This is a genomic window from Sphingomonas sp. S1-29 (assembly GCF_026167545.1).
Taxonomy (GTDB): Bacteria; Pseudomonadota; Alphaproteobacteria; order Sphingomonadales; family Sphingomonadaceae; genus Sphingomonas.
In genome coordinates this window covers 3,112,018-3,338,316 of the sequence record NZ_CP110678.1, presented here as the reverse complement: position 1 = coordinate 3,338,316, position 226,299 = coordinate 3,112,018, and the positions used below count along the sequence as shown (strand labels likewise).

The following is a 226,299-nucleotide window of genomic DNA, read 5'->3' as shown; positions in this document are numbered from 1 at the left end:
ATCCGGTATCCGACAAGCTGCGCTTCATCCTGGGTAATACGCCATACAAAAGTTTCGGGTACGGCGCCGCCTCTCGCAAAGGTTGTGCGTTGGCCGAGGGTAACGAATGTTCCCTTGTTACCCACCTGGATATTCCATCCCGTATTCTGGCTTATGCCCGCAGTGCCGATTTTTCGTGACACGGCGCGCAACACTTGGGGAAACATGGGCTGGCTACGCAGTTCAGGGCCGGCTTCAGCAACGATCGTCGTATAGTCTCCAACGTTCAGCCTCGCATGAAACTTCGGCACCGCCTCTTTGGCGATGTCGACCGTTTTTTGCGACGAGCATGCTGCCAGCATGACAGTTGCCGGCATCAATACCCAACCTAATTTCATAGTGCCTCCCCCAACCAACGCCTATCTTCATGGCGACTCAGCCGGGCGGGCGATAGCCCTTGCGCCATTTGGTCCACAAATGGCGCGCGAGCATTGTGGGGGGCATCCGCAGATAATGGCCGCGCAGGTAGAAGGCGAATTCGCTGAGCTTGCGCCGCTGGACGCCCCAGCCGTCGCGGCCCAGTAGGCGGCGGCGGTAGAGGCGGTCGGCGAAACCCAACCCGCTGGCTCCCAGGGCGGGAGTCGCAGAGTATAGCGCATCGGCTAGCCGCACCGCCCTGGCCATTTCGCGCGCGAGCCCATGGTGCGCGGCGCGCGCGATCAGCGCATCGCGGAACCCGGGCGCGTCGAATTCATCGAGCAGGCAATGGATATCCCACAGGTTGCGCAGGCCGCCCGCCAGATCGCCATCGGCGAACAGATGCGCGGCGGCGTGGACCAGCACATCCTCGCGGCTGAGCATCGACAGCCCGTTGCCGATCTCGATGCTGTCGGCGATCAGCCCCGCGGCATCGGGCCGCACCCGCGCGGTGAGCGGCAGGATCGTGTGGTGGACGTCGATCATCCGGTCGCGCTCGCGGTGGATCAGCGGCGGGAGCTCGTGCATCCATTTGCGGTAATAGGCGTCGTCATAGGGATCGGGCTTCACCCATTCCCAGCCCGCGCGCAGCAGTGCCGCCTCGACCGCGTCGATCGAGTCGCGCGGCACGAGAATGTCGAGATCGCCGATCGAGCGGCCAACGCCTGCCGACAGGCCCGCCGCGACGAAGGCGGTGCCCTTGAGCAACACCACCGGCACCCCGAGGGGCGCCAGCGCGCGGCGGGCCATCTCGGCCTCCCACAACGCGGCAATCCGCCCCTGATCGGCCGACAATCGCGCATCGGCGAGGATCCGCGCCGCCGCATCGGGCATCGGCAGACCGTGCAACCGATAGGCGAGCGTGCCGATCATCTGCTCGGCGCGCGCCGCACCGATCAGCGCGGTCCAGCCGTCGGCGTCGAGCGCGGTGACGCTCGATGGATCGCGCAGCGCCTCGACCAGCAGCAGCGCGCTCATGCCGCCACCGCTTCGACCTGCGCGACCGCGGTCGCAGCATCGGGATAGTCGATCCCGACCGCCGGAACACCGCGCACCAGCGCGGTCAGCGCATCGAATCCGCGCTCGCCCATCGCGACATAGTTGGTCGATGCCTGGGTCAGCCGGACGAAGGTCTCGCTCGGCAGCACCGAACGCTGCGCCGCCTCGAACCCGAAGCGCGGGAACAGGATCGCGGCGGCGCGCGCAGGCTCGGCCATTCGCGCGATCGAATCGGCATCGGGCACCAGGTGGCGGATATCGCCCTTGGGTGTTTCCGATTGCAAAGGGCCGAAGCGCGCGCGCGGCAAGGCTGCCTCGACCACCGCCACGCTTTCGTTCTTCAGGCTGACCAGCCGGGGAAAGCCGTGGACCAGCCCGGTCTCGGGATCGACCAGCGCGAATTCGTCGCCCATCAGCCGCCAGCCGCGCGCCATCAGCAGCGCCGCCAGCGTCGATTTGCCCGCGCCCGAAATCCCCGTCATCAGCACCGCGCGGCCATCGCGCTCGACGCACGAGGCGTGGAGCAGCAGGTAGCGTCGCTGCGCCAGCGCCATCTGCAGGTTCATCCCCATTTCGGCGGCGAGCAACCCCAGCGACAGCGGCAACGGCGCCGCATCGGGGATGGTATAGTCGCCGCCGATCATCACCGCCGGACGCACGAAGCGCCGCCACGGCCGCGCCGCGAACAGCCGGACGCTGAAATCGGGGATGCCGTGATCGGGCTTGGGATAATCGCGATACAATGTTTCGAGCTGCGCGATCGGCTGGCGCCAATCCGATCCGACGCGAAAGCCGACCGGCCCGATCCTGACGTGAAAGACGTGCCTCACCCGCGTTCGACCAGCCCGACCGCCGCGAGTTCGTCGAGCCGCGCCGCAAGCGCCTCGGCGTCGGCATCGCCCAGGTCATAGTCGGCGGTGAGCTTTGACAGCAGCGCGAAGACGTCCATCGCCTCGTTCGCCAGCGTCTCGAGGATTTCGGGCACCGGCGAAGCGACGACATGCGTCTGCCCCGAAGCACGGTGATAGATCAGCGTCAGCAGGTCGAGCGGCACGATCCGCAGCGCTTCGCGCGCGCTTGCCCGATAGCGTGCGGGCACCGCCGGCTCAGCCGCGCGGCATCTGCAACGAGGCGAAGCAGGTGAAGCCGCTGGTACCGGTCTGCAGCCGGCGGATGTAGTTGGTGTAGGCCTTGCTCTGCGAATAATCGGCACCGGGCAGCGACCCGCCGTTGAGCGCGCGCTTCACTTCCTCGCCGGTGAACGGGCGCGATGCCGGCGGGAAGGCACCCGCGGTACCCGCGGGCACGACCTTGCCGTTCTGCGCGATGTAGTTTCCCGCGCGCCCCGGATCGGGCACCGGGATCTCGCAGGTCGACAGCGACGCGGCGGTCTGCGCCAGCGCCGGGCGGATCGAGACGATCGCCGACGCCCCGACCGCGCCCAGCATCAGCGCGCGGCGGCCGGGTTCGGCTGGCTTGGACGGTTCGTCGGTCATGCTGCCACCTTTGTAGGCTTGGATGCCTTACGCAATGGTAAAACAGGGTTAACCCAAGCAGGTGCTACCCCAAAGCGTCCCGGATCGGGTACATGGCGGGAATGTTACAGGGGTCGGGGATTCGGGCGGCGCTTGCGCTGGGCCTGGCAGCGGTGAGCGCGCTCGCTGGTTTTGTCATCGGTGGCAGCATCGAATCGGTCGCGGTCGCGCTGGTCGGCGGGATCGCCGCGGTGCTGGTGGCGATCGGCACCGGCGAGGACGAGGCGCCGCCGCGGGTGCCCGAACCGCTCGCCCCGCCGCCCGCGACGCCCGAGCCAGCGATCGCCGACGTGATCGCGGCGATCGGCGAGCCGATGCTGGTCGTCGCCGAAAAGCGCGTCATCCGCGCCAACGCCGCCGCCAAGACATTGCTCGGCCAGCATATCCTGGGCGAAGACGTGCGGCTGGCGATCCGCCATCCCGCCGCCTCCGAACGGCTGGTCGCCGCCGCCGGATCGCGCGGCGACGAACCAATCCATCTGGTGGGGCTGGGCACGCGCGAGCAGCGCTGGGAAATGCGCGTGCGCGAACTCGGCGACGATGTGCGGATTGTCCATCTGGTCGACCGCACCGGCAGCTACGCCACCGATCGCATCCGCGTCGATTTCGTCGCCAATGCCAGCCACGAGCTGCGCACCCCGCTCGCCTCGATCCTGGGCTTCATCGAGACGTTGCGCGACGAAGCCGGCGACGATGCGGGTATCCGCGACCGCTTCCTGAAGGTGATGTTCGACGAAGCGAACCGGATGCGCCGGCTGATCGACGACCTGATGTCGCTCAGCCGGATCGAGGCCGAGAAATATCGCGAGCCCGATACGCTGGTCGACCTTGCCGACCTGGTCGAGGAGGTCCGCTCGGAGATCGCCGCCGCCAGCAACGGGCGCGGCGGTGACCTGTGCTCGGCGATCGCCGACGTCGCGCCGATCAAGGGCGACCGCGCGCAATTGAGCCAGGTGCTCCACAATATCGTCGGCAACGCGATGAAATATGGCCGGCCGGGCACCCCGGTGACGATCCAGCTGCGCCACGACGGCGGATCGATGGTCCGCCTGTCGGTGACTGACGAGGGCGAAGGCATCGCGCCGCAGCATCTGCCGCGGCTGACCGAGCGATTCTATCGTATCGATTCGGGACGCAGCCGCGCGATGGGGGGCACCGGGCTGGGCCTGTCGATCGTCAAGCACATCGTCGAGCGCCACCGCGGGCGGCTCGACATCGCCAGCACGCCGGGCGCGGGAACGGTGGTCACGGTATTGCTGCCGGCTGGACCCGTGTCATCAAAACGCAACGTCAATGTAACAGAGGCTCCGTGACAGGGTGCTAACCCACTCTCAGCGCAATCCGCGCGACCGCCAGGGGCAAGTCCACATGCTGCGTATCGTCGCCATCGCGAGCCTGAGTGCGCTCGCACTCGCCGCTTGCAGCGACAGCCGGGCCGCGCGCGAGGAAATCCGCGTCGTCGGCTCGTCGACCGTCTATCCCTTCACCACCGCGGTGGCCGAACAGTTCAACAATGCGCGCCCCGACATGAAATCGCCGGTGATCGAATCGACCGGCACCGGGGCGGGCATCAAGCAGTTCTGCGCCGGGATCGGCCCGCAATTCCCCGACATGCTCAACGCCTCGCGTCGGCTGTACCGGTCGGAATATGATGATTGCCAGGCCAATGGCGTGCGCGACATCCTCGAAATCCAGGTCGGGATCGACGGCATCGCGCTCGCCGAGTCGCGCAATGGCCCGGGGCTGTCATTCACCCTGGCCGACATCTATCGCGCGGTCGCCGCCAACCCCGGCGGCAAGCCCAACACCGCGCGGCTGTGGTCCGAAGTCAATCCCGCCTTCCCCGCGATCCCGATCCAGGTGCTCGGGCCGCCATCGACCAGCGGCACGCGCGACGCGTTCGTCGAGCTGATCCTCGAGCCCGGCTGCAAGGCGGCGGTGCCCGAGGCGGCCGCGCTCGAGGAGAGCGACGAAGAAGCCTATGACAAGATGTGCACGCGGATGCGCAACGACGCGGCCTATGTCGACAAGGGCGAGAACGACAATTTGATCGTGCAGAATCTGGTGACCAATCCCAATGCGATCGGGATCTTCGGCTTCAGCTACCTCGAAGAGAATATGGGCCGGTTGAAGGGCAGCGCGTTGAACGGCATCGAACCGACCTATGAAACCATCTCGTCGGGCGCCTATCCGAGCGCGCGGCCGCTCTATCTGTATGTGAAGAAGCAGCATATTCGCCCGATCCCCGGATTGCAGTCGTTCCTCGACGATTATGTCGCCGCCTGGGGACCCGATGGCCCGCTGGTGCGCAAGGGGATGATCGCCGCGCCGCGCGACATCCGCGAACGCTCGGCCGAGATCGTCAAGCGCGGCATTCCGCTCGATCCCGCGGTGCTCAAATGACCGCTACCGCATTACTGTTGCTGATCATCGGGCTGGCGCTGATCGGCTGGCTCACCGCGCGGGCGCGCGCCACCCGGCTACAGGGCGTCGGCGGCAAGCGGCTCCACTCGCTGCCCGGCCAGCATGGCTGGTATGTCGCGATGTGGGTCGCGGTTCCTGCGCTGGTCTTCCTCGCCTTCTGGTCGTGGCTGAGCCCGCAGCTGGTGAACGATGCGGTGCTCGCGACGCCGCAGGCGCAGTCGCTGCCCGCTGCCGGGTTCGAGCGTTCGGCGATCCTCGGCGAGGCGCGCAACCTTGCGGGGACCGAAGGGCTGGGCGCGTTCAATCCCGAGGCCGAGCTGCTCGCCCCGGTCTTCGACAGCTATATGACCAGCTATGCCTGGATCGGTACCGCGATCGCGGTGCTGCTCGCCTTTGCCGGTGGCGCCTTTGCCTATACGCGGATCGCCACCGATTTCCGCGCGCGGACGCGGGTCGAGCGTGCGGTGATGCTCGCGCTGCTGGTGGCGTCGCTGATCGCGATCCTGACGACGCTCGGCATCTTCCTGTCGCTGCTGTTCGAAAGCGCGCGTTTCTTTTCGATCGTGCCGATCACCGATTTCCTGTTCGGCACCAATTGGGCGCCGCAGGTGATCAACCCCGCCGACCCCGGCGCTGACCTTGGCGCAGTGCCGCTGTTCTGGGGCACCTTCTTCATCGGCGCAGTGATCGCGATGCTGGTCGCCATCCCGTTCGGGCTGATGAGCGCGATCTATCTCACCCAATATGCCGCGCCGGCGGTGCGCAAATGGATGAAGCCGATCCTCGAAATCCTCGCGGGCGTTCCCACCGTGGTCTATGGCTATTTCGCCGCGCTCACCGTCGGCCCCGCGATCCGCGATCTTGCGGTGTCGCTGGGCTTCACCTTCGCGAGTTCGGAAAGCGCGCTGTCGGCGGGGCTGGTGATGGGGGTGATGATCATCCCCTTCGTCTCGTCAATGGCCGATGATTCGATCGCCGCGGTGCCAACCTCGATGCGCGACGGCAGCCTGGCGATGGGCGCGACGACGTCGGAGACGATCGGCCGCGTCTTGCTGCCCGCCGCCCTCCCCGGCGTCGTCGCCGGCGTGCTGCTCGCGGTGTCGCGCGCCATCGGCGAGACGATGATTGTCGTGATGGCCGCCAGCGGTGCGGCGACGATCACGCTCAACCCCTTCGACAGCGCGACCACCGTCACCAAGCAGATCGTCGACTTGCTGACCGGCGAGGCCGAATTCGACAGCCCCAAGACGCTCGCCGCCTTCGCGCTGGGGCTCACGCTGTTCGTGATCACGTTCCTCTTGAACATCGTCGCGCTTCGCGTCGTGAAGAGATACCGGGAAGCGTATGAGTAGCACCCTTGTAGCCCAGTCGCTCGCGGGGGGGCACGAGCCCGCCGAGCGCGCGCCGACCGATTGGAAGACCCAATCGATGCAGCGCCGCATCCGCCGCCGCTACGCCGCCGAACGCCGCTTCCGGCTGCTCGGCCTCGCCGCGGTGACGATCTCGGCGGGGTTCCTGGCGTTCCTGCTGTGGACGATGCTGTCGAACGGGCTCGCGGGCTTCAGCCGGACCGAGGTTCGGCTGCCGCTGAACTTCGCGGCAATGAACCTCGACGTCACCCCCGACCAGCTCGGGCGACGCGGGGCCGATCTGGCGCTCGCGGGTGCCGGGCTGCAGAACGCGGTCGGTGTCGCCGCGGTCGAGGCGTTCGGCGAAGAGGGCGAACGCTATATCTCGGACAGCGCGTGGGTGACGGTGCGCGAGGCGGTGAAGGACGATCCGAGCCTGCTGACCAAGCAGGCGACGATCACCGTTCCCGCATCGAGCGACATCCACACCGCCGCGACCGAGGATGCGACCCCCGAGACCGAAGCCGCCGCGGCGATGCTGACGCAGCGCGGCGCGCTGACCAGCGGGTTCAACTGGACCTTCCTCACCGGCGCCGATTCGACCGATCCGACCGCGGTGGGCATCTGGGGCGCGCTCAAGGGATCGTTCCTGACGATGCTGGTGACGCTCGCGCTCGCCTTCCCGATCGGCGTGCTCTCGGCGATCTATCTCGAAGAATATGCCCCGCGCAATCGCTGGACCGACCTGATCGAGGTGTCGATCAACAACCTCGCTGCGGTGCCTTCGATCATCTTCGGCCTGCTCGGCCTCGCGGTGTTTCTTGGCACCTTCAACATGCCGCGATCGGCGCCGATCGTCGGCGGGGTGACGCTGGCGCTGATGATCATGCCCGTCATCGTCATCGCGGGGCGCAACGCGGTGAAGGCGGTTCCGCCCTCGATCCGCGACGCGGCGCTGGGGGTCGGCGCGAGCCGGATCCAGGTGGTGTTCCACCACGTCCTGCCGCTCGCGCTGCCCGGCATCCTGACCGGCACGATCATCGGCATGGCGCGCGCGCTGGGCGAGACCGCCCCGCTGCTGATGATCGGCATGCGCGCCTTCATCTCGACCGCGCCCGACGACCTCACCAGCCCGGCGACGGTGCTGCCGGTGCAGATCTTCCTCTGGTCCGATCAGGTGAGCCGCGGCTTCGTCGAAAAGACCAGCGCGGCGATCATCGTGCTATTGATGTTCCTGCTCGCGATGAACGCGCTCGCCATTTATCTCCGCAACCGATTCGAGACCCGCTGGTAATGACCGACGTCCACGTCAAACCCTCTGCCGAAGCCGCGACCAACGCGCCGGCGCGCCCGATCAAGATGGCGGCGCGCGACGTCAACGTCTATTATGGCAAGACCCACGCGATCAAGGACGTGTCGATCGATGTCGACATGGACAATGTGACCGCATTCATCGGCCCGTCGGGCTGCGGCAAGTCGACCTTCCTGCGCACGCTCAACCGGATGAACGACACGATCCCGATCGCGCGGACCGAAGGCGACATCACGCTCGACGGCGAGGATATCTATGCGCCGTCGATGGACGTGGTCCAGCTGCGCGCGCGCGTCGGCATGGTGTTCCAGAAGCCCAACCCCTTCCCCAAGTCGATCTACGAAAACGTCGCCTATGGCCCGCGAATCCATGGGCTGGCGCCGTCGAAGGCCGATCTCGACCATGTCGTCGAACGCTCGCTGCGCCGCGCCGGGCTGTGGGAAGAAGTGAAGGATCGGCTGGCCGATTCGGGGACGGCGCTGTCGGGCGGCCAGCAGCAGCGGCTCTGCATCGCGCGCGCGATCGCGGTCGACCCCGAAGTGATCTTGATGGACGAGCCGTGCAGCGCGCTCGATCCGATCGCCACCGCCAAGATCGAGGAGCTGATCCACGAACTGCGCGGCCGCTATGCGATCGTGATCGTCACCCACAATATGCAGCAGGCGGCACGCGTGTCGCAGCGCACCGCGTTCTTCCATCTCGGCAATCTGGTCGAATATGGCGTGACGTCGGAAATCTTCACGAACCCGCGCCAGGAGCGGACCAAGGACTATATCACCGGCCGCTACGGCTGACCCCTTCGCCCCGAGGCACAACGACATGAACGAGCATACGGTCAAGGTTTTCGACGACGAACTGGGGCAGCTGCGCGGGCTGATCGCGCAGATGGGCGGACTTGCCGAACAGGCGATCACCGGTGCGATCGAAGCGCTGGTGCGCCATGACCTGGATGCCGCCGCCAAGGTGATCGAGGGCGACAAGAAGATAGACGTGCTCGAGCACGAGGTCGAGCGGCTGGCGGTCCAGTTGATCGCGCTGCGCGCGCCGATGGCCGACGACCTGCGCGAAGTCGTCGCGGCGATGAAGATCTCGAACACGCTCGAGCGCGTCGGGGACCATGCCAAGAACATCGCCAAGCGCGTCGCCGATATCGAGGGGCACCGGCATATCGAACCGCTGTCGGTGCTCCCCGCAATGGCGGGCGTCGCGAGCGAAATGCTCCACGACGTGCTCGACGCCTTTGCCGCGCGCGACATCGAAAAGGCGATGTCGATCGGCGAGCGCGACCGCGCGGTCGACGATTTCTACAATTCGATCTTTCGCGCGCTGGTGACCTTCATGATGGAGAACCCCGCCAGCATCAGCCAGGCGGCGCATCTGCTGTTCGTCGCCAAGAATCTCGAGCGGATCGGCGACCAGGCGACCAACCTGGCCGAGATGGTATATTACGCGGCAACCGGCGAGCAGATGGGCGAACGCGAACGCATTCCCTCAACCGCAGCCAACTGAAAGTGGCGACGATGGCACGAGTGAAGATGCTGCTGGTCGAGGACGATGCCGCCCTCGCCGAACTGCTCACCTGGCATTTCAAGCGCGAGGATTTCGAGGTCAAGCAGACCCCCGATGGTGAGGAAGCCTTGCTGCTAGCCAAGGAAGCGACTCCTGACATCGTGCTGCTCGACTGGATGGTCGAGGGGCTTTCGGGGATCGAGGTGTGCCGCCGGCTCCGCCGGATGCCCGAGACCGCCAATGTGCCGATCATCATGCTCACCGCGCGCGGCGAGGAAGAGGATCGCGTCCGCGGCCTCGAAACCGGTGCCGACGATTATGTGACCAAGCCCTTCTCGCCGCGCGAACTGGTCGCGCGTGTCGGCGCGGTGCTGCGCCGGGTCCGGCCGGCGCTCGCGGGCGAGCAACTGGTCTATTCGGACATCGAGATGGACACCGTCGGCCACAAGGTGCGCCGCGGCGGCGAAGTCGTGCCGCTTGGCCCCACCGAGTTCCGGCTGCTCAAGCATTTCCTCGAACATCCCGGCTGGGTCTTTTCGCGCGAGCGGCTGCTCGACGCGGTGTGGGGGCACGACAGCGACATCGAGAGCCGGACCGTCGACGTGCATATCCGCCGGCTGCGCAAGGCGATCAACGGCACCGACCGGCCCGACATCATCCGCACCGTGCGATCGGCGGGCTACGCACTCGACTCGGGGGCGTAACGGGGCGCCCTGCCGCCGAATCGGACAGGATCGGAAAGATTCGCGAGTCAGCGCGTTCCTTGTGCCAGCGCACCCTTTCGCGCTTCGGTATCGAGCAGGAGAGCACGCATGAAATTCATCGCAATGACCGCCGCGCTGGCGCTGAGCAGCGCCGCATTCGCGCAGACCGCCCCCACCAACTCGGGCAATATGCCGCCATCGGGCGCCGACGCGCCGATGAGCAGCGCCGACGCCCCCGCGAGCCAGGGCTCGACGATGCAGCCGACCGCGCCCGACGCGACGCAGGACGCGCCGCCCATGACGACCCCCGATTCGACGATGCCCCCCGCCAGCCCGGCAGGCCAGCCGATGGAGCAACAGCCGACGCAGCAGCCGATGGCGAGCGGCGGCGGTTCGATGACCGCTGGTGGCTATATGCCCGCGCAGCCGCCGATGTCGGGTCCGGCACAGGCGGGCGCCACGGTCCGCGTCCAGGCGTCGATGTCGCCGACGCAGGCGTTCCCGCCGCCCGCACCCAAAGCCGAATATCCGGTGTGCAAGCGCGGCCAGACCGATGGCTGCCGCAACCGCGGCGAGTAATCGCCGGTCGCGTCGGCACTAGGATGAGGGGCGCAGCAGCAATGCCGCGCCCCTTTTCTTTGCCTACCAAAAACCCTCCCCCTTCAGGGGAGGTGGCAACCCGCAGGGCTGACGGGGGGCTGCGCCACGAACGCACCGCCGGTTGGACCCCTGGCAACGCAGGACGAGTACGCAGGGCATTGGTTCAATCGCGAGCCTGTTTACGGCGCGGAGCCACGGCCTTGGCGCCGCCGCGCCGCTCCCCGCCCTGCCTGTTGCCTATTTGTAACAGCCGCCGACAACAAACACGTCTTGCACGCTATCTCGCCGCACTGCGTCAAAAACCGCCTTGAGACTTTATAACATCGCAGTATGAAAGAGGCGTTCCTCACGACGACGGGTCTTTCCATGCTTTTGCGTACCTTGCTTGCGACCTCGACGATGCTGGTTGCCGTTCCCGCGCTGGCGCAGCCTTCGAACGACACCGACCGCGCCGCGCCGGCATCGGTGCCCGCCCCCGCGGCCGCCGCCGAGCCGCAGCGCGGCGATCACACCGCGCAGCCCAACGACATCATCGTCACCGCCCCCTATCAGCGCAACCGGCTCGACGTGCTGTCGGGTACCTCGGTGCTGTCGGGCGAGGTGCTGACGCGCGAATTGCGCCCCACGATCGGCGACACGCTCGCGCGCCAGCCGGGCGTCTCGGCGACCTCGTTCGGCCCCAACGCCTCGCGCCCGGTGCTCCGCGGCTTCCAGGGCGACCGCATCCGCGTGCTGATCGACGGCATCGGCAGCATCGATGCCTCGACCAACTCGGTCGATCACGCCCCCGTTATCAATCCGCTCACCGCCGAGCGGATCGAGGTGCTTCGCGGCCCCTCGGCATTGCTGTTCGGATCGTCCGCGATCGGCGGCGTGGTCAACGTGATCGACAGCCGGATCCCGCGCGCGCTGCCCGACGAGGCGATCCATGTCGACGTGCTGGCCAGCTATGGCTCGGCCGCCGAGGAACGCTCGATCGCGGGCGAGGTCGAGGCGCGGATCGGCGGCAATCTGGTCGCGCATGTCGACGGGACGTATCTGCGCACCGGCGATTTGCGCACCGGCGGCTATCTGCTCTCGCCGAGCCTGCGCGGCATCGCGCTGACCAGCGACGAAGCCGAGGTTCGCGAGAATGCGAATTTGCGCGGTCGCCTGCCCAACAGCGCCGCCGAAACCTGGGAAGTCGCGGGCGGGCTGTCGGTGGTCACCGATCGCGGCCATCTGGGCTTTTCGGTCACGCGCTACGAGAGCACCTATGGCGTGCCCTCGCGGATCGAATTCCAGCATGAAGACGGCGATGACCATGATCATGGCGACGAAGATCATGACGGGGAGGAAGGCGATGAAGAAGGCCATGGCCACGAGAATGTCCGGCTGAACCTGAAGCAGACCCGGTTCGATATCCGCAGCGAGATCGAGACCGATGGCGGCTTCCTCGATCGCATCCGGCTGCGGTTGGCGGCGGCCGATTATCGCCACGACGAGATCGAGGAATCGGGCGAGATCGGCACCAGCTTCTTCAACCAGGGCTATGAAGGCCGGCTCGAGCTGGTGCAGGCGCAACGCGGCGGGTGGCAGGGCGCGACCGGCGCGCAATTCTTCATCCGCGACTTCAACGTCGTGGGCGAAGAAAAGTTCGTGCCGCGCAACACGACGCAGCAGCTCGGGCTGTTCACGCTGCAATCGTTCGATTTCGGCGCGGTGCGCGCCGAAGTCGGGGGCCGCTTCGAGAATACCCAGCTCAAGGCGCAGCCCGATGCCGATTTGGACACGCCGCTCAACCGCCGCGAGTTCAACGCCTTTTCGGGATCGGTCGGCGCCAGCGTCGGGCTGAGCGACACCGTCCGCGTCGGCCTCAACGCCTCGCACACCGAGCGCGCGCCGTCGGCCGAGGAATTGTTCGCCAACGGCCCGCACGCGGGCACCCAATCTTTCGAGATCGGCAACCCCGACTTCGACAAGGAAACGAGCTGGGGGTTGGAGGGCACGCTGCGCGGCACCGCCGGCCCGCTGACCTTCGGCGCGGCTGCCTATTACAACTGGTTCGACGACTATATCTATCAGTCGCCGACCGGCGAGGAAGCCGACGAGCTGCCGGTGTTCGTGTATGCGCAGTCCGATACCCGCGTCTGGGGCTTCGAGGTCGAGGCGGCGGCGAAGCTCGCCGAGGTTTCGGGGGTGGCGATCAACGTCGATGGCCTGGCGGATTATGTCCGCACGACGATCTCCGGGGTCGGCCCCGCGCCGCGCATCCCGGCGGCCCGCTTGCTGGGCGGGCTCGAAGCGCAGGCCGAGCAGTTCGGCGGCCGCGTCGAGGTCGAGCATGTGTTCGAACAGAACCGCGTGACCGATTTCGAGCTGCCGACGGCTGACTATACGATGGTCAACGCCTCGCTGTCGTTCCGGCCGTTCGGGCGCGGCAATGCGACGACGTTGCTGCTGCAGGCGACCAACTTGTTCGACGTCGAGGCACGCCGCCATGCAAGCTTCCTGAAGGACTTTGCGCCGCTGGCAGGGCGTGACCTGCGCGCGACGGTGCGGTTCCAGCTGTAGCTGGCTGGGCCGGGAAGCGAGCACCCCTCCCCTTCTTGCTCCCCTCCCTGATCAAGGGAGGGGCTGGGGGTGGGTCGGTCTGTTGGCAAGCGCGTCGCCCTACAAGCAGCCAACCCACCCCCAACCCCTCCCTTCCAGGGAGGGGAGAAATAACTACCGCGCCGCCGGCAACCTGAGCCGCACCATCAACCCGCCCAGATCCTCGCTCTCCTCGAGGCTCACCGTGCCGTCGTAAATCTCGGCGACGTCGCGCACGATCGCGAGCCCCAGCCCGGTGCCGGGCTTGCCGCTGTCGAGCCGCACCCCGCGATCGAAGATGCGGATGCGGTCGCTTTCGGCAATCCCCACCCCGTCGTCTTCGACCAGGATTTCGACGAACCCCGCCTCGGCGCGTGCGGTGATGAACACGCTGCCGCCGCCATATTTCGCGGCGTTCTCGACCAAATTGCCAAGCATTTCGTCGAGATCCTGGCGCTCGATATGCGCGACGAGGTCCTTGCGCCCGTCGACGTCGATCCGGACATGCTGGTACAGCCGCGCGACCGCGCGCTCGACCGCCTGGATGCTCGGCCACACCTCGGCGCGGCTATGCGCGCTGCCGCGGCGGCCGACCGCGCGTGCGCGCGCGAGATGGTGATCGACCTGTCGCCGCATCGTCCGCGCTTCGCGTACCACCGTCTCGGGCAAATCGTCGGCGCCAGCGGTCGCGGCGTTCATGATCACCGTCAGCGGGGTCTTGAGCGCGTGCGCGAGGTTGCCGGCGTGGCGCCGCGCCTCCTCGGCCTGGCGCTCGTTGTGCGAGATCAGGTCGTTGAGCTCCTCGATGATCGGCGCGACTTCGGCGGGCATCGGCCCGTCGATCCGCGCCGCCTTGCCGCCGCGCATCTTGGCGAGCTCGCGTTGCAGATGGCGCAGCGGCAACAGCCCGTACCAGGTCTGGAGCGCCGCCATCAGGATCAACCCGACCCCGAGCAGCAGGAAGCTGCGGATCAGCGTTTCGCGCAGCGCCAGGATCTGCGCGTCGAGCAGTTCGCGCTTCTGCGCGATCTGGAAGCGCCACCACACTTTCGATCCGGGCAGCCGCACGTCGCGCTCGGCAACACGGAGCTTCTCGTCGGCAAATTCTTCGGAATCATAATAATGCGCCGACCCCTTGGGCGCGTGATCGGTCACCCGCAGCCGGCGGTCCCAGAGCGAGCGCGAAGGCTTGGGGTCGAACCCCGCGCCGCTGACCTGCCAATACAGCCCCGAATAGGGTTCGAAAAACCCCTGGTCGGCAAGCTCGCGGCTGAACTCGACCTGGCCATCGGGGCCGATCTCGGCCGACACGATCATCGAGGTCAGCAGATAATCGAGCTGTTCGTCGAAACTGCGGGTGATCGCGCTCGACAGCACACGGTCTAGCGCGAAGCCGCCGCCCGTCAGCAGCAGCAGGATCCACGCGCTGGCGATGACGATCATCCGCCGGCTTAGCGACCCGGTCACGCGGACATAGGGTCGCGGCCGGTCGTGTGGCGCGGCGGCGGCCCCGTCTTCGCCAGGGAGCGTCGACGCCATGATCAGGCCGGCGGCGGCGTGCCAGGCTCGTCGAGGCTGTAGCCCATGCCGCGGATCGTGGTGATGACGTCCGAGCCCAGCTTCTTGCGGATTCGCGTCACGAACACCTCGATCGTGTTCGAATCGCGATCGAAATCCTGGTCGTAGATATGCTCGATCAGCTCGGTGCGGCTGACGACCTTGCCCTTGTGGTGGAGCAGATAGCTGAGCAGCTTGTACTCCTGCGCGGTCAGCTTCACCGGCTCGCCCGCGCGCGTGACCTTGCCGCTGCGCGTGTCGAGGCGGATGTCGCCCGCGGTCAGTTCGGCCGAGGCGTTGCCCGACGCGCGGCGGATGAGCGCGCGCAGGCGGGCGATCAGTTCCTCGCTCTGGAAGGGCTTGGCGACATAATCGTCGGCACCGGCGTCGAGCCCGGCGACCTTGTCCGACCAGCTGTCACGCGCGGTGAGCACCAGCACCGGCGTCGTCTTGCCCTCCTTGCGCCAGCGATCGAGCACCGTCAGCCCATCGACCTCGGGCAGCCCCAGATCGAGGATGATCGCGTCATATTGCTCGGTCGAGCCGAGATAATGGCCTTCCTCGCCGTCGCTTGCCTGATCGACGGCATAGCCTGCCCCCACCAGCGTGTTGCTGAGCTGCTGGCGCAGATTGGGTTCATCCTCGACGATCAATACGCGCATCGTTGTTCCTTCCGCGTGGGGGTTGTCAGTTGCCCGAACGCCCGAGGACCTGCCCCGAACGCCCGTCGACCGACACCCAGATCACATTGCCATCGCGCAGGAACTTCAGCGTGTAAACCGAACTTCCCGAATCGAATTCAAAGCCGAGATAGCGCGCACCGCGCAGCTGCGGCACCACGCGCCGCTCGATCTCGCGCAGCGGAAGCAGCCGTCCCTGCATCCGCGCCTCGCGCACCGCGTCATGGTCGCGCTGCCGCTGCGACGGTTCGCCGGCTACCGCGCCGAACGGAACCAGCAGGCACGCTATGCCAAGAAAACCACGCATCGCCGACATTGTCATCGGCTTTGCATAGGGTTCGGGCGTTGAACAGCCTCTGAATGGAAACGTCGCCATTCGGCAACGTGCGCGTGGCGAAATGGCAACGCGGTACGCACCCATTGCCGCTAAACCGTCCGCGCCCTAGAGCGTCCCCATCATGGCAGCACCCCTTCTCGCATTCGAAAATCTCGGCCTCGTCCAGGGCTCGGGTTGGCTCTTTCGCAACCTCGACATCCATATCGGCGCGCGCGACCGCATCGCGCTGATCGGCCGCAACGGCGCGGGCAAGACGACCTTGCTCAAATTACTCGGCGGACAGGTCGAGGCCGACGAGGGCCGCCGGGTGATCGTGCCCGGCACCAACGTCGTCACGCTCGAACAGGAGCCGCGGATGACCGGCTGCCTGACGCTGATGGACTATGTGTTGTCGGGCGACGATGCGCCGGCGCGGCACGAGGCCGAATCGATCGCCGACCAGCTCGGCATCGACCTGAGCCGCGAGGCCGCGACCGCGAGCGGCGGCGAACGGCGGCGTGCTGGCATCGCGCGCGCGCTGGCGCAGGACCCGGATGTGCTGCTGCTCGACGAGCCGACCAACCATCTCGACATCCACGCGATCGAATGGCTCGAGGAATGGCTGAACCGCTATCGCGGTGCCTTCGTGGTCATCAGCCATGACCGTACCTTCCTGACGCGGCTGACCAAGCAGACCTTGTGGCTCGATCGCGGATCGATGCGCCGCGCCGAGATCGGCTTTGGCGGGTTCGATGCCTGGACCGAGCAGGTCTATGCCGACGAACAGCGCAATGCCGAAAAGCTCGACGCGCGGCTGAAGCTAGAGGAGCATTGGCTCCAGCGCGGCGTGACCGGGCGGCGCAAGCGCAATCAGGGGCGGCTGACCAAGCTGTACGAAATGCGCGCCGAACGCGCGGCGATGACCGGGCCGGCGGGCGCGGCGAACCTCACGACCGCCGCCGACAATTCGAAGACCAAGGTGGTGATCGACGCCAAGGGCGTGACCAAGGGGTACGGTGATCGCACGATCATCAACGACCTGACGCTGCGGATCACCCGCGGCGACCGGATCGGCATCGTCGGCAAGAACGGCGCGGGCAAGTCGACCTTGCTCAAGCTGCTGACCGGCGAGATCGAACCCGATAGCGGCCACATCCGCCTCGCCAAGACGCTCGATCCGGTGATCATCGATCAGCAACGCAGCAAGATGGCCCCCGAAAAGACGGTGCGCGAGGTCGTCGCCGATGGCGGCGAATGGATCGACGTGCTGGGGGTTCGCAAGCATATCCACGGCTATCTGAAGGAATTCCTGTTCGAACCAACGATGGTCGAGGCCAAGATCGGCACGCTGTCGGGCGGCGAGCGATCGCGATTGCTGCTGGCGCGCGAATTCGCGCGGCCATCGAACCTGATGGTGCTCGACGAGCCGACCAACGATCTCGACCTCGAAACGCTCGACCTGTTGCAGGAAGTGATCGCCGATTATGACGGCACCGTGCTGATCGTCAGCCATGACCGCGACTTTCTCGATCGCACCGTGACGATGACGATCGGACTCGACGGATCGGGAACGGTCGACATGGTGGTCGGCGGCTATGCCGATTGGGAAGCCAAGCGCAAGGTGCGCCAGGTCGCGGCGAAAAAGGCGGGCAAGGCGAGCCCCGACGCTCCGAAGTCCAAGCCGGTAAAGCTCAGCTACAAGGACCAGCGCGACTATGAGTTGCTGCCCAAGCGGATCGAGGAACTGGAAGTGACGATCGCGCGTGACGAGGAGCGGCTGGCCGATCCCGAGCTATACGCACGCGACCATGACGGTTTCGACCGGCTGATGGCAACGATCGCCCGCGCGCGCGAGGAAAAGGAAGCCGCCGAGGCACGCTGGCTGGCGCTGGCCGAGCAGGTGGAAGCGCTCGCGGCTGGGTGATAGGCTGGCCCGCGATGGAGGCTGATGATGGGTGCGATTCGCAAGATCACGATCGAGCTGGCCAACGAAGTGGCGGTCAATATCGATCGCGCGGTCGCGACCGGGCAGTATGCTGATGTCGATGCGGTAGTGCAGCACGCGCTACGGTTGTTTTTGCAGACCCGCGAAGACGAGAACGCCCGGCTTCGCGCTGCGTGGGAGGAAGGTCTGGCGAGCGGCGAGCCGATCGACATGCCCGATGACTTTTTCGAAGACATCATCCGGCGGGGCAATGAACGGCTGGCCGCGCGCGCCGCTGAATGAAGCTTCGCTTTCAGCGCCGCGCGCGAAGCGATCTCGACGCGATATACGAATATGTCGCCACTTTCGACGCGGTTGCCGCCCAGCGGCTGCTCGACCGGATCGGGGCGTCGATCGCCCGGCTGCGCGACCACCCGCGAAGCGCACCCGCGCGTGACGAGGCCGCTATCGGTATGCGGGTGCTGTCGGTGGCCAAGTACAATATCCTTTACCGGATCGACCCGGATGCGGTCGTCATCGTCCGCATCATCCATTCGGCGCGCGATTTGTCGCGGATCGACCTGGCCTAAACCGCCCGCCCCGCGCGCCCGGCGACCTCGGTGACATATTGCCACGCCACCCGCCCCGACCGGCTGCCGCGCCGCGTCGCCCATTGCACCGCGTCGTGCGCGTCGAAGGGCAGGCCTTCGGCTTCGCAATAGCCGCGCACGATCGCGAGGTAACCGTCCTGGTCGAGCGCGTGGAAGCCGAGGCTCAGCCCAAAGCGATCGGCGAGCGCCAGTTGGTCGTCGATCACGTCGCGCTGGTTGATCGCGTCTTCCTGGTCGGCGAGGTTGCGCGGGATCAAATGGCGGCGGTTCGAGGTCACCACCAGCCGCGCATTGTCGGGCCGCGCTTCGGCCCCGCCTTCGAGCAGCGAACGCAGCGACCGCGCATCGGCGGCGGTGTCGAAGCCCAGGTCATCGACGAAGATCACGAACGCGCGCGGCGTGCCGTCGATCGCGGCGAACAAGGCGGGCAGGCTCGCCACTTCGCCCGCCCCGGCTTCGACGAGCGCCAGCCCGCCGCCTTCGGCCTGCACCGCGCCGACCGCCGCCTTCACCAGCGCCGACTTGCCAGTGCCGCGCGCGCCCCATAGCAAAGCGTCCTGCGCCGCGTGTCCCGCGGCCAATCGGCGAAGATTGGCGAGCAACGTCGCCTTTTGCGCATCGATCCCCACCAACCGGTCGATCAGCAGCGGGGCGAACGACCGCGCCGCTGCGAGCGCCCCACCGCGCCAGACATAGGCGGCGTGCGCGAGCGGATCGGCGGTGGCGGCGCGCGGCGGCGCCAGCCGGTCGAGTGCGTCGGCGATGCGCCCCAGCGTTTCGGCATTTCCCATGCCGGTTCGTTTCGGGGCAAGTCGCGAAGCGGTCAAGCGAGACGCCGGATCACGACGCGCGCAGCTCGGCAATCGCCTGCGCCAGATGCGCGGCAATCCCGCGATGGCCGGGCGCGATCGACGCTGCCTTGCGAAGCAACTGTACCGCCCCCTGGCGGTCGCCGCTGGCGCGCAACGCCTCGCCATAGGCATCGGCGACCATCGGGTTCTGTGGCTGCAACGCATAGGCGTCGCGCGCGAATGCTAGCGCGCGGTCTATCTCGCCGATCGCGAGATGCGCCGTCGCCGACCCCAGCAGCACCGCCGCATCGCGATTTCCTGCCACGGCTCGGATCGCCGCGAACGTGTCGATCGCGGCGCCGGGTTCGCCACCCGCGAGCTGCCACGCCGCGGTCAGGCGAAGCGCCGCCAAATTGCCCGGATGCTGCGACACGAACAGCGCGAGCGTGTTCGCCGCCGGGCCGCGCTGCCCGGCGGCATCCTGCGCCTCTACCAGCCGGAGCATCGCGGGCTCGTCGAACCGCAGCGAGGCGGCGCGGGCAAAGGCCTGCGCGGCAAGCGCCGGCTGGCGCGCCAGCATCGCCACGTCGCCGATCGCGATATGCGCCGCGGGCAACCCCGGATAGCGTCCGGCCAGCGCGCGCGCCTCGGCAAGCGCGCGCGCCAGATCGCCGCTGCGCACCAGTGCGCGAACATAGGCGATCGTCGGCCCCGGCGCCCCCCGCGCCTGCCGAGCGCTCGCCAGCGCAGCGCCGAGATCGGTCCCACCGGCAAACGCCCCCGATCCGCCCCGCGCAGGCACCGCGGCGCGATCGAGCAGCCCGGCGGCGGGGCCGCGCTCGCCGATCCGCTCGAATGCGCGCGCGGCGGTGACCAGCGCATAGCTGTCGGCATCGCTGCGTTCGATGACGGGGCGCAGCACGTCGATCGCGGCGCGCGAAGCGTCGGACCGCGCGAGCGCCGCCGCCAGCAACCGGCGCGCGGTGAAATTGCGTGGCTGGCGGTCGATCAAGCTCCGCAGCGTCGCGATCGCCTGTTCGAGGCGGCCGGTCTGGAGGTCGATCACGCCCTTGAGCAGCAGCACCCCGGGCATCGATTCACCCGCGCCGCCCAGCCGCTGGACGACCGACTCAGCGAGGGCAAAGCGTCCTGCGCGCGCCGCCAGCACCGCCTGCAGGTACAGCGCCTGCGGGTCGCCGGGCCGAACCGCCTCGGCGCGGCGCACCATCGCCAGCATCTCGCGCGTGCGCCCGATATCGCCGAGCGTCGCGGCATAGGCGATCAATGCCCCGAAATGCGCCGGATCGCGCGCTACCGCCTGCGCGAACCAGGGCAAGGCCGCGACCGGTCCGAACTGGCTGCGCACCATCTCGCCGCGCAGCCGCAGCGTGTCGACTTGCCGCCGATCAGCGGCAATCGCGCGTTCGCTCGCGGCGATCGCCCCGCCTTCGTCGCCGATATCCTGCCGGAACCGAGCAAGCGCCACCCACCCTGCCCAGTCGCCGGGCCGGGCAGCCGTCGCCGCCTCGAGCAACGCGCGCGCGCGATCGGTGTCGCCTTGATCGGCGAGCGCCGACGCGCGAATGCGATCGGCATAAACGGCGTAGCGCGGATGGCTGCGACCAAGCTCGGCCAGCGCCGCTTCGGCATCACCCTGGAGATAGCTCGCATGCGCGCGCAATTGCGCGACGCGGCGCATGTCGAACCCTGCCTTCGCCGCGCGATCGAGCGCCGCCGCCGCACCGACCCCGTCGTCGATCGCCAGCAACGTCCGCGCGAGCACCGCGTGCGCCAGTCCGTGCGCGGGATCGGCGAGCACCGCTTCATGCGCCGCCGCTACCCCAGCGCTGGGATTGCCGGTCTTGAGCTCGGCCAGCGCGCGCGCGATCGCCGCATCCGATCCGGCGCGGTCGCTGCGCTCGGGCCACACCACGCGCGCAACGAAGATGGCGGCCAGCAGCGCGGCAACCACCAGCACCCCGATCGCCATCCGCCGTCGCAGCGTCCGGCGGGCGCTACGGCTGGAGGCCATAATTCTTCATCAGGTCGTACAATGTCGGCCGGCTGATCCCTAGCAACCGCGCGGTGCCCGAGATGTTACCCTCGGCGCGCGCCAAGGCCTGCGCGATCGCGCCGCGATCGGCGGCCTCGCGCACCGCGCGCAGGTTGACCGGCAGCGCGGCGTCGCGCTCGCCGAGGTCGAGGTCGGCGGCGGTCACCCGCGTGCCGTCGGCCATGATCACCGCGCGCTTCACGCGGTTCTCGAGCTCGCGGACATTGCCCGGCCAGCCCCAGCCCTCGATCGCGCTCACCGCATCGGGGGCGAAACCCTTGACCCCGCTCTTCATCGCTGCGGCATGGCGGCGCAGGAAATGCCGCGCCAGCAGCACCGCATCGCCCGCACGCTCGGCGAGCGACGGGATCCGCACGACGATCTCGGCCAGCCGGTAATAGAGGTCCTCGCGGAACCGCCCCTCGGCGACCATCACGTCGATATCCTGATGCGTCGCGCAGACGATCCGCGTGTCGACCGCGATCGGCTTGCGCCCGCCGATCCGCTCGACCACGCGCTCCTGCAGGAAGCGCAGCAGCTTCACCTGCAGCGCCAGCGGCACGTCGCCGATCTCGTCGAGGAACAAGGTGCCGCCCGATGCCTGCTCGATCTTGCCCTCGGTGGTCTTGATCGCGCCGGTGAACGCGCCCTTTTCGTGGCCGAACAGCTCGCTTTCGAGCAGCGTTTCGGGGATCGCCGCGCAGTTGATCGCGACGAATGCGCCCTTTCGCCGCGGCGATGCATCGTGCAGCCCGCGCGCGAGCACCTCCTTGCCGGTGCCGCTTGCGCCGAGCAGCATCACCGAGACGTCGGCAACGGCGACGCGCTCGATCGTCCGCGTGACCTTGAGCATCTCGGGCGCCGCGGTCACCAGCCCGCCCAGCGCCGCGCCGCCATCGACGCGCGCCGCGAGCCGCCGGTTCTCGGCCTCGAGCGCATGGACGTGGAACGCGCGCGCGACGATCAGCCCCAGCGCGTCGATGTCGATCGGCTTGGCGTAGAAATCATAGGCCCCCTCGGCGATCGCCCGCAGCGCGCTTTCGTGCGCGCCATGGCCCGATGCGACGATCACCTTCAGATCGGGCTTGAGCGCGAGCATCTCGGCGAGCGCGGCAAAGCCCTCGGTGGTGCCGTCGGGATCGGGGGGCAGCCCCAGGTCGAGCGTGACGACCGCGGGTTCCTCGGCGCGAAGCAACGTCATCGCCGCGGCGCGGTCGCCCGCGACCAACACCTCATAGCCTTCATAGGCCCAACGCAGCTGGCGCTGGAGCCCGGCATCGTCCTCGACAATCAGCAATTTGCGCATCGACTCGCTCACGCCGCGCGCTCCAGCGTGCCGGCGGTCGCGATCGGCAGCGTCAGGCGGAAGCAGCTCCCCTCGCCCTCGCGGCTGGTGACATCGAGCGTGCCGCCCATCGCCACCGCATGCTGGCGTGCCTCGAACGCGCCGATCCCGAAGCCGCTCGCCTTGGTCGACACGAACGGCTTGAACAACCGGTCGCGCACGAACGCCGGTGACATGCCGCAACCGCGGTCGATCACCTCGATCACCACGCGATCGGGGTGATCCGATATGGCGATCCCTACCGGCTCACTTGGTAGGCTTGCCTCGATCGCGTTCTGGACGAGATGATTCAGTATCTGTTCGAGCCGGATCGGATCGGCGAGCGCGAGCACGTCGCGCGGGCCGGTCACCACCACCGGGCGGACCAGCCGCCGCGCGCTGGCGACACGCTGCGCCAGGGCGAGCACCGGCACCGAGCGTGGCGGGTCGGCACGTTGCGGCTGCGATTGCGACAGGCGGGCTAGAAGATCGTTCATCCTAGTCGCCGATTCGTTGAGCGTCGCGACCATGTCGGCGCGGAACGCCGGATTGTCGGCATGCCGCTCGGCATTGCGCGCGACCAGGCTGAGCTGGCTGACGAGGTTCTTAATGTCGTGCAGGATGAAGGCGAAGCGGCGGTTGAATTCCTCGAACCGCTCGGCCTCGGTCAGCCGCGCCTGCGCGCGCGCTTCGGCGAGGTAGCTCGCGACTTGCCGGCCGACCACCTTGAGCAGGTCGAAATCCTCCCAATCGAGCGCACGATCGATCGGCGGGCGCGCGAGCACGATCACTCCGGCCAGCGTCGTCAGATGCGGCAGCGGCACCACCACCCAGGCGTCGGGCTGGTCGATCAGCCATTGCGGCATCGCGTCGCTATCCTCGGCGGGGCTGCGCCCGGCGCGGACCTCGTCGAGTTCGATGATCCGCCCGGTGGCTTCGAGATGGCGGACCAGTTCGGGAGCGGTGGCGGTGGCGGGCAGCGCGCCGACATCCCAGTTCCAAGTGGCCCCGATGCCGAGCCCGCCGGCGTCGGGGACGAGCAACAGCCCCGCGGGCGAATCGGTTAGGTCGGCGATCGCCTTGACCATCCGCTCGTCGAGCGGCGCGATGTCCTCGGGTTTGCCCAGCGTATCGGTGAAGCGCAGCCATTCGGCGCGATAGTCATAACGGTGACGGAACAGATGCTTGGCGAGCTTCACGCGAGTCCAGGCGCGGAGCCATCCGGTCGACAGGACCGCCAGCGCCGCTGCGGTCGATCCGCAGACGAAGGCGGTCTGCCACAGCCGCGCATGCCCGCCGCCGATCATCTGAAGCCCGCCGGTCACCGCGGCGAGCAGCGCGAAATAGCCGAGGATCGCCAGCAGCGAGAGCGATTGCATCGCCGCCGCGCGCGACAATTGCACCGGACGTCCGCCGCCGCGCTGGAGCGCCACCGCGAGCACCGCGGCGAGCCCCACCAGCACGATGCCGCGCGCCGCCACCAACTCGGGCGGCCAGCTATCGGTCGCCCAGGCGAATGTCAGCAGATTCACCTCGACCAACCACATCGCAGCCGCCACCCGCGCCAATGCCCGCGGTGCACCGCTGGCAAACGCGGCATATGCATTGCGCGTCATCACCAGCGCGCCGATCGACCCCAGCAGCCGCAGGATATAGCCGGCTTCGAGCATCGCGGCGGCCAACGCCGCGCTGTCGCCTTGGGCCGCCATCGCGGTCAACAGTCCACCGATCGCCAGCACCGCCGCCACGGTCAGGTGAAACACGGTCGCTGCCGGCGCGGCTGCAGCGTGCCCGCGCCGGTATAGCCAGTGGACGACGACCAACCAGGCGAGGTTGCGAGCAATATTGATCAGCTGGGTAACCGCAGCGTCGCCGCCGATGCCCGCTACCGCCAACGCCCACAAGCCAGTCGCCGCAAAGGCGGCCGCGAGCAAGATGCGCCCCGCCCCCGCCGGCTGCCGGGTGGTGGACAATGCGAGCGCTGCGAACGCCAGCGCTGCCAGCGCGTGGCTCCAAAGAACCAGAAATGCGATCATCGCCGGGTCACCGCGCGCCCTCGGGCCACAGCACCACGCGGATCGTCTGCAGTAGGATCAGGATGTCGAGAAAGGGCGAGTAATTCTTGGCGTAATACAGGTCGTATTCGAGCTTCTGCCGCGAATCCTCGATCGAGGCACCATAGGGATAGTTGATCTGCGCCCAGCCGGTGATGCCGGGCTTCACCATGTGGCGCTCGGCATAATAAGGCAGCTGCTGTTCGAGATCGTCGACGAATTGCGGGCGCTCGGGCCGCGGGCCGACGAAGCTCATCTCGCCCTTTAGCACGCTCCAGCATTGCGGCAGCTCGTCGATCCGCGTCTTGCGGATGAAGCGGCCGACCGCGGTGATCCGCGGATCGTCCTTCTCGGCCCATACCGCCTGCCCCGGCACCTCGGCATCGACTCGCATCGATCGCAGCTTCACGATGTCGAAGCCCTGGCTGTACAGCCCGACGCGGCGCTGGCGGTAGAAGGCCGGCCCCTTGCTGGTGAGCTTCACTACCAGCGCCATGAACAGGATCACCGGCAGCGTCAGCGCGAGCAGGATGAGGCTGGCGGTGAGGTCGAACAGCCGCTTGAACACGCTCGAAAACATCCGCCCCGACGAAAAGCCGTCTGAAAAGATCAGCCACGACGGGTTGAGGCTGTCGAGGTCGACGCGGCCGGTTTCGCGTTCGAGGAAGGTCGAGATTTCGTTGACATGGACGCCGGTGGTCTTGATCCGCACCAGATCCTTGAGCGGCAGCGCGTTGCGGCGCTCCTCGAGCGCGAGCACGACTTCATAGGCGTTGAGCAGCACGACATGATCGGCGAGGTTGAAGATCGCATCGCGCGCGATCGCCTCGGGGATCACGCGGTTGGCTTCGCTCATCGAGACATAGCCGACGACGACGAAGCCCGCGCCGGGCGCGCGCGCCAGCGCCTTCAGCCGCGCCGCGCGCGGCCCCGCCCCGAGCACCACTACACGGCGTTTGAATATTTGCCCGCCAAGCGTCTTGCCGATCAGCAGCCGCAGCACGAACAACAGGCCGATCGCCGCGATCATCGCGTAAAGCAGGTTCGAGCGCCAGAAGGTGAGCGCGGGTACCAGGAAGAACAGCACCGCCAGGAAGATCGTCCCCAGCGACACCGCGACGATCAGCCGCGCGGCCGCCACGCGCATCGATGTCAGCGCCTCGGGGCTGTATGCGCCGACCGCGATCATCGCGGTGCCGAGGCTCGCGGCGAAGCTCAGCAATTGCGGGATGCGTGTCGTGAACGCCTCGGGATCGAGCCCTAGTTCGCGCACCCGATATTGCCAGCCGAACTCGGCGGCGGCGATCAGACACAGGAAATCGAGCAGCGCCAGCAGCAGCACCGCGTTCGGCACATAATGCTTGAACAGGCGGATCATCGCGCTCGCTCCGCAGGCAGATATGTAAGGTTGGCCGACACATGTCGGAGATGCCAACAATTGACGAAGAAAAGCTGAACGCCGCGCGTTTGGTACCAGCCTTGGCCGCTTTCCCTGCGCCTTTGGTCCGCCTATAGCGGCGGCACCCTAAAGAAAGACTGTTGCATGACATCGTCGAACCCGATCATCCCCGTCATCCTTTCCGGCGGATCGGGCACCCGGCTATGGCCGATGTCGCGGCCCGAAATGCCTAAGCAGCTGCTCGCGCTGACCGCCGACCAGACGATGCTCCAGCTCACCGCGCAGCGCGCGGGCATCGCCGAGCGCTTCGCGCCGCCGATCGTCGTCGCCAACGCCTATCATGCCGACCTGATCGACGCGCAGCTCGCCGCGGTCGACGCCGTCGCGGCGTCGCTGATTCTCGAGCCCGCTGGCCGCGACACCGCGCCCGCGATCGCGCTGGCGGCGATCGCCGCGGGCGGCGGCGCGCAGCCGCTGTTGGTGATGCCGTCGGACCATGTCATCGCCGACCTGCCCGCCTTCCACGCCGCGATCCACCGCGCGATTCCGATGGTGGCCGAGGGTTGGCTCGTGACTTTCGGGATCGCCCCCGACGCGCCCGAGACGGGCTATGGCTATATCCAGGTCGGCGAGGCGATCGCCGACGGGGTCCACCGCGTCGAGCGCTTCGTCGAGAAGCCGCCGCGCGAGCAGGCCGAGGCGATGGTCGCGAGCGGCGACCATGCCTGGAACGGCGGCATCTTCCTGTTCCGCGCCGACATGTATCTGGAAGCGCTTGCGGCGCACGCCCCCGAGATGCTCGCCGCAGCCGAGCAATCGATGGAAAAGGCGCGGCGCGAGGGCAACCGGATCTGGCCCGATGCCGAAGCCTTCGCCGCCTCCCCCTCTGATTCGATCGATTATGCGGTGATGGAAAAGGCCGATCGCGTCGCGGTGGTGCCGGTGGCGATGGGCTGGAGCGACGTCGGCAGCTGGGACGCGCTGCACGCGATCAGCGAAGGCGATGCCGGCGGTAACGTCTGCCGCGGCGACGTGGTGGCGATCGACACCGCCAATTGCTTCGTCCGCGCCGACGGCAAGCGAGTCGCGCTGGTAGGCGTGTCCGACCTGATCGTGGTCGCGAGCGGCGACGATGTGCTGATCCTGCCGCGCGGGCGCAGCCAGGAGGTCAAGCGGCTGCTCGAAGCAATGAAGAAATAGCTGGCCGGTCTAGCCCGTCCCGTGAATTTCGAGCGGATACTCCATCCCGTTCGTTTCGAGCGTAGTCGAGAAACCGCCGCGTAACATCCGGGTCGTGGTTTCTCGACTTCGCTCGAAACGAACGGAAGTTAGATCGTTCCCCCTCCCGCTCGCGGGAGGGGAAGAACGTCAGTCGCCGGCGCCGGGTTCGGGCGAGAAATGCTCTTCGAACTTGTTCGCGACGCCCTTGAACGCGTCGGCATCGTCGGGGGTCTGGCCGGCGTTGCGCGTGACGTTGGGCCATTGCGCCGAGAAGGTGTTGTTGAGCTCGAGCCATTGCTCGAGCCCGCTCTCGGTATCGGGCAGGATCGCTTCGGCTGGGCATTCGGGCTCGCAAACGCCGCAATCGATGCATTCGCTGGGGTTGATCACCAGCATATTCTCGCCCTCATAGAAGCAATCGACGGGGCAGACCTCGACGCAATCCATATACTTGCAGCGGATGCAGGCGTCGGTGACGACGTAGGTCATTGGCAGTGTTGCTCCAGAAGGCGGGTCGGGGATGCTGCTATGCCGCACCATGCTGAACGTCAACGCCCTTGGGGCTGGCAAGGTCCAGTGCGGTGTAATGCAGGGCGGCCTCGGCGGGCGGTCCGCGGCGTGCCGGCAGCGCCTCGATCCGGACCACCCGGACGTTGCCGTGCAGCGGAAACGCCAGCACCGACCCGACGCGGACGCAGGCCGAGCTGCGCTCGATCCGCCGGCCGTCGAGCCGCAGGGTACCCGCCTCGGCGATTCGCTGCGCGATCGATCGCGACTTGGCGAAGCGCGCATACCAAAGGAACAGGTCGAGCCGCATCTCGGCCCCCGCCGCCGCGCCAGCCCCCATGCTAGCCATTCCCGGCGACCAGTTCGCGCAGCGCGGCAAAGGCATTGCCCGGGCTCGCCGCCACCGGCGCGGGGCGCGGCGTGCGGCTGCCGCGCCATTTCCAATGCGGCGGCCCCTCGGGCTGCGCCTCGCCGCGGAAGCCCAGCAACACCATCAGCCTGGCGAAGCTTTCGGACGACAGCCCGATCGAGGTAGCAAGCGCGGGATCGGGGATGAACGGCGCCCGACCCGCGCGCGCGTCATGCGCAGCGCGCGCGATCCGTTCGACCAGATCGACTCGCACCGCCTGGCCGCCGATCGGGCGGAAGCCGCTTTGCAGCGACGCATCGCCCGACGGCAGCACCGTCGCGCCGACCGGCACCGCCGCGCCGATCGCCTCGCCGCGCCGCGCAGCGAGCAGCGCCAGCCGCCAGCGCGCGGGCACCGGCTTGAGCAGGCGCGGGTCGAACACATCGAGCGTGCCGATCACCAGCCCCGCCTTGCGCAGCCATTGCCGCGCCTGCCCGTCGAGCGCCGCCACCGCCTCGGCGATATCGGCGCGCGGCGCGATCCCGCCCGCCTCGCCCAGCGCGGTCGCGACCGCACGCAGCGCCGCGGGGGCGGCAGGATCGCGGGTGATCTTGTCGAGCCATACCAGGGCGGGGACGTGGCGGCGCAACTGCTCGGTAACCCAGCGCTCGATCCGCGCCGCCACCGCATCACGCCCCGCGCGTTCGAGGCAATCGAGCGTCCGATCGAGCCGGACCACCGGGCGTGCGGTGGCAGCACCGCCCAAGAGGCGCGCAACGACATGCCCGTCCCAGGCGATCGCGGGTTGCTCGCCCGCATCGCCCACCAGCGCCAGCGCGCGATCGTCGGCGGCGACCAGCGCGTCACCGCGCCGCTTCCATTCGCCCGCGAGCCGTTTCTCCGCCGCCGCCAGCAACATCCGCTTGTCGCCCGCGCGCGCATCAGGGGCGACGGTGAAGCGAAACCCGTCGAGCCGCCCGAGCAATTGTTCGTCGACCAGCACTTCGCCATCGCCGCCGATCGTCACCGGCAAGGCGCTGGCATCGGCGCCGATCTTGCGCAGCAGCACCGTCGTCCGCTTGTCGACGAAACGCTGTTGCAGGCTGGCGTGGAGCGCGTCGGACAGCCGCTCCTCGATCGCGCGGGTGCGCTCGGCCCAATGCGTCGGATCGAGCAGCCAGTCCTTGCGATGCGCGATATAGGCCCAGCTTCGCGCACCCGCGATCCGCCCCGCGAGCGTTTCGACATCGCCCTCGGTCCGGTCGAGCCGCGCAATCTCGTCGGCGAACCATTGGTGCGGCAAATGGCCATTGCCCTCGGACAAATGCCCGAACACGCGACCGACGAAGCGCGAATGCGGGTCGAGCCCCAGCTTGCGGAAATCGGGCAGGCCGCACGCCGCCCATAAACGCTGCACCATCGCGGGCGATCGCGTGCGGGCGCGGACCCAATCTTCGTCGGCCAGCCGCTTGAGCACCGCCAGGTCGATCGCCTGCGGCGCGGCGCGCAGCATCGGGTGCGCCGGGCGCATCTCCAGGCTGGCGATCAGGCCGTCGAGCGAAGCGAAGTCAGGTTCGCCTTCGCGCCAGTAAAGCTGGCGCAGCGGCGGCACCTGATGCTCCTCGATCGCCATCACTTCCTCGGGACCGAAGGCGCTCGGCCCTTCCTCGTGCAGCGCGCCGAAGGTGCCGTCGCGCTGGTGCCGCCCCGCGCGCCCCGCGATCTGCGCCATTTCGGCGACCGTGAGCCGGCGGGTGCGCCGCCCGTCGAACTTGTGGAGCGAGGCGAAGGCGACGTGCGCGACGTCCATGTTGAGCCCCATGCCGATCGCGTCGGTCGCGACCAGATAATCGACCTCGCCCGCCTGGAACATCGCCACCTGCGCGTTGCGGGTGCGGGGGGAAAGCGCGCCCATCACCACCGCGGTGCCGCCGCGCAGCCGCCGGATCGCCTCGGCAACGGCATAGACTTCCTCGACCGAGAAGGCGACGATGGCGCTTCGCTTGGGCAAGCGCGACAATTTGCGCGCGCCGGCATAGCTCAACGTCGAAAAGCGCGGGCGGCCGATGATCTCGGCCTCGGGCACCAGCGCCTTGAGCATCGGCTTGAGCGATGCCGATCCCAGGATCATCGTCTCCTCGCGCCCGCGCGCGCGCAGCAGGCGATCGGTGAAGACATGGCCGCGCTCGGGATCGGCGCTCAACTGCGCTTCGTCGAGCGCGACAAAGGCCACGTCGCGGTCGGTTGGCATCGATTCGGCGGTGCAGAGGAACCAGCGCGCCTTGGGCGGCAGGATCTTTTCCTCGCCGGTCAGCAACGCGACCTCGCTCGGCCCTTTCAGCGCGACGATCCGATCATAAACCTCGCGCGCCAGCAGCCGCAGCGGAAACCCCATGATACCGCTGGAATGCGCGACCATGCGCTCGACCGCGAGATGGGTCTTGCCGGTGTTGGTCGGGCCAAGCACGGCGGTAACGGGGCTACGCTCGGACTGGCTCATCGCCCGAACAACATCGGGGGTGCGAAGGCCATGCGCAAGCGTACATTCGTGCCGACTCCTGCCCGCCCCAAAATCCTCCCCCGCCAGGGGGAGGTGGCGGGCGCTCGCGCCCGGCGGAGGGGGCGGATGGGGGGACCTTGGTGGGGAATACCGACGGGCATCGCTTCCCTCCCCCTCCGTCAGCCGTTGGCTGACACCTCCCCCTGGCGGGGGAGGATCACGTTGGTGCGCGCTTCGCTTCGGCCCGGCGCCAAATGCACGAGCTGCCGCCCACCCCAATCCTCTCCCGCCAGGGGGAGGTGGCGGGCGCTCGCGCCCGGCGGAGGGGGCGGAGGGGGGGCCTTGGTGGGGAATGCCGACGCGTGTCGCTTCCCTCCCCCTCCGTCAGCCTTTGGCTGACACCTCCCCCTGGCGGGGGAGGATCACGTTGGGGCGCGCTTCGCTTCGGCCCGGCGCCAAATGCACGAGCTGCCGCCCACCCCAATCCTCCCCCGCCAGGGGGAGGTGGCGGGCGCTCGCGCCCGGCGGAGGGGGCGGATGGGGGACCTTGGTGGGGAATACCGACGCGTGTCGCTTCCCTCCCCTCCGTCAGCCTTTGGCTGACACCTCCCCCTGGCGGGGGAGGATCACGTTGGGGCGGGATTCGGGGCGCCTGCCGCCCGTGCAAAACGCCTTGTCGCAGTTCGTTCCCCTGCCGCGCCGGGTTAATTTGACTTTAAACCTCTTGTTCCACAGTCGCCTTCTCAGCGGCCGGAGCGGGGCGGTCGCATCTGTCTGGGGCGGCCACACTCTTGTTCTTGCGCAACGACCTTGGATTGACCGGCGGTGGCGGTGCCAGCGCGCTGGCATTCGGCCGCGCACACGCGACGCTCCCGCGCGATCGGGCGACAGGCCTGCGCACGCGGCTCCTTGCACGACTCGACGAAATCAACTTCGTTCCCGATCTCGGATCGCAAATCGGCTCGCGGCAATGGGTTCGCGGTGCCGCCACCTGCGCGGCCCTGTGCAGCTTCGCCATCCTGCTTTCGCCGGGGTTTGAGCGGCGGCTGGTCGCGCAGATCCCCGACGGCATCACCACCACCGATCGCGACGAACTCGCGTCGCAATCGATCGCGCCGCTGGCGTTCGGCGCAACCACCGGCCGCCGGATGGGCGCGACCAACGCGGTCGCGGTCCTCGCCGACACCCCCGAGCGGCCGATCATCGAATTGAGCGCGACGCTGGGCACCGGCGATGCGCTTCGCCGGGCACTCGCGCGCACCGGGGTCGGTGCCGCCGAGGCCGAACGCGCCGCCGATCTGGTCGCCAGCACCGTCGCGCTCGAGGCGATCCGCCCCGGCACCCGGCTCGACGTGACGCTCGGCCGCCGCGCGTCGAAGACGGTGCCGCGCCCGCTCGAAAAGCTGGCGTTTCGCGCGCGGTTCGATCTCGCGCTCGAACTGCTGCGCACCGGCGACGGGCTCGCGCTGCGGCGGATTCCGATCGCGATCGACAACACCCCGCTGCGGATTCGCGGGCGGGTGGGTTCGAGCCTCTATCGCTCGGCGCGCGCCGCGGGGGCGCCGGCACGCGCGGTCGAGGCGTTCATCAAGTCGATCTCGGCCAAGCTGTCGATGACGCGGATCGCCGCCGACGACGAATTCGACCTGATCGTCGAGCGCGCGCGCGCCGCCACCGGCGAAGTGCAATTGGGCAACCTGGTCTATGCCGGGATCGACCAGGGCGCGCGCGACGTGCGGCTGGTGCGCTGGGAGCAGGACGGCAAGACCGTGTGGTACGACCCCAGCGGCACCGGCGAGCGCAAGGGCACGATGCAGATGCCGGTTTCGGCGCGCATCTCGTCGGGCTTTGGCTGGCGCCGCCATCCGGTGCTCGGCTTCCGCCGGCTGCACAAGGGCATGGACTTCGCCGCCCCTTATGGCAGCGCGATCCGCGCGGCGAGCGACGGCGTGGTCAGCTTCGCCGGGCGCAACGGCGGCTATGGCAATTTCGTGAAGCTCAGCCACGGCGCGGGGCTGGCCACCGGCTATGGCCATATGAGCCGGATCGCGGTGCGTTCGGGGACCCGCGTCGCGCGCGGCGAGGTGATCGGCTATGTCGGATCGACGGGCTTGTCGACCGGGCCGCATCTCCATTACGAATTGTGGCGCAGCGGCACCCCGATCAATCCGCAGTCGGTATCCTTCTCGACCGTCCAGCGGCTGACCGGCAGCGACCTGTCGGCGTTCCGATCGAAGGTAGCCAGCCTGATGGCGGTGCCGGTGGGCGCTGCCCGAAAGGCCAGTAGCGAGGAATTGCGGCCCGAGTAGAGTGTGGGCCGGGGCAGCGACGGGCGGCCTGTTGCCGCGCACCGCCGCTGCCTGAAGTGGTGGGGAGAGAGGCGAACTGATTGCTGTCCGTAGGCCCCTCTCCCGCCCGCACCCAGAAAGGGGACGGGATTCGTGAAACTCTTTAGTGCCGTTGGCTGCGCCAGCGGCGGATGGTGCGATCGATCACACCCTCCTCGCCGCCGCTCTCGCGCCACAATAGGGCGAAAGAAGGGTCAGCCGAGGCCGGACGACGATTTTCTTCCAAATCGTCGAACAAAACGCGGATCGGGGTCGAAACGCCTTCGCCGCAGATGATGCTCTCGCGGTTGCGCAGCGCGGGGATCGAATCGAGGAACCCGCGCGCACCCTCGGGCATCGCTGCCCTTACATACGCTTGGTCGCGATCATTGTTCAGCCGCATCGCTATGATGGTGCCGCACTGCGACAGGACGCCTTCGGCGAGGTCCGACGGCCGCTGTGTGATAAGCCCCAACGACACGCCGTATTTACGCCCTTCCTTGGCGATCCGGCTAAGGATCCTGCCGACCGAAGACCCGTCGGCGTTACGCTCGTTGGGCACATAGCGATGCGCTTCCTCGCACACCAGCAATATGGGACGAACCGTTTCGCCGCGTGACCAGATCGCGAAATCGAACACCATCCGGCTCAATACCGACACGACGACCGAGGTGATTTCGGACGGTACGCCCGAGACGTCGATGATCGAGATCGGCTTGCCTTGCGCGGGCAGGCGGAACATCCGCGCGAGGAAGCTCGCCATCGTATCGGCGACCAACATGCCCGAAAACATGAACGAATAGCGCGGATCGGCCTTGATCTCGTCGATCTTGGTCTTGAGCCGCAGATAGGGCGCGCTGTCGCCCGCGCGGTCCATCTTGCCCATTTCGAGCTGCACCAGATTGGTGAGGTCGCTCAGCAGATACGGGATCGGCGAATCGACCGTCAGCTTGACGTCGGCGGCCAGGCGGTTCTTGCCGCGCGCCGCGAGCAGGCATTTGGCGAGGATGTCGGCATCGACCTGCCGGTCGTTGCCATCGCTGGTCAGGAACACCTCGCAATGTTCCTCGAAATTCATCAGCCAATAAGGCATCGCGAGGTTGCCGACGTCAAAGATCGCGCCGTTATGCTTGAACGCCGCGGCATATTCGCCGTGCGGATCGACCATCACGATATGCCCCTGCGGCGAAGCTTCGCAGATGCGGTGAAGGATCAGCGCGGCGGCGGTCGACTTGCCGGTGCCGGTCGACCCGAGCAGCGCGAAATGCTTGCCGAGCATCGCGTCGATATACAGCGCGGCACGGATGTCGCGCGAGGGGTACACGGTGCCGACCTCGACATTGGGGCGGTCGTCGGTCGAATAGATTTGCTTGAGGTCCGAGGTCGAAACCGGAAACACTTCGCAGCCCGGCGTCGGATAGCGGGTGACGCCGCGGCGGAATTTGTAGAGCTTGCCCGTCAGCCGCTCCTCGTCACCCTCGCCCAGGAAGTCGATCTGCGCGGCGATGTCGCCATGGCCGCCGCTCGCCAGCTTGAGCGATCGGATGTTGGCGACCAGCCAGGTCATGCCGACGCGCATCTTCACCTGCGCCCCCACCTGCCCCGCGCCCGCGATCGCCGGATCGGCATCGCCGCGCAGCGCCTCGATCGTCGTGCGGTCCATCACGATCTGGCTGCCCGCGCCGCCGATATCGGTGACCAGGCCGATCGGCGCGGCCAATACGCGCCCCGGCGGGACCGGGGCGGCATCGTCGCTCATCGCCCGCGCCAGATCGCGCCCTGCCGGCATATCCATCGAAACACTCGCCCAACTAACAACGAGCGAGGATCATAGGCGGGCGTTAGTAAAGATTGCGTTCGTACCTCGGGCAAAAGATCGGCGGTGAACGATCAGAATCGCCGCCACAATGCGCCCGCGCCCCAGCCGAACAACACCGACAAAGCGACCGCGATCAGGCCGTACAGCACCGACTGATTCTCGGCGGCGCGCGCGACGAATCGCTCGAACCCCGATTTGCGGATGTCGATCTCGCGCACCGCCGCGGCGAGCACGCGGCCGTCGCGGATCAGGAAGGTTTCGGCGGTGAAGCGCCCCACCGGCACCCGCGCGGGGATCGCGATCCGCGCGCGATAGAGGACGCCGTCGGTGATCTCGACCGCTTCGGGGGCTTCGGCGAACAACCCGGTGCGGCGGCGCAGGTCGATCAGCCCCTGGACGAAACGCGTCTGCAGGTCGGCAGGCGCGCTGGTGATCGGCGACAATTGCAGACTGTCGAGCCCGAGTTCGTAGATCGCGCGGGTGCGCTCGTCGACGATCCGCTCGATCGGCTTCGACGAGGCGATCGCGTAGAAGGACGGCACCGATCGATAGCGCATCGATTCGGCGTTCACCCAGATGCCCGCGATCTTCTCCTTCTGGCGCATCATCACCGATTGCACCGGCCCGCGTACCACCACGACTATCTCGGCGGGGTCGGCATCGGGATCGGGCAGGCTGCGATCGGGATAGAGGATCGCGCCGAACAGCAGCAATTCGGCGCCGGTGAACGAATAGACGATCTCGATATCGCGCTGCGAGACGTCGGGCACCAGCACCGGCTTGGCGCCGCCGAGCAGCAGCGCCGCCAGCACCAGCCCCAGGATCCGCGCGATCATGCCGCCTCGACCGAGTAGAGCTCGCCCGGACGCCAGGCGAGGCCCAGCCCCATCCGGATTGCGACGATCAGCACCAGCAGCGCAAGCGCCAGGCGAAGATATTCGGGCCGCATCTTCTGCGCCAGCCGCGACCCGATCTGCGCGCCCGCGACCGATCCCAACAGCAGCAGCACCGCGAGCACGATATCGACCGCCTTGGTGGTGGTGGCATGCACCATCGTCGCCGCGGCGGTGGTAAACACGATCTGGAACAGCGAGGTGCCGACGACGACCTGGGTCGACATGCCGAGCAGATACAGCATCGCCGGAATGAGGATGAACCCGCCACCGACGCCGAGCAGCATCGTCAGGATGCCCGTCAACACGCCCAGGATCAGCGGCGCGAGCGGCGAAATGTACAGCCCCGATCGATAGAAGCGCCAGCGCATCGGCAGCGCGGCGATGAGCGGATGATGCCGCCGCCGCCGCGCGGGTGCGGGGCGATGCCCCTTGGTCACGCGGATGCTGTCGACCGATTCCTTGAGCATCAGCCCGCCGATCGACCCGAGCATCAGCACGTACAGGATCGCGATCACGGTATCGATCAGCCCAGTCGCGCGCAGCACTTCGAACAGCCAGGCGCCGATCAACGACCCCAGCACCCCGCCCGCGACCATCACCCCGCCGATATGGTAATCGACCCCCTTGCGCCGGCTATGCGCGAGCATCCCCGACACGCTGGCGCCGGTAACCTGCGACGCCGCCGAAGCCGCCGCGACGGTCGGCGGAATGCCGTAGAAGATGAGCAGCGGCGTGGTGAGAAACCCCCCGCCGACGCCGAACATCCCCGACAGCAGCCCGACCCCGAGCCCGAGCGCGATGATGACGAGCGCGTTGACCGACAGGTTGGCGATGGGAAGATACAGATCCATGGCTGGTCAGAGCGTTACACGTGGAAGCCAAGAAGGCGAAGGGCGGATGGCGCAAAAACGCCCATCCCTGAAAGGGAGGGGCTGGGGGTGGGTCGATTGCTCGCGATACGGCAACCCCGGCCGCGCGAGTAGCCGTATCTACGAGGCCCCCACCCACCCCCGACCCCTCCCTTTCAGGGAGGAGGGAAGAAAAAGGCCCTCACCCTTCCGCGGCTACGCCGCTCCCTCCCTCTCCCGCAGGCGGGAGAGGGAAGAGGCGCGAAGCGCCGATAGGGTGAGGGCCTGTGAAGGCGCGACGTACTACCCCTCCAACGCCTTCGCCCGCCGGCGCTGCACTGAACTCCCGATCCCCAGCGCCTCGCGATATTTCGCCACCGTTCGCCGCGCGATGTCGAAGCCGCGCGCGTTGAGCAGCTCGACCAGCGTGTCGTCCGACAGGATCTTTGCCCCCTCGCCCGCGATCAGCGCGCGGATCGCCGCCTTGACCGCCTGCGCCGACACCGCCTCGCCGCCATCGGCCGACTGGATCGCCGAGGTGAAGAAGAATTTGAGCTCGAACAGGCCGCGCGCGCAGCTGAGATATTTGTTGCTCGTCACCCGGCTGACCGTCGATTCGTGCATCTCGATCGCCTCGGCGACGCGCGCTAGCGTCAGCGGGCGCAAATGCGCCACGCCATGGAGGAAGAACGCCTCCTGCTGCTTCACGATCTCGCTCGCCACCTTGATGATCGTGCGCTGGCGCTGGTCGAGCGCCTTGACCAGCCAATTGGCGCTGGTGAGGCAATCGGCGAGCCAGGTCTTCGACGCCTTGTCGTGGCTGCCCCCCGACAGTTCGACATAATAAGCGCGGTTGACCAGCACGCGCGGCAGCGTCGCAGCGTTGATCTCGACCGCCCAGCCGGTGCCGCGCCGCGCGACGAACAGGTCGGGCACCACCGCCTGCGACGGTTCGCCGCCATAGCGACAGCCGGGCTTGGGGTCGTAGCTGCGCAATTCGCGGATCATGTCGGCCATGTCCTCGTCGTCGACGCCGCACATCCGCTTGAGCTGCGCCAACTGCCCGCGCGCGACCAGGTCGAGATTGTCGATCAGCCGCGCCATGCACGGATCGTAGCGATCGGCCTCCTTGGCCTGCAGCGCGAGGCATTCGGACAGGTTGCGCGCGCCCACCCCGGTGGGATCGAAGGTCTGGATCACCCCCAGCACCGCCTCGACCCGCGCCAATGCGACGCCGAGCCGGTTGGCGACGTCGAGCAGCGACACCGTGAGATAACCGCATTCGTCGATCTGGTCGATCAGATGCGCGGCGATGAACAGGTCGGCGCCCGCCACCGCGGTGCCAGCCTGCGCCATCAGGTGATCGGCCAGGCTCAGCTCGCCGCCGGCGAAACTGTCGAAGTCGAGCCCGTCCTCGCCCACCCCGCCGCCGCCGCTCGCGCCGTTGAGCCCGAGCCCGCCATCGAGGCTGCCGATCGAATCGGCGGCGCTGTCGTCGGTCACGTTGGCGAGCGCGAGTTCGCCGTCGAACACCGGGTCGGCGTCGCTGCCGCCGGCGGGCAGCTCGTCGGCGGGTACGGGATCGCCGCCGACGGGCACCGCGACGATCGGCTCGCCGCCGTCGCCATCCTCACCACCCGCGCTTTCGAGCAGCGGATTGCGCTCGATCTCCTCGGCGATGAAGCCCTCGACCTCGAGGTTCGACAGCGCCAGCAGCTTGATCGCCTGCTGGAGCTGCGGCGTCATCACCAGCGATTGCGACTGGCGAATGTCGAGGCGCGGCGCGAGGCTCATGCGATGAAGCCCCCCTCACCCGGCCCGTCACCCCAGCGAAAGCTGGGGTCTCCCCGAAGAGAAGCCCCCGCTTGCGGCACGAGACCCCAGCCTTCGCTGGGGTGACGCAGGGTCGGGGCGAACCGCGCGGCCATGGCTAAAGCGAGAAACCCTCGCCCAGATACAGCCGCCGCACATTGGCGTCGGCCACCAGCTCCTCGGGCGACCCGGCGAACAACACCCGCCCGTCGTAGATGATATACGCGCGATCGACGATCTCGAGCGTCTCGCGGACATTATGGTCGGTGATCAGCACGCCGATGTCGCGCTGCTTCAGGTCGCGCACCAGATCGCGGATATCGGCGATCGAGATCGGATCGATCCCGGCAAAAGGCTCGTCGAGCAGCATGATCGACGGGTTCGCCGCCAGCGCGCGCGCGATCTCGGCGCGCCGCCGTTCGCCGCCTGACAGCGCCATCGCCGGCGAATCGCGCAACCGGGTCAGCCCGAATTCGTCGAGCAGCGTATCGAGCCGCGCCATCCGCTCGGCCTTGTCCGGCACCGCCAGTTCGAGCACCGCCAGGATATTCTTCTCGACGGTCAGCCCGCGAAAGATCGAGGTCTCCTGCGGCAGATAGCCCAGCCCCAGGATCGCGCGGCGGTACATCGGCAGCGCGGTGATGTCCTCGCCATCGAGCATGATCCGCCCGGCATCGGGCTTCACCAGCCCCATCACCGAATAGAAGCTGGTGGTCTTGCCCGCGCCGTTCGGCCCGAGCAGCCCGACGACCTCGCCGCGCCCGACGCTCATCGAAACGTCGGAGAGCACGACCTTCTTGTCATAGGCCTTGGCGATCGAGACGACCGACAGCCCCGCATCGACCGGGGCTTCGACCACCGGCTCGATCGTTTCCAAGGTGGTCAAATCGTCCATCGATATCCCCTGCGCGCTCGGTGCGACGACCCTTTCTCGCGCATCGGCATAGCGGTTGGCAAGCTTCGTGCATGGCTTGATGCAGCACGATCAGCGAATCGCAAAGATCGCGAGCGGCAAGGCGGGCATCCTTCACGTCCTCCCGCGACCTGCCGGGCCTTCCCGATCCAGATATTCCTCCCCCGCCAGGGGGAGGTGGCGCGCAGCGCCGGAGAGGGAGGTGCCGCCGCGCTCACTGCTTCCTCCCCCTCCGTCAGCCTGCGGCTGCCACCTCCCCCTTGCGGGGGAGGATGCTCGACACGCCGTTTACCGCTGCGGCACCGTGAAACGCCCGGTCACCCGGCCCTGCCGCCGTTCGACTCCGTTCTCGGCAGGTGCCGCGGCGCCGCCCGCACCCGCGGTCGACCCGTCGAGCGTCGCGCGTCCGGTGTCGAGGTTGATCGACAGCCGTCCGCCGCGCAGCGTGTTGTTGCCCTGGATCAGCGATACGTCGCCCAGCATCGTGATGACGCGCTTGTTGAGGTCGTACACGCCATATTGCGCGCGCGCGCGCTGCGTCGGGCGTACCACCGTGACCCCGCCCGAGGCGTCGAGCCGCGAAACCTGCGGCGTTCCGCCGATCACCTGGCCGGTATAGGCGACGGTCACCCGCGCCGCGGTCAACGTCAGGTCGGCCTGGCGAATGGACACCCCGCCCGACAGTACCGCGCGATTGGCGCGATCCTGCAGCTCGAGATTCTCGGCGGCGAAATCGATCGGCGCGTTGGTGTTGTGGCGCTGCGCCGCGGCGGGGGCTGCCCACAGGCTAGCGGCCACGATAAGGGCGGGCACGATCAGGACGGACAGGGCGGGCGCGCGTTTCATCATCGCCTATTTGCGCGCTCGGGGACGATCCGCAAGCGGGCATTGCCACTCATCTTCACCGTCCGCGCTTCGAGATCGGCTTCGAGCCGGTCGCCGCTGAAGGTGCCCTGCGGCGTCGTACCGCTGACCGGTCCCGCCGATCGCAACTGCCGCGTCTTCAGATCGATCGTCGCGTCGCGGGTGTCGAGCGCATAGCCATCGGCAGCGCGAAACTCGATCGGGCCCGCCATCGACACCTGTTCCTGCTCCATATCGTAGCGCCCGCGATCGGCCTTGAGCGTCGCCGGGCCGTCGCGCATGCCCAACGCCGCGGCCAGCCGGTTCAGCTCGACGACGCGCTCGGCCGAGCTTTTCTGCACCGCCGAACCGGCGTCAAGGACGAACGGCTTGCCCTCGCTGTCGGAGCCTTGATAGCGCGCCGCCTGGATCCGCATCCGCTCTTCGGCGACCTCGACCTTGTTCTTGTCGAGCACGAACGAGACGTCGCCGCCCATGAAAAGCGGCGCCATCACCAGGAACGCCGCGAGGATGCCGATCCCCGTCGGCAGCACCACCTGCGCGATCTTCACGAACGAATCGTGGCTGCCGCCGGGGGCCGCCCAGCGCTGCCGCTGCGTTCGACCGCGGCGGGCAGCGTCAGACATGCGCGAAGATGTCGGTTTCGGGCCAGCCCGCCAGGTCGAGATCGGCGCGATGCGGCAGGAAGTCGAAGCACGCCTGCGCCAGCGCGGTGCGACCCTCGCGCGCCAGCCGGCGATCGAGCTCGGCCTTCATCGCGTGGAGATAGCGGACGTCGGACGCGGCATATTCCTTCTGCGCGTCGGTCAGCACCGAATTGCCCCAGTCGGACGATTGCTGCGCCTTCGACAGTTCCTGCCCGAGCAGTTCGCGCACCAGCTCCTTCAGCCCGTGGCGATCGGTATAGGTGCGCACCAGCCGCGAGGCGATCTTGGTGCAATAGACGGGTGCCGCGACGGTATCGAGATAATGGCGGATCGCCGCCAGATCGAAGCGCGCGAAATGATACAGCTTCAGCCGGTCGGGATCGCCCAGCACCGCGCGCAGATTGGGCGCGGCATAGTCGCTGTCGGGGCCGAAGCGCACCAGATGCTCGGTGCCCGAGCCGTCGGAGAGCTGGACGACGCACAACCGATCGCGCGGGGTGATGAGCCCCATCGTCTCGGTATCGACGGCGATAGCGGCGCCGGGGGCGAAAATGCCCGCGGGCAAGTCTTCTTCGTGGAGATGAACGGTCATCGCGCTCGCATAGGCGGGCGCGAATGAACGCTCAATGGCCGATGCGCTTTATTCGGCCCCGCCCCGTGTCGCCTGCACTTGCGCGTCCTTGCGCAGCTTGGCGCGGCGGTTGAAGATGTTGAGCATCTCGACCAGCGCCGAGAACGCCATCGCGGCATAGATATAGCCCTTGGGCACATGCACCCCGAAGCCCTCGGCGATCAGCACCATGCCGATCATCAGCAGGAAGCCCAGCGCGAGCATCACGACCGTGGGGTTCTTGTTGATGAAATTGCCCAGCGGATCGGCGGCGAGCAGCATCACCGCGACCGCGACCACCACCGCGACATACATGATCTCGACATGGTCGGTCATGCCGACCGCGGTCAGGATCGAATCGATCGAGAACACGATGTCGAGCAGCACGATCTGGACGATCGCCGCGCCGAACGCGGTTTCGGCGACTCGCTTCTTGTCGAGCAGGTCGTCGGACACCCCGGTATCGACCGAGTGGTGGATTTCCTTGGTCGCCTTCCACACCAGGAACAGCCCGCCGACCATCAGGATCAGGTCGCGCCACGAGAACGAAGTTTCGAACGCCGGCCGGCCATATTCGTCGAGCGGCCCGGTGATCCCCAGGTCGAACACCGGCGTGGTCAGCCCGACGATCCACGCGATCATCGTCAGCAGGATCAGCCGCATCACCAACGCCAGCCCGATGCCGATTCGCCGCGCCTTTTGTCGATAGGCTTCGGGCAGCTTGTTCGAAATGATCGAGATAAAGATCAGATTGTCGAGCCCGAGCACCACCTCCATCACGATCAGCGTAACCAGGGCCGCCCAGGCGGCGGGATCGGCGAGCAGCACAGCGACGTTTTCCATAAGTGTCGCTCCTACCCGGGCATTTCGTCGCCGGGCAAGCATCGTTCGCCGCAAGCGCCATAATTGAGACGATTTTGTTCGCCCACCTGGTATTTTTGGGATATATATGGCGCGTGGCGTGAGGTTAGACGCGCCCAAACACTTGCGTTTTTCGTCCGGCGCCAGGGTTTCAGGATATGAATCGGGCGATCGGGAAGACGAACAGGGCAATGAGTTTCGATCGAGGGCGCGGCAACGGGCGCGGTGGGCGCGGCAAAGACAAGCGCGAATTTTTCGGCGATGAAGGCGGCGGCGGTGGCGGCGGCTTTCCGAGCTACGGCGGCGGCGGCGGCGGTGATCGCTTCGGCGGCGGTGGTGGCGGCGGCTTCGGCGGCGGCGGCGATCGCTTCGGCGGCGGCGGCGGCGGTGGTTTCGGCGGCGGTGGTGGCGGCGGCTTTCGTGGCGGCGGCGCTGGTGCCGGCGGCGGCGGCGGTGGTCGCGGCATGCCGCCCCAGGTCGTCGGCGAGGCGACCGGCGTGGTCAAGTTCTTCAACGCGCAAAAGGGCTTCGGCTTCGTCGTGCGCGATGACGGCGGCGAAGACGTGTTCGTCCACATCTCGGCAGTCGAGCAGGCCGGGCTTGCCAGCCTGGCCGAAGGCCAGCCGATGGGCTTCACGCTCGTCGATCGTGGCGGCCGCATCTCGGCGACCGACCTCAAGATCGACGGCGAGCCGATGGCGGTTTCGGATCGCGGCCCGCCGCGTGACGCAGCCCCCGGCGGTGCCCGTGGTCCGGCAGGTGCCGGCGCAGGTGCCGGTGGCCCGCAGCGCCAGCTGACCGGCGAGCGTTCGAGCGGCACGGTCAAGTTCTTCAACGCGATGAAGGGCTTCGGCTTCATTCAGCGCGACGATGGCCAGCCTGATGCGTTCGTGCACATCTCGGCAGTCGAGCGTGCAGGCATGATTTCGCTCAACGAAGGCGACCGGCTCGAGTTCGAACTCGAGGTCGATCGTCGCGGTAAGTACGCCGCGGTCAACCTGAACCCGCAGCAGTAACCGGCGCGCAAGCGTCGGCGCCGTCATGGTGCTGAACCGACTATCTCATACCGCCGCGTCGATCCTCGTCGGCGCGGCGTTATGCTGTCTGGCGCCGGCGCATGCACAGGAGGCTGTGCCTGCCGCCGCTGCCTGCACCGTGCCGGCGGTCGAGGCGGCCAGCATCGTCGCGCGCTTCCCTCACGACCCCGGCGCCTTCACCCAGGGGCTGTTGTGGCATAACGGCGCGCTGTTCGAGAGCGTCGGCCAGCCCGGCCGCTCCGAAGTCCGCCGCGTCGATCCCGATACCGGCCGCGTGCTGGCGCGCCGGGCGATCCCGCCGCGGCAGTTCGGCGAGGGGCTGGCGCTCATCGGCGACGAGCTGGTGCAGCTCACCTGGACCAGCGGAATCGCGCATCGCTACGCCGCTCGCGACCTGCGCCCACGCGGCAGCTTTCGCTACGGTGGCGAAGGCTGGGGCCTGACGACGCTCGGCGACCGGCTGGTACGCTCCGACGGCAGCGACGTCCTCACCTTCCACGCCCGCGCCGACTTCGCCGAAACCGGGCGGATCGCGGTGCGCCTCGGCGAGCGTCGCCTCAAGAACCTCAACGAGCTCGAGGCGATCGACGGGGCGATCTACGCCAATGTGTGGATGCAGCCCGCGATCGTCGCGATCGACCCTGCCACCGGCTGCGTCACCCGCCGGATCGACCTGGCGCCGCTGGTCGCCGAAGTCGGGCTCAGCGACAGCGACTCGGTGCTCAACGGCATCGCCTGGGACGCGGAGCGCCGAAGGCTGTTCGTCACCGGCAAATATTGGCCGACCCTGTTCGAGATCGCGTTGCCCTGACGTGAAACCCTGCGTTTCCGCCCCCTGCGGGGATCGCTCGCCCCGCTCGCCGGTTCGTTCTTCATAGCCATAGGAGAATGACGATGGGTCAATTGACCGACGGACGCTGGAGCAACGAACAACCGGTCGCGCCTACCGACGAGAAGGGCGATTTCCAGCGCGCCGATTCGACCTTCCGCGACTGGCTCACCGCCGACGGCTCGCCCGGCCCCGATGGCCAGCGCGGCGTCCGCGCCGAAGCCGATCGCTTCCACCTCTATGTCAGCCTCGCCTGCCCCTGGGCGCACCGCACCTTGATCGTCCGCGCGCTCAAGGGGCTCGAGGAGCTGCTGCCAGTCACCGTCGTCGGCCCGATCATGGGCGAACATGGCTGGAGCTTCCAGGACGAGTTCGGCGGCACCGGCGATCCGCTGTACGGCTTCGATCACCTTCACCAAATCTACACCCGCAGCGATCCGAAAATGTCGGGCAAGGTTACCGTACCGGTACTCTGGGACCGCCACGAAGCGCGGGTCGTGAACAACGAATCGTCCGAGATCATCCGCATGTTCAACACCGCGTTCGACGATCTGGGCGCCAAGCCCGGAGACTTCTACCCCGCCGAACTCCGCGGCGAAATCGATGCGCTGAACGACCGTGTGTATCAAACGGTGAACAACGGCGTCTACCGCGCGGGGTTTGCCAAGCAGCAGGCGGCGTATGAGAAGGCCGCCCGCGCGCTGTTCGAATCGCTCGATTGGCTCGAGCACCACCTCGACGGTCGCGAATGGCTGGTCGGCGACCGGATGACCGAAGCCGATATCCGACTGGTCACCACGCTGATGCGTTTCGATCCGGTCTATCACGGCCACTTCAAATGCAATTGGCGGCGGATCGTCGACTATCCGCGCTTGCACGGCCTGATGGAGCGGATGATGGCAGTGCCCGGCATCGCCGAGACCGTCGACCTCGACCACATCAAGACGCATTATTATCGCAGCCATCCCGACGTGAACCCCACCGGCATCGTGCCGATCGGCCCCGCCTCCATCTGAGGCCACCTCAGGTCGCGAGGCGCAGCAGCGTTTCGATGTGATCGGCTTCCCCCGCAGGCTTGTCCTTGCGAATTCGGGCGATGCGGGGGAAGCGCATCGCAACCCCCGATTTATGCCGCTTAGAGGCGTGAATTGAATCGAACGCCACCTCGAGCACCAGTGTCTTTTCGACCTCGCGTACCGGGCCGAAGCGCGCGACGGTGTTGTTGCGGACAAAGCGATCGAGCCATTTCAGCTCCTCGTCGGTGAAGCCCGAATAGGCCTTGCCCACCGGCAATAACTGGCCGGCGGGGGTCCAGCATCCAAAGGTGTAATCGCTGTAGAAGCTCGACCGTTTGCCGCTGCCGCGCTGCGCGTACATCATCACGCAATCGGCGACGAGCGGATCGCGCTTCCATTTATACCACAGCCCCACGCGCCGCCCGGTGATATAGGGCGAGTCGCGCCGCTTAAGCATCACCCCTTCGATCGCCGAATCGCGCGCGCCGTCGCGGATCGTGGTGAGTGCGGCGAAATCGGCGGCGTCGATCACTCGGCTTAGGTCGAAGCGATCGGGGTCGAGGGCAGCGACGAACGGTTCGAGCCGCGCACGCCGCGCGTGCCAGGGAAGGTCACGCAGATCTTCGGAGCCGTCGAACAAGATGTCGTACAGCCGGACAAAGGCGGGATATTCCGCCTGCATCTTGGCCGAAACCGTCTTGCGCCCCAGCCGCTGCTGCAGCGCGTTGAAGCTCGCCGCGCCGCCGCCCTCATCGAGCGCAGCGCCCTGCGCCTCCCCCTTCACCAGCAATTCGCCGTCGAGCACGCCGGGGGTGCGATAGGCCGCCGCGACTTCGGGAAAACTCCCGGTGATGTCGTCGCCAGCGCGACTATAGAGTCGCGTCTCGCCCGCGACGTGGACGATCTGGACGCGGATGCCGTCCCATTTCCATTCAACGGCATAGTCGGCCATATCGACCTGCGTGTCTTCGAGCGGGTGCGCGAGCATGAAGGGGCGGAACACCGGTATGTCGGTCGTGCTCGGCTGGGTGCCCCGCCCCTCGGCCCAGGCGAACAGCGTGTCATAGGGCGCGTCGAGCCCGTGCCAGACTTCCTCGACCGCCTCGACATCGATGCCGAACGCTTGCGCCAGCGCGGTCTTGGCAAGCCGCGCCGATACCCCGACCCGCAACCCGCCGGTGGCGAGTTTGAGCAGCGCATAGCGTTCGTCCGAATCGAGCTGGTCGAGCATGTCGGCAAGGATCGCCGGCGCATCGGCGCGGCTAAGGCTGCCCAGCCGCTCGATCACCCGCGCGACGGTCAGCGGCTCGGCCTCGACCGCGCGCGCCGGATTTTCAGGCCACAGCAGCGCAACGGTCTCGGCGGTGTCGCCGACGAAATCGCGGCTCATCGCGAACAGCACCGGATCGGTGCGTTCGGCGATCAGCCCACGGACGGTGCCAGATTTGACCGCGGGCAAATCGAGATCACCCGTCAACGCAGCGAGCGCCCAACCCCGGTCGGGATCAGGCGTCTCGCGAAGATACTGGCCAATCAACGCCAGCTTGGCGTTGCGAGACCGGGTATAGATCAGCCGATCGAGCAGATCGGCAAAGGCGCGCATCGCTACCTAGATCAGGACAAGGTGTCCTTGACCTTTTTGCCCGCGATCAGTCCCAGCACCAGCAGGATCACGAAGATCGCAACCGCGATGAAGAACACGATCTTGGCGATCTCGATGAACGCGCCGCCGATGCCGCCGAAGCCGAGCACCGCCATCACGAGGCCGATCACCAGAAATATAACTGCCCAACGAATCATGTGTATTCTCCCTGTTGCGGACAAAACCAACCGTGCCAGCGCCGCGAAAGTTCCCCGCGGCGCGCGATCGGCTTGGCGGGTAAGCGGCGACCCTCCCCGTCCGTTCGTGCTGAGCTTGTCGAAGCACTGTTCTTTCTTCTCGCCCGGCCGGCGCAAGAAGTACGGTGCTTCGACAAGCTCAGCACGAACGGTGGGCATAGGGGCCAGACACACTTACCCCCCGGCTGCCGGGCAACCGGGGGGCGTGTCAGCACCAAACGCTTCGATCAGCCCTTGCGGCTGGCCTCGAACAGGAACCAGGCGCGCTCTTCGGCCTGGTCGGTCCAGTCGTCGAGGATACCGCTGGTGGCATTGTCCTTGGCTTCGTCGACGATGTCCTTGGCTTCGCGCAGCAGTTCGACCAGCGCGAGATTGTCCTCGCGCAGTTCGGCGAGCATGTCGGTCGCCGAGACGAACTCCTTGTCATTGTCTTTGATCGTCTGGTGGCGCGCGATGTCGCCGATCGAGCGCAGCGTCGTGTTGCCCGTCTTGCGCACGCGCTCGGCGATGTCGTCGGTGGTGGCGAGGATCTGCGCCGCCTGGTCGTCGAGCATCAGATGATAGTCGCGAAAATGCGGGCCCGAGACGTGCCAGTGGAAATTCTTGGTCTTGAGATACAGCGCGAAGCTGTCGGCAAGGATGCCGTTAAGCGCCTGCGCGACGGTCTTGGCGTCGTTGGGCTTGAGGTCGGTCGGGGTCTTGAGCGCAGGATTGGGCGTGTCGGCCATGGGATGCTCCATCTAGTGCAAAAAAATCGGTTCGGATCGACAACGACCGGACCGGCAATTTGCTCCATCGGACGCGGCGGATAAGTCGTGCCGGCGGTCGGGCGACGGCGATTGACTGTTTGCCGCGATCGCTCGACGATATGCGGCCTTGTCCGTTTCAGGAACCCCCCGCGCGATGACCGCGATATCGTCGCCTTCGGCGGCAGTCCCCCACCCCGCGACGATGCCGCCGATTGCGCCCGGGAAAGCCCGCATGGCGCTGTTCGGCCTGCTCGGCTTTTCCGCCGGGCTGCCCTTCTACATGTTCTCGACCGTCCTCGCGCTTCGGCTCCAGGCGCATGGCGTGGCATTGGTGGTGATCGGCTTCTTCGCCTGGGTGCAATTGCTCCCCACCTTCAAATTCCTCTGGGCACCGTTGCTCGATCGCTACGACGTCCCCGGCTTCGCGCGCTTCTGGGGCAAAAGGCGCGGTTGGATCCTGCTGTCACAGCTCGGCATCTTCACCGCGATGGTCGGCATGGCGCTCACCGCCGGCGACGACAGCCTGGGGGTCACCGCATTGTTCGCGGTGCTGCTCGCCTTCTGGACCACCACGCTCGAAGTCGCCGCCGATGCCTGGCGGATCGAGCTTGCGCCTACGCAGGACGAGCAAGGCCCGATCGTCGCGGCGAACCTTTGGGGCTATCGCTCGGCGATGGTCGCGGCGGGCAGCGGCGCGCTGCTGATCGCCGATGCCAGCGGCTGGTCGGCGGCGTATCTCGGCATCGCCGCCGCCGCGATCGCGCCCTTCCCGCTGCTGCTGGCTACCGCTCCCGATCGCCCCGGCACGCACGGGCGCTGGACCGCCCTTGCCCACGGGCTGGCCGCCAGCGCCGCGATCCTCGCCCTGGTGCTGGTCGTCACCGCCGCGCTCGGCTGGGTCGTGCTCGAAGCCGCGTCGGCGGCGGGGATCGGCAGCCAGAGCAACGTCACCCCCTATGTGCTGGGCATCTGCATGCTGCCCTTCATCGCAATGGCGATCGCGCTGCCCAAAATCCGCCGCGCCGCGCCCACCTCGCGCCTCCGCCGATCGACCGCGATCGGCCCCTATGTCGATTTCTTCTGGCGCTATGGCTTCGGCGCGATCGTGCTGCTGGGCTTCGTGTCGATCTATCGCATGGGCGACGTCCTCGCGCTCAACCTGTCGAAGCCGATGATCCGCGACCTTGGCTACAGCCTCGTCCAGATCGGCCGCGCCGACAGCATCGTCGCGCTCGCCGCGAGCATCATCGGCGTCGGCGTCGGTGGCTTCATCGTCACGCGCTGGCCGATGGCATGGACGCTGGCGCTGGGCGCGGTGTTCGCCGCGATCGGCAATTTCGGCTTCGTCTGGCTGGCATGGCAACCGCCGAGCGAGGCGTTGCTCTATATCGCCACCGGCGCCGACCAGTTCGGCAACGGCATGGCGGGCGCGATCTTCGTTGTCTATCTCTCGCTGCTGGTGAACCCGCGCTTCCCCGGCGCGCAATATGCCTTTCTGTCGGGCTTCGCCTTCCTGCTCCCCCGGCTGCTGTCGGGCGCGGGCGGTGCGATGGTCGGGACGATCGGCTATAACGGCTTTTTCGCGCTGTCGGGCATCGTCAGCCTGGCGGCGATCCCCTTCCTCCCCGCGCTGTCGCGTATCCGCCCGCGCGCATCGGATTTGCCCGCATGATCGAAGCCATCGCCGACCAAGCCTTCGCCGCCGCCGCTGAGGCGGTCGCCGCGGGCCGCATCCCCGGCGCGACGCTCGGCATCGTCACCGCCGATGGCCGCCGCGCGACTCGCCTCGCCGGCCTTGCCAGCCGCGAGCCGCACGAAACCGCGCTCTCCGCCGATCACTGGTTCGACCTCGCCTCGCTGACCAAGGTGATCGCCACCACCACGATGATCCTGCGGCTGGCCGATCAGGGCGCGCTCGATCTCGACGCGCCGCTCACCACCGCCATCCCCGACCTTCGCCAGTATGACGTCGCGGGTGCCGCCGAACGCCGCCTCACCTTCCGCGCCTGCCTCGCGCACAATACCCACCTGCCCGCGGTCGAGCCGATCTACACCTATGGCGACGATCCCGACCGGCTTCGCGCCTTCATCCTCCAGCGCGAATGGCGGCATGGCCCGCCGGTCTATTCGGACATCAATTTCCTGCTGCTCGGCATCGCGATCGAGCGGCTGACCGGCGGCCCGCTCGACGCACAGCCGCTGGGGCCGGGCCTAAGCTACGGTCCACCCCCCGGCCCCGCCGTCGCCACCGAACGCTGCAGCTGGCGCGGGCGGGTGTTGCAGGGCGAGGTCCACGACGAAAACTGCTTCGCGCTGGGCGGGCGCACCGGTCATGCCGGGCTGTTCGGCACCGTCACCGGCGTGCTCGATTTCGCAGCCGGCCTGCTCGACGGCTCGGGCGCATCGCCCGCAATGCTCGCGGCGATCCGCACCCCCGTCACGCAGCGCCGCACCTGCGGCTGGGAACGGCGGTTCGACGGCTGGCCCGGCGGCAATGCCTGCTCAGCCGAGACGATCGGCCATACCGGCTTCACCGGCACCGGCCTGTGGATCGACTTCGCCCGCGGCATCGGCTGGACCTTGCTGACGAACCGAGTGCATCCCACCCGCCATGCCGACAGCGGCATCGTCGCGCTACGTGCGGCAACGGGGGATGCGGTGGTCGCGGGGTTCGATGCCTCGCACCCGTCCAATCCCTGACCGTTCGTTTCGAGCGTAGTCGAGAAACCGCCCTCCGCGCTTGGCTCCGTTTTTCGACTTCGCTCGAAACGAACGGGGGGAGGTTTGGCTTGCACTCCCCGCCCCCCAACCGTTCGTGCTGAGTAGCGACCGAGTAGCCCGAAGGGCGTAGCGAGGGCGCGTATCGAAGCACCGGCCCGCTTAGGGCAATGTCCTTCGATACGCGTCTTCGCTAGGCTCAGCCGCTACTCAGGACGAACGAAAAGGCTCAAACGGCAGGACACCCCGCAGGCCTTGCCCTCAGCAACGCCCGCCCCGCCGTCGCCCCCGTCGCCGCGCCATCCTCCAACGCCAGCACGCCATTGACGAACAACGCCGTCACCCCAGCCGCCGGCAGCGCCGGGTTCACATAATCCGCACGCGGCGCATATTCCTCGGGATCGAACACCACCACATCGGCGAAATACCCTGCGCGCAGATACCCCCGCCGCTCGATCCGATACATATCCGCCACCTTGCCGGTCGATCGCCGGATCATCGTCGCCAGGTCGATCACCCCGCGCTTGCGGACATATTCGGCGTATAGCCGGGGGAAGGTCGCATATTGGCGCGGATGCCCGTCCGATCCGTCGGAGCCGGTCACCACCCAGGGCTGGCGCATGATCAGGTCGATGTCACGATCGGCCATGTTGAACGACGCGACCGCGCTGCCCGCAGCGCCGGTGCCGCGCGGATTGGCGACGCGCAGGATTCGGATCGCCGCCTCGATCGGGTCGATCCCCCAGCTCTGCCCCATCTGCGCCAGCGTCCTGCCGGTCCAGGGCTGCCCCGCGCTGGTCAACAGCAAGCTGTCGGCCCCGCCCCGCCGCCGCAAATTCTCCGCCATCTCGCCCTTTATCCGCGCCATCGTCGCGGGCGTGTCGAACCGCGCGATCATCGCCTTATAGCCGCCATCGACTGCCCAGCGAGGCACCAGCGAGGCATCGACGCTCGATCCCGATGCGTCCCACGGATATTGGTCGGCGGTCACGTCGATCCCCGCCGCGCGCGCCGCCTCGATCTCGGCGATCAGTTGCGGTGCCTGCCCGTGGACGTCGACCCCCAGCGCCTTCAGATGCGCGAAATGCACCGGCATCCCGGCCTCGCGCCCGATGCGGATCGCCTCGCGAGTCGAACCCAGCAGGCCGATCGTATAGCTCGATTCATCGCGCTGATGCGTGTCGTACATCCCGCCGCGCGACCCCGCCTCGCGCGCCACCGCGATCACCTCCTCGGTCGTCGCAAAGCTCTGCGGCGCATAGAACAGCCCGGTCGAAAGCCCCAAAGCCCCCTCGCACATCGCCTTGACGACAAGCGCCTTTTCCCGCGCCAGTTCGGCAGCCGTCGGCACGCGGTCGTCCTGCCCCAACACCGCCTCGCGCACCGCGCCGAACCCCACGAAGCGCGCGACATTGGTACCGATCCCGCTCGCCTCCAGCCTGGCGGCATCGGCGGCGACATCGGGCGAACCGCCGCCATCGACACCGTGGATGATCGTGCTCACCCCCTGCGCCAGCCACGGCAAATTGCGCCGCGCCACCGGATCGGCCGATCGGATATAGCTGTCGGGATGGGTATGCGGATCGATGAATCCCGGCGCGACGATCTTGCCCGCCGCGTCGATCACCCGCGCCGCCGCCGTCCCACGCGAAGGCCCGACATAGACGATGCGGTCGCCGACAATCTCGACATCGCCCACCACCGCCGCACCCTCGCCGCCCGAATAGAGCGTGCCGCCCCGGATCGCGACATCGGCGCGCCGCCCGCTCCCGGCGGTCGCCGCGCATCCGGCGAGCGCCAGCGCCAGCATCGAAACCACAGCCCGCCGCATCATTGCTCGTCTCCCGGCACCAGCATCGTCCGCCCCCGCGCATCGGCATCCACCGCCCCGCGACTGAACGGCAGCTTTAGCATCCGCCCGGTGATCCACGGCGCATAATGATCGCGATAATGCGGCGATCGCGGGTCGGCCGATTGGCCGGGCAGGTTCAGATACAGGCTGTTGTCCCAATCGCCGACATCGATCACCTGCAAATAGCTCGCCCCGCCCGACGTCCGATAGCCGCGACTCGCCGCTACCCAGCGCGCATTGACGGTGTAATTGTCGCCGGGTGACTGTCCCCCCTCGATCGCCGGAAACGCCGCCGCGATCGCCGGCAGCCGTGCCAGCGGATGCGCGATCCGCACCTGATGCAGGCTCCCCCAGCGCCACCCCGCCGGATCATCCCCCATCCGCCGCTTCGCCTCGTCCCATGCCGCGACAAGGGCGTCATCAAACAGCCCCGCCATGTCAGCAGCGCGCTCGCGCAACAGCCGGATCAGCTCGCCCGCCGCGATCGAGGGCACCAGGTCGCGCGCCGCCACCGGCACCACTTGGTCGAGCACGCGCCTGCCCAGTCCCGCCCACAGGATCTGGAACAGCGCCCCCGCCGCGCTCCCGGCCCCCAATTGCCCGTCCCACCCCCGCAGTATCGCCGCCGCTGGCATCGCCGCCGGGCTCACCTGCGCGGGGATCAGCGCCACCAATTCGCGCGCCGGGGTCGACAGCACATCCTGCTGCAACGCCGCGCTGTCGGCGAGGCTATGCTTGCGCTGCCCCGTCAACACCTGCTCGATCCGCTCGTAACGATACGGCTCGCGAAACGAGAAGGCGAGCGGCACCCGATAATCGGCGGGCAGGTTGTTCTGGTTGGCGGTCGCGAACCAACCCTTGGCCGGGTTATAGTCGCTCGGCAGCTTCTCCGCCCCGAACCGCCCCTGCCAGTCATAGCGGCCGTCGCCCGGCACCGGCAGCAACCCGTCATGCCCGCCGCCGCGCACCGGCGCATGGCCGATCACCTGCCAGCCATGATTGCCCTCGACATCGGCATAATGGAAATTGGTCGGCGAGGGATGTAGCTTGAACGCTTCCTTCAGCCCCTCCCAATCGCGCGCCAGGTTGATCGCAATCATCGCAAACGCCCCCATCGCGCCGGGCATCATCGTGACGCTCGCCAGCGACGTCGCCCGCCGCCTTGCCGGATCGTGCAGCAACACCGGCCCATGCACGCAATAACGCAGCACCACCGTCCGCGCCGGCGCGCCCCTGGCGGCAATCACCTCCTCCACCCGCACGAACCGCTTCCACCCGCCATCGTGGCGGTAGCGCTCGGGATCGGCGGGATCGAGCTCGAGGATGAACAAATCGCTCTGGTCGTTATGCGAATTGGTCCGCCCGAACGCAAAGCGGTCGGTGTGCCCCTGCATGATCCCCGCCAACCCCGGCGCACCGCCACCGATCACGTCGAGCCCCGGCGCGGTCAGATGCGCGACATGGCGCGGGGCAAAGCCACCAATCCCCAGATGCGGGTCGTTCGCCAGGATCGCCCGCCCGGTGGCGCTTCGCCCCGGCGCGATCGTCCAGGCGTTCGACCCGGCATTTTCGCGCTCGATCCGCACGCCAGCTGGATCGCGTACCGGCGTCGGCGTCGTGCCGAACGGCAGCGCCCCTTCGGCCTCAGCCAACACCCCCAGATCAGCCTCCGACACCCCGGCCACATCGAGCCCCTCGGGCACCCGCAGCTTCCACGCCGGGCGCAGCGGCGCGACCAGCGTGTCGAGATCGAGCATCCCCATCGCCGCCAGCCGCGCGCGGCGGATCTCATCATCGACATTGCCGATCGCCGCCCCGCGCGCCAGCACCAGATCGCGCACGTCCCAGCGCAGCGGCAGCGCACCCAGGATGCGATATTCGGGCGGCAGCAGCGTGCGATCGGCGATCACCTCGTCGATCCGCGCATTGATCCCCGCGACATAGCCGCGCGCACATTCCAGCACCTCGCGCGGCACCACCGCCAGCTCGGCCTCCAAGTCGCCGCGAAAATGGAACAGCCGCTCGGCATGGTCGTGCACCGCAAAGTCAGGCCCGAACGCCTCGGCCATCCGCCCCATGCTGCGCCGATGGCTAAGGTCGAGCTGGAACAGCCGATCACGCGCGACGACATAGCCCTGGCCGAAAAACGCATCGGCCTTGGTGCCAGCGCGAATATGCGGAATACCTTGCGAATCGTCGATAATCTCGATCGGCCCGCCCGCCCCGCGCACCGTCCGCCGCGCGACCGGCGCCGTCTGCCCCCAGGCAATGCGCGCCAGCGGCAGCAACGCGACCATCGCCGAGCTGCCGCCCAGAAAGATGCGGCGATCGAGCTTCATGCGGTTCTCCCGGGAACATCGCGCGGCATCAGCGCCACGCAGCCGATCGCCCAAGCGCGAATAGCCCCCGGGCGAAGCGCTGCAGGCTATCCGATCCGCGCCGCGCAGCATATCGCAACCACTGGCCGGGTCATGCCGCCGGGCTATGGCGCGCAACTATCGTTCGCCCAGTAGCGATTTTTGGAGCGTCCATGCCCTCAGGCTATGGCGGGGGCAACGCAAAGAAGCCCCGCTCGCCTTGACGGGGTTCGCGCGAGCCTTGCACTATCACAACGCCGTTAACGCCAGCCGATGACGGGATGATGACGATCGGGAGGGGCTGCCCGCTACCCAAGGACATATCCGGGGCGACAGCAAGACGAAGCGACGATGCGGGCAACCCGCCCGGCATCGCTTGGACTATCAGGGGGATTTCGATGCACGCCAACCGCCCGCTTTCCGTTCGCATCGCCACGCAGGCCAGCCTCGCCGCGCTCGCGCTCGCCGGCCTGATGCCCGCTACCGCGCTGGCGCAGACCGCGGCCAGCGACGTGCAGAGCGAGGCTACCGATCCCGCCACCACCGATCCGGACCTGGTGGTCACCGGCTCGCGGATCGTCCGCGACGGCTTCCAGGCGCCGACGCCGGTCACGGTGCTGACGCTCGAGGACATCCAGAACACCTCGCCCAGCAACAACATCGCCGATTTCGTCAACCAGCTCCCCTCGCTCGCTGGCTCGACCCGCCCCTCCAACTCGCGGCTCAACCTGTCGAGCGGCCAGGCGGGAATCAACGCGCTCAACCTGCGCAACCTGGGTGCCGAGCGGACGCTGGTGCTGCTCGACGGCCGCCGCAGCGTCGGCTCCACCGTCACCGGCCTGGTCGACGTCAACACCATCCCGCAGGCGCTGATCCGCAGCGTCGAGGTCGTCACCGGCGGCGCGTCGTCGGCCTATGGGTCGGACGCGGTTGCGGGCGTCGTCAATTTCGTGCTCGACAAGGATTATACCGGGCTCAAGGTCGCGATCGACAGCGGCATCACCGATAAGGGGGATGGTGCCAACTACTCGCTAAGCGTCGCGGGCGGGCTGTCGTTCGGCGCCGACGATCGCGGGCATCTGCTGCTCAGCGCCGAAGTGGCGCATCGCGACGGCATCTTCGACGTCGATCGCGACTGGAACGCGACCGGCTATGTCCGTATCCAGGACCCCGCCTGGACCACCGCCAGCACCACCCCGCGCTATCTGATCCGCCGCCAGGTCGGCGCCGCCAACTCGACCCCCGGCGGCATCATCACCAATTCGGCGGGCGGCACCGCGAACCGGCTGCGCGGGCTCTATTTCGGCGCGAACGGGCAGGTCAGCCAATATCAATATGGTGACCTCACCTTCCCCGCGCGCACCGGCACCGCGGCGCCGACGCTCACCCAGGGTGGCGACTGGCGGGTCAACGATACCGGCCGCCGGATCGGGCTCGACCCGCAGGACGATCGTCACGGCCTGTTCGGGCGGCTGAGCTACGAGATCGCCGAGGGGATCGAGCTGTTCGCCGAAGGCTCGTACAACCGGCAGGAGGTGTTCTTCAACGCCGGTCCCAATCTTGCCACCGGCATCACGCTCAACGCCACCGGCTGCGGCACCGCCGCCACCGCCGCCGCCGCGCCGACGACGTGCAACGCCTTCCTCTACAACACGCTCGGCCCTGCGGCGCTCACCGGCATCACCAGCGTGACGCTCGCCACCAGCGCCGCCGACCTGCCCTTCCGCGCGGTCGACAACAAGCGCGAGGTGCAGCGCTATGCGCTCGGCGCCGAGGGCGACACCGAGGTGTTCGGCAAGCGCGCGACCTGGAACCTCTACGCGCAATATGGCCGCGCCGAGCTTCGCGAGCAGCTGCGCAACATCATGAACAACCAGCGGATGGCCAACGCAACCGCTGCCGCCTTCGCGCCCGCGGGCAACGCCGCGGGCTATGCGCCGGGGTCGATCCAGTGCCTGATCAACGTCGATGCCAATGCCGCGAACAACGATCCCGCCTGCGTCGCGCTCAACCGCCTGGGGCTCGGCGTCGCCAACCCCGCGGTGTTCGATTATGCGCTCGGCGATCCCTATCGCGACGAAGTGGTCGAGCAGTACAACATCGCCACCAACGCCTCGGTCACCCCCTTCGCCACCTGGGCGGGGGATGTCAGCATCGCGTTCGGCGCCGAATATCGCGAGGAGCGGATCACCGGCTTCGTCCCTGCGCAGTTCCAGCCGACCCCAACCACCGATTCGAGCGGCCGCCCAACCACCAGCAACGCCTGGTCGGTCGGCAATTACCTCCCCACCACCGGCAACTACAACGTCAAGGAAGCCTATCTCGAAACCGTCGTGCCATTGGGCTTCGGGCTAGAATTCAACGGCGCGGTGCGCGCGACCAGCTATTCGACCGCGGGCTATGTCACCACCTGGAAGGCGGGCGCGACCTGGCAGCCGATCGACGACATCCGGCTTCGCGTCACCCGCTCGCGCGACATCCGCGCGCCCAACCTCAACGACCTGTTCCAGGGCGGCTCGGCGAACAGCGATTCGATCCGCAACCCCACCTACACCCCCGACGGGCTCAATGGCCCGGCGAACTATGGCTATTCGGGCTTCGTCACCGGCAACCCCGCGCTTCGCCCCGAACAGGCCAATTCGTGGAACACGGGCGTGGTGCTCTCGCCGAGCTTCGTTCCGGGCTTCAACCTGTCGGTCGATTATTTCCGCATCGATCTCGAACAGGCGATCAGCACCTTCAGCGCGCAACAGATCGCCGATCTTTGCTATCTGCAGGACCAGCAGAGCTTCTGCGATGCGATCAGCTTCGATCCGATCCGTTCGGCGCCCAACCAGCCCTATCTGCTGATCCGCAGCCAGCCGTTCAACGCCGCCAGCCAGCTGGTGCGCGGGGTCGATATCGACGCCAGCTACCGGCTCCCGCTCGAGCGGATCTTCGCGCAGGCTGCGGGCAACTTCACGCTGCGCGGCGTCGCGACCCGCTATATCGACAATCTGTACGACAGCGGCGTCCCTGGGACGGTAGTGCTCAACAGCGTAGGCGTGAACGGCGGCCAGTTCAGCACCCCCGACTGGATCTATCGCTTCAGCGCCAGCTATGATTCGCCCAGCTTCTCGATCACCGCGGTGGGCCGCGGGATCAGCGCGGGCAAATACGCCGCCAACGGCATCGAATGCACCACCGCCTGCCCCGCGAACGATCCCAATTTCTTCACCTATGACGACAATAGCGTGTCGGGGCTGTTCTATGCCGATCTCAACCTGACGCAGAAGATCGACATGGGCGAGGCCGAGGCGCAGTTCTTCATCAACGTCACCAATGTGTTCGATCGCGAACCGCTGCTGCTGCCCGAAACCGGGCTTGCCGCCAACAGCACCTATTCGGACCTGCTGGGCCGCTCGTTCCGCGTCGGCATCCGCATGGAGACGCGCTGAACCTGGCTGCGCGCTCCCAACCTCTCCCCGTTCGGGGGATAAGATAGCGCGAGGCCATCGCCAAAGTGAGCAACGGGGCGCCGCGACGGGCGCCCCGCCGCGTCAGCCCCCCAGCGCCGCCTTCATCTTGGCGAAGAAGCCGCTGGTCTCGGGGCATTCCTCGCCCGTTTCGGTATCACGGAACATCTCGAGCAATTCGCGCTGGCGCCCGGTCAGCCGGGTCGGCGTCTCGACCTCGATCCGCACCACCAGATCGCCGCGACCGCGGCCCTGCAGCACCGGCATCCCGGCGCCGCGCTGGCGGACTTCGCGCCCGCTCTGCGTGCCCGGCGCGACACGGATCGTGTGATGCGTGCCATCGGGACCGGGAATGTGGATCTCGCCGCCCAATGCTGCCGTCGTGAAGCTCACCGGCGCGCGCGCGTGGAGCGTGGTGCCCTCGCGCGTGAAGATCGCATGCCGCGCGACGTGGAGGAAGATATACAGGTCGCCCGCCGGGCTGCCGCGCGGCCCCGCCTCGCCCTCGCCGGTCAGGCGGATGCGCGTGCCCTCATCGACGCCGGGGGGCACGTTGACGCTCAGCGTCTTCGTCTTGTCGGTCCGCCCGTCACCGCGGCAGGTGTTGCACGGATCGGCGATCACCTCGCCCGCGCCGTGGCAGGTGGGGCAAGTCCGCTCGACGACGAAAAAGCCCTGCTGTGCGCGGACCTTGCCGTGGCCGGCACAGGTGGTGCAGCCGCGCGCGACGGTGCCGGGCTTGGCGCCGCTGCCACCGCAGGTGTCGCACAGCCCCGATACGTCGACGGTGATCTCGGTCTGCTTGCCGTTGAAGGCGTCCTCGAGCGTGATCTCCATGTCGTAGCGCAGATCGGCGCCGCGCCGCGTTTGCCGCCGCGCACCGCCTTGGCCGCCGACGAATTCGCCGAACATGCTTTCGAAAATGTCGCTGAAGCCCGAAAAGTCATGGGCGCCGCCGCCGCCGCCCCCGCCGCCATGCTGCTTGAACGCGGCATGGCCGTAGCGGTCATAGGCCGCGCGCTTCTGCGGATCCTTCAGGACCTCATAGGCTTCGCTGACCGCCTTGAACCTGGCTTCGCTGTCCTTGCACCCGCCATTCTTGTCGGGGTGATATTGCATCGCGAGCTTGCGGTACGACGATTTGAGCGTCGCCCCGTCGGCGGTGCGCTCGCAGCCGAGCACTTCGTAATAATCTTCGGTGGTCATCTAAATAGCCCTCTCCCCTCCGGGGCGCGTCGGGGCGGCCATGCCCCCGGCATGGCCTGAACAGTGCGGGGCACTGTTCACCCGATGCGGGTTGGGAGAGGGGCAGCCAAAAACGCAACGCCCCCCTCGAACTGCCCCTCTCCCCGGCCCTCTCCCCGGAGGGGAGAGGGGGCGGGGTTCGTTTACGCCTTCTGGTTGTCGTCCACCTCGGAGAATTCGGCGTCGACGACGTCCTCCTGCGCGGGGGCGTCGGCCGCGGCCTGCGGCGAGGCCTCGTCGGCCTGCTGCTTTTCGTAGATCGCCTGGCCCAGCTTCATCGCGACCTGCGCGAGTTCACCCGACTTGGCGGTCATCGCCTCGGCATCGCCGCTCTCGACCGCGGCCTTGGCCTCGGCGATCTTGGCTTCGATCTCGCTCTTGAGCGAGGCGTCGACCTTGTCGCCATTGTCGGCAAGCTGGCGCTCGGTGGTGTGGATCAGGCTCTCGGCGTTGTTCTTCGCCTCGGCCGCCGCACGGCGCTTCTTGTCTTCCTCGGCGAACTGCTCGGCCTCGCGCACCATCTGGTCGATGTCGTTGTCCGACAGGCCACCCGATGCCTGGATGCGGATCTGCTGCTCCTTGCCGGTGCCCTTGTCCTTGGCCGACACGTTGACGATGCCGTTGGCGTCGATGTCGAAGGTGACCTCGATCTGCGGCACGCCGCGTGGCGCCGAGGGAATGCCGACCAGGTCGAACTGGCCGAGCATCTTGTTGTCGGCGGCCATTTCACGCTCGCCCTGGAACACGCGGATCGTCACCGCCTGCTGATTGTCGTCGGCGGTCGAATAGACCTGGCTCTTCTTGGTCGGGATCGTCGTGTTGCGATCGATCATCCGGGTGAAGACGCCGCCCAGCGTCTCGATGCCCAGCGACAGCGGGGTCACGTCGAGCAGCAGCACGTCCTTGACGTCGCCCTGCAGCACGCCCGCCTGGATCGCCGCACCGATCGCCACGACTTCGTCGGGGTTCACGCCGGTGTGCGGCTCCTTGCCGCCGAAGAAGTTCTTCACGACTTCACGGACCTTGGGCATGCGCGTCATGCCGCCGACCAGCACCACTTCGTCGATGCCGTCATTCTTGACGCCGGCATCGGCCATCGCCTTCTTGAGCGGCCCGAGCGTGCGCTGGATCAGCCCGTCGACCATCCGCTCGAGATCGGCGCGGGTGATCGACTTGACCAGATGCTTCGGCCCATTGGCGTCGGCGGTGATGAAGGGCAGGTTCACTTCGGTCGTCTGCGCCGAGGACAGCTCGATCTTGGCCTTCTCGGCGGCTTCCTTCAGCCGCTGCAGCGCCAGCTTGTCCTTGGTGAGGTCGATCCCCTCGGCCTTCTTGAAGTCGTCGGCCAGGAACTGGACCACGGTCGAATCGAAATCCTCGCCGCCCAGGAAGGTGTCGCCGTTGGTCGCCTTCACCTCGAACACGCCGTCGCCGATCTCGAGGATCGAGATGTCGAAGGTGCCGCCGCCAAGGTCATACACCGCGATCGTCTTGTTGGTGTCCTTGTCGAGACCATAGGCCAGCGCAGCCGCGGTCGGCTCGTTGATGATGCGCAGCACTTCGAGGCCGGCGATCTTGCCCGCGTCCTTGGTCGCCTGGCGCTGGGCGTCGTTGAAGTACGCCGGCACGGTGATCACCGCCTGCGTGACAGTCTCGCCCAGATACGCCTCGGCGGTTTCCTTCATCTTCTGCAGCGTGAACGCGCTGATCTGCGACGGCGAATATTCCTCGCCACCCGCCTTCACCCAGGCGTCGCCATTCGGCCCGCGCACGATGGTGTAGGGGACGAGCTCGGTGTCCTTCTTGGTCACCGGATCGTCGAAGCGGCGACCGATCAGCCGCTTGACCGCAAAGATCGTGCTGTCGGGATTGGTGACCGCCTGGCGCTTGGCCGGCTGGCCGATCAGTCGTTCGCCGTCCTTGGCGAAGGCGACGATCGACGGCGTGGTGCGCGCACCTTCCGCATTCTCGATCACCTTGGGCTTGCCGCCCTCCATCACTGCAACGCAGCTGTTGGTCGTGCCGAGATCGATTCCGATTACTTTAGCCATAGTCCCTCGTAGGCCCCCAAAGGTCTGAACAGATTGACGAAAGCCCCATGCCCGTTCCCGCCGGCCATGGAACCAAATCCAAACCGCGATATAGGTTGGGTTCGCCTTGCCGCAAGATTGCCGTGCGGTTAGACGAAACCGCAGATTTCCTGGGCTCCTGCAAAAGGCACGCCAATGCGCCGTTTCTCGCTTTCGATCGCGTTGCTCGCCGTGCTGGCCGGCTGCGGTCCGTCCGATCAAATCAGCGTCGAGGAAGCGTGGATCCGCCTGCCCGCGGTCGCCGGCCGGCCTGGCGCCGCCTATTTCGCGATCGAGGCCGCGGGCCGCGACGATGCGCTGACCGCGGTATCGACCCCGGTCGCCAAGCGCGCCGAATTGCATGAGAGCATGGCGGGCGCGGGCGGCATGATGACGATGAACGCGCTCGAGACGGTGCCGCTCAAGGCGGGCCAGCCGGCGAGCTTCGCGCCGGGCGGGCGGCATGTGATGCTGTTCGAGATGACGCCGGGGCTGCAGGCGGGCAACGAAACGCGGTTGAAACTGGTCTTCGCCTCGGGCCGCGAGCTCGATGTCCCCGCGCGGATCGTCGGCGCGGGCGAAGGCGCCCCCGAATGAAGCTGCTGGTCGCCGCGCTGGCGACCGCTGTCGTGCAGGCATCGCCCGCGGTCTATCCGCAGCAAGGCGCGATCGGCCTCGCCCCGCCGCCGGGCATGGCCGAGGCGGCGGGCTATACCGGGTTCGAGGATATCGCCACCCAGCGATCGATCGTGCTCGCCGAACTGCCCCCCGCCGCGTTCGACGAGATGGTGCGGCGGCTCGATACCGCACCCGGCGGCAGGCTGCCCAATGGCGTGACGCTGACCGGCAAGGGCGAGGCGATCACCGTCGCCGACGGCACCCCTGCGCGGCTCTATCGCGGCGCGCAGACGGTGGGCGGAATCGCCTACACCAAATGGCTGTTGCTCGCGGGCGGCAAGACCGCCACCGCGCTGGTAACCGCGCAGGCACCCGCCGCCACCGCATCGGCAGCGGCGCCGGGGTTCGAGGCAGCGCTGCGATCGGTGCGGCTACGCGGCGCCGCCGAACTCGAAACGTCGATCGCGGCCTTGCCCTTTACCGTCGGCAATCGCGCCGGGTTTCGGCCGGTGCGCACACTCATGGGATCGGGGTTGTTGCTCACCGAAGGCCCGCTCGACGTCGATACCGATGGCGCGCAGCCCTTGGTGGTCGTCGCCGGCAGCCTCGGCGCGGTGCCCGTCGCCGACCGCGCCGATTTCGCGCGCAAGGCGGTCGAGGCCACCCCCGAACTCAGCCGGCTGACGGTGCTTGGCGCGGCGGTTTCGAGCGACGGCAGCCTCCACACCGTCGCCGCCACCGCGGTCGATCGCGCGCGGACGATCACGCTGCGCCAGCATATCCGCTTCCTCGAAGGCGGCGGCTATATCCGCATCGTCTGCACCAGCCCGGTCGCCGAAGACATCGCCGGACGCTGCGACCGGCTCGCGCAATCGGTGACGCTGCGACCGCGATGAAACGACCGCTCACCCCCGGCGAGATCGCGCTCGCCAGCAGCATCTTCGGCAACGCGATCGATTATGCGCGCGCTACGATCGCCAACCGCAAATGGGCGTTCTTCCAGCCCAAGCGCGTCACGATGGCCCCCACCGGCTGCATCCATTTCCACCCAGAGGGTGGCCTCTATTGCGACGATTTCGCGCATAGCGGGCGCGACGCGCAGGGGCTGTTCCTGCACGAGATGACGCATATCTGGCAGCACCAGCAGGGCATCTTCCTGCCGCTGCGGCGCCACCCCTTCTGCCGCTATGAGTACAGCCTCAAGCCCGGCTGGCGGCTGTCGCGCTACGGGCTCGAACAACAGGCCGAGATCGTCCGCCACATCTTCCTGCTGCGCCAGGGCGCACTGCTCCCCGGCGCGCCGCCGCTCGAACAATATCGCGGTATCCTGCCCTTCTGACCGTCCCTTGGGCGTCCTGCCAACCTTGCTGTCATCGAAGCGTCACGCGTTGTAACGCGCGCGTCACGGCTTTGCAGCGCAGCATTCATAACCGGCGCGCAAAGGCTCCCTCGAATCAACGGGGGTTACCAATGCCACATCGCCTTTCGCTCGCGGCCGTCCTGCTCGCGTCCACCGCCTTCGCCATGCCCGCCTTCGCGCAATCGGCGCTGCAGGATAACGTCGAAACCCCCAACGCGCCGGCGGAGGATTCGAACGAGATCATCGTCACCGCGCAGAAGATCGAACAGCGTCTGGTCGACGTGCCGATCACCATCTCGGCGGTGTCGGGCGAACGGATGGCCGAACTCGGCGTCAGCGATCTCGACGAGCTGTCGAACTTCATCCCGGGCCTCAACGTCCAGGAGCAGAGCGCGAACAACCCTGGCATCGTGATCCGCGGCATCACCTCGGACTCGGGGTCGTCGCAGCAGGCGCCGCGCGTCACGCTCTATTACAACGGCGTCGACATCGCGCGCTCGCGCGGGTCGTACCAGGCGATCTACGACATGGAGCGGATCGAGGTCATCAAGGGGCCGCAGGCGACGCTGTTCGGCACCGCATCGGCGGTCGGCGCGATCAGCATGACCTCGGCGCGCCCGCGCGAGGGTTTCTCGGGCGCGATCACCGCGGGCTATGGCAATTATGACTCGACGATCCTGTCGGGCTTCATCAACGGCGGCTCGGACGTCTTCGCCGGCCGCATCGCCTTCGAATATAAGAAGCGCGACGGATTCGTGGAAAACCTCTCGCCCAACCAGGACGAGGAATTGTACGCGCAGGACCAGCTCGGTATCCGCGCCTCGATCCGCTACACGCCTACCGACCGCTTCACGCTCGACATTATCGGCACCTATGACCGCCAGCGCAACGGCGGCACCCCGTTCGTCTCGCGCGCGCTGCCCACGCAGGCGGGTCCCGGCAATCCGTTCGGCCAGGCGAACCTTGGCGGCGCACCCGATTCGGCGGCGGTGCTGGGCGCCGATCAGCTCGGCCTCGATCGCGACGTGTACGACTTCAACCTGACCGCCAGCTACGAACTGACCGACAGCCTGACCTTCACCACCGTCAACGGCTACCGCGACTTCGACAGCCTCGAAATCTTCGACGCCGATGGTTCGGCGGCCTGGTATCTCGAATTCGCCGAACTCGCCAAGGGCTGGCAGGCGAGCCACGAGGGCCGCTTCAACTACAACGACCCGCAATGGCGCGCGTCGTTCGGCTGGAACGTGTTCATCGAGGACTCGATCCAGAACGTGCCATTCTCGGCCGAAGAGGGCATCTTTCTCGAATGCGCCGCTAATGCCACCGCTGCGCTGGGCTTCAATATCCCGTGCATCGACGCCGCCGGGCAGGTTCAGGCAGCGCAGGCGACCGCGATCCTTTCGCAGGGCCGGCTCACGCAGGTGCCCTACAGTTCGGTGTTCGAGAATCAGGGGCAGAACGACAGCTATTCGGTGTTCGCCGACACCACCTGGATCCCGATGCCCGCGCTCGAACTCACCGCCGGTGTCCGCGTGCTGATCGAACAGCGCAAGTCGGGCTTCTTCGCGCGGGTGCCGCGCACTCGCCTCACCAACGCCGCGTCGTTGATCCCCGGCCAGATCGACACGCGCGGTCAGACCTTCTTCGCGCAGGAAAGCTTTGCTGCGGTGCTGCCGCGCTTCAATGCGCTGCTTCGCCTGTCGGACGACATCAACGTGTACGCCACCGTGTCGAAGGGCCGCCGCTCGCCAGTGGTGCAGGTCAACGCCCGCAACGCCGCCAGCGGCCCTGCGCGCAACCTGCAAGTCGTTCCCGAGGAAATCGTCTGGAACTATGAGGGCGGGATCAAGGGCAATGTCGGCCCGGTTTCGGGAACGCTCGGCGTCTATTACCAGAAATATGACGGCTTCCAGGTCAGCGTCCAGCTGCCCACCGGCATGACCCAGACGCAGAGCGCGGGCACCGCGAGCAACCTCGGCGTCGAGGCCGAACTCAGCGTCCGTCCGACCTCGTGGCTCAACGTGTTCGCCAACGGATCGTACATCGATGGCGGGATCGACGAGGGCAACAACTTCGCCCCCACCTTCTCGGGCGCGCGCTTCCGCCTCCAGCCCGAATGGCAGGCAGCGGCAGGCTTCACGATCGATGCCCCGGTCGGCAACGGGATGCGCTTCTTCGCCACCCCGACGGTCACCTATCGCAGCCGCATCTTCTTCGAGGTGCCCAACAATCTGGCGATCTCGCAGGGGCCGGTGACCCTGGTCAACGCCCGCGCGGGCGTCAGCTTCATGGACGAGCGTTTCGAGCTGGCGGGCTTCATCCGCAACGCCACCGACGAAGAATATCTGCTCGACGCGGGCAATACCGGGGGCGGCTTCGGCATCCCCACCTTCATCCGCGCCGAACCGCGCTTCTACGGCGGGCAGCTCACCGCCCGCTTCTGAAGTACCGGCTTGCTCCCTGCCCTTTTCGGGCGGGGGGCAGGTTCGGCCTATGCATCGCCCCTCCCCCGCGACATGATGCGCGCTTTGCGCGACATGGCCGGGGTGGGTACGATATGAAAAGATTGCTTGGGGTTTCGCTGGCACTGGTTCTTGCCGCCCCCGCACTGGCGCAGACCGCCAGCCCCAGCCCCACTCCCGACGCCGCCGCGCGGCTCGAACGCTTCCTCGCCACCCGGCCGGTGGTCGATGGCCACAACGACCTGCCGTGGGAATTGCGCGACCAGCATGGCGGCAGGGTCGAAACCACCGACCTCTCGGCCAATGGCGACAAGCTCGTTCCCCCCGTCCAGACCGACATCGCCCGGCTACGCGCGGGCGGCTATGGCGGGCAATTCTGGTCGCTCTGGATCCCCGCGACGATCACCGGCGCCGAGGCGGTGAAGACCACCCGCGAGCAAATCGCGCTCGTCCGCCGGCTGGTCGCGCGCTACCCCAACGACCTCGCGCTCGCCACCACCAGCGCCGAGGTCCGCGCCGCGCGGCAGGCGGGGCGGATCGCCTCGCTGATGGGGATAGAAGGCGCTCACCAGATCGCCGACAACGATTTGTCGCTGCTGCGCGACTATCGCCAGGCGGGCGTCCTCTACATGACGCTGACGCATTCGAAGAACGTCTCCTGGGCCGACAGCGCCACCGACACCCCCAATGTCCGCGGCCTCACCCCCTTTGGCCTCGAGGTGATCGCCGAGATGAACCGGATCGGCATGCTGGTCGATCTCAGCCACGTTTCGGCCGACACCGCCAAGGCCGCGCTCGCCGCCACCCGCGCGCCGGTGATCTTCTCGCATTCGAACGCCTTCGCGGTGAACCCGCACCCGCGCAACGTGCCCGACGACGTGCTGCGGCTGACCGCGGCGAATGGCGGCGTGGTGATGGTCAATGTCTATCCGGTGTTCGTCTCGGCCGCCTATGCCGAATGGAACGCGAAGCGCGGCGCCGAAGCGAAGCGGCTGGGAATCGAAACCGACGATGCCGGCATGGGCGCCTGGACCGCCGCCAACCCCGCCCCGCGAGTCACCGCCGCCGACGTCGCGGCGCATGTCGAGCATATCGCGCGCATCGCCGGGCGCGATCATGTCGGGCTGGGGGGCGATTACGACGGCATCGGCGGCACCGGCCCCGAGGGGATGAAGGGCGCCGATGGCTGGCGGCTGCTGTTCGCCGAGCTGATCCAGCGCGGCTGGTCGGACGCCGACCTCGCGAAGCTGGCGGGCGGCAACGTGCTACGCGTGCTCGCCAGGGCCGAAGCTGTGGCGGGCGGAAAAAGCTAGTCGGCCAATATCATGGACCGCGGACGAAGCGGTATCGAGCTGCGATGAGATGATTTCTTTGCGATGCCGATCGCGCGCAAGCAACCGCTCGCCGCGTCGACGTTGCGCCGCGCGGGGCGGCTCCCGATCTGGGTTCGGTAATTCAATGACACCGTATCAACTGCTCGGAGAACCGACATGAATACTTTCAATCGCACGCTGATCGCTGCCGGCATGATGGCAGTTGTTGCACCTGCATTTGCGCAGAGCATGGCGCCGACGCAGACGTCGCCCGATGCGCAGATGCAGCCCGCCCCCACAACGGGTGCACCGACGAGCTCGACCGCCCCGGCAACCGCGGCTCCCGCGACCGCCTCGGGCCCGATCAGCGATACCGATGTGAGCAAGTTCGCCAAGGCGGTGGTCGCAGTCGAGGCGATCCAGAAGGACACGACGATCGCGGCGGCCGACAAGCAGACCCAGATGGCCGAGAAGGTCCAAGCGACCGGACTTGATCCAGCGAAGTTTAACCAGATCGCGCAGACGATGCAGAGCGATACGGCGCTCCAGGCGAAGATCTCGGCCGCCGTCCAGGCCGAAAATGGCGGCGCGGCACCGGCACAGCCCGCACAATAATCGCTTGCTGCATGACGGCGCGGTCCCCCGAGGACCGCGCCGTTGTCGTGTCAGCGCACCGCGACCGACAGATGCGCCACCGCCGCGCCCGCGAGCCGGGCCCGCGCCAGCGCGCCCGCATCGGCGCCCGTCACCTCGACGATCGCCGCCCGCGCCCCCGCGCCGATCCGCCACACATGCAGGTCGGTAACGCGAACGTCTCCCGGCGCCTCCACCCGCGCGCGCAGATCGGCGACCAGCGCCTCGTCGCTCGCATCGAGCAGCACCGCCGCGGTATCGCGCAACAAACCCCACGACCAATGCGCGATCACCGCAGCGCCGACGATCCCGATCACCGGATCGAGCCAGTTCCACCCCAGATACCGCCCCGCGAGCAACGCGACGATCGCCAGCACCGAGGTCAGCGCATCGGCGAGCACGTGCAGATAGGCCGCGCGCAGATTATTGTCGTGCCCATGGCCATGCGCGTGGTCGGCATGGTCATGCTCGTGCCCGTGCTCGGCATGGTCGTGCGCATGCGAATGCCCGTGATGATGCCCGCCCGATAACAGCAACGCGCTCGCGAGGTTCACCAGCAGCCCCACTACGGCAACCACCGTCGCTTCGCCGAACGCCACGGTCCCCGGATCGAACAGCCGCCGCGCCGATTCGAGCGCGATCCCGCCGGCGAACAACATCAACACCAGCGCCGAGGCGAAGCCCGCGAGATCGCCAACCTTGCCCGTCCCAAAGCTGTAGCGCGGATCATGCGCGTGCCGCCGCGCATAGCGATAGGCGATCGCCGCCACCCCGAGCGCGCCGGCATGCGTCGCCATATGGAAGCCATCGGCGAGCAAAGCCATCGATCCGGTGGCATAGCCGGCGACGATCTCGACCACCATCATCGCGGCGGTCAGCAACACCACCCATTGCGTCCGCCGCGCATTGGCGTCGTGCGCCGCGCCCAGATAATCGTGCGAGCGCGAGCAGGGATGCGCCACTCGCGACGGTCCAACGGCGTCGCTCATCGGAAATGCCGTTTCAGCACCGTCGCGAGCTCGTCGGCCCCCGCAATCCGCTCGGCATCGCTCAGCCCCTGCGCCGCGACATGCTCGCGCAAATGCTCCTCGACCAGTTCGTCCATCAGCCCCGCTACCGCGCCGCGCACCGCGGCGACGAGGTGGATGGTCGTCGCGCAGGGCGCGTCGGCGGCGATCGCGCGCTCGATCGCGGCGACTTGCCCGGCGATCCGGCGGACGCGCGCGGTCATGCGATCGCTATCGGCAGCTATATGTCCCATAGGATAGGGGGGTACCCTATCGAGTCGAGCTTGCCAAGCCGTCGGCTACCGTGCGACCAGCCCTGCCCGCTCGCCCGCCGCCAATTGCGCGCGAAGATTTTCGAGCACCCTGCCGCTGACGGTAGGCCGTTCGCTAGCCGGCTTTCCCGCGCGCAACCGCGCGGCGTCACGCGCGGGCGGATCGACCCGTCGAACGCGCACCGCACCGCCCCCCGCCACGCGCATCCCCAGCAGATCGGCGGCACCGCGCGACAGGTCGATCACCCGTCCGCGCGCGAACGGGCCGCGATCGTTGACGCGGACCAGGATCGTCCGCCCGGTCGTGAGCGCGGTGACCTCGACATAGCTCGGCAGCGGCAGCGTCTTGTGCGCCGCGCTGATCCCCTTGGGCCGGAACCGCTCGCCATTGGCGGTCTGGTTGCCCGATTCATTGCCGTACCAGCTGGCATAGCCAAGCTCGTCATAGCGTGGGTCCGCGGCGGGGACATAGGTTACCCCGCGCACCTTGTAGGGCGGCCCGATCCGGACCGGCGTATCGGCGACCGGCCGATAATCGCGCCCCGCGCAGCCCGCGAGCAGCAGCGCACCCGCCAGCGCCGCAGCCAACGGTCCGGCAGCTCGCGCCCTCTTGCTCACCCGCGCAGCGCCACCGCCGCGCTCATTCCCACTCGATCGTGCCCGGCGGCTTCGAGGTATAGTCATAGGTTACCCGGTTGATGCCGCGCACCTCGTTGATGATCCGCGTCGCGACGCGCGGCAGGAAATCGCCGGGGAAGCTGAAGGCTTCGGCGGTCATCCCGTCGGTCGAGGTCACCGCGCGCAGCGCCAGCACATTGTCGTAGGTACGCCCGTCGCCCATCACGCCGACGCTGCGCACCGGCAGCAGCACCGCGAACGCCTGCCAGATCGCATCGTACAGCCCGGCGTTGCGGATTTCCTCCAGATACACCGCGTCGGCCTTGCGCAGGATGTCGCAGCGTTCCTTGGTGACCTCGCCCGGAATGCGGATCGCAAGCCCCGGCCCGGGGAACGGATGCCGGCCGACGAAGATGTCGGGCAGCCCGAGTTCGCGGCCCAATGCGCGCACCTCGTCCTTGAACAATTCGCGAAGCGGCTCGACCAGCTTCATGTTCATCCGTGCCGGCAGGCCGCCGACATTGTGGTGGCTCTTGATCGTCACCGAAGGCCCGCCGGTGAAGCTGACGCTTTCGATCACGTCGGGATAGAGCGTCCCCTGCGCCAGGAACTCGGCGCCGCCGACCTTCTTGGCTTCGGATTCGAAGACGTCGATGAAGGTCTTGCCGATGAACTTGCGCTTCGCTTCGGGATCGGTGACCCCGGCCAGCCCGCTCAGGAACAACGTCTCGGCGTTCACATGGACCAGCGGGATGTTGTAATGGTTGCGGAACAGGCTGACCACCTGATCGGCCTCGCTGGCGCGCATCAGCCCGTGATCGACGAACACGCAGGTGAGCTGCTCGCCGATCGCCTCGTGGATCAGCACCGCCGCCACCGCCGAATCGACGCCGCCCGACAGGCCGCAGATGACGCGCCCGCTGCCCACTTGCGCACGGATCTCGGCGATCTTGGCGTCGCGGAACTCGGCCATCGTCCAATCGCCCGACAGGCCACAGACATGCCGCGCGAAATTGGCGATCAGCTTGCCGCCGTCGGGGGTGTGGACCACTTCGGGGTGGAATTGCATCGCGTAATAGCGCCGTGAATCGTCGGCGATCACCGCATAGGGCGCGCCCGCGCTGGCGGCGACGGGGCGAAAGCCCGGTGCGAGCTCGGTCACCTTGTCGCCATGGCTCATCCAAACCTGGTGCGTCTCGCGCTCGGCCCACATCCCGTCGAACAGCGCGCAGCTATCGGCGATCTCGATAAAGGCGCGCCCGAACTCGCCCGATTCGCCACGCATCACCTGCCCGCCCAGCTGCTGCATCATCACCTGCTGGCCATAGCAGATGCCCAGCACCGGCAGCCCGCTGTCGAAGATCGCCTGCGGCACCCGCGGGCTTTCCTCGTCGAGTACCGAAGCCGGGCTGCCCGACAGGATGACCCCCGCAGGCTGCATCCGCTCGAAGGCTTCGGCGGCGGTGGTGAACGGTGCGATCTCCGAATACACGCCAGCCTCGCGCACGCGGCGCGCGATGAGCTGGGTGACCTGGCTACCGAAGTCGACGATCAGGATGGATTGCGAAGGGGTTTGCATGGCAAGCGCATAGCGACGCCGGCGGGGTTGGGGAAGGTGGTTGTCGCCGCCGGGGTCAGGCGGCCTTGCGTGCCAGCGGTACGCCCGTCGTTTCGAGCGAACCCAAATCGAACCGGCTGGCTCCATCAATATCGAGCCCCACCAGCGTCCCGTCACCAGCGAAATCAGCGATCACGCCCTCAGAAATCTCACGTGACTCGGTGCCGGGGACGTCCTGCAGCTCAATATAGAGACTGTCGGTATCGGCATAGTAATGGAGCTTCATCCGATGTCCTTCCGAAAGTTGCGGTCGAGAAAAGCGTTGTGCACGGTCTCGCCATCCTCAAGCCGACGACGCGCAGCATACGCGATACGGCTTCGCCCGGCAAAACGACCTCTATCCACAAGCGCTGCCGGCCATCCTCCTGAACGACCCGTTGGTGCGGAGAAGCTATCGCTGCCTCGCACCAGGCCGGGTCGATATAGGGTCGCTTCCGAAGAACTTGCTCGGTGAAATATCGAGTCGTTTTCACCGCAACCTCATTCCCTATCGAACCGGTTTCACCTCCAACCCAGTCCACTTGGCAGCGAACGCCCACAGATCGGCCGTCTCCTCGATGATCTTGTCGGTCGGCTTGCCCGAACCATGGCCTGCGCGGGTTTCGATGCGGGCGAGGTGCGGCTTGGGGCCGATGTCGCTCGCCTGGAGCATTGCGGTGTATTTGAAGGTGTGGCCGGGCACCACGCGATCGTCGGTGTCGGCGGTGGTCGCCAGGATCGCCGGATAGGTCTTGCCCGCAGCGACATTGTGATAGGGCGAATAGGCGCGCAGCACCTTGAAATCGGCTTCCTTCGATGGATAGCCGTAATCATCGACCCAATAGCGCCCGGCGGTGAAGCGATCGAAGCGCAGCATGTCCATCACCCCCACCGCGGGCAGCGCGGCGGCGAACAGGTCGGGGCGCTGGTTGACCACCGCACCCACCAGCAGCCCGCCATTCGACCCACCCTGGATCGCCAGCTGGTCCTTGCCGGTGATGCCTTGGGCGATCAGATATTCGCCCGCGCCGATGAAATCGTCGAACACATTCTGCTTGTTCGCCAGGCGGCCGCCGTCGTGCCAGGTCTTGCCATATTCGCCGCCGCCGCGAATGTTGGCGACCGCAAGCACCCCGCCCTGCTCCATCCACGCAACGCGCGAAGCCGAGAAGCCCGGCAGCACCGGCACGTTGAAACCGCCATAGGCATAGAGCAACGTCGGCGCAGGGCCGGTCACGTCCTTGCGCTTCACCACGAACATCGGAACCTTGGTCCCGTCCTTCGATGCGTAGAAGCGTTGCTCGACGACATAGTTCGCCGGATCGAACGCCACCTTGGGGCTGGCCCATGGGCTCGCCTGGCCGGTCTTCACGTCATAGCGATAGACGGTGCTCGGCGTCGCGAAGCTGGTGAAGACGAAGAAGGTCTCGGGATCGTCCTGATCACCGCCAAAGCCGCCCGCGGTACCGATCCCGGGCAGATCGACCTTGCCCACCATCTTGCCGTCGAGCGCGTAGCGCCGCACCTCGGTCTTGGCATCGACCAGATAGCTGGCAACCAGCATCCCGCCGACGATGCCCGCGCCCTGTAGCACCGCCGCATCCTCGGCGATCAGGTCGCGCGGGGTCGGCGTCGCGGCGCTGACGTCCATCGTCACGATCTTCGATCGCGGCGCGTCCTTGTTGGTCGACCAATAGAAGGTCGTCCCCTGGTTGCCGACGAGGCTCCACTCGTTCTCGAGCCCCTTCACCAGCTTGCGCGGGGTACGCATGGCGTCCTGCAGGTCGATCAGCGTGACTTCGTAGCGATTGTCGGTGCCCTCGGTGGTGGTGACCACCAGATAGCGGCCATCGTCGGTGACCTGCGCCGTATGGCTGCGCTTGGGCGTCTCGGGGGTGGCATAGATCAGCTGGTCGGCGGCCTGCGCGGTGCCCAGCTTGTGGAAATACACCGCCTGGTTCTCGTTCAGTGCCTGGAACTGCTGGTCGGCGGCGGGCGCGGGGAAGCGCGAATAGAAGAAGCCCGACCCGTCCTTGGCCCAAACCAGGGTCGAGAACTTCACCCATTCGACCTTGTCGGCGAGCGGCTTGCCGCTCGCGACGTCGAGCACCTGCACCGTCCGCCAGTCAGAACCGCCGTCCTGCACGCTGTACAGCAGATGCTTGCCGTCCTCCGAAGGCTCCCATTCGCCCAGCGCGGTCGCGCCGTCCTTCGACCAGCCATTGGGATCGAGCAGCAACCGCCCCTGCCCGTCGACGCTGTCGCGGACATACAGCACAGCCTGGTTCTGCAGCCCCGAATTATAGCTGTAGAAATAGCGGCCGCCCTTCTTGGTCGGCACGCCGAAGCGTTCGTAATCGAACAGCGCCTTCAGCCGCGCCTGAAACAGGTCGCGGCCGGGCAAAGTCGCGATATAGGCGTCGGTCAGCTTGTTCTGGTCGGCGACCCATTTGGCGACCTCGACATCGTTGCGGACGTCGTTCTCGAGCCAGCGATAGGGATCGGCGACCTTCTCGCCGAACTGTTCGTCGGCCACGTCGGTGCGGCGGGTCTGCGGGTAATCGATCGTCGGCATCGCGGCGCGGGTCTCCTGTGGGGCGGAAGCGGCATAGGTCGGAGCGACGAACAGCAGCGGCAAGAGGGCGAGCGAAACACGACGCATGAAGGGGATCTCCGCAGAAACGAGAAAGGCCGCACCCTAATGGGCACGGCCTTTCTGGCAAGTCAGCTATTCCCCCCGCGACGGGAGGACCTCAGGCCGATCAGCCCTCGTCGCTGTAATCGTCGTCCGACATTACCGGACCCGAATCCAGGCCCTTGGCGCTGACGTCGCGATCGACGAATTCGATGATCGCCATCGGCGATGCGTCCGAAGCGCGCGGGCCGGCCTTGATGATGCGGGTATAGCCACCGGGGCGGTCGGCATAGCGCGATGCCAGCACGTCGAACAACTTGATCAACTGGGCATCGTCGAGCAACCGGGCATGTGCCAGACGGCGGTTCGACAGGCCGCCCTTCTTCGCCAGCGTCACCAACTTCTCGACATAGGGGCGAAGCTCCTTTGCCTTGGCGACGGTGGTGGTGATCTGCTCATGCTTGATGAGGGCAGCCGACATGTTGCGGAACAGCGCGATGCGATGTGCCGAGGTCCGTTGCAGCTTACGGCCGCCTACGCGATGACGCATGATATTTCCTTCGTTCGTTAAGGGGCCGTTCGACGGGACCCCAGACCAGGTGGGGACGGCAGCCCACCCAAATTAACCGTCACCCCGGCGAAAGCTGGGGCCTTCAAGAGAAGCGCATATCCCTCGCCGCAATGGACCCCAGCTTTCGCCGGGGTGACGGCAAGGGATGCTGCAATCACCCCATGATTTCCTGCTCGAGCTTCTTGGCCATCTCTTCGATGTTCTCGGGCGGCCAGCCAGGAATCTCCATCCCCAGGCGAAGCCCCATGCCCGAAAGCACTTCCTTGATCTCGTTGAGCGACTTGCGACCGAAATTCGGCGTGCGCAGCATCTCGGCTTCGGTCTTCTGAACCAGATCGCCGATATAGATGATGTTGTCGTTCTTGAGGCAGTTGGCCGAACGCACCGACAGCTCCAACTCGTCGACCTTCTTGAGAAGGTAACGGTTGATCGTCGCGGTATCGCCAGGCGTTTCTGCAGCGGCAACCGGCAGGCCCGCCGAAACCGGCGCGCTGCGGGTCATCGCCGAATCGTCGAAGTGGACGAACAGCGACAGCTGGTCCTGAAGAATGCGACCGGCATAGGCCACCGCATCGTCAGGGGTCACGGTGCCATCGGTCTCGATCGTCAGCGTCAGCTTGTCGTAATCGAGCTCCTGCCCGACGCGGGTGTTCTCGACCTTGTAGCTGACCTGGCGCACCGGCGAATACAGCGCGTCGATGGGGATCAGCCCGATCGGTGCGTCGGCCGGACGGTTGGCGGCCGCAGGCACATAACCCTTCCCGACGTCAGCCGTCAGCTCCATGTTGAGCGTCGCGCCTTCATCAAGGTGGCACAGCACCAGCTTGGGGTTCATCACTTCGATGTCGCCCGAAACGGCGATGTCACCCGCAGTGACGGTCGCAGGACCGGTCGCCGACAGCTGGAGCCGCTTGGGGCCTTCGCCCTGCATGCGGATCGCCAGCTGCTTCACGTTCAGCACGATGTCGGTGACGTCCTCGCGGACCCCCGCCAGCGACGAGAATTCGTGCAGCACGTTCTCGATCTTGATCGAGGTGACCGCAGCACCCTGCAGCGACGACAGCAACACGCGGCGCAGCGCGTTGCCGAGCGTCAGGCCAAAGCCCCGCTCGAGCGGTTCGGCGATGAAGGTCGCCTTGCGCTTGGTATCGCCACCGGCCTTCTTTTCGAGACCGCTGGGCTTCTTCAGCTCCTGCCAGTTCTTTGCATTGACAGACACAGGCTTCCCCTGGGTTGGGCGGGAATGGGACTCTCCCGCCGAAAAGCCGCGTGGGCGCGCGGCTCGCAATGCTGCGAAGCCGCCCGCCCACGCATAATCGAATTAGACGCGGCGGCGCTTCGAAGGACGAACGCCGTTGTGCGGGATCGAGGTCACGTCGCGGATCGACGTGATCTGGAAACCGACCGCCTGCAGCGCGCGAAGCGCCGACTCGCGGCCCGAACCCGGACCCTTCACTTCGACTTCGAGCGTGCGGACGCCGTGCTCGGCAGCCTTCTTGCCCGCGTCTTCGGCGGCGACCTGGGCGGCATAGGGAGTCGACTTGCGGCTGCCCTTGAAGCCCATCGTGCCGGCCGACGACCACGAGATCGTGTTGCCCTGCGCGTCGGTGATGGTGATCATCGTGTTGTTGAAGCTCGCGTTCACATGCGCGACGCCCGAGGAGATGTTCTTGCGTTCGCGCCGACGAAGGCGCTGCGGTTCACGTGCCATTTTACTGTCCTGATATCCTGAATAGCGTAAGCGAGCCGCGACGATGCCGCCGCGGCTTCAAGCTTACTTCTTCTTGCCGGCGATCGCCTTCGACTTGCCCTTGCGGGTGCGCGCATTAGTATGCGTGCGCTGGCCGCGCACCGGCAGGCCCTTGCGATGACGAAGCCCACGATAGCAGGCCAGATCCATCAGACGCTTGATATTCATCGCGGTCTGGCGACGAAGATCACCTTCCACCGTGTGGGTGGCGTCGATCGTCTCGCGGATCTGCAGCACTTCGGCGTCGGTGAGGTCCTGTACCCGGCGTTCGGGAACGATGCTCAATGCCTCGGTGATCTGCTTGGCCTTTGCGGGGCCGATGCCGTGGATATACTGCAGCGCGATGACGACGCGCTTGTTGGTCGGGATGTTGACACCCGCAATACGAGCCATGAACTATATTCTCCCAGCTCCACGGGCACGGCATGGCAGCACGCGCCCATCTCGTAGCGTTAATTCCGAAACGAACGACACCGACGGTCGCGTAAACGCGCCGCCGGGATGACCGGTGCTTCGGAAGGATTGGCAGTTAAGCCGCGAGTCGTCGGCTGTCAAGCGAGCCGGGCGCTGTCAAGCACGATTTGCGGAACCAATTTCGATGCAACGCGTGCGCCGAACGGATGGACCCCGACGCCGGCATAGCCCTCGGGCGTCGGGTCGGTCATCTGGTGGATCGCGCGGTTATTGAGATCGACGACCCAATATTCAGCAACCCCATAGGATCCGTAGAGCGCCGCCTTGCGCTTGAGATCATGCCCTAACGAGGAGTCAGAAATCTCGATCGCGATCCGAGCAGCGTCCAGCTCGACGAATTTGTCGCCCACTTCGGGTCCGACCACCACCAGGTCGGGCTCAGGCAAGCTATGATGGCCCAACCGCATCGAAACCGTGCCGATGACCTCCAGGTGGAGTCCAGCCTCTTTAATTGCCGCCTCGATCAGCGAACAAAGCACCCGCGACGCGCGCGCATGGGGGACATGCAGAGGGCTCATCTGATATATGTCCCCATCGATCAGCTCATGACGGCCGTGCTCGAAAAAGAAGCCGGCATCATCGAGCGCAAGGAACTCCTCTACCGTCAGCTTGTAACGGGTCGGCTCCGCAACAGGGAAGTGCTCTTGGCCCATGCCGGCCACGATATCATCCGTTGGGCAAGCCGACAACGGCCGGCACCAGCCTACCCCTACCCGCCCAGCACGCCCTCGATCGCCGCGGTCACCTGTGCGATGTCGGCCATGCCGTCGATCCGCGTGACGAGCCCGCGCGCGTCGTAGATCGGCAGGATCGGTGCGGTCTTGGCGCGATATTCGGCCATCCGGGTGCGCACCGTCTCGGCATTGTCGTCGGGGCGGCGCTTGAACTCGGTCGATCCGCACACGTCGCACAGGCCGGCGACCAGCGTCGGCTTGAACACGTCGTGATAGCCCGCACCGCAATTGCCGCAAGTGAAGCGCCCGGTGATCCGCTCGACCAGCGCATCCTCGTCGACCACCAGCTCGATCACATAATGAAGCTCGCGCCCGCGATCGGCCAGCAGCGTGTCGAGCGCCTCGGCCTGCGCCGCGGTACGCGGATAGCCGTCGAAGATCACCCCGGTCTCGGCGGGCAGCTCGTCGAGCCGCTCGCCAATGATCCCCGATACGATCGCGTCGGACACCAGCCCGCCCGAATCCATCACCGCCTTGGCCTCGAGCCCGACCGGCGTGCCCGCCTTCACCGCCGCGCGCAGCATGTCGCCGGTCGAGAGCTGGACCATGCCATGCTCGCGTTCGAGCCGGCTCGCCTGGGTGCCCTTGCCCGCGCCTGGCGGTCCCAGCAGGATGATGTTCAAGCCTCTTCCCCTATTCGTACGCTTGGGCGCGCGGCTTTAGCGCGCGCGACCGCCCTTGAGCTTCGCCTTCTTGATCAGGTCGCCATACTGGTGCGCCAGCAAATGCGACTGGATCTGCGTCACCGTATCCATGGTTACGTTGACCACGATGAGAAGGCTAGTGCCACCAAGGTAGAAGGGGATGCTGAGTGCCGACACCAGATATTCGGGCACCAGGCAGATGAAGGTCAGGTACGCCGCACCGATCACGGTGATCCGCGTCAGCACATAATCGAAATAGGTCTCGGTGCTCTTGCCCGGGCGGATGCCGGGGATGAAGCCGCCATAGCGCTTCAGATTGTCCGCGGTCTCCTCGGGATTGAACACCACCGAGGTGTAGAAGAACGAGAAGAAGACGATGCCCAGGCCGTACAGCAGCATGTACACCGGGCTGCCATGGGTGAGGTACTGGTTCAGCCCGATCACGAAATCGTTCATGAACCCGCCCTCGCCGCTGGCCGCGCTCTGGCCGGCGAACTGGCTGACGGTGAGCGGCATCAGCAGCAGCGACGAGGCGAAGATCGGCGGGATGACGCCCGCGGTGTTGATCTTGAGCGGCAAATGGCTGCGCTCGGCCTGCACCCCGCGCGCGGTCTGGCGCTTGGGATATTGGATCAGGATGCGGCGCTGGGCGCGCTCCATGAAGCAGATTAGCAGGATCAGCCCGATCACCGCGACCATGATGGCGACCAGGCGAACCGGGTCCATCGTGCCGGTGCGGCCGCCTTCGAACAGCTGGACCAGCGTCGTCGGCAGATGCGCGACGATGCCCGCCATGATGATCAGCGAAATGCCGTTGCCGATACCGCGGCTGGTGATCTGCTCACCCAGCCACATCAGGAACATCGTGCCGCCGATCAGCGAAATGACCGCGCTGATGCGGAACAACATGCCCGGCTCGACCACCGCCTGCGCGCCTTGCGTGGCACCGAACGCCTCGAGGCCGACCGCGATGAAATAGCCCTGGACCGCGGTCAGGCCGACGGTGCCGTAGCGGGTATACTGGTTGAGCTTCTTGCGCCCGCTCTCGCCTTCCTTCTTGATCGCCGCCAGCGTGGGGCTGAGCGAGGAAGCGAGCTGCACCACGATCGAGGCGGTGATGTAGGGCATCACGCCGAGCGCGATGATCGACATCCGCTCGAGCGCTCCGCCGGAGAAGGTGTTGAAAAAATCCATGACGCCGCCCTGCGTCTGCTGCGCGAGCAGATTGAGCTGGGTCGGATCGATGCCGGGCAGCGGCACGTAGCTGAGCATCCGGAAGATGATGAGCGCGCCCAGCGTGAACCAGAGCCGCTTCTTGAGCTCGGTCGCCTTGCCGAATTTCGACAGGTTCAGGCTGGTCGCCATTTGATCGGCTGCGGATGCCATATGTGGTGTGTCCCGGGAATCAGCGGGCGGAACTTTCGCCCATGTCGCGAGTGCATATAGGCGGTCGGGGCGCGTTGTCTAACCCGGCCGGTCCAAGCTGCCGCGCAAAATCCCCCTCCCGCGCGCGGGAGGGGTTAGGGGAGGGCCTGTCCGCGAGCACCGAAGCTCTAGCCGACACCCTCCCCCGCCCCCTCCCGCAAGCGGGAGGGGAGACAGAAGGTTACGCCTTCTTGGCGGCGGCCTTCTTGGCTTCCTTGTCGGCGATCCGCTCGAGGCGAACCTTACCCTTCTTGGCGGCAGCCTTCTCGCCGGGCGAGACCAGCTCGATCACCTCGACCGAACCGCCGGCCTTTTCGACGGCTTCCTTGGCGCCCTTCGAGGCACCAGCAACGACGAACGACAGCTTGGCCGAGAAATCGCCCTTGGCGAGGAGGCGAACGCCGTCCTTGCCGCCGCGCGTCAGGCCGGTTGCGGTCAGCAGCGCCTGGTCGATCGTCGCACCCGCTTCGATCTTGCCCAGGTCGATCGCCTTCTGGATCATGCCCAGGTTGATCTCGGCATAGTCCTTGGCGAAGGGGTTGTTGAACCCGCGCTTCGGCAGCCGCATGTGGAGCGGCATCTGGCCGCCCTCGAAGCCGTTGATCGCGACGCCCGAGCGCGCCTTGGCACCCTTCTGGCCGCGGCCGGCGGTCTTGCCCACGCCCGAACCGATGCCACGGCCGACGCGTACGCGCTCCTTGCGGGCGCCCTTGTTATCGCGGATGTCGTTGAGTTTCATGATCGTGCACTCGCTTTCGCTTTTGTCGCGCTGACATTGGGGTAAAAACAGGAAGGGGGCCGATAGCCCCCTTCCCTCATTCTGTCACTGGCAGTGGAGGAATTATTCCTCGACCGACAGCATGTGATGGACCTTCCGGATCATCCCGCGCACCTCGGGGGTGTCGTCGAGCTCGACCGTCTTGTGCATCTTGTTGAGCCCCAGCCCGATCAGCGTTGCACGCTGGCTCGGGTCGCGGCGGATGGGCGAACCCGTCTGGGTAATCTTCACCTTGGCCATGTCGCTCACTCCACGACCGCTGCGGCATCGGCCTCGGCGGTCTGTGAACCACCACGGCCGAGCAGGTCGGCGATCTTCTTGCCGCGACGCTGCGCGACGCTCTTGGGCGAGGTCTGCTCGCCCAGCGACTCGAAGGTTGCGCGGATCATGTTGTACGGGTTCGACGTGCCGGTCGACTTGGTCACCACGTCGGCGACGCCGAGCGCCTCGAACACGGCGCGCATCGGACCGCCGGCGATGATGCCGGTACCAGCAGGTGCCGAACGCAGATACACCAGGCCTGCGCCGAAGTGACCGACGCCGTCGTGATGCAGCGTACGACCGTCGCGCAGCGGCACGCGGATCATCGCCTTCTTGGCAGCTGCCGTCGCCTTCGAGATCGCCTCGGGCACTTCGCGCGCCTTGCCATGACCAAAGCCGACACGGCCCTTGCCATCGCCGACGACGACGAGCGCTGCAAAGCCGAAGCGCTTGCCGCCCTTTACCGTCTTCGAAACGCGGTTGATGTGCACCAGCTTCTCGATCAGCTCTTCGCCGCCATCGTCGCTGCCGCCGCGATTGTCGCGCCGGTTGCCGCCACGATTGTCGCGACCGCCACCACGGTTGTTGTTGCCACCGGGGCCGCCGCCGGGGCCGCCACGGCCACGACCGCCGCGCGGACCGCGCGGAGGACCGCCAGGACCGTCCTGGGGAGGAGCCGAAGCGGGCGCGGCTGCCGAAGCGCCGGTCGGGTTGTTGTCGTCCGCCATATTAGAACTCCAATCCGCCTTCACGCGCGGCTTCCGCCAGCGCCTTCACGCGACCATGATACAGGAAGCCGCCACGATCGAAGACGACCTGGGTGACGCCGGCGGCCTTCGCCGCCTCGGCCAGGCGCTTGCCGACATCGGCTGCGGTCTCGACATTGGCCTTCGCGCTGTCGCGGAAGTCCTTGTCGAGGCTCGATGCCATCGCCAGCGTGCGGCCGGCGACGTCGTCGATCACCTGCGCATAGATATGCTGGCCCGAACGATGGACCGACAGACGCGGCCGACCACCGCCACGCGCCCGAAGCGCGGTACGGTTGCGGCGGCGCCGCTTCTCGAAGAGAGACATGCCCTTGGTCATTACTTCTTCTTCCCTTCCTTGCGGAAGATGAACTCGCCGTCGTACTTGATGCCCTTGCCCTTGTACGGCTCGGGCTTGCGCCAGCGACGGATCTCGGCGGCCAGCTGGCCGACCTTCTGCTTGTCGGAGCCGCTGATCTCGACCGTGGTCGCATCAGGCGTCTTCACCTCGATGCCCTCGGGCACCTCGATGTTGACGTCGTGGCTGTAGCCCAGCTGCAGCTTCAGGTTCTTCCCCTGGGCCGCGGCACGATAGCCGACGCCGGTGATGATCAGCTTCTTGGTGAAACCGTCGGTCACGCCGGTCACCAGGTTCTGCACCATGGTCCGCTGCATGCCCCAGAACGCACGCGCACGCTTGGTGTCGTTCGCTGGGGTGACGGCGATGCCGCCATCGACATTTTCATACTTGATGTCGTCGAACAGCGGCATCGTCAGCGTGCCCTTGGGGCCCTTGACGCTGATCTGCTCGCCGTCGATCGTCGCGGTCACGCCCGCAGGGACGCTGACCGGCTTCTTGCCGATGCGGCTCATCAGAATACCTCCGCGAGCACTTCGCCACCGACATTCTGTTCGCGCGCTTCGGCGTCGGACAGAACGCCACGCGGCGTCGATACGATGGTGATGCCAAGGCCGTTGCGGACCTTGGGCAGTTCCTGCGAGCCCGAATAGACCCGGCGACCGGGCTTCGAAACGCGCGCGACATGCTTGATCGCGGGCTGGCCCTCGAAATATTTCAGCTCGATGCGGATGCCGGCCGCGGGGCCCATTTGCTCTTCGCTGTAGCCACGAATATAGCCCTCGCGCTGAAGCACGTCGAGCACGCGAGCCCGCAGCTTCGAAGCGGGCGTAAGGACGGAGTCCTTGCGCGCGCGCTGGCCGTTGCGGATGCGGGTGAGCATGTCACCCAGTGGATCGGTCAAAGCCATGTCAGGTCCTTACCAGCTCGACTTCGTGACGCCGGGGATCAGGCCCTTGTTGGCCAGATCGCGCAGCATGACGCGGGCAAGACGGAACTTGCGGTAATAGCCGCGCGGGCGGCCGCTAAGCTCGCACCGGTTGCGGATGCGGGTCGGGTTGCCGTTGCGCGGCAGCTCGGCCATCTTCAGGCGCGCCATCAGACGCTCCGTGTCATCGAGGTCGCGGTCGTTCGCAATGGCCTTCAGCGCCGCGTACTTCGGGGCATACTTCTTGACCAGCTTGCGCCGCTTCTCGTTCTTGTTGATCGAACTCAGTTTCGCCATCGACTTAAGCTCTCTTTCCTTATGCTCCCTCTCCCGCTTGCGGGAGAGGGTCGGGGTGAGGGTCTGTAACCCCCAGCATTGATTTGGTGAAGGCCAGGCCCTCACCCTTCCGCCGCTTGCGCGGCTCCCTCCCTCTCCCGCCAGCGGGAGCGGGACAGAATTACGCCGCCTGCTTCTCTTCTTCTTCGTTCTTGGGGAACGGGAAGCCGAACAGGCGAAGCAGCTCACGCGCTTCGTCGTCGGTGCGCGCGGTGGTGGTCACGATCACGTCCATGCCGCGCACCTTGTCGATGCGGTCATAGTTGATCTCGGGGAACACCAGCTGCTCCTTCAGGCCGCAGGCATAGTTGCCGCGTCCGTCGAAGCTCTTGGGGTTCAGCCCGCGGAAATCGCGAACGCGCGGCAGCGCGATCGTGATGAAGCGGTCGAGAAACTCGTACATGCGCTCGCGGCGAAGCGTTACCTTCACGCCGATCGGCATCCCCTCACGCAGCTTGAAGGTCGCGACCGACTTCTTCGCCTTGGTGATGACGGGCTTCTGGCCGGCGATCAGCTCCATTTCGGACGCCGCCTGCTCGACCTTCTTCTTGTCCTGCGTCGCTTCGCCAACGCCCATGTTTAGGACGATCTTGTCGATGCGCGGGATTTCCATCGCGTTCTTGTAGCCGAACTTCTCGGTCATCGCCTTGGCGATTTCCGCGTCGTACTTGGCCCGCATCCGCGGAATATACTTATCAGCCACCGATGACCTCCCCGGTCTTGACCGCAACGCGAACCTTCTTGCCGTCGCGCTCTTCGAAACGGACGCGCGTCGCCTTGCCGTCGCCGGTCACGTGCGCGACCTTCGAGATGTGCAGCGGTGCTTCCGAACGCTCGAGGCCGCCCTGCGGCTGCCCCTGCGAAGGCTTCTTGTGGCGGACGGCGATGTTCACGCCCTGGACCACGACCTTCTCGTCGCGCGGCATCGAACGGACGACCTCACCGGTCTTGCCCTTGTCCTTGCCCGACAGGACGACGACGCGGTCGCCCTTCTTGATCTTTGCGGCAGACATTACAGAACCTCCGGCGCCAGGCTGATGATCTTCATGTAGCCACGGCCACGCAGCTCGCGAACCACCGGGCCAAAGATACGGGTGCCGATCGGCTCCTCGTTCTTGTTGACCAGCACCGCGGCGTTGCCGTCGAAGCGGATGACCGAGCCATCGGCGCGGCGGATATCCTTGCGCGTGCGGACGATGACGGCGCGATGCACGTCACCCTTCTTCACGCGGCCACGGGGTGCTGCTTCCTTGACGCTGACGACGATCACGTCGCCAACACCGGCCACGCGACGCTTAGAGCCGCCCAGCACCTTGATGCACTGCACCCGCTTCGCGCCGCTATTGTCAGCGACGTCGAGATTGGACTGCATTTGGATCATCGATCCGTATCCTTCTCAATATGGGGTGGATTCCGACCCAGCCCCGCCTTCTACAATGGTGGCTTAGGCTTCCGCCGCTGCCGCCGTCTCTTCGGGAGTGGCATGGACGTTCACACGATCCACGACCTTCCACGTCTTCAGCTTCGAAATCGGTGCGGTCTCTTCGATCCGTACCGTCTCGCCCTCACGATAGGCATTCACCTCGTCGTGAGCGTGATACTTCTTCGTCCGGCGGATGATCTTGCCGTAGAGCGGGTGCTTCACCTTACGCTCGACGCTTACCACCACCGTCTTGTCGGTCTTGTCCGAGACGATCATCCCGGTCAGCACACGCTTCGGCATGTCGTTTCCTCTTACTTGGCGGACGAGCGCTGACGCTCGCCCTGCAAGGTCTTGATACGGGCGATGTCGCGACGGACTTCCTTGACCCGGCTCGGCTTTTCGAGCTGGCTGGTCGCCGCCTGAAAGCGCAGGTTGAATGCCTCGCGCTTCAGGTTGCCCAGATCGTCGGTCAGCTGGTCGTCGGTCTTGACGCGCATGTCGGTAGGCTTGGTCATCTCAATCAACCCTCCAGGTGCGAGGTGTCGCCGAGACGGGCAACGACCTTCACCTTGATCGGCAGCTTCATCGCCGCCCGCTCGAATGCTTCTGCCGCAAGCGGGCCGGGAACGCCGTCCAGCTCGAACAGAATACGACCCGGCTTCACGCGCGCTGCCCAATATTCAAGGGCACCCTTGCCCGAGCCCATGCGGACTTCGGCGGGCTTCGACGACACCGGAAGGTCGGGGAAGATGCGGATCCACAACCGCCCCTGACGCTTGATGTGACGCGTGATCGCGCGGCGAGCCGCCTCGATCTGGCGCGCGGTGATCCGCTCGGGTTCCATCGCCTTCAGGCCGTACGACCCGAAGTTCAGCGTTGCGCCACCCTTGGCATCGCCCTTGATCCGGCCCTTGAAGGCCTTGCGGAACTTGCTCTTTTTCGGTTGCAGCATTGCCTAACCCTCAGCGACGGTCGTCGCGCGCCGGGCGAACGCCCGACGTCTGCGATTCAAGATTGAGGCGATCGGTTGCCATCGGATCATGGCCCAGGATTTCGCCCTTGAAGATCCACACCTTCACGCCGCACACGCCATAGGCGGTATGCGCCTCGGCTTCGGCATGGTCGATGTTGGCGCGCAGCGTGTGCAGCGGCACCCGGCCCTCACGATACCATTCCGACCGCGCGATTTCGGCGCCACCAAGACGGCCACCGCAATTGATGCGGATGCCCTCGGCGCCAAGCCGCATCGCCGACTGCACCGCGCGCTTCATGGCACGGCGGAACGCGATACGACGCTCGAGCTGGTCGGCGATGCCCTGCGCGACCAAGCGCGCATCGACTTCGGGCTTGCGGATCTCGACAATGTTCAGCGAGACGTCCGACGGGGTCATCGTGCCGATCTTCTTGCGAAGCTTCTCGATGTCCGCGCCCTTCTTGCCGATGATCACACCGGGACGGGCAGCGAAGATCGAGATGCGGCACAGCTTTGCCGGACGCTCGATGACGACCTTGGAAATCGCAGCCTGCTTCAGCGTCGACATGATGTACTGGCGGATGCGAAGATCCTCCAGCAGCAGCCGGCCATATTCCGAACCCTCGGCGAACCAGCGGCTGTCCCAGGTACGGTTGATCTGCAGGCGAAGACCGATTGGATTGCTCTTGTGACCCATATCAGGCCTCCTCTTCCTGCTTCTCGCGTACGACGATGCGCAGGCGGCTGAACGGCTTCAGGATGCGCGTCGACTTGCCGCGACCGCGCGTGGCGAAACGCTTCATCACGATCGACTTGCCGACCGACGCCTCGGCGACGACGAGCGCGTCGACGTCGAGATTGTGGTTGTTCTCGGCGTTGGCGATCGCGCTGGCGAGCACCTTGCGGGCATCGACAGCCATCGCCTTCTTCGAGAAAGCGAGGATGTTCATCGCCTGACCGACGGGCTGGTTGCGGATCAGCGCAGCCACCAGGTTCAGCTTCTGCGCCGAACCACGGATCTGCGTGCCGACCGACAACGCCTCGTTGTCGGCGACGCGACGGGGAGCCTTAGGCTTCGACATCAGCGCTTGCCCTTCTTGTCTGCCGCATGGCCGGGGAAGAAGCGCGTGGGCGCGAACTCGCCCAGCTTCATGCCGACCATGTCTTCGTTGACCGAGACGGGAACGAACTTGCGACCGTTATAGACGCTGAACGTAAGTCCCACGAACTGGGGCAGGATCGTCGAGCGACGCGACCAGGTCTTGATCGGGCCGCTGCGACCCCCGGCGTCCTGTGCGGTCTCGGCCTTCTTGAGAAGGCTGAGTTCCACAAACGGACCCTTCCATACCGAACGAGCCATGGCGTTAGCCCTTCTTCTTGGCGTGACGCGACCGGATGATCATGCGATCGGTCGACTTGTTGTGACGAGTGCGAGCACCCTTGGTCGGCTTGCCCCATGGCGTGACCGGATGACGGCCGCCCGAGGTCCGGCCTTCACCACCGCCGTGCGGATGGTCGACCGGGTTCTTGGCAACACCGCGCGTCAGCGGGCGGATGCCCTTCCAACGGTTGCGGCCTGCCTTGGCAAGATTGGTGTTCTGGTTGTCGGGGTTCGACACCGCACCCACCGTCGCCATGCACTCGCCGCGAATGTAGCGCTGCTCGCCCGAGTTCAGGCGGACGATCACCATGCCGCGATCACGACCCACGACCTGCACATAGGTGCCTGCCGAACGTGCGATCTGACCGCCCTTGCCGGGCTTCATCTCGACATTGTGAACGATGGTACCGACCGGCATCTGGCCGATCTCCATCGCGTTGCCCGGCTTCACGTCGGTCTTCTTGCCTGCGACCACCTTGTCGCCGACGGCAAGCCGCTGCGGCGCGATGATATAGGCGACGTCCGACTTCTCGCCATTCTCGCCGACTTCACCGAAAGGCACGGGGCCGTAGTTGATGAGCGCCAGGAACGCGGTGCGGTTGGGATCGTATTCGAGCCGCTCGACGGTGCCTTCGACGTCCCACTTGCGACGCTTGAAATCGACGATGCGATAGCGCTGCTTGTGGCCGCCGGCGATGCCGCGCGACGTGACATGGCCCTTGTTGTTACGGCCACCGGTCTTGCGCTTACCCTCGGTCAGCGCCTTGACGGGACCGCCCTTGTGGAGCGCCGAGCGGTCCACCAGGATGAGGCCACGCCGCGACGGCGAGGTCGGATTATAATGCTTGAGTGCCATTTGCCTCAGACCCCCGTCGTGACGTCGATCGAATCGCCGTCCTTCAGCGTCACGATCGCCTTCTTGATGTCCGAACGCTTGTAGGGCGTGCCCTTCCAGCGCTTCGTCTTGCCCTTCTGGACGATCGTGTTCACGCCGGTGACCTTTACGTCGAACAGCGCTTCAACGGCCGCCTTGATCTCCGGCTTGGTGGCATCGTTTGCCACCTTGAACACAACCGCGTTGTGCTCGGAGACGAGGGTCGACTTCTCGGTGATGTGCGGTGCGACAATCACGTCATAATGACGGTTGTCGATCGCAGCCTTGGTCTGCTTAGCCATGGAAGCGTGCCTCCAGCTTCTCGACCGCGGCGCGCGTCAGCACCAGCGTGTCATGCTTCAGGATGTCGTACACATTGGCGCCGACTGCAGGCATCACGTTGATGTACGACAGGTTGCGGGTTGCCAGCGCGAAGCCGTCTTCCACTGCGTCACCGTCGATCACCAGCGCGGTCTTGCCGAAGCCCATCGCGGCCCAGGCGCCCTGGAGCACCTTGGTCTTGGCTTCGGCGACCTTGAGGTCGTCGAGCACGACGAGCGTGCCGGCAGCAGCGTGGCTCGACAGCGCCATCTTCAGACCCAACGCACGAACCTTCTTGTTCAGGCTGTTGTCGAAGTCGCGAAGCCGGGCACCGTGCGCCTTACCACCACCGATGAAGATCGGTGCGCGGCGATCGCCGTGACGGGCGGTACCGCCGCCCTTCTGGCGACCGAACTTCTTGCCGGTACGCGCGACCTCCGAACGCTCACGCGTCGGACGTGCAGTGCCGCGGCGATTGTGCAGCTGCCAGGTGACGACGCGGTGCAGGATGTCAGCGCGCGGCTCGACACCGAATACGGCGTCGTTCAGCTCGATGTCGCCATTTTCCGTAGCCTCGAGGGTTTGAACCTTGATCTTCACGTTCAGCCCTCCTGGCCGTCGGTCGTCTCGACCGTGGTCACGTCCTCGGCGGGCGTGTCGGCTGCGACGTCGTTGTTGTTGGCGACCTGCTTAAGGCCTGCGGGATAGGGAGCATCGGCATGGCGCGCGACCTTCACCGCGTCCTTGACGATCAACCAGCCACCCTTCGAGCCGGGAACCGAACCCTTGACGAACAGCAAGCCACGCTCGACGTCGGTCTGGACGATTTCCAGGTTCTGCTGGGTGCGGTTACGGTCGCCCATATGGCCGGCCATCTTCTTGTTCTTGAAGACCTTGCCCGGATCCTGGCGCTGGCCGGTCGAACCGTGCGAACGGTGCGACAGCGAAACGCCGTGGGTGGCGCGCAAGCCTCCGAAGCCCCAGCGCTTCATAGCGCCGGCAAAGCCCTTGCCCTGCGTCTTGCCCGAAACGTCGACGATCTGGCCGGCGACGAAATGGTCCGCGCCGATCTCGGCACCGACATCGAGCATCGCATCTTCCGCAACGCGGAATTCGCAAAGCTGTGCCTTCAGCTCGACTTCGGCCTTGCCGAAATGTCCGCGCTGCGGCTTCGCGGTGTTCTTGGCCTTGGCCGAACCCGCGCCTAGCTGAACCGCGACATAGCCGTCGCGATCGATGGTGCGTTGTGCAACCACCTGAACGCCCTCGAGCGCCAGAACGGTTACCGGCACATGCCGACCATCGTCCTGGAACAAGCGGGTCATTCCCAGTTTCTTAACGATCACGCCAGTGCGCATGACCTGTTGCTCCTATACAGAGGCCCACGCGATCAAAAGCGACCGCGCGGGCGTGCCCAACCCATGATGAAAAGCGTGCCCCGTCCCGGGCTGGATGTCCGGCGAACCGGACGTGACGGGGAACGCTGTCCCGGCGGCTTGCGCCACCGGCGGTATTCCGAAATGTCTGTTTTCGTCATGCCAGCGAAGGCTGGCATCTCCCAGTGGTGAGCGTAGCGCTCTCCTCAACGAGACCCCAGCCTGCGCTGGGGTGACGCGAATCCCAAGGAACTCGCGGAAGCAGGCCTTTACGCCAGCTTGATCTCTACGTCAACGCCTGCGGCCAGGTCGAGCTTCATCAGCGCGTCCACCGTCTGCGGGGTCGGCTGCACGATGTCGAGCAGGCGCTTATAGGTGCGCGTCTCGAACTGCTCGCGCGACTTCTTGTCGATGTGCGGGCCACGGTTGACCGTGAACTTGTCGATGTGAGTCGGCAAAGGGATGGGGCCACGGATAAGCGCGCCGGTGCGACGGGCGGTGTCGGCGATGTCGCCGGCGGCCTGATCGAGCACGCGGTGGTCGAACGCCTTCAGGCGAATGCGGATGTTGTTGTCCATGTCCCTACCAATGCGAAAGAGCGGGGGCTGCCTGGTCGATCGCCACCCCGGCGGTGCCGGGCTGACGGCCAATGGCCGCCTCTTGCTGTTCAATGAAACTGAGCGAGCGCCCCTAACGGGCGCAGCGTAGAAAAGCAACCGCCCAGCCCCGTTTTCACAGGACCGGGCGGCTTTATTTGTGCGTCTAGCTTACTTGGTGATGCCGCTGACAACACCTGCGCCGACGGTACGGCCACCCTCACGGATGGTGAAACGCTGGCCGACGTCCATCGCGATCGGGGCGATCAGCTTGATGCCGAGCGCAACGTTGTCGCCTGGCATCACCATCTCGGTGCCCTCGGGCAGCTCGACGGTGCCGGTCACGTCCGTGGTGCGGAAGTAGAACTGCGGACGATAGTTGGCGAAGAACGGCGTGTGACGGCCACCCTCGTCCTTCGACAGCACGTACACTTCCGAAGCGAACTCGGTGTGCGGCTTGATCGAGCCCGGCTTGCAGAGAACCTGCCCGCGCTCGACTTCCTCACGGCCAACGCCGCGGATCAGTGCGCCGATGTTGTCGCCTGCCATGCCCTGGTCGAGCAGCTTGCGGAACATCTCGACGCCCGTGACCGTGGTCTTGCGGGTGTCGTGGATGCCGACGATCTCGACTTCCTCGCCAACCTTCACAACGCCGGTCTCGACGCGACCGGTGACGACCGTACCGCGACCCGAGATCGAGAACACGTCCTCGATCGGCATCATGAACGGCTTGTCGAGCGGACGCTCGGGCTGCGGGATCGACTCGTCGACTGCTGCCATCAGCGCCAGGATCGCGTCCTTGCCGAACGTGTCGTTCGAACCCGAAAGCGCGCAGGTCGCCGAACCACGGATGATCGGAATATTGTCGCCGTCGAAGTCGCGCTTCGAAAGCTCCTCACGGATCTCCATTTCGACCAGCTCGAGGATTTCCTCGTCGTCGACCAGGTCGACCTTGTTGAGGAAGACCACCATGGTCGGCACGCCGACCTGCTTGGCGAGCAGGATGTGCTCCTTGGTCTGTGGCATCGGGCCGTCGGTGGCCGAAACCACCAGGATCGCGCCGTCCATCTGCGCCGCGCCGGTGATCATGTTCTTCACATAATCGGCGTGGCCCGGGCAATCGACGTGCGCATAGTGACGCGCTGCGGTCTCATACTCGACGTGCGCGGTGGAGATCGTGATGCCACGCTCGCGCTCTTCGGGTGCCTTGTCGATGTTGGCGAAGTCGACTGCGACGCCGCCCGAGGTCTCGGCCAGGATCTTCGTGATCGCCGCGGTCAGCGACGTCTTGCCATGATCGACGTGACCGATGGTGCCGATGTTGAGATGCGGCTTGTTCCGCTCGAACTTTGCTTTCGCCATGATTCCCTACCTTGCTGAATTCAGATTTCCCGGCCGCTCGGGGACTCGCCGAAAGGCGGCCCCATAGCGGCTCGTATTCGATTACGCCAGCTTCGCCTTCACTTCGTCGGCGACGTTGGCAGGCACTTCGTCGTAATGCGAGAACTGCATGCTGTACTGCGCGCGGCCCTGGGTGAACGAGCGCAGCTGGTTCACATAGCCGAACATGTTCGCCAGCGGCACGACCGCTTCCACCGCCTGCGCATTGCCGCGCGTGTCGGTGCCCTGGATCTGCCCACGACGCGAGTTCAGATCGCCGATCACGTCGCCCAGATAATCCTCAGGCGTCACGACCTCGACCTTCATCATCGGCTCGAGCAGCTTGATGCCCGACTTCTGCGCGGCTTCACGCATTGCACCGCGCGCGCAGATTTCGAACGCCAGCGCCGACGAGTCGACGTCATGATAGGCACCGTCGTACAGGTTGATCTCGAAATCGATGATCGGGAACCCGACCAGCGACCCCGTAGCAGCCGTCTCACGGAAGCCCTTCTCGATCGCGGGGATATATTCCTTGGGAATATTACCGCCCTTGATCTCGTCCTTGAAGATGATGCCCGACCCACGCTCGCCCGGCGTCAGCTTCACCTTCACGCGGCCGAACTGGCCGGTGCCGCCCGACTGCTTCTTGTGGGTATAGTCGATATCTACCGGCTTGCCGAGATATTCGCGATACGCCACCTGCGGCGCGCCGACATTGGCCTCGACCTTGAATTCGCGCTTCATGCGATCGACCAGGATTTCGAGGTGAAGCTCACCCATCCCCTTGATGATCGTCTGGCCGCTCTCGTGGTCGGTCGACACGCGGAACGACGGATCTTCGCGCGCAAGACGGTTGAGCGCGACGCCCATCTTCTCCTGGTCGGCCTTGGTCTTTGGCTCCACCGAAAGCTCGATCACCGGCTCGGGGAATTCCATCCGCTCGAGGATGATCGGTGCGTTCTGCGCGCAGAGCGTGTCACCGGTCGTGGTGTCCTTCAGGCCCGCCAGCGCGACGATGTCGCCGGCGAATGCCTCCTGGATGTCCTCGCGGCTGTTCGCATGCATCAACAGCATGCGACCGACCTTTTCCTTCTTGTCCTTCACCGAGTTGGTGACCATCGACGCGGCCTCGAGCTTTCCCGAATAGATGCGTGCGAAGGTCAGCGTACCGACGAAGGGATCGTTCATGATCTTGAACGCCAGCGCCGAGAACGGTGCCTCGTCCGACGAAGGACGCTCGTCGGGGGTTTCGCCGTCGAGCTTCAGGCCCTTGATCGCAGGAACGTCGAGCGGCGACGGCAGATAGTCGACCACTGCGTCGAGCAGGGGCTGGACGCCCTTGTTCTTGAACGCCGAGCCGCAAACCACCGGCACGAACGCCATGCTGAGCGTACCCTTGCGGATCAGCTTCTTGAGGTCGGCGGTGCTCGGCTCGTTGCCCTCGAGATACGCTTCCATCAGATCGTCGTCGAGTTCGACCGCCATCTCGATGAGCTCGCTGCGATACTTGGCAGCCTTCTCGACCATGTCCTCAGGGATTTCCTGATATTCGAACTTCGCGCCCAGGCTCTCTTCGAGCCAGATGATCGCGCGGTTCTCGACCAAGTCGACCAGGCCCTTGAAGCCGCCCTCGGTACCGATCGGCAAATACAGCACGGCAGGACGCGCAGCCAGACGCTCGATGATCGAGTTCACGCAGAAATAGAAGTCGGCGCCGGTGCGGTCGAGCTTGTTGATGAAGCACATCCGCGGCACGCCATACTTGTCGGCCTGGCGCCAGACGGTCTCCGACTGCGGCTCGACGCCGGCAACGCCGTCGAAGCACGCAACCGCACCGTCGAGCACGCGCAGCGAACGCTCGACTTCGATCGTGAAGTCGACGTGGCCGGGTGTGTCGATGATGTTGATCAGGTGCTCTTCGCCCTTGCCTTCTTCGGCGCGCCACTTGCAGGTCGTCGCAGCCGACGTGATCGTGATCCCGCGCTCCTGCTCCTGCTCCATCCAGTCCATCGTCGCGGTGCCCTCATGGACCTCGCCGATCTTGTAGGACTTGCCGGTGTAATAAAGGATACGCTCGGTCGTCGTCGTCTTGCCGGCGTCGATATGCGCCATGATGCCGATGTTGCGATAGCGGTCGAGCGGATGGCTGCGGGCCATGGTCTTACTCCTGGTGCCGACGGATCGGCGCGGTGAAATCTGTTCGGGGAGCACCCCGGCCGTTCGTCCTGAGTAGCCATTGAGCTCGTCGAAATGGCGTATCGAAGGAGGCCGCCCGGGGCAGCCCTTCGATACGGGTCTTCGCCATGCTCAGCCCCTACTCAGGGCGAACGGAAATTGGGAGCGACGCGGGTGTTACCCCGCGCCTCCCCCATATAGGTTACCAGCGATAGTGCGAGAAGGCCCGGTTGGCTTCTGCCATCCGATGGGTGTCTTCGCGCTTCTTCACCGCGTTGCCGCGGTTGTTCGCCGCGTCCATCAGCTCGCCCGAAAGGCGGGCCGACATCGTGTTCTCGCTGCGATTGCGCGCCGAGGTGATGAGCCAGCGGATCGCGAGGGCCTGGGCACGCTCGGGGCGAACCTCGACCGGCACCTGATAGGTCGCACCGCCGACGCGGCGGCTGCGCACTTCGATGCCCGGCGCGATGTTGTTCAGCGCATCGTGGAACACGCCGACCGGGTCGCGTTTGGCGCGCTGCTCGACGGTTTCCATTGCGCTGTACACGATGCCTTCTGCGACGGCCTTCTTGCCGTCGAGCATCACGCTGTTCATGAACTTCGAAAGAATTTGATCACCGTATTTCGGATCGGGAAGAATGATCCGCTTTTCGGGACGACGACGACGTGCCATTGATTTCTACCTCTTAACTTCAGCCTGATGGTCGAAAGGACGACCGGCTTACTTCGGACGCTTGGCGCCGTACTTCGAGCGGGACTGCTTGCGATCCTTGACACCCTGGGTATCGAGAACGCCGCGCAGCACATGGTAGCGAACGCCGGGAAGATCGCGAACGCGACCGCCGCGGATCAGCACCACCGAATGCTCCTGCAGGTTGTGGCCTTCACCCGGAATATAGGTGATGACTTCGCGCTGGTTCGTCAGACGAACCTTGGCGACCTTGCGCAGTGCCGAGTTCGGCTTCTTCGGGGTCGTCGTGTACACGCGGGTGCAAACGCCACGCTTCTGCGGGTTTGCTTCCATCGCAGGGACCTTGCTCTTGGCCTTCTGCGGATCGCGGCCCTTGCGGACCAGCTGGTTAATCGTCGGCATGAAGCCCTTCACCTTTGCGTTACCAGAGCCATTCTGGCGGTTACTTTGCTGGAGCCCTGTGCGAGCGAATACGAAAACGACCCGGGTGGCTTGACCCACCGGGCCTTTGACGTCTCCAACAACGTTCATTGCTCGTCCCGCAGCGCCACGGATGCGCCGATGGGAATCGGCAAGTCCGGCTGAGGAACGGACGCGCCTATACGCCGGGGGGCGGGCATGGTCAACAGGGGGCGGGCGTTGCGCCGGCCTAGCCGCTCCTTGGCCGCAAGGGCAGCGCGCGGGTTAATCCATAGCAAAAAAGTCAGCAATGCTAACTTGCGAAGATACCCGCGCAACGACATGCTGCACAAATGGAAGCAACCAACCCTTCGGCTACCAAATGAGCGGATTTATCGCGGGGTTGATTGGTGTGGTTGCATTTGGTGCCTGCCTGTTTTGGGGCCTCTCCACGGGAACCATGCCCGATATATTTTTGCGCGGGGTGGGCGATGGCGATCGGGAGGAAGCCCCTGATGCATTCTGGTTCTTGACCATCGTTTACAGCTTGGCGGCATTCGGTTTCGCGGCACTTGCTCTCGTATCGTTCTTGTCCGGAGACAGGAGCTAACACGGGCTTCTCAGCGGTCCGGTTTTGGGTCGACGGCCTACCCCAACGCCTCCACTAGCAAACGTTCAAACCGCTCGGGCACCTCGACCTGCGGCGAATGCCCCGCCCCCTCGATCCGCACCAGCCGCACGCCCTTGATCCGCGCGGCAGCACTCGCCGCCACCTCGGGGATCGGCTTCAGCGTCGCCCGCACCCCCTCAGGCGCGTTCGCCTTCCCGAACACCGTCTTGTCGCGCATCCCGATCAGCAAGGTCGTCGGCACCGCGATCCGGTCGAGTTCGTACACTACCGGCTGCGTCTGGATCATGTCGCTCGTCTTGGCCTGCGCCAGCGCCACCGTCTCGTTGCCGCCGCCGGCATATTGCCCCGCCAGCATCCGCACCCAGCGATCATACTCGGCGGTCCAGGCGCCGCTATAATAATTCTCGGTCTGATAGGCGCGGATCGACTGGTAGCTGGTACGGCGCTCCCCCGCGAGCAGCCGGTCGAGCGGGGTATAGGGCACGCCCTGCGCCAGCCGGTCGGCTAGCCCCAGCGGATTGACCAGCACCAGCCGCTCGGTGCGCTCGGGATGCTGGAGCGCGAAGCGCATCGCCAGGATGCCCCCCATCGAATGACCGACGATCGCCGCGCGCTCGATCCCGCGCGCCGCCATCAACGCCGCGGTGTTGGCGGCAAGCATCCGCAGCGAATATTGCGCCCCCGCGGGCTTGGCCGACTTGCAGAAGCCGATCTGGTCGGGGATCAGCACGCGATACCCCCTGCCCGCCAGCATCCGCGCGGTCGCCTCCCAGGTCGCGCCGCAGAAATTCTTGCCGTGGAGCAGCACGACGGTGCGCCCGTTGGCGCGCGCGGTTGGGGCGACGTCCATATACGCCATGTCGGCACCGAACTGCCCGACCGGCACGCGGATCGTCTGTACCGGCCAGGGATAAGCGAAGCGCTCGAGATTGGGGCCGAGCTCGGCGATCGGCGGTTCGGGCGCGGTGGCCTGCGCGGGGGCGGCGAACGCGAGCAACAAGGTAAGCAGCAACATGGCAATCTCCCCCCTCCCTGAAAGGGAGGGGTCGGGGGTGGGTCGAGGCCAGGGGCTACGGAGGCCCCAGGCGATGTCTCCGCCGTACCACGAGCACCCTACCCACCCCCAGCCCCTCCCTTCCAGGGAGGGGAGCCAAAAGGGAGGGGTGCAAAGTCACCCCCCTACGCCCTTCTCCAACACCCCACCCTTCACCACATGGCTCACCCGCTCGAGCACGCGAATATCCGCCAGCGGATCGCCATCAACCGCGACGATGTCGGCATAGCGCCCCACCGCGATCGCCCCGACATCGCGCTCGCGCCCCAACGCCTGCGCGGCGTTGGTCGTCGCCGCCTGGATCGCCTGCAGCGGCGTCATCCCGAACTGCACCATCGTCGCAAACTGCCCCGCGGCGGTGTCGTGCGGCATCACCCCGGCGTCGGAACCGAACACCAGCTTTATCCCCATCCGCACCGCCTTGCCGAAATTGTCGCGCTGAACCTGCGCGACCTCGCGATCCTTGCGCAGATTCTCTTCGAGCGCGCCGGTCGCGGCGCCCTCGCGCTGGGTATATTCGGTGTTGAAGATGTCCATCGACAGCCAGGTGCCGCGCTCCTTGGCGAGCTTGAGCCCCTCGTCGTCGATCAGGCTGGCATGCTCGATCGTGTCGATCCCCGCGCGGATCGCTGCCTTGATCCCCTCGGCGCCATGCGCGTGCGCCGCGACCTTCAGCCCCCACATATGCGCCTCGTCGGCCGCAGCCTTGAGTTCGTCGGCGGTCATCTGCTGCTGGCCGGGCTCGGTGTTCTTCGAAAAGACGCCGCCGGTGGCGCAGACCTTGATCACCTCGGCGCCGAAGCGCCGGTTCTCGCGCACCTGATAGCGGACCGCCTCGGCGCCGTTCACCCCGCGCTCGGTCTGTTGCTTGTAACTCGGCGGCAGCAGATTGCTCCCGCCGCAATGCCCGCCGGTCGCGCCGAAGCTCCAAGTGGCGGGAACGATCCGCGGGCCGGGATAGAAGCCGCCCTCGATCCCCTGCTTGAGTGCGACATCGGCATAGTCGGCCGAACCCAGGTTGCGGACGGTGGTGAAGCCCGCGTGCAGCATGTCTCGCGCATTGCCGACGCCGAGCGTGACGGGGAAGACGTCGGTATATTCGAGGCTCCGATAGCCCCTGATCCGCGCGCTGCCCGCCAGATGGACGTGCATGTCGATGAAGCCGGGCAACAGCGTCTTGCCCGGCAGGTCGATCCGCTGCGCATCCGCCGGGATATTGGGCCGCCCGCCATTGCGCCCGACCACTGAGGTGATCCGGCCATCGGTGACGACGATCACCGGCTCCTCGATCACCCGCCCCGCGACGACGTCGATCATCCGCGCCGCGGTGATGACGACCGATCGTGGCTGCGATGCCGCCTGCTGCGCGGCAGCGGGCGAGACCGCCGCCAAGGCGGCGGCGGTGGACAGGATGATGCGCATGGTCGTTCCCCCGAAAAGATCGCGCGCACCATGCCGCCCGCCCCCCGGCGGCTCAACCGGTCATTTCACCGGCTCGAGCCGCCTTGGCGCTTACATGCCGTTGCCGGTCGCGTCGGTCATGCCGCCATAGGTGCCGTCGGTCGCGACCGCGTCGTTCGACATCATCGCGTTCTGGTCGTCGGCTAGCGTGTTGTTCACCGCGTCGTTCTCGAACGTCATATTCTCCTGCGTCTCGCTGGGAACGACGTTGCCGGTATTGGTGGTGACGATATCGTTCGCCGGATCGGCGCCGCAGGCCCCCAGCAGCGCAAGCGCAGGAAGGGCGGCGAGCGCAAGGCGGTTGATCGACATAAAGGCTTCTCCGGAAGTTGTACGTCGGAGAAGAACCGCCGGGGCCGCGGCAAGTTGCACCCCGCACCAAGTGCGGGGTGCAACGTAGGTCAGATATGCAGCGCCTTGCCATAGGCGGCGAGGACGCTCTCGTGCATCATCTCGCTCAGCGTCGGGTGCGGGAACACCGTTTCCATCAGCTCGGCCTCGGTGGTCTCGAGCGTCTTGCCGACGGTATAGCCCTGGATCAATTCGGTCACCTCGGCCCCCACCATGTGCGCGCCGAGCAATTCGCCGGTCTTGGCGTCGAAGATCGTCTTGATGAAGCCTTCGGCCTCGCCCAGCGCGATCGCCTTGCCGTTGCCGATGAAGGGGAAGCTGCCGACCTTGAGCTCATACCCGGCTTCCTTCGCCTTGGCCTCGGTCAACCCGACGCTCGCGACCTGCGGGTGGCAATAGGTGCAGCCGGGGATGTTCTTGGGGTCCATTGCGTGCGGGTGGTTGCCCGCGATCGCCTCGACCGCGATGACGCCCTCATGGCTTGCCTTGTGCGCCAGCCAAGGCGGCGCGGTGATGTCGCCGATCGCCCACAGCCCCGGCACGTTGGTGCGGCACATCGGATCGGTCTTGAGGAAGCCGCGATCGTCCATCTCGACGCCCAGTTCCTTCAGCCCGATGTCGGCGGTGTTGGGGACGATGCCGATCGCGACGATGACGTGGCTGAATTCGCCGGCGGTTTCCTTGCCCGCCTTGTCCTTCAGCTTGGCGGTGACGCCGGTCGCGCCGACCTTGATCTCGCTGAGGCTCGCGCCGGTCATGATCGTCATGCCCTGCTTGGTCAGCGACTTTTCGAGGAACGCCGACACATCGGCATCCTCGACCGGCACGATCCGGTCGACCATCTCGACAACGGTAACATCCGCGCCCATGTCGTTGTAGAAGCTAGCGAATTCGATGCCGATCGCGCCCGATCCGATGACGAGCAGCTTGGTCGGCATCTCGGTCGGCACCATCGCATGGCGATAGGTCCACACCCGCTTGCCGTCGGCGGGCGTCCCCGGCAGGTCGCGCGCGCGCGCGCCGGTGGCGACGATGATGTTCTTGGCTTCGAGCGCGGTGGTCTTGCCGTCCTTGTCGGTCACGGTCAGCTTGCCCGGCGCGGTGAGCTTGCCGGTGCCCATATGCACCGCGATCTTGTTCTTCTTCATCAGGTGCGTGACGCCCTGGTTGAGCTGCTTCGACACCCCGCGCGAACGCTTCACCACCGCATCGAGATCGGCGCTGATCCCGTCGGCCTTCAGCCCATAATCCTTGGCGTGCTGCATATAGTGGAAGATCTCGGCCGAACGCAGCAGCGCCTTGGTCGGGATGCAGCCCCAGTTGAGGCAGATGCCGCCGAGCAATTCGCGCTCGACGATCGCGGTTTTCATGCCCAATTGCGCCGCGCGGATCGCCGCGACATAGCCGCCGGGGCCGCTGCCCAGCACGATGAGGTCGTAGGTGTCAGCCATTCAAAACTCCTTACGCCGTAGCGAAACCGATATTGCGGGTGGACCAGACCGGAACCCCCACGCCGAAAAAATCGCGATCTCGTGACCATATATGGCCTTCGAGCAAGATTGCCGCCGCCAGTACCGGCCAGTCGGACTGCCCCCGCGCCTCAAGCCGCGCCCTGGCGCTATGCTCGACCTCGGCGAGGTCCTGCAATTGCAGGAAAGCGAAACCAGCGGTCGCGTCGGCGATCAACCGGCGCGCCTCGCCGATACCGACATCGCCCAGCCGCGCGACGACCCGCACCGCCTCGTCGAGCTGCGCTTCGGGAATGAACAACTCCAACCCCCGCGCCAGCGCGGCAGCGACCGGATTGCGCTTTCCCAGCACCGCGCTGACCACGACATTGGCGTCGACGACCATCCTCATGCGTCGATCGGATCGCCATGTTCGTCGAGCCCGATCGACCGTAGCCGCTCGCGCCAATCGGGGGTCCGCGCTTTCCATTCGGCGCGAAAGGCGTCCAACCGCTGATCGATCGCTTCCCAATCGTGGTCGGGCCGGTGCGATTGCGCGAACGGGTCATATCGCCCGACGATGCGGCCATTCTTGGTGACCAGCACGGGCTCCTGGCCTTCGGCAACTTCGCTGAAGCGCTCCCGAAACTCCTTCACGCCCATCTTCATCGCCAACCTCCAGGGTGTAACCTGGGGTTACACCTGCCGGTTCGCAACCTCAACCGGTCACCGCCCGCGGCCGCCGTTGCTCGTCGATCGCGACGAACACGAATCGCGCCTGCGTCACCCGGCATTGTTCTTCCTGATGCCGGTCGCGGCGCCAGGCTTCGACCGCGATCGTCATCGAAGTGCGACCCACCTTCACCATCTCGCAATAGACCGACACCTCGTCGCCCACCGCCACGGGTGCATGGAACTGCATCCCGTCCATCGCGATCGTCACCGCGCGCCCCTTCGAATAGCGCGCCGCGACCAGCCCGGCGGCCATGTCCATCTGGCTCATCAGCCAGCCGCCGAAGATGTCGCCATAGGCGTTCGCGTCACCGGGCATCGTCGTCACGCGGATCGCGGGGCTGCCCTCGGGCGGGATTTCGGCGTTCATTTACGTGTTCCCCGGGCGGCGCGCACGATCGGGCGCACCCCCATCAAGACGACCGCAACCATCGCGGCATAGGTCACCAGCCAGATATTCTTGGCGCCGATCGGATACGCCCATTCGGCGGTCAGCCCGATCACGATCGCCGCGCCCAGTCCGAGCAGGACGTAGAAGACCTCGATCAGGACGCGAAACGCCATTGCGGGTCGCTCAGGCGATCATGCCAAGCGGGCTTTCGACCAGCTCCTTGAACAGCTTCATCAGCTGCGCCCCGTCGGCCCCGTCGATCGCGCGGTGATCGAAGCTGCCGGTCGCCGACATCACCGTCGCGACGCCCAGCGCATCGTCGACGATATAGGGCCGCTTCTCGCCCGCGCCGACCGCCAGGATCATCCCCTGCGGCGGGTTGATGACCGCATCGAACTGCTTGATCCCGAACATCCCCATGTTCGAGATGCTCGCGGTGCCGCCCTGATATTGCTCGGGCTTGAGCTTGTTGTCCTTGGCGAGCCCGGCGAGCTCCTTCATCTGCGTCGAAATCTTCGACAGGCTGATGCTGGCGGCGTCGCGGATGATCGGCGTGATCAGCCCCGACGGCGTCGATACCGCGACCGACACGTCGGCGCGCTTGTAGCTGACCAGCTCGTTGCCCAGGAAGGTGACGTTGCACTTGGGCGTCGCCTCGAGCGCGACGCCCAGCGCCTTGATCAGCATGTCGTTGACCGACAGCTTCACGCCGCGGCTCTCGAGCCCCTTGTTGAGCTCGCCGCGCAGCTTGAGCAGCGCATCGAGCCGGATGTCGAGCGTCAGATAGATATGCGGGATCGTCTGCTTCGCCTCGGTCAGGCGACGCGCGATCGTCTTGCGGATGTTCGAGAGCTTCTCGACCTCGTGCGGGATGCTTTCGTCGTACCAAACAGCCTTGGCCTCGGTCGGCGCGGCCGCAGCGGCAGCAGGCGCTTCGCTCTTGGCGGCAGGCGCGGCGGCCTTTTGGGCAGCGGGCGCGGCGCCCGGCTTGGCGCCCTCGAGATCGGCCTTCACGATCCGGCCATTCGGCCCCGAACCCGCCAGCGCCGAAAGCTCGATGCCCTTTTCGGCGGCCAGCCGGCGCGCCAGCGGGCTAGCCTTCACGCGATCGCCCGACGCCGCGGCTGGCGCGGTACCGGCAGCATCGGTCGCGCCGGTCTCTTCGCTGACTTCCTGGGTACGCGCCTCGTCGGCGGTCGCCGCGGGGCCGACATTATCGGCCTTGGGTGCGGGCGCGGCAGCCGCCTGGGGCGCTTCGACCGATCCCGCATCCTCGCCCTCTTCGGCGATGATCGCGATCACGGTGCCGACCTTCACCCCGTCGGTGCCCTCGGCGACCAGGATCTTGGCGATCACGCCTTCATCGACCGCTTCGAATTCCATCGTCGCCTTGTCGGTCTCGATCTCCGCCATCAGGTCGCCCGACTTCACGCTGTCGCCTTCCTTGACCAGCCATTTGGCCAGCGTGCCTTCTTCCATCGTCGGTGACAGCGCCGGCATCTTGAGTTCGATCGACATCGCAAATCCTGGCATTTGATCCTGGGGAAGGCCTTCCTTCGCGATGTGACCCGCGCAGGTCAAGGCTTGGGGTTACCTCGCGGCGGCCAAAGCCCCGCGCGAACCGCACGAACCCGTAACGGCATCTTGCACGCGGGCGCGCGCCGGGCCACCTGTGGGAAAAAGGGGGAGAGCAAATGCGTACCTATCTGGTGGTGATCGACGAAAGTCCCGAATCCGAGATCGCGATGCGCTTCACCGCGCGGCGTGCGGTCAAGACCGGCGGCGGGGTCGAGATCCTCGCGCTCGTCCCCACCCCCGACTTCGTCCAATGGGGCGGCGTGATGGCGACGATCGAGGAGGAAGCGCTGCAGCGCGCCGAGGCGCTGGTCGCCGGCGCCGCGGGTACGTTGCTCACCGAATCGGGGCTCAAGCCCTCGATCACCGTGCGCCAGGGCGAAGGCCCCAAGGTCGTCCGCGAAATGATCGCCGCCAACCCCGACATCGCCGCGCTGGTGCTCGGCGCCGCCGCGAGCGGCCCGCCGGGGCCGCTAGTGTCGCACTTCGCCGGCGCCGATGCGGGCACGCTCTCGGTGCCGCTGATGATCATCCCCGGCAGCCTCGATCGCGACGCGATCGACCGCTTGAGCTGAGGGAGCCTACCCCCGTTCGTGCTGAGCTTGTCGAAGCACCGTTCTTCTCTCGCGGGTCAGTCGCAGAAGAAGAGCAGTGCTTCGACAGGCTCAGCACGAACGGGAAAAGGGTATTCCGCAATCACCAGCGCGTTCCCCCAAACGAAGACCTTGAGCCGCGCCCGATTTCCAGCCACGTTCGCGCCATGCTCAAAACCCTCCCCCTCCCGCTCGTCCTCCTCGCCACCCCCGCCATCGCGCAAGACCAGCCCAGCCCGCAGCGGCTGCGCGCCGATGTCCAGACGATGGTCGATTTCGGCACCCGCCACACCGCCTCCTCGGTCACCGATCCCAAGCGCGGGATCGGCGCCGCGCGCCGCTGGGCGCAGGCCGAGTTCGATCGGATCGCCAAGGCGTGCGGCGGCTGCATCAAGACCGAGACGATCGAGCGCAGTTTCACCGGCCCGCGCGCGCCGACCGGCGTGAACGTCGTCGACGTGCTCGCGATCCAGCCGGGCACCGAGCCCGGCCGCGTCGTGATCCTTCAGGGGCATATCGACAGCCGCAACAGCGACGTGATGGACGCGACCGGCGATGCGCCCGGCGCAAACGACGATGCCTCGGGGGTCGCCCTGGTGTTCGAAGCCGCGCGGTTGCTGTCGAAGCAGAAGCATCGCGCGACGATCGTCTATGCCGCGCTCTCGGGCGAGGAACAGGGGCTGTGGGGCGCGACGTTGCTCGCCGAAACCGCGCGCGAGCGCGGCTGGAAGGTCTCGGCGGTGCTCAGCAACGACATCGTCGGCAACACGGTTGGCCAGAACGGCAAGCGAGTCGCCGACCGCGTCCGCGTCTTCTCCGAAGGCATCCGCCAGGTCGAGACGATCGAGGAAGCCAAACGCCGGCGCGGCGACGGCGGCGAGGATGACGGCCCCAGCCGCTCGCTCGCCAAGGCGATCGACGACGTCGCCGAAGGCATGCCCGGCGCGCTCGACGTGTTCGCAGTCCGCCGCCCCGACCGCTTCGGCCGTGGTGGCGATCACGAGGCGTTCCTGCGGCTGGGCTATCCGGCGGTACGCTTCTCGGTCGGCGCCGAGAATTACGACCAGCAGCACCAGAATCTGCGCACCGAAAACGGCCGCGTCTATGGCGACACGATCGACAAGATGGACTTCCCCTATCTGGCGAAGGTCACCGCGATCAACGTCGCCGCCGCCCGCCGACTCGCGGGCGCCCCCGCCGCCCCCGAGGGCGTGAGCGTCGATGGCGCGCTGAGCTTCGACGCGACGGTGAAGTGGCAACCGGTCGAGGGCGCCGCCCGCTATCGCATCCACTGGCGCCGCAACGACACCGCCGACTGGACCAACCATCGCGACACCACCGGGACCGAATTGGTGGTCAAGGACGTGATCGTCGACGATCACTTCTTCGGGGTATCGTCGGTTGCGGCGGACGGGACCGAGAGCATCGTATCGTTCGCCGGAAGGACCCCGCCCGCGCCGCGGTGAGGAGACTGATCGCCTACAGACCGTTCGTGCTGAGTAACCGCTGAGCTTGTCGACGCCTGTCCCGAGCGCCTGCCTCGGCAGGCAGTCGCAGGGCAGCGTACCGAAGCACCCGCCCGCCTGGGGCAGATCCTTCGATACGGGTCTTCGACAAGCTCAGCCCCTACTCAGGACGAACGGGGGGGAAGGTCAGAGGACTTGTTGTTCGAGGCGGCGGCGTGTCGCTCACCCGTCCATCCCGACATTCGCCCCGCCCCACCCCGTTCGTGCTGAGTAGCCGCTGAGCTTGTCGAAGCGGCGTATCGAAGCACCGGCCCGCCTGGGGGAAATGTCCTTCGATAAGGGTCTTCGCTCAGATCAGCCCCTGCTCAGGACGAACGGAAGGGGACCAAACGGACGACCCGATCCCAATCCTCCCCTCCCTGGACAAGGGAGGGGCCGGGGGTGGGTAGGCCCGTGGCGCGCGAGGCGTTCCCTCGCGAACCGACCCACCCCCAACCCTCCCTTGTCCAGGGAGGGGAGTGGTCTGGGGCGGAGGGTGCGGCACCCACGTGCAGACGATTACCAAGGCATGCGCACCGCCTCTCGGCCAGCGGGCAGCGCCCCATGAAAGCCGCGAGCCAAAAGCCACCAGCTCCAGACCTGCACGCCCAACCCACCCGTTCGTTTCGAGCGAAGTCGAGAAACCGCCCCCAGCGCTCAGGCCCATTTCTCGACTTCGCTCGAAACGAACGGCATCCGGGTCGAAGCAAGCTCCCCTACCCCGCCACCGCCTGCATCTCCGCGATCAACGCATCGTCCATCGCCTTGGCACGCAAATACCCCTCCCGCTGGGTCAACCGCGCCGCATAGGCTTCGAACGAAGCCCGCTTGGGCAGCGAACCGAACCCCAGCCCCCAGATCACCTGCGCCCCGACATAGACATCGGCCGCGGTGAAGCGTCCGCCCGCGACATAGTCGTGCGTCGCCAGCCAGCCATCGAGCACGTCGACCACCCGGTCGAAATCGCCATAGCCGACCATCCCCTGCTTGTCGGGCGGCACCTCGACGCCGATCGCGCGGTTGGTCACCGCATGTTCGACCGGCCCGGCGGCAAAGAACAGCCAGCGATAATAATCGGCGCGGTCGGTGGTCGGCGGCGCCAGCCCGGCTTCGGGAAAGGCGTCCGCCAGATACGCGCAGATCGCCGCGCATTCGGTCACCACGCGGTCGCCATGCTGGATCGCCGGCACCTTCGCCATCGGGTTGATCGCGCGATAGGCCTCGCTGCTCATCGTGCCATATTCGAGCAGCTCGGTGCGGTAGGGCGCACCCGCCTCCTCGAGCATCCAGCGCGCGATCTGCCCGCGCGACATGGGGTTGGTGTAGAAAACCAAGTCGTCGCTCATGATCGCCTCCGAGTCGTGTCGGAACAAATGTCGAACGAAATCGCTCAGCCGTCAAGATGCTTCGCGAACAGCGCCAGCGTCCGCGACCAGGCAAGATCGGCCGCCGCCTTGTCGTAGCGCGCGGTCGAGGTATCGTTGTTGAACGCATGGTCGACCTCGGGATAGACGAACGCCTCGCCCTTGCCCGCCGCCTTCAGCGCCTCGCCCCATGGCACCCCGGTAGCGTTCACCCGCGCGTCCTTGCCCGCCAGATGGACGACCATCGCGGCGCGAACCTTCGCTGCCTCGGTCGGGGCGGGCGCCGGGCCGTAATAGGATGCGCCGGCGTCCAGCGCGTCGCCCGCCGCCACCGCCAGCCGGTTGACGAACGCGCCGCCCCAGCAAAAACCGACCGCGCCGACGCGCGCGCCGCGCGTATCGCGCTTCACACGCTTGGCGGTAGCGACCGCTTGCGCCAGCGCCAGGTCGTAATCGAGCGTGCCGATCAGCGCGCGCGCTTGGTCCTCATCCTCGGGGGTGCCGCCCTGCGGTGCGAGGAAATCGGGCGCGATCGCGCGATAGCCGGCTAGCGCCACGCGGCGCGCGACGTCCTTGATATGCGCGTTGAGCCCGCGATTTTCATGGACGACCAACACATAGCCGGCGTTGCGCGCGGCCTGGCGCGGCGCGGCGAAATACGCGGTGAAGGGCTTGCCTGCCTCGACCCCGGTCTTGGTTTCGGTCAGCAACCGCGGATCGTCGGCGGCGATTTGCTGCGCGGCGGCGGGTGATGCCGCGATCGTCGCGATCAGCGCCTCGGCAGCCGCGACCGATCCGACCAGCAGCGCGGTCTCGCGCAGCAATTGCCGCCGGTCGCGATGCTCATGGGTGAAGGCGTCGTAGAGGTCGATCGCACGCTGGCGCAGGTCGGTCATGGCTGGCTCCCGATAAGTTGGGGGCAGCGTAGCTTCGGCGCGCGCGGAGGCAATGGGGTCGAAGGTCTCCCCTCCCTGAAAGGGAGGGGTTGGGGGGCGGGTCGGGTCCGGGTGGTACGGCCGGGTTCACCAGCCGCGCAGCCGTATCACGAGCACGCTACCCACCCCCTGCCCCTCCCGAAAGGGAGGGGAATTTAGAACATCACTTCTTCCAGGGATCGACGATGTCGCTCTTGAACAATGGCTTCTCGGTCTCGACCACGTCGCCGCGCGCCAGCGCCTCGCGCTCGGCGCGCAATTGCGCCAGCAGCACTTCGCGATCGCCTTCGAGCCGGGTGTCGGTCGGCGCCTCGATCCCCGCGGCCTTCGCCGCCTTGGCGACGAGTGCGTCGAGCTCGCGCTGCGAGCACAGCCCCAGCGTCACCGGATCCTTCGGCGTGATGTTGGCGATGTTCCAATGGCTGCGGTCGCGCAGCGCCGCGATCGTCGTGCGCGTGGTGCCGATCAGCTTGCCGATCGCGCCGTCCGAAATCTCGGGGTGGTTGCGGATGATCCAGGCGATGCCGTCGGGCTTGTCCTGGCGCTTGCTCACCGGGGTATAGCGCGGGCCCTTGGTGCGGCGGACCTGCTCGGGGCCCTTCTGCATCACCAGCCGATAATCGGGATCGGCCTGGCCCTTCTCGATCTCGTCCTGCGTCAGCTCGTGCGCGCGCACCGGATCGCGCCCGGTCAGCTTGGCCGAGGTCGTGTCGTCGGCGATCGCCTGGATCTCGAGGATGTGCAGGCCGCAGAAATCGGCGATCTGGTCGAACGAAAGCGCGGTGTTGTCGACCAGCCAGGAAGCGGTCGCATGCGGCATCAAAGGCTGGGCCACGGCAAAGTCTCCAGAAACAATAAGGGCCACCCCTTCCGGGGTGGCCGTGTAATGGCGAAGACTTAGTGCAGCGCCGGCCCAAGGGCAAGGAGTAGCGTGACGTCAGGCGGCGGCGCGATCGACCCCGCCGATCGGCACCAGCGCGCCAAGGAACTGCGCCGCGCTCGCCTCCCAGGTAAATTGCCGGCCATAGGCGGCGCACGCCGCGCGGTCGCGGGTCAGCGCGGCGGCGATCGCTTCGTCGAGCGTTTCGGCCAGCGCCCCCACCTCAGGCGTTACGATATCGATCGGCCCGGTCACCGGATAGGCCGCCACCGGCGTCCCGCAGGCAAGCGCCTCGATCATCACCAGCCCGAAGGTGTCGGTGCGGCTGGGGAAGACGAACACGTCGGCCCCGGCATAAAAGCGCGCCAGCTCGTCGCCGAAGCGCGGCCCCATGAAGCGCACCTCGGGATATTTCGCCGCCAGCGCCGCGCGCGCCGGCCCGTCACCCACCACCACCTTGCTGCCGGGGTGCGCGCATTCGAGGAACGCCTCGAGATTCTTCTCGACCGCGATCCGCCCGACATAGAGCTGGATCGGCCCCGCGAGCCCGGCCAGCTCGGGATGCGGCGCGACGCCGGGATGGAACGCTGCCAGATCGACCCCGCGCCCCCAATGCCGCACCTGCTCGAGCCCATGCGCCACCAACGTCTGCCGGATCGACGGGGTCGAGGCGAGCACCGCACGCGCCGGCGCATGGAACCAGCGGATATAGCGCCAGATCCACTCGGCGGGCACGCCCGAGCGCGCCGAGACATAATCGGGAAACTGGGTGTGATAGGCGGTGGTGAAGGGATAGCCCCGCCGCAGGCACCAGCGCCGCGCGGCGATGCACAGCGGCCCCTCGGTCGCCAGATGGATCGCCTGTGGTTGGAAATCGGCCAGCAGCCCGCCCACCGTCGCGGTGCGCACCATCGCCAGCCGGATCTCGGGATAGGTCGGGCACGGCACCGAATAGAAACGGTCGGGCGAAACCACCATCACCTCATGCCCTTGACGTTCCAGCACCGCTCTCACCGATTGGAGCGTGCGGACGACGCCATTGACCTGCGGCTCCCAGGCATCGGTGACGATCGCGATCCGCATGCGCGTCAGGCCGCCACGCGCGCCTCGGTCATGCGCACCTCGGCATCGGTCGCTGCGGCAGCAATATCGCGCTCGCGCGCCGCGATCTCGTCGGCCCAGTGCAGGATTTCCATCCGTCCATCCTCATGCTCGACCAAGGCCGTACAGCCCTCGACCCAGTCGCCATCGTTATAATAATCGATTCCGTCGATATGGCGATAGTCGGCGGTGTGGATATGCCCCGCGATCACCCCGTCGACGCCGCGCGTCTTGGCCTCGTGCGCGACGATCTCCTCGAAGTTCGAAATGAACTCGACTGCGTTCTTCACCTTGTGCTTGGCATATTTGCTCAGCGACCAATAAGGCAGCTTCAGCGCGCGGCGATACAGATTCACCCAGCGGTTGAGCGTCATCATCATGTGATACGCAAAGTCGCCGGCATGCGCGAGCCAGCGGTGCGACAGCGTGATCGCGTCGAATTCGTCGCCGTGCAGCACCAGCAGCCGGCGGCCATCGGCGGTGGTATGGATCGCCTGCCGCTTGATCTTCACCCCGCCGAAATCGAGCCCGGTGAACTGGCGGAACATCTCGTCATGGTTGCCGGGGATATAGACGATCTTGGTACCGCGCTTGGCGCGCTTCATGATCCGCCAGACGATGTCGTTGTGCGTCGCGGGCCAGTAGAATTTCTTCTTGAGCTGCCAGCCGTCGAAGATGTCGCCCACCAGATACATGGTGTCGCTGTCGACATGGTCGAGAAAGTCGATCAGCATCTCGGCGTTGCAGCCGCGCGTGCCCAGATGGACGTCGCTGATCCACACGGTGCGATATTGCCGCCGCTCGATGATCTTTTCGGGCACCGAAGGCTCGAGCGTGCCGAAATCGCCCCCCTGCCCCAACAAACGGTCGGTGATCGCGGCGTCGAACGGGAGTCGGGTGATAGCGCCCATGTCCAAGGTTTCCTGCGGTTGTCCTTGTCTGGGCGTCCTATGCAGGGGAAATGTTACAGGTTGGGGCGCGGGGAGTCACAAGAGCGTCATTTGCGAGCGGCGGTGGCGTACTTGCCAACTGGTCCTGCGGACAGGAGGTGGTGGAATGGAAGTCACATCCCGGTCCGAGTTGGACACCGCTATGCTCGACGCCGGTTATCGCGCGATGGCCGCCGACGTCGAGCGCGAGAAAGAAGCTATGGCGTGGATTAAGGGACTGGTTCCGCCATGGTCCAGCGCCGGTGCGGGGCACGAGGTCATCGAGATTGCAGACTCCCGTCATTGCCGCGAAGGCGGGGACGAGAAAAGATGTAGAAGCACCGCGTCAACCAACCTCGCTGTCCGACCTCACATTTGGTGCACGCCTCCCGCCGGCGGCCGGACGCCGCTAGCGCGCCAATAACCGCGTGGGACGAACTTCCCGATTGAACGCGCATGGATGTAGCATGTGCGGACGCTGAAATACTCTATCAGGAGTGCGTCGTTGCCAATGCGATACCATCGAAGGTTGCGGCGACCGCCAGCGGTATCGACCAAGCCAAGCTCGGTAGCGTTTCGTACCCTGTATTTTGGAGCGGCGCATCGTTTGGGAACGCGTTGTTGCAACCCGTAATTGCCAGGCGGACAGTCTTGAGGCCATTCGAATGGATCGGCTTCGACGACAACATTGGGAACAACCCGGCTCTCTTGCAGCCCCAAAAAGGCGGCGGTGCCGGCGGTCGCCAAAAGGGCAGCGACGCCGGCTATCCGAAGCCAGTACAGGCCCAATCGTGGAGCAGTCGACATGCTGGCCGGCGTACACCCGCTAGACTACCAAATCGTTGAAGCGGCTGACATTTTATCACCCCATCGTCAGCACGATTTTCCCCACATGATCGCCCGCTTCCATCCAGCGGTGCGCATCGGCCGCCTCGGCCAGCGGAAAGGTCCGGTCGATCACCGGTTTCAGTCGCCCCGCCTCGACATGCGGCCATACATTCGCCTGAAGCTCGTCGGCGACCAGCGCCTTGAACTGGCCGTCGCGCGGGCGCAGCGTCGAGCCCGTCAGCGTCAGCCGGCGGCGCATGATCTCGAACAGCGGCACGCTCGCCTCGGCGCCGCGCTGGACCGCGATCGAAACATGGCGGCCATCCTCGGCCAGGCATTTCAGGTTGCGCGGCACATAATCGCCGCCGACCATGTCGAGCACCGCCGCGACCCCCGCGCCGTCGGTGATCCGGCGGACCTCCTCGACGAAATCGGCGGTCTTGTAGTTGATCGCATGGTCGGCACCCAGCGCCAGCGCCGCCTCGCGCTTCGCCTCGGAGCCAACCGTCACGATCGTCGTCAGCCCGAACAGCCCGCCGAGCAGGATCGCCATCGTGCCGATTCCCGAAGTGCCGCCATGCACCAGCACCGTGTCGCCCTCGCTGGCATAAGCGCGCTCGAACAAATTGGTCCACACCGTGAACAGCGTCTCGGGCAGCGCCGCCGCCTCGATCATCGTCAGCGCATGCGGTACCGGCAGGCATTGCCCCGCGGGTGCCGCCGCATATTCGGCATAGCCGCCGCCTGCCAGCAGCGCGCACACCGGCTGGCCGAGCATCACTTCATCGACCCCCTCGCCTACCGCGACGATCTCGCCCGCCACTTCGAGCCCCAGGATCGACGGCGCCCCCGGCGGCATCGGGTACAGCCCCTTGCGCTGCATCACATCGGGGCGGTTCACGCCGGCGGCGGCGACGCGCAGCAGCACTTCGCCGGGCTCGGGCGCGGGCACCGGGCGCCGCACCGGCACCAGCAATTCGGGACCGCCCGCTCCCTCGGGATCGATCGCCCACATCGCATCCGGCATCGTTTCGGATAAGGTCATTGCGTCGCGGTGCCCCCTGCCGCAGGAATTCGTCGGTCTTATTGACATCGCCGCCGCACGGGTCAACGTTTGGCGTCATGGACGCCGACGATAATCTCCCGCGTCGCAAGGACGATACGCTCGCCGCTTTGGTGGTGCAGGACCTCGACCCGCTGTCGATCGCCGAGCTCGAGGCGCGCGTCACCGCGCTCGAGGGCGAGATTGCTCGGGTTCGGCGGCATATCGACAAGGCGGTGCGCCATCGCGACAGCGCCGACGCGCTGTTCCGCCGATGAACCGCCCGGTTGCCCGCATGGCCCAAAGCCCGTTGCCGGCGCCCCGCTTGCCGAACCGCCCTGCCGACCCGACATTGGTGCAAAGGGCCGCGTGTCACGCTGCGGCCGATTGGAGTAGCTAACCCCATGCCGTCTTTCGCATCCGCACTCGAATCAACGCTCCACAAAGCGCTCGAGGCTGCGTCCTCGCGTCGGCACGAATATGCGACGCTCGAACATCTGTTGCTCGCGCTCATCGACGATGAACATGGCGCCAAGGTCATGGCGTCGTGCGGCGTCGACCTGGGCGATCTCAAGGCCACGGTCGCGACCTATCTCGACACCGAGCTCGAAGCGCTCAAGGTCGACAGCGCCACCGATCCCTCGCCCACCAGCGGCTTCCAGCGCGTCGTCCAGCGCGCGATCCTCCACGTCCAGTCCTCGGGCCGCGACGAAGTGACCGGCGCCAACGTGCTCGTCGCGCTGTTCAGCGAGCGCGAGAGCTATGCGGTCTATTTCCTGCAGCAGCAGGACATGAGCCGGCTCGACGCGGTCAGCTTCATCAGTCACGGCGTCGGCAAGGGCGGCGCGCCCACCGAAGCCCGCGAAGTGAAGGGCGCCGCCGAAGAGGACAAGCCCGCGCAAAAGGGCGGCAAGGACGCCAAGGAAAGCGCGCTCAAGCAGTTCTGCGTCGACCTCAACGAAAAGGCCAAGAACGGCAAGATCGATCCGTTGATCGGCCGCGGTCCCGAGGTCGATCGCACGGTGCAGATCCTGTGCCGCCGCTCGAAGAACAACCCGCTCTATGTCGGCGACCCCGGCGTCGGCAAGACCGCGATCGCCGAAGGCTTGGCGCGCAAGATCGTCGAGGGCGACGTTCCCGAAGTCCTGCTGCCCGCAGTCATCTATTCGCTCGACATGGGCGCATTGCTGGCTGGCACGCGCTATCGCGGCGATTTCGAGGAGCGGCTGAAGCAGGTCGTCAACGAGCTCGAAAAGCTGCCGCACGCGGTGCTTTTCATCGACGAGATCCACACCGTAATTGGTGCCGGCGCGACCAGCGGCGGCGCGATGGATGCGTCGAACTTGCTCAAGCCCGCGCTGTCGGGGGGCACGATCCGCTGCATCGGATCGACCACCTACAAGGAATTCCGCAACCATTTCGAAAAGGACCGCGCGTTGTTGCGCCGGTTCCAGAAGATCGACGTCAACGAGCCGACGATCGAAGACACGATCAAGATCCTGTCGGGGCTGCGCAGCGCGTTCGAGGGGCATCACTCGGTGAAGTACACCCCCGACGCGATAAAGTCGGCGGTCGAGCTTTCGGCACGCTACATCAACGATCGCAAATTGCCCGACAAGGCGATCGACGTGATCGATGAGGTCGGCGCGATGCAGATGCTGGTCGCCCCCAACAAGCGTAAGAAGGTCATCACCTCCAAGGAGATCGAACAAGTCATCGCGACGATGGCGCGGATCCCGCCGAAGACGGTGTCATCGGACGATACCCGCGTGCTCGCCAATCTGGGCACCGATCTCAAGCGCGTGGTGTTCGGCCAGGATGCCGCGATCGAAGTGCTGTCCTCGGCGATCAAGCTGTCGCGCGCGGGGCTGCGTGAGCCCGACAAGCCGATCGGCAACTATCTGTTCACCGGCCCCACCGGCGTCGGCAAGACCGAAGTCGCGCGCCAGCTTGCCGAGATCATGGGCATCCCGCTCCAGCGTTTCGACATGTCCGAATATATGGAACGCCACTCGGTCAGCCGGCTGATCGGGGCGCCTCCGGGCTATGTCGGCTATGATCAGGGCGGCCTGCTCACCGACGCGATCGACCAGCAGCCGCATTGCGTGCTGTTGCTCGACGAGATTGAGAAGGCGCATCCCGACCTGTTCAACATCCTGTTGCAGGTGATGGACAACGGCAAGCTGACCGATCACCACGGCAAGACCGTCGATTTCCGCAACGTCATCCTGATCATGACGACCAATGCGGGCGCGTCGGACATGGCGCGCGAATCGATCGGTTTTGGCGCCAGCAATCGCGACGATGTGCAGGAGGAAGCGGTGAAGAAGCTCTTCACCCCTGAATTCCGCAACCGTCTCGATGCGATCGTTCCGTTCGGCTATCTGCCCCCCGAAGTGGTCGCCCGCGTCGTCGACAAGTTCATCCTCCAGCTCGAACTCCAACTCGCCGATCGCGGCGTGCATATCCGGTTGGACGATGAATCGAAGGCCTGGCTCACCGAGCGCGGCTACGACAAGCTCTACGGCGCACGCCCGATGGGCCGACTGATCCAGGAGAAGGTCAAGCAGCCGCTCGCCGAGGAACTATTGTTTGGCAAGCTGATGCACGGCGGCGAAGTGAACGTGAAGCTTAAGGACGCGGCACTCGCCTTCGAAATCGTCCCCGCGCCGCCTAAAAAGGCCAAGCGCAAGGGCGGCGGCAAGAAGACCGAACCCGCCGACGCGAAGTAAGGAACAGCGGCGGTGCCCAATTTGGCGCCGCCGCTTTCTTTTGGTAGGACAACCCCATGAACGAGGTGACCGAACCTTTCTGGGACCCCGACGAACCGGGTATCTTCGATGATCCCGCGGTGGTCGCCGCTGCCGATGCGCGCGCGATCGCCGATATCGAGGCCGGCCGGGTCATCAGCAACGAGGCGGTGATGCGTTGGCTGCAGAGCATCGTTGACGGGAAGCGCATTCCTCCGCCCCAAGTCGGCGACTAATGTATCGGGTCATCTGGTCGGCAGCAGCAATCATCGAGCTGCGCGCGATCGATGACTATGTGTCGCTGCTCAACGAGCCCGCGGGGAAGCGGGTTGCGCGGCGCATCATGACCGCCGGAATGTCGCTGGTCGACTTCCCCAACCGCGGCCGCGAGATCGCGCCCGGCATCCGCCAGCTCTCGGTGGTCTACCCCTATCTCATCCGCTATCGCGTCGCGGGCGATCGCGTCGAAATCCTCTCGGTACGCCATGGCGCGCGCGACGAGGACGCCTGAGGACGCGGTGAGCCGCTAGGAACCGCGCCCGCCCCGGTCGGTTATTCGCCTACCGCAACGATCCCGGAGCGCCGATCGCATGAAGCCCGTCTCGCTGTCCGTCCTGACCTTGTCCGCCGCACTGGCGCTCGCCGCATGCAACACCCGCACCGAAGACGCCGCCAATGCCGAGGCCGAGGCCGCCGCGACGGTCGGCAACAGCGAGGCGAACCTCACCCCCGAGGAAGCCGGCATCTTCGACAAGCTCTTCGCCGACGGCAAGCCGACCCGGCTCGCGCTCGAACAGGTCCACCCCAATGGCGGCGTGCTCAAGGTCAATGCGATCCAGGTGAAACCCACCGAGACGATCGTGAACATCACCTATGTCAACGGCCACACCCGCCCGGTGGACCTCAACTGGCTGCGCAACAGCAAGCGCACTTTCCTGCTGGCAGAGAACCGCAAGTTCATCGTGTCGCCGCCGCAACTCAACGAGCAGATCGAAGTCGAAAGCGGCGCGACGATGACCGGCGACCTGGTGTTCGTTGGCGCGGTCCCGCAGACCGACCGCCTCCAGCTGGTGCTCAACGAAAGCGGCTCGACCAGCGAGAGCGCGAGCAACCCGAAATTCATCCTCGACATCCCCACCCCCGCCACCGCGTGGTCCGACGATGGCTCAAAAAAAAAGTCAGCAGCCTGAGGGCATCGCGCGCCGGCTATTCGACGCTTGAGATCGCCAACGGCACCGGCAGCAGCTTCGGCGCCGGCTCGGTCGCGACCTCGAACCTGTCGCAGGTCCAGACGCTGCAGACCGAGCTCAACGCCACCCAGACCGATCGCGGCACGCTGGTGTCGCTCCCCGGCGACGTGCTGTTCGACTTCGACAAGGCGAAGATCCGCGCCGACGCACGCGGCACGCTCGACAAGCTTGCCGAGCTCATCAAGGCGCAGAATCCGCCTAGCGTGTCGATCGAGGGCCATACCGACGCCAAGGGCGACGATGCCTATAACAAGCGGCTTTCCGAAGGCCGCGCACAAGCCGTCCGCGACTATCTGGTCGAGCAGCGCCAGGTCGACGCCGCGATCCTCACCGCGATCGGGCTCGGCGAGTTGCGCCCCACCGCGCCCAACGCCAACCCCACCGGCGGCGACGATCCCGACGGCCGCCAGAAGAACCGCCGCGTCGAGATCGTGTTGGCGAATAATGCGGCCGCGCCTGTCGCGGCGCAACAATGAACAAGCGTTCAGCTTAGCCGAACGCTACGGGTTTCGCTTGACGCAGCGTGCTGCATACGCGAAATCGCGTGCCCATGAAGCATCGCATCCTCCCCGCCGTGGCGGTCCTCGCCGCCCTGTCGCTGGCCGCGTGCCAGCAGGCCGAACCCGAAGTCGTCGACAGCCGGGCGCCCGACCCGCTGGCCGCTGCAAAGGAAAAGGCAGCACCCGTCGAACTGCCGCCCGCGATCCGCGGCAATGTCGCGTTCCGCTGCAAGGACAACAGCCTGCTGTACGTCGAATTCTTCGACGGCGACAAGCTGGTGAACCTGCGCGACAAGCGTGGCGAGACCCCGACGCCGCTGCGCGCGCCCGAGGCTGGTCAGCCCTATGTCGCCGAAGGCTATTCGCTTACCGGCGACATGGAAAACATCACCGTGACCCAGCCGGGCAAGGGCGAGCAGACCTGCCGCGCCTGATCGCGCCATCCTCCACATGATCATAGGCCGGCGGGACCATCCCGCCGGCCTTTTTCTTTGCACGCCGCCCATCGGTTGGGGCATGCTCGTCCACGGGCAAGGACGGGAGCGGCGGGCAATTGGCGGTAGTGGCGGTCTATAGTTTGAAGGGCGGCGTCGGGAAGACCACGCTGGCGGTCAACCTCGCCTGGTGCGCCGCGCAATTATCCGCCCGACGCACGCTGTTGTGGGACCTCGATCCCCAGGCCGCCTCGACCTTCCTGCTCGGCCGCGACCAGCGCGCCGCCGATTCGGCGCAGGCAATCTTCACCAAGGATGTCGAGCCGACCCGGCTGGTCCGCCCGACCGGGATCGACCGCCTCGACCTGATCGGTGCCGACACCTCGCTGCGCAGCCTCGATGTCGTCTTCCACTCGCTCGACAAGAAGAAGCGGCTCGCCAAGCTCGTCGGCTCGCTCGATTCGGCCTATGACCGGCTGATCCTCGATTGCCCGCCGGGGCTCACCGAAACCAGCGAACAGGTGATGCGCGCCGCCGACCTCATCATCGTGCCGATCATCCCCTCGCCGCTCGCCACCCGCGCCTTCGAGGAAGTGGTGCAGCATCTCGATCGCAAGGGCGGCAAGGTGCCGCTGCTGCCGGTCCACGCGATGGTCGACAAGCGCCGCAAGCTGCACGCCGACCGGCTCGCGCTGCATCCCGACTGGCCGGTGATCCCGATGGCAAGCATGGTCGAGACGATGGCGGCGCGCCGCCTACCCGTCGGCGCCTTCGCCCCCAAGAGCGCGGCGCAGGCGGCGTTCGCGGGGCTGTGGCAAGCGGTCGAACGCCGGCTGTCGGCGGCGCGATGACCCGCCGGCTCTCGCTATACCAGGAGCTTGATCCCGAACTGGTGTTGCGTGCCTATGCGATGGGGGTGTTCCCGATGGCCGACCATCGCGATGCCCCTGGCGTCTATTGGGTCGAGCCCAAATTGCGCGGCGTGCTGCCGCTCGATGGCTTCCATCTCTCGCGCTCGCTGCGCAAGACGATCACGCGCGACCGCTACCGCGTCACCGCCGATCGTGCCTTCGACGCGATCGTCGCACTGTGCGCGCAATCGGCGACCGACCGGCCCGAAACCTGGATCAACCCGCCGATCGCGCATGTTTTCGCGCAGCTCCACGAACGCGGCTTCGCGCATTCGATCGAGTGCTGGGACGGCGATCGGCTGGTCGGCGGGCTCTATGGCCTGGCGCTCGGCCGCGCGTTCTTCGGCGAAAGCATGGTCAGCCGCGCCACCGATGCGTCGAAGGTCGCGCTCGCCTGGCTCACCGCGCGGCTACGCGTCGGCGGCTTCACCCTGCTCGATTGCCAGTTCCAGACCGACCACCTCCGATCGCTCGGCGCGATCGAGATCCGCCGCGACGCCTATATGGCGTTGCTCGGCGCCTCGCTCGGCGAGACCTCGGCAGGGCTCGCCTCGGGCGCGCCGGTGGTCACCGGGGTGTTCGGCGCGCTCGACCGCCTGCGCGAGGTCGGCCTCGCCGCCCCCGCGCCGCTCGCCTCGCCCGATCCCTTCGTCATGTCGACGGTATCGGGCCCGGTGTCGGGCCGCGACATCGTGCAGCTCTTGGGCCACACGTCATAGATCGGATGCGGCACGACGTTGAGCGCGGGCCGCTCCTTGAACAGCCAGCCCGAAAAGGCGCGCCGCCATTTGGCGTCGCTGCCGCGCGTGTCGAGCTGGACGAAGGCGCCGGTATATTGCTCGGTCTCCCACGGCGCGGTGACTTCGCACGCGCGCAGCCGCACGATCGCGTCGCCGATCCGCACCGCCTGTCCCGGCCGCAGCGTCAGGTCGCGGCTTTCGCCGTTGCGCTTGTTGAGCAGCCCCACCACCGCGACACGCTGCGCCATCGGCGTGGTCCCACGCGTGGCGGCGAGGTTCGATTCCTCGCTCTCGACGGTGACGATGTCGCTAGCCGCCTTGGGTGCGGGCGCGGGCACGTCGATCGAGGTCGCAGCGGTCGGCGTGGTAGCCACCGCGCGGCCATGTCCGAGCATCGCGATGCCCTGCCACGCGCCGACACCCAGCGCGGCGGCGATCGCGGTGCCGCCCAGGACCCGACGAAGCCTCATCCCTCGGGCGACCACGCCTCATAGTCGCCGGTGGCGCGGACGCGCTGGCCACCCTTTTCCAGCGCCCCCGGCGGGCGATAGGCAAGCGCGGTGCCGGTCTGGTTGGGCAAGGGCGGCTGTTCCCAGGCGCGCGGCTGCACCGACTGGTCGGGCACGTCGTCGCTTTGCTGGTGCAGCCAGCCGAACCATTCGGGGGGCACCCGGCTGGCATCGTTGGCGCCGTTGTAGATCACCCAGCGGCGAGGACGCCCCGCAGTGTCCTTGCCGCCCATCCAATAGACGTTGCCCAGCGAATCGCTGCCCATCTTTTGCTTGCCGCGCAGCGCCAGCGTGGTGCCGATGGTGGCGCCGTTCCACCAGGTGAAGATCGATCCGAGGATACCCATGTTGGTCCCATTAGCGCGTTCGCGGGGGCGGTGGCAACGTGCCTCGTCGCAGGCCCGCATGCGCCACGTTCAGCCCGCGGGGAAACCCGCCCAGCTGACCTTGTCGCCCGGCGAGATGCCGAGCTCGGCGGCGCGCCCGCCGACCAGCTCGAGCACCGCGCCCACCGGCTCACCCGACGGCACCGGCGCTTCGGAAAAGGGCACGGTGTTCTCGGCGATGCTCGCGATCGTCCCGTCGGCGCGGATGAAGATAATGTCGAGCGGGGTCGGCGTGTTCTTCATCCAGAAGCTCGCCTCCTTGGGCCCTCCCCCCTCGGCGGGATAGGGATAGAACAGCATCGCCGATTTCGGGCCGAGATCGGTGCGGTACATCAGCCCGCGATCCTGCTCGGCACGGGTACGCGCGGGCTCTGCGTCGAACCGATGCGCGCCGCTGGCGGTGGTGATCGTCAGCGGCACCGATCGCTGCGCCGTCGCGGCGGCTGGGCCGGGCGACTGCGCCGAAATCGCATTGGCCGAACCCCCGGCATCGCAGCCGGCGGTGATGAGGAGCGCGCAAACCAGCGGCGCCCTAAGACTACGCGATACCATCTCGCTTCATTCGGGCTTTTCGATCGCCACCGCAAGCGGTCCCTTGTCGCCCGCGACGATCCGCGCGCGCAGCGGCTGGTCGGGCTCGACCTCGTCGATATTGGCGCGGCGCAGTGTTTCCATGTGGACGAAGATATCGCCGTCGCCGTCGGGACGCACCAGAAAGCCATAGCCCTTCAGCCGGTTGAACCATTTGACGATCACCGGCTCGAACGGCCCGGCATCGTCGACCAGCTTCAGCCGGTCGGCGCGATCACCCTGCCCTTGCAGCCTCGGGGCTTCGATCGCGGTCGACAAGTCGATCGTGACGATCTGGCTCGCCTGGAATCCGCGCTGGCGCCGCACCGCGCGGCACTCGACGCGCGCACCCTCGGGAAGACTGCGCCGCCCATGATCCTGCAATACCGAGAAATGGACAAGAATATCGCCGACGTCTTGTTCGTCGGCGATGACGAATCCAAAGCCGCGCGTAACGTCGAACCATTTGACGACGCCCGAATACACGGGCGCATCAACCTGCCCGCCATGATCGTCCTCTCGGGCCATCGGCAGCTCCATGTCGAACGCATCCGGCACCGGTTGCGGATCTGAACGCATCTTTATATTACCCCCGTCCAATATCTTAACACAGCGTTTCAATAAAGCGAATGGAGGAGTAGCGCTTCAATATCAATATCTTGCCCGGAATGGGACAATGGCTGCATTGCTGCGATGCGGCGTGACAGCGCAGGGGCGTGGCCGGCGCGAATCATCGCGGCCATATGTTTTTCGCGCCCCGGTCGTTCGGCGGCCTCGCGGGCATACGGGCCGATCCGCTTGCGACGCGCGAAGCTCAGCGCGCTTTCCACCGCCTTTTCCTCGGCTTGCGGCACGATGCCGACAGCATCCTCGCCGCCCACCCCCGCCTGCTGGAGCGCCATCGCCACCCGGCGCGCGCCGAACCCACGCCGCGTCAGCGCCGCCGCGCGCGCCTCGCCGAACGCGCGATCGTCGATATAGCCGAGCGCGGCGATCCGCTCGACCAGCGCGTCGATCGCCGGCGGATCCATATCCTCGCCCCAGCCGCGCTCGCGGATCTTGCGCGCCAGATACGTCGCCAGCTTGGCGCGCGTCGTCGCGAACCGCTCGACATAGCGCAGCGCCAGCCGTTCGAGCGTATCGGGCGCAAGCGGCGGCGCAGGACTGCGGATTCGGGCCATGCCATGTTTGTGCCACACTGGCGCACGATCTAGCAAAGTCCATCGATGGGTGAAAAATCGGCCAGCGACTTGCTTTTGGTTGGCTGCGCAACGAAAGCCGTCGGCCACAACGGGCAGAACGCCCGGAAAACGACGTAAACGACGTAAAAGGGTATCGGGACCGCGTGACGTGAGATTATCCGAGACGACCAACCGGGCGGCCACGCCCAGCAGCGATGCGCTGCCGCGCCGCTTTTCGGATTTCGAAACGCTGGGCGAGGCGCTCGACTATGCCGCGCGCGGCGAGCGCGGGCTGAACTTCCACGACGCCCGCGGCACCCTCGCGCGCGCCTATCCCTATGCCGAGCTGCGCAGCGACGCGCTCGACCAGGCGGCGCGGCTGATCGCTGCCGGCGTCAACCCCGGCGATCGCATCGCGCTGGTCGCCGAGACCGGCCCCGAATTCGCCTCGTTGTTCTTCGGCGTGGTCTATGCCGGCGGCTGGCCGGTGCCGCTGCCGCTGCCCACCTCGTTCGGCGGCCGCGACAGCTATATCGACCAATTGCGCGTCCAGCTTGCCAGCTGCGACCCGACGATGCTGTTCTACCCCGCCGAGCTCGCCGCGATGGCGGGTGAGGCCGCGCGGATCGCGGGCGTCGAGGGGATCGAATGGGAAAGCTTCGGCCTGCGTGAGGCTCCCGCGGTCACGCTGCCCACCGCCACCGCCGACGACATCGCCTATCTGCAATATTCGAGCGGATCGACGCGCTTCCCGCACGGCGTCATCATCAGCCACCGCGCCTTGCTCAACAACCTTGCGGCGCATTCGCACGGCATGAAGCTGATCGATGGCGATCGCTGCATTTCGTGGCTGCCCTGGTATCACGACATGGGGCTGGTCGGCTGCCTGCTCTCGCCGGTCGCCAACCAGGTGTCGGCCGATTATCTCAAGACCGAGGATTTCGCGCGGCGCCCGCTCGCCTGGCTCGACCTCATCAGCCGCAATCCGGGGACCACCCTCTCCTATTCGCCCACCTTCGGCTACGACATCTGCGCGCGCCGCATGTCGAGCCAGACCAAGGCGTCCGAACGCTTCGACCTGTCGCGCTGGCGCGTCGCGGGCAACGGTGCCGACATGATCCGCCCCGACGTGATGCAGAAATTCGTCGACGCCTTCGCCGATGCGGGCTTCGCCGCCTCGGCCTTCCTGCCGAGCTACGGTCTTGCCGAAGCGACGCTGGCGGTGTCGATCATGCCCCCGGGCGAAGGCATCGTCGTCGAGCTCGTCGAGGAGACGCAGCTCTCGGGCATGTCGGTCGATGGCGGGCGCCCGCAGCGCTTCCGCGCGATCGTCAATTGCGGCCGGCCGGTGCGCGACATGGCGGTCGAAATCCGCGAGGAAGACGGCACCCCGCTCCCCGACAAGGCGATCGGGAAGGTCTGGTGCAAGGGCCCGTCGCTGATGGCGGGCTATTTCCGCGACGATGCCGCGACCGACGCGTGCATGACCGATGGCTGGCTCGACACCGGCGACATGGGATATCTGTCCGACGGCTACGTCTATATCGTCGGCCGCGCCAAGGACATGATCATCATCAACGGCCGCAACCACTGGCCGCAGGACATCGAATGGGCGGTCGAGCAATTGCCCGGCTTCAAGGCGGGCGACATCGCCGCCTTCGCGATCACCACGCCGGGCGGCGAGGAAACCCCCGCCGTGCTGGTCCAATGCCGCACCAGCGACGACGCCGAACGCTCGCGGCTGCGCGACGACATCCGCGAACGGGTACGCTCGGTGACCGGCATGCACTGCGTCGTCGAGCTCGTGCCGCCGCGCACCCTGCCGCGCACCAGCTCGGGCAAATTGAGCCGCGCCAAGGCGCGGAATCTGTACCTGGCGGGCGAGATCAAACCCTACGATATCGCCGCCTGACCGCGGCCACGCTGCAGGCGTTCGCGCCTGCAGCAGCCACACATAAATATCGCGGCGGGGGCGCACCATAACTTCTCGCTAACCAACTTGGCGCTACTGCAGCGCGGTGACTAGCGATACGACCTCCCAGTTCGCCAAGCCGCGGATCGATGCCCGCGCGCTCTTAGGTATGCACGATCCGCGCGATCTGACCGATTGGGGTCCGATCCGCGCCGCGCAGCTCAATGCCGGTAGCCAGCTCGCGCTGTTCCTGCTCGCCGCCAATGTTTTCGGCGCGGCGCTGCTGATCCTCCAGTTTCGCAATCTCTTGCCGGTCTGGCTGTTGTTTGGCTGGGGCGCCTTGGTCGCGGTGATTTCCGCGGCAGTCGGCATCCGCCGCCTGTCCTCGCGCGCGCGCACCCAGATTTCGGCGAGCATCGAGGACATTCGCGACACCGCGTATGAAGGGCTCGCGCTCGGCATCATCTGGTCGATCGCGCCGGTCGTCTTCGGCCCCTATGCGCAGGGCGAATCGGCGCTCGCCTTGTGGCTGACGCTGTCGATCCTGATGACCGCATCGGCGGTCGCGCTGGCCGCATTGCCGCTCGCGACGATCATCTTCCTCAGCGTCGTCGGCACCTCGGTGTCGGTATCGCTGCTGATCGCCACCGGCCCGGTGCTGGCGGCGGCGGCGGCGTTCTTCACCGCCCTGCTCATCGTCGCCTGCTTCGCGCGCGGCAAGGCGCTGGTGGTCATCCGCGCGGGCGAGATCGCGGTCGCCGAACGCGACGAGACCGTCAGCCTGTTGCTGCGCGAGTTCGAGGATCACGGCGCCGACTGGCTGTGGGAGACCGACGCGCAGCGCCGCGTCGTCCGCGCCTCGCCGCGCTTCGCCTATTCGGTAGGCCTCGATCCGGTGAAGATCGACGGCATGCCCTTCCTCCAGGTGCTCGCCGGCCCGCATTGGGAAACCGGCAGCTTCCCCGCCGGGCTCCACCAGCTCGCCGAGCGGCTCAAGGCGCGCGATGCGTTCCGCGACCTGCTGCTGCCCGTCAGCATCGGCGACGAGGAACGTTGGTGGGAAATCTCCGCCAGCCCGCGCTTCGACGAACGCGGCAGCTTCATCGGCTTTCGCGGCGTTGGCTCGGACGTGACCGAAGCGCGCGCTTCGACCGACAAGATCAACCGCATGGCGCGCTATGACATGCTCACCGGCCTGCCCAACCGGCTGCTGCTCAACGAAGCGCTCGCGCGCGCGATGGCCGAGGCCGAGAAATGGGGCGGGCGCTGCGCCTTCATGATGATCGATCTCGATCGCTTCAAGGCGGTCAATGATTCGCTCGGCCACCCGCTCGGCGATCGGCTGCTCCAGCGAGTCGCCGAACGGCTCGCGCATCTGGTCACCGACAACGAAGTGATCGGTCGGCTCGGCGGCGACGAATTCGCCGTCGTGGTCCGCGACGCACGCGATACCGAGCGGCTCGAGCGCCTAGCGCGCACGATCATCGCCACGCTCTCGCGCTCGTACGAGGTCGACCAGCACACGCTCTACATCGGCGCCAGCGTCGGCCTGGCGGTCGGTCCGCGCGACGGCCGCAGCGCCGAGATGCTCGTCCGCTCGGCCGATCTCGCGCTCTACCGCTCGAAGGACGCCGGCGGCGGCGTCTTCAACGTCTACGAGCCCCAATTGCATATCGTCGCCGAAGAGCGCCGCGTGCTCGAAATCGCGCTGCGCAACGCGCTGCAGAACGACGAGCTCACGCTCAACTACCAGCCGGTGGTCCATGCCGGCACCGGCGCGCTCACCGGGTTCGAGGCGCTGTTGCGCTGGACGCACCCGACGCTCGGCCCGATCAGCCCCGCCAAGTTCATCCCGCTCGCCGAGGATGCGCGGCTGATCGCGCCGATCGGCGAATGGGTGCTGCGCAACGCCTGCGCCGAGGCGGCGACGTGGGACGACGATATCCGAATCGCGGTCAACGTCTCGCCCGAACAGCTCCACAACCCCGCTTTTGTCGCGGTCATCGCGCAGGCGATCACCCAGACCGGCATCTCGCCCGACCGGCTCGAGCTCGAGGTCACCGAAAGCGTCTTCCTGCGCGAAGGCACCGGCGCGGTCCGCGTGCTCGAACACATCCTCCAGCTCGGCTGCCGCCTCAGCCTCGACGATTTCGGCACCGGCTATTCCTCGCTCGGCTATCTCTCGCGCACCAAATTTTCCTCGATCAAGATCGACCGCAGCTTCGTCCAGAGCGCGTCGAAGGGGGTGCGCGAGGCGATCGCGATCATCCGCGCGGTGGTCGCGCTCGCGCAGTCGCTCGGCATGGCGACCACCGCCGAGGGCGTCGAGACCGAGGAGGAGCACCAGATGGTCCAGGAGCTCGGCTGCACCAAGGTGCAGGGCTATTATTTCGGCCGCCCGCTTCCCACCGACGAGGCACGCCATTTGGCGACGCGGCGCAAGCGCGGCGAGAGCATCGCCGCCTGATCGACGTACCTGCGTATGCGGGTTCGGTTTTTCTTGCGGCGCGCGAAACGCGCGGCTAGGGCAATCGCGCTGCAGGAGTGTAGCTCAGTTGGTAGAGCATCGGTCTCCAAAACCGAGGGCCGTGGGTTCGAGTCCCTCCACTCCTGCCAGCCGCACCTGCGGCGGCGTTCAGACGAACAGCGGCAGCAGCAGGATCGCCCACAACAGCGCCGCGATCGGCAGCGAATAGAGCAGCCCGCGGATCGGCAGCGCCTGTCGCAACACCGGGCCAGTCCGCGGACCTGGCTGAATCGGGTTGGCTTTGACGCGCGACCGCATGACTGCTCTCCTAGGGCCGACCGGGCGGATGGCTGCAATCGCCACCTCGGTCCTCCGATATGCCTATGCTTAATATAGGGTGTACGCGCGTTTTCGCCAGGATATGGCGCCGCTTCGTTCCCGCCCCGGCGCACATGCTTGCACTGCCCCTGATCCTTCGCTAGATACCGGTCCCAATCCGACAGTCTGGATGGGCAGCGCCGGTTTCCTCTTCAGGAACCGGGCAGCGGCCCTTTGCCCGGCGGTCGGCGAACCAACGAACCCATTGTCAAAGGGCAGCACGCCAGTGGCGAAAACGACCCCGATCGAGTTCATGCGGCAGGTCCGCGCCGAAACCGCCAAGGTCGTCTGGCCGACGCGCAAGGAAACGGTGATGACCGCGGTGATGGTCGTGATCATGACCTCGCTGCTGGCGATCTTCTTCCTTGGCGTCGACAGCTTCTTCGACGCGCTGGTGAAGTTCCTGCTCTCCCTCGCCGACTAAGAAACGGAACAACACGCATGGCGCGCTGGTACATCATTCACGCCTATTCGGGCTTCGAGAACAAGGTCCGCGACCAGATCCTGGCCGACGCGACCCGGCTGGGGCTCGACGCGCTAGTCGAAAGCGTCGAGGTGCCGGTCGAGACGATCACCGAGGTCCGCCGCGGCAAGAAGGTGCAGTCCGAGCGCAAGTTCTTCCCGGGCTATGTGCTCGCCAAGCTCGACATGAACGACGACGTCTATCACCTGGTGAAGAACACGCCGAAGGTGACGGGCTTCCTCGGCAGCATGGGCAAGCCGCAGCCGATCAGCGAAGGCGAAGCCGCGCGGATCCTGAACACCAAGGAAGAAGCCGCCGCCGCGCCCAAGCAGCAGATCAAGGTCGATTACGAGATCGGCGACAATGTGAAGGTGCTCGACGGCCCGTTCGCCAGCTTCAACGGCATGGTCGAGGAGCTCGATTTCGACAAGTCGAAGGTCAAGGTATCGGTATCGATCTTCGGCCGCGCGACCCCGGTCGAGCTCGATTTCGAGCAGGTCGAAAGAAGCAAATAAGGCCAAGCCGCCCAGGATTAGCCGCGCTAATCCTGCGACGGCGCCGGCCCGGCCGGCGGGGCGCGAAGCGAGCCCGTCCGACGTCACGCGCGGGCTTTGCCCGCGCCCTTTTTGCTCCAGTCCAGCGCCGCGCGCCCCGGCCCGGCAGCGCCCCTCCTATTCCTCGCGCAGCTCGACCACCTCGAACGCAAAGCGCACCCACCCGCGCTGCCGCGCCGCGTCCTGCGCCGCCGCCCGCTTGCCCGTCGCTTCCTTCAGCGACTTGGCGTGTCCCCAGAAAACCTCGGTCTTGCCATTGGCCAGCTCGGCGACGATCCGCCAGAAATGCGTGAACGCCGCGGCGGTAGGGCCGATCGTCTTCACATAGCCATCGGCCATCGTCGCGGTCAGGATGCGCTTCTTTCGTGCCATGCCGGGGGCGATAGCCGCTGCCGCGTCGACGGTCAGCAACCTTCCCGATCGCGGCGATGCAGGCGCGGGCAAACATTGCCCTGTCGGCCCGATCGATTACTACGTCGGATGGGGGAGCGGCACGCGATTTGCTGGATGCCCCCTATCATCTTGGGGCGACATGACACCGCACGAATTCCTGACCAAATGGCGCGCCAACGAGCTCAAGGAACGCTCGGCGTCGCAAAGCCATTTCAACGACCTGTGCGCGCTGCTCGGCCTGCCCGATCCCGTCTCGGCCGATCCGACCGGCGACTGGTTCACCTTCGAAAAGGGCGCGAGCAAGACCAGCGGCGGCGAAGGCTGGGCCGATGTCTGGCGCAAGGGGCATTTCGCCTGGGAATATAAGGGCCGCCACGCCAATCTCGACAAGGCCAACGCCCAGCTGCTGCAATATGCCGTCGCGCTGGAAAACCCGCCGCTGCTGATCGTGTCGGACATGGCGCGGATCGTGATCCGCACCAATTGGACCAACAGCGTGCAGGAAAAGCACGAATTCGTCCTCGACGACCTGGTCGATGGCGCGGTGCGCGACCGGATCAAGGCGGCGTTCGTCAATCCCGAGGCATTCCGCCCCGCCAAGTCGCGGCAGGAGCTTACCGAGGAGACCGCCGCCGAATTCGCCGGCCTCGCGCAGCGGCTGCGCGACCGTGGCAACGAAGCGCACCAGGTGGCGCATTTCGTCAACCGGCTGGTATTCTGCATGTTCGCCGAGGATGTCGGGCTGCTGCCCGATCACCTGTTCACCAGGATGCTCGAGGTCAGCCGGCGCAATCCGGCCGAGTTCGCCGCGAATGCCGCCACGCTGTTCGGCGCGATGGCGCGCCCCGGCGGCAAGGTCGGCTTCACCGCGATCGAATGGTTCAACGGCGGGCTGTTCGAGGACGACCATGTCCTTGCGGTCGACGGCGACGACATCGACCAGCTGCTGCGCGCCGCGCGACGCGACTGGAGCCAGATCGACCCCTCGATCCTCGGCACGCTGTTCGAACGCGGGCTGGACCCTGCAAAGCGCAGCCAGCTGGGCGCGCATTACACCGATCGCGACAAGATCATGCTGATCGTGCGCCCGGTGATCATCGAACCGCTCGAAGCCGAATGGGCCGCTACGCTGGCGCGCATGACCGCGCTGCTCGAAAATGCGCCCCGGCGCACCGCCGAGCGCCTGCTAACCCCGGCGGAGAAGCGCAAGGCGCAGAAGGCACTCGACGACGCTACCGCGCTGCATTCGGCGTTCATCGAGCGGCTGGCCGATTTCCGCGTCCTCGATCCCGCCTGCGGCTCGGGCAATTTCCTTTACGTCGCGCTGCGATCGCTCAAGGATATCGAACATCGCGCCAATCTCGATGCCGAAGCGCTCGGGCTTCCGCGCGGCTTCCCGCGCGTCGGCCCCGAATGCGTGCTGGGGATCGAACTCAACCCCTATGCCGCCGAGCTGGCGCGCGTGTCGGTCTGGATCGGCGAAATCCAGTGGATGCGCCGCAATGGCTTCGAGGCGTCGAAGAACCCGATCTTGCGCCCGCTGGAGACCATCGAGTGCCGGGATGCAGTGCTGAATGAGGACGGGACTCGGGCCGAGTGGCCTAACGCGGACGTGGTCATTGGGAACCCGCCGTTCTTGGGCAACAAGAAGATGATCGCCGAACTGGGCGAGGATTATACTCGCGCTTTGCGTAAGGCATGGCCGGACGTGCCGGGCGGTATTGATCTTGTCTGTTACTGGTTCTCGAAGGCTTGGGAGATGATGGTTTCAGGCGGACTTGAGCGTGCGGGACTAGTTGCAACCAATTCTATAAGGGGCGGGGCGAACAGAGAAGTTATCAAGCCAGTCGTTGAGCATGGTCGCATTTCTGAAGCTTGGAGCGACGAGGATTGGACCGTTGACGGTGCTGCAGTGCGGGTTTCGCTCATCTGCTTCGACCGGGACATTGGCGTGGCCGGACAACTAAACGGACATTTGGTTCAACAGATCTTTTCCGATCTGACAGGAGCAGAAGGTTCAACTGATCTGACCGCGGCCCGCCCGCTGCGGCAAAATTCCGCGGTTGCATTTCAGGGTACGATTAAAACCGGACCCTTTGAAGTGACCGGCGAGCTGGCTCGACAGTGGATAAAGCTACCCGTTAACCCAAACGGGCAGGGCAATGTGGATGTGCTAAGACCGTGGGCTAACGGAATGGACCTCGTTCGGAGGCCCTCTGGCCAGTGGATTATAGATTTCGGCACGAGTATGATTGAGAGCGAAGCTGCTCTCTTTGAAACTCCGTTCGCGTATTTGCGAGACGCTATTGATTCAGAGAATGCTAAGCGAGAGATTCTTGGCAAGCCCCCGCTACGAGGGCGAGAAACCCGAGCGCTTGACGGCTGGTGGCTACATCAACGCGCCCGAGGGGAAATGCGCCGCGCCTTGCTCACCAAGGAGCGATTTATCCTAAGTCCTCGAGTCTCCAAGCACCGAGTTTTTGTGTGGGCCGATAAGTCGGTGCTGGCTGATTCAGCTATAATTGCCATCGCCCGCGACGACGACACCAGCTTCGGCATCCTCCATTCGCGCTTCCACGAACTCTGGTCGCTGCGCATGGGCACCTTCCTCGGGGTCGGCAACGATCCCCGCTACACGCCCTCAACGACCTTCGAGACCTTCCCCTTCCCCGAAGGCCTGACCCCCGACATCCCCGCCGCCGCCTATGCCGACGACCCGCGCGCGCAGGCGATCGCGACCGCCGCCGCACGGCTCAACGAATTGCGCGAGAACTGGCTCAACCCCGCCGACCTCGTCGTGCGCGAACCCGAAGTGGTGCCCGGCTACCCCGATCGCATCCTGCCGAAGGACGCCGACGCGGCGAAGGAGCTCAAAAAGCGCACGCTGACCAATCTCTACAATGCGCGCCCGCAATGGCTGGCCAATGCGCACGCCGCGCTCGATGCGGCGGTGGCGGACGCCTATGGCTGGGGCGCGGACTGGCGCGCGGGGCTGCTCACCGATGACGAGATACTGGCGCGCCTCTTCCGGCTCAATCAGGAACGCGCCACCCCGCCCCCGCGCTAGCGCTGATCGGTCCGTGCGCGCACCTGTCGCGCGCATGCCAAGCCGCCCACGGCACGCAACCGGCTAGCTTCCGTCGAGCGAAGCCGCGCCCGGCCGCCGGCGGTTCGCGTTCGAACCAGCGACACCCGAACCGATGCTCGCGGCTGCCCAAGGTCCGCCTGCCGCACCCTGCGGTCCACCCGTCGCGGTTCGAAGAATCCCCCGCCTGGCATAAACCAACCGGTAACCGCTCCGCCCTACGCTTGGTTCCATGCTCGCGACCCCGCCCCCCCTCGTCGGCCCCGCAGTTCCTCGGCGGCGGCTCTTCCGTAATGCGACCAGCCTGTCGCTAACTTTGTGCCTGCTGCTGGCGGGATGCGGCGGCGAGGATAGTGGCGGGACCGAATCGGCGGGATCGGTGGTGATCGCGCCGGGTGCTGGCGCGGGCACGGTAACGCCCCCCGCAGCGACCCCAACGCCGACGCCCGCACCCGCCGTGCCAGCCCCCGCCCCCACGCCCACACCCACGCCGGCAACCAGCCCCGCGGCGGTGACGCCCGCGCCCAGCCCCAGCCCCAGCCCCGCCCCCGCCCCTGCGCCCTCGGCGGCGATGCAAACCTCCTTCTATGTCGGCAACGACCCCAACCAGATCGGCGTCGTCGAGCGCTGGCTTGAGCGCAAACCCGACGCGGTGCAGCTGTTCGCCGGCCGCGCCAGTTGGGCAGACTGGCGCGGCTCATCGGGATGGGCAGCGGGCCTCTTTGCCGGCCGCGGCGTCGATATTCGCTGGTCGATTCCGATGTTTCCGCTGGGCGAGACGCTCGAGAAGGCGGCGGCGGGTGCCTATGACGAGCATTATCGCGATCAGGCGCGTACGCTCAACCGCGCAACCCCCGCGGGGCAGAAAATTCCGGTCAGGCTCGGCTGGGAATTCAACGCCGATTGGCAGCCTTGGGGGGCACTGAAGAACCCCGAAGCCTATAAGGGCACCTTCCGGCGGATGGTTCAGGTCTTCCGCCAGGAAACCGACCGCTTCGAATTCGAATGGACCCCCAATGTCGGCGATCACGGGATGGACCCCGCGCTCGCCTATCCGGGCGATGCCTATGTCGACGTGATCGGCATGGATTTCTACTACAATACCCAGTGGCATCCCAAGGACCCCGAGGCGGCGTGGATCTACATGGTCAACGAAAAATACGGCCTCGCCTGGCACCAGCAATTCGCCGCCGCGCACAAGAAGCCCACCGCCTATGCCGAATGGGGGGTAAATTCGGACACCGCCGGCCCCTTCATCAAGCGGGCAAAAGCCTGGTTCGTCCGGCACAACGTCCAATATCACAGCTATTGGGATTCGAACGCCGACTTCCGTGGCATGCTCAGCAACAACCAATTCCCGCGCGCGGCGCAGGACTTCAAGGAAGCCTTCGGCAACTGACGCGCGGTAGGCGCGGCGTGGGCTAGGCCTGCTGCCGCGCCGCGCCCTGCGCGCGCGCAAGCGTGTCCGCGATCCGATCGGCCAGCTCGGCCAGACGATAGGGTTTGCGGATCAGCGTTTCCTCGGTCAGCTCGCTCCTGGTGTCCGCCATGTCGGCATAGCCGCTGGCGAACAGGATCGGCATCGCCGGATCGATCGCGCGCACCCGCCGCGCGAATTCCAGGCCGTTCATCCCCGGCATCAGGATATCGGTCAGCACCATGTCGAACCGCTCGCCCGCGAAATCGGCGAGCGCATGCCGCGCGCTCTCGCACGCGGTGACCTCGTAGCCGATCTCGCCCAGCATCTGCGCCGCGATCGCGCGCACTTCGTCATCGTCGTCGACCACCAGGATGTGCGCGTTGCCCGCGGTAATCGAATCGCGGGTCGTGTCGCGCGGCGCGGGGGCGACCAGATCGTGGGTGCGTGGCAGGTATAGCGTGACGGTGGCGCCGCGCCCCACTTCGCTCGCGATATGCACCGTGCCCCCCGACTGGCGCGCGAAGCCATAGATTTGCGCGAGGCCAAGCCCGGTGCCCTTGCCCTTTTCCTTGGTGGTGAAGAACGGCTCGAACGCGCGCGCGATCACCGCCTCGGACATGCCGGTGCCGGTGTCCGACACTGCGATCGCGATATAATGCCCCTCGGCCAGCTCGCCCGCGACTTCGGCGGGAACCGTGGCGACATTGCGCGTGGCGATCCGCAGCGTGCCGCCGTCGGGCATCGCATCGCGCGCGTTGATCGCCAGGTTGAGCAGCATCACTTCGAGCTGCGTCGGATCGGCAAGTGCGGGCCACAGATCGTCGGCCAGCGCGGTCTCGACCACGACATCGTCGGTGATGACGCGCGCGAGCATCTCGCTCATCGCCGCGACGACGTGGTTGGGCTGCACCGGCGCGGGCGACAATTGCTGCTTGCGCGAGAAGGACAGCAATTGCGAGGTGAGCGACGCGCCGCGCTCGCCCGCCTGCAACGCCATCCGCGCCAGCCGGCGGACCTTCTCGTCGTCGGTTCGGCGCAGCAGCAGGTCGAGCGAGCCGATCACCGCGGTCAGCAGATTGTTGAAATCGTGCGCGATACCGCCGGTCAGCTGGCCGATCGCCTCCATCTTGCGCGCCTGGATCAGCCGCGCCTCGGCGCGCTCGCGCTCGGCGATCTCGGCGGTCAGCCGGTCGTTCGCGCTGGCGAGCTCGGCGGTGCGCTCGGCCACCTTGCGCTCGAGCGTGTCGGCGAAGCGGCGCAGTTCGGCGCGCGCACGCTCGCGTTCCTGCAGATGCTCGGCCGCCAGCCGCTGCCGCCGCCGCGCCCGCGCCAGCGCCCGCGCCGCCGACACTAACGACGCCGGATGCAGCGGCCGCTCGAGCACGGTGACGTTCACCAGTTCCTCGTTCACCCTAAGCCCCGGTCGGCTGCCGCCGCGCTTCGACAGCAGGATGAAGGGAAAGTCCGACCAAGGCGGCTGCTGCTCGATCGCCTGCCGCAGCCGCTCGGGATCGATCCGCGCCAGCGCGTCGTCGGTGACGATCGCGCCTTCGTTGTCGCCTGCCGCCACTGCGGCGATCAGCGCCTCGCCATCGCGATCGAGCACGCAAGACAGCCCCGCGCTGCGCAGCAATTGCGCGATCACCTCGCCGTCGCGGCCCTCGGGCGCGACGACAAGGAATGCGTGCATCGCGGCGTCGTCAGGCTTCGGCGTCGTCACGGTTCGTCATAAGTTTTCCCGCCGCGACCAGTTGCGGCACGCCCGTCAGAACGCCACTGAACCCATTGAGTTTCGGCCCGACGCGAAGTCCTTCGGAATCGATCATCAATTCGCGCAGCGCCTTTTCGTGATGCCCAGTGCGCTTCTTCATCACCGACATCACCCGGCGGATCTCGCCCTCGGCCTCGAAGAAGCGCACCAACAGCACATTGTCCGACAGATAGGTCAGGTCGACCGGCGACTGCATCGCGCCGATCAGCCCGGCCTGCGTCAGCACCAGCAGCGCCAGCACCCCCTGCTGGTTCAGATACGTCACCAGCTCGTGCATCTGGAGCAGCATGTAGCGCTCCTCGGGCATCGCATGCTGGTAGCCCGACAGCGAATCGAGCACGACCATCGTCGTCCCGCTCTCGACATGGCTGCGGATCAGCTGCGCCAGCTCGCCCGGCGACATTTCGGCGGGATCGACCTGCTCGAACACGAACCGCCCCTCGGCGGTCGCCTGCTGGACGTCCATGTTGAGCCCCACCCCGCGGCGCAAAAACACCCGCTCGGTCTCGTCGAAGCTCACGAACAGCGCCTTTTCGCCGTGCTTCAGTCCCTCGAACACATATTGCATCGCCATCGTCGTCTTGCCCGCGCCCGACGGCCCCATGAACAGCGTCGAGGTCCCGTAATCGAGCCCGCCGCCCACCAGCAGGTCGAGCTCGGCAATCCCGCTCGAGGCGACCCGGTCGCGATAGCCCGCGTCGGGATGCGCCGCCGCGCTCAGCCGCGGAAAGATGTCGAGCCCGCCGGGACGGATCACGAAATCATGGAACCCCCCGCGAAACCCACGCGCGCGCATCTTGTATACCCGCAGCCGCCGGCGCTCGGCGCCATAGGGCTGCGCGGTCTGCTCGAGCCGGATGACGCCGTGCGCCAGGCTGTGCAGGCTGAAATCCTCGATCGTCTGGGTAAGATCGTCGAGGAACACCACGGTGCACCCGCGTCGCGCGAAATAATGCTTCATCGCCAGCACCTGGCGGCGGAAGCGCAACCCCCCTTGCGCCAGCATCCGGATTTCGGACAGGCTGTCGAACACCAGTCGCGTCGGTTTTACCCGCTCGACCTCGGCCATCACCATCCGCACCGTTTCCCCGAGCTCGAGGTCCGACGAATAGACGATCGATTGTTCGCGCTCGGGGTCGAGGCTCAGCTCGGGGGGCACCAGCTCGAAGATCTCGATCGCCGACACGTCCCAGCCATGCGTGCCCGCCACCTGCAACAGCTCCTCGCGGCTTTCGGACAAGGTGATGTACATGCAGCGATCGCCCTCGGCGACGCCGGCGAGCAGGAACTGTATCCCAAGCGTAGTCTTGCCCGATCCGGGTTCGCCTTCCAGCAAGTGGACGCGGTTGAAGGCGTAACCGCCGTCGAGGATGCGGTCGAGCGCGGGCGAGCCCGACGACACGGCACCGCCGCCGCCTGCTGGTATCGAAATGTCGGACACGCGCTACTCCCGTCGCCCAGTCGAAGGTCGGCCGGGCTATGTATCTGCTATGGCGATAAAAACCGCTGCGGCCAACCCGCGCACGCCGCCCGACGCCGCGCTGCCCCCGCGCCTACTCCCGGCGACGCCGCTCGAGGTCCTCGAACCGCCACCCGCCGAACAGCGCGCGCGTCGGGTCGTGCGGCGTCTTGTCGGCATCGGCCTGCGACCAGCCGGTCACCTGGTCGAGCGCGGGCAGCACCGGCGGCGGCGGCTCGTGCGGCAGCGGCGCGATCCGGTCGAGCGCCGCGTGCAACGCCGCATTCGTCGCCGCCATCTTGAGCGCCTCGGTCTCGCGCGTCTTGGCCGCGCGATACTCGGCGGCGCGACGCTCGCTCCACTGCTGGCTGCTCTCGCCACGCCGGCGGGTCATATGCGGCGCCTGCGCCCATAGCCGCGCGGTCTTGTGGTGCAGATACAGCAATTGCAGCGCCTGGTTGACCGTCATCGCGGGCAGCGGCGGCGGCTCGTTATGGCGCCATGCGTCATGCTCGTGCGCCCCGACCTCGAAGCTTTCGAGCAACCCCTCCTCGATCCGCGTATAGCCCATCTCGAGCGCCAGGTGCATCTCGCGCGCGAACCCCGGGTTGCGCCGCCGCCGCCGATAAAAGGCCGCGGGCGAAGCCCCCGCCGCCGCCGCCGACAGCCGGATGTTGGCGGTCGCCGACAGCGCCGCCAGGAACGCCTGTTCGCACTGCCGCGTGATCTTGCCCGGCTGGGCGCTGCGCACCTGCAGCTTGCCGTCGCGCCGCTGCACCACCACCGCCTCGCCCCCCAAGGTTCGATGACTGGCGGTACGATCGCTGGCGGAACGATGGCCGACAGCCCCACCCGCCTTTGCCGCGCTATCCGCCAGCCGCCCACCGCCGTCCTCGAGCAACCGCGCATCGGCCATCGCGACCGCCACGTCCCATTGCTGCGCAAAGGCGGGATGCGCCGCGCGCCGCCCATGCATCGTCGCCGCCGCCCGCCCAATCGCCCGCGCCGCCGCCCGGACATTACCGGTCCGCGTCAGCGCCGCGATAAACGCCGCATTCTCCAACCCCTGCGCACGATCGAACGGTCGAGCCATGTTCCCGTTGTGTTCGCGGAAATCCAACATTACAAGTCGAATCCTCCCCCGCCAGGGGGAGGTGGCATGCGCAGCATGACGGAGGGGGAGGAAACGATGCGCCTCGCAGGCACGCGAAACGCCAAAACCACCGCCCGCCACCTCCGCCAGGCAATGACCCCGCCCGAACTAGCCCTATGGCCAGCCCTACGCCGCCACGCATCCGCCCCCCGCTTCCGCCGCCAACACCCCGCCGGCAACTACGTGCTCGATTTCTACTGCGCCTCCGCCAGCCTCGCGATCGAAGTCGACGGCGAAGCCCACAACCGCGGCGACCGCCCCGAACGCGATGCGGCGAGGACCGAATGGCTCAGGGCGCAAGGCGTAGAGGTCCTGCGATTCACCGCCACCGAAGTAATGACGGACCTGGACGCAGTAGTCCGCCAAATCCTAGCCGTTGCCGACCAGCGCACCACCACCCACCGCCCCCCATCCGCCCCCTCCGACGGCCGCTAAAGCGCCCGCCACCTCCCCCTGGCGGGGGAGGAATGACCTCACCCAAATCCTCCCCCGCCAGGGGGAGGTGGCAGCCAAAGGCTGACGGAGGGGGCGGAAACGCGCCGCCCGTTTTGCCCACCCCCGCCAAACAAAAAAGGCCCGAAGCGCACCCGCGCTCCCGGCCCTTCATCCTAAACCCCCGACACCGCCGGGAGCGTTTCACCTCACACCGTCATATCGAACCGATCGGCATGCATCACCTTCACCCAAGCCTTCACGAACATCCCCGCGGCATCCTCGCCCAATTAAACCCCGGCCACCGGTGGCTCGGTCACCGCGAACCGCACCACCACCACCCGCCCCCCATCCGCCCCCTCCGACGGCCGCTAAAGCGCCCGCCACCTCCCCCTGGCGGGGGAGGAAAGACCTCACCCAAATCCTCCCCCGCCAGGGGGAGGTGGCAGCCGAAGGCTGACGGAGGGGGCGGAAACGCGCCGCCCGTTTTGCCCACCCCCGCCAACAAAAAAAAGCCGGAAGCGCACCCGCGCTCCCGGCCCCATCCTCAACCCCCCGACACCGCCGGGGGCCTCTCACCTCACACCGTCAGATCGAACCGATCGGCATTCATCACCTTCACCCACGCCTTCACGAACTGCTCGACGAACATCCCGCCGGCATCGTCGCACGCATAGACCTCGGCCAGCGCGCGCAGTTGCGAGTTCGAGCCGAACACCAGGTCGGTGCGCGATGCGGTCCACTTGGGCTCGCCGGTCGCGCGGTCGGTTCCCAGATATTCCTGGTCGCTCTCCTCGCTGATCTGCTTCCACGCGGTGCCCATGTCGAGCAGGTTCACGAAGAAGTCGTTGGTCAGCTGCCCAGGACGATGCGTGAACACGCCATGCTTCTCGGCCTTGGGATGGTTAGCACCCATCACGCGAAGCCCGCCCACCAGCACCGCCATTTCGGGCGCGCTGAGATACAGCAGCTGCGCGCGGTCGATCATCAGCTCCTCGGTCGGTACGTTGAACTCGACCTGCAGATAGTTGCGGAAGCCATCGGCCTTGGGCTCGAGCACGTCGAAGCTGTCGGCATCGGTCATTTCGGCGGTCGCGTCGGTGCGACCGGCCAAGAACGGCACCTCGATGTCGTGGCCCGCAGCTTCCGCCGCCTGCTCGACGCCTACCGAACCGCCGAGCACGATCAGGTCGGCGATCGACACCTTCTTGCCGGCCCCCGAAGCATCCTTGGCGCCCTTGCCATCGAAATCGGCCTTGATGCGCTCATACACGCCCAGCACGCGGTGGAGCTGCTCGGGCTCGTTGACCTCCCAGTCCTTCTGCGGTGCGAGGCGAATGCGCGCGCCATTGGCGCCGCCGCGATGGTCGGACCAGCGATAGGTCGATGCCGATGCCCACGCGGTGGTCACCAGCTCGCGCACCGTCAGCCCCGATGCCTTGATCGCTTCCTTGAGCGCGCCGATGTCGGCGTCCTCGATCTGCGCATAGTCGGCCTTGGGGATCGGGTCCTGCCAGATCAGGTCTTCGGCGGGCACTTCGGGACCGATATAGCGCGCCTTGGGGCCCATGTCGCGATGGCACAGCTTGAACCAGGCGCGCGCCCACGCATCGGCGAAATAGGCCGGATCGGCGCGGAACTTCTCCATGATCGCGCGGTACGAAGGATCGACCTTCAGCGCCATGTCGGCCGAGGTCATCATCGTCGGCACGCGCTTGCCCGGGGTATGCGCGGCGGGTGCCAGCGTGTCCTCGGGATTGCCGATCGGCTGGAACTGGTGCGCGCCCGCCGGGCTCTTCACGATCTCATATTCGTGATCGAGCAACATGTCGAAATACGTCATGTCCCAGGTGATCGGGGTCGGCGTCCACGCGCCCTCGAGCCCCGAGGTGATCGTGTCGTCGCCCACGCCGGTGCCGTGGGTCGAGGTCCAGCCAAGCCCCTGCGATGCGATGTCCGAACCTTCGGGCTCGCGGCCGACCAGCTTGGGGTCGCCCGCGCCATGCGCCTTGCCGAAGGTGTGGCCGCCCGCGGTGAGCGCGACGGTCTCCTCGTCGTTCATCCCCATCCGCGCAAAGGTCTCGCGCATGTCGCGCGCCGACCCCATCGGATTGGGGCAGCCGCCGGGGCCTTCGGGATTGACGTAGATCAGGCCCATCTGGATCGCCGCGAGCGGGTTCTCGAGCGCGACGTTCTTTTCCTCGTCGATCCGCGTGTCGCCGAGCCACTCTTCTTCGGTGCCCCAATAAATGTCCTGCTCGGGCTCATACACGTCGCCGCGACCGCCGCCGAAGCCGAAGGTCGGGCCGCCCATCGATTCGATCGCGACATTGCCCGTCAGGATGAACAGGTCGGCCCAGCTGAGCTTGGCGCCGTACTTCTGCTTGATCGGCCACAACAGGCGACGCGCCTTGTCGAGATTGCCGTTGTCGGGCCACGAGTTCAGCGGCGCGAAACGCTGCTGTCCCGACGACGAACCGCCGCGCCCGTCGCCGGTGCGATAGGTGCCCGCGGCATGCCATGCCATCCGGATGAAGAACGGGCCGTAATGCCCGTAATCGGCAGGCCACCAGGGCTTGCTGTCGGTCATCAGCGCATGGAGGTCGGCCTTGAGCGCCGCATAGTCGATCGTCTTGAAGGCTTCGGCATAGTTGAAGTCGTCGCCCATCGGGTTGCCGGTCAGGCCGTTCTGGTGGAGGATTTCCAGGCTGATCGCCTCGGGCCACCAATCGCGGCTCGTGCGGCCGAGCAGCTTGCGCTTGGCGGCGGGTTCCTTCTTGGGGTCATTGAGCGGGCTGCCAGATGTGATCGCGTCCATTGCGGCTCTCCTTGCGGGTAATTTCGGCTTGCAATCTATGATAGGTTGTTAATCGGACAAAGTGATTAAACTTCGTCAGCGCGAGCGGTAAAAGCGATCAGTGGCAGCGCCGCCCGCTGCGCCCGCCCCGTTGCATCGCGCCGCGCTTTGCGCTAAGCGCGCCAGCTTCCAACGCTAGCGATGGATGTTGCGGGAGGCGGCCCTGGGCCGTCGCACGAACCGCTAAACTTGCACCGGCGCGCATTCGTGCCCGGCAACAGAGTGAGTATCATGGCAAAGAAGATTACCGGCTATATCAAGCTGCAGGTTCCTGCAGGCAAGGCGAACCCCTCGCCGCCGATCGGCCCCGCATTGGGTCAGCGCGGCGTGAACATCATGGAGTTCTGCAAGGCGTTCAACGCATCGACCGGCGACCAGGAGGTCGGCACCCCGCTGCCCACCGTCATCACCGTCTATGCCGATCGCTCGTTCAGCTTCGAGACCAAGACCCCGCCCGCCACGTATCTGATCAAGAAGGCCGCTGGCCTGAAATCGGGTTCGAAGGAGCCGGGCAAGGTTTCGGCCGGATCGATCAAGCGCTCGCAGCTTTCGGAAATCGCGACCGCGAAGATGAAGGATCTGAACGCCAACGACATCGACGCCGCAACGAAGATCATCGAAGGCTCCGCACGCGCGATGGGCCTCCAGGTAGTGGAGGGCTGATCCGATGGCCAATCTGAGCAAGAAGCAGAAGGCACTCACGATCGACCGTGAGAAGCTGCACCCGATCGACGAAGCGATCGCGCTGGCCCGCAGCAACGCGACCTCGAAGTTCGACGAGACGATCGAAGTCGCGATGAACCTCGGCGTCGACCCGCGTCATGCAGACCAGATGGTCCGCGGCGTCGTTACGCTCCCGAAAGGAACGGGTAAGACCGTTCGCGTCGGCGTGTTCGCCAAGGGCGCCAAGGCCGACGAAGCACGCGAAGCAGGTGCCGACGTCGTTGGTGCCGAAGACCTGATGGAGATCATCCAGGGCGGCAAGATCGACTTCGACCGCTGCATCGCCACGCCCGATATGATGGGCGTCGTCGGCCGCCTCGGCAAGATCCTGGGACCGAAGGGCATGATGCCCAACCCCAAGCTCGGCACCGTGACGATGAACGTCGCCGAAGCCGTCAAGGCAGCCAAGGGCGGCCAGGTCGAATATCGCGTCGAAAAGGCCGGCATCATCCATTCGGGCATCGGCAAGGCGTCGTTCCCGGCCGAAGACCTGCGCGCCAACTTCGATGCGCTGGTCGACGCGGTGGTCAAGGCCAAGCCGACCGGCGCCAAGGGCAAGTATGTCCGCAAGATCGCGGTCAGCTCGTCGATGGGCCCGGGGATCAAGGTCGACGTCGCCGAAGTCGGCGTCTGATCCTTCAGATCATCACGGCATAAAAAAAGGGCCGGGAGAGCGATCTCCCGGCCCTTTTTCGTTGCTGCGGTCGGGCGGCGATCACTCGGGCGGGGTGAGGACTGCATAAGGCGCGCCAACGACTTCGTTCGCCGCAACGGCCACCGGGGCTTCCGCGACCGACTCGACCACTTCTTCGATCGCATGCGGGTCGGGCGCGTCGATCTCGGCCGCGTACAGCGCCGGCATCCATTTGCGCGTGACCGTCACGACGTCGCCCATCTTGGTCGCGTCGAACAGCAGCGCCGCGAATTCGTCGGGGACGCCGACACAGCCATGCGTCGCGGCATTGGCCTCGACCTCGCTACCATGGATCGCCACCCCGCCCCAGGTCAGCCGCTGCATGTACGGCATCGGCGCGTTGTATAGGTTCGAGATGTGGTGGCGCTTCTTCTGCAGGATCGGGAAGGTACCTATCGGCGTCGGCTTGTGGTCGGCGCCATAGAGGATGAACGCGCGCCCGATCTCTACCCCGCCGCGATAGACGTACAGCTTCTGCGCGGTCAGATCGATCACGATCCGCGTCGGGCCCGCGGCGACGCCATCGGCGTTCCAGGCATATTCACCCGGCACCAAAGGCGCCTCGAGTGCGAGCACGCTGCGAACCTCGGGGGTGCGCGCCTGGGCAACCTGCGGCGCGAGCGTTGCCGCCAAGACCAGCGCAGCCAGTCGAAGCGACCGTGTCTTTCGCAGGATGTTGCCGTTAACCATTGGTGTTGCCTTCTGTGTCTTGTCGTTGCTTAAGTGTATTGGTTGTTCGCCTGGGTTTCGCCAGTCGTTGTTTTGCGCTGTGCCGATGTTGGACGGATCCGGGCGCAGACAATGCGCTAAGGTTAACGTCCGTCCCAGCCCCCGCCGCCGTTGACTTTCCCCCGCTTCCCGCTATCAGCGCCCCCTTGCCGAGACGGATTCGTCCGTGTCGGCATCCGTCCGAGACAGCAGGTGGCCAGGGATTTGCCCGGCCTTAATGTCCTGCCAAGACGGGGAATGCATTTTCGCCGGATACTTCCGCCAGGAAGGTTCGGGTCATGCGCGGGGCCACCCGCCGCTTGACGATCATGCCCCTCGGACGAGGGAGCCGGGCAGTCGCCCGACTTCCGACGTAACCGGGCCTTCGCAGTGAAGGCCTTTTTTGAGGAGACCGGCATGGATCGTTCGCAAAAGACCGACGCCGTCGCCGCGCTGAACAGCACCTTCAACGAAGTTGCCGTGGTGGTCGTCACCCGCAACCTCGGGATGACCGTCGCCCAGTCGACGCAACTCCGCACGAAGATGCGCGAAGCCGGTGCCAGCTACAAGGTCAGCAAGAACAGCCTTGCTCGCATCGCCCTTGCGGGCACCGAGTATGAAGGTCTGTCGGACCTGCTGACCGGCCCCGTAGCCCTTGCTACCTCGACCGATCCCGTGGCTGCGGCCAAGGTGATCGCCGAGTTCGCCAAGACGAACGACAAGATCGAAATCGTCGGCGGCGCAATGGGCAGCCAGATGCTCGACGTCGATGGCGTGAAGGCGCTGGCGACGCTGCCGTCGCTGGACGAACTTCGTGGCAAGCTTGTGGGGCTCATCGTGGCACCTGCAACCAAGATCGCGACGATCGCTCAGGCACCGGCCGCGCAGATCGCGCGCGTGCTTTCGGCATATGCGGAGAAGGAAGCCGCCTGAAACGGCGCTTCCCCAAGGCTTATTTACTGACCCGAACCCTTTGAATATTGGAGTATTACCATGGCTGACCTGAACAAGCTCGTCGACGACCTGAGCGCCCTGACCGTCCTGGAAGCCGCCGAGCTTTCGAAGATGCTCGAAGAGAAGTGGGGCGTTTCGGCTGCTGCCGCAGTTGCAGCACCTGCCGCTGGCGGCGGCGCTGCCGCTCCTGCTGCTGAAGAGCAGACCGAATTCGACGTGATCCTCACCGGCGACGGTGGCAAGAAGATCAACGTGATTAAGGAAGTCCGCGCGATCACCGCACTCGGCCTGACCGAAGCAAAGGCGCTGGTCGAGTCGGCTCCCAAGGCCGTCAAGGAAGGCGTGTCGAAGGACGAAGCCGCCAAGATCAAGGCCCAGCTGGAAGCCGCCGGCGCGACCGTCGAAGTCAAGTAATCGGCTTTGCCCCCCGGCAACGGGCGGCGATACGATCGAAGGAGGGCGGCCCCATCGGGGTCGCCCTTTTTCGTTTGAAGAGCGTGCGCGCTGAACTCTGAGGGCGCTACCCAGGTCGTTTCGTTTGATCATGCCCCCCTGGCGCCGTTCGCACCTTCCGGACAAACCCTTTTATTGTCGCAGGATGTGTTGCGTGTCGCTTCGCCTTTGCGAGCGGGCACGACAGGCGTTAAGGCTTGCGGCGAACGGTTCGGCGCGGCGTTCGGTGTCGAAGAACGAGTGAGAGTATCCCTGCCCATGCGCAATATCCGCCTGACTGCCCTGCTCCTGACCTCGCTCGCCGCCCCCGCGGCCGCGCAGACGCAGGCGCCGTCGCCGCGCGCGCCCGCAATGCCCGCCGCCCCGCCCGCGCGGATCATCCCGCCGGCGATGCAGACCACCCCGCTACCGCCATCGATCCCGGTGCCGATGGTGCAGCCGGTCGCGCCGCTCCCGGTGCTTACCCCGGTCCAGGCAACCCAGCTGGCAGCGTTGCTGGAGCAGGATGGCGCGGTGCAGGGACTGCGGTCGGTAGATGCTGCGGTTTCGATCCCGCAGGCGAACGACGCGTTGGTTCGCGCTGCGCTCGATCATGCGCATGCGGTGCATGCCGGGCGGCTCGATACCGCCGATTTCCAGGAGGATTGGGCGCTGCGCCCCGCTGCCTACGACCCCCGCCCTGCCTTTGCCAAGGCGGTGGCCGAGGATCGGATCGCGCAGTGGTTCGCCGCGCTGCCGCCCCCCTGGGCCGGCTATGACGGCTTGCGCGAGGGCCTCACGCGCTATCGCGGTATCGTCACCGCGGGCGGCTGGCAGGCGATCCCCGCCGGCGCCGACTTGTCGATGGGATCGAAGGGCGCGCGTGTCGCCGCGCTACGCAAGCGCTTGGCGATCGAGGATCCCGAGGTGGTCGCGACCGGCGACAGCTTCGACGCCACGTTGAAGGCGGCAGTACAGCGCGCGCAGCGCCGCTACGGGCTGAACCCCACCGGCACCGTTTCGACCCAGACGATCGGCGCGCTCAACGTGCCCGCCCGCGACCGCGTGCGCCAGATCATGGCGAATATGGAGCGCTGGCGCTGGCTGCCGCACGAGCTGCCCAAGAACCGGATCCAGGTAAACATCGCCGCCGCGGTGCTGACGGTGTTCGAGGGTGACAGCCCGGTGATGTCGATGAAGGCGGTCACCGGCAAACCCGGCGGCGGCGAGACGCCGATGCTGCAATCGACGATCCACTCGGTGGTGCTCAATCCGCCGTGGAACGTGCCGTCGAGCATCGCCAATCGCGAGCTGTTCCCGAAGGGCGATGGCTATCTCAAGGCCAACAACTTCCGCATCATCGGCGAAGGCCCCAACCGCCGCCTACAACAGGCATCGGGCGACACCAGCGCGCTCGGCCGCTTCAAATTCGACTTCGACAATCCGTTCGCGGTGTATCTGCACGACACCCCGGCGCAGGCTGGCTTCTCGCGCTTTGACCGGCTGGCGAGCCATGGTTGCATCCGGCTCGAAAAGCCCGCCGAGCTCGCCAAATTGCTACTGCGCGACGTTCCCGAATGGAGCGAGGCGGCGATCGACGAGCAGGTGACGACCACCACCAAGACCGTCCGCGCGCGGCTCAACACCCCGGTGCAGGTGTATCTGCTCTATTGGACCGCGTTTGCGAGCGCGAACGGGCAGATGAGCTTCCGCGCCGATCCGTATAAATGGGACGCGGTGCTGGCCGACAAGATCGAACGCCGTTCGGCCGCGCAGGTCGCGAGCCGGTGAAAAAGGATAGCATGATGAAGAAGACCGCATTGCTCGGGCTGATGGCGCTGGCCGCCTGTTCGGCCGAACCCGAAACCGGCCCGCCCCCGAGCGAGGCGGTGACCGACGAGGCGCCCGCTTATGTCGAACCCGAGCCGCTACCCGAACCCGCGCCCCTGCCCGAGCCCAGCCCCGAGCCGACGCCCACCGAAGAGCCCGAACCGATCGCGCCCGACGAGCAGATGCTCGACGATGCCGAAGCGACGGGCATGACCTCGCGGGTCGATCGTTCGGAAGACGGCACGACGCAGGAGGAAGTGCCGGTTCGGGAGTAGGTTGCCGGGGGGTCACTTTGCGCCAAGGCTCCCCTCCCATCCGTCACCCCAGCGAAAGCTGGTGTCTCCCGCGGCAATCGCGCGCTTCGTAACAGAAAGACCCCAGCTTTCGCTGGGGTGACGAGGATTATGGCGGTCGTAGCCTTCTTCCCCCCTCCCTGAAAGGGAGGGGTCGGGGGTGGGTCGAGGCCTGGCGATACGGATGCCCCGGGCGCTGCGCCGCCGTACCACGAGCACCCTACCCACCCCCAGCCCCTCCCTTTCAGGGAGGGGAGTCAGAGCCCCGCCAAATCAATCGCCCCATGCCGATCGAGCGTCCGCGACTTGTCGGGCATCGGATATTTCAACCCCGTCGCGCAGTTGAACAACACCACCTGCTCATCGCGCCCGATCTCGCCATCGGCGAGCGCGCGCTCATACGCCGCCAGCGTCGCGCCGCCCTCCGGGCACAGCAGCAGCCCGTCCTTCGCCGCCTCCTCAACCGCAGCGACGATCGCAGGATCGCCCACCGCAAGCGCCTTGCCGCCGCTTTCGCGCACCGCGTCGAGGATCAGGAAATCGCCCACCGCCTTGGGCACGCGGATCCCCGCCGCCAGCGTGTGCGCGTCTTCCCAGCGTTCGGCGTGGCGCTCGCCCGCCTCGAACGCGCGGACGATCGGCGCGCAGCCCGATGCCTGCACCGCATACATGCGCGGGCGGCGCGAGCCGATGAAGCCGATCGCCTCGAGCTCGTCGAACGCCTTCCACATGCCGATCAAGCCGGTACCGCCACCGGTGGGGTAGAAGATCGCGTCGGGCAGCTCCCACCCGAATTGTTCGGCCAGCTCGAGCCCCATCGTCTTCTTGCCCTCGATCCGATACGGCTCCTTGAGCGTCGAGAGGTCGAACCAGCCATTGGCCTTGGCCCCCTCCCCGACGATCTTGCCGCAATCGTCGATCAGCCCGTTGACGCGATAGACCCGGCCGCCCTGCGCCGCGATCTCGCGCACGTTGATCTCGGGCGTGTCGTCGGGGCAAAAGATGATGCTCTCGATCCCCGCGCGCGTCGCATAGGCCGCCGCCGCCGCGCCGGCATTGCCGTTGGTCGGCATCGCGATTGTCTCGACGCCCAGCGCCTTGGCCATGCTGATCGCCATCACCAGCCCGCGCGCCTTGAACGATCCGGTGGGCAGTCGCCCTTCGTCCTTCACGATCGGCGCGCGCGCCGCCAGGCGCTCGCCGGTGCGGTCGAGCGTGACCAGCGGGGTTTCGTTCTCGCCCAGGCTGACGATGTTCGCGGTATCGCGCACGGGGAGCAATTCGCGCCAGCGCCACAGGTCGCGCGGGCGCTGCGCGAGCGCTTCCTTGGTGAGCGCAGCACGCACCGCGGGTAGGTCGTAGCGGACCAGCAGCGGGCGCCCGGCGGCGGACAGGCCGTGGAGGCGATCGGCTTCGTAGCGTTCGCCGGTCAGGCCGCATTCGAGGTGAGAGACGAAGGTCGGACGCTCGGTGACGAGGTTGGCGTTGCTTTGCATGCGCGGTGGATGCGGCGAGCCGCTGCGGGCGTCAAGCTCACCCCGCCCTCAGGCTGCGGGGCGCGGCAGCCTATATGGACGCGCCGCCAGCCCCTCGACCACGCGCGGGCCGCGATCGACGAACACCGGCGCCAGCTTCCCGCTCGAGGGATGCGGCCGACCGATCATATACGCCGCCGACGTGCGCCCCGCGACGCCGCTCTGCGTGCGATAACGCGCGTCGAGCAGCAGCATCGGCGCGAAGAAGCGCCGGCCTGCCGCCTCGACCAGATGCAGTTGGTCGAACGGCACCCCCATCGCCGCGCGCAACTCGCGATGCTCGCCGGGACGCAGCGCGAAGATATTGTGGCGCGACGGGTCGGCGGGCTCGGCGAGATAATCGAGCAGCTGGCGGTCCTGCTGCGGGTTGGCCGACACCAGCCAGGCCGAGACCAGCAGGTCCCCGACCACGACGTCCGAGGGGTTGATGACCGCGAAGGTATATTCGACGAATCCCGTATCCTCGGTGCACCCCGCGCGGATCGGCTGCAGCTCGAGCCCGAGCATCGGCGCCGGCGCGGCGGGTGATCGGAACGCGGTAATGAACCCGGCATCGGCAGCGGGCGGTGGCGGGGCGGGCGCGCGCGGTCGGTTCTGGAACGCCTTGAGCGTACCGTCAGGCGCCACGACCGGCGCGGGTGCTGCAGGGCGGGCCGGCACGGTCAGGAACTGGGTGTCGCTGCCGCGTGGGGCTGCCGCCGCCGGCGCTTCGGCCATTTCGGGTTCCGCAACCGGGGTAGCCGCCCGCCGCATCGGCGGTGTCGGAGCCAGCACCGGCGGTGCGAGGTCGACTGCCGGTTCGGCATAGTCTGCCGCGGCGGCTGCGTCGCGGCGGCGCCACGCCAGCAACGCCGCCGCGGCCACCAACGCGAGCCCGCCCGCGAGCATCCACCACGTCCAATCGGCTTCGTCAGGCTGCGCCGCAGGCGCCGCGGTGATTTCGGGCGATGGCGCAGGCAGCGGCTGCACCGGCGTCGCCGCGGTGGGCGAAAGCTCGATCGGCGCGCCGGTCGGTTGTGCCGAAGGCGCGGGCGCGGTGGGCGTCGGCGTCGGTGTGGGCACGATCGCTGGCGTCGCCCGCAGCGTCGGCCGTGCGCGCGGCGTCGGCTCGGGGGCCGGCGTCGGGACGACGATCAGCGGTGGCGGCGCGCGCGTGGGCGTTGGCGCCGGCGCGGGCGGCGGGGTCTCGCTGCTCTCGCCGGGGGGCAGCGAATAGCGGATCGGCGGCGTGATCCGCTCGGGCGGCGCATCCTGCGCGGACGCGGGGGCGCCCAGCACCAGCATCGTCGCGAGGGCTAAGATCGAAGCGGCAAGGGCACGCACCGGGGCCTGCCCGGGAGACGAGGGTAAACGAACCATGCAGTCGCCTATCGCGCGCGGCGGCTTCCCGCTAGTCCGAACATCGCCATCGGGAACCGAAACCCGCCTCGGCGGTTTGACACGCCCCCGCTGGTGACCTATATCCGCCACTCACCCCGACGACCGGGAAATGAAGCGCCGTCGCGCAGCGCTTCGTACGGATAGGTCGGCAGGGGTTTGCAACGACGCCGAAAGCTGCGGCTCCGCTATGGAGCGCGCGGCTTTTTGCGTCTTCGCATGCGCGCCGCCCTCCCCGGCGGCCGACATCGAAGTTTCTTGAGCTGAGAGGCGAACAGCACCCATGGCAACCCAGGCATCAGACGGCGGCGCGGCATCGCAGCGCATCGAGCGCAGCACCGTGAAGCGGCGCATCCGCAAGGTCTTCGGCGACAACCACGAAGTGGTGCAGATGCCGAACCTGATCGAAGTGCAGCGCGAAAGCTATGAGCAGTTCCTGCGCAGCGATCCGTCGATCGGTTATGTCTCGGGCCTCGAAAAGACGCTGCGTTCGGTCTTCCCGATCCGCGATTTCGCCGGCACCGCCGAGCTCGATTTCGTCAATTACGAGCTAGAGCCGCCGAAGTTCGATACCGAGGAATGCCGCCAGCGCGGGATCACCTATGCCGCGCCGATGCGCGTCACGCTTCGCCTGATCGTGTTCGAGGTCGACGCCGATACCGAGGCGCGCAGCGTGCTCGATATCAAGGAGCAGGACGTGTACATGGGCGACATGCCGCTGATGACGGGGAACGGCACGTTCATCGTCAACGGCACCGAGCGCGTGATCGTCAGCCAGATGCACCGTTCGCCGGGCGTGCTGTTCGACCATGATCGCGGCAAGACCCATGCATCGGGCAAGTACCTCTTCGCCGCGCGCGTCATTCCGTATCGCGGTTCGTGGCTCGATTTCGAATTCGATGCCAAGGACATCGTCAACGTCCGCATCGATCGCAAGCGCAAGCTGCCGGTTACGACGCTGCTCTACGCGCTGGGCATGAACAGCGAGGAAATCCTCAACCACTTCTACAACCGCGTCACCTATGTGCGCGGCGAAGGCGGTTGGCAGATCCCGTTCGCCGCCGAGAATTGGCGCGGGCAAAAGCCGATGTTCGACATCGTCGACGCCAAGTCGGGCGAGATCATGTTCCCCGCCGGCCAGAAGATCAGCCCGCGCGCCGCGAACAAGGCGGCCAAGGACGGCCTGACCGACCTGCTGATCCCGACCGAGGAAATCTTCGGTCGCTACTCGGCCTATGACCTGATCAATGAGACCACCGGCGAAATCTATGTCGAGGCGGGCGACGAGATCGACGCCGAGAATCTCGAACTGCTCGACAAGGCAGGCATCGACACCGTCGAACTGCTCGACATCGACCATGTCTCGACCGGTCCGTGGATCCGCAACACGCTCAAGGTCGACAAGGCCGAAGAGCGCGAGCAGGCGCTGTCGGACATCTACCGCGTGATGCGCCCCGGCGAGCCGCCGACGCTTGAGACCGCAGAATCGCTGTTCAGCGGCCTGTTCTTCGATCCCGATCGCTATGACCTGTCGGCGGTCGGCCGCGTCAAGCTGAACATGCGCCTCGACCTCGATGTCGAGGACACGGTGACGACGCTGCGTACCGACGACATTCTCGAGGTCGTCAAGACGCTCGTGAACCTGAAGGACGGCAAGGGCGAAGTCGACGACATCGACAATCTCGGCAACCGCCGCGTGCGTTCGGTGGGCGAATTGCTCGAGAACCAGTATCGCGTCGGCCTGCTCCGCATGGAGCGCGCGGTGAAGGAGCGGATGTCGTCGGTCGATGTCTCGACGGTGATGCCCAACGACCTGATCAACGCAAAGCCCGCGGTTGCGGCGGTGCGCGAATTCTTCGGCTCGTCGCAGCTGTCGCAGTTCATGGATCAGACCAACCCGCTGTCGGAAGTCACCCACAAGCGCCGTGTGTCGGCGCTTGGACCGGGCGGTCTGACGCGCGAGCGCGCCGGCTTCGAAGTCCGCGACGTCCATCCGACGCACTACGGCCGGATCTGCCCGATCGAGACGCCGGAAGGCCCGAACATCGGCCTGATCAACTCGCTGGCCACCTTCAGCCGCGTGAACAAGTACGGCTTCATCGAGACGCCGTACCGCAAGATCGTCGACGGCAAGGTGACCAACGACGTCGTCTATCTGTCGGCGATGGAAGAGCAGAAGCACACCGTTGCGCAGGCATCGGCGGCGCTGCACCCCGACAACAGCTTCTCCGAGGAGCTGGTTTCGGCACGCCAGGCGGGCGAATTCCTGATGGCGTTGCCCGATCAGGTGACGCTGATGGACGTCAGCCCCAAGCAGCTCGTGTCGGTCGCGGCATCGCTCATTCCGTTCTTGGAAAACGATGACGCCAACCGCGCGCTGATGGGATCGAACATGCAGCGTCAGGCTGTGCCGCTGGTTCAGGCCGAGGCACCGTTTGTCGGCACCGGCATGGAACAGACCGTGGCACGCGATTCGGGTGCGGCTATCTCGGCCAAGCGTGCTGGCGTCGTCGATCAGGTCGATGCGACGCGTATCGTCATCCGCGCGACCGGCGAGGTCGAGGCGACTGCGAGCGGCGTCGACATCTACACGCTGATGAAGTTCCAGCGTTCGAACCAGAACACCTGCATCAACCAGCGCCCGCTGGTGCAGGTCGGCGACATCGTGAAGGCCGGCGACGTGCTGGCCGACGGCCCGTCGACCGAGTTCGGCGAGCTGGCGCTGGGGCGCAACAGCCTGGTCGCGTTCATGCCGTGGAATGGCTATAATTATGAGGATTCGATCCTCATCAGCGAACGCATCGTGAAGGACGACGTCTTCACCTCGATCCATATCGAGGAATTCGAAGTCATGGCGCGCGATACCAAGCTGGGGCCAGAGGACATCACCCGCGACATCCCTAACGTCGGCGAGGAAGCGCTTCGCAACCTAGACGAGGCGGGCATCGTGTACATCGGCGCCGAGGTCGAGCCTGGCGACATTCTGGCGGGCAAGATCACCCCCAAGGGTGAATCGCCGATGACGCCCGAGGAAAAGCTGCTTCGCGCGATCTTTGGTGAAAAGGCGTCGGACGTTCGCGACACCTCCCTTCGCCTGCCGCCGGGCGTTGCCGGCACCGTCGTCGAGGTCCGGGTGTTCAACCGCCACGGCATCGACAAGGACGAGCGCGCGATGGCGATCGAGCGCGAAGAGATCGAGCGCCTGAAGAAGGACTCGGACGACGAGCGCGGCATCCTCAACCGTGCGACCTGGTCGCGCCTGAAGGAAATGCTGCTCGGCCAGACCGCGACCGCGGCGCCCAAGGGCGTCAAGAAGGGCGTCGTGATCGACGACGCGCTGCTCGACAGCGTCGAGCGGCACGAATGGTGGAAGTTCGGCGTGGCTGACGATGGCGTCCAGTCGAACCTGGAAGCCGTCAAGGTCCAGTATGACGAAGCCGCCAAGAAGATCACCGACAAGTTCCACGATCGGCGCGACAAGCTCGAGCGTGGTGATGAGCTGCCGCCGGGCGTGCTCAAGATGGTCAAGGTGTTCGTCGCGGTGAAGCGCAAGCTGCAGCCGGGGGACAAGATGGCAGGCCGCCACGGCAATAAGGGTGTGATTTCGCGCATCCTGCCACAGGAGGACATGCCGTTCCTGGAGGATGGAACGCCGGTCGATCTGGTGCTCAACCCGCTGGGCGTGCCGTCGCGCATGAACGTCGGACAGATCTTTGAAACGCATCTGGGCTGGGCCGCGCGCGGTCTTGGTCGTCAGATCACCCAGGCGCTCGAAGAATGGCGCGAGGCCAATCCCAATCCCGAGCCGGGCGCGATGCCCGACGCGGTCAAGGATCGGTTGAAGACCGTCTATGGCGAGAAGTATCACGCCGAGATCGACGAGCGGAACGGCGACCAGATCATCGAACTGGCGCAGCATCTTAAGAACGGCGTGCCGATGGCGACGCCGGTGTTCGATGGTGCTCGCGAGGCCGATGTCGCGGCGATGCTCGAGCTGGCGGGTCTCGACCCGTCGGGTCAGGTGACGCTGTTCGACGGGCGCACCGGTGATGCGTTCGATCGCAAGGTGACGGTGGGCTATATCTACATGCTCAAGCTGCATCACCTTGTGGACGACAAGATCCACGCGCGTTCGATCGGGCCGTACTCGCTCGTCACCCAGCAGCCGCTGGGCGGTAAGGCGCAGTTCGGCGGCCAGCGCTTCGGTGAGATGGAGGTGTGGGCGCTGCAGGCGTACGGCGCCGCCTACACGCTGCAGGAAATGCTGACGGTGAAGTCGGACGATGTGGTCGGTCGCACCAAGGTCTACGAAGCGATCGTCAAGGGTGACGACACGTTCGAGGCGGGCATCCCGGAGAGCTTCAACGTGCTCGTCAAGGAAATGCGCTCGCTGGGCCTGAACGTCGAATTGAAGACGATGGAACTCGGCTACGATTCGGACGGCGTGCAGATCGCGGCGGAATAATCGCGCCCTCTCCCTCTCCCGCTTGCGGGAGAGGGTCGGGGTGAGGGCCTGACGGGGCCGGTTGCAGACCGCGCTCGAAGATGGCCCGACACACCCTCACCTTCCCACCCGCTTTGCGGGCGGGCCCCTTCCTCTCCCGCAAGCGGGAGAGGGGTTGAAGGATGAAGAAACATGAACGAACTGACCAATTTCGCCAATCCGGTCGCCAAGGCCGAAACCTTCGACCAGATCCAGATCGGCCTTGCCTCGCCCGACCGCATTCGCAGCTGGTCGTTCGGTGAGATCAAGAAGCCCGAGACGATCAACTATCGCACGTTCAAGCCCGAACGTGACGGCCTGTTCTGCGCGCGCATCTTCGGTCCGATCAAGGATTACGAGTGCCTGTGCGGCAAGTACAAGCGCATGAAGTATAAGGGCATCGTCTGCGAGAAGTGCGGCGTCGAGGTTACCGTCTCGAAGGTCCGCCGCGAGCGGATGGGCCATATCGAGCTGGCCGCGCCGGTCGCGCACATCTGGTTCCTCAAGTCGCTGCCGAGCCGCATCGGCCTGCTGCTCGACATGCAGCTCAAGCAGCTCGAGCGCGTGCTGTATTTCGAGAGCTATATCGTGATCGAGCCGGGCATCACCGGGCTCGAGCGCTATCAGTTGCTCACCGAAGACGAGCTGCTCGACGCGCAGGATCAATATGGCGAGGACGCGTTCTCGGCCGGGATCGGTGCCGAGGCAGTGAAGCAGATGCTGATCGACCTCGACCTCGAGGGCGAAAAGCGCGACCTCCTCGAAGAGCTGGCGGTCACCAAGTCCGAACTGAAGCCCAAGAAGATCATCAAGCGGCTGAAGGTCGTCGAAAGCTTCATCGATTCGGGCAACCGCCCCGAATGGATGATCCTCGACGTCGTTCCGGTCATTCCGCCCGAGCTGCGCCCGCTGGTGCCGCTCGACGGTGGCCGCTTCGCGACCTCGGATCTCAACGATCTGTATCGCCGCGTGATCAACCGCAACAACCGCCTGAAGCGGCTGATGGAACTGCGCGCGCCGGACATCATCGTCCGCAACGAGAAGCGCATGTTGCAGGAGGCCGTCGACGCGCTGTTCGACAATGGCCGTCGCGGTCGCACGATCACGGGCGCCAACAAGCGTCCGCTCAAGTCGCTCTCGGACATGCTCAAGGGCAAGCAGGGCCGCTTCCGTCAGAATCTGCTCGGCAAGCGTGTTGACTATTCGGGTCGTTCGGTCATCGTGACCGGGCCGGAATTGAAGCTGCACCAGTGCGGCCTGCCGAAGAAGATGGCGCTCGAGCTGTTCAAGCCGTTCATCTATGCGCGCCTCGACGCCAAGGGCCTGAGCATGACGCTCAAGCAGGCGAAGAAGTGGGTCGAGAAGGAGCGCAAGGAAGTCTGGGACATTCTCGACGAAGTCATTCGCGAGCACCCGGTCATGCTCAACCGCGCGCCGACGCTTCACCGTCTGGGCATCCAGGCGTTCGAGCCGGTATTGATCGAGGGCAAGGCGATCCAGCTTCACCCGCTGGTCTGCTCGGCCTTCAACGCCGATTTCGACGGCGATCAGATGGCCGTCCACGTCCCGCTGTCGCTCGAAGCGCAGCTCGAAGCGCGCGTGCTGATGATGTCGACCAACAACATCCTCTCGCCCGCCAACGGCAAGCCGATCATCGTGCCGTCGCAAGACATGGTGCTGGGTCTCTATTACATCTCGATGATGAAAGAGAATGAGCCCGGCGAAGGCATGCTGCTGGGCGACATGAGCGAGGTGCATCAGGCGCTGAACGCGGGTGCGGTCACGCTGCACACCAAGATCATCAGCCGCATCCTGCAGACCGACGAGAAGGGCGAGACGTATCTCAAGCGCTTCGAGACGACGCCGGGTCGCATGCTGCTGGGCGAATGCCTGCCGCAGAGCCACAAGGTGCCGTTCGACATCGTCAACCGCCTGCTGACCAAGAAGGACGTCGGCGACGTGATCGACGAGGTCTATCGTCACACCGGCCAGAAGGAGACGGTGCTGTTCGCCGACGCGATCATGTCGCTCGGCTTCCGCAACGCCTTCAAGGCCGGCATCAGCTTCGGCAAGGACGACATGATCATCCCCGACGCCAAGGTCGGGCTGGTCGACGAGACCCGCGGCCTGGTGAAGGACTTCGAGCAGCAATATCAGGACGGCCTGATCACGCAGCAGGAGAAGTACAACAAGGTGATCGACGCCTGGAGCCGTTGCGGCGATCAGGTGGCGACCGCGATGATGGACGAGATCAAGGCGGTTAAATATTACGAAGACGGCCCGATGAAAGGCCGCGAGAAGCCAATCAACTCGATCTACATGATGGCGCATTCGGGTGCGCGTGGTTCGCAGGCGCAGATCAAGCAGCTTGCCGGCATGCGCGGCCTGATGGCCAAGCCTTCGGGCGAGATCATCGAGACACCGATCATCTCGAACTTCAAGGAAGGCCTTACCGTCCTTGAATATTTCAACTCCACCCACGGCGCGCGCAAGGGCCTCGCGGATACGGCTTTGAAGACCGCGAACTCGGGCTACCTCACCCGCCGTCTGGTCGATGTGTCGCAGGATTGCGTCATCATGGAGCTGGATTGCGGTACCGAGCGGGCGCTCGAAATGCGCGCAATCGTGCAAGGCGGCTCGACCATCGCGTCGCTCGGCGAGCGTATCCTTGGCCGTACCACGGCAGAGGACGTCGTCGATCCCAAGACCAACGCGGTCGTCATCCCGTCGGGCACGTTGCTCGACGAGCCGATGATCACGCAGATCGAAGCGATCGGCATCCTTGGCATGAAGATCCGCAGCCCGCTGGTGTGCGAGGCCAAGATCGGCGTGTGCGGCAAATGCTATGGCCGCGATCTGGCCCGCGGTACCCCGGTCAACATCGGTGAAGCTGTCGGCGTCATCGCCGCGCAGTCAATCGGTGAGCCGGGTACGCAGCTGACGATGCGTACCTTCCATATCGGTGGTGCAGCGCAGCTCAACGAGCAGTCGAACCTCGAAGCGACCTCCGACGGCAAGATGGAGTATCGCGACCTTCGCATCATCGTCGATCAGCGCGGCCGCCGCGTCGTGCTGAGCCGTTCGGGCGAGCTGGCGATCATCGACATGGATGGCCGCGAGCTGGCGGTGCATCGCATCCCTTATGGTGCGTATGTGCTGTTCGACGACGGGCATATCGTGTCGCAGGGCGACCGGATGGCCGAGTGGGACCCGTTCACCATGCCGGTGATCACCGAGAACCCCGGTACGGTGAAATATGTCGATCTGATCGACGGCAAGACGCTGACCGAACAGGCCGACGAAGCCACCGGCATCACCCAGGCAGTCGTCACCGAATATCGCGGCAAGGCCAAGGAGGATCTTCGTCCTCGCCTGACCCTGCTCGACGACAATTCGGGCGAGGCGGGTCGCTACATGCTGGCATCGGGTGCCACGCTGTCGGTGCAGGATGGTGCGCAGGTTTCGGGCGGCGACGTGCTGGCTCGTGTCAGCCGCGAAGCTGCCAAGACACGCGACATCACCGGTGGTCTGCCGCGCGTTGCCGAGCTGTTCGAAGCGCGCAAGCCCAAGGAAAATGCGATCATCGCCAAGGTCTCGGGCCGCGTGGTGTTCGGCAAGGACTATAAGGCCAAGCGCAAGATCGGCATCCAGCCCGAGGATGGCGGCGAGGTCGTCGAGTATCTGGTGCCCAAGTCGAAGGTCATCGACGTGCAGGAAGGCGATTACGTCAAGCGCGGCGACAACCTGATCGGCGGCTCGCCCGATCCGCACGATATTCTCGAAGTGCTCGGCATCGAGCCGCTGGCGGAATATCTCGTGTCGGAAATCCAGGAGGTCTATCGTCTCCAGGGCGTGAAGATCAACGACAAGCACATCGAGGTGATCGTTCGCCAGATGCTGCAAAAGGTTGAGATCACCGACGGCGGCGACACCACCTTGCTCGCGGGCGAACAGCTCGACCGCGACGAGATGGACGAAGCCAATGCCAAGCTGGACAAGAACCAGACCCCGGCACAGGGCAAGCCGATCCTGCTCGGGATCACCAAGGCGTCGCTGCAAACCCGCAGCTTCATTTCGGCGGCTTCGTTCCAGGAGACGACGCGCGTCCTCACCGAGGCTTCGGTGCAGGGCAAGATCGACAACCTCAACGGGTTGAAGGAAAACGTGATCGTCGGCCGGCTCATCCCGGCGGGTACCGGCGCAGGCATGAACCGCCTGCGCGTGGCGGCATCGTCGCGTGACGCGGCGCTTCGCGTCCAGCAGCGCAAGTTGCAGGAAGTGCTGATCGCACCCAATTCGGCGGCAGAAGAGCGCGCCGCCGAAAAGGCACGCAATGCCCGCGACGAAGCCGGCACCGGCGACGATCCGCTCGGCAAAGTCGTGACCAGCGGCACCGGCACCGATGCCGATGCTGGCGAGTATCTGAACGACTGATCGGCACTGCTGGTTTGAAGATGCGAAACCGCCGTCCGGGCAACCGGGCGGCGGTTTTGTTTTGGGGTGCGCGGGCGGCGGTGCCGGGCGCGCTACATCGTGACGATGCGGGTGCCCAAACGCTCGGCTTCGGCGCGGTCGTGGGTGACGAGCAGGATCGGCAGCTTGAGCCGGTCGCGGACGTCCTCGATCACCCGCGCGATCTCCTCACGGCGGGCATGGTCAAGGAACGACAGCGGCTCGTCGAGCAGCAGGAAGCGCGGGGCTGAGAGGAGCGCGCGCCCGATCGCGACGCGGCGCGCCTCGCCACCCGACAGCGTCGCGGGCCAGCGGCGCAGCAGGCGCTCGATATCGAGGAAGGCGACCACCGTGCCGAAGTCGATCCAGCGATCGGCAGGGGCGGCCAGCCGCTCGCCATAGCGCAAATTGGCGGCGACGCGCAGATGCGGGAACAGCCGCGCGTCCTGGAACACATAGCCCGCCCGCCGGCGATGCGCGGGCACGTCGATCCGGGCGCTGGCATCATACAGCGTCTCGCCAGCAACGCGGACATGGCCGGTATCGGGGCGAAGCAGGCCGGCGACCATGTCGAGCACGCTGCTCTTGCCGACGCCCGAGGGGCCGAACAGCACCGTCACCCCCGCGCCTCCCGCCACATTGCCCGCGACCAGCACGTCGCCGCGCCGCTTCACGACCGAGATGTCAAAGGACATGCCCGCCCCTTCCTGACCGACGCGCCAGCCATTCGGACAGCATCAAAGCGGCGAGCGACAGCACCACTGACACGATCGCCAGCCGCAGGACGACCGAATCCCCACCCGGTATCTGCAGCGCCGAATAGATCGCAATCGGCAGCGTGCGGGTTTCACCCGGAATGTTCGACACGAAGGTGATCGTCGCGCCGAATTCGCCCAACGCCCGCGCGAAGCCGAGCACCGCGCCCGCGAGGATGCCGGGCACCGCCAGCGGCAGCGTAACGGTGGCGAACACCCGGCCCCTGCCCGCCCCCAAGGTCGCCGCCGCCGCCTCCAGCTTGCGATCCACGCCCTCGATCGACAAGCGGATCGCGCGCACCATCAGCGGCAGCGCCATCACCCCCGCCGCAATCGCCGCGCCGGTCCAGCGGAAGAGCACGCTCGCGCCGAACCAATCCTGCAGCCAGCCACCGATCGGGCCGGTAGGCGCGAAGGCTAGCAGCAGCAACCAGCCCGTAACGACCGGGGGCAGCACCAACGGCAAATGAACGATCCCGTCGAGCAGCACCTTGCCCGGAAACCGCCCGCGCGCCAGCAGCCAGGCGAGCACGAACGCCACCGGCAATGTCAGCGCAACCGCGGTGCCGCCGACCAGCAGCGACAGCCGAACGATCTCCCATTCCTCGCCCGACAGCATCAGGGCGCGCTGAAGCCGTGCGCCCGCAGGATCGCACGGCCGACGGGGGACAGCAGGAAGCGGCGAAAGGCTTCGGCGGACGGGTCGCGCGAGCGGGCAAGCCGGGCGACCAAGTAACGGATCGGCGGATGGCTGGCAGCGGGGAAGACACCAACGACCCGCACCGCCCTCGATGCGCGGGCATCGGTGGCATAGACTACCCCCAACGGCGCCGCGCCGCGCTCGACCAACGCCAGCGCCGCGCGGACATTCTCGGCGGCGGCGACGCGGGGAGCGATGGCTCGCCAAGCTCCCATGCGGACGAGGGCGACGCGGGCGTAGCGGCCAGCGGGTACCGCCTGCGGATCGGCGATCGCGATGCGCCCATTGCCGAGCGCCGCCACGATCTGCGCGCCCGTGCGGATGGGGGGCAGCCGGACCGCGGTCGGCGCGATCAGGACGAGACGATTGCCCGCCACCGTCGCGCGGGTGCCGGGGGCGAGCAAGCCCGCCTCCTCGACCGAGGCCATCCAGCCATCATCGGCAGAGACGAACAGGTCGGCGGGCGCACCGGCGGCGATCTGTCGCGCTAACGCCGATGAGGCGGCGAACGACAACACCGGACGCGGCTGACCGCGTGCCGCGAAGCGATCGGCGGCGGCGGTCAGCGCCTCCTGCATGCTGGCGGCGGCGAGGACGAGTGGGCCACCGGATTGGGCGGATAAAGGCGCGGAGGCAAAAACCAACGCCAACAGCGCGACGGCAATTGGCAGCCACCGCCCCCACACCCGTTCGGGCTGAGCTTGTCGAAGCCCGGCCCGTACCAACATCCAGCGGGGCAGCCGAAAGTGCAGGCCGCCCTTCGACAAGCTCAGGGCGAACGGGGGGGACGGGTACGGTCTTTGGGAGCCGGTGCAAGGCATCCCAGCGGTCTATCGCGCGCGCATCCACCGCGATAGACCGCCCGCGATTTCTCAGCTGCGCCCGGTCATCTGCCCCATCGCGGTGCGCCCGAAATTGGCGATCAGCTCGCTGATTTCGCGCACCTGCCCCACCGATCGCGAACCCTGTTCGCGGATATACTCGCTCTGGATGCGCATGATCTCGCTCACGTCGTTGGCGGCGGCGGCGGCGCGCATCGCCTTGAACGCCTCGGCGGTGTTGGTTTCGGCCTGGTCGAGCATCTTCATGCCTAGCTGCGACCCGGTATCGGCCATCGCGCCACCGGCTGCCTGGAGCTTTTCGGCGCCCGCGCGCATCTGATCGGTAGCCTGGGTGGCCGCGCCAGTTGCGGCATCGGCCGCGTTGCGCGTCGCTTCGTTCGCTGCGTCGGCAGCCTTGTTGCTGGTCTCGTTCGCCATCGGGAATCTCCTGCTAGTCGGCGGTTTCGTCGTCGAACCGCTCCCCCGATGGACGCGCAAACCGCAGGTAGGTTCCGCCCCCCAAACCTTCTCCCGCTGGCGGGAGAAGGATACCGAAGCTTGGTCGCGAAGCGGCCTAGCGAAGGTTGGATGAGGGTGGTGCGGCGCTCTCGCGCCGCGCGGTCGCAAGCGACCGCAGCACCCTCACCCAGCTACGACTAGGTCCGCGTGAAGAACGCGAACCAAGCCTTCACAGCCCTCTCCCGCTCGCGGGAGAGGGACAAGATCAGGTCTCATCCCCCATCCGAAGCGCCGCGATGAAAGCCTCCTGCGGGATGCTGACGCTCCCATATTCGCGCATCTTCGCCTTGCCCTTCTTCTGCTTGTCGAGCAGCTTGCGCTTGCGCGTCGCGTCGCCGCCATAGCATTTCGCGGTCACGTCCTTGCGCATCGCGCTGATCGTCTCGCGCGCGATCACCTTGCCGCCGATCGCCGCCTGGATCGGGATCTTGAACAAATGGCGCGGGATCAGCTCCTTGAGCCGCTCGACCATGCCGCGACCGCGCACTTCGGCGGTAGAACGGTGGACGATCATGCTCAGCGCATCGACCGGCTCTTCGTTGACCAGGATGCCCATCTTCACCAGATCGCCCTCGCGATAGCCGATCTGCTGGTAATCGAAGCTCGCATAGCCCTTCGACAGCGACTTCAGCCGGTCGTAGAAATCGAACACCACTTCGTTGAGCGGCAGCTCATAGGTCGCCTGCGCGCGCCCGCCGACATAGGTGAGGTTCTTCTGAATACCGCGCCGATCCTGGCACAATTTCAGGATCGACCCCAGATATTCGTCGGGCACATAGATCGTCGCGTTGATCCACGGTTCGCTGATCGTCTCGATCTTGCTCGGATCGGGCATGTCGGCGGGGTTGTGCAGTTCGATATGACCGCCGCCATGCGTCAGGTCGATCTCGTACACCACGCTGGGCGCGGTGGTGATGAGGTCGAGGTCATATTCGCGCGTCAGCCGCTCCTGGATGATTTCCAGATGCAGCAGCCCCAGGAAGCCGCAGCGATAGCCAAAGCCCAACGCGGCCGACGTCTCCATCTCGAAGCTGAACGACGCATCGTTCAGCCGAAGCTTGCTGATCGATTCGCGCAGTTTCTCGAAGTCGTTGGCATCGACCGGGAACAGCCCGCAGAACACCACCGGCTGAACTTCCTTGAACCCCTCGAGCGCCTGCGCGGCAGGGCGCTTGGCATCGGTCAGCGTGTCGCCGACGCGCGCCTGCGCCACGTCCTTGATCTGCGCGGTGATGAAGCCGATTTCGCCGACGCCAAGGTCGGTCAACTGCTCGATCTTTGGCCGGAAGCAGCCGACGCGGTCGATCAGGTGGACGGTGCCCGCCTGCATGAACTTGATCTGCTGGCCCTTCTTCAGCGTCCCTTCCATGACGCGCACCAGGATCACGACGCCCAGATACGGGTCGTACCAGCTATCGACCAGCATCGCCTTCAGTGGCGCATCGGCATCGCCCTTGGGTGGCGGGATTCGTTCGACGATCGCGTCGAGGATTTCCTCGATGCCGATCCCCGATTTGGCGCTGGCGAGCACCGCGCGGCTGGCGTCGATGCCGATCACGTCCTCGATCTCGGCGCGCACCTTTTCGGGTTCGGCGGCGGGCAGGTCGATCTTGTTGATCACCGGCACGATTTCATGGTCATGCTCGATCGACTGATAGACGTTGGCCAGCGTCTGTGCCTCGACGCCTTGCGCCGCATCGACCACCAGCAACGCGCCCTCGCACGCCGCCAGGCTGCGCGAAACTTCATAGGCGAAATCGACATGCCCGGGCGTGTCCATTAGATTGAGGACATAGCCCTTCCAGTCGAGGCGCACCGTCTGCGCCTTGATCGTGATTCCGCGTTCCTTCTCGATGTCCATATTGTCGAGCACCTGCGCCGACATTTCGCGCTCGGTAAGCCCGCCGGTGCGCTGGATCAGCCGGTCGGCGAGAGTCGATTTGCCGTGATCGATATGCGCGATGATCGAGAAGTTGCGGATCTTGTCGAGAGGGGTTGCCACGATGCCTGGGTCATTTCCGAAATTCGAGGAGTTGGCGGCCCGATAGCAGCTTCGCGGGCGCTTGCCAAAACGGGCTTTCGTTCCCGCTCGCGCGGCGCAATCCGGTCTGATATGCAGCACGCCGGGCGATCGCCCCTGTTCGCTGGCGTACCATCGACTTCAGGGGAGTTGTCCACATGCGCAACCTGTCTTCCGCCGCCGCCATCGCCGCGCTGCTCGCCACCACACCCTTGCTCGCGGTGCCCGCCGAGGCGCAGACCGCGACCTCTTCGGGCCGCCAGAACCGCGACGGCACCACCCGCGGTGCGTCTTCGGGACGCAAGGATCAGGAACGCGCGATGCGACAGGTGCCGCGCTGCACCCGCAAGCTCGGCACCGTCGCGATCGTTGAGCCCGACAATCAATGGTGGCGCGAATTCAACCTCGGCAGCCCCGAGGCGATCCTGCGCGTGTTCGTCCAGCAATCGGGGTGCTTCACCATGGTCAATCGCGGGCGCAGCATGCAGAGCCGCGCGATGGAACGCGCGCTGGCCGACCAGGGCGAATTGCAGGACAATTCGAACCTCGGCCGCGCGCAGGTGAAGGCGGCGGATTATTTCCTCCAGCCCGACATCGTGACCTCGAACGCCAATTCGGGCGGCAACGCCGTGGGCGGCGTGCTCGGCGGCTTGCTCGGCCGTAGCCGCGGGATCCTGGGCGGGGTCGGCGCGATCGCCGGCGGGATCAACACCCGCAAGGCCGAGGCGAACGTCACGCTGTCGATCGTCAACGCCCGGACCACCGAGGAAGAAGTGCTGACCGAAGGCTATGCCCGCAAGAGCGACCTCAGCTTCGGTGTGGGCGGCGGCGCATTCGGCAGCGGCGGGGCGTTCGGCGCCGCGGGCGGCGGCTACCAGAATACCGAGATCGGCCAGGTCATCGTGCTCGCCTATCTCGATGCCTATACCAAGCTGGTGACCGAGATGGGTGGCCTGCCCGAAAACGCCTCGGAGGCGGCGCCAGTCGCGCGCTGAGCCGGCGCGCAACGCGACGCTTGAAAACCGCGACCATGGTGATATATGCCGCGGCTCGCTGGCCGGCATCGCCGGACAAGCGCCCCGGTCGGGGGATAGCTCAGCCTGGTAGAGCACTGCCTTCGGGAGGCAGGGGCCGGAGGTTCGAATCCTCTTTCCCCGACCATTTTTCTTATTTTATGAATCTTCGGGCGCGCGCGGTGAGTTACCGCCGCAGTCGCGCGGTTCCGCCCGTCGGCGGGACCAGCTTCAGCCAATCGCGCGGGGGCGCACCCGCTCTGCTTCCCAGCAACGCCGCGATCGGGCCGCCATGGCTCACCACCAGCACGCGGCCTGCAGGCAGCGCGTCGCAGCCAGCAACCGCGCGGGCAGCGAGTTCGCTGGTCGTTTCCCCGCCGCCGGGGCGGAAGCTGTCGGGGGCGTCGATCATCCCGTCCATCGCGTTGCCAGTGGCGCGATAGATTGCCTGCCAGCTTCGCCCCTCCCACGCGCCGAAATCGCGTTCGCGCCAGCGGGGGTCGACCGCGATCGGCGCGCCCGAAGCCTTCGCCACCGCCTCCGCCAGCACCGCAGCGCGGCGCAGCCCCGAATGGACGATCTGCGTCGGCCCCCACGCAACCAGCGCGGGCAGCAGCGCGTGCATCTGCATCGCCCCCGCCCGGCTCAGCCCGACATCGCTCACCCCATAGCAGCGCCCCGCCCACGCGCGCGCCACGGCGGGATGGCGCACCAGCAGGATCACGCCGCGCTCGCCGCCAGCAGTGCGATCAGCTGCCCGGCATAGGCCGCGAAGCCGAGGCAGTCGCCGGTGCTGCCGCCGATCCGCCGCCGCAGCAGCCGACGGAACCACCACAGAAACGCACCCGCCGCGAGGCAGGCGAACAGCAAGGCAGCCGGATCGATCACCGCGAACCAAACCAACCCCGGCAGCGCGACCAGCACCGCGAACCCCAGCCGCCGGATATCGGTAACCGCGCCGATGTCCTTGGCGAGCCCCGTCCCCGCCGGCGCAGGGTCGATCGCCGCCATCGTCGCCACCACCAGCAGCCGCCCGAAAGTCGCCGCCGCGACGATCGCCACGAACGCCTCGACCGGCGGCAGTGCCTGCACCAGCGCAATCATCGTCCCCACGCGCAAACTGATCGCCAGCACCAGCCCGACCGCGCCATAGCTGCCGATGCGGCTGTCCTTCATGATCCGCCGCACATCCTCCGATGTCAGCCCGCCGCCGAATGCGTCGCAGAAATCGGCGACCGCATCCTCGTGAAACGCGCCGGTCAGCAGTGCCTCGACGATCAGCGCCAGCACCACCGCCACCGGCACCGGCCACACCGCGCTCGCCGAAACCGCCACCGCCGCAGTGACGCAGCCAACCAACGTGCCGACCGCAGGAAACCAGCCGACCGCGCGCGCAAGCCCGTCGACGACCTGCTCGCGCGACAGCCGCGCGGTCATCGGCACCGGGATTCGCGTCAGGAACTGCACCGCCAGCAGCGGCGGTGCCCAGCCCGGCGCCTCAGTCGGCACGCCCCACCCCCAGATCGGCGAGCGATGCGACATCGCACAGGATCGCCGCGGCACTGTCGAGCAACGGCAGCGCCACCAGCGCGCCGGTGCCCTCGCCCAGCCGCATCTCCCAATCGAGCAGCGGCTCGAGCCCCAGATGCGCGAGCGCGGCGCCATGCCCCGGCTCGGCCGAACGATGCGCGGCTATCATCGCGCGCGCGGTGCCCGGAGCCAGCCGCTCGGCAATCAGCGCGGCGGCGGTGGCGACATAGCCGTCGAGCAACAGCGTCGCCCCCGCCGCAGCACCGGCTGCGAAATAGCCCGCCATCGCCGCGATCTCGAACCCGGCGACCGAGGCGATGGCGGCACGCGGATCGGCCTCGCTGCGGGCGCGCACGACGGCTTCGCGCACGACGCGCTGCTTGATCGCCTGCACCTCGGCATCGGCCCCTGCCCCCGGTCCCACCGCCGTTTCGGTCGCGACGTCGGCCAGCAACGCGGTGAGGCAGGCGGCTGGCGTGGTGTTGCCGATACCCATTTCACCCGCGATCAACACCGCGACCCCCGCCTGCACCGCGCGTTCGGCCTCCTCGGCTCCCACACCCCAGGCCGCGTCGAACTGTTCGAGCGTCAGCGCGGGGCCGGTCGCCAGATCGGCGCTGCCCTTGCCCAGCGACGCATCGCGGAAATGATCGGGCATCGCCCCGCCCGGCGGCGATGCCACCCCCATATCGACCAGCCGCAAGTCGCAACCATGTGCCGCCGCCAGTGCGTTGCTAGCCGCGCGGCCCATCGCGATCGTCGCCACCATCAGCCCGGTGACGTCGCTGGGCCAGGCCGACACCCCTTGGGCGACGACGCCGTGATCGGCGGCGAACAGCACGATGCGGCGCGGGCGCGTAACCGGATCGAGCCGCTGCTGGATGCAGGCCAGCCGCACCGCCAGCGCTTCAAGCTTCCCCAGGCTCCGGCGCGGTTTGGCAAGCGCGTCGAGATGGTCCCAGGCGGCGGCTTCGTCGATCATGCGGCAGTCCTTGCGATAGTGAGCAGACGGTCGGCATCGACCACGCGGTCGAGCGCGGCGGCGAGCGAATCGAGCGCGGCATCGACTCGCGCGGTTTCGTGGATGCCGTTCGACGCAGCACCCAGCCGCGCGAGCAACGCGGCGCGCTGTGCGGGGTGATCGAACAGGCGGTGGACATAGCAGCCAGCGATCTTGCCGAGCACCGCGCCATCCTCGCCGCCATCGGCGAAGCGCAGCATCGGCGGCGTCCCCGGCGCGGTGCTGGTGCGCCCGGCATGGATTTCATAGCCGGCAAAGGCGGCGGCATCGGCGATGCTGATGCCGGTCACGTCCTCGAGCCTTTTGTCGCCGGTCAGCACGGTATCGACCGGCAACAGCCCCAGCCCCGCGACCTGACCCGGCGTCCCCTCGACCCCATCGGGATCGGCGATCGTCGCCCCCAGCATCTGATAGCCGCCGCAAATCCCCAGCACCTGCCCGCCGCGCCGGACATGCCCGGCCAGGTCGATGTCCCACCCCTGCGCGCGCAAAAAGCCCAGATCGGCGATCGTCGCCTTGGTCCCCGGCAGGATCACCAGCGCAGCGTCGGCGGGGAGCGGCGATCCGGGCGGCACCATCACCAGCCGCACGCCAGGTTCGGCGGCGAGTGCATCGAAATCGTCGAAATTGGCGATCCGCGACAGCATCGGCACCGCGATCACCACCGCGCCCTCGCCCGACGCGGCCGAATCGAGAACCACCGCATCCTCGGCAGGCAGCGAGCGCGCGGCGGCGAGCCAGGGGATCACGCCAAGGCCGGGCCAGCCGGTACGCCGTTCGATCTCGCGCAGCCCATCGTCAAACAGCGCCACGTCGCCGCGGAACTTGTTGATCAGGAACCCCCGGATCATCGCGGCATCCTCGGCATCGAGCACCGCATGGGTGCCGACCAGCGAGGCGATCACCCCGCCACGATCAATGTCGCCCACCAGCACCACCGGCACCCGCGCGGGGCGGGCGAAACCCATATTGGCGATGTCCCCGGCGCGCAAATTGGTCTCGGCGGGGCTGCCCGCACCCTCGACGATCACCAGGTCGCATTCGGCCGACAGGCGCGCATAGGAGTCGAGCACCGCGCCCAGCAGTGAAACCTTGGCCGCCTGATAATCGCGCGCCGCGAACTGGCCGCGCACCTGGCCATGCACGATCACCTGCGCGCCGACATCGGATTGCGGCTTGATCAGCACCGGGTTCATGTCGATCGTCGGCGCGGTGCGGCAGGCGAGTGCTTGCAACGCCTGCGCGCGCCCGATCTCGCCGCGCCGGCCATTGGCGTCGGGCTGGGTGACGGCGGCGTTGTTCGACATGTTCTGCGGCTTGAACGGGCGAACCGTAAGCCCACGATTGGCGAACAGCCGGCATAGCCCCGCGACCAGCACCGATTTGCCGACGTCGGAGCCAGTGCCCTGCAACATCACCGTAGCCATGCGAGCACTCCCACAATTCCCCACAGCAACAGGCAGGCGCGCAGATACATCGCCAGCGCGCGGCGCAGATCGCGGGCGTCGGGCGCACGGCCCTGCCCAAGCCACGCCCGCGCCGCCGCTTCGCCGTCATAGCTGACCGGGCCGCCGAGCCGGACGCCCAGCGCCCCCGCCATCGCCGCTTCGGGCCAGCCGCCATTGGGCGAAGCATGCGCGCGGGCATCGCGCAGCATCGTCCGCCAGCCGCCGCCCCCGACAACACAGAGCATCGCCCCCGACAGCCGCGCCGGCAGCCAGTTCACCACGTCATCGGCGCGCGCGCAGGCCCAGCCGAACGCGGCGTAGCGCGCGTCGCGATGGCCAACCATGCTGTCGGCGGTGTTGATCGCCTTGCAGATCGCCAGCCCCGGCAATCCGGCAACCGCGAACCAGAAAGCGGGTGCGACGACCCCGTCGCAGAAGCTTTCGGCCAGGCTCTCGATCGCGCCGGTGGCGATCCCCGCTTCGTCAAGCGACGCAGTGTCGCGCCCGACGATCATCGCCAGCGCCCCCCGCGCGTCCGCAATATCGCCAGCCGCCAGCGGCTTCAGCACCGCCGCGACATGATCGTACAGGCTGCGCTGCGCAAGGCCAGTGGTCGCCAGCAGCACGATAACTGCCGCGCCTGCGACCTCCTCGATCGCCCAGCCTGCACCGCCCGCCACCAGCGCCAACACCGCGAGCAACGCGCATCCCGAAACCCGCCGCGCACCCCAGCCGCCACGGTTCATCCGCACCTCGATCGCCGCGATCAGCGCGCCGATCCAGGTCACCGGATGGCCGATCCGCCGATACACCGCCGCCGGATAGCCGACCGCCGCCTCGACGATCAGCGCCGCGAGCAATTGTTCCTCGCGGCCAAGCATCACGTCCGCCGCACCGGGATCACATAGCGCTGCCCCTGGGGCGTGTGCCCGACATGCGCCTCGACGCCGTAAGTCTGCGCGATCAGCGCCGGCGTCAGCACGGCTTCAGGTGCCCCCGCCGCAACGATCCGCCCGCCGCGCATCAGCACGACATCATCGGCCACCCGCGCCGCCTGGTTCAGGTCGTGAAGCACCACCACGACCCCAGCCCCCTCGCCCGCCACCGCGCGCAGCCGATCGAGCACGTCGAGCTGGTGCGCAGGGTCGAGGCTGGCGAGCGGTTCATCGGCAAGCAGCCATTCGGGCTCGCCCGCCAGCACCCGCGCCAGCAGCACCCGCCCGCGCTCGCCCCCGGACAGCGTCTCGACCCGGCGATCGGCGAAGCGTGTCACGTCGGTCGCCGCCATCGCGCGCACCACCGCCGCGCGATCCTGCTCGCTCTCGCCCCAGCGTCCGCGCCGGGGATAGCGGCCCAGCGCCACCAAGGTCGCGACATCGACGTCCCAATGGACATCGGCGGTCTGCGGCAGCAGCCCGATCCGCCGCGCGCGATCGCGCGGGTCGATCGCCGCCAGCGCCTGCCCGTCGAGGGTAATCGTGCCGCTGTCGGGCGCGCGCAGGCTGGCGAGACAGGCGAGCAGGCTGCTTTTGCCCGCGCCGTTCGGCCCCAGCACCGCCGCCACCCGCCCGCGCGCGAAGCCGGCGTCGATCCCGCCGAGCACCGCCGCGCCGCCAAGCGACAGCCGCAGCTCGCGAACCAGCAACCCGGTCATGCCAGCTTCCTTCGCATCCGCACCAGCAACACCAGGAAGAACGGCCCGCCCAGCATCGACATCGCGATCCCCAGCCGCAATTCGCTCACCGTCGGCGCGGCGCGTACCAGACTGTCGGCAAGCAGCAGCAGCAGCGCGCCGCCCAGCGCCGAGGGGAGCAGCGTCGCCGATGGCCGGTTGCCGACGAACGGGCGCACCAGATGCGGCACGATCAGCCCGACGAAACCGATGATTCCCGCCGCCGCCACCGACGCGCCGACGCACAGCCCGACGCCGACAACGATCAGCCATTGCAGCCGCAGGCGATCGACCCCCATCGACCGCGCCGCCGCCTCACCCAGCGTCAACACGTCAAGCGCGCGCCCGGTAAAGGCGATGCACGCCGCGCCGACGCCGATGATCGGCAGCGCCAGCAGCACGTCGTCCCAGCTACGATCGGTGAGCGCGCCCATCAGCCAGGTCACGATCTCGCTCGCGGCGAAGGGCGTAGGGGCAAGGCTGATGGCGAGCGCGGTCATCGACCCTGCGACGCTCGACACGATCACCCCCGCCAGCGTGAACACCAGCACGCTCGCCGATCGGCCAGCCAGCAATGCCAGCAACGTCATCGTCGCCGCCGCGCCGGTCAGCGCAAAGGCAGGCAGCAGCCAGGCCGACAGCGCAAAGCCAAAGAACATCGACAGCACCGCCCCCAGCGCCGCCCCCGCCGACACCCCGAACAGCCCCGGATCGGCGAGCGGATTGCGAAGATAGCCCTGCATCGCCGCGCCCGACAGCCCAAGCGCCGCGCCGATCGCCAGCGCCAGCACGGTGCGCGGCATCCGCAGTTCGAAGATGATGAGGAAGCGCGGATCGCCCACGCGCCAAGCTTCGGCGGGCAACCACACCTTCCCCGCGATCAGCGAAAGAACCACCGCAAAGGCGATGCCGACGGCCAGCGTCAGGTTCAGCCTCATGCGGCGGGCAATCGGCTGCGGATTGCGCGCAGGCGAGTCATCGCATCGACGATCGTCGGCCCGCCGCAATGCATCAGCCGCTCGGGCCACGCCGCGCGGGTCATGTGGCGCGCAAGCGGGCGAAGCACCGGATGGCTAAGCCGCCGGTCGCCGGCCCCCTCCCCTTCGCCCACCGTCAACAACATGCGCGGCGGCTTCGCCACCAGCCGTTCGAGCGGTAATATGTCCCAGTTCTTGAGGCCGTAATCGGCGCTGAGGTTGCGAAACCCCCCGGCGCGCAGCATGTCGCTAGACAGCGTGTCGGTACCCGGCACCAGCCCCCCGCCCTGCCAGATCAACGCGGGGATCGCGCGGCTATCGGCTGGCTTGGCGGCGCGCACCGATCGCTCGATCGCCTCGGCCAGCACCGCGCCGCGTTCGGGCCGGCCCACCGTGTCGGCGATCAGGCGGACCTGCGCCACGCTCTCGGCGATCGTCGTCGGCACGTCGAGTTGCACCAGCCGCACCCCCATCCGCCGCAGTGTCAGGATCGTCGAACGCGCGACATGCCGGCCCGACAGCACCACATCGGGGGCCAGCGCCACCACTTCCTCGGCAGTGCCCGACGTCGCCTTGAACCGTCGCGCGATTTCCACCGGGATCGAACTTGCCTCAGGGTCGTGCGAATAATGGCTCACGGCGGCGATCTGGCCCCGATCGGCGACCCGCATCAGCACCGAATCGGCGCAGGGGTTGATCGAAACCACCCGCAAGGGCACCGGCGCGGGAGCGGCCCCCACGCACAGCAACGCCGCCAGAAGCCCCGCGCGCTTCAATATTCAACGCCCCGCTGCGCCTTGAAGCCCGCCTTATACGGGTGCTTCACCTCGGCGAAGCCGGTGACCAGATCGGCGATTTCGAGCAATTCGGGCTTCGCGCCGCGCCCGGTGATGCAGATATGCTTGGTCAGCGGACGATCGCGCAGGAAATCGACGATCTCGCCGATCGGCAGCGTATCGTCGCGCAGCACGATGTTGAGTTCATCGAGGATGACGAATTCATAAGCGGGGTCGAGGATCAATTCCTTCGATCGCTCCCACGCCGCGCGCGCCGCCTCGATATCGCGCGCGCGGTCCTGCGTGTCCCAGGTAAAGCCTTCGCCCATCACCTCGAACGTCAGTAAGTCGGGCGATGCCTGGAAGAAGTTCTTCTCGCCGGTTTCCCACGCCCCCTTCACATATTGGACGATGCCGACCTTCATCCCCCAGCCAAGCGAACGGATCGCCATGCCGAAGGCCGAGGAGGATTTGCCCTTGCCGTTGCCGGTATGGATGATCAGCAGCCCGCGTTCGAGCGTGTGGCGCGCCTGCATCCGTTCGCGCGCGGCCTGGATCCGCTTCGATCGGGCATTGTGGCGGGCATAGTCGTCGGGCGTGTCGGTCATGGCTTGCTCCAGTCGTTGAGCGCGGAGGCGATGCGATCCCATGCCGCGGGGGTGCCGGGCAACCCCAGCCGCAACGCCTGCGGCCGATCGGCGAAGGGCCGGGTGAGGATGCCGCTTCGCGCCAGATGGTCGAACAGCGCGTACGCGTGCGGCGTCTCGATCAGCCGGAACAACGCGGTGCCACCCGCCACGCGCAGCCCCGCGCCGGCAAGCAGCGCATCGAGCCGCGCCGCCGCCTCGGTCAGCCGCGCCGCCTGCATCGCCGCCCAAGCGCGATCGGCATAGGCCGCCGTCCCGATCGCGATCGCCGGCCCCGACACCGGCCAGTCGCCAAGCAGCTCGCGCAGCCCCTGGACGATCGCCGGTGGCGCGATCACGAACCCCAGCCGCACCCCGGCAAGCCCATAGAATTTGCCGAACGACCGAAGCACGATCAGCGAATCCCATGCCTGCCCCGCCAGGCTCAGCTCGGGCGTTGCGTCGACAAAGGCTTCGTCGACGATCAGCCAGTCGTCGCGCTCGGCAAGGCGTTCTAGCGTCGCGAGATCAACGACCTGCCCGTCGGGATTGTTCGGCCGCGCGACCACCGCCGTCTCGCCCGCGCGCGCGCTATCGCCAAGCGACCCGAGCCCCGCAGCCACCGCGCGCCCCGCCCACATCGCCAGATGCCCCGAATAGCCCGGCCCCGCCACCGCGGCATGCCCGCCGATCATCCGGCCCAGCAATCGCAGCGCCAGATCGCTGCCCGGCACCGCCACCACGCGCGCCGCGCTCGTGCCGAACGCAGCAGCGGCGGTCGCCTCGAGCCGATCCAACGCCTCGGGCGTCGGCAGATGCGTCAGCGCCGAGGCGTCGATCGTCGCGGGCCAGGCCCAGGGACTGAGCCCCGTCGAAAGGTCGATCCAGTCGGCGACCGCGGGATAGGCCGCCCGGGCGGCATCGATCCGCCCGCCATGCACGGCAAAGCATGTGATATCGGGCGACGCGAAAGCGATGCGGGCGGCCTGCGCCATCAGTAGCGCACCCGAACGCCGCCATAGGCAGCGCGTCCTGACGTGCCGTAGCGGAACAGCGTCTCATACCGCTCGTCGAACACATTCTCGACGCGCCCGTACAGCTCGACATTGCGCGTCACCGGCAGCGCCGCGCGTAGGTCGGCGAGCACATAGCCCTCGATCCGCCGCGCGTTGCTGGCATTGTCGAAGCTGGTGCCGACATGAGTCAGCGTCGCCCCGGTCTGCAGCCCGAACGGCCAGCTGTAATCGACCGTCGTCGTCACGCTGTCGCTCGGCCGCCGCGCCAGCCGCCGGTCGAAATTGGCGTCACCCGGCGAACGGTTGCGCGCATCGATATGCGTGTAGCTCCCCTGCATGCGCAGCGCTGGCACCGGCTGCAGCGCCAGCGCCACCTCGACGCCCTTCGAGGTCGCCTCGGCGATATTGTCGTAAGTGCCGAACGGCCGTCCGGCGCAGATGCCGCTCAGCGGCGCGTTGCACGACACGAACACGATCAGGTCCTGGCTGTCGCGCCGGAAATAGGTGGCGCTCGCTTCGATCGCGCCATCGAGCAGCCGCTGCGTCACCCCGGCGTCCCACCCATGCGCGCGTTCGGGCCGAAGCGTCTGATTGCCGTACTCGCTCTGCAGCTGGTACAGCGACGGCGCCTTGAAGCCCTCGCTATAGCTCGCGCGCAGGATCGTCGCGCCGTCATTGGGCGAGAACACCCCGCTCGCGCCCACGGTGGTCGCGCCGCCGAAGCGGTTATGCTCGTCGTGGCGCAGCCCGCCGGTCAGCGTCAGCCCGGTAATCGGCGTCGCCACCAACTGGCCATAGACGCTGTCGATCTGTGCACGCCCGCGTGCCTCGGGGCCGCCATAGCTCGCCGAAGTGAAGCGCGAGGTTTCGCGCTCGATCCCGAAGGTCGCCTGGCTGCCCGCGACGATATCGACGACGCCCTGATATTCGAGCCGCTCGTTGCGACCCTTGGCCGCGAAGGTCTCGGCGGGGTCGAAGCTCCCGCGATCCGAATCGGTATAGGCAAAGCCCAGCCGGTTGCGGAACCGCCCCTCGAACAGCGCGGCATTGAGCCCCGCATAGCCGACGAACTCGCGCGTCGTGCTATATTCCTCGGTATCGCCGAACGCGAAGGTGGGGGCGGCGAAGCCGTCGATCTCGACCCGCCCGTCCGAATAATAGCCGCGCGCGTCGACCGAAATCGCGTCGGTCAGCGCCAGGTTCAGGTTCAGGTTCGCACCCCAGTTGCGATAGCCGTCGCGCTCGGTGCCGCCGCGCGCCTCGCTGAACGCCGAGATGCCGTCGCTGCGAAAATAGCCGCCGCCCGCGCTCACCGACAACGGCCCCGCCTTACCCGAGATGTTAGCGACCGCCTGACCGGTGTTGCGCCAGCCAACTTCGGCGCGGGCATTCACCGCCAGCGCCTCGGTCGGCGGCGCGGTCAGCAAATTGACGACGCCGCCGATCGCCTGGCTGCCCCACAGGATCGATGACGGCCCGCGCAGCACCTCGATCCGCTGGATATTGCCGACGAGCAGATTGCCGAAATTGAACCCGCCACCGGGCGACGAGGGATCGTTGAGCTTGACCCCGTCGATCAGCGCAACGGTCTGGTCGCCATCGGCACCGCGGATCGATACCGATGTCGAGGTGCCGATCCCCCCGTTGCGCGTAACGGTGACGCCGGGCAGCGTCCGCATCAGATCGGCGACCGCCTGCGTCTGGCGGATTTCGATGTCCTCGGCGTCGAGGATGCTGATGCTCTGGCCGACCCGGTCGAGCGGCTGCTCGCTGCGGTTGGCGGTGACAACGATCGTGTCGTCGGGGGTTTCGGGAATGTCGCGGGCGTAAGCCGGTGATGCGGCCAAAGCGATGGCCAGCGCTGCTAGCACCGCGCTCGCCCTCAGCCCGTTCGTTTCGAGCGCATTCGAGAAACTTTCGCCGCACAGGATGCCATCACCGTTTCTCGACTGCGCTCGAAACGAACGGACTGGCTGGGCCGCAAAAAGCGAACAGTGCTGGTAAGCGCTTGGATATGTACGGATAGTCATGTTCTTCCCCTTATCAACAACAAGGGGTCGCGCGCCCGACGGGCACGATGATGCTATCGTGGGAACCCTCCACGCGCGCCACCCCAACGGTGTCGTCACACGAGGAAAAAAACCTCGATCGCCCGGATATTCCCGTCCGCGCGAAGGACCGACCGTGACAGGCAGGTCTCCTGGCTCCCGGGTCACCACGTTCGTCCCGCCTTCCCGGACCCTAAGGGTCCAGTGGCATGGATGGGCGAACGCTCGCCGGTCACAGTTGCGGGTACAGCCCCGGATCACGGCTTGGCCGCTTCCGGGTTCCCTTTTGATCCCATCTCTGGGAACCTGTCACCCGATCGCCCCTAATATGCGGTCGAAGCGGAGGCAAGAGGCTTGGATCGCGTACATTTCTTCATCGGCGGCGCCCGATCGGGCAAGAGCCGGCTGGCGCAGGCCGCGGCCGAAGCGCTGCCGGGGACACTGGTGTATCTCGCGACAGCACAGGCGTTCGACGCCGAAATGACCGACCGGATCGCGCACCACATCGCCGATCGCGGCGCGCGCTGGCGCACCGTCGAATGCCCGCTCGACCTGCCCGCCGCGATCGAACGCGAGGGTGGCGACGGATCGGTGCTGCTGGTCGACTGCCTCACCTTGTGGCTGACCAACCTGATGCTGGGCGACCACCCGATCGAGCCCGCCGCCGATGCACTGGTCGCGGCGCTGGCCAGCGCACGCTGTCCGGTGAAGCTGGTGTCGAACGAAGTCGGCATGGGAATCGTCCCCGAAAACGCGCTGGCGCGCCGGTTTCGCGATGAAGCGGGGCGGCTGAACCAGCGGGTGGCGGCGGCAGCGGATTCGGTGTCGCTGGTAGCGGCGGGGTTGGCGTTGCGAATGAAGTAGCGCCCTGCACAGACCGTCATCCCAGCGAAAGCTGGGATCTCCCCATTTTGCACGCGCGGCCTGCCAAACGGGAAGGCCCCAGCTTTCGCTGGGGCGACGGCACTTGGAGGCACGGGAGCGAAGGAAGCCGCCCCCCATAGGCATCCCCCCGCCCCCGATGCTATCCCCGCGCCATGACCGACACCCCCCGCCCCCGCCGCAGCGCGCTGTACCTCCCCGCCTCGAACGACCGCGCGATCGCCAAGGCGCGCACGCTAGCCTGCGACGTGGTGATCCTCGACCTCGAAGACTCGGTCGCGCCCGAGGCGAAGGAAGCCGCGCGCGCGCAGGCGGTGACAGCGCTCGCGCTGGGCGATTTCGGCGAGCGCGAACTGGTCGTGCGGATCAACGCGCTCGACACGGAATGGGCCGCCGCCGACCTCGCCGCGCTCGCCGAAACCCCACCGCACGCGATCCTGCTCCCCAAGGTCAACGGCCCCGCCGACCTCGCCGCCTGCGCCGCGCTGCTGTCCGAAGACGTAGCGCTATGGGCGATGATCGAGACCCCCGCCGCCTTGCTCGCACTGGGCCAGATAGCCGCAGCGCCGCGGCTCGCCGCGCTGGTGATGGGCATCAACGATCTCGCCAAGGACATGGGGATGCAGCCCGGCACCGACCGCCTGCCCTTCCACCCCTTCCTCGCCACCACCGTCGCGGCGGCGCGCGCGCATGGCCTCGCCGCGCTCGACGGCGTCTTCAACGGCATCGACGATTCGGAAGGGCTCGCCGCCGAATGCGCACAGGGCCGCCGCTTCGGCTTCGACGGCAAGACGCTGATCCACCCCTCGCAGATCGCAGCCTGCAACAGCGCGTTCAGCCCCGGCGAAGCCGAGATCGCTGAGGCCGAAGCGATCCGCGACGCCTTCGCGCTACCCGAACACACCGGCAAAGGCGCGATCCGCCTCGATGGCCGGATGGTCGAACGCTTGCACCTCGCGCAGGCGCTGCGCGTGCTGGCGACCGTCGGCCGCTGACGGGCGTCAGTCGGCCTTTTCTGCGGCGGTCTCGATCGGCTTGCCCAGCAGCGTCTTCACATAGATTCGCTGCACCAACACGAAGATCACCACCGTCAGCGGCGCTGCGAGCAGCACGCCCAGCAGCCCGAACAGGATACCCGCGCCCGCGACCGCGAACAGCAGCACCCCCGGCGGCACGTCGACCGCGCGCTTCTGGATCAGCGGCTGGAGCAGATTGCCCTGGATTTGCTGGATCAGCAGGAACAGCCCGACGGTCCACAAGGCGGTCGAGGGCGATACCGTGAACGCCAGCAGCACCGCGGGCACCGCTGCGATGATCGGCCCGATGAACGGGATGATGTCGAGCAGCCCGGCGATCAGCCCCAGCCCGCCCGCCGCGGGCACGCCGAGCAGCCACAGCCCCAGCGCGGTGAACGCCGCGACCACCACCATCGACATTAGCTGCCCGATCATCCAGCCCTTGAGCGCGGTCCCGGCATCGTCGAGCGCTGCTTCGGTCACGTCCTCGGCGCGCTCGGGCATCAGCAGCACCAGCCCGCGGCGATACACGCCGGGCTCGACCGCCAGGAAGATCGCCCCCACCAGCACCAGCGCGAAATCGGCCAGCCCGCTACCCGCCGACAGCGCATAGCCGCCCGCGCCCTGCAGCACGCTGGTCAGGTCCTTCGTCCCGCCGGCCACCAGCTCGCGCGCCTGGCCGCCGACGCCCCAGCTATCGAGCTGTTGCTGGATTCCCTCGAGCGCGGTGGGAAACTTCTCGCGGATCGTGTCGAACTCGGCGGCGAGCTGCGCGCCGAACATCGCGAAGATGCCGATGAAGCTCCCCAGGATCAGCAGCACCGCCGCGGTCAGCGCGAGCCCGCGCGGCAACTTCGTCCAGCGCTGCATCAGGCTGGCGAGCGTTTCGAACACCGCCGACAGCACGATCGCCGCGAAGATCAACAGGAACAGGTTGGTCAGCGAGATTAGCAGCATCGCCAAGCAGACCAGTGCGATCAAGATCACTCCGGCCCGCGCGATCCGCGATGGCGTCCACTGCTTGTCCGCCGGCTGGGCGGTGGTTGGCTGCTCGATCATGTTTCCCCCTGGACCGCCGACAACAAAATCGGCCTCTAGGTCGCCACAAGCAGCCAAACCAGCGCTTTGTTCCGCTACAGCTCGACCGAGGCCGACAGCTTCACCGTCCGCGGCATTCCCTGCAACAGGCTGGGCGAGAAGCTGTCGAAAGCCGACTGCCAATAGCGTTCGTTGGCGACGTTATCGACGTTGAGCCGCAGCGTCAGCGGCCGCTGCGCCGCCGCAACGACATAGCGTGCGCCAAGGTCGAAGCGCGTCCAGCCTGGAATCTCGAGCGTGTTGGCGCGATCGACCTGCTGTTTGCCGGTATCGATCACTCGCCCGGTCAGCGTGAAGCCGGGGATGAACGGCGTGTCCCATTCGACATTCGCGTTGATCGTATAGTCGGGCACGCCCACCGCGGTATTGTCGTCGAGCGTTCCGCCCTCGGTCTCGCGCAGCTTGGCCTGGATCACCGACGCGCCGCCGATGAAGCGCAAGCCATCGACCAGTTCGCCGTCGAGCGTCAGCTCCACCCCGCGATGGCGCTGTCCCCCCTCGACCGCGAAGATTCGCGGTCCGGTGGGATCGGCGGGATCGATCGGCCGGGCAAAGGCGCTGGGCTGTTCGATCTGGAATACCGCCACCCCGGCGTTGAACCGCCCCAGCGTCAGCTTGCCGCCGACCTCATATTGCGCCGATGTGAACGGCGCGAACACTTCGCCCGGGTTGACGATCAACGGATCGGTGGTCGGCGCGGTCGGGCCCTGCGCCAGCCCCTCGATCCGGTTGGCGAACAGCGACAGTCCTTCGACCGGCTTGACGACCAGCCCGACGACCGGGGTCACCGCATCCTCGGCATATTCGCTGGTCAGCGAACCATCGGTGTACGAATAGCCGCGCACGTTGATCGCCTGCAGCCGAAGCCCCGCGGTCAGCAGCACGCGATCGTCGAAAAGCCCCAGCGTATCCGAAACGAACGCGCTGCCCAGCCGCACCCGCGAGACCGCGAACGGATCGTCGAGGTCACCGCCGACAAAGCCGGTGCTCGGCAGCGGCACCACCGGGGTATCGTACAAATTGGTGGCAAAGCGGGTGAACCCGCCGAGGAAGTCATAGGCGTTGCGATTGACCTGCCACGACATCGACCCGCCGAAGTTAATCTCGTGGCTGATCCCGCCCGCCGCCAACTTCACCCGGAGCCCCGCTTGCGCGGCTTCGTTATTGTCGGTGCGCGGCACGAACAGCGCGTCGCCGGTCGCCGCGCCGGTCACCGCGTTGGTAACAGCCAGCCCGCTATAGATCCCGTCCTCCGACCCGTCGCGCGCGCCGAACGATGCGTACAGCAGCGCATTGTCGGCGAGGTCATACTCGCCCTTCACCAGCCCGAACACGTCTCGCAATTCGGTGTAGGTCCAGGGCTGCGCATAATTGGCATCGGCGCGCGGCACCGCGGGAATGCTGGTGAGCCCGGTAACGGTCACCTTGGGCCGAAGCCCGCGCACTTCGAGCCGCTGATAGGCCAGGTCGAGCGACAGCCGTGCCCGCTCGCCGCGCCAGTCGAAGCCGGCACCGATCACCGCCGAGCGACGAAACTCGTCATTCACGCTGACGTCGCCCGCACGATACGCGCCGTTGATCCGCACCCCGAACTCGCCCCCCGCGCCGAAGCGCCGCGACACATCGACCGCACCGCCGAAATGCGCGCCCTCGCTGAAATTGCCCGTCACCCGCGTCAGCGGACGATCGCCAGCGCGCTTGAGGGTCAGGTTCACGCTGCCACCGATCCCAGTCCCACCCGGCGCCGCGCCGTTGAGGAAGGCACTCGCGCCGTTCAATATCTGCACCTGCTCATACAATTCAGGCGAGATCAGCTGCCGCGGCGCCATGCCGTACAGCCCGTCGAGACCGATATCGTCGCCGAACAGCGGGAAGCCGCGGATGACGAACAGTTCGGCGGCGTTGCCGAAGCCATAGCTCGCGCGCACCGAGGGATCGTTTTCGAGCACCTGCCCCAGCGTCAGCGGCTGCTGGTTGAGGATCAGCGTCTCGCCATAGGCGCGGATGCTGAACGGCACGTCCTCGGCGGCCTTGTCGCCCAGCACGCCGACCTGCCCCCCGCGAATCACCTGCGTCTGGTTATCGGCCTGCGCGGTAATGACGATGTCGTCGTCGTCGCGCGGCGCCTCCTGCGCATGTGCGACAGTGGCGGCAAACAGACAGCAACCGGCAAGCAAAACGAACTTCATCGAAAATCCCCAATAGAAAATATCCTCTCCCGTCTGCGGGAGAGGGAGGGAGGCGCGCAGCGCCGGAAGGGTGAGGGCCTGTCCGAACCCCGTTCGTTTCAAGCAAACGGGGCCTTGCCCCCTATCCGCGCCGGAACCGCATCGCCCAAACCACCGCCGCCACCGGCAACCCCAAGGCGACCCACGACACGATGTCGGCCACCCCGTCGCCCAGCAGCGCCGCCACCAGCCCGATCATGCTCGCCACCGCCAGCAACAGCGGCACGACGAAGATCGCGCCGGTCGATCGCGAACGCGGACGTTGCATCACCCCGCTCATTCAGCCGGCACCAGCACGCCGCCGCTTTCGACCTCGCGCGCCTTCGCCTCGCTCGATGCGTGGCGCTTGGCGAACCACAGATACAGCCCCGACCCCAGCACCAGGATCGTGAACAGGTCGAGCACCGCCCACAGGATCTTGAGCGGCAGCGCGCCATAATCGCCGAAGTGCAGCGGCTGCGACAATTGCAGCGCCTGGACATACCAGGGCATCGGCCGCACCGCCGCCAGCGCGCCGGTACGCGCATCGACCAGCGCCGGCGTCAACAGCCCCTTGGTCAGCGGCGTATCGCCCTGCAGGAACACCGCATAATGCTGGCGGCTGCTGTAAGCGACGCCGGGAAAGGCGACGAACTGCACCCGGCTGCCGGGCACCGCCGCCTTGGCGGTCTCGACCGCGGCGTTGATCGATGCGAGCCGCGTCGGCACGGGCAGGCCGCGCGCGTCATGTTCGCGGGTGATGGCTGCCAGGTCGTCGCTGCGCCATTGCGCGATGATCGGCTCGGCGAGCGTGTTGATCACCCCGGTGAGCCCGACGACGCTCGCCCAGGCGAGCACGACGACCCCGAGCAGATTATGATAGTCGAGCCACTTGGTCCGCCGCGCGCGGCCGGTGCGGACGGTACCGAAGTCGAGCTTGCGCATGAACGGCGCGTAGAGGACGACGCCCGAGACGATCGCGGCGAGGAACAACACCCCCATCGCGCCCAGGAACAACATCCCCGGCAGCCCGGCGAACATGTCGGTGTGTAGCTGCAGGATGAAGTCCATCACCCCGTCCTGCGCGATCGCGCCGACCAGCGACCCGTCGCGCTGGTCATAGGCGGTCAGCGTCATCTCGGCCCCGCCGGCATCGGGCGAGGGGCCGGTGGTGACGTTCACGACCGGGCGATCCTCGTCGAAGCTCATGTACAGCCCCACCTCGCCCGACCGATCGGCCAGCGCGCGCGCCATGATCGTATCGAGCGACTGGAGCGGCGTCCCCGCCGGCATCGCGGCGATCGGCGGCTGGTCGTCGAGCAATTCGTCGATCTCGTGGTGGAAGATCAGCGGCAACCCGGTGACGCAGAGCATCAGCAGGAAGGCGGTGCATACCAGGCTCGACCAGCTGTGCACGACCACCCAGCCGCGGATCGTCCGGCCGGTCATGCGGCGAAGGTGCGGCTGAGAACCATTCGCAACCGCTAGCGCGAACCATTCGCAACTGCAAGGGTAGCTTTCGTCCAGGCCCATCCTCCCCCTTCAGGGGGAGGTGGCAGCCCGTCGGGCTGACGGAGGGGGCCCGCCACGAGCGCCACGCTCGCGGCAGCCCCTCCACCGCTTCGCGGTCCCCCTCCCCCTAAAGGGCGAGGAATAGGCTTTTGATCGGTCGGGCTAGAACACCCAAACCCCGTTCGTCCTGAGTAGGGACTGAGCGAAGGCGAAGGCCCGTATCGAAGGACATGGCGCCAAACACACCGGTGCTTCGATACGCCGCTTCGACACGCCTGTCCTGAGCTGGTCGAAGGGCTCAGCAGCTACTCAGCACGAACGGACCGGCGCGAACGGCAAACCCTAAGCCCGCGCATCCCCAATCCGGCCTACATCCTCATTGTGCCGCAGCGCCTTCAGCACCGTCTCGACGATATGCACCGCGTTCAGCCGCGCCTCGTCATATTGCTTGTCGGGCTTGTCCTGGTCCTGGAAGATGTCGGGCAGCCGCATCGTGCGCAGCTTCAACCCGCCATCGATCAGCCCCTGATCGCTCGCCAGCGTCAGCACGTGCGCGCCAAGGCCACCGACCGCATTTTCCTCGATCGTCACCGCGACTTCGTGCGTCGTCAGCAGCCGTCGAATCATCGCCTCGTCTAGCGGCTTGGCGAAGCGAAGATCGGCGACGGTGGTCGACAGCCCCTTGGCCTCGAGCGTCTCGGCGGCCTTCATCGCCTCTTCGAGCCGGGTGCCGAGCGACAGGATCGCCACGGTCTTGCCCTCGCGCACGATCCGCCCCTTGCCGATCTCGAGCAGCTCGGGCGTCTCGGGCAGCGCGACGCCGGTGCCGTTGCCGCGCGGGTAGCGTAGCGCGATCGGGCCGCTGTCGTGGCAGACCGCCGTATAGGTCATGTGGACCAATTCGGCTTCGTCGGCGGGCGCCATGATGACGAAATTCGGCAAGGTCGCAAGGTAAGTGACGTCGAACGAGCCGGCATGGGTACAGCCATCGGCCCCCACCAGTCCCGCACGATCGATCGCAAATCGCACCGGCAGGTTCTGGATCGCGACGTCATGCACCACCTGGTCATAGGCGCGCTGGAGGAAGGTCGAATAGATCGCGCAGAACGGGCGCATCCCCTGCGCTGCAAGGCCGGCGGCGAAGGTCACCGCATGCTGCTCGGCGATCCCGACGTCGAACGCCCGCGTCGGATGTGCCGCGGCGAACTTGTCGACCCCGGTCCCGCCGGGCATCGCCGCGGTGATCGCGCAGATGCGCTCGTCGGTCTCGGCCAGCTTCGCCAGCGTCTCGCCGAACACGTTCTGATAGCTTGGCGGCCCCGGCGGTGCCTTGGCCTGCGCGCCGGTGATGACGTCGAACTTCTGGACGCCATGATATTTGTCCGCCGATTCCTCGGCGGGGGCATAGCCCTTGCCCTTCTTGGTCACGACATGGACCAGGATCGGGCCTTCCTCGGCATCGCGGACATTTTCGAGCACCGGGATCAGGTGATCGAGATTATGCCCGTCGATCGGGCCGACATAATAAAAGCCCAGCTCCTCGAACAGCGTGCCGCCCATCGTCAGCCCGCGCGCGAACTCGTCGGTCTTGCGCGCAGCGGCGTGCATCGGGCGTGGCAGGCGGCGCGCGAATTTCTTGAGCGTCTCGCGCAGCCCCAGGAACTCGCGGCTCGACACGATCCGGCTGAGATAGGCCGAAAGCCCGCCGACCGGCGGCGCGATCGACATGTCGTTGTCGTTGAGGATCACCACCAGCCGGTTGCCTGCCTGCTCGGCATTGTTCATCGCCTCATAGGCCATGCCCGCCGACATCGATCCGTCGCCGATGACCGCGATGCCCTTGCCCGGCGTTCCCGCCAGCTTGTTGGCGACCGCAAAGCCCAGCGCCGCCGAGATCGAGGTCGAGCTGTGCGCCGCGCCGAACGGGTCATATTCGCTCTCGGCGCGCTTGGTGAAGCCGCTGAGGCCCCCGCCCATCCGCAGCGTGCGGATCCGGTCGCGCCGCCCGGTCAGAATCTTGTGCGGATAGCATTGGTGGCCCACGTCCCACACCAGTCGGTCGACCGGGGTGTTGAACACATAATGGATCGCAACGGTCAGCTCGACGACGCCGAGCCCCGATCCCAAATGCCCGCCGGTCGTGCCGACCGCCGAAATCGTTTCGTGGCGCAGCTCGTCGGCCAATTGGCGCAGATCGGCTGGCTTGAGCTTTCGCAGGTCGGCCGGAACATCAACCGTGTCGAGCAGCGGGGTCGCAGATACGTCTACCATCATGGTGGTGTACCGCGTCGCTTCGGACGTGTCGAATGTTACTGCCGTATTGCGTTGATTGTGATTAAGCCGTGCAATCGGCGCATGTCCCGCGCACTTCGATCACTGGGCGCGTCGGCGAAAAGCCCGAATCGGTCGCCGCCGAGCGTACCGAACCGGTGATCTTGTCGTCGTCGATATGCGTGGTCTGGCCGCATTGGTCGCACACCAGGAAGATGCAGTCATGCAGGCAGCCGGGGTGCGAATTCGCGACATAGGCGTTCGCGCTCTCGACACGGCGCGCCAGGTTCGCCTGCACGAACAGGTCGAGGATGCGATAGACGCTGTTGGCGGCGATCCGCCGACCCTCGCTCTTCGATACGGCCTCGGCGATGTCATAGGCAGAGGCAGGCTTTTCGAACCCGGCGAGCGTCTGGAAGATGCGTTCGCGCATCGCGGTCCATTGCTCGCCCGCCTGCTCGAGCGTGTTGCGCGCAGCGGCCGTTAGGTCGTCGCCCTGCGGCTCGTGATGGTCGTGCGAATGCATGATCGGGATGTAAGCGCGAGCGGCCCGCGCGGCAAGCAAGCCGGTCAGATCACCGCGCGGCGGTTGAGATCGTGGCCAAGCGCCAGGATGCCGACGCCGATCATCGTCCAGACGATCTCGCCCGATCCGTGCGGCAGCGTCATCGCGCCGCCCATGATGCCCAGGCCCAGCGCGCCGATCGCCGGCGGCATGATATAGCCATGCTTCACGATGCCGCGCCCCAGCGCGACCGCGCCGAGCAGGATCGCGATCCCCAGCCCCAGTTCGTGCACCCAATCGGCAACGAATTCGCCCGCGACGGTCGACAGCAACGCCAGCACCGCGGCGCTGGCAAGGCAATGCATCACGCACAGCGCCGACACGCCGATCGCGATGCGATCGAGCATGCCATCAGCGGCGAAACGGGAAGCGATGCGACTGGCCATGGCTGCCATCTAGGCCAGCATGGGCAAGGTTACAACATCACATCGGCGATTTTTCTGTTGCCGGTGCCCGCTACCGGCTTTGGCCCGCAGCGACATCGCGCACGCACGCCCCATATGCGCACCAGTCGCCATCGACGCCCGATGCGCGAAACGCTAAAGGCCCGATCGTGTCGCATATCGCCTCCCCCTCCGCCCTGCCCGCCACTTCGGCGCGCACCGCCGCGCGCCCCGCGGCGATCGCCACCTGGCTCTGGACCGTCGCGCTGTTGATCGTGCTGATGGTCGCGGTCGGCGGGATCACGCGGCTGACCGAATCGGGGCTGTCGATCACCGAATGGAAGCCGGTGTCGGGCGCGGTCCCGCCGCTGAACGACGCGGCATGGGCGAGCGAGTTCGCGAAGTACCAGGCGACCCCCGAATATCGCGAGATCAATGCCGGGATGAGCCTGGCCGATTTCAAGTTCATCTATTTCTGGGAATATATCCACCGGTTGCTCGGCCGTGTGATCGGCCTTGCCTTCGCGCTGCCGCTGCTATGGTTCGCGGTGCGGCGGCAGATCCCTAGGGGCTATGCGCGGCGGCTGGTGCTGCTGCTGATCGCCGGTGGGATGCAGGGCGTGGTCGGCTGGTGGATGGTCACCTCGGGCCTCGCCGAGCGCACCGACGTCAGCCATTTCCGGCTCGCGGTGCACCTCAACATGGCGCTGGCGATCCTCGCCGCGGTCGTGTGGACCGCGCTCGACATGCGGCGCCTGGCGCGCGACCCCGCCGCGCCCGCCGCACGCCTCACGAAGGTGGCGGTGGTCACCGGCGGCGTGTTGCTGTTCCAATTGGTGTTCGGCGCGTTCGTCGCGGGAATGAACGCCGGACTGGTGACCAGCGAATGGCCGCTGATGAACGGGCGGCTGGTGCCGCGGGTCGATACCAGTGGCGGCGTGCTTTCGGCGCTGGTGAACGACCCTTGGGCGATCCACTTCATCCACCGCTGGTGGGCATTGGTCGCCTTGGTGGCGATGGTGATGCTCGCGCGCGCAGCCAAGGGTGCGGGCAACCGTCCGGCATCGATCGCGATTCACAGCGCGGTCGGCATCCAGGTGTTGCTCGGCATCGCAACGGTGATGAGCGGGGTGAACTTCCACGCCGCGGTGACGCATCAGGTCGTCGGCGCGCTGCTGGTCGCGTCTGCCGCGTGGGGCGCGCATGCCGCCGGACGGCGCACGGCATGAGCGACCTCGCGCTGCTCCACGTCACCTTCGGCACTGCCGAGGAAGCCGAATCGGTCGCGCGCGCCGTGATCGAGGAGCGGCTGGCGGCCTGCGCCAACGTCATGCAGTCGTGCACCTCGATCTATCGCTGGAAGGACAATATCGAGACCGAGATCGAGGTGCCGGTGCTATTCAAGACCGGGATGGAGCAGGCGCTGGCGCTGCGCGACCGCATCACCCAGCTCCACAGCTACGACACCCCCGCGATCGAATTATGGCCCGCCGCCACCAGCGAAGCCGTGCTCGAATGGATCGACGAATCGACCGGCGACTGACCGCTCGCGCGGCATAGGGTATCCCGATACCCGTCAGCAATCGCCCGGTTGCCTTGACTTCCAGCCGCCTTCTGCGCATTAGCGCTGCCACGACGCCGCCTCCACCGGGGCGGCGGCTTGCGTTTATACTCACATAAGGTCCAAGCCCCATGAAGGCGCTCATGAAGACCACCAAGTCGGTGAAGCCGGCTGAGGTGGAAAAGAAGTGGCATATTGTCGATGCCGACGGCCTGGTGGTCGGTCGTGCAGCGACGATCATCGCCAACGTGCTTCGCGGCAAGCACAAGACCAGCTTCACCCCGCATGTCGATTGCGGTGACAATGTCATCGTCATCAACGCCGAGAAGGTTCGCTTCACCGGCGGCAAGGCGGCGAAGAAGGTCTATTACAAGCACACCGGCTATGCCGGCGGCATCAAGGAAGTGACCGCAGCCAAGGTGCTCGAAGGTCGTTTCCCCGAGCGCGTGCTCGAAAAGGCGATCGAGCGGATGATCCCGCGCGGTCCGCTTGGCCGCCAGCAGATGCGCAACCTGCGCATCTTCAAGGGCACCGAGCATCCGCACGAGGCGCAGAACCCCGAAGTCCTCGACATCGGCAGCATGAACCGTAAGAACAAGGTGGGCGCATAATGTCCGATAACCGCCAGTCCCTGGCCGACCTCGGCGCAATCGCAGCGGGCCAGCCCGTCGGCGAGCAGCAGCCGCAGAATGGCGAAGCCACCACCACCGGTGACGAGCAGCAGCCAGCCGCTCCCGTCTATTCGAACACCCCGCTGCGTGAGCAGATCATCGACCAGTACGGCCGCGCCTATGCGACCGGTCGCCGCAAGGACGCCGTCGCACGCGTCTGGCTGAAGCCGGGTTCGGGCAAGATCGTCGTCAACGGGCGCGACCAGGAAGTGTATTTCGCACGTCCGACGCTGCGTCTGGTGATCAGCCAGGTGTTTGAAGTCGCCGATCGCACCGATCAGTATGACGTGATGTGCACCGTCAAGGGCGGTGGCCTTTCGGGCCAGGCCGGCGCGGTCAAGCACGGCATCGCACAGGCGCTGACCCGCTATGAACCAGTGCTTCGCGCGCCGGTGAAGGCAGCAGGCTTCCTGACCCGCGACAGCCGCGCAGTCGAGCGCAAGAAGTACGGCAAGGCCAAGGCCCGCCGCAGCTTCCAGTTCTCGAAGCGCTGATTCGGCCTTCATGGCTGCGAAAAGGGGGCGATCCGGCAACGGGTCGCCCTTTTTTTGTCTTCGTGACATTGCCGCCACAGTCCCGCCCTCGGCAGGTCCGAATACTGCGGCTTAATGGTCCGTTAGCCTCGCTTGACAACCGCCCGACGAACAAGTGATTGTTTCCCCATATAAGCGTTTAGGGGGAATATAATGTCATTCACGGGGTTTACTTCGGTTTCGCGTTGCGTCGCCACGCGCCGGGCACTGCTGGGCTCGGTTGCACTTGCCGGCACTATCGCCGCGCTGCCCGCCCAAGCACAGCAAACCGAGTTTTCGGGGCTGCGCAGTGGTTATCTGACGCCGGGCACCGCCGAACTGTCGCCGCACGCCGCGCCGATCTCGATCGGCCTGCCCGATCGCGCCGAAGCCGAGCTGGCACCGCACAGCAACGTCACGCCGCCACCGCTCACGGTGCAGATCGCGCCCGAGCCCGACATTCTGGTCGCCGACCCCGCCACCCCGACCACGGCGCGCGACCCGGTGAACATCACCGGCATCGGCCAGATGGTCACCGATGGCGGCGGCGGATCGGTAGGGTTGTGCACCGGCACCTTGATCAACCCCCGCACCGTGCTGTTCGCGGCGCACTGCGTGAACGGCCGCCCGGCAACCGCCTATGGCCAGGCTTCGGGCGGCACCGGTATCGCCTTCGGGTTCGAGACAAACACCCGTGCCAACGCTGCCGGCCAGACCGACGAACTGGTCCGCTGGCTGCTCGGCGGACCCGGTGGCGCCGGGCGCTTCCAGACCAACGTCGCGCAGGCGCTCTACAATGTGAACCAGGTCGCCTATAACCCGTTGTCGCTCGAGCCCGCCGCGCGCAGCTTCCTCTATGGCGACGTCGCGCTGGCGACGCTCGACACACCCGCCGCCAACGTCCCGACCTGGGCGGTGCTGTTCTCGCCGCTGCCCGCCCCCGGCACGATCACCGCCCAGAACGGCACCGGCTACAACGTCGCGCAATATGGCTATGGCAATAACGGCACCGGTTCGACCGGGCGGCTCGGCAGCGATTTTCGTCGCCGCTCGGCCGAGAACATCCTCGGCGCGCTGACCGACCTCCAGACCTTCGAAGGCTTCCTGTTCGGCGGGCCAGCCAACGGCCTCACGCAGAACCTGTACTTCCTCGATTTCGACGATCCGCGCCGCGGCCAGGCCGGCGCCAGCCCGTTCGACTTCAACGCCTTCCGCGACAATGCGCGCGTCACCAACGGCGTCGTCACCGAAGGCGGCACCTCGCAGGGCGATTCGGGTGGCCCGCTGGTGCTGCAGAACTTTGCCAAGCAGATGGTGATCGGCGTGCTGTCGGGCGGCTATGACCGCTTCTTCGCCGCGCAGCCCGCGAACGGCTATGGCACCGTCGGCTTCTACCAGCCGCTCTATCTCTATTGGGACTGGATCGCGGGCAATAACCCGTATCATTACGTCACCACCAAGGCCGGCGACGGCGCCTGGACCGACGCCAACCACTGGCTCACCACGCTCGATCCCGCGTATAACGTCCTCGTCGGCGGCCAGGTCGTCAACGGCATCCCCGGGCTGACCGGCGAGCAGAAGACCGGCACCAGCGGCGATTTCGGCCAGATCTGCTTCCAGGACCGCGTCTCCAGCGAGTGCCTCGACACCCGCAACGGCCAGACGTCGATCACCGCCAACCCGATCGGCACTGCAGGCAACAATGCCGGCAGCGCCGTGGTCGCCCAGGACGCCGCGGCAGGCGCAGGCTTCGACGGCGTCGAACTGTCGCCGCACGCCCCGGCGGTAGCGCCTCCCGCCCCCACCTTGGTCAACGGCCTGCCGGGCGCGACCAACTTCGTCCCCAACAACGTCGATCCGGTCCGCGCGACCGGCGCGCGCGCGCAATATTACGACGTTACGCTCACCGCGGCGGGCACCACGACGCTGTCGGGCGCCAACATCGTGATCGACCGGCTGACGCTGGGCGGCGCCTCATCGGGGCTGACGATCGCGTCGGGTGCTTCGCTCACCACGCTGATCAACACCACCCAGTTCGCAGGGGTGAACACCATCAACGGCACGCTGACCACCGTCGGTGATTATACGTTGATGGGTGGCGCGCTGATGGGCAGCGGGCGGATCAACGCGCCGTTCCTCACCAGCATGCTCGGCCGCATCGCGCCGGGCACGATGGGCACCACCGGCACGCTGACGATCGCGGGCAATTTGGTGCTGGCATCGGGCAGCCAATATCTGGTCGATTTGGCCGGTGCGGGCGTATCCGATCGCGTCGCCGTCGTTGCTGGCAGCGGCCAGACCGGGCTGGCGACGCTCGGCGGCACCGTCGGCTTCCAGACGGTGACAGGCTATCGTCCGCGCGACGGCGATGCCTACACGATCCTGACCGCCGCGGGCGGGGTGACCGGTCGGTTCAGCAACACGCCGGGCGCGTTCAGCGCGATCCTGACGCCGATCCTGGCCTATGGTCCGAACGCGGTGACGATGCGGATCCACGCGGGGCTGTACGCGAACGTCGTCGACCGCTCGTCTGGGGTGCAGACCGCCTATGCACGGCTGCTCGACCAGAACCGGTCGAACTATGCCGCGCTGTCGGGGCTGTACGGCGAATTCGATCTGCAGAACCAGGGCACGATCCGCGCCCAACTCGAAAACCTCGCCCCGCGCACCGCGCCGCTGATGAGCCAGATGGGCACGGTGGCGACCGACACCGCCTCGCGCTTCTTCCGCGATCGCATCAACAACATCGCCGATGGCGGCCAGGGCGGCACGCTGGCGATGTACGGCAAGCCGGTGCAGCTCGCCTCGGTCGCGGCGACCAGCATGAACCTGGCCGGGATGGTCGACAGCGATGTTGGTAGCGGGGCGATGGTGCAGGAGGGCGTGCTGCCCGATAGCGTCGCGGTGTATCTGGCGGGCGGCTATATCGACGGCAACGGCGTCGGCCTGCCCAGCGTCCAGCGCTTCGGCCGCAACCAGTTCGACGGCTTCTTCATCGCCGCGGGCGTCGAGCATCTGATGGACGAGGCGACGACGCTTGGCTTCGGCCTCACCTATTCGGACCTCAACGGCACCACCGTTGCGGCGGGTGATTCGGCGGGCAGCGAGCTGTTCCAGGGCACCTTCTATGGCAGCACGCGTATGGGCGCGCTGGTGGTCGATGCGCAGGCAAGCGCCGGCGTGTTCAAGGTCGACAGCAGCCGGCTGGGCGCGATCGGCGCCAACAGCTTCACGCTGACCTCCGAAGAAAACGCCTTCACCTTCTCGAGCGAGGGCGGCATCGGCCTGCTCGCCGAATCGGGCGGCGTCAGCTTCAAGCCGCGCGCGTCGCTGCGCTACAGCCATATCGGCTTCACCAACGTCGCCGAAGAAGGCGGCGGGCCGGCGCTGCGCTACAACCTCGGCAGCTTCGACAGCGTCCAGGGGCGTGCGGGTGCCAGCGCCAACGCGGTGCTCGGAGCCGTGAAGCCCTTCGTGTCGGCGAACTATGTCCACGAGTTCCTCGATGCGCCCGGCGCGTTCGGCGCGAACTTCGTGAACGGGATCGGCAACGCGGCATTGTTCTCGCTGCCCTCGACCGATCGCGACTGGGCCGAGATCAGCGGCGGCTTCACCTTCGGCAGCGAGCGCGTGAGCGCGACGATCGCCGCCGAGCGCACGATCGAGCGCGACGATATCCGCAACGCGACGCTGCGCGGGACGGTCGCGATCCGCTTCTGATCGCACGGCAAGACCGAATGGGGGGCGGTTCGGCGACGAATCGCCCCTTTTTCCTGCGCGGTTGCGGCCAAGCGAGCACGGTTTGCGCCGTGGATGATTGACGCCGCATGGCCTTTGCACGAACACCGGCGCGCCCGATCGCCCGATCGGATCGCGATCGGAACGACCCATGACTACGCGTGAAACCACCTCCTATCTGCCGCGGACCGACGGCATGTGGCCCGACGACGTGAAGCGCCGCTTCGTCGATCGCGCCTTCGTCGTCGCCTTTTTCGCGGTGCAATGGCCGTGGCTCGCGCGCAGCCTGTCGGGCGGGTCGCGCGCGGTGAAGCAGGCGCTGCTCGAGCGGCTCGAGCTCGCCCCCGACGCGCTGCCCAACCTCGGCAGCTGGAAGGCCGATACCGGATTCCTGACGCTGATCGTCGATCATATCGAGCGCAACCGCCCCAAGACCGTGCTCGAACTCGGCGCCGGCGCGTCGAGCCTGGTGGTCGCCAAGGCGCTCCAGCAAAATGGCGGCGGGCATCTGATCAGCTGCGACCAGCATGGCGACTTCATCGCCGCGACGCGCGAATGGCTGCATGAGCACGGCGTCGACGCCGAAATGCGCGCGACCCCGTTGCGACAGGCGCCGGGCGACTGGCCGGGGATCTGGTACGACCACGGCCCGCTGCCCGAGCAGATCGACATGCTGGTGATCGACGGGCCGCCCTGGACGATCCACCCCTATGTCCGCGGCGCCGCCGAGACGCTGTTCGACCGGCTGCCGGTGGGCGGCACCGTCCTGCTCGACGACGCCGCCCGCCCCGGCGAGCGGATCGTCGCGGCGCGCTGGCGCGAGCGCTGGCCGAACTTCCGCTTCGACCTGGTGAACAAGGGTACCAAGGGCACGCTGATCGGGGTGCGCGAGCGGTAATTACCGGGCGGTTCCCCATCCTCCCCCTCCGACGGCCGCTAAAGCGACCGCCACCTCCTCCTGGCGGGGGAGGATGAAGGCCCCCGAATCCTCCCCCGCCAGGGGGAGGTGGCAGCCGTAGGCTGACGGAGGGGGCGGACACGATGCCCTTCGGGGAACATGACCAGCGGCATCCCCGGGGCGGCGCGGGTTACCGCGAACGGTTACTCCCCCTCAAGCCGCCCCCCATCCGCCCCCTCCGACGGCCGCTAAAGCGGCCGCCACCTCCCCCTGCGGGGGAGGATGAAGGACCCCCAAATCCTCCCCCGCCAGGGGGAGGTGGCAGCCGAAGGCTGACGGAGGGGGAGGAAGCGATGCCCTTCGGGGAACATGACCAGCGGCATCCTCGGGGCGGCGCGGGTTACCGCGAACGGTTACTCCCCCTCAAGCCGCCCCCATCCGCCCCCTCCGACGGCCGCTAAAGCGACCGCCACCTCCCCCTGGCGGGGGAGGATGAAGGACCCCCAAATCCTCCCCCGCCAGGGGGAGGTAGCAGCCGTAGGCTGACGGAGGGGGAGGAAGCGACGCCCTTCGGGGAACAGGACCAGCGACATCCTCGGGGCGGCGCGGGTTACCGCGAACGGTGACTCCCCCTCAAGCCGCCCCCCATCCGCCCCCTCCGACGGCCGCTGAAGCGACCGCCACCTCCCCCTGGCGGGGGAGAATGAACGACCCCCAATCCTCCCCCGCCAGGGAGAGTTGGCAGCCGTAGGCCGACGGAGGGGGAGGAAGCGATGCCCTTCGGGGAACAGGACCAGCGGCATCCCCGGGGCGGCGCGGGTTACCGCGAACGGTTACTCCCCCTCAAGCCGCCCCCCATCCGCCCCCTCCGACGGCCGCTAAAGCGGCCGCCACCTCCCCCTGGCGGGGGAGGATGAAGGCCCCCAAATCCTCCCCCGCCAGGGGGAGGTGGCAGCCGAAGGCTGACGGAGGGGGCGGACACGATGCCCTTCGGGGAACATGACCCGCGGCATCTCCGGGGCGGCGCGGGTTACCGCGAACGGTTACTCCCCTCCAGCCGCCCCCCATCCGCCCCCTCCGACGGCCGCTGAAGCGACCGCCACCTCCCCCTGGCGGGGGAGGATGAACGACCCCTAAATCCTCCCCTGCCAGGGGGAGGTGGCAGCCGAAGGCTGACGGAGGGGGCGGAAGCGATGTCCCTCGGTGAGCGCACAACGCTACCCGAAGCCGACCGGGCTTCCCCGCCTCACAATCGCTCGTCGGGCGCATCCATCACCCGCGCGATCGTCTCGAACGCGCGCCCCTCCACCCGGATCTCGTTGAACGACGGCCTTGTCTCGCGCACGCGTTCGGACAGCGTTCCCGCGCCGATCAGCCGTACCTCGCGCCCCTCGTGGCGGTGATCGATGTCGAACGGGTCGTGGACATGCCCCGTCAGCACCGCATGCGCGCCGGCCCTCACCAGCGCCGACAGCGCGCGCTCGCCGCCGCGCGTGCTCGCACGGGTGCGCGTGCCCGCCTCGATCAGCGGGTGATGCGCAGTGACGAACACCAGCCCGTCATCGGAGGCCGCTTCGATCGACTTCACTGCCTTGCCCAGCCGCCGCCGGCTGACGAACCCCTTCGACCAGTCGAGCCGCAGCTGGAGCCGCGCGGTGGTGCGCAGCGGGACGATCGTCACCCCCGCGATGTCGAGCGGCTGTTCGAGCATACGCTGCAGCGCGCGATAGCGGCGATAGGGCAGCAGCATCCGCTGCACCGGGTTGTACACTGGCAGGTCGTGGTTGCCGACCTCGATCGTCACCGGTCGGTCGAGGCTCTCGAGCCACGCTGCCGCCGCCTCGAACTCGTGCGCACGCGCGCTTTGCGTCAGGTCGCCGGTCATCAGGATCGCATCGGGCACCTCGTCGCGGACGATTCCCGCGAACCAGTCGAGCGCCGACTGGTCCTCGGCACCGAAATGCAGATCGCTGACGTGAAAAAGCCGAACCGTCATGCCGCTGCTCCCTGCGCGCGTGTCTCGATGAAATGGCGGCCGCTCATGCCGCCGGTGATCCGCATCCCCGGATCGAGCCGCTGCGGCTCGCCGTCGAACAGCGCCAGCACCGGGCGATCGCCCTCGATCCGCAGATGCGCCGACAGCGTGTGCGTCACCGCGCGCGCCTCGGCCCAGTCGCCGCCGATCCAGCCCCAGCCGAGATCCGCGATCGCCCGCCAGTCGCGCGCATCGACGCCCGCGACGTCGAGCCCGCGTTCGTCCGGCGTCACGAACACCGCCTGGTAGCGCCGCCGCAGCTTCACCGATCCGCTGACGCGCACGCCGGCACCGAAGGTCCGCCCCCAGGCATGCCGCATCGCGCGCACCAGCGCGAAGACGCGCCGCTGGCGCACCGCCTCGCGCGCGCGAAACCATTGCGCCGCGGGTCCGATGATGAGGCCGACGAACGCACGATGCTCGCCCGCCTCGATATAGGGCAGCGCCACCCGTCGGTCGTTGTCGTGCGCCGCGGCGATGATCGCGTGCGGATCGAGCGTGTCGTGCAGCCGCTTGGCGAGCAGGTTCATCGTGCCGCCGGGCAGGATAAGGAATGCACCGTCCCAATCGGCGAGCGCGCACAGCGCGGCGTTGATCGTCCCGTCGCCTGCGAACAGCACCACGGTATCGGCGCCCGCGGCGTCCAGTTGCTCGCCGCTCGGCAGCTTTTCATCGGGAAAGCCGGTGCGCCCCGCAATCACCAGGCCGCGTTCGTCGAACACCGCCTCGATCGCGTCGCATTTTTCCTTGGTCGCCGACCCCGAACTGGGATTGGTGATGAACCATAACTTCCGCATCGTCGCCCCTTGCTGCCACGTTCCCAACGTGGCTGGCGGCAGAAGGATGCAGTGCATCGGCGCGCCCAGATGCATCGACTGCAACCGCACCGCCGATCTTTGCGATTGCCGCACTTGCTGCGCTGCAACAATATCGGGGCGAGAGAGGATGTCGATCGAAGGCGAACATTTCCGCCCCAGGGAGATCGCACATGACCATCAAACTCGCAGCAGCACTCGCAGCAACGCTCATCGCCGCCCCCGCGCTTGCCGACGACGTTCGCCAGGACAAGTTCACGCGCGACGGCCAGACCTATGCCTATACGATCGATCGCCAGGAGGATGCCGTCGTCCTCACCGGTCGCACCCTGCCGCAGGGCGACAATTTCCGCTTCGTCGTGCGCGGTCGCACCGTCCGCGGCAATGTCGAGGGACGCCCGGTCAATTTCCGCATCGACAAGCCGCTGGTCGCGGCACCGATCCAGACCGCAGCGCGCTGAACCTTCCCCGCTTCCTCCCGGCCAGAGGGAGCGGGTCAGCCGCGCCATTCCTGTCGCAGCAAGCCGTACAGCGTCGTATCGCGCACGCCGATATGCGTTTCCCATTCGCCGCGCAGCCGCCCTTCGAGCTGGAAGCCCAGCCGTTCGAGCAGCCCGCGCGACGCCGCATTGTCGGGATCGGTATCGGCATAGACGCGCCGTTGCCCCTCGGCGAACAGCCGGGTGATGACCGCGCTCACCGCCTCGCGCGCGATCCCGGTGCCCCAATGCGCGCGCGCGAGCATATAGCCGATTTCGGTCACCCCGCCCTGCCGCTTCTCCGCCGCGCCGACGAAGCCGATCGCGGTGTCGTCGCCCTTCAGGGTTACGATCCAGCAGCGCCAGCCATTGTCGCTCCGCGCAAAGGCCTCGCGCGTCTGCTCGATGCTGGTGTGCGGCCCGTGCGACCACCAGTGCATCAGCTCGGCATCGGCATAGCTCGGGTGCAGCGCCTCGGCATCGGCGGGGGTGCGCGGGCGCAGCCGCAACCGCCGGGTCTTGAGCACCGGCGTGTCGCGCGCCGGAACCACGTTCACGCCGCCAGCGCGTCGACCAGCGCGCGCACCTTCTTTTGCCGCCATTGCGGCAGCGGCGCGACCATCCAATAGCCCGCCGGATAGGATTTGGGCTCGCCGATCATCACCACCCGCCCGTTCGCCAGGTCGCTGCGCACCAGCAATTCGGGCACCGTCGCGCGCCCCAGCCCCGCCGCTGCCGCCTCGATCGCCAGCCCGGCATCGGCGACGCGGACCAATGACAGCGCGTCTTCGGACAGACAGCCGGGCCACGAGATCCGCGTGTCGGCGCCGCCGCCGGGACGCTCGATCGTGACCATGCCGTCGCTCGAAAGCGCTTCGCCCTCATGCTCGCCCGGTCCCTCGCCCCAGCGGATCGCCAGGTCGAGATTGGCCTGCGCGAAGTCACCGCCCTCGTCGCCGCCGACCAGCACGAAGCGCAGGTCGGGCTCGCGCGCGGCGATCTCGGCGAGGCGCGGCATCAGCCATTTGTTGGTCAGGTCGCGCGGCGCGGCGATCGTCAGCGATTTCGACGACTGCCCCTGCTGCATGGCGCGCACCGCTTCCTCGAACTGCAGGAACCCCTCGCGCAGCGCGCCCAGCCCGCCCTCGCCCTCGGGGGTCAGCTCGAGCCCCTTGGTGGTACGACGGAACAGCACGACGCCGAGCGTATCCTCGAGCGCGCGGATCTGCTGCCCGACCGCGGCGGGGGTGACCGCCAGTTCGTCAGCGGCGCGCGTGAAGCTGAGGTGCCGCGCGGCGGCGTCGAGGACGCGCAGGCCGTTGAGCGGGAGGTGGGTGCGTTTCATGCGCTCGTGCCTTCATCAGGCGCAGTTCCCACGCCGTTCGTTTCGAGCGAAGTCGAGAAACGGCCCCCGCGCGCCCGGCTCGGTTTCTCGCCTTCGCTCGAAACGAACGGGAAAGATGTTCCCCTCACGACACCGCCGGCGCGAGCAGCGCGAATTTCGGGATCGTCACGTCGAACGCGCCGCCATCCTCGCCCAGCATTTGGTACGTCCCCTGCATCGATCCCGTCGGCGTCGCCAGATGGCAGCCCGATACATAATCGAAGCTGCCGCCGGGCTCGATCATCGGCTGTTCGCCGACCACGCCTTCGCCCTCGACCGAATGGCGCGCGCCGCGGCCGTCGGTGATGATCCAGTGGCGCGCGAGCAGCTGGACTGCCTGCTCGCCCTCATTCTCGATCCGGATGTGATAGGCCCAGAACCAGCGCCCGCGCGCGGGCTCGGACTGGTCGGGCAAATACGACACCGACGTGCGCACGATGACCCCGCCGGTCCGCGCCTCGGTGTCGAACAGCGCCTTCACAGGCCGGCCCGGCTCAGCGCCTGGTCGAGATCGGCGATCAGGTCGATCGGGTCTTCGAGCCCGACATTCAGCCGCAGCGTCCCCTCGGTGATCCCCATCTCGAGCCGCTTTTCCTCGCTCACGCTGGCGTGCGTGGTCGAGGCATTGTGCGTCATCAGCGAGCGCGAATCACCGATATTGTTCGAGATGTCGATCAGGTCGAGCGCGTCGAGCAGCGCGTGCGCCTGGGTCCGTCCCTCGACCTCGAACGAGAAGATCGGCCCGGTCATGTCCATCTGCGCCATCGCCAGGTTATGCTGCGGATGGCTCGGGAGCCCGGGATGGTTGAGCCGCGGCACGCGCGGTTCGAGGAAGCGACCGACCTGCAGCGCATTCTCGCTCTGGCGGCGGATCCGCAGGTCGAGCGTCTCAAGCCCCTTGAGCACCACCCAGGCGTTGAACGCGCTCAGCGTCGGCCCGGTGTTGCGCGTGAAGGGCAGCAGCGTGTTGGTGATGAAATCCTCGGTCCCGCACACCGCGCCCGCGAGCACGCGGCCCTGGCCGTCCATCATCTTGGTCGCCGAATAGGCGACGACATCGGCGCCGAACTCCATCGGCCGCTGCAGCGCGGGGGTGGCGAAGGCGTTGTCGACCACCGTCGTCACGCCGCGCGCGCGGGCGATGTCGCACACCGCCTGCAGGTCGACGATGTCCATCGTCGGATTGGCGGGGGTCTCGAAGAAATAGACCTTGGTCTTGTTGGTGGTCGCATCGGCGAATTGCTGCGCGTCGCGCGCATCGACGATCGTCGTGGTGATGCCGAACTTGGGCAGCAGCGTGTCGGTGAGCCAGCGGCACGACCCGAACAACGCGCGCCCGGCGACGACATGGTCGCCCGCCTCGAGCTGGCACAGCAACGCCGCGGTCATCGCCGCCATCCCCGATGCGGTGGCGCGGCATGCCTCGGCGCCTTCCATCAGCGCGATGCGGTGCTCGAGCATCTCGACGGTGGGGTTCTGCAACCGCGAATAGGTCATCCCCGCCTGGTCGCCCGCGAACCGCGCGGCGGCATCGCCCGCGCAGTCATAGGCATAGCCCGAGGTGAGGAACAACGCTTCGGAGGTCTCGCCGAACTCGCTGCGCATGGTGCCCCCGCGCACCGCTTGCGTTGCGGGACGCCACTTGCTGGTGACGCTGCGATCCTGACCGGTGTTGCGCTTCATGCCGCTGCTTTGCCGGGAGAAGCCAAAGGAAGCAAGACAACCTAATCCTCCCCCTTTGGGAGAGGATTGCGTAAGCGGCTGTCATGCGCCTCGCCCACCGCCCGCTCCTCGTTGCCCTGCTGATCGGCCTCGCCGCGCAGGCGCTGTTCAGCATCCAGCTCGGCCGCCCGACCAATCTGGTGTTCGACGAGGTCCATTACGTCCCCGCCGCGCGGACGATGCTGGCGCTCGCCGAGCCCGCGAACGTCGAGCACCCACCGCTCGCCAAGGAACTGATCGCGATCGGCATCGCGCTGTTCGGCGACAACCCGATCGGCTGGCGGGCGATGTCGACGCTGGCGGGCACCGTGACGGTGCTCGGCGGCTTCGCGATCCTGATGCTGGGGTTCGGGCGGGTGCGGGTGGCGGCGCTCGGAGCGTATCTGCTGGCGATCAACCAGACGGTGTTCGTCCAGGCGCGGATCGCTATGCTCGACGGGTTCCTGGGGGCGTTCGTGACGTGCGGGATCGCGGCATTGCTGTGGGCGATGCGCGCGCAGCCCGGGCGGAGGACGGCGCGGATCGTGCTGGCGGGGGCGTTGCTGGGGTGCGCGGTGGCGGTGAAATGGTCGGCCGCGCCCTATGTCGCGGTGGCGTGTCTGGCGGTGTTGTTATGGCACCTCGGTTCCCCAACCGTTCGCCCTGAGCTTGTCGAAGGGCGGCCTGCGCCAACCACCGACGCCCCCGCTGCGCTGTCGGGGCGCCCTTCGACAAGCTCAGGGCGAACGGCGCTGGGGCTGGGACTGGGGCTGGCCATCCTCCTCGGCCTCACCGCCCTAGCGGCCTATTTCGCCACCTTTACCCCCGCGCTCTTCTATGCCCGCGATGCGATCACCCTCGCCGACCTGCTCCCGCTCCAGCAGCAGATGTACGCGCAGCAGACCGTCGTCCTGCGGCCCCACCCCTATCAGTCCGACTGGTGGAGCTGGCCGCTGATGCTTCGACCGATCTGGTATTATTACGAGCGTGACCTGGGGATCATGCGCGGGATCCTGCTGCTCGGAAATCCCGCGATCTTCTGGGGCGGGCTGGTCGCAGTCGCCGCCTGCCTATGGGCAGGCGTGCGCGGTTCGCGCGCGCACCTGGCGCTGGCGTTGCTGTGGCTATTCTCGATCGCGATCTATGTCGTGATCCCCAAGTCGCTCGGCTTCTTCTATTACTACCATCTGTCGGGCATCTTCGTGACGCTGGCGATCCCGCCCGCGCTGATGCTTCGCAAGCACCGCAACGCCGATCTGTGGTTCGCGGGGGTCGCGACCGCGGTCTTCGTCTATTTCTACCCGATTATCGCCGCGGCGGCGTTGCCGAACGACCAGGCCTTCCTGCGCTGGATGTGGTTCGGAAGCTGGCGCTAACCCGCAGCCCGCCGCCCATACCGCCCCCAGGTGAAGCGCGACGACAGCGCGAAATTCCACACCGCCCCCACCACGATCCCCGCCAGCGCCGACACCGCCCAATAGTTCGACTGCGCCGAATGCAGATAGGTCGCCACGCCGACATTCGCCGCCAGCCCTACGCTGCACACCAGCGCGAACGACAACAGCCCAGTCAGCAGTTCGCGCGTGCCCTTCAGCCGCCTATCGCGATAGGTCAGCATGTTGTTCAGGAAGAAGTTGAAGGTCATCGCCACCAAGGTCGCGGCGATTTGGCCGGCGACGAACGCCCCCTCGCCCCACAGCGCGACGATCGGCGCCAGCACCGCCATATGTACCAATACCCCCAGCGCACCGATTGCGCCGAACATCACGAATCGCACCGGCACCAGCCGTCCGAACATCCGATCGTAGAGCGCGATCAGATATTCCATCGCGACCACGTGATCGAGCTTGCTTTCGCCTTCGCCGCGGGTGCGGAACACATAGGGTAGCTCCTTGAACCGCAGCGGCGTCGGGCTCGCGGTCATGATGTCGAGCAATATCTTGAAGCCGATCCCCGACAGCGCCGGTGCCAATGTGCGCGCCAACCGCGTGCGGATCATGAAGAAGCCGCTCATCGGATCGCTGAGATCGGCTTTGAGCACGCGCCGCGACAGCCGCGTCGCCAGCGCCGACTTCGCCACCCGGTCGCGGTCCCACGCTCCCGTCCCGCCGCCCGCGACGAAGCGCGATCCGATCACGAGGTCGAGCGCGGGATCGAGCGCCAACGCATTGGCCATTGCTGGCAGCAACGTCTCGTCATGCTGCATATCGCCGTCGATCACCGCCACCAGCGGCGCGGCGGTCGCACACATCCCCTCGATACACGCGGTCGACAGGCCGCGCCGGCCGATCCGCTGGATCACCCGCACGCGATCGTCGCCCCGCCCGATCTCGCGCACCGCCTCTGCGGTGCCGTCGGGGCTGTCGTCATCGACGAATACGACTTCCCAATGCCGCCCCGCCAGCGCGCGATCGAGCGCGGCGACCATCGGCGCGATGTTGCCGCGCTCGTTGAATACCGGAACGACCACCGCCAGTTCCAGCATGGGGCTCATCATAGCTGGGTCAGGATCGCGTCGGCCATCGCGCGGGTCGAGAGCGTGCCGCCCAGGTCGCGGGTCCGCGCGCCGCCCGCGATCGCCGCCGCCACCGCCGCCTCGATCCGATCGGCGGGCTCGGCCAGCCCCAGCGAATGCCGCAACAGCATCGCCGCCGACAGGATCGCGGCGGCGGGATTGGCGAGCCCCTGCCCCGCGATATCGGGCGCCGAACCGTGGATCGGCTCGTACAGCCCCTTGCCCGACCCATCGAGCGCCGCCGAGGGCAGCATTCCGATCGACCCCGCGCACATGCTCGCCTGGTCCGACAGGATGTCGCCGAACAAATTGCCGGTGACGATCACGTCGAACTGCCCCGGATCGCGCACCATCTGCATCGCGGCGTTGTCGACATACATGTGGCTGAGCGCGACATCGGGATATTCGGCCGAAACCTCGATCACCACGTCGCGCCACAATTGCGAGGTTTCGAGCACATTGGCCTTGTCCACCGAGCATAGCCGCCCGCCACGGGTGCGCGCGGTTTCGAAGCCGACGCGCGCGATCCGCGCGACTTCGGCCTCGTCATAGCGCATCAGGTCGCGGCCTTCGCGCAAGCCCTCGGCGGTGGTGCCGCGCGACTTCAGCCCGAAATAGACGTCGCCGGTCAGCTCGCGCACGATGACCAGGTCGATCCGCGCGGCGATCTCGGGGCGCAGCGCCGATGCGTCCTCTAGTCCGGCGAACAATTTGGCGGGTCGCAGATTGGCGAACAGCCCCAATTCCTTGCGCAGTCCCAGGATCGCCTGTTCGGGGCGAAGCTCGCGCGCCAGCCCGTCATAGCGCGAATCGCCCACCGCGCCGAACAGCACCGCATCGGCGCGCCGCGCGAGATCGAGCGTCGCGGGCGGCAGCGGATGCCCCGTCGAGTCATAAGCGGCCCCGCCGACCGGCGCTTCCTCGAAGCGCAGGTCGAGGCCGAGCGTCTCGAGCACGCGCTGCGCCTCGGCGGTCACTTCGGGTCCGATCCCGTCCCCGGGCAATATGGCGATCAACTGCGGCATCAGGCCCCCAAATTCTGCACCAGAATCGTCACCCCAGCGAAAGCTGGGGTCTCCTGGTTGGCGATCCGAACCTCACCGCCAGACCCCAGCGTTCGCTGGGGTGACGGCTGGCGCGGATCGTGCTCGCCCATGCCTCACGCAACCGCGCGCTGCAACCGTTCGACCAGCCGCCCGCGCGCCGCCAGCACCTCGGCAGCGCGCCCGGTCAGCAAGTCGCGTTCGAGGAAATGCCGCGTGATCGCCAGCCCTGCGAACACCTCGTCCCACCCCGCCTCGCCGCCCGCCTGCAGGAACGCGGGCAGCGCCAGCAGCCGCGCCTCATAGCCGCTCGCCGCCGCGCGGCTCACCGCCCCACCGCTCTTGGGGCTGACGAACGCAAGATCGTCGCGCGCGCCGGTCACCACGCATTCCTCGAGCGCCAACCCGAACCCTAGGTCGGCGAGCAGCAGCAATTCGTAGCGCGCGATGCTCCCCGCCCAGCCACGCGCCGAGGGCGCCGCCTCGACCGCGTCGATCACCGCATCGAGCGCGGCGTAGATCGGCGGATAGGGCTGCGCCTCGGGCAGCAAGGTCGCGGTGAGCGCGGTCAGCCATTCGAGCGCGGCGGCGGGCAGCGCCTCCTCGAACAACGGCGCGCGGCTGTGGACGAGCTCGACCGTCAACGCCGCCAACTGGACATCGGTACGCGCGCGCCATTCGCCGAGGATCGCGTTGGCGGGCTGCAACACCGGCCGTATCGCCCGCGACCGCCCGCCGCGCACATAGCCCGGCTGCACCCCGTCGCGCGGGGTAAGCGCACGCACGATCGCCCCATGCTCGCCATGCGGGCGCACCGACAGGACGATGGCGGGGGAGGAGAGGTGCATGGGGTGGGTCTACAGCTGCCCGTGGCTGAAAGGGAGCCATATCCTTTCCTCCCCCGCCAGGGGGAGGTGGCAGCCCGAAGGGCTGACGGAGGGGGAGGACACGCACAGGCCGCTCGTGTCCGCCCCCTCCACCACCGCTTCGCGGCGGTCCCCCTCCCCCTGGCGGGGGAGGATTTCAGCGTTCCCCTCAGCGCGAAGACACCACCCGCTTCACCCGCGCCACCCCCCGGTCGAACGCCCCCAACGCCGCCAGCGCCACCCGGTTCGCCACCGTCGCGCGCAGCACCAGCCAATCCACGCAATCGACATGCCCGGTCGAGAATTGCCGCTTGTGCTGCCCCTCGCCCTCGGTGAAGTCGAACCGCGCCAGCCCGCCCTCGGCCATCAGATCGCGCAGCGCCTCGGCCTGCAACACGCTCCCCGGCGACAGCGCGTCGAACCGTTCGGCATGGCCGACATATTCGTACAGCACGTCGCCGCCGTGGATCGGGCAATAGAGATACGCCGCGGGCTCGCCGCCTATGAACAACAGCCACGCCCGCACCCGATCGACCGCCGCCAGGCGCAGCATCTTGGCGACGAACTCCGCGTCACCGGGCAGGCCCATCGCCAGCAATTTCTCCTGATACGTCCCCGCCGCGAGCGGCCGCGCGATCGCGTGGAAGGCTTCGAGTTCGGCGGGCGTCCGATACCGCCGGATGTCGATCGCCCCGCCCGACGCCGCCGCCAGCTTCTTGGCCTTGCGCTTCAGCCCCGATCGCAAATTGCCCGAGAGCGCGGCGTGATAGGCTTCCCATCCAAGCGTCAGGTCGGCGAAGTAGCGCGGGTAACGCTGGCGTTCGGCGGCCAGCATCCCCGGCAGCGCGATCGGGTCCCCCGCGGGCAGCGAGAGGATCGAATAGCCGTCGGCCTCGGCGGGTAGCGGCGGTAGCGCAGGCGTCCGCCCCTCGATCGCATCGGCAAGCGACACCGCGATCCGCACCAGCCGGCGCGGCAGCGCGAAGACGGTGCGCGCGCCAACGCGGAAGTTGAGCGGGAGGGTGAGAGCGACCGCCTCCATTTGGTCCCCGTTCGTTTCGAGCGAAGTCGAGAAACCCTGGCCAGGCGCGACGCCGCCGTTTCTCGACTTCGCTCGAAACGAACGGGGCGAGGTGGCGGTCAAAACCCCCGCTCCTCGACGATATTCGACCAAAGCTGCTCGGCCTGCCGCAACCGCGTCCGCACCACGCTCGGCCCGAGCGGGGCATCGTCCTGCCCCAACCGCAACCCGCCAGCCTCGGCATACCACGTCGTCGGCATCGTCTCGGCCCGCGCCGCCAGCATCGCGCACAGCGCCTCGAACCGCCGCACATGCACGCGATTGGCGCGCGTTCCCGTCCGCGCCGCCAGCTCGAAGCCGTGGCTGACGATCGTCACCGCCGCATGGTCCTCGCGCACGGCATGATCGAGCGCGGCGCGCATCTCGGCCACCGACAGCGCGCAGATCTGGAAATGACGAAGCTTCCCCGGCACATCCTCGATCAGCGTCACCGGGCATTCGATCACCCCACGATGCGCCACCGGCGCGATCTGCCGCACCGGCAGCGAGATCGCGCTCGGCCAGGGATGCTCGGACCCGTTATGGCTGCTGTCATAGCCGAAGCCCAGTTCGGCCAGCGCCACCAGCGTATCGTCATTGGCGGCATAGCTGCCGCTCCGAAACGCCACCGGCTGCGGCACGCCTGTCGCCACCAGCAGCGCCCCCGCCTCGGCGATCAGGTCGCGCTGCTGCGCCAGCGTATAATCGACCAGCTCGAAGCGCGCATGCGCCGCCCCGCCATCGCCCGCCACCGCGCCCGCCCAATTGGGGTGGAGATGCAACTGCACCTCCTGCCGCGCCGCCAGGATCGGCGCGACGATCGCCTTGACGACGTCGAGGCCATACGTGCGCGCGGGCATCGGATCGACGAAGAACGTCGCCTTTAGCCCATGTTCGGCGAGCATACGCAGCTGATAGCCCACCCCCACCGCCGCGGGCTCGATCGATCGGGCAATCTGCTCGGCCACCGGCAACCCGGCGGCGTGGTGGCGCCACATCAGCTCGGTATCGACGGTGAGGAACACGCGGGTCGTCATCGCCCCCGCGCTATCAGCGCGCGGTGAAGAAAGCGGTAACGCTCAGGCGGTGATCCCCCAGCGGGTATAATCATCGGCGATGCGCGGCGCGATTGCCTGGGCGTCGGCGATATCGGTCGCGCCACCCTTCAGGTCGCCCTGTTTCTTGCGCACCAGTCCGCGCAGATACAGTGCAGCCGCGATGTCGGGCTCGAGCGCCAGCGCCTCTTCGAGATCGGCGCGCGCGGCATCGAGCCGTCCCGCGCGAAAATGGATCAGCGCACGACTGTCGAGCGCGGCGGCAGGATTATCCCCCAGCGCGATCGCGCGGTCGCAATCGGCAAGCGCGGCTTCGAGTGCGACGTTCATCTGCCCGCGCAGCCAGCAACGCTGGTTGAGGTGCCCCACGTCACGCGGCTTTTCGCCCAACGCGGAATCGGCGAGCGCAGCCGCAGCATCGATCTCGCCTTGGGTCGCAAGCAGATAGGCCTTGTGCAACGTCGCCCATTCGCGCTCGTCGCCCCCCGCAGCGATACGCGCGTCGATCATCGCGAGCGCCTCGTCATGCCGCTTGGCATCGGCGAGCCGCGCGGTGTGATAGGTCAGCGCGTTGTAATCTGAAGGATCGGCAGCGGTGGCCTTCTCGATCGCCGCCAGCGACTCGGCGTCGCGGCCCAGCACATAGAGAATATAGGCCTGGAAATAGAGGTTCGCGCCGCTCGGGTCGATCGCCACCATGCGCTCGACATCGGCCAGCGCGCCCTTCCAGTCGCCCAGCCCCTCACGCAGGCGCGCCCGCGCATCATAGGCCGTGGCGTCGCCCGGATCGGCATCGGCAATCGCCTTAGCATAGAGCGCGTCGAGCCGCTTCAGCCGCCCCTCGCGCACCGCCCGCGCGCGCAGTTCGTGCGTCCGCGGCAGATCGGCGGGCGCCATGATCTTCAGCGTGCGCCGTTCGGCGGCGGTCAGCGCGGCGCGCTCGGCAGCGATCGCGTCGGGGGCGATCTCGGTTCCCGCCGCGCCGATGACGTCCTCCATATTGGCAACGCCCTGGTCGAACGAGAAGCTGCGCGTGACGTTCATGCCGCCCAGCCGCGGGGGCAAGGTCCGATCGCCTTCGATCGTATACCCCTTGCCGCCATCGGGCAGCAGCACGCGGCGGGTGAACGACATTTTCTCAGGACCGCCGGTCGCGACCGGGATCGTCTTCCACACGGTGCGCGATCGATCGGGATTGAACTGGATCGTGTTCACCGCATAATCGATCGTTCGGTAGCGGCGGCCCTCTTCGCGCCCCCAGCCGCCGGGCGCGATCCCCTCGATCTCGACCGAGCCGGTATTGGCCGCCTCGTCGAAGCTCAACCGGTGCGACACGACGCGACCGTCGCTGACATGCTGGCTGGCGATCTGCGTCGCCATCGCCTCGCGTTGATCCTCTGTGCCCTGCGCGGTTACCATCCGCATCATCTCGGCGCCCTGGCCGCGCATCGTCATCCGCAGGCGATAGGGGGCTGGGAGCACGATCCCCGCGGTCTGATCGATTTCGAGCCAGATCGCGACATCGGGGCGCGCGGGGACGCGCATCGGCAGCGGCATCAGCCCCGCTCCCGCCGCGCGCAGCGGCAGCACGTTGCGGAACGGCGGGGTATCTTCGATGTCCGACAGTCGTGCGCCCTGCCCGGTGCCGTCGAGCCATAGCGAGGCACCGTCGATCTCGGCGCGCACCAGCACATGATCGAACGCACCTGCCGATGGCAGTCGGCGTGGCACATAGTCGCCGCCGTCGCTGCTCGCGAGCACGGGTTCGGCTTCGATGTCGAGCGCGCGGAGCATCGCCAGCAGCAGCAAGGTCTTGGCCTTGCAATCGCCATAGCGGACGCTCCAGGTCTGCGCCGCCGCCTGCGGGGTGTAATTGCCCCCCGCCATCCCCTTGAACAGATAGCGGATCTCACCCTGCACCGATTGCAGCGCCAGCGCGGCGCGCTCGCGCGGCGTCTTGCCCGCCGCCTTGATCCGGGCGACCTCGGCAGCGAGTGGCGAACCGGGGGCGATCGCGCCGTCGGTGGCATATAGCGGCGCGAAGGTGCGCGACACCGCCTGCCAGTCGGCGAAGCTGCTCGCCTCGACCATCGGCAAGGGACGTAGCCGGAGCGGCATGTCGTCGGGCAGATCGGGCAATTTGGGCAGCGGCCCGACCAGTTCGACCTCGTCGAAGCCGCCGGTGTTGCGCGGCGTCAGTTCGGCGCCGTCGAAATAGCTTCGCAGCGCGACCGGCGTCGCTTTGTCCCACGACAGGCGGTTGCGCGCGAACGCCGCGGTGACGGGCTTGGTCAGCACCGGCATCGACGTCGAGGTCTGGCCGCCGAGCACTGGATCCTTGCGCGTGATCGTGAAGGCGAAGTCGAGCACGTCGCCGACGCGCATCCCCTCGGCGTTCATCGTCGCGGTCAGCATGCCGGTGAGCATTTTGCGCTCGAGCCCCAGCTCGCGCTGGATCACCGCGAAACGTTCGCCCTTGGCGAGCAGGTCGATCGTCTCGCCCGCGCGCAGGATTCGCGCGTGATGGACGATCAGGTCGCCATGGTCGGGCAGCCATTCGAGGCGCAGCGTCCCGGCTTCGTTGAGCATCCCGGCATTGGCGATCAGCACGGCGCTGCGGACATAGGCCGATACCCCGCCATCGGCGATCCGGTGCTGCTGGTCCGAAATGAGCAATTGCGGCTTGTCGGCAGGCAGGTTCGCGGGATCGGGGGCCGGCGCTTCCTTTACCCAGGCAGGCGCGGGCTCATAGAGTGGCTTGTCCCCCGCCCACGCCGATGTCGCGCCCGCGACCAAGGCAAACGGTACCACGACATTCCGCAACATCTCGACGCCCCCCGGCCTAAACCACGCGCCAAGCCTAGCGGGGGCCATTCTGGTTGCAAGAGCGACCGGTCAGAAATGTCGGCCGAGCCTGCTGCGGCTGCCCTTACCGCGCGTGGAAGAAGTCGTGGATTCCCTGCGCCATCGCCTTCGACACGCCCGGCGCCTTCGACAGATCCTCCAGACTTGCCGCGCGCACCGCCTTGGCGGTGCCGAAGTGCATCAGCAGCGCCTTTTTCCGCGCCGGGCCGATGCCTGGCACGTCGTCGAGCGGGCTGGTGGTCATCGCCTTGGCGCGCTTGGCGCGGTGCGCGCCGATCGCGAAGCGGTGGACCTCGTCGCGCAGCCGCTGGAGGTAGAACAGCACCGGCGAATTGACCGGCAGCTGGAATTCGCGCCCGTCCATCATGTGGAACACCTCGCGCCCATCGCGGCCATGATGCGGCCCCTTGGCGATGCCGACGACGGTGATGTCCTCGATCCCCAGTTCCTCGAGCACCCCGGTCACCGCGTTCAACTGCCCGCGCCCGCCATCGACCAGCACCAGATCGGGCCAGTCGCCCTTTTCGCGATTGGGGTCTTCATCCTGCGCTCGGCCAAAGCGGCGGCTGAACACCTCGCGCATCATGCCGAAATCGTCGCCCGCGATCGTTTCGGCGCGCTTGATGTTGAACTTGCGATACTGGCCCTTGCGAAAGCCCTCGGGCCCAGCGACCACCATCGCCCCCAGCGCGTTGGTGCCCTGAATATGGCTGTTGTCATACACTTCGATCCGGTCGGGACTGTCGGGCAGGCCGAACAATTCGGCGACCTCGCGCAGCAGCCGCGCCTGCGTCGTTCCCTCGGCCAGCCGCCGGTCGAGCGCCTCGACCGCGTTGCGCCGCGCCTGTTCGATCAGCCGCCGCCGGTCGCCCCGCTGCGGCACCGACAGCGACACCTTGAACCCCGCACGCTCGCCCATCGCTTCGGCAAGCAAGTCGGCTTCGGCCAGCTCGCGGTCGATCAGCACATTGCGCGCGGGCGGCACCTCCTCATAGAATTGCATCAGGAACTGGCTGAGCACCTCGCCCTCGGGAACGTCCTGGACATGCGTCGGGAAGAAGGCGCGGTGCCCCCAATTCTGGCCGCCGCGGATGAAGAAGGCCTGGATGCCGATCGCGCCGTCCTTCGCCGCCATCGCAAAGATATCGGCATCGCCGACGCTCTCGGCGTTGATCGCCTGGCTGCCCTGGATGAAGGTCAACGCCTTCAGCCGATCGCGCAGCACCGCGGCGAGCTCGAAGTCCATCTTCTCGGCGGCCTCCTGCATCTGCGCGCCCAATTTGGTCTGCACCTTGGTCGATTTGCCGCCGAGGAAATCCTTCGCGTCGCCGACCAGCTCGGCATAATCCTCGGCGCTGATCCGATCGACGCAGGGCGCCGAGCAGCGGCGAATCTGGTGCAACAGGCACGGCCGGTCGCGATTGTTGAAGAAGCTGTCGGTGCAGGAGCGCAGCAGGAACAGTTTCTGCAGCGCGTTGAGCGTCATCCGCACCTGCCCTGCCCCCGCGAACGGCCCGTAATAATCGCCCTTCGACCGCCGCGCGCCGCGATGGAGCTGGACGCGGGGAAAGGCGTGATCGCCGCGCAGCAGGATGAAGGGGAAGCTCTTGTCGTCGCGCAGCAGCACATTGTACGCTGGGCGATAGCGCTTGATCAGCTGAGCTTCGAGCAGCAGCGCCTCGGCCTCGTTATTGGTCGTGACGATCGTCATCGACCGCGTCTGCGCCACCATCCGCTGCAGCCGCTTCGTCAGCCGGGTGACCTGGGTATAGTTGGTGACCCGGTTCTTGAGCGCCTTGGCCTTGCCGACATACAGCACATCGCCGCGCGCATCCTGCATCCGGTACACGCCGGGGCGAATCGGCAGCGTGGCAACGACATTGCGGATCGCCGCGACGCCGGCGTCGAGATCGGGCGCGTCGCTGCCCTTGACGGCGAAGGTGGCCTTGTCTTCGTTGAACCGGTCGGGGGTGTTGGGGGAGGACATTGGGGGGATTTAGGAGTCGCCAAAGAAGAACGCCACCTCGCAGCGTCTTCTTCCCTTCTCCCGCTTGCGGGAGAGGCCGGGTGAGGGTCTTCTTGTTTCTGCTGCTCGACCTGGTTGAAGGGAAGAAAGAAGAAGAACCCTCACCCAACCCGCATCGGGTGAACAGCGCCCCGCGCTGTTCAGGTCATGCCGGGGGCATGACCGACCCGATGCGCCCGCAAGCGGGAGAGGGCTCAAGAGAAAATCACACCATCCGCGCGCGCACCACGCGTTCCAGCACCGTCAACGGCATCGCCCCCATCGTCAACACCCCGTGGAACGCCTTCGGATCCCACGCCGCGCCCGCCTTGGCCTTGGCTTCGTCGCGCAGGCGCGTCCACACCGTGTGGCCGATCTTGTAGCTGCACGCCTGCCCCGGCCAGCAGGTATAGCGATCGATCTCGCCCTGCCCGCGGCCGCGCGCGATGCCGGTGGTGGCGAGGAAATAGTCGGTCGCCTTTTCGCGGCTCCAGCGCTTCACGTGCAGCCCGCTGTCGACCACCAGTCGCGTCGCGCGGAACAGCAGCGATTGGAGATAGCCGACCTGCCCCAGCGGATCGCCCTCGTACATCCCCATTTCGTCGGCCAGTTGCTCGGTATAGAGCGCCCAGCCCTCGCTATAGCCGCTATAGCCGCCGCGGCGGCGGATTAGCGGAATATCGTCGCTCTCGAGCGCCGACATCACCTGCAGATGATGCCCGGGCACGCCTTCGTGATAGCTGAGCGTCGCCAGGCCGAATTTGGGCCGGTCGAAGGTATCGCGCAGGTTGATGAAATAGATCGCGGGGCGGGTCCCGTCGAGCGACGCCGATTGGTAATAGCCCCCCGGCGCGCCGGCCTGGATCGCCTCGGGCACGCGCCGAACCTCGACCGGCGCCTTGGGCACCACCGCGAACTGCTCGGGCAGCCGCGCTTCCATCGCCTTCACCTGCGCGCGCAACTGCGTCAGCAGCGCCTCGCGGCCCGGATCGGTGTTGGGGAACAGCTGGTCGGGGCGCTTGTTGAGCGCCACCAGCCGCTCGCCGACGGTGCCGCTGCCCATCCCCTGCCCCTTGAGGATCGCATCGATCCGTCCGCTAATCTCGGCGACCTGCTCGAGCCCCAGCCGATGGATTTCGTCGCCGCTCAGCTCGGTAGTCGTCGCCGCGCTCGCGGCGGCGGCATAATAGGCCTCGCCATCGGGCAGCCGCCACACGCCGGCATCGTGCGTCGCGCGCCCGCGCAGCTCGGTCACCAGCGCGCGCTGCCGGTCGAGCGCGGGATAGACCCGCTCGGCCATCAGCTTCTCTACTTCGGCGGCGCGCTCGGGCGGCAGGTTCGCCGCCTTCAGCTTGGCGGCCAGATCGGTGACCGGACCGCTTTGCGCCGCAGGCTTGTCGCGCGCCTGGCCCAGCTGCTTGAGCGTCGTTTCGAGGATGAAGTCAGGGGCGAACACCCCCTTGGCGGCATCGGCGCGCTGACGCTCGGTTTCCTGGTCGATCACCCCGCCGAACGCCGCGACGCGCGCGACATAGGCATCGGCATCGGCGGCGCTCGCGACGCGGTGGGTGTTGCTCAGGAAATCGGGGACGTCGCGATAGGCGCCTGACAGCTGACTCAGCACATAAGGCGAATAGCGCCCGCCATTCGAGCCATAGGTGAAGCGCTCGCTTTCGACCACGCGATCGAGCTGATAGCCGACGACTTCGTAATCGAGCTGCGCCGCGGGCGAGAGCGCCGCGCGATCGACGGTCTTGAGCTCGGCCTGTTCGCGCTTGGCGCGCGCGAGCTGGCGCTGGTCCTGCGCCCGCGACGCGTCGGACAGCTTCGCCTTGAGCCCCGCGCGCGGACCGGTGTCGAGCCCGAGCGAGGTCGCGCCCTCGGGATTATCCTCGAGACGCGCGTAGAAAAAGGCATCGAGCATCGCGCGCAGCTTCTGGTCGGCGGCATTGCCCTGCGCCAGAGCGAAGCCGGGCAGCGCTGCGGCGGTGCCGGCGAGCGCGGTGGTGCCGATGAACTGGCGACGATCCATGCTGTAACTCCCTTGGGTGGTACCGCCGGGGTAGGCTAGGAGAGCGCCGTCTGTCACCCCCCGGGCGCGGCGAGCGCGATCAGCCCTGCGCGCTGAACTTGGTGCCGACGACCCCGATCACGATCAGCGCCATGAAGGCCGCCTGGAGCGGCGAAATCTTCTCGCCGAAGAAGATCGTCCCGCCGATGATCACCCCCACCGCGCCGAGTCCGGTCCACACCGCATAAGCGGTGCCCGCGGGGATGCCGCGCATCGCGAGGGCAAGCAGCCCCATATTGACGAACGACAGCACGATCGGGACCGATCCGGCGAGCCAGGTGCCGCGATCCCCCGCCCATTTCAGGCTGAGCGCCCAGATGATTTCGGTGCAGACCGCGATGCCAAGGATGATCCACGCCATCCCGGCGCCGCTAACGGCTTGTCCTGTTGTCAAAATGATGTTTCCTTGTCAGCATACAGCCGAGGAGTCGTACCGATGTCGCTGTCTCTAGTCGCTGCACTGGCGCTGATGCAAACTGCGGCGCCAACGCCTGCCCCCCCGCCAGCCCCTGCGTCCGACAGCGATATCGTCGTGCGTGGCAAACGCACCGCCGCCGCGCTCGCTGCCTGTATCGACCGGCAGTGCCCGACCGAAGACGATGTTCGGCTGTCGATCGCGCATGCCGAATCGCAGTTCGCCGAGGGCAAATATCGCGACGCACGATCGACGCTGCAGCAATCGATCAGCCGCAACCGCGACGCCGCGCCGCGGCTGCCGCGCCATGTCGCCGCGTTGCACGAGGCATATTCGACCGTGTCGCTCCATTATGGCGACATGGACGATTATCAACGTGCCATGAGCAACCAGGCAGAAGTCTTGCGCAGCTATTTGCCCGACAACGCCACCGAGGTGCAGTTGCTGCCCATCCGCCTCGGCGACGCCAGCCTGAAGCGCGGCTACCCCTATGAGGCCAGGCGGCAATACCGGTCTGCCGAGCGCGAGTATCGCGAGCGTGGCGAGCACAGGCTTGCAGCGGTAGCGGCGCTGCGCCGCGCGACGCTCGACATCGCACAGGGTAACCCATCATTGGCACGCGAAGTTCTCCATGAGGTCGATACCGGGCCGGCCGCGAACGATCCGGCGATATCCACCTATTCGGCCGTGCTGGCGACGCGCGTTGACATCTCGAAGGGTGACGATGCGGCAGTCGACCGCCTATTGACCGCATTGCGAACCGACCCCGCAGGGCCCCCGCTGTTGTTGGACGAGGCGGTGGGGCCGGCGTCGCTTGCGTCGGCCAAGCGCCCGACGCAGCGTGCGCTCGAACTGCGCGCCGAAATGATGCAGGCCAGAGGCTCGACGCCGATCCAATGGGCAGACATCGGGTTCATGGTGACGCCCGACGGTAGCGTCGGTGATGTCGAGGTGCTGCGCGGCAACCGGATGCTCGGCTGGACCAAACCGATCGTCGAGCAAGTAGCATCGCGCCGTTATGCCCCGATCGCGCTCGAGCCGGGGCATCCGGGCCTGTACCGCGTCGAGCGCTTCACGCTTCGGGCGCCGCGTGCGTTACAAACGGGATCGATTATCAAGGGCCCGACAGGCCCGGTCACCCTCGAGATACTCGACCTTACCCGGTCCACCACCACTACCCCGCCGCCGGCCTGACCGACCGCCAGCGGGCCGGCATCAGTTGACCCGGCCAAGCCCCGCGATCGTGCGGTCGACCAACGCGCGGTCGGCGGTCGCGCCGTGCTTTTCGGCGATGATCGCTGCCGCGGCTTTGGCCGCAGCGTCGGCTGCGCGGATGCGGACCTCGGCGATCGCCTGACGCTCGGCGGCGGCGATCTTGTCTTCGGCCATGCGGGTGCGGCGGCGCACCAGCGTCGCGGCGTCGATCTCGGCCTTGGCCATCATCGCGGTCGCCTCTTCATCGGCATGTGCGATCATCGCCGCGGCGTCGACCTCGACGCTCGCCAGCTTGCGCGCATATTCGGCGCGCAGCGCTTCGGCCTCGGCGCGAAGCTGCTTCGCCTCGTCGAGCCGCGACCGGATTTCGCCGATCTGCTTGTCGAGCATCGCGCCGATCAGGCGCGGCACGCCCTTGACCAGCAGGATGATCAGAAAGACCGCCATCGCCGCCGACACCCAGCCGGTGGGATCGAGGAAGAACAGCGTAGGATCGGCGTGCGCGCCCTCGGCGCCAACGCTTTCGATCGCGACCGCACCGGTCTCGGGCATGCCCTCGGCCGACAGGCTGGCGTTCGATGCTTCGGAATGGAGCACTGGGTCAGCCATGCATCACCACCTTCACTGCGCCGCGCGCTTCGTCTTCGCTTACCGGCGCGCCCGATACCCGAGCGACGATGTCGCGCGCGAGATCAGCGGCAATGCCCTCGATCTCACCCGACGCCGCTTGCGAAGCCGCAGCGATCTGGGCCTCGGCCGCCGAGACCCGAACCTGGTGTTCGGCGTCCGAGGCGGCGAGCGTCGCCTCGGTCCGTGCGGTAGCCTGCGCCTTGGCCGCCGCAAGCTTCTGCCGCGCCGCCTCGCGCGCCGCATTTTCCTGCGAACGCCAATTCTCTTCGTCGGCGTCGGCGGCGACGCGCGCCGCTTCCGCCGCCTGCAAATCGCCGGCGACCTGATGGTCGCGATCGTCCATCGTCGCCTGCACCTTGGGCACCATGCCCCGGCCGATGATCAGATAGGCGAGCCCGAACGTCAGCACGACCCAGAAGAGCTGGGACGCGAAGGTTGCGGCGACTTGTTCGATTTGCGGCATTCGAAAAATGTCCTTGGGGGCAGCGCCGGGCTAGCCGGCACTGCCCGCGAAATCAGGCGACGAAAATCAGCAGCACCGCGACGACGAACGCCAGCAGGCCCAGAAGCTCTGCAGCGGCGAAGCCGATGAACATGTTGCCCTGCTGGCTGGCAGCCGCGCCAGGATTGCGCAGCGCGCCCTGCAGATATGCCGAGAAGACGTTGCCCACGCCGAGCGCGGCAAGGCCTGCGCCGATTGCTGCAAGACCGGCACCGAGCAGCTTGATCGAGTCTGCGTCCATGAAATTCACTCCTTGAGAAAAACTGCGGTTAGAAAACGAAAGAAATCAATGATGGTCGTGCAGATGCTCGGCATCGTTGATGTACAGCGAGGTCAGCAGCGCGAACACATAGGCCTGCACGCCGGCAACCAGAATCTCCAGTGCCGAAACACCGACCATCAGCGCGAAGCTGGGGATGCCGACGAGTAGCCCGGTACCCGCCGACACCGCCGAGGAATTGATGACGAAATACGCCAACACCTTCAGCAGGATGTGGCCCGCGGTCATCGCCACGAACAGCCGCAGCGCCAGGCTGAACGGGCGCACCATGAACGAGACGAACTCGATCGGCGCAACCAGCAGCAGCACAGGGATCGGCGTGCCCTTGGGCGCGAACAGGCTGAAGAAGCGAAGGCCGTGCTTGGCAAAGCCGACGATCAGCACGATCGAGAAGCTCATGATCGCCAGCACGCCGGTGACGGTGAAGTGGCTGGTAAAGGTGAACGGGTGCAACCCGGCCAGCCCCAGCGGCAACAGCCCCAGCAGGTTGGCGAACAGGATGAACATGAACAGCGTGAAGACATAGGGCACATATTTGCGCCCCGCCTTGCCGATATTGGCGTCGAGCAACTTGTCGATAAAGCCGACGAATCCCTCGACCATCATCTGGCCGCGACCGGGCACCAACTGGCGCTTCATACCGACCAGCATGAACGCCCAGAGGGCGATCAATGCCGCGACCATGTAGAGCGCACTGTTGGTGAAGGCGATCGTCTGGCCGCCTACCGTAAACATATCCGCGATCGACTGCACCTCGAACTGGTGCATCGGGTCGATCTTGCCTGCCTCAGCCGCCACTGCCGTTTCCAATTTGCCAAAGCGCCCGAAGCATCACTTCGAGCGCCGGTTCGAAATCCTGATGATATTCCTGAACGCGCTGACGATGCCGAGGGCAAGCAGCACGAGCAGGAGCCAGGGAGAGGTGCCCAAGAAATAATCGAGCGTCCACCCGATCAACGCACCGCCAACCATTCCCCCGACCAATTCGGCGAGCACGCGATTGCCCAGACGATAGCCTTCGCCATCCTGCGCGCGCGTCTCGCCCGATCGGATCGATTCCTGCGTCTTGGCGCGCGCCAGCCGCTCGTCGAGCGAATCAAGGCGTGCATCCTCGGGCAGGGGGTCCGGTCCGGGCTCGTTCTCAGCCATGCTCGCTTCTCCAAGCCCCGTATGGGCCGGGCAAGCGCCATGTACCGAGGGCCAAGCCCGCCAAGGCACGCGCCGATTAGGATGAGGGGCCGGCCAAGTCAACCTTGGGGGTGGGATATGGGAGAACCGCGTCGCGAAGGCACCCCCACGCCGTCATGCCAGCGAAGGCTGGCATCTCCCGCCGTGATACGGCACCCTCACACAATGGCACGGGGCGGATGGACCTATATTATGGCGGCGAAGCCGCGTGGCATGACCTATATCGGAGTCACCGCTTACCTCGCTGCACGTGTCGATCAGCATCGCCGCGATGTCGGCTCAGCCTATTGCCGCCGCTACGGCATAAGGACGTTGGTACTTGCCGAATGGCATGAAGACATTCTTGCCGCGATCGCCCGCGAAAAGGCGCTGAAAGCCTGGAAGAAAGCGTGGAAATACCGGCTGATCGAACAAACTAATCCCGGCTGGCGCGACCTGTACGACACGATCGCCTAGCGGCAGGAGGCCCCAGCCTTCGCTGGGGCGACGATTTCCACATCACACACACCGCGGATCGCGCTCGGGCGGCCCCGCGCCTCGCTGCTTCCACGCGCCGCTCGGCGTCTGGTACATCTCGCCCGGTTCGGTGCGCGCGATCAGGTTGCAGCCCGACACGAACGCAAATTGTTCGATCGTCGAACCCGCGCCCGCGCGCTGGGTGTAGACCGATTTGCGCTTGATGTTGATGTCGCGAACGATCGCGCGGACATTGTCGGGCGCGTTGCCCACCACGCCCAGATAGCCGTCGGTCTGCTCGCCGATCTGCCCGGCAGCGCGCGCCTTGGCATAGTCGGGGTCACGCTGCGCCTGCGCGGTACCCGCAACCCCCGCCACCAGCGCCAGGCCGATCATCCATTTCGCGATACGCATCGTCAAAAAATCCCCGGGTTCTGCTGGATCAACGTCTTTGCTTCGCCATCCAGCCGGTACACCACCTCCTGGGTGATGTTGATGTTCAGGTTGATGACGATCGGCTTGTCGGGCGCGGTGACGTTCACGCACCCGCCAGCCAGCACCACCACCCCGATCGCCGCACGCTTCGACATCCGAAGCAAGGTCGCGCTTTTCATGGCTTTCATCAATCCTGTTTCGCTCATGGCACATTCTCGCTTGCGGGGGGCTGAACGGGGGGCGCTTCACGCTGCTGCTGCTGTTCGAGCAGCGTCGGCAGGTTGCGCTCGATCAGCCGGCTCGGGTCGTAATAGCTCTGCACCGAATCGAGCAATTGGCGAAACGGCGCGCGAATCGTGATGTTGAACACCAGCGGCAGCTTCGCGAGTCGATCGATGATGAAGTTCGATTTGGTGCCCTTGCCCTGGCTGATTCCGGCGAACTGGATCTCGGTCACCATCTCGCCCGACAGCGAACCATTGAGCACCAGGTTCAGCCGATCATAGTCGATCGCCTTGAGCGCTTGGAACGCCAGATTGCCCCAGGTGCCCAAATCCTCCTGCGTCAGCTCGCCAAGATAGGCGATCGTCCCGCCGCCCTCGCGCACCGTCAGCCGGCCATCCTCGATCCGCCCGCCGCGTTCGTCGAAGACCATCGGCAGGACGCCGTCGAAGGTGCCGGTGGCGTTGAGATTGTCGAAATCGAAGGTCTGCAGGAATTGCGCGCCATCGACCCCGCGAACGCGAAACACCATCCGCCGCTCGACCGTCTGACCGAAATCGAGCACCGTCGGCTCGAGCACCAGCTCGCCGCCGCCGAACGGCCAGCGCCCGCCCTCGACCGCCACCTTCTGGTTTCCGATCAGCTGGTAGCGCACCTGCCCATTCTCGACCGGGATCCCCGGATTGGCGACCGCGATCGTCGCGAACTGCGACGGCGCGGTCTTGAGCCCGAGCAGGTCGGTAAAGCGGATCTCGCCCGATATCCCCTGCACCGGGCCGAAGGCGGCGGCGAGGTCGGTACCCGCGGTGCGGAACACCCCGTCGCTGGTAACCGACTCGGGGCTCCAGCGTATCTGCCCCGCGCCCGACACGGTGCCGGCGACGTCGGCGATCACGCCGAAGGTGAGCCTGGTAAGCACTTCGGGCTGGAACGCTTCGGTGAAGGTGATGCCGGTGACGGCGAGATCGGCGCGCCCCGCCCCCGCGCCCAGATCATGGACGATCGTGACGTCCGCCACCTTCACCCCCGCCGCCGGGGTGGTAAGCGTGCCGCTGGCGTCGATGCGGTTGCCCGAGAGCGTGAGCACGAAATCATTCGCCGCCAGCGGATTGTAACGTGGTTCGGGCGCGGCATCGGCGACCTGCAACGCCTCACCATTCAGGGTCAGCCGGCCATCGGCAAAGTGCCACGTGCCGGCACCGTCCGACAGGTTCAACGGCACATTGCCGATCGCGCCGCTTGCACCTGTGAACCGCCCGGCCGCACCGCCATCGCGCACCCGCCCATCGAGCGCCGCGATATCGAGCCGCGAGATGCGATCCCCCGCCCCCAGTCGCGCAGCGACATCGGCGACGTCGAAGCGCAGCCCGTCGAGCGCGAACCGCGCGCGCGCGGCCTCGAGCCGGAGCGGGGTTCCGCCGATCGTGCCGCGCAGCACCGGTCGCGCGACGCTGGCGCCGCCGCGCACCCCGCCGGGGCCGATGCTGAGCAACGCCGCCCCGGTCGGGCACAAGGCAAGCCGCGCGGGTGCGAGCAGCAACGCCGACACCCGCAGCCGATCGAACGACGTCGCCGCGCAGCGCGGGTTTACTGCAAGTCGCTTGCCCCCATCCCAGCGCGCGTCGATCGGCAACGTCAAGCCATCGACCCGCCCGCCCGGAAATGCCCCGCTGAACCGCATCCGGGTGGTGATCGCGGTCGCTCCGTCAGGCGCGCGCGAGAAGCGCACCGGGGCCAGCGCGAGTGCCTCGACCCCTGCGGCATAAGGTTCGAAGCGCGCCTCGCCGGTCACCGCCTCGCCGGGGCGCGCCTGGACCAGCCGCACCTCACCCTGCGGCAAGCCGCCGCCGCCGAGCGTCAGGTTTCCATCAACACCCAGCGCACCGCCGGGCCAGCCGAGCCGCACCCCCTGCCCGCCGCGCAGCACAATCTGTGCGCCGCTGGCGGCGTCGACCGTTGCCTCTCGCACCACCAGCGCGCCGCGGCTCCCGCGCTGCTGCACCGCGAACCGCAGGTCGATCGCGCTCCGCTTGCCTGCCTGCGCGATCGCATCGGCGAACTTCGCGCCGAGCGCGGCCACCGGCGTTCCCGCGGCGCTGCTTGCCAAAGCGCTCACTTGCGCCAGTCCTGCCGGCGCAAGCCCAACGCGATCGGCGCGCGCGCGCCCGGCGAAACGGATCGCGGGGCCTTCGATTCGATACCGCCCGTCGATCGCCAACCCGCTGCCGCGCGCATCGGTGGCGGCAAAGCCGCGCGATGCCAGATCGACCGCACCCTCGGTTCGCGCGGCGTTGCCGGCAAAGTCGACGGTGCCCGTCAGCCCCGACAGCCCGCCCGCCGCAGCGCCAGCCCGTGCCACTGCGACCTTCGCATTACCGCGCCAGCGATCGAGCTGCGCCCCCAGCGCGACGTTGAGCCCGAGCGCTACATCGCGCGCGCGGCCGGTGGCGCCGCAATCGACCGCCGCGGCACGGACCGGCCCGGTCAGCGTGGGCGCGCCCTCGTCGATCCTCAGCGCCATCGCCGCACTCACCCCGCCGCCGGTGCAGCCGCTCACCGCCAGCCGATCGGACACCGCGGCGATCCGCCCAACAAAGCCGTCGTTCAGCTGTCCGCGCCCGCTCACGCGCACCCCGACCACGCCATAGGGGGTCGTCAGCCGCATCCGCGCATCGGCGACGTCGACGAACATCTCGGGCAACGCGAACGGCTTGCCCGACGGCGCGGGCAGCAACCGGTCGAGCGCCCCCAGCGACAGCTTCCCATCGACCAGCCGTCCGCGCAGCCGCACCTGCCCCGCCTCGATCCCGGTGACGCGAGCGCCCGACAACCCCACCTGCGTCCGCACGATCACGCTGTCGGCGACCAGATCGGGGTCGGCGGGATCGCCGATCACCAGGTCGGTCAGCCTTTGGCTCGACAGGCCGATATCGGCGACGCGATAGCTCGCGGCGATACCGCGCCGCGCCAGTTCGTCGTCAATGAAATTCTCGGCGATCGGCCGACGCTGGCTCCAGACCGCGATGAGCACCGCCAGCAGCACGATCGCGATGCCCAGCGGCACCCGGCCGCGCCGCGGCACGCCCAGCAGCCGCCACCACCGCCGCGCCGCGACCGCGCCCGGTTCCTGCTCGGCTTGCGCCGTCACGCTGACCCTGTCGCCATCACCCCGCGATCGTTGCGGGGCCGCGCGGGGATGGTCAAGCACTTACCGGCGAGGCCCGACAGGCCCGTTCGTTTCGAGCGTAGTCGAGAAACCGTACGTTGCGCCTGTTGCCGTTTTCTCGACTTCGCTCGAAACGAACGGTCGGGGGCCGTCACCCGCGGGATTTGCAGCGCCCGCGCGCTTTGCTACCCCTGCCCCTCGATGGCCGAGCCCCCGCCCGACACGACTGGTCACCGCGCGCGGCTGCGCCAGCGGTTGCTGGGCAATGGCGGCGAGGCGCTGCTCGATCACGAGCTGATCGAATATCTGCTCGCACTGGCGATCCCGCGCCGCGACACCAAGCCGCTGGCAAAGGCGCTGCTGCGCGAATTCGGTGGCATCGGCGGGCTGCTCACCGCCGATCCGGCGGCGCTCGCGCGGGTGCCGGGGATGGGCGAAACCTCGGCCGCGGCGATCAAGATCGCGCATGCCGCCGCGATCCGGCTGGTGCAGGCGCAAGTGGCCGAACGCCCGCTGCTCAACAACTGGCAGGCGCTGCTCGATTATCTGCGCGCCGACATGGCGCACCACCCGATCGAGCGCGTCCGCGTCCTCCACCTCAACACCCGCAACATGCTGATCCGCGACGAATTGATGAGCGAGGGCTCGATCGACGAAGCCGCGGTGCATGTCCGCGAGGTGATCCGCCGCGCGATCGACCTCGGCTCGGCGGCGATCATCCTGGTCCACAACCACCCCTCGGGCGACCCTACCCCCAGCCGCGCCGATATCGAGCTGACCCGCGCGATCGTCGATGCCGGCAAGCGCCTGAACATCGCGGTGCATGATCACATCATCATCGGCACCAGCGGCCATGCCAGCCTGCGCTCGCTCGGGTTGATCTAGAATCCCTCGGGCAGTTCGATCGGCCCCACCACCTCGCGATAGCGCGCGATCGCATAGCGATCGGTCATGCCCGCGATGAAATCGGCGATGTGGCGGCTCCGCGCGGGTTCTTCGGCGGGGAGCAGTTCGCGCCATTCGTCGGGCAGGCGGCGCGGATCGTCGGCATAAGCGGCGAACAGCCCCGCCACCACCGCGCGCGCCATGTCGGCGGCGGCCAACTGGCGCGGGTGGTGATAAAGTTCGGCGTACATGAAGCGCTTGAGCGCGCGCTCCTGGTCGCGCATCGCGTCCGAAAAGCCGACCAGGCAGCGGCCCGCGGCGCGGACATCGTCGGCGGTTTCGATCCCGGCCTCGGCGATCCGGCCTTGCGTCGTCGCGATCAGGTCGTTGACCATCAGCCCGATCTGCGATCGGATCAGCTCGCCGGTCAGCCGATGATCGGGCACATCGGGCAGCCGCGCCTTCACCGCGTCCCATCCGCGCGCGATCATCGGCACCGCCATGATCTGGTCGCGCGACAACAGCCCCGCGCGCAGTCCGTCGTCGATGTCGTGATTGTCATAGGCGATATCGTCGGCGAGCGCCGCGACCTGCGCCTCGAGCGAAGGCCAGCGCGCCAGGTCGAGCGCGAAGGTCGAATCGGCCTCGGCCAGCGCCCAGCCGGGGTTGGTGATCGGCCCGTTATGCTTTGCCAGCCCCTCGAGCGTTTCCCATCCCAGGTTCAGCCCCGGCCAGCGCGGATAGGGGCTTTCGAGCAGCATCAGCGCGCGCAGCGTATGGCCGTTGTGATCGAACCCGCCCTTGGCCGCCAGCGCCGCACCCAGTGCGTCCTCGCCGGCATGGCCGAAGGGCGGGTGACCGATATCATGCGCCAGGCACAGCGCCTCGGTCAGATCCTCGTTCAGCCCCAGCGTGCGCGCGATCACCCGGCCAATCTGCGCGACCTCCAGGCTGTGCGTCAGCCGGACGCGGAAGTGATCGCCATCGGGCGCCATGAACACCTGCGTCTTGTGGCGCAGCCGGCGGAAGCTGATCGAATGGACGATCCGGTCGCGATCGCGCTGGAAGGCGTCGCGCGGCCCGCGTTCGCTCTCGCTCGCCTCGCGGTGCAGCCGCCCCCGCGTCGCCGCGGGGTCCGCCGCCCAGGGCGCGCGGGTCATTGGACCGGAAGCTTGGCGATCTTCTGCCCGGCCTCGCTCGTCCATGCGAAGCCGCTCAGCCCCGCCTTGGTCAGCGTGTTGACGAAGCCCTGCGCCTCGGCGCTGGTCTTGAACGGGCCGGTCAGCAGACGGTTCGTGAAGCGTAGCGGTGTCGTCCATGCGCCGCGTCCCTTCATCGCCGCGGGCGCCTTGTCGACCAGTTTCTTCCATTCCTTGGGCAGATCGGAGATGTTCGCGCCGCCCGCGACCTGCACCCAGTGGCGCGCGGGCTCGGCTGGCGGCTTGGGCGCGGCAGGCTTCTTGGCGACGGCCTTGGGCGCGGGCTTGGCCGCAGCGGGCTTGGGGGCGGGCTTGGGCTTTGGCGCTTCGACGGGCTCGGGCTTAGGCGGCGGCGCGGCGACGGGCGGTTCGGGCTCGGGAGCCGCGGGCTCGGGCGTCGCGACGATTTCGGGCTCGGGCGGCGGGCTCGGGGTCGGCAGTGGCGCGACGCCGAGTTCGGAGCCGGGGACGACGATTCCGCGGACGATCGAGGCGAGGATGCCGTCCTCGGCGCCGACCGACCGCGACGGCATGGCGCTGGCCGGAGCGACCGAGGGCTCGACTGCCGCGAGTCGCGGGGCCGTGCTTGGCGCTGCGGCCTCGGTCGCGTCTGTTGTGGTCGGCTGGGGGAGCGAGGCCGCCGCCAGTCTATCGGCGCCGGTGTTGGGCATCGCGGCGGGGATAGCGCCGACGCTCGTCGGCGGCACCACCGACGGTTCGGTCGCAGCTACCGCTACCGGTGCTGGCGTAGGAGCGACCGGCGCGCTCGCCGCAGGGGTCGGGCTTTGCGGAGGCGGAGTCGCCGCCACCTGCGTTGCGGGCGCCGGGGTGAAGCCAGGCTGCGGCGTCGCTGCTACGGTCTCGACCCGCTCCGGCGGGATCTCGCGCGCGGTGGCGACCGGCTGTGCATTCGCCGACGAAACATTAGGCGCAGGCGTGGGGGCGGCAGCCACCTGCACCGGGCTCGACGGTACCGGCGCGCGCTGCGGCGTCGGCGTCGCCACGCTCGACCGGACGAGCGGCGCGCGCCGCTCCGCCAGCGGCGTTGCCGCGGCCGATCGCTGCGACCGCGCGGGCGCCGCCGCAACCTGCACCGGTTCGCGGCTCCGCGTCGGCACCGCCGCCGGCTGCCGCTCTGGCGTCGCCGGGCCGGTCTCGCGTCGGCTCGCTACCGCAGGGGCAGCTCGCCGCGCCCGCCGCTCGGCCGCCGCGGCAACCCGTTCCGCCCGCGCCGCGGCGCGGCGTTCGGCGGCGCTGGGACGCCGCTCGCTCGCGTTTCTTGCCGCAGCGGCACCCGATGTGGTGACCGAAGCCAGCGCCACCGGTGCCGCGCGCACGCCAGCGGGCAATGCGGGGAGCGCCGGGGTCAGCGTGGCATCTGCCATCCGCGCAGGCGTCCGCGTGAACTCGCCCAGATGCGCGGCGAAGGCACGGTCGGCGGGGTCGCGGATTTCGGCCAGCCGGCGGAACAGCGGGATATAGGCGGTGCCGAACCCCGGCATCATCTGCACCGCGACGCGTTCGGCCTCGGGCAAATTGCCGCCGATCGCCAGCACCAGCGCGCGGGTTCGCCATGCCGCGCGGTCCTGCGCGCGCAACTGCGGATCGAGCATCGCGTCGGCCGCCGCCTTGTCGCCCGAAATCGCCAGCGACAGCGCATAGCGCCGCCGCAGTTCGTCATCCTCGCCCGCCGCCAGCGCGCGGGCATATTCGGCCTGCGCGTGGCGCTGCTGGCCGATCAGGTCATAGGCAAGGCCGCGATCGGCGGCGAAGCTCGTCGGCGGCATCCGCCCGGCTTCGGCCTCGGCGAAGCGGCGCAGCGCCTCGCCCGGTCGGCCCAGCCGCACCAGCGCGCGCCCGCGTCCCGCGGCGATCCGCGGGTCGCGCGGCGCGACCCTTTCGGCGCGGGCGAAGAATTGCAGCGCGGCGGCGGTATCGTCGAGCTGGGCGCTGAGGTCACCCGCCTCGATCAGCGCATTGGCGTCGGTGGGATTGGCGGCGAGCGCGCGCATCTGCACCGCCAGCCGATCGGCGATCGGGGTCGGCTGCGGTACGAACCCCGCCTGCCCGCTTGCGCCCTGGCTCGCTTGCGCCATCGCCGCACCGGGCACGGCAAGCGCGATCGCGGCCAGCGCGACGGACGGACGCAAGATACGAAAATGCTTCATGAATGCACGCGCTATAGCAGGCCCTGGATGAACCGCGACTGTCGCGCGCGCCAATGGCGACCGACGGTGCCCGCCCGGCGACGAGCCGGACGGGCAGCACCGATCACTGGTTGTTCTGCCGATGCAGGAAGCGCGGAATGTCGAGCGGCGCCTTGTCGTCCTCGGTGCCGCGGCTAAGGCCACGACCCGCGTTCGACATCCGCTCGAACAAGGTGCCGCCCGCCTTGGGTGCGGGTTCAGCGGCCGGCGCGGGCTCGTTCGCCTCGCCGGTCAGCCAGCGGCGCTTGGGGGCGTCGGCCTCGGCCGAGGCAGCGGCTTCGGTCGGCAACGTCGATTCGGCGCCGAGCACCAGCTCGTCGTCTTCTGCCTGTACCGGTGCGGGTGCCGGTTCGGCCATCGGCGCGGGCGCAGCAGGCTGCGGCTCGGCTGCGACGGGGGCTGGTGCCGGTGCCGGTGCCGGCTCGCTCTTGCGCGGTGCCGAGAAGCTGAAGCTGCGCGTGGTGTCGGCAGGCGTGCTGACCGGCGCGGGCATCGCCTCGCCGTCGGCTTCGATTCCGGTCGCGACCACCGACACGCGGATGCGGCCCTCGAGCTCGGGATTGAACGCCGAACCCCAGATGATGTTGGCGTCGGGATCGACCAGCTCGCGGATATGGTTCGCGGCCTCGTCGACCTCGAGCAGCCGCATGTCGTCGCCGCCGGTGATCGACACGATCACGCCCTTGGCGCCGCGCATCGACACGCCGTCGAGCAGCGGGTTGGCGATCGCCTTTTGCGCGGCTTCGATCGCGCGGCTGTCGCCCTCGGCCTCGCCGGTGCCCATCATCGCCTTGCCCATTTCCTGCATCACGCTGCGGACGTCGGCAAAGTCGAGGTTGATCAGGCCGGGCATCACCATCAGGTCGGTGATGCCGCGAACGCCCTGCTGGAGCACTTCGTCGGCCATCTCGAACGCCTGCTTGAACGTCGTGTTGGCGTTGGCGATCAGGAACAGATTCTGGTTGGGGATGACGATCAGCGTATCGACATACTTCTGCAGCTCTTCGATGCCCGCATCGGCCGACGCCGAGCGGCGCTTGCCTTCGAACGAGAAGGGCTTGGTCACCACGCCGACGGTGAGGATGCCCATGTCGCGCGCCGCCTTGGCGATCACCGGAGCCGCACCCGTCCCGGTGCCGCCGCCCATGCCAGCCGCCAGGAAGCACATATGCGCGCCCTCGAGCGCCTTCTGGACCTGCTCGATCGTCTCTTCGGCGGCAGCGCGGCCGATCTCAGGCCGGCTGCCGGCACCCAGGCCTTGGGTGATCTTGGCACCGAGCTGGATCCGCTGCGGTGCGGTCGACTGCTTGAGCGCCTGCGCATCGGTGTTCGCGACGAGGAACTCGACCCCCTGCACGTCGGCGCGGATCATGTTGGCGATGGCGTTGCCGCCAGCGCCGCCGACGCCGATCACGGTGATGCGCGGCGTCAACTCGTCGACGTCGGGCGGCAGAAAATCGATACCCATGGTGTTCTCCCCTGGGCCTCCGAAAACCGGGAGGCACCCAAATTTGTCAGCGGTTGTGCACGAACAATTAATGCGACTCTAGCCGCAAATGCGGCTGCTGTCGCAAATCCTCAATAATTCGACTTGAAAGCGGCCAGCAGTCGTTTGAATACCGCGCCCGTCGATGGTCTAACGACCAACTGGTGCGTGGGTTCAAACGCACGCAAATCGACCGGGTCGGCCGCGGCGAACATCGCAAGCCCCGCCAGCGTCGCGAACGCCGGCCCCGAATGCGCCTCGGGCAACGCGGTCAGCCCGCGCGGACGCCCCAGCCGCACCGTCCGCCCCAGCGCCTGCTGCGCATAATCGGCGATCCCCTTCAATTCGGCGCCGCCGCCGGTCAGCACGATTTGCCGCCCCACCGGATCGGCGAAGTTGAGCTTGGTCAGCTCGCGCTGCACCTCCTGCATCAGCCGGTCGAGCCGCAGCCGGATTACCGCGATCAACTGCGCCTTGGTGATCCGCGTCCCTTCGGCATCCTCGTCGTTCGACATCGGCGCGACGTCGATCATGTCGTGATTGTCGCGCGGACTCATGTTCGCCGAACCGTGGAAGCATTTCATCCGCTCGGCCTGCGCGCGGCGGGTGCCAAAGGCGCTGGCGATGTCGTCGGTCACGTCGGCGGCCCCCATCGCGATCGAGGCAAGGCCCGTCAGCACGCCGTTCAGATACACCGACACGTTGGTCACCCCCGCGCCGATCTCGACCAGCGCGACGCCGAGCTCGCGCTCCTCCTCGCTCAGCACCGCAAGCCCGGTGGCGACCGGCGCGGCGACGATCGACTTCACGTCGAGATGCGCCGAACGAACGCACAGGTCGAGGTTGCGCACCGGCGAGCCTTCGGTCGCAACGACATGGATTTCGACGCCCAGCCGATCGGCATGCAGCCCCAGGGGCTTGCGCACCCCGGTCAACCCATCGAGCGTGTAGCGCGTCGGCTGTGCGTGCAGCACCATCCGCCCGGCGGGATCGAGCGCGTTGCGCGCGGCCTTTAGCAGATCGTCAATATCGCCTTGCTCGACGCGGTGGCCGCCCAGATCGACCTCGAGCTTGACGATGTCGCTCACCAGGCCCCCTGCGGAAAACGCCACCCACACGTCTTCGATCGCGACCCCGGCGATCCGCTCGGCCTGCTCGACCGCCTCGCGCACCGCGACCTCGGTCGCTGCCATGTCGGCGATATAGCCGCGCTTGACGCCCTTGCTCTCGCGCTGGCCGGTACCGAGCACCACCAGCTCGCCGCCGTCGCCGCGCTGCGCGATCACCGCCGACACCTTCGACGACCCGATGTCGAGTGCGGTGATCAGACCTTCCGGTGCCGTTTTCGCCATATTCCTGCCCCT

General features: G+C 67.0%; 215 protein-coding genes, 2 tRNA genes, 1 pseudogene and 1 riboswitch (1 of these 219 only partly in view). Of the genes and pseudogenes, 69 read left to right on the top strand and 149 right to left on the bottom strand.

Annotated features, from left to right (window positions below):
• The 5 genes in view from OKW76_RS15970 to OKW76_RS15950 are tightly spaced (at most 37 nt apart) and all read right to left on the bottom strand, a layout consistent with a single transcriptional unit that may run on beyond the window.
• Positions 1-377, bottom strand: partial view of a hypothetical protein gene (locus OKW76_RS15970; RefSeq protein WP_265549956.1) — the 5' portion only. The gene continues 28 nt to the left of window position 1, outside the view; only the first 377 of its 405 coding nucleotides appear in the window; the start codon lies at positions 375-377; its stop codon lies off the left edge, out of view.
• A gap of 37 nt (positions 378-414) precedes the next feature.
• Entirely contained in the window at positions 415-1,434 is a 1,020-nt protein-coding gene (locus OKW76_RS15965; RefSeq protein ID WP_265549954.1) for a nucleotidyltransferase family protein, read from the bottom strand.
• A complete protein-coding gene (locus OKW76_RS15960) occupies positions 1,431-2,285 on the bottom strand; it encodes an HprK-related kinase A (protein WP_265549953.1) in 855 nt (284 codons plus the stop codon). The genes OKW76_RS15965 and OKW76_RS15960 overlap by 4 nt, the downstream gene beginning before the upstream one ends.
• Entirely contained in the window at positions 2,282-2,554 is a 273-nt protein-coding gene (locus OKW76_RS15955) for an HPr-rel-A system PqqD family peptide chaperone (RefSeq protein ID WP_265549950.1), read from the bottom strand. Before OKW76_RS15955 ends, OKW76_RS15960 begins: the two co-directional genes overlap by 4 nt.
• A 7-nt stretch (positions 2,555-2,561) precedes the next feature.
• The gene (locus OKW76_RS15950) at positions 2,562-2,951 is read right to left on the bottom strand and encodes a hypothetical protein (protein WP_265549948.1); all 390 of its coding nucleotides are present in this window, start codon (positions 2,949-2,951) and stop codon (positions 2,562-2,564) included.
• 101 nt (positions 2,952-3,052) lie between these two features.
• Between OKW76_RS15950 and OKW76_RS15945 the strand changes: the two genes are divergently transcribed.
• The 9 genes from OKW76_RS15945 to OKW76_RS15905 all read left to right on the top strand — a co-directional run bounded on the left by OKW76_RS15945 (position 3,053) and on the right by OKW76_RS15905 (position 13,441).
• Positions 3,053-4,303 (top strand): ATP-binding protein, encoded by a 1,251-nt coding sequence (locus OKW76_RS15945; protein WP_265553047.1) that lies wholly within the window; start codon positions 3,053-3,055, stop codon positions 4,301-4,303.
• 55 nt (positions 4,304-4,358) lie between these two features.
• Positions 4,359-5,393 carry a substrate-binding domain-containing protein gene (locus OKW76_RS15940; protein ID WP_265549947.1) on the top strand — a complete coding sequence of 345 codons (1,035 nt, stop codon included), beginning with the start codon at positions 4,359-4,361 and terminating at the stop codon, positions 5,391-5,393.
• Entirely contained in the window at positions 5,390-6,766 is a 1,377-nt protein-coding gene (gene pstC / locus OKW76_RS15935) for a phosphate ABC transporter permease subunit PstC (protein WP_265549945.1), read from the top strand. Before OKW76_RS15940 ends, pstC begins: the two co-directional genes overlap by 4 nt.
• Positions 6,759-8,057 carry a phosphate ABC transporter permease PstA gene (gene pstA / locus OKW76_RS15930; RefSeq protein ID WP_265549943.1) on the top strand — a complete coding sequence of 433 codons (1,299 nt, stop codon included), beginning with the start codon at positions 6,759-6,761 and terminating at the stop codon, positions 8,055-8,057. The genes pstC and pstA overlap by 8 nt, the downstream gene beginning before the upstream one ends.
• Positions 8,057-8,869, top strand: coding sequence for a phosphate ABC transporter ATP-binding protein PstB (gene pstB / locus OKW76_RS15925; RefSeq protein WP_322740100.1), 813 nt, complete (start codon positions 8,057-8,059; stop codon positions 8,867-8,869). Before pstA ends, pstB begins: the two co-directional genes overlap by 1 nt.
• 25 nt (positions 8,870-8,894) lie before the next feature.
• Positions 8,895-9,584: a phosphate signaling complex protein PhoU gene (gene phoU, locus OKW76_RS15920; RefSeq protein ID WP_256506830.1), complete on the top strand. Its 690-nt coding sequence runs from the start codon at positions 8,895-8,897 to the stop codon at positions 9,582-9,584.
• Positions 9,585-9,595: 11 nt separating this feature from the next.
• Positions 9,596-10,288 (top strand): phosphate regulon transcriptional regulator PhoB, encoded by a 693-nt coding sequence (gene phoB / locus OKW76_RS15915; RefSeq protein ID WP_256506829.1) that lies wholly within the window; start codon positions 9,596-9,598, stop codon positions 10,286-10,288.
• Between the two features lie 108 nt (positions 10,289-10,396).
• Positions 10,397-10,867 carry a hypothetical protein gene (locus OKW76_RS15910; RefSeq protein ID WP_265549941.1) on the top strand — a complete coding sequence of 157 codons (471 nt, stop codon included), beginning with the start codon at positions 10,397-10,399 and terminating at the stop codon, positions 10,865-10,867.
• A gap of 387 nt (positions 10,868-11,254) precedes the next feature.
• A complete protein-coding gene (locus OKW76_RS15905; protein WP_265549939.1) occupies positions 11,255-13,441 on the top strand; it encodes a TonB-dependent receptor in 2,187 nt (728 codons plus the stop codon).
• A 153-nt stretch (positions 13,442-13,594) separates the two neighbouring features.
• On the opposite strand, the gene OKW76_RS15900 is transcribed toward OKW76_RS15905, so the two are convergent.
• Genes OKW76_RS15900 through OKW76_RS15890 form a run of 3 tightly spaced genes read right to left on the bottom strand, consistent with a single transcriptional unit; the run spans position 13,595 to position 16,018 of the window.
• A complete protein-coding gene (locus OKW76_RS15900) occupies positions 13,595-14,998 on the bottom strand; it encodes an ATP-binding protein (RefSeq protein ID WP_416221826.1) in 1,404 nt (467 codons plus the stop codon).
• 2 nt (positions 14,999-15,000) lie between these two features.
• Positions 15,001-15,678, bottom strand: coding sequence for a response regulator transcription factor (locus OKW76_RS15895; protein ID WP_256506823.1), 678 nt, complete (start codon positions 15,676-15,678; stop codon positions 15,001-15,003).
• A gap of 25 nt (positions 15,679-15,703) precedes the next feature.
• Positions 15,704-16,018, bottom strand: coding sequence for a hypothetical protein (locus OKW76_RS15890; protein ID WP_256506822.1), 315 nt, complete (start codon positions 16,016-16,018; stop codon positions 15,704-15,706).
• A 136-nt stretch (positions 16,019-16,154) separates the two neighbouring features.
• Between OKW76_RS15890 and OKW76_RS15885 the strand changes: the two genes are divergently transcribed.
• The 3 genes from OKW76_RS15885 to OKW76_RS15875 are packed head-to-tail and all read left to right on the top strand — an operon-like array spanning position 16,155 to position 18,526.
• On the top strand, positions 16,155-17,936 hold the full coding sequence (locus OKW76_RS15885; RefSeq protein WP_265549933.1) for an ABC-F family ATP-binding cassette domain-containing protein: 1,782 nt from the start codon (positions 16,155-16,157) through the stop codon (positions 17,934-17,936).
• Positions 17,937-17,960: 24 nt separating this feature from the next.
• Positions 17,961-18,239 (top strand): ribbon-helix-helix domain-containing protein, encoded by a 279-nt coding sequence (locus OKW76_RS15880; protein ID WP_265549932.1) that lies wholly within the window; start codon positions 17,961-17,963, stop codon positions 18,237-18,239.
• Positions 18,236-18,526 (top strand): type II toxin-antitoxin system RelE/ParE family toxin, encoded by a 291-nt coding sequence (locus OKW76_RS15875; RefSeq protein WP_265549929.1) that lies wholly within the window; start codon positions 18,236-18,238, stop codon positions 18,524-18,526. The genes OKW76_RS15880 and OKW76_RS15875 overlap by 4 nt, the downstream gene beginning before the upstream one ends.
• On the opposite strand, the gene OKW76_RS15870 is transcribed toward OKW76_RS15875, so the two are convergent.
• From OKW76_RS15870 to OKW76_RS15850, 5 genes are read right to left on the bottom strand one after another with little or no spacing between them, the layout of a single operon-like run.
• The gene (locus OKW76_RS15870) at positions 18,523-19,338 is read right to left on the bottom strand and encodes an ATP-binding protein (protein ID WP_265549927.1); all 816 of its coding nucleotides are present in this window, start codon (positions 19,336-19,338) and stop codon (positions 18,523-18,525) included. The two genes, OKW76_RS15875 and OKW76_RS15870, sit on opposite strands and share 4 nt — an antisense overlap.
• 49 nt (positions 19,339-19,387) lie before the next feature.
• Positions 19,388-21,370, bottom strand: coding sequence for a tetratricopeptide repeat protein (locus OKW76_RS15865; protein ID WP_265549924.1), 1,983 nt, complete (start codon positions 21,368-21,370; stop codon positions 19,388-19,390).
• Entirely contained in the window at positions 21,354-22,697 is a 1,344-nt protein-coding gene (prsR, locus tag OKW76_RS15860; RefSeq protein WP_416221870.1) for a PEP-CTERM-box response regulator transcription factor, read from the bottom strand. Before prsR ends, OKW76_RS15865 begins: the two co-directional genes overlap by 17 nt.
• An 8-nt stretch (positions 22,698-22,705) precedes the next feature.
• Complete coding sequence (prsK, locus tag OKW76_RS15855; RefSeq protein WP_265549921.1) at positions 22,706-24,751, bottom strand: XrtA/PEP-CTERM system histidine kinase PrsK; 2,046 nt, start codon at positions 24,749-24,751, stop codon at positions 22,706-22,708.
• A 7-nt stretch (positions 24,752-24,758) separates the two neighbouring features.
• Positions 24,759-26,147: a TIGR03013 family XrtA/PEP-CTERM system glycosyltransferase gene (locus tag OKW76_RS15850; RefSeq protein ID WP_265549918.1), complete on the bottom strand. Its 1,389-nt coding sequence runs from the start codon at positions 26,145-26,147 to the stop codon at positions 24,759-24,761.
• Positions 26,148-26,312: 165 nt separating this feature from the next.
• Here OKW76_RS15850 and OKW76_RS15845 point away from each other — a divergent pair, with 165 nt between their 5' ends.
• Positions 26,313-27,368, top strand: a complete 1,056-nt coding sequence (locus OKW76_RS15845) for a mannose-1-phosphate guanylyltransferase/mannose-6-phosphate isomerase (RefSeq protein WP_265549915.1) — start codon at positions 26,313-26,315, stop codon at positions 27,366-27,368.
• Between the two features lie 168 nt (positions 27,369-27,536).
• Here OKW76_RS15845 and fdxA read toward each other — a convergent pair whose 3' ends face one another.
• Genes fdxA through OKW76_RS15830 form a run of 3 tightly spaced genes read right to left on the bottom strand, consistent with a single transcriptional unit; the run spans position 27,537 to position 30,745 of the window.
• A complete protein-coding gene (gene fdxA / locus OKW76_RS15840) occupies positions 27,537-27,878 on the bottom strand; it encodes a ferredoxin FdxA (RefSeq protein ID WP_265549914.1) in 342 nt (113 codons plus the stop codon).
• Between the two features lie 37 nt (positions 27,879-27,915).
• Positions 27,916-28,245, bottom strand: coding sequence for an RNA-binding S4 domain-containing protein (locus OKW76_RS15835; RefSeq protein WP_265549911.1), 330 nt, complete (start codon positions 28,243-28,245; stop codon positions 27,916-27,918).
• Entirely contained in the window at positions 28,238-30,745 is a 2,508-nt protein-coding gene (locus tag OKW76_RS15830) for a helicase-related protein (RefSeq protein WP_265549909.1), read from the bottom strand. Before OKW76_RS15830 ends, OKW76_RS15835 begins: the two co-directional genes overlap by 8 nt.
• Positions 30,746-31,542: 797 nt before the next feature.
• Between OKW76_RS15830 and OKW76_RS15825 the strand changes: the two genes are divergently transcribed.
• Complete coding sequence (locus OKW76_RS15825; protein WP_265549907.1) at positions 31,543-33,054, top strand: M23 family metallopeptidase; 1,512 nt, start codon at positions 31,543-31,545, stop codon at positions 33,052-33,054.
• A gap of 142 nt (positions 33,055-33,196) precedes the next feature.
• On the opposite strand, the gene OKW76_RS15820 is transcribed toward OKW76_RS15825, so the two are convergent.
• The 9 genes from OKW76_RS15820 to OKW76_RS15780 form a co-directional block, all read right to left on the bottom strand.
• Positions 33,197-34,831 carry an ATP-binding protein gene (locus OKW76_RS15820; protein WP_265553041.1) on the bottom strand — a complete coding sequence of 545 codons (1,635 nt, stop codon included), beginning with the start codon at positions 34,829-34,831 and terminating at the stop codon, positions 33,197-33,199.
• Between the two features lie 131 nt (positions 34,832-34,962).
• Positions 34,963-35,727 (bottom strand): TIGR02186 family protein, encoded by a 765-nt coding sequence (locus OKW76_RS15815; RefSeq protein ID WP_265549905.1) that lies wholly within the window; start codon positions 35,725-35,727, stop codon positions 34,963-34,965.
• Positions 35,724-36,638, bottom strand: a complete 915-nt coding sequence (locus OKW76_RS15810; protein ID WP_256506810.1) for a sulfite exporter TauE/SafE family protein — start codon at positions 36,636-36,638, stop codon at positions 35,724-35,726. The genes OKW76_RS15815 and OKW76_RS15810 overlap by 4 nt, the downstream gene beginning before the upstream one ends.
• 300 nt (positions 36,639-36,938) lie before the next feature.
• Positions 36,939-38,429 carry an RNA polymerase factor sigma-54 gene (gene rpoN, locus OKW76_RS15805; RefSeq protein WP_265549903.1) on the bottom strand — a complete coding sequence of 497 codons (1,491 nt, stop codon included), beginning with the start codon at positions 38,427-38,429 and terminating at the stop codon, positions 36,939-36,941.
• Between the two features lie 136 nt (positions 38,430-38,565).
• On the bottom strand, positions 38,566-39,342 hold the full coding sequence (gene lptB / locus OKW76_RS15800) for an LPS export ABC transporter ATP-binding protein (protein ID WP_265549901.1): 777 nt from the start codon (positions 39,340-39,342) through the stop codon (positions 38,566-38,568).
• 306 nt (positions 39,343-39,648) lie between these two features.
• Complete coding sequence (locus OKW76_RS15795; RefSeq protein WP_265553040.1) at positions 39,649-40,206, bottom strand: LptA/OstA family protein; 558 nt, start codon at positions 40,204-40,206, stop codon at positions 39,649-39,651.
• Complete coding sequence (gene lptC / locus OKW76_RS15790) at positions 40,206-40,850, bottom strand: LPS export ABC transporter periplasmic protein LptC (RefSeq protein WP_265549898.1); 645 nt, start codon at positions 40,848-40,850, stop codon at positions 40,206-40,208. The genes OKW76_RS15795 and lptC overlap by 1 nt, the downstream gene beginning before the upstream one ends.
• Positions 40,843-41,463 (bottom strand): ribonuclease D, encoded by a 621-nt coding sequence (locus OKW76_RS15785; protein WP_265549896.1) that lies wholly within the window; start codon positions 41,461-41,463, stop codon positions 40,843-40,845. Before OKW76_RS15785 ends, lptC begins: the two co-directional genes overlap by 8 nt.
• Before the next feature lie 48 nt (positions 41,464-41,511).
• Entirely contained in the window at positions 41,512-42,324 is an 813-nt protein-coding gene (locus OKW76_RS15780; protein WP_265549894.1) for a TerC family protein, read from the bottom strand.
• A gap of 209 nt (positions 42,325-42,533) precedes the next feature.
• Here OKW76_RS15780 and OKW76_RS16190 point away from each other — a divergent pair, with 209 nt between their 5' ends.
• From OKW76_RS16190 to OKW76_RS15760, 3 genes are all read left to right on the top strand, one after another.
• Complete coding sequence (locus tag OKW76_RS16190) at positions 42,534-43,358, top strand: cold-shock protein (RefSeq protein ID WP_322740099.1); 825 nt, start codon at positions 42,534-42,536, stop codon at positions 43,356-43,358.
• A gap of 25 nt (positions 43,359-43,383) precedes the next feature.
• Positions 43,384-44,190, top strand: a complete 807-nt coding sequence (locus OKW76_RS15765) for a glutaminyl-peptide cyclotransferase (RefSeq protein ID WP_265549892.1) — start codon at positions 43,384-43,386, stop codon at positions 44,188-44,190.
• Between the two features lie 83 nt (positions 44,191-44,273).
• Entirely contained in the window at positions 44,274-45,224 is a 951-nt protein-coding gene (locus tag OKW76_RS15760; protein WP_265549890.1) for a glutathione S-transferase family protein, read from the top strand.
• A 7-nt stretch (positions 45,225-45,231) separates the two neighbouring features.
• Here OKW76_RS15760 and OKW76_RS15755 read toward each other — a convergent pair whose 3' ends face one another.
• The 3 genes from OKW76_RS15755 to OKW76_RS15745 form a co-directional block, all read right to left on the bottom strand.
• On the bottom strand, positions 45,232-46,827 hold the full coding sequence (locus OKW76_RS15755) for a cisplatin damage response ATP-dependent DNA ligase (RefSeq protein WP_265549888.1): 1,596 nt from the start codon (positions 46,825-46,827) through the stop codon (positions 45,232-45,234).
• Between the two features lie 11 nt (positions 46,828-46,838).
• The gene (locus OKW76_RS15750; RefSeq protein ID WP_265549886.1) at positions 46,839-47,024 is read right to left on the bottom strand and encodes a DUF1328 domain-containing protein; all 186 of its coding nucleotides are present in this window, start codon (positions 47,022-47,024) and stop codon (positions 46,839-46,841) included.
• Positions 47,025-47,290: 266 nt separating this feature from the next.
• Positions 47,291-47,791, bottom strand: coding sequence for a Dps family protein (locus tag OKW76_RS15745; protein ID WP_265549884.1), 501 nt, complete (start codon positions 47,789-47,791; stop codon positions 47,291-47,293).
• A gap of 253 nt (positions 47,792-48,044) precedes the next feature.
• Between OKW76_RS15745 and OKW76_RS15740 the strand changes: the two genes are divergently transcribed.
• Together OKW76_RS15740 and OKW76_RS15735 are read left to right on the top strand one after the other, a co-directional pair.
• On the top strand, positions 48,045-49,484 hold the full coding sequence (locus OKW76_RS15740; protein WP_265549882.1) for a permease: 1,440 nt from the start codon (positions 48,045-48,047) through the stop codon (positions 49,482-49,484).
• A complete protein-coding gene (locus OKW76_RS15735) occupies positions 49,481-50,512 on the top strand; it encodes a serine hydrolase domain-containing protein (protein WP_265549880.1) in 1,032 nt (343 codons plus the stop codon). The genes OKW76_RS15740 and OKW76_RS15735 overlap by 4 nt, the downstream gene beginning before the upstream one ends.
• Positions 50,513-50,759: 247 nt before the next feature.
• Here the strand turns inward: OKW76_RS15735 and OKW76_RS15730 are convergent, their stop codons facing one another.
• On the bottom strand, positions 50,760-52,361 hold the full coding sequence (locus OKW76_RS15730) for an N-acyl-D-amino-acid deacylase family protein (protein ID WP_265553037.1): 1,602 nt from the start codon (positions 52,359-52,361) through the stop codon (positions 50,760-50,762).
• Positions 52,361-54,721 carry a penicillin acylase family protein gene (locus OKW76_RS15725; protein WP_265549878.1) on the bottom strand — a complete coding sequence of 787 codons (2,361 nt, stop codon included), beginning with the start codon at positions 54,719-54,721 and terminating at the stop codon, positions 52,361-52,363. The genes OKW76_RS15730 and OKW76_RS15725 overlap by 1 nt, the downstream gene beginning before the upstream one ends.
• A 416-nt stretch (positions 54,722-55,137) precedes the next feature.
• Between OKW76_RS15725 and OKW76_RS15720 the strand changes: the two genes are divergently transcribed.
• Positions 55,138-58,176, top strand: coding sequence for a TonB-dependent receptor domain-containing protein (locus OKW76_RS15720; RefSeq protein WP_265549876.1), 3,039 nt, complete (start codon positions 55,138-55,140; stop codon positions 58,174-58,176).
• Positions 58,177-58,278: 102 nt separating this feature from the next.
• On the opposite strand, the gene dnaJ is transcribed toward OKW76_RS15720, so the two are convergent.
• A complete protein-coding gene (gene dnaJ, locus OKW76_RS15715; RefSeq protein ID WP_265549874.1) occupies positions 58,279-59,400 on the bottom strand; it encodes a molecular chaperone DnaJ in 1,122 nt (373 codons plus the stop codon).
• Between the two features lie 182 nt (positions 59,401-59,582).
• The gene (dnaK, locus tag OKW76_RS15710) at positions 59,583-61,490 is read right to left on the bottom strand and encodes a molecular chaperone DnaK (RefSeq protein ID WP_265549873.1); all 1,908 of its coding nucleotides are present in this window, start codon (positions 61,488-61,490) and stop codon (positions 59,583-59,585) included.
• 174 nt (positions 61,491-61,664) lie between these two features.
• On the opposite strand from dnaK, the gene OKW76_RS15705 reads away from it, so the two are divergent.
• The 6 genes from OKW76_RS15705 to OKW76_RS15680 all read left to right on the top strand — a co-directional run bounded on the left by OKW76_RS15705 (position 61,665) and on the right by OKW76_RS15680 (position 67,879).
• Positions 61,665-62,105: a copper chaperone PCu(A)C gene (locus OKW76_RS15705; RefSeq protein WP_265549872.1), complete on the top strand. Its 441-nt coding sequence runs from the start codon at positions 61,665-61,667 to the stop codon at positions 62,103-62,105.
• The gene (locus OKW76_RS15700) at positions 62,102-63,022 is read left to right on the top strand and encodes a hypothetical protein (protein WP_265549871.1); all 921 of its coding nucleotides are present in this window, start codon (positions 62,102-62,104) and stop codon (positions 63,020-63,022) included. The genes OKW76_RS15705 and OKW76_RS15700 overlap by 4 nt, the downstream gene beginning before the upstream one ends.
• Positions 63,019-63,465 (top strand): vgr related protein, encoded by a 447-nt coding sequence (locus tag OKW76_RS15695; RefSeq protein ID WP_265549869.1) that lies wholly within the window; start codon positions 63,019-63,021, stop codon positions 63,463-63,465. The genes OKW76_RS15700 and OKW76_RS15695 overlap by 4 nt, the downstream gene beginning before the upstream one ends.
• Positions 63,466-63,596: 131 nt before the next feature.
• On the top strand, positions 63,597-65,933 hold the full coding sequence (locus OKW76_RS15690; RefSeq protein ID WP_265549867.1) for a TonB-dependent receptor: 2,337 nt from the start codon (positions 63,597-63,599) through the stop codon (positions 65,931-65,933).
• A gap of 113 nt (positions 65,934-66,046) precedes the next feature.
• Positions 66,047-67,264 (top strand): dipeptidase, encoded by a 1,218-nt coding sequence (locus tag OKW76_RS15685; protein WP_265549865.1) that lies wholly within the window; start codon positions 66,047-66,049, stop codon positions 67,262-67,264.
• 177 nt (positions 67,265-67,441) lie between these two features.
• Complete coding sequence (locus tag OKW76_RS15680; protein ID WP_265549863.1) at positions 67,442-67,879, top strand: DUF4168 domain-containing protein; 438 nt, start codon at positions 67,442-67,444, stop codon at positions 67,877-67,879.
• A gap of 50 nt (positions 67,880-67,929) precedes the next feature.
• On the opposite strand, the gene dmeF is transcribed toward OKW76_RS15680, so the two are convergent.
• The 38 genes from dmeF to rpsL form a co-directional block, all read right to left on the bottom strand.
• On the bottom strand, positions 67,930-68,886 hold the full coding sequence (gene dmeF, locus OKW76_RS15675; protein ID WP_265549861.1) for a CDF family Co(II)/Ni(II) efflux transporter DmeF: 957 nt from the start codon (positions 68,884-68,886) through the stop codon (positions 67,930-67,932).
• The gene (locus OKW76_RS15670; RefSeq protein WP_265549859.1) at positions 68,883-69,158 is read right to left on the bottom strand and encodes a metal/formaldehyde-sensitive transcriptional repressor; all 276 of its coding nucleotides are present in this window, start codon (positions 69,156-69,158) and stop codon (positions 68,883-68,885) included. Before OKW76_RS15670 ends, dmeF begins: the two co-directional genes overlap by 4 nt.
• Before the next feature lie 45 nt (positions 69,159-69,203).
• Positions 69,204-69,764 (bottom strand): septal ring lytic transglycosylase RlpA family protein, encoded by a 561-nt coding sequence (locus OKW76_RS15665; protein WP_265549857.1) that lies wholly within the window; start codon positions 69,762-69,764, stop codon positions 69,204-69,206.
• 52 nt (positions 69,765-69,816) lie between these two features.
• Positions 69,817-71,373 (bottom strand): glutamine-hydrolyzing GMP synthase, encoded by a 1,557-nt coding sequence (guaA, locus tag OKW76_RS15660; RefSeq protein WP_265549855.1) that lies wholly within the window; start codon positions 71,371-71,373, stop codon positions 69,817-69,819.
• 55 nt (positions 71,374-71,428) lie between these two features.
• Positions 71,429-71,638 (bottom strand): DUF2283 domain-containing protein, encoded by a 210-nt coding sequence (locus OKW76_RS15655; RefSeq protein ID WP_265549853.1) that lies wholly within the window; start codon positions 71,636-71,638, stop codon positions 71,429-71,431.
• 261 nt (positions 71,639-71,899) lie between these two features.
• Positions 71,900-74,053 carry a prolyl oligopeptidase family serine peptidase gene (locus OKW76_RS15650; protein ID WP_265549851.1) on the bottom strand — a complete coding sequence of 718 codons (2,154 nt, stop codon included), beginning with the start codon at positions 74,051-74,053 and terminating at the stop codon, positions 71,900-71,902.
• Between the two features lie 100 nt (positions 74,054-74,153).
• The gene (rplQ, locus tag OKW76_RS15645; protein ID WP_265549849.1) at positions 74,154-74,576 is read right to left on the bottom strand and encodes a 50S ribosomal protein L17; all 423 of its coding nucleotides are present in this window, start codon (positions 74,574-74,576) and stop codon (positions 74,154-74,156) included.
• A gap of 175 nt (positions 74,577-74,751) precedes the next feature.
• On the bottom strand, positions 74,752-75,816 hold the full coding sequence (locus OKW76_RS15640) for a DNA-directed RNA polymerase subunit alpha (protein ID WP_033921090.1): 1,065 nt from the start codon (positions 75,814-75,816) through the stop codon (positions 74,752-74,754).
• A 102-nt stretch (positions 75,817-75,918) separates the two neighbouring features.
• A complete protein-coding gene (gene rpsK, locus OKW76_RS15635) occupies positions 75,919-76,308 on the bottom strand; it encodes a 30S ribosomal protein S11 (protein WP_033921091.1) in 390 nt (129 codons plus the stop codon).
• A 63-nt stretch (positions 76,309-76,371) separates the two neighbouring features.
• Positions 76,372-76,740 carry a 30S ribosomal protein S13 gene (rpsM, locus tag OKW76_RS15630; RefSeq protein WP_265549846.1) on the bottom strand — a complete coding sequence of 123 codons (369 nt, stop codon included), beginning with the start codon at positions 76,738-76,740 and terminating at the stop codon, positions 76,372-76,374.
• A gap of 158 nt (positions 76,741-76,898) precedes the next feature.
• Positions 76,899-77,474: a Uma2 family endonuclease gene (locus OKW76_RS15625; RefSeq protein WP_265553035.1), complete on the bottom strand. Its 576-nt coding sequence runs from the start codon at positions 77,472-77,474 to the stop codon at positions 76,899-76,901.
• Between the two features lie 56 nt (positions 77,475-77,530).
• Positions 77,531-78,178, bottom strand: coding sequence for an adenylate kinase (locus OKW76_RS15620; protein WP_265549844.1), 648 nt, complete (start codon positions 78,176-78,178; stop codon positions 77,531-77,533).
• Between the two features lie 36 nt (positions 78,179-78,214).
• Entirely contained in the window at positions 78,215-79,585 is a 1,371-nt protein-coding gene (gene secY / locus OKW76_RS15615; RefSeq protein ID WP_265549842.1) for a preprotein translocase subunit SecY, read from the bottom strand.
• A gap of 220 nt (positions 79,586-79,805) precedes the next feature.
• A complete protein-coding gene (gene rplO / locus OKW76_RS15610) occupies positions 79,806-80,363 on the bottom strand; it encodes a 50S ribosomal protein L15 (RefSeq protein ID WP_265549840.1) in 558 nt (185 codons plus the stop codon).
• A gap of 102 nt (positions 80,364-80,465) precedes the next feature.
• Positions 80,466-80,642 (bottom strand): 50S ribosomal protein L30, encoded by a 177-nt coding sequence (rpmD, locus tag OKW76_RS15605; RefSeq protein WP_033921099.1) that lies wholly within the window; start codon positions 80,640-80,642, stop codon positions 80,466-80,468.
• A gap of 5 nt (positions 80,643-80,647) precedes the next feature.
• On the bottom strand, positions 80,648-81,391 hold the full coding sequence (rpsE, locus tag OKW76_RS15600; RefSeq protein WP_256506768.1) for a 30S ribosomal protein S5: 744 nt from the start codon (positions 81,389-81,391) through the stop codon (positions 80,648-80,650).
• A gap of 1 nt (position 81,392) precedes the next feature.
• The gene (gene rplR / locus OKW76_RS15595) at positions 81,393-81,749 is read right to left on the bottom strand and encodes a 50S ribosomal protein L18 (RefSeq protein ID WP_033921100.1); all 357 of its coding nucleotides are present in this window, start codon (positions 81,747-81,749) and stop codon (positions 81,393-81,395) included.
• On the bottom strand, positions 81,749-82,282 hold the full coding sequence (rplF, locus tag OKW76_RS15590; RefSeq protein ID WP_256506767.1) for a 50S ribosomal protein L6: 534 nt from the start codon (positions 82,280-82,282) through the stop codon (positions 81,749-81,751). The genes rplR and rplF overlap by 1 nt, the downstream gene beginning before the upstream one ends.
• Complete coding sequence (gene rpsH, locus OKW76_RS15585; RefSeq protein ID WP_033921102.1) at positions 82,282-82,677, bottom strand: 30S ribosomal protein S8; 396 nt, start codon at positions 82,675-82,677, stop codon at positions 82,282-82,284. Before rpsH ends, rplF begins: the two co-directional genes overlap by 1 nt.
• A 9-nt stretch (positions 82,678-82,686) precedes the next feature.
• On the bottom strand, positions 82,687-82,992 hold the full coding sequence (gene rpsN, locus OKW76_RS15580) for a 30S ribosomal protein S14 (protein WP_256506766.1): 306 nt from the start codon (positions 82,990-82,992) through the stop codon (positions 82,687-82,689).
• A 160-nt stretch (positions 82,993-83,152) separates the two neighbouring features.
• Positions 83,153-83,734, bottom strand: a complete 582-nt coding sequence (gene rplE, locus OKW76_RS15575; RefSeq protein ID WP_319937611.1) for a 50S ribosomal protein L5 — start codon at positions 83,732-83,734, stop codon at positions 83,153-83,155.
• On the bottom strand, positions 83,727-84,044 hold the full coding sequence (rplX, locus tag OKW76_RS15570; protein WP_265549838.1) for a 50S ribosomal protein L24: 318 nt from the start codon (positions 84,042-84,044) through the stop codon (positions 83,727-83,729). Before rplX ends, rplE begins: the two co-directional genes overlap by 8 nt.
• Positions 84,044-84,412 carry a 50S ribosomal protein L14 gene (gene rplN / locus OKW76_RS15565; protein ID WP_033921107.1) on the bottom strand — a complete coding sequence of 123 codons (369 nt, stop codon included), beginning with the start codon at positions 84,410-84,412 and terminating at the stop codon, positions 84,044-84,046. Before rplN ends, rplX begins: the two co-directional genes overlap by 1 nt.
• Positions 84,413-84,475: 63 nt before the next feature.
• A complete protein-coding gene (rpsQ, locus tag OKW76_RS15560; protein ID WP_033921109.1) occupies positions 84,476-84,754 on the bottom strand; it encodes a 30S ribosomal protein S17 in 279 nt (92 codons plus the stop codon).
• 11 nt (positions 84,755-84,765) lie between these two features.
• Positions 84,766-84,969: a 50S ribosomal protein L29 gene (gene rpmC, locus OKW76_RS15555; protein WP_033921110.1), complete on the bottom strand. Its 204-nt coding sequence runs from the start codon at positions 84,967-84,969 to the stop codon at positions 84,766-84,768.
• Between the two features lie 5 nt (positions 84,970-84,974).
• The gene (gene rplP / locus OKW76_RS15550) at positions 84,975-85,406 is read right to left on the bottom strand and encodes a 50S ribosomal protein L16 (protein ID WP_033921111.1); all 432 of its coding nucleotides are present in this window, start codon (positions 85,404-85,406) and stop codon (positions 84,975-84,977) included.
• A gap of 10 nt (positions 85,407-85,416) precedes the next feature.
• Positions 85,417-86,124, bottom strand: a complete 708-nt coding sequence (gene rpsC / locus OKW76_RS15545) for a 30S ribosomal protein S3 (RefSeq protein ID WP_256506764.1) — start codon at positions 86,122-86,124, stop codon at positions 85,417-85,419.
• Position 86,125: 1 nt separating this feature from the next.
• Positions 86,126-86,509 (bottom strand): 50S ribosomal protein L22, encoded by a 384-nt coding sequence (gene rplV / locus OKW76_RS15540; RefSeq protein ID WP_033921115.1) that lies wholly within the window; start codon positions 86,507-86,509, stop codon positions 86,126-86,128.
• Positions 86,509-86,787 (bottom strand): 30S ribosomal protein S19, encoded by a 279-nt coding sequence (rpsS, locus tag OKW76_RS15535; protein WP_256506763.1) that lies wholly within the window; start codon positions 86,785-86,787, stop codon positions 86,509-86,511. Before rpsS ends, rplV begins: the two co-directional genes overlap by 1 nt.
• Positions 86,788-86,791: 4 nt before the next feature.
• Positions 86,792-87,664: a 50S ribosomal protein L2 gene (gene rplB / locus OKW76_RS15530; protein WP_265549835.1), complete on the bottom strand. Its 873-nt coding sequence runs from the start codon at positions 87,662-87,664 to the stop codon at positions 86,792-86,794.
• A gap of 5 nt (positions 87,665-87,669) precedes the next feature.
• Positions 87,670-87,984, bottom strand: coding sequence for a 50S ribosomal protein L23 (locus OKW76_RS15525; RefSeq protein WP_033921120.1), 315 nt, complete (start codon positions 87,982-87,984; stop codon positions 87,670-87,672).
• Positions 87,977-88,603 carry a 50S ribosomal protein L4 gene (gene rplD, locus OKW76_RS15520; RefSeq protein ID WP_256506761.1) on the bottom strand — a complete coding sequence of 209 codons (627 nt, stop codon included), beginning with the start codon at positions 88,601-88,603 and terminating at the stop codon, positions 87,977-87,979. The genes OKW76_RS15525 and rplD overlap by 8 nt, the downstream gene beginning before the upstream one ends.
• Before the next feature lie 2 nt (positions 88,604-88,605).
• A complete protein-coding gene (gene rplC, locus OKW76_RS15515; RefSeq protein ID WP_265549832.1) occupies positions 88,606-89,361 on the bottom strand; it encodes a 50S ribosomal protein L3 in 756 nt (251 codons plus the stop codon).
• 287 nt (positions 89,362-89,648) lie between these two features.
• The gene (gene rpsJ / locus OKW76_RS15510) at positions 89,649-89,957 is read right to left on the bottom strand and encodes a 30S ribosomal protein S10 (RefSeq protein ID WP_033921125.1); all 309 of its coding nucleotides are present in this window, start codon (positions 89,955-89,957) and stop codon (positions 89,649-89,651) included.
• 189 nt (positions 89,958-90,146) lie between these two features.
• Positions 90,147-91,337, bottom strand: a complete 1,191-nt coding sequence (tuf, locus tag OKW76_RS15505; RefSeq protein WP_265549816.1) for an elongation factor Tu — start codon at positions 91,335-91,337, stop codon at positions 90,147-90,149.
• 81 nt (positions 91,338-91,418) lie between these two features.
• On the bottom strand, positions 91,419-93,515 hold the full coding sequence (fusA, locus tag OKW76_RS15500; RefSeq protein WP_265549814.1) for an elongation factor G: 2,097 nt from the start codon (positions 93,513-93,515) through the stop codon (positions 91,419-91,421).
• Positions 93,516-93,735: 220 nt separating this feature from the next.
• On the bottom strand, positions 93,736-94,206 hold the full coding sequence (gene rpsG / locus OKW76_RS15495) for a 30S ribosomal protein S7 (protein WP_033921130.1): 471 nt from the start codon (positions 94,204-94,206) through the stop codon (positions 93,736-93,738).
• A 48-nt stretch (positions 94,207-94,254) separates the two neighbouring features.
• Positions 94,255-94,626 carry a 30S ribosomal protein S12 gene (rpsL, locus tag OKW76_RS15490; protein ID WP_033921175.1) on the bottom strand — a complete coding sequence of 124 codons (372 nt, stop codon included), beginning with the start codon at positions 94,624-94,626 and terminating at the stop codon, positions 94,255-94,257.
• Between the two features lie 379 nt (positions 94,627-95,005).
• Here rpsL and OKW76_RS15485 point away from each other — a divergent pair, with 379 nt between their 5' ends.
• Complete coding sequence (locus OKW76_RS15485) at positions 95,006-95,233, top strand: hypothetical protein (RefSeq protein WP_265549809.1); 228 nt, start codon at positions 95,006-95,008, stop codon at positions 95,231-95,233.
• Positions 95,234-95,270: 37 nt separating this feature from the next.
• Here the strand turns inward: OKW76_RS15485 and OKW76_RS15480 are convergent, their stop codons facing one another.
• The 9 genes from OKW76_RS15480 to OKW76_RS15440 all read right to left on the bottom strand — a co-directional run bounded on the left by OKW76_RS15480 (position 95,271) and on the right by OKW76_RS15440 (position 102,209).
• The gene (locus tag OKW76_RS15480; protein ID WP_265549807.1) at positions 95,271-96,269 is read right to left on the bottom strand and encodes an alpha/beta fold hydrolase; all 999 of its coding nucleotides are present in this window, start codon (positions 96,267-96,269) and stop codon (positions 95,271-95,273) included.
• 156 nt (positions 96,270-96,425) lie between these two features.
• Complete coding sequence (locus tag OKW76_RS15475) at positions 96,426-97,730, bottom strand: metal-dependent hydrolase family protein (RefSeq protein ID WP_265549805.1); 1,305 nt, start codon at positions 97,728-97,730, stop codon at positions 96,426-96,428.
• A gap of 90 nt (positions 97,731-97,820) precedes the next feature.
• A complete protein-coding gene (locus OKW76_RS15470; protein ID WP_265549802.1) occupies positions 97,821-98,081 on the bottom strand; it encodes a hypothetical protein in 261 nt (86 codons plus the stop codon).
• A gap of 89 nt (positions 98,082-98,170) precedes the next feature.
• Entirely contained in the window at positions 98,171-99,571 is a 1,401-nt protein-coding gene (gene lpdA / locus OKW76_RS15465) for a dihydrolipoyl dehydrogenase (RefSeq protein ID WP_265549800.1), read from the bottom strand.
• Positions 99,572-99,581: 10 nt separating this feature from the next.
• On the bottom strand, positions 99,582-99,980 hold the full coding sequence (locus OKW76_RS15460; RefSeq protein ID WP_265549798.1) for a PIN domain-containing protein: 399 nt from the start codon (positions 99,978-99,980) through the stop codon (positions 99,582-99,584).
• The gene (locus OKW76_RS15455; RefSeq protein WP_265549796.1) at positions 99,977-100,237 is read right to left on the bottom strand and encodes a hypothetical protein; all 261 of its coding nucleotides are present in this window, start codon (positions 100,235-100,237) and stop codon (positions 99,977-99,979) included. The genes OKW76_RS15460 and OKW76_RS15455 overlap by 4 nt, the downstream gene beginning before the upstream one ends.
• Before the next feature lie 49 nt (positions 100,238-100,286).
• Complete coding sequence (locus OKW76_RS15450; RefSeq protein ID WP_265549794.1) at positions 100,287-100,670, bottom strand: acyl-CoA thioesterase; 384 nt, start codon at positions 100,668-100,670, stop codon at positions 100,287-100,289.
• Positions 100,667-100,864, bottom strand: coding sequence for a hypothetical protein (locus OKW76_RS15445; RefSeq protein ID WP_265549793.1), 198 nt, complete (start codon positions 100,862-100,864; stop codon positions 100,667-100,669). Before OKW76_RS15445 ends, OKW76_RS15450 begins: the two co-directional genes overlap by 4 nt.
• Before the next feature lie 10 nt (positions 100,865-100,874).
• The gene (locus OKW76_RS15440; RefSeq protein WP_265549792.1) at positions 100,875-102,209 is read right to left on the bottom strand and encodes a pyruvate dehydrogenase complex dihydrolipoamide acetyltransferase; all 1,335 of its coding nucleotides are present in this window, start codon (positions 102,207-102,209) and stop codon (positions 100,875-100,877) included.
• Positions 102,210-102,385: 176 nt separating this feature from the next.
• Here OKW76_RS15440 and OKW76_RS15435 point away from each other — a divergent pair, with 176 nt between their 5' ends.
• Both OKW76_RS15435 and OKW76_RS15430 read left to right on the top strand, forming a co-directional pair.
• Positions 102,386-102,841 carry a universal stress protein gene (locus OKW76_RS15435; RefSeq protein ID WP_265549791.1) on the top strand — a complete coding sequence of 152 codons (456 nt, stop codon included), beginning with the start codon at positions 102,386-102,388 and terminating at the stop codon, positions 102,839-102,841.
• A gap of 185 nt (positions 102,842-103,026) precedes the next feature.
• The gene (locus OKW76_RS15430) at positions 103,027-104,325 is read left to right on the top strand and encodes a M28 family metallopeptidase (protein ID WP_265549790.1); all 1,299 of its coding nucleotides are present in this window, start codon (positions 103,027-103,029) and stop codon (positions 104,323-104,325) included.
• 755 nt (positions 104,326-105,080) lie between these two features.
• Here OKW76_RS15430 and OKW76_RS15425 read toward each other — a convergent pair.
• From OKW76_RS15425 to OKW76_RS15400, 6 genes are all read right to left on the bottom strand, one after another.
• The gene (locus OKW76_RS15425; RefSeq protein ID WP_265549788.1) at positions 105,081-105,710 is read right to left on the bottom strand and encodes a glutathione S-transferase family protein; all 630 of its coding nucleotides are present in this window, start codon (positions 105,708-105,710) and stop codon (positions 105,081-105,083) included.
• Positions 105,711-105,754: 44 nt separating this feature from the next.
• Positions 105,755-106,624: a dienelactone hydrolase family protein gene (locus OKW76_RS15420; RefSeq protein WP_265549786.1), complete on the bottom strand. Its 870-nt coding sequence runs from the start codon at positions 106,622-106,624 to the stop codon at positions 105,755-105,757.
• Between the two features lie 202 nt (positions 106,625-106,826).
• Positions 106,827-107,498 (bottom strand): DUF1013 domain-containing protein, encoded by a 672-nt coding sequence (locus OKW76_RS15415; RefSeq protein WP_256506746.1) that lies wholly within the window; start codon positions 107,496-107,498, stop codon positions 106,827-106,829.
• Between the two features lie 102 nt (positions 107,499-107,600).
• Entirely contained in the window at positions 107,601-108,626 is a 1,026-nt protein-coding gene (locus OKW76_RS15410) for a glycosyltransferase family 4 protein (RefSeq protein WP_265549784.1), read from the bottom strand.
• Positions 108,627-108,631: 5 nt separating this feature from the next.
• A complete protein-coding gene (locus OKW76_RS15405) occupies positions 108,632-109,555 on the bottom strand; it encodes a UDP-2,3-diacylglucosamine diphosphatase (protein WP_265549782.1) in 924 nt (307 codons plus the stop codon).
• Between the two features lie 880 nt (positions 109,556-110,435).
• Positions 110,436-111,446: an NAD(P)H-quinone oxidoreductase gene (locus OKW76_RS15400; RefSeq protein ID WP_265549780.1), complete on the bottom strand. Its 1,011-nt coding sequence runs from the start codon at positions 111,444-111,446 to the stop codon at positions 110,436-110,438.
• A 77-nt stretch (positions 111,447-111,523) separates the two neighbouring features.
• Here OKW76_RS15400 and OKW76_RS15395 point away from each other — a divergent pair, with 77 nt between their 5' ends.
• The 9 genes from OKW76_RS15395 to aat all read left to right on the top strand — a co-directional run bounded on the left by OKW76_RS15395 (position 111,524) and on the right by aat (position 118,007).
• Positions 111,524-111,721 (top strand): DUF1192 domain-containing protein, encoded by a 198-nt coding sequence (locus OKW76_RS15395; RefSeq protein ID WP_265549778.1) that lies wholly within the window; start codon positions 111,524-111,526, stop codon positions 111,719-111,721.
• 126 nt (positions 111,722-111,847) lie between these two features.
• Entirely contained in the window at positions 111,848-114,175 is a 2,328-nt protein-coding gene (gene clpA, locus OKW76_RS15390; protein WP_265549776.1) for an ATP-dependent Clp protease ATP-binding subunit ClpA, read from the top strand.
• 56 nt (positions 114,176-114,231) lie between these two features.
• On the top strand, positions 114,232-114,429 hold the full coding sequence (locus OKW76_RS15385) for a CopG family transcriptional regulator (protein ID WP_265549774.1): 198 nt from the start codon (positions 114,232-114,234) through the stop codon (positions 114,427-114,429).
• The gene (locus OKW76_RS15380; RefSeq protein WP_265549772.1) at positions 114,429-114,704 is read left to right on the top strand and encodes a type II toxin-antitoxin system RelE/ParE family toxin; all 276 of its coding nucleotides are present in this window, start codon (positions 114,429-114,431) and stop codon (positions 114,702-114,704) included. Before OKW76_RS15385 ends, OKW76_RS15380 begins: the two co-directional genes overlap by 1 nt.
• Before the next feature lie 79 nt (positions 114,705-114,783).
• Positions 114,784-115,383 (top strand): hypothetical protein, encoded by a 600-nt coding sequence (locus tag OKW76_RS15375; protein WP_265549770.1) that lies wholly within the window; start codon positions 114,784-114,786, stop codon positions 115,381-115,383.
• Positions 115,344-115,919 (top strand): OmpA family protein, encoded by a 576-nt coding sequence (locus OKW76_RS15370; RefSeq protein WP_265549768.1) that lies wholly within the window; start codon positions 115,344-115,346, stop codon positions 115,917-115,919. The genes OKW76_RS15375 and OKW76_RS15370 overlap by 40 nt, the downstream gene beginning before the upstream one ends.
• A gap of 74 nt (positions 115,920-115,993) precedes the next feature.
• Positions 115,994-116,377 carry a hypothetical protein gene (locus tag OKW76_RS15365; protein WP_256506736.1) on the top strand — a complete coding sequence of 128 codons (384 nt, stop codon included), beginning with the start codon at positions 115,994-115,996 and terminating at the stop codon, positions 116,375-116,377.
• A gap of 119 nt (positions 116,378-116,496) precedes the next feature.
• Positions 116,497-117,228 (top strand): ParA family protein, encoded by a 732-nt coding sequence (locus tag OKW76_RS15360; protein ID WP_256506735.1) that lies wholly within the window; start codon positions 116,497-116,499, stop codon positions 117,226-117,228.
• Positions 117,225-118,007: a leucyl/phenylalanyl-tRNA--protein transferase gene (gene aat, locus OKW76_RS15355; RefSeq protein ID WP_265549765.1), complete on the top strand. Its 783-nt coding sequence runs from the start codon at positions 117,225-117,227 to the stop codon at positions 118,005-118,007. The genes OKW76_RS15360 and aat overlap by 4 nt, the downstream gene beginning before the upstream one ends.
• 35 nt (positions 118,008-118,042) lie before the next feature.
• Here aat and OKW76_RS15350 read toward each other — a convergent pair.
• From OKW76_RS15350 to OKW76_RS15330, 5 genes and pseudogenes are all read right to left on the bottom strand, one after another.
• Positions 118,043-118,276 (bottom strand): annotated as a pseudogene (locus OKW76_RS15350) (DUF2155 domain-containing protein); the annotation flags it as partial.
• A gap of 218 nt (positions 118,277-118,494) precedes the next feature.
• A complete protein-coding gene (locus OKW76_RS15345; protein WP_265549764.1) occupies positions 118,495-118,884 on the bottom strand; it encodes an NADH:ubiquinone oxidoreductase subunit NDUFA12 in 390 nt (129 codons plus the stop codon).
• A gap of 69 nt (positions 118,885-118,953) precedes the next feature.
• Positions 118,954-119,475, bottom strand: coding sequence for a DUF192 domain-containing protein (locus tag OKW76_RS15340; protein WP_265549762.1), 522 nt, complete (start codon positions 119,473-119,475; stop codon positions 118,954-118,956).
• 6 nt (positions 119,476-119,481) lie between these two features.
• Positions 119,482-120,021: a cold shock domain-containing protein gene (locus OKW76_RS15335; protein WP_265553033.1), complete on the bottom strand. Its 540-nt coding sequence runs from the start codon at positions 120,019-120,021 to the stop codon at positions 119,482-119,484.
• 89 nt (positions 120,022-120,110) lie between these two features.
• Entirely contained in the window at positions 120,111-120,674 is a 564-nt protein-coding gene (locus tag OKW76_RS15330) for a regulatory protein RecX (protein ID WP_265549760.1), read from the bottom strand.
• Positions 120,675-120,843: 169 nt separating this feature from the next.
• On the opposite strand from OKW76_RS15330, the gene OKW76_RS15325 reads away from it, so the two are divergent.
• The 3 genes from OKW76_RS15325 (at position 120,844) to OKW76_RS15315 (ending at position 125,202) form a co-directional block, all read left to right on the top strand.
• A complete protein-coding gene (locus tag OKW76_RS15325; RefSeq protein WP_265549758.1) occupies positions 120,844-122,586 on the top strand; it encodes a fatty acyl-AMP ligase in 1,743 nt (580 codons plus the stop codon).
• 169 nt (positions 122,587-122,755) lie between these two features.
• Positions 122,756-125,053, top strand: coding sequence for a putative bifunctional diguanylate cyclase/phosphodiesterase (locus OKW76_RS15320; RefSeq protein WP_265553031.1), 2,298 nt, complete (start codon positions 122,756-122,758; stop codon positions 125,051-125,053).
• A gap of 73 nt (positions 125,054-125,126) precedes the next feature.
• Positions 125,127-125,202, top strand: a tRNA-Trp gene (locus OKW76_RS15315).
• Between the two features lie 19 nt (positions 125,203-125,221).
• Here OKW76_RS15315 and OKW76_RS15310 read toward each other — a convergent pair.
• Complete coding sequence (locus OKW76_RS15310; RefSeq protein WP_265549756.1) at positions 125,222-125,371, bottom strand: hypothetical protein; 150 nt, start codon at positions 125,369-125,371, stop codon at positions 125,222-125,224.
• Between the two features lie 286 nt (positions 125,372-125,657).
• Here OKW76_RS15310 and secE point away from each other — a divergent pair, with 286 nt between their 5' ends.
• Positions 125,658-125,855, top strand: a complete 198-nt coding sequence (gene secE, locus OKW76_RS15305; RefSeq protein WP_265549754.1) for a preprotein translocase subunit SecE — start codon at positions 125,658-125,660, stop codon at positions 125,853-125,855.
• A gap of 17 nt (positions 125,856-125,872) precedes the next feature.
• Positions 125,873-126,409, top strand: a complete 537-nt coding sequence (nusG, locus tag OKW76_RS15300) for a transcription termination/antitermination protein NusG (RefSeq protein ID WP_265549753.1) — start codon at positions 125,873-125,875, stop codon at positions 126,407-126,409.
• A gap of 156 nt (positions 126,410-126,565) precedes the next feature.
• Here the strand turns inward: nusG and OKW76_RS15295 are convergent, their stop codons facing one another.
• Positions 126,566-126,820, bottom strand: a complete 255-nt coding sequence (locus tag OKW76_RS15295) for a hypothetical protein (RefSeq protein ID WP_265549751.1) — start codon at positions 126,818-126,820, stop codon at positions 126,566-126,568.
• A gap of 160 nt (positions 126,821-126,980) precedes the next feature.
• On the opposite strand from OKW76_RS15295, the gene OKW76_RS15290 reads away from it, so the two are divergent.
• Positions 126,981-129,908, top strand: coding sequence for a class I SAM-dependent DNA methyltransferase (locus OKW76_RS15290; protein WP_265549749.1), 2,928 nt, complete (start codon positions 126,981-126,983; stop codon positions 129,906-129,908).
• A gap of 250 nt (positions 129,909-130,158) precedes the next feature.
• Entirely contained in the window at positions 130,159-131,325 is a 1,167-nt protein-coding gene (locus OKW76_RS15285; RefSeq protein WP_265549747.1) for a glycoside hydrolase family 26 protein, read from the top strand.
• Positions 131,326-131,347: 22 nt separating this feature from the next.
• Here OKW76_RS15285 and OKW76_RS15280 read toward each other — a convergent pair whose 3' ends face one another.
• From OKW76_RS15280 to OKW76_RS15270, 3 genes are all read right to left on the bottom strand, one after another.
• On the bottom strand, positions 131,348-133,036 hold the full coding sequence (locus OKW76_RS15280) for a response regulator (protein ID WP_265549745.1): 1,689 nt from the start codon (positions 133,034-133,036) through the stop codon (positions 131,348-131,350).
• Positions 133,037-133,046: 10 nt separating this feature from the next.
• A complete protein-coding gene (locus OKW76_RS15275; protein WP_265549743.1) occupies positions 133,047-134,558 on the bottom strand; it encodes an ATPase domain-containing protein in 1,512 nt (503 codons plus the stop codon).
• 112 nt (positions 134,559-134,670) lie between these two features.
• Positions 134,671-135,669 (bottom strand): hypothetical protein, encoded by a 999-nt coding sequence (locus OKW76_RS15270; protein WP_265549740.1) that lies wholly within the window; start codon positions 135,667-135,669, stop codon positions 134,671-134,673.
• A gap of 66 nt (positions 135,670-135,735) precedes the next feature.
• On the opposite strand from OKW76_RS15270, the gene OKW76_RS15265 reads away from it, so the two are divergent.
• Positions 135,736-136,164, top strand: coding sequence for an endonuclease domain-containing protein (locus tag OKW76_RS15265; RefSeq protein ID WP_322740098.1), 429 nt, complete (start codon positions 135,736-135,738; stop codon positions 136,162-136,164).
• Positions 136,165-136,741: 577 nt separating this feature from the next.
• Here the strand turns inward: OKW76_RS15265 and katG are convergent.
• On the bottom strand, positions 136,742-138,979 hold the full coding sequence (gene katG / locus OKW76_RS15260; protein ID WP_265549738.1) for a catalase/peroxidase HPI: 2,238 nt from the start codon (positions 138,977-138,979) through the stop codon (positions 136,742-136,744).
• Positions 138,980-139,249: 270 nt separating this feature from the next.
• On the opposite strand from katG, the gene rplK reads away from it, so the two are divergent.
• Together rplK and rplA are read left to right on the top strand one after the other, a co-directional pair.
• The gene (gene rplK / locus OKW76_RS15255) at positions 139,250-139,681 is read left to right on the top strand and encodes a 50S ribosomal protein L11 (RefSeq protein ID WP_256506721.1); all 432 of its coding nucleotides are present in this window, start codon (positions 139,250-139,252) and stop codon (positions 139,679-139,681) included.
• A gap of 4 nt (positions 139,682-139,685) precedes the next feature.
• A complete protein-coding gene (rplA, locus tag OKW76_RS15250; RefSeq protein ID WP_265549736.1) occupies positions 139,686-140,375 on the top strand; it encodes a 50S ribosomal protein L1 in 690 nt (229 codons plus the stop codon).
• An 81-nt stretch (positions 140,376-140,456) separates the two neighbouring features.
• Here rplA and OKW76_RS15245 read toward each other — a convergent pair whose 3' ends face one another.
• The gene (locus OKW76_RS15245) at positions 140,457-141,125 is read right to left on the bottom strand and encodes a L,D-transpeptidase family protein (protein ID WP_265549734.1); all 669 of its coding nucleotides are present in this window, start codon (positions 141,123-141,125) and stop codon (positions 140,457-140,459) included.
• Positions 141,126-141,560: 435 nt separating this feature from the next.
• Between OKW76_RS15245 and rplJ the strand changes: the two genes are divergently transcribed.
• The 4 genes from rplJ (at position 141,561) to OKW76_RS15225 (ending at position 144,634) form a co-directional block, all read left to right on the top strand.
• Positions 141,561-142,076, top strand: a complete 516-nt coding sequence (gene rplJ, locus OKW76_RS15240) for a 50S ribosomal protein L10 (RefSeq protein WP_265549732.1) — start codon at positions 141,561-141,563, stop codon at positions 142,074-142,076.
• A gap of 60 nt (positions 142,077-142,136) precedes the next feature.
• Positions 142,137-142,511 carry a 50S ribosomal protein L7/L12 gene (gene rplL, locus OKW76_RS15235; protein ID WP_256506716.1) on the top strand — a complete coding sequence of 125 codons (375 nt, stop codon included), beginning with the start codon at positions 142,137-142,139 and terminating at the stop codon, positions 142,509-142,511.
• Positions 142,512-142,808: 297 nt separating this feature from the next.
• Positions 142,809-144,320: a L,D-transpeptidase family protein gene (locus tag OKW76_RS15230; RefSeq protein WP_265549730.1), complete on the top strand. Its 1,512-nt coding sequence runs from the start codon at positions 142,809-142,811 to the stop codon at positions 144,318-144,320.
• Positions 144,321-144,331: 11 nt separating this feature from the next.
• Positions 144,332-144,634: a hypothetical protein gene (locus OKW76_RS15225; protein WP_256506712.1), complete on the top strand. Its 303-nt coding sequence runs from the start codon at positions 144,332-144,334 to the stop codon at positions 144,632-144,634.
• 275 nt (positions 144,635-144,909) lie between these two features.
• On the opposite strand, the gene OKW76_RS15220 is transcribed toward OKW76_RS15225, so the two are convergent.
• On the bottom strand, positions 144,910-146,148 hold the full coding sequence (locus tag OKW76_RS15220) for a threonine synthase (protein ID WP_265549728.1): 1,239 nt from the start codon (positions 146,146-146,148) through the stop codon (positions 144,910-144,912).
• Between the two features lie 48 nt (positions 146,149-146,196).
• The gene (locus tag OKW76_RS15215; RefSeq protein ID WP_265549726.1) at positions 146,197-147,471 is read right to left on the bottom strand and encodes a hypothetical protein; all 1,275 of its coding nucleotides are present in this window, start codon (positions 147,469-147,471) and stop codon (positions 146,197-146,199) included.
• 376 nt (positions 147,472-147,847) lie between these two features.
• Here OKW76_RS15215 and rpoB point away from each other — a divergent pair, with 376 nt between their 5' ends.
• Both rpoB and rpoC read left to right on the top strand, forming a co-directional pair.
• Positions 147,848-152,029, top strand: a complete 4,182-nt coding sequence (gene rpoB, locus OKW76_RS15210; RefSeq protein WP_256506709.1) for a DNA-directed RNA polymerase subunit beta — start codon at positions 147,848-147,850, stop codon at positions 152,027-152,029.
• Between the two features lie 171 nt (positions 152,030-152,200).
• Positions 152,201-156,481, top strand: a complete 4,281-nt coding sequence (gene rpoC / locus OKW76_RS15205) for a DNA-directed RNA polymerase subunit beta' (RefSeq protein WP_256506708.1) — start codon at positions 152,201-152,203, stop codon at positions 156,479-156,481.
• A gap of 92 nt (positions 156,482-156,573) precedes the next feature.
• Here rpoC and OKW76_RS15200 read toward each other — a convergent pair whose 3' ends face one another.
• From OKW76_RS15200 to lepA, 5 genes are all read right to left on the bottom strand, one after another.
• Positions 156,574-157,194 carry an ATP-binding cassette domain-containing protein gene (locus tag OKW76_RS15200; protein ID WP_265549724.1) on the bottom strand — a complete coding sequence of 207 codons (621 nt, stop codon included), beginning with the start codon at positions 157,192-157,194 and terminating at the stop codon, positions 156,574-156,576.
• Positions 157,184-157,873, bottom strand: a complete 690-nt coding sequence (modB, locus tag OKW76_RS15195) for a molybdate ABC transporter permease subunit (protein ID WP_265549722.1) — start codon at positions 157,871-157,873, stop codon at positions 157,184-157,186. The genes OKW76_RS15200 and modB overlap by 11 nt, the downstream gene beginning before the upstream one ends.
• A complete protein-coding gene (gene modA / locus OKW76_RS15190) occupies positions 157,873-158,682 on the bottom strand; it encodes a molybdate ABC transporter substrate-binding protein (RefSeq protein ID WP_265549720.1) in 810 nt (269 codons plus the stop codon). The genes modB and modA overlap by 1 nt, the downstream gene beginning before the upstream one ends.
• A gap of 144 nt (positions 158,683-158,826) precedes the next feature.
• The gene (locus OKW76_RS15185; RefSeq protein ID WP_265549718.1) at positions 158,827-159,213 is read right to left on the bottom strand and encodes a phasin family protein; all 387 of its coding nucleotides are present in this window, start codon (positions 159,211-159,213) and stop codon (positions 158,827-158,829) included.
• A gap of 286 nt (positions 159,214-159,499) precedes the next feature.
• Positions 159,500-161,296, bottom strand: coding sequence for a translation elongation factor 4 (lepA, locus tag OKW76_RS15180; protein WP_265549716.1), 1,797 nt, complete (start codon positions 161,294-161,296; stop codon positions 159,500-159,502).
• A 176-nt stretch (positions 161,297-161,472) separates the two neighbouring features.
• Between lepA and OKW76_RS15175 the strand changes: the two genes are divergently transcribed.
• Both OKW76_RS15175 and OKW76_RS15170 read left to right on the top strand, forming a co-directional pair.
• The gene (locus OKW76_RS15175; RefSeq protein ID WP_265549714.1) at positions 161,473-162,309 is read left to right on the top strand and encodes a CsgG/HfaB family protein; all 837 of its coding nucleotides are present in this window, start codon (positions 161,473-161,475) and stop codon (positions 162,307-162,309) included.
• A gap of 89 nt (positions 162,310-162,398) precedes the next feature.
• Positions 162,399-162,475: transfer RNA gene (locus OKW76_RS15170), tRNA-Pro, on the top strand.
• Between the two features lie 39 nt (positions 162,476-162,514).
• Here the strand turns inward: OKW76_RS15170 and OKW76_RS15165 are convergent.
• Genes OKW76_RS15165 through OKW76_RS15115 form a run of 11 tightly spaced genes read right to left on the bottom strand, consistent with a single transcriptional unit; the run spans position 162,515 to position 173,264 of the window.
• A complete protein-coding gene (locus tag OKW76_RS15165) occupies positions 162,515-163,051 on the bottom strand; it encodes a histidine phosphatase family protein (protein ID WP_265549712.1) in 537 nt (178 codons plus the stop codon).
• Positions 163,048-163,869 carry an adenosylcobinamide-GDP ribazoletransferase gene (locus OKW76_RS15160; RefSeq protein ID WP_265549710.1) on the bottom strand — a complete coding sequence of 274 codons (822 nt, stop codon included), beginning with the start codon at positions 163,867-163,869 and terminating at the stop codon, positions 163,048-163,050. Before OKW76_RS15160 ends, OKW76_RS15165 begins: the two co-directional genes overlap by 4 nt.
• A complete protein-coding gene (gene cobT / locus OKW76_RS15155; RefSeq protein WP_265549709.1) occupies positions 163,826-164,839 on the bottom strand; it encodes a nicotinate-nucleotide--dimethylbenzimidazole phosphoribosyltransferase in 1,014 nt (337 codons plus the stop codon). Before cobT ends, OKW76_RS15160 begins: the two co-directional genes overlap by 44 nt.
• Complete coding sequence (locus OKW76_RS15150; protein ID WP_265549707.1) at positions 164,836-166,305, bottom strand: cobyric acid synthase; 1,470 nt, start codon at positions 166,303-166,305, stop codon at positions 164,836-164,838. The genes cobT and OKW76_RS15150 overlap by 4 nt, the downstream gene beginning before the upstream one ends.
• Positions 166,293-167,207 (bottom strand): adenosylcobinamide-phosphate synthase CbiB, encoded by a 915-nt coding sequence (gene cbiB / locus OKW76_RS15145; protein ID WP_265553027.1) that lies wholly within the window; start codon positions 167,205-167,207, stop codon positions 166,293-166,295. The genes OKW76_RS15150 and cbiB overlap by 13 nt, the downstream gene beginning before the upstream one ends.
• Positions 167,207-167,980 carry an ABC transporter ATP-binding protein gene (locus OKW76_RS15140; protein ID WP_265549705.1) on the bottom strand — a complete coding sequence of 258 codons (774 nt, stop codon included), beginning with the start codon at positions 167,978-167,980 and terminating at the stop codon, positions 167,207-167,209. The genes cbiB and OKW76_RS15140 overlap by 1 nt, the downstream gene beginning before the upstream one ends.
• Positions 167,977-168,936, bottom strand: coding sequence for a FecCD family ABC transporter permease (locus OKW76_RS15135; protein WP_265549703.1), 960 nt, complete (start codon positions 168,934-168,936; stop codon positions 167,977-167,979). Before OKW76_RS15135 ends, OKW76_RS15140 begins: the two co-directional genes overlap by 4 nt.
• Positions 168,933-169,751, bottom strand: a complete 819-nt coding sequence (locus OKW76_RS15130) for an ABC transporter substrate-binding protein (RefSeq protein WP_265549701.1) — start codon at positions 169,749-169,751, stop codon at positions 168,933-168,935. The genes OKW76_RS15135 and OKW76_RS15130 overlap by 4 nt, the downstream gene beginning before the upstream one ends.
• The gene (gene cobO, locus OKW76_RS15125) at positions 169,748-170,359 is read right to left on the bottom strand and encodes a cob(I)yrinic acid a,c-diamide adenosyltransferase (protein WP_265549699.1); all 612 of its coding nucleotides are present in this window, start codon (positions 170,357-170,359) and stop codon (positions 169,748-169,750) included. Before cobO ends, OKW76_RS15130 begins: the two co-directional genes overlap by 4 nt.
• A complete protein-coding gene (locus OKW76_RS15120; RefSeq protein ID WP_265549697.1) occupies positions 170,356-171,372 on the bottom strand; it encodes an aminotransferase class I/II-fold pyridoxal phosphate-dependent enzyme in 1,017 nt (338 codons plus the stop codon). Before OKW76_RS15120 ends, cobO begins: the two co-directional genes overlap by 4 nt.
• On the bottom strand, positions 171,372-173,264 hold the full coding sequence (locus OKW76_RS15115) for a TonB-dependent receptor plug domain-containing protein (RefSeq protein WP_265549695.1): 1,893 nt from the start codon (positions 173,262-173,264) through the stop codon (positions 171,372-171,374). The genes OKW76_RS15120 and OKW76_RS15115 overlap by 1 nt, the downstream gene beginning before the upstream one ends.
• 301 nt (positions 173,265-173,565) lie before the next feature.
• A riboswitch (cobalamin riboswitch) is annotated at positions 173,566-173,766 on the bottom strand.
• 29 nt (positions 173,767-173,795) lie between these two features.
• Between OKW76_RS15115 and cobU the strand changes: the two genes are divergently transcribed.
• Both cobU and OKW76_RS15105 read left to right on the top strand, forming a co-directional pair.
• Positions 173,796-174,305 (top strand): bifunctional adenosylcobinamide kinase/adenosylcobinamide-phosphate guanylyltransferase, encoded by a 510-nt coding sequence (cobU, locus tag OKW76_RS15110; RefSeq protein ID WP_265549694.1) that lies wholly within the window; start codon positions 173,796-173,798, stop codon positions 174,303-174,305.
• 173 nt (positions 174,306-174,478) lie between these two features.
• A complete protein-coding gene (locus OKW76_RS15105) occupies positions 174,479-175,318 on the top strand; it encodes an HpcH/HpaI aldolase/citrate lyase family protein (protein WP_265549692.1) in 840 nt (279 codons plus the stop codon).
• Positions 175,319-175,324: 6 nt separating this feature from the next.
• On the opposite strand, the gene OKW76_RS15100 is transcribed toward OKW76_RS15105, so the two are convergent.
• From OKW76_RS15100 to OKW76_RS15070, 7 genes are all read right to left on the bottom strand, one after another.
• A complete protein-coding gene (locus OKW76_RS15100) occupies positions 175,325-176,398 on the bottom strand; it encodes an AI-2E family transporter (protein WP_265549690.1) in 1,074 nt (357 codons plus the stop codon).
• A 74-nt stretch (positions 176,399-176,472) separates the two neighbouring features.
• Positions 176,473-178,626 carry a TonB-dependent receptor gene (locus OKW76_RS15095; protein WP_265549688.1) on the bottom strand — a complete coding sequence of 718 codons (2,154 nt, stop codon included), beginning with the start codon at positions 178,624-178,626 and terminating at the stop codon, positions 176,473-176,475.
• 121 nt (positions 178,627-178,747) lie between these two features.
• Entirely contained in the window at positions 178,748-178,933 is a 186-nt protein-coding gene (locus OKW76_RS15090) for a hypothetical protein (protein WP_265549686.1), read from the bottom strand.
• A gap of 8 nt (positions 178,934-178,941) precedes the next feature.
• Positions 178,942-180,093, bottom strand: coding sequence for a PepSY-associated TM helix domain-containing protein (locus OKW76_RS15085; protein ID WP_265549683.1), 1,152 nt, complete (start codon positions 180,091-180,093; stop codon positions 178,942-178,944).
• Between the two features lie 405 nt (positions 180,094-180,498).
• The gene (dxs, locus tag OKW76_RS15080; RefSeq protein ID WP_265553025.1) at positions 180,499-182,427 is read right to left on the bottom strand and encodes a 1-deoxy-D-xylulose-5-phosphate synthase; all 1,929 of its coding nucleotides are present in this window, start codon (positions 182,425-182,427) and stop codon (positions 180,499-180,501) included.
• A gap of 64 nt (positions 182,428-182,491) precedes the next feature.
• Positions 182,492-182,953, bottom strand: coding sequence for a Fur family transcriptional regulator (locus tag OKW76_RS15075; protein WP_265549681.1), 462 nt, complete (start codon positions 182,951-182,953; stop codon positions 182,492-182,494).
• A 44-nt stretch (positions 182,954-182,997) separates the two neighbouring features.
• A complete protein-coding gene (locus tag OKW76_RS15070) occupies positions 182,998-183,378 on the bottom strand; it encodes a MerC domain-containing protein (protein WP_265549679.1) in 381 nt (126 codons plus the stop codon).
• A gap of 167 nt (positions 183,379-183,545) precedes the next feature.
• On the opposite strand from OKW76_RS15070, the gene OKW76_RS15065 reads away from it, so the two are divergent.
• The 6 genes from OKW76_RS15065 to OKW76_RS15040 all read left to right on the top strand — a co-directional run bounded on the left by OKW76_RS15065 (position 183,546) and on the right by OKW76_RS15040 (position 190,755).
• Positions 183,546-184,604 (top strand): COX15/CtaA family protein, encoded by a 1,059-nt coding sequence (locus OKW76_RS15065; protein ID WP_416221825.1) that lies wholly within the window; start codon positions 183,546-183,548, stop codon positions 184,602-184,604.
• Positions 184,601-184,918: a divalent-cation tolerance protein CutA gene (cutA, locus tag OKW76_RS15060; RefSeq protein ID WP_265549677.1), complete on the top strand. Its 318-nt coding sequence runs from the start codon at positions 184,601-184,603 to the stop codon at positions 184,916-184,918. The genes OKW76_RS15065 and cutA overlap by 4 nt, the downstream gene beginning before the upstream one ends.
• 149 nt (positions 184,919-185,067) lie before the next feature.
• The gene (rplM, locus tag OKW76_RS15055) at positions 185,068-185,547 is read left to right on the top strand and encodes a 50S ribosomal protein L13 (RefSeq protein ID WP_037526769.1); all 480 of its coding nucleotides are present in this window, start codon (positions 185,068-185,070) and stop codon (positions 185,545-185,547) included.
• Positions 185,547-186,101 carry a 30S ribosomal protein S9 gene (gene rpsI, locus OKW76_RS15050; RefSeq protein ID WP_037526765.1) on the top strand — a complete coding sequence of 185 codons (555 nt, stop codon included), beginning with the start codon at positions 185,547-185,549 and terminating at the stop codon, positions 186,099-186,101. Before rplM ends, rpsI begins: the two co-directional genes overlap by 1 nt.
• Before the next feature lie 192 nt (positions 186,102-186,293).
• Positions 186,294-189,839 carry an autotransporter domain-containing protein gene (locus OKW76_RS15045; protein ID WP_265549675.1) on the top strand — a complete coding sequence of 1,182 codons (3,546 nt, stop codon included), beginning with the start codon at positions 186,294-186,296 and terminating at the stop codon, positions 189,837-189,839.
• Between the two features lie 169 nt (positions 189,840-190,008).
• A complete protein-coding gene (locus tag OKW76_RS15040) occupies positions 190,009-190,755 on the top strand; it encodes a class I SAM-dependent methyltransferase (protein WP_265549673.1) in 747 nt (248 codons plus the stop codon).
• Positions 190,756-192,001: 1,246 nt separating this feature from the next.
• Here OKW76_RS15040 and OKW76_RS15035 read toward each other — a convergent pair.
• Both OKW76_RS15035 and OKW76_RS15030 read right to left on the bottom strand, forming a co-directional pair.
• Entirely contained in the window at positions 192,002-192,751 is a 750-nt protein-coding gene (locus OKW76_RS15035) for a metallophosphoesterase family protein (protein ID WP_265549671.1), read from the bottom strand.
• Complete coding sequence (locus OKW76_RS15030) at positions 192,748-193,587, bottom strand: diacylglycerol/lipid kinase family protein (protein WP_265549669.1); 840 nt, start codon at positions 193,585-193,587, stop codon at positions 192,748-192,750. Before OKW76_RS15030 ends, OKW76_RS15035 begins: the two co-directional genes overlap by 4 nt.
• Positions 193,588-193,778: 191 nt before the next feature.
• Here OKW76_RS15030 and OKW76_RS15025 point away from each other — a divergent pair, with 191 nt between their 5' ends.
• On the top strand, positions 193,779-194,066 hold the full coding sequence (locus tag OKW76_RS15025) for a hypothetical protein (protein ID WP_265549667.1): 288 nt from the start codon (positions 193,779-193,781) through the stop codon (positions 194,064-194,066).
• Between the two features lie 35 nt (positions 194,067-194,101).
• Here the strand turns inward: OKW76_RS15025 and OKW76_RS15020 are convergent, their stop codons facing one another.
• The 4 genes from OKW76_RS15020 to OKW76_RS15005 all read right to left on the bottom strand — a co-directional run bounded on the left by OKW76_RS15020 (position 194,102) and on the right by OKW76_RS15005 (position 197,151).
• Positions 194,102-194,641 carry a GNAT family N-acetyltransferase gene (locus OKW76_RS15020; protein WP_256506675.1) on the bottom strand — a complete coding sequence of 180 codons (540 nt, stop codon included), beginning with the start codon at positions 194,639-194,641 and terminating at the stop codon, positions 194,102-194,104.
• Positions 194,638-195,429, bottom strand: coding sequence for a LysR family transcriptional regulator (locus OKW76_RS15015; protein ID WP_265549665.1), 792 nt, complete (start codon positions 195,427-195,429; stop codon positions 194,638-194,640). Before OKW76_RS15015 ends, OKW76_RS15020 begins: the two co-directional genes overlap by 4 nt.
• Positions 195,430-195,553: 124 nt before the next feature.
• Positions 195,554-195,949 (bottom strand): Co2+/Mg2+ efflux protein ApaG, encoded by a 396-nt coding sequence (apaG, locus tag OKW76_RS15010; protein ID WP_256506672.1) that lies wholly within the window; start codon positions 195,947-195,949, stop codon positions 195,554-195,556.
• Positions 195,946-197,151, bottom strand: a complete 1,206-nt coding sequence (locus OKW76_RS15005; protein WP_265549662.1) for a trans-sulfuration enzyme family protein — start codon at positions 197,149-197,151, stop codon at positions 195,946-195,948. Before OKW76_RS15005 ends, apaG begins: the two co-directional genes overlap by 4 nt.
• A gap of 83 nt (positions 197,152-197,234) precedes the next feature.
• On the opposite strand from OKW76_RS15005, the gene OKW76_RS15000 reads away from it, so the two are divergent.
• Positions 197,235-198,545, top strand: a complete 1,311-nt coding sequence (locus OKW76_RS15000) for a phospholipid carrier-dependent glycosyltransferase (protein WP_265549660.1) — start codon at positions 197,235-197,237, stop codon at positions 198,543-198,545.
• Here the strand turns inward: OKW76_RS15000 and OKW76_RS14995 are convergent.
• The 9 genes from OKW76_RS14995 to OKW76_RS14955 form a co-directional block, all read right to left on the bottom strand.
• Positions 198,542-199,663 (bottom strand): glycosyltransferase, encoded by a 1,122-nt coding sequence (locus OKW76_RS14995; RefSeq protein WP_265553021.1) that lies wholly within the window; start codon positions 199,661-199,663, stop codon positions 198,542-198,544. The genes OKW76_RS15000 and OKW76_RS14995 overlap by 4 nt on opposite strands.
• Positions 199,663-200,709, bottom strand: a complete 1,047-nt coding sequence (gene leuB, locus OKW76_RS14990; protein WP_265549658.1) for a 3-isopropylmalate dehydrogenase — start codon at positions 200,707-200,709, stop codon at positions 199,663-199,665. Before leuB ends, OKW76_RS14995 begins: the two co-directional genes overlap by 1 nt.
• 134 nt (positions 200,710-200,843) lie before the next feature.
• On the bottom strand, positions 200,844-201,575 hold the full coding sequence (gene recO / locus OKW76_RS14985) for a DNA repair protein RecO (RefSeq protein WP_265549656.1): 732 nt from the start codon (positions 201,573-201,575) through the stop codon (positions 200,844-200,846).
• A gap of 187 nt (positions 201,576-201,762) precedes the next feature.
• Positions 201,763-202,635, bottom strand: a complete 873-nt coding sequence (locus OKW76_RS14980; RefSeq protein ID WP_265549654.1) for a GNAT family N-acetyltransferase — start codon at positions 202,633-202,635, stop codon at positions 201,763-201,765.
• Positions 202,636-202,733: 98 nt separating this feature from the next.
• Positions 202,734-203,690 carry a polysaccharide deacetylase gene (locus OKW76_RS14975; protein WP_265549653.1) on the bottom strand — a complete coding sequence of 319 codons (957 nt, stop codon included), beginning with the start codon at positions 203,688-203,690 and terminating at the stop codon, positions 202,734-202,736.
• Positions 203,691-203,732: 42 nt separating this feature from the next.
• On the bottom strand, positions 203,733-206,534 hold the full coding sequence (locus OKW76_RS14970) for a DUF3857 domain-containing protein (protein WP_265549651.1): 2,802 nt from the start codon (positions 206,532-206,534) through the stop codon (positions 203,733-203,735).
• 103 nt (positions 206,535-206,637) lie between these two features.
• Positions 206,638-208,560: an excinuclease ABC subunit UvrC gene (gene uvrC, locus OKW76_RS14965; RefSeq protein ID WP_265549649.1), complete on the bottom strand. Its 1,923-nt coding sequence runs from the start codon at positions 208,558-208,560 to the stop codon at positions 206,638-206,640.
• 244 nt (positions 208,561-208,804) lie between these two features.
• Positions 208,805-210,610 carry a DUF885 domain-containing protein gene (locus OKW76_RS14960; protein ID WP_265549647.1) on the bottom strand — a complete coding sequence of 602 codons (1,806 nt, stop codon included), beginning with the start codon at positions 210,608-210,610 and terminating at the stop codon, positions 208,805-208,807.
• 79 nt (positions 210,611-210,689) lie between these two features.
• Positions 210,690-211,010, bottom strand: coding sequence for a DMT family transporter (locus tag OKW76_RS14955; RefSeq protein ID WP_256506662.1), 321 nt, complete (start codon positions 211,008-211,010; stop codon positions 210,690-210,692).
• An 18-nt stretch (positions 211,011-211,028) separates the two neighbouring features.
• Between OKW76_RS14955 and OKW76_RS14950 the strand changes: the two genes are divergently transcribed.
• Positions 211,029-212,258: a hypothetical protein gene (locus OKW76_RS14950; protein WP_265549646.1), complete on the top strand. Its 1,230-nt coding sequence runs from the start codon at positions 211,029-211,031 to the stop codon at positions 212,256-212,258.
• Positions 212,259-212,279: 21 nt separating this feature from the next.
• Here the strand turns inward: OKW76_RS14950 and OKW76_RS14945 are convergent, their stop codons facing one another.
• The 5 genes from OKW76_RS14945 to OKW76_RS14925 form a co-directional block, all read right to left on the bottom strand.
• Positions 212,280-212,888, bottom strand: a complete 609-nt coding sequence (locus OKW76_RS14945; protein WP_265549645.1) for a hypothetical protein — start codon at positions 212,886-212,888, stop codon at positions 212,280-212,282.
• Positions 212,881-213,372 (bottom strand): ATPase, encoded by a 492-nt coding sequence (locus OKW76_RS14940; protein ID WP_265549644.1) that lies wholly within the window; start codon positions 213,370-213,372, stop codon positions 212,881-212,883. Before OKW76_RS14940 ends, OKW76_RS14945 begins: the two co-directional genes overlap by 8 nt.
• Before the next feature lie 52 nt (positions 213,373-213,424).
• Entirely contained in the window at positions 213,425-213,652 is a 228-nt protein-coding gene (locus OKW76_RS14935; RefSeq protein ID WP_033922931.1) for a F0F1 ATP synthase subunit C, read from the bottom strand.
• A 45-nt stretch (positions 213,653-213,697) separates the two neighbouring features.
• Entirely contained in the window at positions 213,698-214,459 is a 762-nt protein-coding gene (locus tag OKW76_RS14930; protein WP_033922929.1) for a F0F1 ATP synthase subunit A, read from the bottom strand.
• A gap of 63 nt (positions 214,460-214,522) precedes the next feature.
• Positions 214,523-214,840 (bottom strand): AtpZ/AtpI family protein, encoded by a 318-nt coding sequence (locus tag OKW76_RS14925; protein WP_256506658.1) that lies wholly within the window; start codon positions 214,838-214,840, stop codon positions 214,523-214,525.
• A gap of 204 nt (positions 214,841-215,044) precedes the next feature.
• Between OKW76_RS14925 and OKW76_RS14920 the strand changes: the two genes are divergently transcribed.
• Positions 215,045-215,335, top strand: coding sequence for a GIY-YIG nuclease family protein (locus OKW76_RS14920; protein ID WP_265549642.1), 291 nt, complete (start codon positions 215,045-215,047; stop codon positions 215,333-215,335).
• 42 nt (positions 215,336-215,377) lie between these two features.
• Here OKW76_RS14920 and OKW76_RS14915 read toward each other — a convergent pair whose 3' ends face one another.
• Genes OKW76_RS14915 through OKW76_RS14905 form a run of 3 tightly spaced genes read right to left on the bottom strand, consistent with a single transcriptional unit; the run spans position 215,378 to position 219,140 of the window.
• Complete coding sequence (locus tag OKW76_RS14915) at positions 215,378-215,749, bottom strand: YdbL family protein (protein WP_265549640.1); 372 nt, start codon at positions 215,747-215,749, stop codon at positions 215,378-215,380.
• A 2-nt stretch (positions 215,750-215,751) separates the two neighbouring features.
• The gene (locus tag OKW76_RS14910) at positions 215,752-215,958 is read right to left on the bottom strand and encodes a YnbE family lipoprotein (RefSeq protein ID WP_265549638.1); all 207 of its coding nucleotides are present in this window, start codon (positions 215,956-215,958) and stop codon (positions 215,752-215,754) included.
• A 14-nt stretch (positions 215,959-215,972) separates the two neighbouring features.
• Positions 215,973-219,140, bottom strand: coding sequence for a YdbH domain-containing protein (locus OKW76_RS14905; protein WP_265549637.1), 3,168 nt, complete (start codon positions 219,138-219,140; stop codon positions 215,973-215,975).
• A 219-nt stretch (positions 219,141-219,359) separates the two neighbouring features.
• Between OKW76_RS14905 and radC the strand changes: the two genes are divergently transcribed.
• On the top strand, positions 219,360-220,043 hold the full coding sequence (gene radC, locus OKW76_RS14900) for a RadC family protein (protein ID WP_265549635.1): 684 nt from the start codon (positions 219,360-219,362) through the stop codon (positions 220,041-220,043).
• Here radC and OKW76_RS14895 read toward each other — a convergent pair.
• The 4 genes from OKW76_RS14895 to ftsA form a co-directional block, all read right to left on the bottom strand.
• Entirely contained in the window at positions 220,040-221,203 is a 1,164-nt protein-coding gene (locus OKW76_RS14895; protein WP_265549633.1) for a deoxyguanosinetriphosphate triphosphohydrolase, read from the bottom strand. The genes radC and OKW76_RS14895 overlap by 4 nt on opposite strands.
• Positions 221,200-223,410, bottom strand: a complete 2,211-nt coding sequence (locus OKW76_RS14890; protein WP_265549632.1) for an SPOR domain-containing protein — start codon at positions 223,408-223,410, stop codon at positions 221,200-221,202. Before OKW76_RS14890 ends, OKW76_RS14895 begins: the two co-directional genes overlap by 4 nt.
• Positions 223,411-223,513: 103 nt before the next feature.
• Positions 223,514-224,917: a cell division protein FtsZ gene (ftsZ, locus tag OKW76_RS14885; protein ID WP_265549631.1), complete on the bottom strand. Its 1,404-nt coding sequence runs from the start codon at positions 224,915-224,917 to the stop codon at positions 223,514-223,516.
• Between the two features lie 110 nt (positions 224,918-225,027).
• Positions 225,028-226,287 (bottom strand): cell division protein FtsA, encoded by a 1,260-nt coding sequence (ftsA, locus tag OKW76_RS14880; protein ID WP_265549629.1) that lies wholly within the window; start codon positions 226,285-226,287, stop codon positions 225,028-225,030.
• Between the last annotated feature and the right edge of the window lie 12 nt (positions 226,288-226,299).

Excerpts from the sequence above, each read along its gene's own strand:
- OKW76_RS15965 (WP_265549954.1), bottom strand. The coding sequence starts at position 1,434 with ATGAGCGCGCTGCTGCTGGTCGAGGCGCTGCGCGATCCATCGAGCGTC.
- OKW76_RS15950 (WP_265549948.1), bottom strand. The coding sequence starts at position 2,951 with ATGACCGACGAACCGTCCAAGCCAGCCGAACCCGGCCGCCGCGCGCTG.
- OKW76_RS15945 (WP_265553047.1), top strand. The coding sequence starts at position 3,053 with ATGTTACAGGGGTCGGGGATTCGGGCGGCGCTTGCGCTGGGCCTGGCA.
- OKW76_RS15940 (WP_265549947.1), top strand. The coding sequence starts at position 4,359 with ATGCTGCGTATCGTCGCCATCGCGAGCCTGAGTGCGCTCGCACTCGCC.
- pstC (WP_265549945.1), top strand. The coding sequence starts at position 5,390 with ATGACCGCTACCGCATTACTGTTGCTGATCATCGGGCTGGCGCTGATC.
- pstA (WP_265549943.1), top strand. The coding sequence starts at position 6,759 with ATGAGTAGCACCCTTGTAGCCCAGTCGCTCGCGGGGGGGCACGAGCCC.
- pstB (WP_322740100.1), top strand. The coding sequence starts at position 8,057 with ATGACCGACGTCCACGTCAAACCCTCTGCCGAAGCCGCGACCAACGCG.
- phoU (WP_256506830.1), top strand. The coding sequence starts at position 8,895 with ATGAACGAGCATACGGTCAAGGTTTTCGACGACGAACTGGGGCAGCTG.
- phoB (WP_256506829.1), top strand. The coding sequence starts at position 9,596 with ATGGCACGAGTGAAGATGCTGCTGGTCGAGGACGATGCCGCCCTCGCC.
- OKW76_RS15910 (WP_265549941.1), top strand. The coding sequence starts at position 10,397 with ATGAAATTCATCGCAATGACCGCCGCGCTGGCGCTGAGCAGCGCCGCA.
- OKW76_RS15905 (WP_265549939.1), top strand. The coding sequence starts at position 11,255 with ATGCTTTTGCGTACCTTGCTTGCGACCTCGACGATGCTGGTTGCCGTT.
- OKW76_RS15900 (WP_416221826.1), bottom strand. The coding sequence starts at position 14,998 with ATGGCGTCGACGCTCCCTGGCGAAGACGGGGCCGCCGCCGCGCCACAC.
- OKW76_RS15895 (WP_256506823.1), bottom strand. The coding sequence starts at position 15,678 with ATGCGCGTATTGATCGTCGAGGATGAACCCAATCTGCGCCAGCAGCTC.
- OKW76_RS15890 (WP_256506822.1), bottom strand. The coding sequence starts at position 16,018 with ATGACAATGTCGGCGATGCGTGGTTTTCTTGGCATAGCGTGCCTGCTG.
- OKW76_RS15885 (WP_265549933.1), top strand. The coding sequence starts at position 16,155 with ATGGCAGCACCCCTTCTCGCATTCGAAAATCTCGGCCTCGTCCAGGGC.
- OKW76_RS15880 (WP_265549932.1), top strand. The coding sequence starts at position 17,961 with ATGATGGGTGCGATTCGCAAGATCACGATCGAGCTGGCCAACGAAGTG.
- OKW76_RS15875 (WP_265549929.1), top strand. The coding sequence starts at position 18,236 with ATGAAGCTTCGCTTTCAGCGCCGCGCGCGAAGCGATCTCGACGCGATA.
- OKW76_RS15870 (WP_265549927.1), bottom strand. The coding sequence starts at position 19,338 with ATGGGAAATGCCGAAACGCTGGGGCGCATCGCCGACGCACTCGACCGG.
- OKW76_RS15865 (WP_265549924.1), bottom strand. The coding sequence starts at position 21,370 with ATGGCCTCCAGCCGTAGCGCCCGCCGGACGCTGCGACGGCGGATGGCG.
- prsR (WP_416221870.1), bottom strand. The coding sequence starts at position 22,697 with ATGCGCAAATTGCTGATTGTCGAGGACGATGCCGGGCTCCAGCGCCAG.
- prsK (WP_265549921.1), bottom strand. The coding sequence starts at position 24,751 with ATGATCGCATTTCTGGTTCTTTGGAGCCACGCGCTGGCAGCGCTGGCG.
- OKW76_RS15850 (WP_265549918.1), bottom strand. The coding sequence starts at position 26,147 with ATGATCCGCCTGTTCAAGCATTATGTGCCGAACGCGGTGCTGCTGCTG.
- OKW76_RS15845 (WP_265549915.1), top strand. The coding sequence starts at position 26,313 with ATGACATCGTCGAACCCGATCATCCCCGTCATCCTTTCCGGCGGATCG.
- fdxA (WP_265549914.1), bottom strand. The coding sequence starts at position 27,878 with ATGACCTACGTCGTCACCGACGCCTGCATCCGCTGCAAGTATATGGAT.
- OKW76_RS15835 (WP_265549911.1), bottom strand. The coding sequence starts at position 28,245 with ATGGCTAGCATGGGGGCTGGCGCGGCGGCGGGGGCCGAGATGCGGCTC.
- OKW76_RS15830 (WP_265549909.1), bottom strand. The coding sequence starts at position 30,745 with ATGAGCCAGTCCGAGCGTAGCCCCGTTACCGCCGTGCTTGGCCCGACC.
- OKW76_RS15820 (WP_265553041.1), bottom strand. The coding sequence starts at position 34,831 with ATGAGCGACGATGCCGCCCCGGTCCCGCCGGGGCGCGTATTGGCCGCG.
- OKW76_RS15815 (WP_265549905.1), bottom strand. The coding sequence starts at position 35,727 with ATGATCGCGCGGATCCTGGGGCTGGTGCTGGCGGCGCTGCTGCTCGGC.
- OKW76_RS15810 (WP_256506810.1), bottom strand. The coding sequence starts at position 36,638 with ATGGATCTGTATCTTCCCATCGCCAACCTGTCGGTCAACGCGCTCGTC.
- rpoN (WP_265549903.1), bottom strand. The coding sequence starts at position 38,429 with ATGAGCCTCGCGCCGCGCCTCGACATTCGCCAGTCGCAATCGCTGGTG.
- lptB (WP_265549901.1), bottom strand. The coding sequence starts at position 39,342 with ATGGACGATTTGACCACCTTGGAAACGATCGAGCCGGTGGTCGAAGCC.
- OKW76_RS15795 (WP_265553040.1), bottom strand. The coding sequence starts at position 40,206 with ATGAAACGCGCGCCCGCCCTGTCCGTCCTGATCGTGCCCGCCCTTATC.
- lptC (WP_265549898.1), bottom strand. The coding sequence starts at position 40,850 with ATGTCTGACGCTGCCCGCCGCGGTCGAACGCAGCGGCAGCGCTGGGCG.
- OKW76_RS15785 (WP_265549896.1), bottom strand. The coding sequence starts at position 41,463 with ATGACCGTTCATCTCCACGAAGAAGACTTGCCCGCGGGCATTTTCGCC.
- OKW76_RS15780 (WP_265549894.1), bottom strand. The coding sequence starts at position 42,324 with ATGGAAAACGTCGCTGTGCTGCTCGCCGATCCCGCCGCCTGGGCGGCC.
- OKW76_RS16190 (WP_322740099.1), top strand. The coding sequence starts at position 42,534 with ATGAGTTTCGATCGAGGGCGCGGCAACGGGCGCGGTGGGCGCGGCAAA.
- OKW76_RS15765 (WP_265549892.1), top strand. The coding sequence starts at position 43,384 with ATGGTGCTGAACCGACTATCTCATACCGCCGCGTCGATCCTCGTCGGC.
- OKW76_RS15760 (WP_265549890.1), top strand. The coding sequence starts at position 44,274 with ATGGGTCAATTGACCGACGGACGCTGGAGCAACGAACAACCGGTCGCG.
- OKW76_RS15755 (WP_265549888.1), bottom strand. The coding sequence starts at position 46,827 with ATGCGCGCCTTTGCCGATCTGCTCGATCGGCTGATCTATACCCGGTCT.
- OKW76_RS15750 (WP_265549886.1), bottom strand. The coding sequence starts at position 47,024 with ATGATTCGTTGGGCAGTTATATTTCTGGTGATCGGCCTCGTGATGGCG.
- OKW76_RS15745 (WP_265549884.1), bottom strand. The coding sequence starts at position 47,791 with ATGGCCGACACGCCCAATCCTGCGCTCAAGACCCCGACCGACCTCAAG.
- OKW76_RS15740 (WP_265549882.1), top strand. The coding sequence starts at position 48,045 with ATGGCGCTGTTCGGCCTGCTCGGCTTTTCCGCCGGGCTGCCCTTCTAC.
- OKW76_RS15735 (WP_265549880.1), top strand. The coding sequence starts at position 49,481 with ATGATCGAAGCCATCGCCGACCAAGCCTTCGCCGCCGCCGCTGAGGCG.
- OKW76_RS15730 (WP_265553037.1), bottom strand. The coding sequence starts at position 52,361 with ATGCGGCGGGCTGTGGTTTCGATGCTGGCGCTGGCGCTCGCCGGATGC.
- OKW76_RS15725 (WP_265549878.1), bottom strand. The coding sequence starts at position 54,721 with ATGAAGCTCGATCGCCGCATCTTTCTGGGCGGCAGCTCGGCGATGGTC.
- OKW76_RS15720 (WP_265549876.1), top strand. The coding sequence starts at position 55,138 with ATGCACGCCAACCGCCCGCTTTCCGTTCGCATCGCCACGCAGGCCAGC.
- dnaJ (WP_265549874.1), bottom strand. The coding sequence starts at position 59,400 with ATGACCACCGAAGATTATTACGAAGTGCTCGGCTGCGAGCGCACCGCC.
- dnaK (WP_265549873.1), bottom strand. The coding sequence starts at position 61,490 with ATGGCTAAAGTAATCGGAATCGATCTCGGCACGACCAACAGCTGCGTT.
- OKW76_RS15705 (WP_265549872.1), top strand. The coding sequence starts at position 61,665 with ATGCGCCGTTTCTCGCTTTCGATCGCGTTGCTCGCCGTGCTGGCCGGC.
- OKW76_RS15700 (WP_265549871.1), top strand. The coding sequence starts at position 62,102 with ATGAAGCTGCTGGTCGCCGCGCTGGCGACCGCTGTCGTGCAGGCATCG.
- OKW76_RS15695 (WP_265549869.1), top strand. The coding sequence starts at position 63,019 with ATGAAACGACCGCTCACCCCCGGCGAGATCGCGCTCGCCAGCAGCATC.
- OKW76_RS15690 (WP_265549867.1), top strand. The coding sequence starts at position 63,597 with ATGCCACATCGCCTTTCGCTCGCGGCCGTCCTGCTCGCGTCCACCGCC.
- OKW76_RS15685 (WP_265549865.1), top strand. The coding sequence starts at position 66,047 with ATGAAAAGATTGCTTGGGGTTTCGCTGGCACTGGTTCTTGCCGCCCCC.
- OKW76_RS15680 (WP_265549863.1), top strand. The coding sequence starts at position 67,442 with ATGAATACTTTCAATCGCACGCTGATCGCTGCCGGCATGATGGCAGTT.
- dmeF (WP_265549861.1), bottom strand. The coding sequence starts at position 68,886 with ATGAGCGACGCCGTTGGACCGTCGCGAGTGGCGCATCCCTGCTCGCGC.
- OKW76_RS15670 (WP_265549859.1), bottom strand. The coding sequence starts at position 69,158 with ATGGGACATATAGCTGCCGATAGCGATCGCATGACCGCGCGCGTCCGC.
- guaA (WP_265549855.1), bottom strand. The coding sequence starts at position 71,373 with ATGCAAACCCCTTCGCAATCCATCCTGATCGTCGACTTCGGTAGCCAG.
- OKW76_RS15655 (WP_265549853.1), bottom strand. The coding sequence starts at position 71,638 with ATGAAGCTCCATTACTATGCCGATACCGACAGTCTCTATATTGAGCTG.
- OKW76_RS15650 (WP_265549851.1), bottom strand. The coding sequence starts at position 74,053 with ATGCGTCGTGTTTCGCTCGCCCTCTTGCCGCTGCTGTTCGTCGCTCCG.
- rplQ (WP_265549849.1), bottom strand. The coding sequence starts at position 74,576 with ATGCGTCATCGCGTAGGCGGCCGTAAGCTGCAACGGACCTCGGCACAT.
- rpsK (WP_033921091.1), bottom strand. The coding sequence starts at position 76,308 with ATGGCACGTGAACCGCAGCGCCTTCGTCGGCGCGAACGCAAGAACATC.
- rpsM (WP_265549846.1), bottom strand. The coding sequence starts at position 76,740 with ATGGCTCGTATTGCGGGTGTCAACATCCCGACCAACAAGCGCGTCGTC.
- OKW76_RS15625 (WP_265553035.1), bottom strand. The coding sequence starts at position 77,474 with ATGGGCCAAGAGCACTTCCCTGTTGCGGAGCCGACCCGTTACAAGCTG.
- secY (WP_265549842.1), bottom strand. The coding sequence starts at position 79,585 with ATGGCATCCGCAGCCGATCAAATGGCGACCAGCCTGAACCTGTCGAAA.
- rplO (WP_265549840.1), bottom strand. The coding sequence starts at position 80,363 with ATGAAACTCAACGACATCCGCGATAACAAGGGCGCCCGCAAGGAGCGC.
- rpmD (WP_033921099.1), bottom strand. The coding sequence starts at position 80,642 with ATGGCCAAGGTGAAGATTACCCAGACGGGTTCGCCCATCCGCCGCGAC.
- rpsE (WP_256506768.1), bottom strand. The coding sequence starts at position 81,391 with ATGGCGGACGACAACAACCCGACCGGCGCTTCGGCAGCCGCGCCCGCT.
- rplR (WP_033921100.1), bottom strand. The coding sequence starts at position 81,749 with ATGACCAAGGGCATGTCTCTCTTCGAGAAGCGGCGCCGCCGCAACCGT.
- rplF (WP_256506767.1), bottom strand. The coding sequence starts at position 82,282 with ATGAGCCGCATCGGCAAGAAGCCGGTCAGCGTCCCTGCGGGCGTGACC.
- rpsH (WP_033921102.1), bottom strand. The coding sequence starts at position 82,677 with ATGGCTTTGACCGATCCACTGGGTGACATGCTCACCCGCATCCGCAAC.
- rpsN (WP_256506766.1), bottom strand. The coding sequence starts at position 82,992 with ATGGCGAAACTGAGTTCGATCAACAAGAACGAGAAGCGGCGCAAGCTG.
- rplX (WP_265549838.1), bottom strand. The coding sequence starts at position 84,044 with ATGTCTGCCGCAAAGATCAAGAAGGGCGACCGCGTCGTCGTCCTGTCG.
- rplN (WP_033921107.1), bottom strand. The coding sequence starts at position 84,412 with ATGATCCAAATGCAGTCCAATCTCGACGTCGCTGACAATAGCGGCGCG.
- rpsQ (WP_033921109.1), bottom strand. The coding sequence starts at position 84,754 with ATGCCGAAGCGTGTGCTGACCGGGATGATCGTCTCGGACAAGACCGAC.
- rpmC (WP_033921110.1), bottom strand. The coding sequence starts at position 84,969 with ATGACCAAGCCTACCGACATGCGCGTCAAGACCGACGACCAGCTGACC.
- rplP (WP_033921111.1), bottom strand. The coding sequence starts at position 85,406 with ATGCTGCAACCGAAAAAGAGCAAGTTCCGCAAGGCCTTCAAGGGCCGG.
- rpsC (WP_256506764.1), bottom strand. The coding sequence starts at position 86,124 with ATGGGTCACAAGAGCAATCCAATCGGTCTTCGCCTGCAGATCAACCGT.
- rplV (WP_033921115.1), bottom strand. The coding sequence starts at position 86,509 with ATGTCGAAGCCTAAGGCTCCCCGTCGCGTCGCCGACAACGAGGCGTTG.
- rpsS (WP_256506763.1), bottom strand. The coding sequence starts at position 86,787 with ATGGCTCGTTCGGTATGGAAGGGTCCGTTTGTGGAACTCAGCCTTCTC.
- rplB (WP_265549835.1), bottom strand. The coding sequence starts at position 87,664 with ATGGCACTCAAGCATTATAATCCGACCTCGCCGTCGCGGCGTGGCCTC.
- OKW76_RS15525 (WP_033921120.1), bottom strand. The coding sequence starts at position 87,984 with ATGGCTAAGCAGACCAAGGCTGCGATCGACAACCGTCATTATGACGTG.
- rplC (WP_265549832.1), bottom strand. The coding sequence starts at position 89,361 with ATGCGCACTGGCGTGATCGTTAAGAAACTGGGAATGACCCGCTTGTTC.
- rpsJ (WP_033921125.1), bottom strand. The coding sequence starts at position 89,957 with ATGGACAACAACATCCGCATTCGCCTGAAGGCGTTCGACCACCGCGTG.
- tuf (WP_265549816.1), bottom strand. The coding sequence starts at position 91,337 with ATGGCGAAAGCAAAGTTCGAGCGGAACAAGCCGCATCTCAACATCGGC.
- fusA (WP_265549814.1), bottom strand. The coding sequence starts at position 93,515 with ATGGCCCGCAGCCATCCGCTCGACCGCTATCGCAACATCGGCATCATG.
- rpsG (WP_033921130.1), bottom strand. The coding sequence starts at position 94,206 with ATGGCACGTCGTCGTCGTCCCGAAAAGCGGATCATTCTTCCCGATCCG.
- rpsL (WP_033921175.1), bottom strand. The coding sequence starts at position 94,626 with ATGCCGACGATTAACCAGCTGGTCCGCAAGGGCCGCGATCCGCAGAAG.
- OKW76_RS15485 (WP_265549809.1), top strand. The coding sequence starts at position 95,006 with ATGAGCGGATTTATCGCGGGGTTGATTGGTGTGGTTGCATTTGGTGCC.
- OKW76_RS15480 (WP_265549807.1), bottom strand. The coding sequence starts at position 96,269 with ATGTTGCTGCTTACCTTGTTGCTCGCGTTCGCCGCCCCCGCGCAGGCC.
- OKW76_RS15475 (WP_265549805.1), bottom strand. The coding sequence starts at position 97,730 with ATGCGCATCATCCTGTCCACCGCCGCCGCCTTGGCGGCGGTCTCGCCC.
- OKW76_RS15470 (WP_265549802.1), bottom strand. The coding sequence starts at position 98,081 with ATGTCGATCAACCGCCTTGCGCTCGCCGCCCTTCCTGCGCTTGCGCTG.
- lpdA (WP_265549800.1), bottom strand. The coding sequence starts at position 99,571 with ATGGCTGACACCTACGACCTCATCGTGCTGGGCAGCGGCCCCGGCGGC.
- OKW76_RS15460 (WP_265549798.1), bottom strand. The coding sequence starts at position 99,980 with ATGAGGATGGTCGTCGACGCCAATGTCGTGGTCAGCGCGGTGCTGGGA.
- OKW76_RS15455 (WP_265549796.1), bottom strand. The coding sequence starts at position 100,237 with ATGAAGATGGGCGTGAAGGAGTTTCGGGAGCGCTTCAGCGAAGTTGCC.
- OKW76_RS15450 (WP_265549794.1), bottom strand. The coding sequence starts at position 100,670 with ATGAACGCCGAAATCCCGCCCGAGGGCAGCCCCGCGATCCGCGTGACG.
- OKW76_RS15445 (WP_265549793.1), bottom strand. The coding sequence starts at position 100,864 with ATGGCGTTTCGCGTCCTGATCGAGGTCTTCTACGTCCTGCTCGGACTG.
- OKW76_RS15440 (WP_265549792.1), bottom strand. The coding sequence starts at position 102,209 with ATGTCGATCGAACTCAAGATGCCGGCGCTGTCACCGACGATGGAAGAA.
- OKW76_RS15435 (WP_265549791.1), top strand. The coding sequence starts at position 102,386 with ATGCGTACCTATCTGGTGGTGATCGACGAAAGTCCCGAATCCGAGATC.
- OKW76_RS15430 (WP_265549790.1), top strand. The coding sequence starts at position 103,027 with ATGCTCAAAACCCTCCCCCTCCCGCTCGTCCTCCTCGCCACCCCCGCC.
- OKW76_RS15425 (WP_265549788.1), bottom strand. The coding sequence starts at position 105,710 with ATGAGCGACGACTTGGTTTTCTACACCAACCCCATGTCGCGCGGGCAG.
- OKW76_RS15420 (WP_265549786.1), bottom strand. The coding sequence starts at position 106,624 with ATGACCGACCTGCGCCAGCGTGCGATCGACCTCTACGACGCCTTCACC.
- OKW76_RS15410 (WP_265549784.1), bottom strand. The coding sequence starts at position 108,626 with ATGCGGATCGCGATCGTCACCGATGCCTGGGAGCCGCAGGTCAATGGC.
- OKW76_RS15405 (WP_265549782.1), bottom strand. The coding sequence starts at position 109,555 with ATGGGCGCTATCACCCGACTCCCGTTCGACGCCGCGATCACCGACCGT.
- OKW76_RS15400 (WP_265549780.1), bottom strand. The coding sequence starts at position 111,446 with ATGACCTTATCCGAAACGATGCCGGATGCGATGTGGGCGATCGATCCC.
- OKW76_RS15395 (WP_265549778.1), top strand. The coding sequence starts at position 111,524 with ATGGACGCCGACGATAATCTCCCGCGTCGCAAGGACGATACGCTCGCC.
- clpA (WP_265549776.1), top strand. The coding sequence starts at position 111,848 with ATGCCGTCTTTCGCATCCGCACTCGAATCAACGCTCCACAAAGCGCTC.
- OKW76_RS15385 (WP_265549774.1), top strand. The coding sequence starts at position 114,232 with ATGAACGAGGTGACCGAACCTTTCTGGGACCCCGACGAACCGGGTATC.
- OKW76_RS15380 (WP_265549772.1), top strand. The coding sequence starts at position 114,429 with ATGTATCGGGTCATCTGGTCGGCAGCAGCAATCATCGAGCTGCGCGCG.
- OKW76_RS15375 (WP_265549770.1), top strand. The coding sequence starts at position 114,784 with ATGAAGCCCGTCTCGCTGTCCGTCCTGACCTTGTCCGCCGCACTGGCG.
- OKW76_RS15365 (WP_256506736.1), top strand. The coding sequence starts at position 115,994 with ATGAAGCATCGCATCCTCCCCGCCGTGGCGGTCCTCGCCGCCCTGTCG.
- aat (WP_265549765.1), top strand. The coding sequence starts at position 117,225 with ATGACCCGCCGGCTCTCGCTATACCAGGAGCTTGATCCCGAACTGGTG.
- OKW76_RS15345 (WP_265549764.1), bottom strand. The coding sequence starts at position 118,884 with ATGGGTATCCTCGGATCGATCTTCACCTGGTGGAACGGCGCCACCATC.
- OKW76_RS15340 (WP_265549762.1), bottom strand. The coding sequence starts at position 119,475 with ATGGTATCGCGTAGTCTTAGGGCGCCGCTGGTTTGCGCGCTCCTCATC.
- OKW76_RS15335 (WP_265553033.1), bottom strand. The coding sequence starts at position 120,021 with ATGGCCCGAGAGGACGATCATGGCGGGCAGGTTGATGCGCCCGTGTAT.
- OKW76_RS15330 (WP_265549760.1), bottom strand. The coding sequence starts at position 120,674 with ATGGCCCGAATCCGCAGTCCTGCGCCGCCGCTTGCGCCCGATACGCTC.
- OKW76_RS15320 (WP_265553031.1), top strand. The coding sequence starts at position 122,756 with ATGCACGATCCGCGCGATCTGACCGATTGGGGTCCGATCCGCGCCGCG.
- OKW76_RS15310 (WP_265549756.1), bottom strand. The coding sequence starts at position 125,371 with ATGCGGTCGCGCGTCAAAGCCAACCCGATTCAGCCAGGTCCGCGGACT.
- nusG (WP_265549753.1), top strand. The coding sequence starts at position 125,873 with ATGGCGCGCTGGTACATCATTCACGCCTATTCGGGCTTCGAGAACAAG.
- OKW76_RS15295 (WP_265549751.1), bottom strand. The coding sequence starts at position 126,820 with ATGGCACGAAAGAAGCGCATCCTGACCGCGACGATGGCCGATGGCTAT.
- OKW76_RS15290 (WP_265549749.1), top strand. The coding sequence starts at position 126,981 with ATGACACCGCACGAATTCCTGACCAAATGGCGCGCCAACGAGCTCAAG.
- OKW76_RS15285 (WP_265549747.1), top strand. The coding sequence starts at position 130,159 with ATGCTCGCGACCCCGCCCCCCCTCGTCGGCCCCGCAGTTCCTCGGCGG.
- OKW76_RS15280 (WP_265549745.1), bottom strand. The coding sequence starts at position 133,036 with ATGCACGCATTCCTTGTCGTCGCGCCCGAGGGCCGCGACGGCGAGGTG.
- OKW76_RS15270 (WP_265549740.1), bottom strand. The coding sequence starts at position 135,669 with ATGGCTCGACCGTTCGATCGTGCGCAGGGGTTGGAGAATGCGGCGTTT.
- OKW76_RS15265 (WP_322740098.1), top strand. The coding sequence starts at position 135,736 with ATGCGCAGCATGACGGAGGGGGAGGAAACGATGCGCCTCGCAGGCACG.
- katG (WP_265549738.1), bottom strand. The coding sequence starts at position 138,979 with ATGGACGCGATCACATCTGGCAGCCCGCTCAATGACCCCAAGAAGGAA.
- rplK (WP_256506721.1), top strand. The coding sequence starts at position 139,250 with ATGGCAAAGAAGATTACCGGCTATATCAAGCTGCAGGTTCCTGCAGGC.
- rplA (WP_265549736.1), top strand. The coding sequence starts at position 139,686 with ATGGCCAATCTGAGCAAGAAGCAGAAGGCACTCACGATCGACCGTGAG.
- OKW76_RS15245 (WP_265549734.1), bottom strand. The coding sequence starts at position 141,125 with ATGGTTAACGGCAACATCCTGCGAAAGACACGGTCGCTTCGACTGGCT.
- rplJ (WP_265549732.1), top strand. The coding sequence starts at position 141,561 with ATGGATCGTTCGCAAAAGACCGACGCCGTCGCCGCGCTGAACAGCACC.
- rplL (WP_256506716.1), top strand. The coding sequence starts at position 142,137 with ATGGCTGACCTGAACAAGCTCGTCGACGACCTGAGCGCCCTGACCGTC.
- OKW76_RS15230 (WP_265549730.1), top strand. The coding sequence starts at position 142,809 with ATGCGCAATATCCGCCTGACTGCCCTGCTCCTGACCTCGCTCGCCGCC.
- OKW76_RS15225 (WP_256506712.1), top strand. The coding sequence starts at position 144,332 with ATGATGAAGAAGACCGCATTGCTCGGGCTGATGGCGCTGGCCGCCTGT.
- OKW76_RS15220 (WP_265549728.1), bottom strand. The coding sequence starts at position 146,148 with ATGCAAAGCAACGCCAACCTCGTCACCGAGCGTCCGACCTTCGTCTCT.
- OKW76_RS15215 (WP_265549726.1), bottom strand. The coding sequence starts at position 147,471 with ATGCTGGTGCTGGGCGCCCCCGCGTCCGCGCAGGATGCGCCGCCCGAG.
- rpoB (WP_256506709.1), top strand. The coding sequence starts at position 147,848 with ATGGCAACCCAGGCATCAGACGGCGGCGCGGCATCGCAGCGCATCGAG.
- rpoC (WP_256506708.1), top strand. The coding sequence starts at position 152,201 with ATGAACGAACTGACCAATTTCGCCAATCCGGTCGCCAAGGCCGAAACC.
- OKW76_RS15200 (WP_265549724.1), bottom strand. The coding sequence starts at position 157,194 with ATGTCCTTTGACATCTCGGTCGTGAAGCGGCGCGGCGACGTGCTGGTC.
- modB (WP_265549722.1), bottom strand. The coding sequence starts at position 157,873 with ATGCTGTCGGGCGAGGAATGGGAGATCGTTCGGCTGTCGCTGCTGGTC.
- modA (WP_265549720.1), bottom strand. The coding sequence starts at position 158,682 with ATGTTGGTACGGGCCGGGCTTCGACAAGCTCAGCCCGAACGGGTGTGG.
- OKW76_RS15185 (WP_265549718.1), bottom strand. The coding sequence starts at position 159,213 with ATGGCGAACGAGACCAGCAACAAGGCTGCCGACGCAGCGAACGAAGCG.
- OKW76_RS15175 (WP_265549714.1), top strand. The coding sequence starts at position 161,473 with ATGCGCAACCTGTCTTCCGCCGCCGCCATCGCCGCGCTGCTCGCCACC.
- OKW76_RS15160 (WP_265549710.1), bottom strand. The coding sequence starts at position 163,869 with ATGTCGCATCGCTCGCCGATCTGGGGGTGGGGCGTGCCGACTGAGGCG.
- cobT (WP_265549709.1), bottom strand. The coding sequence starts at position 164,839 with ATGATCGACGAAGCCGCCGCCTGGGACCATCTCGACGCGCTTGCCAAA.
- OKW76_RS15150 (WP_265549707.1), bottom strand. The coding sequence starts at position 166,305 with ATGGCTACGGTGATGTTGCAGGGCACTGGCTCCGACGTCGGCAAATCG.
- cbiB (WP_265553027.1), bottom strand. The coding sequence starts at position 167,207 with ATGCTTGGCCGCGAGGAACAATTGCTCGCGGCGCTGATCGTCGAGGCG.
- OKW76_RS15140 (WP_265549705.1), bottom strand. The coding sequence starts at position 167,980 with ATGACCGGGTTGCTGGTTCGCGAGCTGCGGCTGTCGCTTGGCGGCGCG.
- OKW76_RS15135 (WP_265549703.1), bottom strand. The coding sequence starts at position 168,936 with ATGAGGCTGAACCTGACGCTGGCCGTCGGCATCGCCTTTGCGGTGGTT.
- cobO (WP_265549699.1), bottom strand. The coding sequence starts at position 170,359 with ATGACCGACACGCCCGACGACTATGCCCGCCACAATGCCCGATCGAAG.
- OKW76_RS15120 (WP_265549697.1), bottom strand. The coding sequence starts at position 171,372 with ATGGCGCAGGCCGCCCGCATCGCTTTCGCGTCGCCCGATATCACATGC.
- OKW76_RS15105 (WP_265549692.1), top strand. The coding sequence starts at position 174,479 with ATGACCGACACCCCCCGCCCCCGCCGCAGCGCGCTGTACCTCCCCGCC.
- OKW76_RS15100 (WP_265549690.1), bottom strand. The coding sequence starts at position 176,398 with ATGATCGAGCAGCCAACCACCGCCCAGCCGGCGGACAAGCAGTGGACG.
- OKW76_RS15095 (WP_265549688.1), bottom strand. The coding sequence starts at position 178,626 with ATGAAGTTCGTTTTGCTTGCCGGTTGCTGTCTGTTTGCCGCCACTGTC.
- OKW76_RS15090 (WP_265549686.1), bottom strand. The coding sequence starts at position 178,933 with ATGCAACGTCCGCGTTCGCGATCGACCGGCGCGATCTTCGTCGTGCCG.
- OKW76_RS15085 (WP_265549683.1), bottom strand. The coding sequence starts at position 180,093 with ATGACCGGCCGGACGATCCGCGGCTGGGTGGTCGTGCACAGCTGGTCG.
- dxs (WP_265553025.1), bottom strand. The coding sequence starts at position 182,427 with ATGGTAGACGTATCTGCGACCCCGCTGCTCGACACGGTTGATGTTCCG.
- OKW76_RS15075 (WP_265549681.1), bottom strand. The coding sequence starts at position 182,953 with ATGCATTCGCACGACCATCACGAGCCGCAGGGCGACGACCTAACGGCC.
- OKW76_RS15070 (WP_265549679.1), bottom strand. The coding sequence starts at position 183,378 with ATGGCCAGTCGCATCGCTTCCCGTTTCGCCGCTGATGGCATGCTCGAT.
- cutA (WP_265549677.1), top strand. The coding sequence starts at position 184,601 with ATGAGCGACCTCGCGCTGCTCCACGTCACCTTCGGCACTGCCGAGGAA.
- rplM (WP_037526769.1), top strand. The coding sequence starts at position 185,068 with ATGAAGGCGCTCATGAAGACCACCAAGTCGGTGAAGCCGGCTGAGGTG.
- rpsI (WP_037526765.1), top strand. The coding sequence starts at position 185,547 with ATGTCCGATAACCGCCAGTCCCTGGCCGACCTCGGCGCAATCGCAGCG.
- OKW76_RS15045 (WP_265549675.1), top strand. The coding sequence starts at position 186,294 with ATGTCATTCACGGGGTTTACTTCGGTTTCGCGTTGCGTCGCCACGCGC.
- OKW76_RS15040 (WP_265549673.1), top strand. The coding sequence starts at position 190,009 with ATGACTACGCGTGAAACCACCTCCTATCTGCCGCGGACCGACGGCATG.
- OKW76_RS15035 (WP_265549671.1), bottom strand. The coding sequence starts at position 192,751 with ATGACGGTTCGGCTTTTTCACGTCAGCGATCTGCATTTCGGTGCCGAG.
- OKW76_RS15030 (WP_265549669.1), bottom strand. The coding sequence starts at position 193,587 with ATGCGGAAGTTATGGTTCATCACCAATCCCAGTTCGGGGTCGGCGACC.
- OKW76_RS15025 (WP_265549667.1), top strand. The coding sequence starts at position 193,779 with ATGACCATCAAACTCGCAGCAGCACTCGCAGCAACGCTCATCGCCGCC.
- OKW76_RS15015 (WP_265549665.1), bottom strand. The coding sequence starts at position 195,429 with ATGAAACGCACCCACCTCCCGCTCAACGGCCTGCGCGTCCTCGACGCC.
- OKW76_RS15005 (WP_265549662.1), bottom strand. The coding sequence starts at position 197,151 with ATGAAGCGCAACACCGGTCAGGATCGCAGCGTCACCAGCAAGTGGCGT.
- OKW76_RS15000 (WP_265549660.1), top strand. The coding sequence starts at position 197,235 with ATGCGCCTCGCCCACCGCCCGCTCCTCGTTGCCCTGCTGATCGGCCTC.
- OKW76_RS14995 (WP_265553021.1), bottom strand. The coding sequence starts at position 199,663 with ATGAGCCCCATGCTGGAACTGGCGGTGGTCGTTCCGGTATTCAACGAG.
- leuB (WP_265549658.1), bottom strand. The coding sequence starts at position 200,709 with ATGCCGCAGTTGATCGCCATATTGCCCGGGGACGGGATCGGACCCGAA.
- recO (WP_265549656.1), bottom strand. The coding sequence starts at position 201,575 with ATGCACCTCTCCTCCCCCGCCATCGTCCTGTCGGTGCGCCCGCATGGC.
- OKW76_RS14980 (WP_265549654.1), bottom strand. The coding sequence starts at position 202,635 with ATGGAGGCGGTCGCTCTCACCCTCCCGCTCAACTTCCGCGTTGGCGCG.
- OKW76_RS14975 (WP_265549653.1), bottom strand. The coding sequence starts at position 203,690 with ATGACGACCCGCGTGTTCCTCACCGTCGATACCGAGCTGATGTGGCGC.
- OKW76_RS14970 (WP_265549651.1), bottom strand. The coding sequence starts at position 206,534 with ATGTTGCGGAATGTCGTGGTACCGTTTGCCTTGGTCGCGGGCGCGACA.
- uvrC (WP_265549649.1), bottom strand. The coding sequence starts at position 208,560 with ATGTCCTCCCCCAACACCCCCGACCGGTTCAACGAAGACAAGGCCACC.
- OKW76_RS14960 (WP_265549647.1), bottom strand. The coding sequence starts at position 210,610 with ATGGATCGTCGCCAGTTCATCGGCACCACCGCGCTCGCCGGCACCGCC.
- OKW76_RS14955 (WP_256506662.1), bottom strand. The coding sequence starts at position 211,010 with ATGGCGTGGATCATCCTTGGCATCGCGGTCTGCACCGAAATCATCTGG.
- OKW76_RS14945 (WP_265549645.1), bottom strand. The coding sequence starts at position 212,888 with ATGGCTGACCCAGTGCTCCATTCCGAAGCATCGAACGCCAGCCTGTCG.
- OKW76_RS14940 (WP_265549644.1), bottom strand. The coding sequence starts at position 213,372 with ATGCCGCAAATCGAACAAGTCGCCGCAACCTTCGCGTCCCAGCTCTTC.
- OKW76_RS14935 (WP_033922931.1), bottom strand. The coding sequence starts at position 213,652 with ATGGACGCAGACTCGATCAAGCTGCTCGGTGCCGGTCTTGCAGCAATC.
- OKW76_RS14930 (WP_033922929.1), bottom strand. The coding sequence starts at position 214,459 with ATGCACCAGTTCGAGGTGCAGTCGATCGCGGATATGTTTACGGTAGGC.
- OKW76_RS14925 (WP_256506658.1), bottom strand. The coding sequence starts at position 214,840 with ATGGCTGAGAACGAGCCCGGACCGGACCCCCTGCCCGAGGATGCACGC.
- OKW76_RS14920 (WP_265549642.1), top strand. The coding sequence starts at position 215,045 with ATGGCACGGGGCGGATGGACCTATATTATGGCGGCGAAGCCGCGTGGC.
- OKW76_RS14915 (WP_265549640.1), bottom strand. The coding sequence starts at position 215,749 with ATGCGTATCGCGAAATGGATGATCGGCCTGGCGCTGGTGGCGGGGGTT.
- OKW76_RS14910 (WP_265549638.1), bottom strand. The coding sequence starts at position 215,958 with ATGAAAGCCATGAAAAGCGCGACCTTGCTTCGGATGTCGAAGCGTGCG.
- radC (WP_265549635.1), top strand. The coding sequence starts at position 219,360 with ATGGCCGAGCCCCCGCCCGACACGACTGGTCACCGCGCGCGGCTGCGC.
- OKW76_RS14895 (WP_265549633.1), bottom strand. The coding sequence starts at position 221,203 with ATGACCCGCGCGCCCTGGGCGGCGGACCCCGCGGCGACGCGGGGGCGG.
- OKW76_RS14890 (WP_265549632.1), bottom strand. The coding sequence starts at position 223,410 with ATGAAGCATTTTCGTATCTTGCGTCCGTCCGTCGCGCTGGCCGCGATC.
- ftsZ (WP_265549631.1), bottom strand. The coding sequence starts at position 224,917 with ATGGGTATCGATTTTCTGCCGCCCGACGTCGACGAGTTGACGCCGCGC.
- ftsA (WP_265549629.1), bottom strand. The coding sequence starts at position 226,287 with ATGGCGAAAACGGCACCGGAAGGTCTGATCACCGCACTCGACATCGGG.